The organism is Bacillus thuringiensis (genome assembly GCF_022095615.2).
Classification (GTDB): Bacteria; Bacillota; Bacilli; order Bacillales; family Bacillaceae_G; genus Bacillus_A; species Bacillus_A cereus_AG.
Genome location: NZ_CP155559.1, coordinates 3,305,112 through 3,535,797 on the forward strand (window position 1 = coordinate 3,305,112; position 230,686 = coordinate 3,535,797).

The following is a 230,686-nucleotide window of genomic DNA, read 5'->3' on the forward strand; positions in this document are numbered from 1 at the left end:
TTTTCGTAAGTTGTTTTACTGCCATCGGTTTATATGCTTCATACTCTAAATATAGTGTTCGTGTTCGTTTTCCTTTTGTTAATTCTCTCACCGTACCAATAAATGTTGTAATTGCACCTGCTTCTCTTCTTGCGACTTTATTCGTTACTTCTTCAACTACAATCGGTATATCTACAATCTCAAATAGCGCTTGTCCCACTAGAACCACCTCTCACTTTACAAATCGTCCAAGACCATTCACTACCTTCATTATCTTCCAGCAAAAGAACATCTACGAACATATCTTTTTTGTAACCTCTCGTACCACCTGGAAGTACAATAAATATATTTGTCTCTGCTAATGAAGAAACCGAGCTAGATTTATCAAACCCTGACGGATAAGCGATTAACTGTCCTTCCTTATATGCCAGTTTTGCTCGTACAAATCTTGTAAATGGATTTGGTTTCAGGAAATCTTCTCCTAATAATGCTTTTTCTCTTTTTACATGTGCTTTTTCACTAAACATATACGTCCGAATACAAGGTCTTACAAATAATTCAAACCCTACGTAACAAGCAGATGGGTTTCCTGATAAACCAAATAATAGCTTGCCATTTAATTGTGCTACAGTCGTAACACTCCCTGGTCGCATTGCAACTTTATTAAAAAGAACAGAGGCACCTAACTTTTCATATATAGCTGGTAAATAATCGTAATCTCCCACTGATACACCGCCTGTTGTAATGAGCATATCTACTTGGCTTAGTGCTTCTTTTACAGCTGTAAAACATGTATGAAAATCATCGCTAAACTTCCCAAAACATTTTACTCTGCCGCCCGCTCTGCGAATTTGAGACAATATCATATACGTATTACTATTTCGGATTTTCCCTGGCTGTAATGAATCATTTACATCAAGTAATTCACTACCAGTCGCTAACAATCCAATTACAGGCTTTCTCGCCACAGGCACCTCGTTATACCCGAACGTAGCAAGAAGAGCTGAAATACCTGGATGAATGTATGATCCTTTCTTTGCAAGAACCGTTCCTTTACGAGCGTCTTCACCTTGAAAAGAAATATTGTCGCCCGTTTTGAATGATCGCTTCACTTCTATATAATTATTGCCAGTCTCCTCATATTGACGAGTCAGCTCTAACATAACAACCGCATCACACCCATTCGGAATTTGCGCTCCTGTCATAATTCGAACTGCTTGAAACGGACCTACTTTCTCGTAGAATAGTGATCCCGCGCCAATTTCACCAACTACTTCAAGCACAATTGGCGTTTCATAACTTGCTACATTCGTATCTTCTGCTCTAATAGCAAATCCATCATACGGTGAACGATTGAATGAAGGTACATCATGGTCAGCTACTAAATCTTCTGCTAATATACGTCCGTAAGCTAATTCAATAGGCAGTAGCTCCTTTAACCCCTCATTAGCAAATCCCATTACTTTACGAACAGCTTCTTCAACCGTAATTGGCACTCTTCTTTCCATTATTGACAACCCTTTCTGTTAACCGAATACACGATAATATAATTGTTTTGCTTTCGAAATATCATTTGTACCATGAATGAAAACACGACCATCCCGAAAAATAACGACGCGGTAATCGTCTATTTGGCAAGATAGTAAATACGGATTCTGATCTACTTTCCCCAGTTTGTTTAATACTTTTTCTATATCGTCAAAATCGTACGTTCTATTTTCTACTGGCCTAATTTGTACTGTATTTCTTCCGCATAAAGCAGCTACCTTCGTTTGGTTTTCGTATGATAAATAAGGATAAGTTCGATTTAAGCCGCACGAAGGGCAATCGTCTGTTTTGATTTTCCCTAGTTTTATAAAATGGTTTTGATTACTCCATATATCAAACATGAAAAATGTTTTTCTAACTGCCGAGAAATCTCCTACTAAAATTTTGAATGCTTCCGCCACTTGATACGCTGCGACGATTTGGACAGTCGGGCTAATAATTCCAGCGGTATCACATGTCACACCAGTAACAGGAACATTCTTCAGCACACAATGTAAACATGGTTTCTCTTGCGGAATAACCGTATAACTCATACCGTACGATCCAACGCAAGAACCGTATACCCACGGAATATTATGTTTTTGTGATAAGTCATTTATTACAAATCGAATATCGAAATTATCTGTTGCGTCAATTATTACATCTACCCTTTTTAATAGGTCTTCCATGTTTTCTGCACTTGCATCCATTACGAAAGCATCTATGTGTACTTCCGAATTAATTTGCTCTAACCGATTTTTAGCAGCAATTGCTTTCGGTATTTTCTCTCTCGCATCTTGTTCAGAGTACAGTTGTTGCCTTTGTAAATTGCTCCATTCAACGTAGTCACGATCAATAATCGTCAACTTGCCAATACCTGCACGTACGAAACTTTCGGCACTTGCACTTCCTAATGCGCCTGCTCCTACAATTAACACATGTTTATTTCGAATTTTTTCTTGTCCTTTACTCCCAATCGGTTTGAACAACTGTTGTCGTGAATACCGCTTAGCCATTACATACCCTTCCTCTCACGAACTCTATTTCATATTAGAATGTTGTTTTTGATAACAAGCAAAGTAAGCAAATCCAACAAATCCAGCTCCCCCAATTACATTTCCGATAAAAACAGGAACAAAATTTCTAGCAAGATCCATCCACGTCAGATGCCCTGCAAAAATAACTGCCGAAATAACAAACATATTTGCTACCACTTGCTGAAATCCAATCACTACAAATGCCATAATCGGAATCCAAATTCCGATTATTTTTCCGACCAAATCACTCGTCCCATAAGCGAGCCAAAGTGCAAGACAAACGAGCCAATTACATCCAATTGCTAAAATTAAAGTTCTCCCAAATGATTCATGTAATTTTCCTTCCGCTATCGCTACTGTTTTATTTAAATAATCTCCCTCTGTTAATCCGCCAAGATGACCGAAACAATACGCTACGAAAATAGCTCCTACGAAATTCATGAAAGTAATCCAAACCCAATTATTTAACACACTTACCAATGTAATTTTCTTTGCATAAAGCGCCATAGACAGTGACATCATATTTCCAGTAATTAATTCTCCTCCTGCTAATACGACGAGCATTAATCCAACAGGAAAAACCGCTCCTCCTAAAACATTGACTAAACTACCCCAGCGCTCAGGTAAATTACCTAAAACGCGAATATTAAGCAAAAAACCTAACGAAATAAACGCTCCTCCTAAAAAACCGAGAATAAGCATTGCTGGCAACGTCTGACTTACTTTTTGAACACCGGCCTCAATTACGAGTTCAGCAATTTGTTCCGGTTTATGAAATGCCATTACCAATTCCTCCATTTTCTCCAAATAAAAAAGCAGCTTCAAAAAACCTCCTCAAAATAAAGGTTTTTGAATGCTGCTTAATTTCTCTGCACATCTTTTACAGAGATATCAATCATCACTTTTACTATAAAATAGAAAATCTACAAACGTTGCATACTTTCCATTTTGTATATACTTCCTCAAAGCGTCACTCTTATATATCAGCCACCAATATGTGACATTTCAATTTTAGGCACTCTTTTTTTACTTGTATGATTTAAGCGTTCATCTGAATAACGATCTTCTCGGTTGTTCCATATATCACGTACGACATCTGTTATTTCCTCGCCAGTGTATTCAGATCGAAGCAGTTCTCTCAAATCAGTTCCTTTAGAAGCGAACAAACAAGTATATAATTTTCCTTCTGCAGAAATACGGGCTCTCGTACATGATGAACAGAAGGAATCTGTTACTGATGAAATAATACCTATCTCTTCATCACTTCCAATATAACGATAGCGAGTCGCAACTTCACCTGCATAATTCGCTTCTATCCGTTCTAATGGCATAACTTGATGAATGGCATCTACTATTTCTTGTTTCGAGACGACCTCTTTTAATTCCCAACCGTTATAATTCCCAACGTCCATATACTCAATAAAACGAAGAATATGCTTATTTTCCTTAAAGTATTGCGCCATCTGCAAAATATCTTGTTCATTTTTCCCTTTTTGAACGACCATGTTTATTTTAATTTTCATACCAACTTCAGCTGCAGCCTGTATTCCTTCCAAAACTCTTTGCACTTTGCTTCTATTACCATTCAAATAGAAAAATCGCTCTTCTTCTAAGGAATCTAAACTAACTGTCACACGTGATAAACCCGCCTTATATAAATCAGGAGCAAACTTTTTAAGTAACGATCCATTGGTTGTTAAACCGATATCCTCCACACCATCAATTTTATTAAGGCGCTCGATAAGCTGTGGAAGACCTCTTCTAAGTAACGGTTCTCCGCCTGTAATTCGTAACTTTCTCACACCTAAAGAAACGAAAATACGTGTTATCCTTTCAATCTCATCAAAAGATAAAATTTTATCATTAGACAAAAACGAATAATCAGGACCAAATATTTCTTCTGGCATACAATAACGACAGCGAAAATTACAGCGATCAGTAACAGAAATACGTAAATCCTTTAAAGGACGTTGTAGTTTGTCTAATGTGACAGAGTTCATATTTATTGCCTCGCTTTTACTTATTTTATATTTAAAACACGCTCTGGATGCGTATATACATTTAAGGATTCATTCCGAATAAACCCTATCGTAGTAATACCTAGTTCTTCTGCTAGCTGCAAAGCCAACTCAGTTGGAGCTGATTTTGACAGTATAATTTCACAACCAATTTTTGCAACTTTCAATAATATTTCCGAAGAAATACGACCACTAAAAACAATGATTTTATCTTTTATAGAAATATTATTTTTTAAGCAATAACCGTAAATTTTATCTAATGCATTATGTCTACCGATATCCATTCGGCTTAAAATAATGCCATTCACATCACACAAAGATGCATTATGAACGCCGCCTGTATGACGAAATGTCTCTGCAGATTGCTGCATTTCTTTCATTAACCGAAAACAGTCTTCTGCAGCAACCTGTACATGTACGCCATTCATTTTCTTCGCGCTTAGTGCATCATTTGCAAACACAAACCCTTGTCTACTCATACCACAGCATGAAGTAATATAACGTTTATTTTGCATTTGTTCGTAATACGGATTCACTTTTTTCGTTGTGACATGTACAAATCCTTCTTTCTCTTGTACCCATATGTCATCAATATCTTCATACTTCCGAATAATTCCTTCAGATGCTAAAAAGCCTATTACCATATCTTCTATATATTCTGGAGTACTAACCATTGTAACAAACTCCTGTCCGTTCATTTTAATCGTGACTGGAAACTCTGTTACAATGCTGTCCTCTATATGCTTAAACGCCCCTTGTTCATAACGAAAGATTTCTCTTTCTACCTGTATCGGTTTCACGATCAGTATCCTTCTCTCACGTTATATTTTTATCAAAAACAAATACCGAAACTGCAATATCTTCTTCTACTTTCATATCTGAAAACAAATTCACTAATTTCGCTCCAACAAGTTCCTCCAAATGTTCACGGGAATTCGCAGCATACACTTCTTGAATCATTTTCGTTCTAGCCATATGAACCATTTCCGCACCGTCCATCGTACTTGAAATGAATTTTTCAGTAGGTGTTAAGTTTCCATAAAGGGTCGCAATCGCCATATTTTCAGCAAAAACAGTATGAATTCGTTCTGGTCCTTTTCCGAAAAGTTCCTTTCGAAGTTTTCGTATCATATCATTAAATTCATGTACTTTTTTTGACATACAATTATTCCTCCCAAAAACCTCATTTTACTTTATTATATATTTTACCAAAATGAGCCTTCCGCCCAAACTATTTCATACAATCATTTAGGCGAAAAGATTCACTTCATGAAGGTTACTCGTCTTTTAACCCTTTACCCATACCTTTTAAGAAATGAAGCCCAAATCCGATGGCACGGTTAATGTCTGGATCTTTCAATACTTTCATAAGATCGAATACCCCTACTTTTTTATTACTCTCTAGATGTTCATTACCTTCTTCTAGCCCTACTAATAAGCTACCTATAAGCTTTTTCGTAAGTTCCGGATCAAGTTCTGTTAAAGCACCTGCAGCACCCATCATATTATTAATTAAATTTGTAACAGGCTCACGGGTCACTTGGCCAAGAACAATTTTTGCGATTGGTTCTTTCGCCTTTAGCATAGAATTAGCTGCTTCTAGCATGCCAATATCATTCAATTCCCCTACTATATTAAACATTTGATTTAGAGCGTCTTCATTATTTGCTAGAAGCTCTTTTAAATCATCTAATTTTTGCTGTTTTATTTCTTCCTCAGTTAATTCTTGTTTTTGAATCATTTTTATAGGTGCAGCCATATTTTTCTCCTCCTACTTATCCGTTAAATGCACATAGCCTGGACGTGCCCACTTACGATGTACCTCAATACCAGCTTGAGGATGACGTTTTTTATTGCGCGGGTTCGCTTTTGGCATCGGGTTTTCGCCATCAACTTCTAGCACTTCCATACGCACTTTCGTCTGTTTATAAGCAGGTGTATTTGTACGCGCATCAACTGCAGGACCTGTTAAGAAATTAATTGCTGTTTCATTATCTGTAGAGTTCATCGGTAAATATAACTCATTCGCTTTTACACGGTCTGTTACAAGTGCACGTAATTTTAATGCTCCAAATGGAGAAACAAGACGAACTAATGAACCTGTTTTCACTCCACGTTCTTTTGCAAGCTCTGGAGAAATTTCAACGAAAACGCCAGGCACTTTCGTTTGAATACCTGTTGATTTATTTGTCATATTCCCTTCATGAAAATGCTCAAGCATACGACCGTTATTAATGTGAAGATCGAACTCCGCTGGGAATTCAGCTGGACGTACCCAGTCAGCAATCGCAAAACGAGCTCTTTTATCTGGGAAGTTAAATCCATCTTGGAACAGAAGTGGTGTATTCGTTCCATCAAAACTTCCCCAATGGAAACTATTCCACCCTTCAAGTACTTCATAGTTTGCTTGTGAGAATAGTGGTGATAAACTTGCCATTTCAGCAAAAATTTCACTTGGATGGCTATAATTCCAGTTTGCACCTAATTTATTCGCAATCTCCTGCACAATCCACCAATCTGGCTTCGCATCTCCAAGCGTAGGAAGAACTTGATACAATCTTTGTACACGGCGCTCTGTATTTGTGAAAGTACCTTCTTTCTCAAGAGACGGTGCTGCCGGTAATACAACATCTGCATATTGAGCAGTTTTAGATAAGAAAACGTCTTGTACAACGAAGAAATCAAGGCTTGATAACACTTCATGTACGTGGTTCGCATTAGAGTCTACAAGAGCCATATCCTCTCCGACAAGATACATGGCTTTCATTTTCCCTTCATCAATTGCGTGAAGCATTTCAATATTATTAAGACCTGGTTCACTATTAATTTTTACTCCGTAAGCCATTTCAAATTTCGTACGTTCCATATCGTTAGTAACGTGCTGATATCCAGGAAGCCATCCTGGTAAAGTACCCATATCACAAGCACCTTGTACGTTATTATGACCTCGAAGTGGATATGCACCAGCACCTGGACGACGATAATTACCTGTTGCAAGCAGTAAGTTTGAAATCGCAGCGGAAGTATCAGATCCACCTGTATTTTGCGTTACTCCCATACCCCAAAGGATACATGTACCATCTGCATCACGAATCATTTCAGCCATTTGAATAAGTGTTTCTTTTGAAATACCAGTCATTTCTTCTGCATATTCAAGTGTATATTCTGCAAGACTCTCTTTGAAATCTTCAAAGAAGTTTACATTCTCATCAATAAATCGTTGATCGTGCCAGCCTTGATCAATCATATATTTCGTAACAGCCATTAACCATACTTGATCTGTTCCTTGTTTTGGACTAATAAAGACGTCTGAACGCTCTGCCATTTCTGTTCTCCGAAGATCAGCCACAATTAATTTTTGTCCGTGTAATTTATGCGCACGTTTAATACGTGTAGCTAAAACAGGATGACCTTCTGTCGGATTACAACCTACAATAATAACAAGACCAGATTTTGCGATATCTTTAATCGTTCCAGCATCTCCGCCCATACCAATTGTACGGAATAATCCGTCTGTCGCTGGCGATTGACAATAACGTGAGCAGTTATCAATATTATTCGTTTCAAATACTTGTCGAGCTAATTTCTGAATTACATAATTGTCTTCATTCGTAATTTTAGATGAAGAAATAAAACCGATAGCATCTTTACCGTATTCTTCTTTAATAGACCCTAATTTACTTGCAACTACATTTAGTGCTTCTTCCCATGTAGATTCAACAAACGTTCCATTTTTACGAATTAAGGGTTTTGTAATTCTTTCTTTAGAATTTACGAAATCCCAACCGAATTTTCCTTTTACACAAGTAGAAATTGCGTTAACTGGCGCATCAGAAGAAGGCTGTACTTTAAGAATTTTACGCCCTTTCGTCCACACTTCAAATGAACAACCTACACCACAAAATGTACAAACTGTTTTTGTTTTCTTCGTACGAGTATCACGCATGGCCGCTTCCACTTCTGATACCGCAAAAATGCCGCTATATCCAGGCTCAACTTCTTTAATTAAATCTACCATCGGTTCAAGAATATCTTGTTTTAATCCCGTCATAAATCCAGCTTCACCGAGCATCGTTTTCTCCATTAAAGCATTACAAGGACAAATGGTTACACATTGACCACAGCTCACGCATGAAGAATCATTAATATTTACTCCTTCATCCCAAATAACTCGTGGGCGTTCCGCTTCCCAGTCTATTGATAACGTTTCATTTACTTGTAAGTTTTGACATACCTCAACACATTGACCGCATGCAATACATTGATTAGGATCGTAGCGATAAAACGGATGCGTCATATCAACTTCACTTGCATCTACTTTCGGTTCATAAGGATATTTTTGATGTTCAATCTCCATTAATTCTGCTGTATTATGCAGTTTACAGTTCCCATTGTTGTTGTCACATACTGTACAGTATAATAAATGATTTTCTAGTAACCGATCCATTGCCTCTGTTTGTGCTTCTTTGGCATGAGCAGAATTACGTTCAATGTTCATCCCTTCTGTCACTACTGCCGAACAAGAGCGCACTAACTTTCCGTCAACCTCTACAATACAAGTGTCACATGTTTGAATAGGATCTACTTCTGGCACGTAACAAATTTGCGGATGTTCAATCCCGTTCTCATTAATAACACCCAATATCGTTGAACCAGGCTCCGCTGTATACTTTTTTCCGTCAATTGTAATATGAACCATGTTGTTATTCATGGTCTTTCCCCCTTTTTGAGAATAAAAAAACTCCACCACGAAAATATACGCACCACATTTCGGCACGTTATTATCATGGTGGAGTAGTTTATTAGCACATCTTGCTAAAATACCAATCCATTTATTCATAAATAAAACGATAGATTCATAACAGGTCATATCACGATTCCATCTTTAACACTATAATTATAGCGTTAAAGGTGGAAATATACAATATAAAATTTAAACTACGCATATGTCAGCGCGGAACTATCCATAATAACCCATATAAAATGAAACTATAATCAGTGGGGCTGTCCGCAAATAGCGGGATAAAAAATAACAAGGAGAAAGCAAACAAATGGGGTCTTTTAACAAATGGATACGTGGTGAAAAATCTTTTTCTGCACAAGAGCAAGCTGATCATACATTAAATAAACCTATTTCTTCTTCTCTTTCCCTTAATCTAAAGCATTTGTCCAAATTGTTTAGCGGTATTCCAGAATTAATTACACGCACTTTTCCGTTAAAAAACGGACAAGAAGCTGCACTTATATATATGGAAGGACTTGTAGATAAAACTGTTATTAACATTGATATTCTTCGCCCCCTCCTATTTAAAGAGTGGAATGAGGTCGATTTTTGGGAATCCTCCGTTACAATCGGGAATATAAAGAAAGTTCAGCAGTGGGCAGACATTGAACAGTCCCTTTTACACGGTAAAAGCATTTTATTCATAAATGGACAACTTACGGCATTAGAACTAGATACGCAATCGGCGCCAAAAAGAAGTATTGAAGAACCTACAACAGAAACTTCCATAAAAAGCTCACACGAAGGATTTAATGAGGTAGCGAGCGACAGTCTTGCACTTATTCGTAGATATATTCCAAATCGCGAATTGAAAGTGAAGGAATTCACTGTTGGTGAAAGAGCTACTTCAAAGGTTTTTTTGCTGTATCTAGCAGATATTGCAAACGAAGATGTCGTACAAGAAATGGCATGCCGCATCGAATCAATAAAAGTGGACGCCATTATTACTACCGGAGAATTAGAAGGGTTTGTTGAAGATAATTCCTATACTCTCTTTCCTCAATTATCCATCACTGAACGCCCTGACACAACGGCCCATCACATTCTAGATGGGCGAATCGCTGTTGTTGTAGATCGCTCACCAGGCGTATTAATTGGCCCTATGACCTTTTCAGATTTTTTTCAGACGATAGATGATTACAGCTTCAGGCCAATGATTCCATCTTTTATACGACTCCTTCGTTTCACCGGGTTATTTATTGCAATTTTTGCTCCTGCTCTTTATATTGCTATGATTTCTTTTCATTATGAAGTCATTCCACTGAAGTTATTATTAACAATTGGAGAGTCTCGAGCTAAAATTCCGTTTCCCCCTATACTAGAAGCATTGTTAATGGAATTAGTACTTGAAATGCTTCGTGAAGCTGCTGTTCGGCTTCCTGGTCCCGTCGGACAAACAATCGGTGTTGTAGGAGGTATTGTAATTGGACAAGCTGCGGTTCAAGCAGGAATTGTCAGTAACGTTATGGTTATCGTCGTATCGATTACCGCGGTCGCTTCTTTCATTATTCCTAACATGGAAATGTCTGCAGGAATTCGGCTTCTTCGATTCCCAATGATGATAAGTGCCTCTTTATTTGGCGTCATTGGAATTATGGTTGGGATGGCAATCATTATCATTCATATACTGTCCATGGAATCTCTCGGTGTTCCTTATGGTAGTCCTTTTTCTCCCTTATTTACTTCGGATTTAAAAGATACCCTTGTACGTTTACCGTGGAAAATTATGAAGAAACGCCCACTATCCCTTAACTTAAAACAAGAAAATCGACAACGCAATGTAGAAGAAACGGAGGAAAACAAGTGACGAAGCGTGCAAAGAGGGAGATTACTTTATTTCAATACATTCTCACTATTAGTGGTGTTCAAGTCGGATTCGGTTTACTTACACTTCCGCGTGAAGTTGCAGAAGGAGCCAATACTGATGGTTGGATATCAGTTATTATTGGATGTGCTATAACTATCTTAGTTAGCCTTTGCATTGTACATATCATGTCAAAACACCCTGGCTATACTTTACTTGATGTGTTAATACGTTACCTTGGAAAATGGCTAGGAAAAGGAATGATGGTTCTTTGGATTTTATATGCTGTTCTTGCTGCTGTTTCCTTAATATTCTCCCTCTTATACATCGTTCATATTTGGATTTTACCTAGATCTCCTATGTTTTTAATTATGATTTTGCTATCCATCCCAATGATTATGTTGGCGTGCAAAGGCGTACTCATTATAAGTCGGTATGCCGTTTTCACTCTTTTTTTTACAATTTGGATGCCATTATTATTATTTATTCCACTTAAAGATGGCCATTGGATATACCTTCTTCCTCTTCTGAAAGAGGGGTGGTTACCCGTTTTAAATACAGTAAAATCAACTATCATTGCGTTTCTTGGATTTGAGTTTGCATTTGTCCTTTATCCTTATCTTAGTAACAAATCATCTGCAAAAAAAGGCATTGTTCTTGCGAATTTAATTACACTATTTATTTATCTTCAAGTTACGTTCGTTTCTTTTGTTTATTTTAGCCCAGATGGCATTACGAAGTTTTTATGGCCTACTCTGTCTCTCATTACACCATTTCATTTTTCATTCTTAGAGCGATTTGAAATTATATTTTTATCTTTTTATCTCTTCATTATTTTTGATTCTTGCATTCCTTATATTTTCACTGCTTCAGATGGAATCAATCAATTACTTAACAAACAAGGCAGTTCATTACCTATTTGGCTTTTATTATTCGGGTGTATTTTCGTTCTACTTTTTTATACCCCTTCTTCTTATCAAATCAATGCTTTACGGGATTTCTGGGGAACTGCCAGTTATTTTATCGTTTTTCTATTCCCGGTCGTATTCCTCTCATACATTACATTTTATCAGTATTGGAAAAGGAGAAACATTTAAATGAAACGATTTATTCATTTCACTATACTTTGTTTCCTCACAATCTTTTTGACTGGCTGCGGAGATCGACTCGATCTCGAAAAACAATCCATCTCATTAGTTTACGGTTTTGATAAAGAAAATAAAGAAATGCTGAAAGTGTACCAAATAATACCTGTTTTTAACAAGGACGTCGAGAAAAAGTACGAAACACATGAAACAAAAGTACATACACCTAGAGAAGCAAAGGCGATGTTTAATAGTTCCAGTAGTGGTTTAGTATCTACTGAAAAATTACAAATCGTCTTATTAAGCAATACGTTTTTGAAACAAGAAGGGGCCATGCCCTATCTTGATGTTTGGTATCGAGATCCGAAAAACACTGGTAATATGCGTATTGTAGCAGTACAAGGACCAGTTTCTTCTATAATCTATAATAACTTTAAAGATAAACCGGATCTCCCTGAACATTTGACTGAATTAATTAATACAAACAAATTATACAATCGGACAGTTTATACAACATTCCATGAATTCCATAGACAAACTTTTAATAAAGGGATAACACCAGCAATTTCAGAAATAAAGAAAGACAAGAAAGAAATTACTGTTACTGGATCCGCACTTTTAACTTCTCGTGGAATTTATAAGATGTCCTTAAATCGATATGAAAGCGCCCTTCTTCTTATGTTACAAGAAAAAGCTAATACACCGGTCTCTCTTACAATGCATATTCCTTCTGCTCCAGTTAAAAATAATAACCGTCTAAAAGATACAAAGGAAAAAGATTTTATAACGATTAATGTCCTTAGCATAAATCGTTATATTAATACAGGCTATAATGACAACCATTTTAAGTTCAGCGTTGGAATGAATTTGAATGTGTCCATATCTGAGATTACATTCAACATGGATATAGACAAAGATAGAAAGAAATTAACTTCTCTTATTACAAAACAACTAAACAAAGATTTAAACGATTTAATCCACAACATTCAAAAACAGCAACTTGATCCATTCGGATTTGGTGATTATGCGAGAGCATTTCAATATAAAGAATGGAAAACTGTCGAAGATGATTGGCCAAGTGCCTTTTCAAAAGCTAATGTGAAAGTAACTTCTACTATTAAAATTTTAGAAAACGGAATCATTAAATAATACAAACACGCTACTTACTCTTATACATGTAAAGAGTAAGTAGCGTGTTATCATTTTTATTTTGAAGCTTCTTATACAGTTACACTTCTGTTTCTGGTTCTTCGTTTTCCGCTTGTTCTAATCTTTGCTGCTCTGCAAGTTCAGCTGAAATCATTCCATAATAAATTTCTGGATACAATCCAAATATTTGATATACACTTCCTAAAAACGGCATCGGAATCCCTCTTTTCTAAAGTTGTATTGCCACTTTTAAGGATTCCCTTTTCATTCATTAAACATTCGTTTTTGGCGTTTCCTCTTCATCATGAACGCTTAATAAATTTTGCCACTTTTTATAAGGAGCACTATTTGGATCTACATAACCTTTCGCATACGAGCGATCCCACAATTGTTTAATAAACATTTCTTTCTCTTTCTTTGCAACCATATCGGCACCTGTACCGTAATAGTTTTGGAAATACAACTCAATTTCATCAAGGAATAGCCTTAATAATTCATCAGAAGTTTCTTCTAGCGTTGGGTCATATTTCGCTTCACGGTCATACATTAAAATCATATCTAAAATATTATGGACATGCTCTTTACGAAGCCATCTAATATCTTGAGCTCCTAATACGAACGGATGTGTATATAAATGTCCGCCCTGTATCATAGCTTTTTCTTGTTCTTCTTCAAATCTGGACAAGATGTTTTCATAAATAAACGGATTATGAAGCAACGCTCTGTGTAATTTGTAACTTTCACTTGAAATATTTTTTCCCATCGACTGAATTAAGAAGCTACGCCCAACACCGTTATATTGATACACGAACTGACCATCAACAGCAACTAAACTAATCCAGCGATACATATACGCGTATAGAAGAGCTCGATTACATTTATCGTAATCCAACTTCGTTTGCGTTGCATTTAAGTCTGGCATGAATGCTGGTAAGTGCCAATACTTATCTAAATGCGGCGTTAAACTAGATTTTTTACTATTTAGTTTATTCACACGGCGATAGTATGACTGAAAATAATCACCTTTATCATTCATAAATCCATTTGCAATGTGTCCAGACGAAAGCTTAGGGAAGTCTTGCAACGATAAACCGTAATGCGCACGATAACAAATGACTTCAAATGGCGAAAAAGCTTCATGTACTGTATCTTTTTCTTTAAACATTTCTTGTATTAATTCCTCTTGTAGTTCTTTCTTTAAAGATGGATGTATACCCCAATATTGTAATTCTCTGTGATGGGAAACTTTCGGCACAAATGGACTAGCTAAATGGAACAAGTCTTCAATTTTTTCACGGACGTATTCATCACGATCACGTTTCTTATAATCCGCTTCTTTTCGTAACGCCTCAACGATATTCAGTTCTAATTTATCGCGATAGCGTATTTGTAATTCATCGTAGCAATAACTTAGTATGTGCTCACGATAAAAGTCCTCTACCTTTTTCGATTGAATCTCTTCTGTTTTCGCATCCCGGCAATATTCCCCGTATAAACTCATATAAATTTCTGCAGAAATATCTTTCGGTAATACACCTAAATTTAAATGTTGCTGCATATCTTGCCATATCTTTTCTTGTAACTTCTCTTCAGCTAATACATATACATTCGTCGGGTTTGTTTTTCCTTCAAATTCCTTGCTTCGTTTTTGAATTTCGAACAATAAATTTTCACGTGTTTCGTGTAAATTATCAAAAAACCTTTCCCAATATTGAATCATCTTATTAACTGCTTGATATAGTGATTGATAAACGAGTTCTAATAGCATTTCTTTACGATACTCGTTTAATTTGTGTACGTACTGCGTTACAATATCTTCAAATTCTTTTTTAAACAAACGCTGCTGATTATTCATCATTTTTCCAAACCAGCCTTGTTGCTGCGCAATTTCTACTCGGCGAACAGCTGTTACCGTCCCATCAATATTACTTACATTAAATTTCTTATCGTAGTTTTGAATTAAATTGCGCTTTTGTTCATTATTTTCATGCAAACGATTCATTTTCTCTACTAACTGCTTTCGAATTTCATACAACATAAAACGAGCTGATACCGGATGAACAGGATCTGTTTTCTTTAAAAACCATGTATTTAGTTGATATGACTGCCCTTCAGAACCACTTGGTGAAAAACGGTCTGATTCAATCATGTCATATAAAAGTGTCGTTACATGTTCATGTACGCGGCTCGGAATCGCATACGCATATAAACGAACCGCATGATCCACTCTTGCTACTTCACCTTTCATTTGCTCCATCATTTTCAGCTTCGCAGCCGAAATTTTACACTCGTGCTGCAGACGGTTTAATTCCTCATCTTTTTGCACCGTACGCTGTACATAACTTTCTACAGCTTCTAAAAACAGTTTAGATTTCGCCACACCAACTTTACCGCCCTCTGCTCCTTCACGTGTTTCATTGTACATTTGTCTATAGAAAATATGAGCCTGTTCTGGACGAGTAGCAAGATGTTCTAAGTCTTCTAAATAACTTTTCCCGCGCTCTGGCTTTTCACGTTGCATCCCTCGTTTTACGTCTTGGTCATATCTTTGCTTCTTCTCTTGAAACAGTTGATCTAAATGAAGCCAAGATTCATCTAAACCTTGCACAGCCCATTTTAAAGCACAATATTTTAACACGTGCTCATACGGATAAATAATCTTTGCCGTTCCTGCCCCGCAATATCGTCCTTTCCCGCTCGATTCTGCTAATTGCTGAATTTGATTATCTTCCTGTGCAAAATGATTGGCAGACATCGGACTAAATAACTGTAAATAAATCGTATTTGCCATTTGCTCCATATAATCTGATAAATTGTGCAGATGGTGTCCATGTAGATTTTCGTAATCGTATAGGAAACAATAATTGTACGGTAAATGATGTTGTTTAATCGTATGATTCGTTCTTCCGTCTTCATCTACTTGATCAGGACGATACTCTAATTCAATCGTGACGCCACCGCGTTTGGATAGTTCTCCGGTAGAGCCAAGCGTAATGGCATGTAATTCTTTTAACGATGCATAGCCGTTTGCTTGCACCGTTTCAAACTCTTTCGCACTAACCGTTCTCGTCTTAACTAACACATCCGGCATTAGAAACGCACCGCGTATTAAAATGTTGTGATGCTGCAGTTTTTTCCGAAGCATTTCACGTAAATATAATGCAATTTGCAGAAACATCCCTGAACCTGTTCCGCCCGCTAGTGACGTTACGATAATGACACGTACTCCATACTCCGTTTGATCACTTGTAACTGGAAAAATCTTCTCAATTTCTTGCCAAAAGGATGTCAATTTATCTTCTTTCATCGCAGCAAGTAACGCTAAACGGGAAATGACGCGTAACTGTCCTGCCCCTTCTGTCAGTGGTTTATCAAGTATAGTCGGGTCCATCGGAAACCACTCTGGAATCGTTGGATCTCCCGCAATATACTCTCTTGGCGTTTTACTAGAACTCGTTTGCGTCTTAAACTTTCGAATATGATCAAATTTACTCAATGTATTCACATCTGTATCAAATACGTGCATTGCTACCTTTTTTCGGCGCTCCTCAGGTAGCCTTTCATATATTTGATGTGTCACAGTACTACCGATTCCACCTAAACCAATTAATATCGTTGGAACTTGTAACGTCATGTGAACCACCTTCCTATTCTTGCTTGTTTGAAAAGAGGGGGAGAAAGATGAGACTCCCTCCTTTTCCCTATCTACTATTCACACTCATATTTGTAAATTTCTTTACCATACCCTCTATCAATTACTAAAAGTTCATTTGGATATAGCGTCTTATGTTCCATTCCAACCTCATCTTCTGTTATAAACATCCCATCAATAATCATTCCTACTACTTGTGACTCTTTCGCTACAAATATTGATTTCGACCCTTTCTTTGCTATAAACGTAACGGATTGCACAGTCTTTCTTTCTGCTCGGAATGGAATGCCAAAATAGTGTTTCCACCATTTATTTTTAAGTAACTCTGGTTCAGATTGATATAACCAATCTTTTGCTACCTCTTGATCCCATTCATAATACAATAGTGCTTTCCGGTGAAATCTTGGACGAACAATCCATCCTAAAACGATTATTCCTACTACTAACAATAATAAAGTGATAGGAATAACAAACTTAAAAATAAGCGCATATTTTTCATAAAACGGTGCATTTTGAATATGAAGTGATATATTTTTCTTTACTTCTTGTAATTTTGAATCTTGCACTACGATGGTAGCTTCTACGGTGCCGGTATCTGTAAAATTGAATGTGTCGGAGTAATGAGGTCGAGGATAAATATAAATTTGATTACCATGTTGTTTTATTTCATAGTTGATTGATTGTTTAGATGTGACACCAGTAGATTTTATTAGTTTCTTTACAGCCTCTTCTGTCATCAGCTTACCATCTAACTGTGGTTGTATAATAAAAGGTTTACTATTCTCTAAATTTGTTACTTTTTCTTCATAATCTTTCGTAATAGTTTGCAATGATAATTTTGGTTTTTCCGTTACTTCGACTTTAAATTCTTTCGTCTGTCTGTAAAATCCCTTTATGTTCATATGAACTTTCCCGCGCACTAACCCTTTATCAATCTTCGTTTCGTAGTAAAATACATGTTTTTTATCGTCCCACTTCATCTGGTACTGTTTTCCGTCTATTTCTACTTCTGCCTGAAAATATGAAGACTGAATTGGTAATTCGGTAGGCTTCGCTTCAATAACAGCGGTAACACCTTCGTACATTTCTTCCACATTTTTTTGACTACGATCATCTTTGTCATAAGTAGAAACAGTATAGTTAAGCGCTGGTTCAACTAGTACTTGTAGTCCTTCTTTCTCAATATTCTGGTCCACCTCTATCGTATAAGTTCCTGGTTTAATAACTTCCTGATTTTCCGTACTGATATGAACTATATTTCCGAATAATTTCGCTTCTCCTGGTGCATGTATGGAATAGGAAGATTGTAATTGTAACGGTTTAGAAATTTGTGTGACCTGATAATTAGACAAAGAAGGCGATTGTCGTACAAGCGTCATACGCTTTAATGGAAATGGTGTTGTAATCTCTACTTTCTTCCCTACTACTTTCGTTTTTACAATTGATTCAACAGAAGAGAACGGATCACGATTTGCAACTAATGCTGCGACTTGATTGACACTTTTTACAATACCATCCTCTCCACTAGATGGCATCGTAACTCCGTTTATCTCTTTCTTCCATATCTCTTTAAACGTATTTAGTTGTGCCTTTTCTTGCTGTCCTAAATCCTCTTCCATCGTAATTAAAATTGGATGTAGCGATATCTTTTTTGCATCCATATCCTTCTTAAACTGTGCTAACTTCTGTGTAATTTGTTCTTTCCCGCCAACCTTATCTTTCTCTAAATCATTAAATGCCCCGTCAGTTAAGACAATAAGCCAAAATTCACGTTTTCCATCTATATCTGCTTCCTTTTTTATAGATTGCATCGCCGTTTCTACTGCGCTAAACGGAGTATTTAAATACGTTTTCCATGCCCCAATTCCCTCAATTTCTGTTTGTCTCTTATCCTTCGTTAACGAAATGTCTAATGGATCATTCGGCTTGCTCATTGGAACATACGAAAATTTATCTTTTTCATCTAATAGCGCAACTAAACTTTGCAAAGCATAATTGGCATATTTCCAGCGATCGTTATTTCTCATGCTGCCCGAATCATCATATACAAGTGAAACGACCCTTTCCTTTGCCTCCTCTCCTTTTGCAAAAGTCCAAAAAGGATGTAACCATATAAATAGAAACAACATGAATGTGGCACAAATTCGAATTTTCATGATGAGGCTTCGCCACCTTTGTAGACAAATTCCTATGTTTAAATTTATGAGAGGATACAAGATATATGACTTGTATTTTAGGACAACTAACACATCATAACTTTATTATGTAAACAGTTATATAAGTTGAATATTATTCCTTCTATCGTTTTCTATCCGATACTATAAGTAAAAAAGCCTGTTTAAGCTCTACACTTAAAACAGACTTTTCCTACTTTTCGTCTTCAAAACATATATCAAAAAGTTTGATTTATTGCTTCACATACACTTCAACAACCGGATTTTCTTTATTATCCGCATGCAAGCGTAAATTCTCTTCACTTGTACTATAAATGCTAGCTAATAACATAATCGTTAACACATTAGGCGTTTTTGCATCGCTTCCGTATTTCCTTTCAAGTGCTTCCTTGTATTCAAAATCCAAATCCCCCTGCACATATGTATACACTTCAAAGCCATCTTCTAAATTACAAACTACTGTATCAATTATATCTGCCCCTACTTGCTTCTTCATTTCCTCTCGCAATGCTTCAATAAATTCTTCCCATGGTACTTCGTATGTCTGAAACTGATCTGTAGATTTCATACCTTTTCCTCCTTATATATCCTCTTCCTATATTTCCCCTTTCCTATAACAATTATGATAGATAGGGCATTCGTACAAGCCGCACTTGTCCCCTCTACATATCGTATTACTGTAATGGGGAAGGAGGAAAGAACATGCATAGACAAAAATGTTACGATACGTGCCAACGTTATTTCGGTAAAGTCGTTCGAATTGAAGATCGTGATGGCCGCATTCATTTAGGCAAAATAATTGATGTGACAAAAAGCTCTGTATGGATTGAACCAGTGCAACAGCGCTCATCTTTTGATACAGGATTTGGATACTATGACGCTTATACAAACGGTGGTTGCGATCTTTGCGGCGGCCTTAGCAGATGTGATAGCTGTGGATTTGGTTGTGGTGGTGGTGGATTCGGCGGCTGTGGATGTGGCGGTCGTGGTTGCGGTAATTGCGGCGGCTGGGGAGGCGGCGGTTGTGGATGGGGCGTTGAACTCGGATTTGGTTTCATCTTCGGAATTACATTAGCTGCATTATTTTTCATTTAACATAGTAAAGAGTTGACTAACTTTAGCCAACTCTTTTTATTTATTTTTCACATATAAAAATACGATGACCTAAAATATGTTGGTACATAAGTCGTACATTTTCATGCTGTACCCATGCCTCATATAATTCATTGGGAATATGCGCGGATACATTCCATTCTGGCTCTTCTATATAGCCCGAGATTGTTTCTGCAATTGTACCACCGCCAGCAATGGTAACCCGATTAAAGTTTGCTTTCTGAAATAATTGCACCCATTCATTCTCAGTTAATAGGTCTTTCATCCCGTATAATTGGGCAATTTTTTCTTCCTCACTCTTCTCAATGTGCCTATCAATAATCATTTCAATGACAACTAGCTTGCCATCCTTCTGTAATACACGATAGCACTCTGAGATCACCATTTCTTTCTCCGTAAAAGCGAGTATCGATTCTCCGAGTACGAACTCAAATGAATCATGCACACAAGGTAATTGCTCTACATTCCCTTCAATTAACTGAATGTCTAGTCCTTCAATTAACCATCTATCTTTCGCCTTTTGAATCATAATCTCATTCTTTTCAACCGCCGTTACTTTATAACCACATTCTTTTGTCATATACGCCGCTGTTTTCCCCGTACCGCAGCCTATCTCAAGGACATTTGCTCCATATTTAAAAGGCAGTTGAGCTAACAATTGTTTTGTTAACGTAAAACCACCAGGATGAGCACTTCCTATTCCGTAATAAGCTAGGAAATCGATGTAAGTATTTCGTTTCATGGGATTCTCCCTTTTTTATTTTATATATTCGAGGAAGGAATAAAAGTGCATAGAAAAAGCATTTTCAAGTGCTCTAATACCGCAACTTGAAAATGCTTTTTCTTTTATCCTGCTATTTTCTGGGCAGCCTAATTAAAGTTTCACTTTATTATTTCTCTTCAATATACGCCCATTTGAAGCTATATTCCGGACTAATATTATGTTTCACAATTCCCTTTATATTTGGTTTCATAACATATGATTTAGCACTTTGATATAAAGGTACAAGCGCTACATCTTCCTCAAGTAACAATTTCTCTGCCTTCCCTAACTCTGTCCAACGTTTTTTTGCATCAGCCATCCATTCTGTCTTACTTTTAGTAATAATGTCATCATATTTTGAATCTGAGTAGCTCATCTGATTCTGAGAATTTGTCGTTTCAAACATATCAAGATACGTCATAGGATCCGCATAATCTGGATTCCAGCCACCATATGAAAAATCATAATCTTGGTCTGATTCTAATTTTAGCTTTTGCTTAAAAGGTTGCAGTTTAATATTTACTGTCACGCCTTTTAGATTTTTTTCAACTTGATCTTTTACATACTCTCCAACCTTTTTCGCATTACCAGTATCATAATTTAACAGTTCAATTGTGACTTGATCTTTTCCAAGTTCTTTTTTCGCTTCTTCCCAAGCTGCTGCTGCCTTTTTAGTGTCTTGTTTTAAACCATTCTTGAACGTTTCTGCGAAATCTTTACCATCTGGTCCACTCGCTAAACCTTTTGGTACTAAGTAATCGACTGGTTTTGAACCATCATTTAAAATGACATTCGCTAAAGCTTTCTTATCAATTGATAATGCAATTGCTTCACGTAGTTTTTTGCTCTTTAACGGTGTATCTTGCCCACCACGCTTTTGGTTTAGACGTAAGTAAAACGTACTTGTTTCCGAATATGCGCCAAACTCCTCTTTATTATTTCTATACTTATCAACAAACTCTCCTGATAAAAGTGCGAAATCAATTGCACCTGTATCGTATAAATTTACTCTAGTAGCTGGTTCTTTTACTACGCTATAGTTAATTTCTTCTAGTTTTACAGTCTTTTTATCCCAATACTGATCATTTTTCTTTAATTTCCAGCCTTGCTCATGTTTCCAATCAGTAAGAACGAACGGTCCGTTATATACTGTTGTATCAGACTCTAAACCGAATTTATTCCCTTTTTCTTTTACAAACTTTTCATTTAATGGATAGTATGACGCAAATGCCATTAAGTTCAAGAAATACGGTACCGGTCTTTCCAGTTCCACTTCAAGTGTATAATCATCTACCGCTTTTACACCTAATGTAGCAACTTCTCCTTTTCCTTGATTAATTGTTTCTGCATTTTTAATATAGTAAGCAATAAATGCATACTCAGCAGCTGTTTTTGGATCTACTAGACGTTGCCATGCAAATACGAAATCTTTCGCTGTTACTGGATCACCGTTTGACCATTTTGCATCTTTCCGTAATTTAAATGTATATTTTTTACCATCCTCGCTTTTTGTGCTAGATTCTGCTACAGCTGGGATTGGCTTATTATCTTTATCAAGGCGATATAAACCTTCCATCGTATTCCCTAAAATTTGTGCGCCAAGTGTATCTGTACTTTTTGAAGTATCCATCGTCGGAATTTCATTCGTTTCTGTACGATTTAGCACTTGCTTCGCTGCATATTTTATATCAGATTTTTTCTCTTCCCCGCCATTATTAGACGTTGTAGTCGGTTTCTTCTCCCCACCAGATCCAGAAGAACATGCTGTTAACGCCATACTCATTGCTAAAACTGGTACTACAACTGCCGTGAATTTTTTCATCTTTTTCTTCATTCTTATACCCTCCCCAATTATATGTACGAAACTAACTTTGAGAGATTTTCTATGAACTTAGTTATTAATACTTTTTCACCAATTAACATCTTGGTAATTATCCTCATTTTTGAAGTTTCCATTATTTTATTTTCATAGTAACTATGTATTTTACTATTACTACTATACGAATTCTCCCCCATCTACTATATGTCAGTACTACTTTTCTTATTCTTCTCTATTTAATTGAATAGAAAAAGAGCGTATTAATAGTAATGTTTCTACTTTGAACACGCTCTTTTTTATTATTTTCCTTCCGTTACATAAGCCCACTTAAAGCTATATTCTGGACTGATGTTATGTTTCACAATTCCTTTTACATTCGGCTTCATTACATACGCTCTTCCTGTTTGGTATAAAGGAACTAATCCAGCATCTTCTTCAAGGAATAATTTTTCTGCTTTTCCTAACGTTTCCCAACGCTTCTTCGGATCAGACAATAATTCATTACCTGCTTGTTTAACCATTTCATCATATTTTTGATTCGAATAACTCATTTGGTTATATGGGCTCTTCGACTCAAACATATCAATAAATGTCATTGGATCCGAATAATCTGGGCTCCAGCCTGCAAATGAAACTTCATAATCTTGTGCCGACTCTAATTTCAGTTTTTGTTTGAACGGCTGAATTTTTGTGTTAACCGTTACACCTTTTAAGTTTTTCTCAATTTGATCTTTAAAGTAGTCAGCAATTTTCTTCGCAGTACCATCATCATAGCTTAGTAATTCAATTGTAATTTGGTCTTTTCCAAGTTCTTTTTTCGCTGCATCCCAAGCTGCTGCACCTTTTTTCGGATCATATTTTAGACCGTTTTTAAATGTATCTTGGTAATCTTTACCGTCTGGTCCTGTCGCAAGTCCTTTTGGTACTAATTGATCTGTTGCTTTTGAACCGTTATTTAAAATAACGTTTGCTAATCCTTTTTTATCAATTGATAATGCGATCGCTTCACGCAGTTTTTTGCTCTTTAACGGTGTATCTTGTCCGTTACGTTTTTGGTTTAAACGTAAGAAGAATGTACTCGCTTCAGAATACTCACCGTACTCCTCTTTGTTCGATTTATATTTATCAACGAATTCTCCTGATAATAATGTGAAATCAATTGATCCTGTATCATATAAGTTTACTTTCGTCGCAACTTCTTTTACTACACTGTAGTTAATTTCTTCTAATTTTACAGTCTTATTATCCCAGTACTTATCATTTTTCTTTAGCTGCCATCCTTGTTCGTGTTTCCAGGAAGCCATCACAAACGGTCCGTTATACAACGTTGTATCTGCTTCTAAACCGAATTTATCTCCTTTTTCTTTTACGAACTTTTCATTTAAAGGATAGTAAGATGGGAATGCCATTAAATTCAAGAAATATGGTACTGGTTTTTCTAATTCTACTTCTAGCGTATAATCATCTACCGCTTTTGCCCCTAAATCTGTTAGTGGCTTTTCGCCTTTATTAATTGCCTCTGCATTTTTAATGTAGAAAGCGATAAACGCATATTCTGCCGCTGTATTCTTATCGAGTAAGCGTTGCCATCCGTATACGAAATCTTTCGCTGTTACAGGGTCGCCGTTTGACCATTTTGCATCTTTACGTAGTTTAAATGTATATTTTTTGCCATCCTCGCTTTTCGTGCTAGATTCTGCTGCAGCTGGGATCGGCTTATTATCTTTATCTAATCGATATAAGCCTTCCATTGTGTTCCCTAAAATTTGAGAACCTAATGTATCAGTAGACTTCGAAACATCCATCGTCGGAATCTCTTGATTCTCTGTACGATTTAACACTTGTTTCGCTGCGTATTTAATTTCAGATTTTTTCTCTTCCCCACCACCACTAGACGTCGTAGTTGATTTCTTCTCCCCACCAGATCCAGAACACGCTGTCAACGCCATACTCATCGCTAAAACTGGCGCTACAACCGCCGTGAACTTTTTCATCTTTTTCTTCATTTTTGTACCCTCCCCAATTATATGTACGAAACTAATTTTGATAGATTTTCTAATAACCAGTTATCAGAAAATTCTTATTAATTAATATTCTACTAATTTTTCAGGTTTTGTAAAGTTATTTTTAAAATATTCTAAAAATTATTTTTTTGTAATAGTAAAACGTATTTTTTACAATTAGCACTATACAAGTACCATCTTCCTTATATCTATTGATTTATTGCATTTGATAACATAATAAAAGAGCATTCCAAAAGTAAATAGTCTACTTTTGGAATGCTCTTTCAGTTTATCTTTCTATTGTGGACAACGAGATTCTCACTACAAAATAAGCTAAGAAACTTATATGCATCCACTTAAATATAGCCTCACTGCTTAAAAATTATTTTCCATCTTTTTCAGTCATGTACGCCCACTTGAAGCTATACTCTGGGCTAATGTTATGGTGAACGATGCCTTTTGCATTTGGTTTTTGAACGTATGCATCACCACGTTGGTATAAAGGTACAAGCGCTACATCTTGCTCAAGAAGTAATTTCTCAGCTTTTCCTAACTCTTCCCAACGTTTCTTCGCGTCACCCATTAATTCTCCGCCAGCTTTTTTGATCATATCATCATATTTTGAATCAGCGAAGCTCATTTGGTTATGAGAATGATTAGACTGGAACATATCTAAGAATGTCATTGGGTCAGCGTAGTCAGGTCCCCAACCAGCATATGATAAATCATAGTCTTGCTCTGTTTCTAATTTCAGCTTTTGTTTGAATGGCTGAAGTTTAATATTAACAGTTACACCTTTTAAGTTTTTCTCAATTTGATCTTTTACATATTCCCCAACTTTTTTCGCATTACCAGTGTCATAGTTTAATAGCTCAATTGTAACTTGGTCTTTCCCAAGCTCTTTTTTCGCTTCATCCCATGCAGCTGCTGCTTTTTTCGCATCTGGTTTAATACCATTTTTAAATGTTTCTTGGAAGTCTTTACCGTCTGGTCCAGTTGCTAATCCTTTCGGTACTAAGAAGTCCGCAGGCTTAGATCCATCATTTAAAATAACGTTTGATAAATTCTTTTTATCGATTGATAATGCGATTGCTTCACGTAATTTTTGGCTCTTTAACGGTGTATCTTGTCCACCACGTTTTTGGTTCATACGTAAGAAGTAAGTACTTACTTGCGAGTATGTGCCAAACTCTTCTTTGTTGCTTCTATACTTATCAACGAATTCACCTGTTAATAGCGCGAAATCAATTGCATTTGTATCATATAGGTTTACTCTTGTAGCTACTTCTTTTACTACACTATAGTTAATTTCATCTAGTTTTACAGTCTTTTTATCCCAATATTGATCGTTTTTCTTTAGTTTCCAGCCTTGCTCGTGCTTCCAATCAGTAAGAACGAACGGTCCGTTATATACTGTTGTATCAGACTCTAAACCGTATTTATCCCCTTTTTCTTTTACGAACTTCTCATTTAATGGATAGTACGATGGGAATGCTACTAAGTTTAAGAAGTATGGTACTGCTTGTTCTAATTCAACTTCAAAAGTAAGGTCGTCTACTGCCTTTACTCCTAGTTCTGTTACAGGTTTTTCCCCTTTATTAACGGCTTCTGCATTTTTAATTGGGAATGCAATGAATGCATACTCAGCAGCTGTTTTTGGGTCTAATAGACGTTGCCAAGCATATACGAAATCTTTCGCTGTTACAGGATCACCATTTGACCATTTTGCATCTTTACGTAATTTGAATGTATATTTTTTACCATCCTCACTCTTCGTGCTTGACTCTGCCGCAGCTGGGATTGGTTTGTTATCTTTATCTAATCGGTATAAACCTTCCATTGTGTTCCCTAAAATTTGAGAACCTAATGTATCAGTATTTTTAGAAGTATCCATTGTCGGAATCTCATTTGTTTCAGTACGATTTAGTACTTGTTTCGCTGCTAATTTTTCTTCTGATTTGCTATCTCCGCCAGAGCTAGAATTTGTGCTTGTCTTCTTATCTCCGCCTGATGTAGAACATGCTGTCAATGCCATACTCATTGCTAAAACTGGTGCTACAACTGCTGTTAATTTTTTGATTTTTTTCTTTTTCACTTTCTGTACCCTCCCTAATTCTTAACGCTCTCATTTAAGAATTTTCTGATAATTCTGTTTTTCTTTATATATTTATCAGAAGATTCTTATTAACTATTATTCTACTAATTTTTTGAGTTTTGTAAAGTGTTATTATTGAAAATTTTTAAAAAATTATTTTTTTACAGTAATATTCATAAAAATTCCATAATCTTTTGAAACACTATATTTCATTGAATTCTATGTATTGATTTAATAACCTTTATATCCTTCCACTATAAAACACTTGTAAATTATTGTTAATAAATAATGTATATCGTAACAAACCTCTTTTCTACAAAAATAAAAAAAGTCAGCAAAGCTGACTTTTTTATCCGGCCATTTTCTCTCTTTTCATTTCTTCTACTATCCTCTTATACTTCTCATCATCAAATTCATTTTCACTTTTTGCAACAACTACAGTCGCAATACCGTTACCAATTAAGTTGACGATAGCACGTGCTTCTGACATGAAACGATCTACACCAAGTAATAGTGCTAACCCTTCTAATGGAATAACATTCATTGCAGATAGAGTAGATGCTAATACAATAAACCCTCCACCTGTTACTGCTGCTGCACCTTTAGATGTAACTAACAAAATAGCTATTATAGTTAATTGTTGACCTAGTGAAAGATCGACGTGAAAGACTTGAGCTAAAAATATAGTAGCCATCGATAAATAAATCGTTGTTCCGTCTAAATTAAAAGAATATCCCGTCGGAATGACTAAACCTACTACCGGCTTCGAACACCCGAAGTCTTCCATCTTTGTCATCATTCGCGGCAGTACTGATTCTGATGATGATGTCCCGAGAACAATGAGTAATTCTTCTTTAATATGCGCCAAATATTTCCACAAACTAAATTTATACAATTTACAAATAAAATTTAAAACGATAAAAACAAATAATGCCATTGTTGCATATACACAAATCATTAATTTACCGAGTGGAATAAGTGTACTTAAACCATATTTACCAATTGTAAACGCCATCCCGCCGAATGCGCCAACCGGTGCTAACTTCATAACAATGGATAAAATATTAAAAAATATTTTCGATAATCTTTCAAAAAAGTCGATAACCGGTTGTCCATTTTTCCCTAGCATCGTTAACCCTGCACCGAATAAAATGGAGAAGAACAGAACTTGTAAAATATCTCCTTTTGCAAATGCTTCAAACATGTTAGATGGTACAATATGTAAAAAGAAATCCATCCATTTCATTTCTTGCCCGCTTTGTACATATTGTGAAACATCCCCGCCCTTTAGTTTTGAAGGATCTAATCCATCTCCAGGACGTACAACATTCGCTACGATGATACCAATAATTAAAGCCGCTGTTGTAACAATTTCAAAATATAATAGTGCCTTACCACCAACACGACCTACCTTTTTCATACTTCCCATACTTGCAATACCAAGCACAATTGTTAAAAAAATAATCGGTGCAATAACCATTTTAATCATATTGATGAACGTTTCACCAATTGGCTTCATCTGCTGTCCAACACTAGGCCAAATTGCCCCTACTGCAATACCACAAATAATTGCCATAATAACTTGGAATGTTAAATTTTTTGCAATTCTCATTTTTAATGCTCCCCTGTTTTTTCATTTCTCCCAAACTATATTAATCATTAACATTTATTCTATGTAATAACCCCCTTGTTATTTACCTTAAACCACAACTTTATGTTACACTATTTCCTTTTATTTTTAAATAGTATATAACATTAAAGAATAAATGACATACTACTAAACACAATAAAAAAGCAGACATTTCGCCTGCTTTAATTCTCCTCAATCTGCTTTTCACTTAATCCTAGATGTGTTCTAAGCGTATTACTCAAACTCTGTAGATCTTTTTTATTAGGGTTATAGTAATATACACGTTGCCCATTTGGACCATTAGGTAAATACAAATCATCACCAGCTAATTGAATTTTTTCAACTGAACCGTTTAAACCGTACTTATAAAAAGATAAAATATCATCCATTACTAAGTTTGTTTTAAAATCACCGTCAACCGCCTCAACCATTTTTTCTAGTTTCGTAATCGAACCTACACTTTTTAATTTACTTAACATCGCTTCAATAACAAGCTGTTGGCGCTGACCTCTCATTGCATCACTATCAATATGACGCGTTCTTGCCAGTGCAAGCGCTTCTTCCCCTGTTAATTTTTGTAGTCCTTTTTTCAAATGGATTGCGTCAGGTTCATCTTTACTATTTTGCTCCGTAAATTCAACTGGAACATCTACTTCAATCCCATCTAATCCATCAACAATTTTAGTAAATGCATTAAAATTAAACTTCACAAAATAATCAACAGGTACTTGTAATAATTTTTCTACCGCTTCCACTGAAGCTTGCGGTCCTCCATCTTTACCATTTTTAACGAAACCACTTCCATATGCATGCGTTATTTTATCTTTTTTCTTTTCAACTGGAACATATGTATATGTATCACGTGGTATGCTCGTTAATTTCACTGTCTTATTATCTTTATTAAAAGTAGCTAGCAAAAGCGCATCTGTATGAAAAGCACCATTATACTCCTTTTGTCGTTCTTGATTTTCATCAATTCCCATAATTAAAAGTGAAACATTATTTGCAATTGGTTTTACGGCTTTCTCACGTAAATTTGATTTTTCACCACGCGCTAAATTAACATTTGATTTTTGTACGAGATTAGAAGTTTTCATATATACGTAAGTACCATATCCAACTCCGCCAAATAGTAATATTGCTAACAATATACTTATTATCGTTGTCTTCTTATATTTTCGTTTATTTTTCTTTTCTCTTGAAGAAGAGTGATTCTCCATATGTTTTCCTCCGTTTTCTATTCATCTAATATATTTTTCAATTTTTCATAATTAGCGCTTTCCTTTTGAAATGTATTCTCTTTCAATCCTTTGTTTATTTGTATCCATTCGGTCGTAATCGAATATTGAATCATACCCTCGTGGAAACTAAGGAATTTTAGCATAATCCCTGTATTTTTCTCTACAACCATTTCAAATTTCCCTCTTAAATCTTCAGATGTACTTACAGGCATTTCTATATTTATTGTCCCTTCTATTTTGTAGCAATCAAGTCCAAGATACTTCGTTTCTTTATAATTCCAATCTTTATATCGAATTAATAGATCAGTAAATTCTGATTGAATACTATACTTCGCGAATCCCACATATTCATCATCATATCTTTTTTTCTCACCTGATTTTCTCAATAACCTTTCCGTAGGATTTAATTTTAATAGTTCATTGTTTTTTTCTTTCGGGCTCCATTTTGTCTCTTTATATGTATACTTCTCATCATCAAATTCTTTTTTCTTGCCCTCGTTATATATAATTGTTCGTTTTTTCGCTAGTTTATCTTCTTTCGAAGAAATACCACTTTGTCCCTCCGTATCAATCGCATATTTGTATGTTGTAGCAATTCTTGACGAGCTAGAATATTCCTCAAATTGTCCTGAAATATTTTTAAAATGATCAATGGAATCCAACATTTTTTCTTGAATCTTTTCTTTATCTGGATAATTCACATTCGATTTTACTTCCTCTTCATTTTCATAATCAGAAAACGTCTTTTTCTTTACATATTCAAATACTCCACCATTTTGAGCGAAAATTTGATCAGAAAACTCCGACATAGACACAATTGAAAGTGCTAGAACCGCTGCACTTATAACCATCATATAAACTCTGTAACCTTTCTTTTTAACCGGAAGATTATGTAGTGTACCATTAATCTTTTCATTTAACTCTGGCGGCACTATAACATTCTCTTCTTTTATTCTCTTTTTTAATTTCTCATCAAATAATTTTTCATCATCCATCCTTTGCACCCCCTATTCCATCTTTAATCGCTTTTGCAGTTGTTCCCTCGCACGTGACAATCTCGATTTCACTGTTCCTTTTGGTATTTCTAAAAGCTTGGCAATACTTTCTTGATTCATATCTTCATAATAATAAAGCACCGTAACAGCTCTTAATTCTTCATGTAACGATTGAATCGCATTACACAAATCTATATCTTCATACTGATCACACGCACTCATATTGTAATCATTCTCTTCTGTCACAATTACCTTTTTATATGTTCTAATAATATTGTTACACTCATTCATTAAAATTCGAATTAACCAAGTTTGAAAAAACTCTTCTTTTTTTAATTTTTTTATATTTTCATAGGCTTTTAAAATTGTTGCCTGTATCGCATCCTCTATATTTGTCTCATCACGTAACATAGCCTTTGCAATACGATACATCTTCACTTTTTCTGTATGTATAAGCGCCATAAACGCTTCATGATCACCTTTTTTCGCTAAGGAAACATCCGTTTCTTCTTTTACAATCATTTTATATAAAGGGATTACTTTCACAATCGCTCCTCCTGTTTCATCCTCACTTCAAATTTAACTTTACATGTATTAGACGGATGGGCCTAGAAAAAGGTTCATTTTTTTGAATATTTTCACAAAAAAGATAAACATTCTTCATGTTTACCTTTACTCAGATGTAATTCTAAGGAAATATCCATCTGGATCTAGAACTTTAAATCCCCTCATCTCCCATGGGTAAGTTTGAATTTCTTCTTGTATTGTGCACCGCTTCTCTTTACAACGTTCATATACGTCTTCAATCCGATTGACAACAATAATTAGTTCAAAACCATTCCCCTTCATTTCTTTTCGATCGTAAAAATAGTGATTTTCATTCAATCTTGAATCACTAACTAGTAATAAAGAGAACTGGTCGTGATTAAAACGTGCTCCATGCATACCTTTTTTATACAGCTTTAAACCAATTACTTCTTTATAGAACAATGCTGACTTTTCTATATCATTTACATATAGCTGCACCCGGAACAAATGATTCATTCGTTTCCTCCTCATCAAAAAAAGCCCACTGTTTCAGTGGACTTTCTACTTTACAACGGTAAATCCCTCTTCTTAAACACTACAATCGCTACGATGAAAATACAAAGTGCTCCAACAATTAAACCTATACTCACTGGCCATATATTATACGTTCCTTCAGCAATTTCTTTCGGACGAAATAGCGTAAATAATGATATATTTCTCATCCACTCTAACTTATCACTTAATTTACCTACCATATCTAATGCGAAAAATAAAATAGTTAAACTCGCTGAGTAGCTAAGTGCCTTTCTTTCGTCATTACATATACAAGAAAAGAAAAATGAATAAGCACTAACGACTAAAAATATGAGCCCTCCAACAACATTTATCTTCAGAAATAATTCTTTATTTAAGTTATTATCTTGTAGAAACCACTCTGCACCTACTATACCCGCTACATACGTAACAGTTACTATAATTAGTAGTCCCAATATGAGAATAGACGCTTGTGTAATAGCAATTTGCACTCTAGATACAGGCGTTGCGAGCAAGTATGCCATCGCCCCTTTATCTACATGACGAGCAATTAAATGCGTTGCAACTGTTACACAAAAAATTGTTAATATGATAATAAACAATAGACTATAATATTCGCCAGCTAAAAAATCCATTACGTTTTGAATCGGACTTTCCATGCCAACAATTTTTTTCACACTATCAGGCATTGCACTTATTAATTCATTTAATCCTTTCGCCGATACCATTGAAGGAAATATCCAAATTAACAACCATAGATATAGCGCTGCACCAGTTGCATAACTCAAAATACTTTTTTGTGTTTCTTTCAAACTAGCTAAAAACAATTGCTTATTCATGCTTTATCCCTTCTTTCTTATCGTAATAATGCATAAATAAATGTTCTAAATCCATTGCTCTCGTTTGAAGTGCCGTGACATTATAGTTTGACAGTGTTTGTAAAACAGCTTGATAATTTCCTTGTACAATAATCGATGCTTCTCTTCCTTTCACCGCTTCAAACTGCAAATTACATTGCGCCAGAGATTCAATCTCTTCTTGCGATGATACGGTTACATCTATTACCTGTCGTCTCACACTTTGTAAATCATGAATATTTTCAACCGTCACAAGACGACCATCTTTAATAATCGCTACTCGATCACACGTACGCTCAATTTCAGTGAAAATATGCGACGACATAAGAATTGTTTTTCCTCTTTGTTTTTCCTCTACTATTAAATCTATAAATACTTGCTGCATAAGAGGATCGAGTCCTGATGTCGGTTCATCTAAAATTAACACTTCCGGATCATGCATAAAAGCAGCAACAATTCCTACTTTTTGTTTCATACCTTTAGACATTTTTCGAATCGGTGTTTTTACATCAAATTGTAGACGTTCTATTAATTCATCTCGTCTTTTCGTATCCTTTAGCCCACGCATTCCTTGCATTAACTTTAAAAACTCTAAACCGTTCATTCCCTCTATAAAAGAGATTTCACCCGGTAGATAGCCAACTTCTCTTTGAATTTTTGCAGCATCTTTCCAACAATCTAATCCAAAAATTGTCGCTTTACCAGCTGTTGGTTTTATAAATCCCATTAAATTACGAATCGTTGTGGATTTCCCGGCACCATTCGGTCCTAAGTAACCGAATACTTCACCTTCTTTTACATCAAATGTAATATGAAACAAGCCTTTCCCATTTGAAAATTGTTTTGTGACATTTTGAACTGAAATCATAATTCCACCTCATTTTTTGAAATATTTAATATGTGATATTTCAAAATCATTGTACTCCTCATCTTTCATATCCGCAACAGATTTTTGAAATATTTATATGTCCATATTTCAAAAATATTGTTTCCCATTATTTTTTCTTGTATATTTTAATTGAGGTGATTGCATTGAACGGCTTTGAAAGAGTGAAAGAAAAGAAAAAACGTGCCATTAAAGAAGCAGCTTTCGTATTATTTTCAGAACGCGGATTTAATGAAGTGAAAATAGAGCATATTGCAAAGGAAGCAAATGTTTCTCAAGTTACCATTTATAATCATTTCGGAAGTAAAGACGCGTTATTTAGAGAACTTATACAGGAATTTATAACATCTGAATTTCAATATTATAAAAAACTTGCAGAAGAAAAATTACCTTTTCATGAGATGATGCAAAAAATGATTGTAAGAAAAATGAATACGGGCGGGTTATTCCAACCTGACATGTTGCTACAAATGATGCAAAGAGACGAAGAACTCAAAGAATTTATTTATAAGTATCAAAGCGAAAAAATCCTGCCTTGGTATATAGAAATATTAGAACAAGCACAGAAAAAAAATGAAATTAACCCTCACCTTACTAAAGAAATGATGTTACTGTACATTCAAATGTTCACTAAGTTAGGTGATGATTTTGGGGCACAGCTTCTTGAAAGAGATCGCGAAAAACATATACAAGATATCGTTACGATGTTCTTTTATGGACTGTCCGTCCCCCAAAAATAATTTTTCTAAAGAAGAAATAAAATCACAAAAAAGCCCTTTGGATATTTAATACTCCAGGGCTTTTTTCATGTCAAAAAAATGACTAAAACTAACTTTATCTTAACGAAGTTAAATGCTGCTGTATAGATAATACCTTATTATAAATTAACTCCTTTAGCATAACGGGCTGAATTGAGATAATCGTTTCACCGAAATTCAGAAAATAGTTCGAGATAAAATCAACTTCTTGTTTGTTAAAGTAGCCTGTTATAATGTAATTTTCATTTTCTTTTTGTATCTCCATGGATGGATAATTCTCTTTATCAAAAATATCTTTTCCTTTTTGATTAACAATGACAATAAAATCAGTTGCATCAGGTTTTCTATGAAAAGTAGTAAGATAACTTAATAATTCTTCAAGATTTTTTGGATTCGTATTACTTGTTTCCACAATAGAAAGAATTTTATCACATCTAATTATTTGAACATGATTTGTCTCAAAATTAAAGATTTTAGCATACCACTGACCAAATTTAGATTCTATTCGAATAAATTGGGCAACCAATGCTTTCTCCTCGTCTTTTTTTAAGTATATTAAATGATAAACTCGCTCAGCAAAAATCCCCTGTAAAATTTCTTTTAAGAACGGACTAAAATTACTATGATTTGTTACTTCAAAAGAAAGTGTTCGTTCCATAATTGAAATATTTTTACTCACATTATCAGGTAATACATGTTTAAATTTATTTTCAAGCGCCATACTTTCTATATTAAATGGTTTCGTCTTATATCCATTTAATGTAAGAATCGAAAAGTATAGCGCATACATTTCATCCACACTAAAATAAATTGGCGATAGCACACTATTTTCTATAATTTTATAACTTCCATTTCTACCTAATTCAGAATATATTGGTACACCTATTTCTTCCAATGATTGAATATCTCGCAACGCGGTACTTTTAGAAATATCATATCTAACCATTAAATCTTTTAAATTAAAATATCTTTTATTATTTAAGAAAATAAGCATATCATTTATTCGTTCCGTTTTTTTCATATTCCCCTCCCGAAAGATGTCATGTTTTGAAACCTTTTTAGTCTATATTATAATTATTAACTAATAAAGGAGTTATAAATTTATGAATTTAGAAATAGCTATTTTTCTTTCAATGAATGGGCAAGCAAGGGAGGCAATTAATTTTTATACACGTAATTTAGAAGCCAAGAAGTTAATGATTGTTACGTATGAAGAACTTGCGAAAAGAGATCGTTCTTTTAAAATTACAAGTGAAAATAAAGATCATATTGCTCACTCTGTTTTACAAATTGGGAATACAAAGCTAATGATAGCAGAAAATACAATGAATCCTAATGAACGTTATAACGTTGGAAATAACATGTCACTTTGCATTCAAAGCGCTAATTTAGAAGAAATACAAAGATTTTATAATAATTTAACTTCCGATAAGAACGTGAAGATACTCTCTCCACTAGAAAAAAATATATTTAGTGAAGCATATGGGATTATTGAAGATCCTTACGGCATACAAATTCAGCTAATGTATGACAAACGATTAAACTAAATAATTAGTCATATTCACATATTCCTAATAAAAAAGACACGAAATTCGTGTCTTTTTTATTTTATCCCGCTTTAATGGGCAGTAAGACCCCCACCTTAAAATGCAGCGAAAGCAAAGAATTTAAGTGGGGGATCAACTGCCCATAAAAGTCCGATTGGTTCAACTAATAATCAGTGGGGGATGAACAAAACCCCCACTGATTAAAGCTTCACTTTATAGGAATGACTCTACCCGTTTCACTACTTTCAATCGCTAATTGAATAAGTCGAATAACTTCTAAGCCTTCTTGTGCTGTTACAGGTGGTTTCTCACCATTTACAATACTATCTCTTACACCTTTATAATACATGTCATAACAGCCAATTTCTGTCGAAATACGTTCTAGCTTTTCTTCCGTATCTAAAGTAGCAAAGTTCTCTTCAGCGTCTACTCCATAACCGTTATCGCCTGGCTTCATTCCATTTGTTAATTGTTCTTCCTGTGAATCCATACCGTATTTCACGATAGAACCTTTATCACCATGCAGTGTAAAGTGTGGACCTGCTTGCTTTACGTAACTGCTACTATGTAAAATGACACGCTTTACTCCGTAATGAAGTACAACATGGAAGTAATCATCAATTTCTGCGCCTGGTCGTTGTTTGATTACATCTGCACTTATTGCATCTGGTTTCCCAAATAATGATAATGCTTGGTCAATTAAATGCGAGCCTAAATCATATAATATTCCTGATCCTGGTAAGTTTTTTTCTCTCCAGCGATCACGTACATTCGGGCGGAAACGATCGAAATGCGCTTCATATGCGTATAGATTCCCTATTCTATTTTCTTCTAACAATTTCTTTACCGTTAAGAAATCATTATCAAAACGACGATTATGATATACACTTACTACCACATTATGTTGCTCTGCTAATGAAATAAGCTCTTCTCCTTCTTCAATTGAAACAACAAACGGCTTTTCTACAACAACATGCTTACCGTTTAATATCGCTTCTTTTACATACGGGAAATGAGTTGTATTCGGCGAAGTAATGACCACTAAGTCAATATCAGCTCGCTTCACCAATTCATCAATCGTACTAACAACGTTAGCGTTCGGTAATGTTTCTTTTACTACCTCTTCTTTTGAAGATAGTACGGCACGAATCTCATATTCTTCTATCGTTTGTAATAATGGGATGTGAAATGTTGTACTAGAAAATCCAAATCCTACAATCCCTACACCTATTTTTTTCATGTTGTCCCTCCATTTATCCCGCTTTAACGGACAGTAAGATTCCTACTCAAAATTCAGTGAACGCGAGGGAGTTAAACGATAGAACAACTGCCCGTAAATGCCCGATTGGTTCAACTAATAATCAGTGGGATAAAGAAAATCCCCACTGATTAAAGTTTCATTTTATGAGAACGATTTCATTCAGTTATTATAACAAGACTATTGTTATGTACATAATAATTTGCCTAGAAAAAAACATCTTGCCATTATTCATAGCAAGATGCTTCCTTTATTCCGGTCGTTTTTTCGTCCACGTTTCTATAACTTCACCAGTATCGTTAACATCTAGTACTAAACTACCGTTACTATACCGGTCTTTATTTCGATACGCTTTCGGATCAATTTCTTCTACAATGTGTTTCTCAGTCTTCATATATACTAGTTCATCGTCTCGAACAATTTCAATACCGACAATACGGTATGGATTACGTTTTAACTCTTTGAAAATAACAAGGCCTCGCTTCGCCCTCGTTGATTTCTCAATTTCTGATGCTTTTAGACGTTTTACAGCACCTCGTTGCGTAACAAGAATAAGTTGATCTTTTTCACCATTTAATGGCTTACCAGAAGCGACATAATCATCTTCTTTTAAATTAATTGCTTTCACACCAGCGGCCCTTACACCGACTGGACTTACTTCATCTTCATGGAAAATAAGTGCATATGCACCATAGGTTGCAAGAACAATATCACTCGTTCCATCTGTTGCAAATATATCTACAACATAATCATCTTTTTTCAAATTCACAGCGACGAACGCTCTTGAATAACGCTGAACTTTATATTGGTTTAATTCTGTTTTCTTAATCATACCATTTCGTGTAACAAATACGATAAATCGTTTTTCTTCTTCAAAATTCGGTACGACGGTCGCCCAAATAATCATTTCATCCCGCTCGAGTGAAACGAGATTCGCAACGTGTTGACCTAAATCTTTCCAACGAATTTCTGGCATTTCATATACTGGCAGATATATATAGTTTCCTTTATTCGTAAATAATAGGACTGTCTCTGTCGTGTTCGTATCGAATCGCTCCAGTAAGATGTCACCCTCTTTCATACCGAAGTCTTTCCCGTTCGATGCATTATGTGAACGCCAACCTGTTCGTTTCACATATCCTTCTTTCGTTACAGTAACGATGACATCTTCCTGCGGAATCATCACTTCCACATCGATTTTAATTTCCTCAATTTGTTCTTCAATAATAGCACGGCGATCATCACTATATGTTTTCTTTACTCTCTTCAAATCTGTTTTAATAACTTGAAGAAGTCTTTTTTCACTTTGTAAAATTGACTGTAACTCTATAATCTTCTTAGTAAGCTCGTCTGATTCTTGTTCTAACGCCGTAATATCTGTATTTGTTAAACGATATAGTTGCAACGAAACAATTGCTTCTGACTGCGCTTCTGTAAATCCAAATTTCGTACTTAAATTATCTTTTGCATTACGCTTATCTTTAGAAGCACGGATTGTTTCAATCACTTCATCTAAAATCGATAATGCTTTCTTTAAACCTTCTACAATATGTTGACGATTTTCTGCTTTTCTTAATTCATATTGTGAGCGTCTCGTAACAACTTCTTTCTGATGCCCAATATACGCATCCAAAATCTTAGGTAGTGTCATAAGTGTCGGACGACGATTATTTATCGCTACCATATTAAAGTTATATGGAATTTGTAAATCTGTATTCTTATATAAATAATTTAAAATACCTTCGGCATTTACTTCTTTTTTCAGCTCTACAACGATGCGAAGACCTGTACGATCTGTCTCATCACGTACTTCAGCAATTCCATCTAGTTTTTTATCTAGACGCAATTCATCCATTTTTTTAACAAGGTTTGCTTTATTTACTTCATACGGAATTTCTGTAATAACGATTTGTTGCTTACCACCGCGGATTGTTTCAACTTCCGCTTTTCCGCGAATAATAATTTTACCTTTTCCTGTTTCATACGCTTTTTTGATACCATCAATCCCTTGAATAATACCACCTGTCGGGAAATCTGGTCCTTTCATAACTGTTAATAAATCATCAACCGTACTATTCGGCTTATCAATACGCATCATCGTCGCATCAATTACTTCTCCAAGGTGATGCGGAGGAATTTCTGTTGCATAACCAGCTGAAATTCCTGTCGATCCGTTCACTAATAAATTTGGGAACATTGCCGGTAATACAACTGGTTCTTCACTCGTATCATCAAAGTTTGACACAAATTCTACTGTTTCTTTATCAAGATCACGTAATAACTCAGATGCGATTGGTGATAAACGGGCTTCTGTATAACGCATTGCCGCTGCTGGATCGCCATCAACACTACCATTATTACCATGCATTTCAACTAAAACATTACGTACTTTCCAAGTTTGACTTAAACGTACCATCGCCTCATATACAGAGGAATCACCGTGTGGATGGTAGTTACCGATAACATTACCAACTGTTTTAGCTGATTTTCGAAATGCTTTATCATGTATATTTCCTTCTACATACATAGAATATAAAATACGTCTTTGTACAGGTTTTAGACCGTCACGCGCATCTGGAAGCGCGCGATCTTGAATAATATATTTACTATAACGTGCAAAGCGGTCACCTAACACGTCTTCAAGCGGGAGGTCATGAAACTTCTCTGCCTGCATGTTATTCCACCTCCGTCTCCATAATCATTTCATTTTCTAAAATATTTCCTTCTTCTTGCATACCAAATTGTACATTTCGTTCGATCCATTTACGGCGAGGTTCTACTTTATCACCCATCAATGTCGTAACTCGGCGCTCCGCTCTTGATGCATCGTCAATTTTCACACGAATCAACGTACGCGTTTCAGGATTCATAGTTGTTTCCCATAATTGATCGGCATTCATTTCGCCAAGTCCTTTATAGCGCTGCAGCATGTAGCCTTTACCGACTTTTTTTGTTACACCATCTAATTCTTCATCAGACCATGCATACTCTATCACTTCACTCTTACCTTTTCCTTTACTTACTTTGTATAAAGGAGGAAGTGCAATAAATACTTTGCCAGCTTCGATAAGTGGTTTCATATATCTGTAGAAGAACGTTAGTAACAATACTTGAATGTGCGCACCATCTGTATCAGCATCGGTCATAATTACAACTTTATCGTAGTTAATATCTTCAACAGCGAATTCATTCCCTACACCACCGCCAATAGCGTAAATGATTGTATTAATTTCTTCATTTTTAAAGATATCAGCAAGTTTTGCTTTTTCTGTATTGATTACTTTACCACGTAACGGTAATACCGCTTGGAAACGTCGGTCTCGACCTTGTTTCGCGGAACCACCAGCAGAGTCACCCTCTACTAGGTACAGTTCATTTTTTTGCGGGTTACGTGATTGTGCTGGTGTTAACTTACCACTTAATGTACCTTCTGATTTCTTTTTCTTTTTACCAGTACGTGCTTCTTCTCTCGCTTTACGAGCAGCCTCACGTGCCTGCGCTGCTTTAACTGCCTTTCTCACAAGAAGTGTAGCAACATCCGGGTTTTCTTCTAAGAAGTAAGCTAAATGCTCAGATACAATTGCATCAATTGAAGAACGAGCTTCACTTGTACCAAGTTTCCCTTTCGTTTGCCCTTCAAACTGAAGTACTTCTTCTGGTACACGTACAGAAACGATAGCCGCTACACCTTCGCGAATATCTGTACCTTCTAAATTTTTATCTTTTTCTTTTAATAACGATACTTTACGAGCATACTCATTGAACACACGCGTCATTGCTGTTTTAAATCCAGCTTCGTGTGTTCCCCCATCTTTTGTACGTACATTATTTACAAACGAAAGAATGTTTTCTGAATAGCCATCGTTAAACTGGAATGCTAACTCTGCTTCAATTCCGTTTTGTTCACCAGTGAAGTATACAACCGGATGAATCGAATCTTTCTCTTCATTTAAGTATGAAACGAAAGCTTCAATTCCTGTTTCATAATGAAAGACATCTTCTAAATCATTACGTTCATCTTTTATCGAGATTTTCATTCCTTTTAATAAGAATGCAGATTCACGTAATCTCTCACATAATGTTTCATAATTGTAATTTGTTGTACTGAAAATAGTTGTATCTGGTTTAAAATGTATTGTTGTACCAGAATCTTTCGTCTTCCCGATCTTCTCCAGTGTCGTTGCAGGAATACCACCATTTTCAAAGCGTTGTTCATAAATATTTCCGTCACGTTTAATCGTCACTACTAACCATTCTGACAAGGCATTTACAACTGATGCCCCGACACCATGTAAACCACCACTTGTTTTATAGCCACCTTGACCAAACTTACCACCGGCATGAAGTACAGTTAAAATGACTTCAGGTGTAGGTTTCCCAAGTTTATGCATTCCCGTAGGCATTCCTCGCCCTTTATCAATAACGCTAATACTATTATCTTTATGTATTACGACAGAAATTTCGTCGCCAAATCCCGCTAACGCTTCGTCAACGGAGTTATCTACTATTTCATATACTAAATGATGCAATCCACGGCTATCCGTACTCCCGATATACATACCCGGGCGTTTTCGAACGGCTTCAAGTCCTTCTAACACTTGAATTGCATCTTCATTATATTGGAACTGATGCTTCGCCAAACTCCTTGCCCCTTTCCTAATCAAATCAGAACATATGTTTCTATTATAGAATAACGCCTCGACTATAGTTTTGGCAAGTTATCTTATCTCTTTTATATACCATTTTCAATAGAAAAATCCTTGTTTTTTCACAAGGATTCCTCTAGGCTACTATTTCAGAAAAATAATCGTTTGTCAACGAGAAATGGATATGTATGCCAAGATTATACATTCCAAACCTTTATCATGATCCAAATGATCAATATCCAAAATGGGATAACAAGTAACAATCCCCAAAAACAGCCTTTAAAAAATCTCATGATGAACACCTCGTTCATCGGCCCTATTTATCTATAACGAGGGCTGAATCAATCTTTCTCTTTTTAAAACCTATACTATTTTGTCATCGCATGTTCTACTTTAATACAACGATCCATTATTACAGTATAGCCTGTTTCTTGCAAAAATTTATATGTATCTTCATCTTGTACTCCTAATTGTGCCCAAAAAACATCTGCATCAATCTCTACAAACTCTTTCGCAACATCCATTAAAAATTCTGAACGGCGGAATACATTTACAATGTCAACATGTTCCTTAATATCCTTTAGTGAAGCAACTGCTTTTTCTCCAAGCACCTCATCTACTGTTGGGTTTACTGGAATAATGCGATACCCAGCATCTTGCATTGCTTTTGAAACCATATACGACGTACGTTCTGGCTTATCCGATAATCCAACAACTGCAATCGTTTTGCTTTTCTTTAATACTTCACCAATTTCCGTACGAGTTGGGTTTTCAATTGTCATAATTTATCCCTCCTATTCCTTTAGTATAGCCGATAAAGAAAGTCTCTTTCAATATGAAAGAGACTTTCTTTTATTTCGATTATTGATTCTTTGTAGCTGAGTTATCTGCTAAAGTAGCTGTTTTCGTCATTTTTTGACCGTTACGATAGAATGTAACTTCTACTTTCTCGCCTACTTTTTTCTTTTCATATAAATATTTACGGAATTGAAGTGAATTTTCTACTTTTTGATCATCTAATGCTACTACAATATCATATTGCTCTAAACCAGCTTTTTCTGCAGGTGATATTGGGTAAATTTTACCTAATACAACGCCATTTGTTACTTCTTTAGGTACTTTCAATTGATTTACCGCATAAGCTTGCACATCTTCTAATGAAACAACACCTACTCCAAGAGCTGGACGTTTCACTACTCCGTCTTTTTCAAGTGATTCAATAACTGGTTTTGCGATATTAATTGGAATAGCAAATCCAATCCCTTCAACTTCTTGTTGTGCAATTTTACTTGAATTAATCCCAATTATTTCACCGTTTTGGTTAAATAAAGCACCACCACTATTACCTGGGTTAATCGCTGCATCTGTTTGGATAACTTGCGCTTGCCAATCTGGTCGTTTATCCCCATCAATATCTACTGGAATTTCACGTTCTTTACTACTAATAATACCTTCCGTTACACTTCCATCAAACCCTAGTGGATTACCGATTGCAATTGCTTTTTCACCAGCACGGATTTTACTTGAGTCACCTAAAGTGGCAACTTTATTTACATTAGACCCGTCAATTTCGACAACAGCTAAATCTAACCAAGGATCTTTCCCTACTAGTTTTGCATCTACTTTTTTACCATCACTTAATTTTACAGCAAGTTTATTTGCTCCATCTACTACGTGGTTATTTGTTACAATATATGCTTTATTTCCTGCTTTTTTATAAATAACACCTGATCCTGAACCAGCTTGTTGTTCTTGGCCTGTTGGTTGCATTGCAAATGGATCAATGCTTTGTTGCATATTAATCACACCTACAACAACATCTTTCGCGCCTTCAATCATACCAGGTAAATCAGTTTCATTTTTTGCTTTATTGACAACAGGAACTACAGTACCTTCAACTTTTGAATCCGAACTGAATGATGATACAGCCGCTCCATTATTTTGAGCCCATGGCATATATGGTGCCGCAAAACTAATTGAAACAGCTCCAACTACTGCTCCGACTAAACCTGTGAAAAAATAACCTTTTTTGCCGCCTGATTTTCTCACTTCTCTCGTTTCACTATGCTCTTCATTTAAATTCGGTCCGTCGTAATATCCCATGTTTTATTTCCCCTCTCTGGTGAATTCGTACTTTCAGTATAGTCACAGTTTGTGTCCTTCTTGTGAACTCATCGTGAAATCCAATTAAAAAAATACTCTTATCTATCATTGTAGACAAGAAAAGTATTTTTTGTACATTCCACCTACAAAAGAGAGTATAAATTTGCTATATCCCAAAGCCAAATTACATAGTAATTTACCGAAAGAATTCTCCTTCCAGAGGCGCGTGAAGGGCGATAGCCCAGCGGTAGGTGGACGATGAATTTCGGTTCGGCATAGCCAAAAACTTTTGATAAACTAGCTATATGAAGTTCTTTGATAACTTGATATATAAGGTTGCAGGAAGAAAATAGCGTGCGAAAACCAAGCCATTCGGTTCTTGCGTAAAATATCAACCGTATAAAGAAAACTTTCTAACGTTGAACATCTAGGGATTGGATGCCCCGAAGTAACGCTCAGGGAGATGAAAGGTTACTTTCGTCGTGGAACTGAGAAGCTCCCACTTCAAGCTCTACTAAGTGGTGAGTCGTTCACAGGTTATTCTTCAAATTTATAACCAACTCGAATAACAGTACCGATATGCTTCGCTTTATCTCCTAGCTTATTTCGTAGTTTTTTAATATGAGTATCAACCGTTCGGTCATCACCGTAGTAATCATATCCCCATAACTGATCTAATAAATGTTGACGTGACAACACAATTCCTTTGTTCTCCATTAAATAAACAAGAAGTTCAAATTCCTTATGTGTCAATATAATTTCTTCTCCATCTACTAACACCGTTCTAGATAGACGATTTACTTCTATTCCAGCTAAAGACATAACATTTTCTTCTGCTACTCCTACCACGCCATCCGCACGTTTCAATAACGTCTTCGCGCGGGCTACTAACACTTTCGGGCTGAAAGGTTTCGTTACATACTCATCTGCACCTAATTCGAACCCTAGTAATGTATCATCCTCATCTGAACGTGCTGTTAGCATAATAATTGGTACCGCTGATTCTTTTCTAATTCGTCTACAAACAGACCATCCATCTATTTCAGGTAACATAATATCTAACATAATTAAATCAATTTCATGTTCTGCAAATAATTCTAACGCTTTTTTCCCGTCTTCTGCTTCAATTACTTCAAAGCCTTCATTACGAAAATAATCACTAACGATTTCACGTAATCTTCTTTCATCTTCAACAAGCAATACTGTTTTATTCATATAATCTATCCCGCCTTTTTACTCTTTCAATCGAATAATACGTTGATTGGAGCTTCCGCGAAATGGAAGTGTTAAATCTTTTTTCTCGATTTCAAATCTTCCATCGACTAAAACATCCCCATAATGTAACAACTCTATCATATCATTATTTTGAGAACTCTGTATCTCTTCTAACGTATAACCTGTATACATCCATAGATTTTTTTTCAAATCTTTCACTGCTTTTGCTACTTTTTTCACTTCAGCAGCTTGAAAAAATGGATCTCCACCTGAAAATGTTACATCAGTTAATGCATTACTTGCAATCTCTTTCACAATTTCTTCTACTGTCATTTCAGTTCCATTACAAATATTCCAAGATTTCGGATTATGGCAGCTGAAACAACGATGCGGACAGCCCGCAAAAAATACGACTGTCCGCAACCCTTCTCCATCTACTACACTATCATGAATGATGTTCATCACTTTCATTTATGCTTCACCCGATCCATCTCTTCACTACGTTTCGCACTATTCCACTTCGACATATCACCTACAAGATAACCTGTTATACGGCGAATTCTTTCTATATTAGCCTCATCTTCATTTCCGCAGCTTGGGCATTCATTGCCAATAACTCCGTGGTAACTACAGCACTTACAACGGTCAACTGGATGATTAATTGAACCGTATCCAATACCATGATCTGCCATCGCTCGTACAATTTGTTTTAACGCCTGTTTGTTATGCATAGCTGCTCCGTCTAGTTCAATATACGTAATATGTCCCCCGTTACATAGGGCGTGGAAAGGTCCTTCTAAACGAATTTTATTTATCGCTTGCATGTTATAGTAAACTGGGATATGGAATGAATTCGTATAATAATCATGGTTCGTTATACCGCTAATCACACCAAATTCTTCTCTATCTTTTTTCACAAACTTCCCTGATAACCCTTCTGCAGGAGTTGCAATTACTGAGAAATTCAGTTCATGTTCTTCCGTCGCTTTATCCATTCTATCTCTCATTAAAGAAATGATTTCATACCCGAGTTTCCATGACTCTTCATCTTCTCCATGATGCTTTCCTGTTAAAGCTACTAAACACTCCGCAAGACCGATAAAGCCAAGACTTAACGTCCCTTGCTTTAAAATGGATGCTACAGAATCTTCAGGATGTAACTTTTCTCCACCGCGCCATACACCTTGTGAATATAAAAACCGAAAATCTCTTGCTCGCTTCGTACATTGATACTCAAATCTCTCTAATAATTGCTTAATTCCTAAATCTAAGTAATAATTTAACGCTTCAAAAAATGCTTCTTTTGAACCACTAATTAACGCTAATTTCACTAAGTTGATAGACGTAAATGATAAATTCCCTCTTCCAATCGCTGTTTCTTCTCCATGTATGTTAGACATAACACGGGTACGACATCCCATGTAACATACTTCACTTTCCGGTCGTCCGTCATAATGCACTGCATTAAATGGCGCATCTAAAAATGAAAAGTTAGGAAATAATCGTTCAGCCGTTGTCTCTAACGCTAATTCAAATAAATCATAGTTCGGATCACATTCTTCAAAGTTCACACCTTTTTTCATTTTAAAAATTTGAATAGGAAAAATTGGTGTTTCCCCTTTACCAAGACCAGCTTGTGTCGCTTTTAAAAGTTGTCTAACTAATAACCGTCCCTCTTTTGATGTGTCTGTTCCATAGTTAATAGAAATAAACGGTACTTGTCCCCCACCCCTACTGTGCATACTATTTGAATTATGAACGAAAGCTTCACACGCCTGATACGTATCATTTTCTGTTTCTTTCCATGCAAATTCTTCTATTTGTTCTTTCGTAAGCGGATATGACTCTAATCGTTTCTTATGTCTCGCTACTGTTTTTCTCACATATGGAGCTAAATCAATATCAAAGAGTGCAAATGATTGACCACCGTGCTGCATATTTTGATTCGCCTGAAAAATAATTGACGAAAGAGCCAATGCACTTTTAATGTCTTGCGGTTGTCTCATATGCCCATGTCCGGTATGAAAACCGTTCGCAAGCATCTGCGCTAACGGAATTTGCGAACAAGTCGTCGTTCCTGTCGCATAAAAATCTAAGTCATGTGGATATAATATATTTTGATTTATCGCTTTTTTCACTTGATCTGACAATAAATTTTCAACTGCATAATATTTCGCACTCTCTGATGCGAACGTTCCCATTACTCCCATCGGAGAGCGGCCATCTACATTTGCATTTTCTTGCATTAAATCTTGCTCACTACCGTGGACAATCGTCTCAAACACTCTCATTAATTCTTCTCCACGTACATTTCGTTGTAACATTTATAACCCTCCACCAATATGTTGTTGTCTTTTGATTAAAATGTTACTACATATAGTCTTGGTGTTTATGTGAAAAATGTAACATTCCTGTGAAATTTTTTTCACGAAATAATGAATTTTTCATTTACAAAAAAGAAATGTGCTCTTTACAAATGTATGGTACAATATACGGGAAAAACTCTTTTTACCCTTTATCAACACATTTGAATAAAGGAGACTGAACTTATGGTTACTACATATCTTTTATTTATCGTTGCCTACTTACTTGGCTCGATTCCATTCGCACTAGTCGTTGGAAAAATCGGCTACGGAATCGATATTCGTGAGCACGGAAGCGGTAATCTAGGCGGAACAAATACATTCCGCACACTAGGGAAAAAAGCAGGTTTTATCGTTACAATTGCTGACATTTTAAAAGGTACATTAGCAACAAGTCTACCGATTATTTTCGGATTAGATGTTCACCCACTATGGTTCGGATTAGCAGCTGTTCTTGGACATGTGTATCCGATTTTCGCGAAATTCCGTGGTGGTAAAGCTGTTGCAACTTCTGCTGGCGTGCTATTATGCTACTCTCCAGTTGTTTTTGCAATATTAGCTGTTGTCTTTTTCAGCCTTTTATTTACAACAAGATACGTATCACTTTCTTCTATGGTAACAGCCGTCGTTGCTGTTATTGCATCCATTGTTAGCGGGGATAAAATCTTCATTATTGCGATGTGTTTATTAGCAGGTATGGTTATTTATAAACACCGTGCAAATATCGGACGAATTATAAATAAAACTGAACCGAAAGCAAACTTTTCAAAAAAGCAAAAATAAGATCGTAACCCACATAACGCAAAAAGAAAACGTGAAGCATATTAATAGCGTCTTTTTGCGTTATTTTTTATACTAAAGAAAAAGCAACATAATTTGGAGGAACTATACATGAATCTTTCCGTAACAAAAGAAGCAGCACAATGGTATAAAAACGAATTAAACTTACAATCGGGTGAAACACTACGCCTTTTCGTACAATACGGCGGTTGCAGTACTGTGCAAAAAGGACTTTCTTTAGGTATTCGTAAAGATGACCCTGCACATCCTGCTGTTCAAACTCAAGAAGAAGGTATTAACTTCTTTATTGAAGGCGATGATGAGTGGTTCTTCGATGGACATAATTTAGCTGTTACATTTAACGACGGCGATGATTTCCCGCAATTTAATTATGAAAAATAAAAAAAGCGTGGCTTCTGCCACACTTTTTTTATTTTTTCTTAATTTCCTCATATTTCGCATACCACTCTGGATATAACTTTTTAAATGATACGGGCCTGAACCCTTCTTTTTTCGCACAAATATTCGTCGTACTTGCAGTAATACAAAGTTCACCATCACCATTATATATTTCATAACCATATACAACGCGAAGCGGGCTCACAGTGTCCACCCACGTTTTCACAATTGCTTTTTCACCGTAACGCATTGCTTTACGATATGAAATCTGCAAGTCTAACACAGGAGAAATAATTCCCTCTTTCTCCATTTCAACATATGAAAACCCTAAATCTTGTATAAGTTTCGTGCGACCTAATTCAAGCCACACCAAATAGTTTGAATGGTAAACAACACCCATTTGATCTGTTTCCGCATAACGGATTTCAACTTCATGTTCTGCTACAAACATATGTATTCGCCTTCTTTCACTTCTGCTACCTTGCATACATTTAATCATAATACAGTGACATCAAAAATAAAATAAAAACAGTGAATCTTTTACTGAAAGGAGCAAGCTTATGATTCAAATTGTAACTGTTCGTAGCGGTGATAGTGTATATAGCTTGGCATCAAAATATGGATCAACACCTGACGAAATAGTAAAGGACAATGGATTAAATCCAGCTGAAACACTCGTTGTTGGTCAGGCACTGATCGTTAATACGAAAGGGAATAATTATTATGTACAGCCTGGTGATAGCCTATATCGAATCTCTCAAACATATAACGTACCTCTCGCTAGTTTAGCTAAAGTTAATAACTTATCTTTAAAATCCATTCTCCATGTTGGACAGCAATTATATATACCGAAAGGGACAAAACGTGCAGTAGAATCCATCGCTTATTTACAACCATCAACAATACCAATAAAAGAAAGTTTGGTTAATGCTACGCGTGCCATTAATCCATTTTTAACATATTTGGCTTACTTCAGTTTCGAGGCAAAAAGAGATGGTACATTGAAAGAACCAACTGAAACAGCTAAAATCGCTAATATTGCAACGCAAGGCAAAACCATCCCAATGCTCGTTATTACAAATATTGAAAATGGAAATTTCAGTGCCGATCTGACATCAGTTATTTTACGCGATACATCGATTCAAAACAAATTTATTACTAACATTTTACAAACAGCTGAGAAGTACGGTATGCGAGACATTCATTTTGATTTCGAGAGTGTAGCACCTGAAGATCGTGAAGCGTATAATCGTTTTTTACGAAATGTAAAAACACGATTACCTAATGGATACACATTGAGTACAACACTTGTACCGAAAACGAGCTCAAATCAAAAAGGTAAATTTTTCGAAGCTCACGATTATAAAGCACAAGGGCAAATTGTTGATTTCGTCGTCATTATGACATACGACTGGGGTTGGCAAGGCGGACCACCGATGGCTATTTCTCCTATCGGTCCTGTAAAAGAAGTGCTTCAATATGCAAAATCTCAAATGCCTCCCCAAAAAATTATGATGGGGCAAAACTTATACGGATTCGATTGGAAACTTCCGTTCAAACAAGGCAATCCGCCCGCAAAAGCGATTAGCTCTGTCGCAGCTGTCGCACTAGCTCGTAAATACAATGTCCCTATCCGCTATGATTTCACAGCTCAAGCTCCTCATTTCAATTACTTTGACGAAAACGGCGTACAACACGAAGTTTGGTTTGAAGATTCACGGTCTGTTCAAAGTAAATTCAATTTAATGAAAGAACAAGGTATAGGCGGTATTAGTTATTGGAAAATCGGTTTACCATTCCCGCAAAATTGGCGTTTACTCGTTGAAAACTTTACGATTACGAAAAAGGGCTGACATAAGTCAGCCCTTTTTTACTATTAAAATTCCGTCACAAAAAGAAGAATGATAACATTCTCCCTTTTTAACCGTTATCAACAATCGGTTGTTTACCCGTTTGGTCTTGCATTTGCTTTCCTTTATTGCCACCAGCTTTTTTTGATTGTGTTCCAATATGATTCGGTGCAAAGTCTTTTGAATTCTTTTTCGGATTACCCATTACTATCGCCTCCTTAACACTAGTATCGTACTAGTGTTAAGATTTATTCAGCTTGCTTAAAAAGTTTCATTTCATAACGTTTTTCAATACGCTCTTCAATGCGATCGATTGCATCACGATCACTTAATAATTGTTGTTTATTTTCTTTCACAAGTTCGTCAAATGATTTACGGCGACTTCTTCTCACGCTGTTCACCCTCTCTCCTTCTCATTCTTACTATACATAGTATGAGCAAATGAAAAACTCTTTAATCAGATTTGCAAGAAAATTTTATGTTTTAGTACTCCTAAAAAAACTCCGTGTACAATAAATTGCAACACTCACGAAATCTGGACACATATCAAAACACCTAAACCATCCGCTGCAATTCACTTAGTACTTTTGACATATTTTCAAAGGGATATTTTCCGTATACATTGTTAAAAAGATAAATTTGATTGATCTGTTACCATTTCATCCATATCTTAATTCGAAAAATATTTTGAATTCCGAGCAAATGTCCCTCGATTACTATTGGCTTTAATTGTAATATCCTTTACCGTATGCAATCCATTCCTTTTTCATATGTTAATTTAGTTCATGCATTACGTATTGCTTCCCCAATTTTTACCTCATAAATTTTTTTAGACATATTTTTATAAAGTGTTCAAAATACAACAGATCAGCTATTTCTGTTTATTGAACACATGAAATATACAAACTATAATAACAAATATAAATAACCAACACTATGTTGGTTAAAAAATAGGAGGCACTAAAATGAAAAACCAAGTATCAATAGTAGTTGAACATGAATTGAATAACGTAACACCAGAAATGATTGACTGGTGGTGGGATAATATTGATAACTCTGAACGATATAAACTATGGCACCCAGAAGAACATGTTGATTTTAAATGGTTAGTTGATCCTAAAGTACATGGGCATGTAGGAGCCATATCAGCTTCAATTGAATCTGCTGGGGATGGACTGGAATTTCCGCTAAGAATTAGATGGGAAGATCCTAAAGATTGTCCTATAAATACACATTACAGCCATGTTTTAATGGGTTCATGTTTAGATGATAATGACGATGTAATTTCACAAGTAATACATCAATATGAAAAATCCGAGAACGGTACAGTAATGACTTCTACATTCATCTTCCCGAAAGGATTACCACCATTTATTAATCTAAGTGGTTTATATAAACACAATGTAGAAGAAATGAGTGAGTTCAGTAATTTTTTACCAGAACTGTTCAAAGAAAATTTGTAAGGTAACTAAACAAATTAGCCCCCCTCATTTTAGATATGACTAAAATGAGGGGGGCTTTCAATATCAAACCACTCACATTACTTCTCTCAGTAATGCGCTCTGCTCTTCAAATGAAAAACACCTCCGTCAAATTTACATACTTAGTATGCGAATTCAGGAGATATTTTTTCCTGTACCACGATTCGGATTCACTTCAAAATAGCACACGGAGTTTTTATACCATAACGTTTAAATACTCTTTTAATTTCTCTTCTGCATTCACTTCACTTTCTTTATAATCACGCAGCGATTGCAGTACGAAATCATACTGTTCTAAAATATAACTTTCTAATTTCAAGACATCCTCTAAGCTATTAAGCATAATTCTCGTATTACCAATTTCACTTTTTAACGCCGGTTCACACTTTAAACTCGGACATAGTTCTTTCACATCATCTTCTAATATCTCTGTTAATACGTATTTCTTTCGCCCTTTTACTTTTATTCTCATAACTGTATAAAAAGCTTTTATATCTAAATAACTTCCTATATTCATGCAACGAACCCATTCAATATCACGTTTATTTCTTACAAGTATCTTTTTTACAGCCTCATATACTGCTGTTTCATCAAGTACTTCCGTATCTGATTTCCTGTTTGTTTCTTCTTCAATAGATGCACATTTTTGATAAACAGCTGCACACGTAATACAATCATCAAATGCATTATGAGAACTTAAACGAATGCCAAGCATTCGCTTTAACGTTTCAAGTTTATGATTAGGCGCGTGCTTCATATATTTCTTTGCTAAAAACACAGTGTCAATCACTTTGTTTTTAGGTTCGGACAGCCCAAGCATATTTACATTACTTTTCAAAAAACGCATATCAAAAGATGCATTATGAGCGACAATAACATTTGTATGTAAAAATGCTAAAAATAAAGGTAATACTTCTTCAATCGTCGGTGCATCTGAAACACGATAATTTGTAATACCTGTTAAACTCGTTATCCGGTCTGGAATTGAACGCTCTGGATTCACATAGGAAACAAACTGATCTACTAGTTCATGATTACGATATTTCACTGCTGCGACTTGAATAATTTTATCATTATAAGGGTTAAATCCTGTTGTTTCAAAATCAATTACAACATAATCTAACGGTAAGGATACATTCCCCACTCCATACACTCCTTTATCTCTAAACGTTTATATTTCTTTTATCATAACATGCTGCTGTCACTACGTGAAAAAGAAAAGGTAGAAATGTCACTCTCCACTTCTACCTTTTCACCGTTATTTTAATTTAGCGATTCGTTTCTCCATCTCTTTTTGCGTCATCGGTCCAATGAACTTATCTTGAATGACACCTTTCGTATCTATAAAATACGAAGTTGGAATCGTAATTACTTTATAGGCTGTTGTTACATCAATGTTCTTGTCCAATAAAATAGGAAAAGTAATTCCTTTCTCCTTAGCAAAATTACTTACTTTTTCTACTCCCCCACCTTTTTCAGAAGGCGTATAATTTATTGCTAAAATTTCTACGTTTCCTTTATGTTCTTTATAGAAAGCCTCCATATCCGGCATTTCTTGCTGGCAAGGTCCACACCACGTTGCCCAAAAGTTTAAAATCACTTTCTTTCCTTTTAAATCCGATAACTTTACATTCGTTCCATCTAACTTCGTTAATGCAAAATCTGGTGCACTCTTACCTATTTCAATACCATTACTTGCAATCATCTCTTTCATAGCAGCTTCACTTTTTTCTTGCTCTCCTTGTACCGCCTGATCGTTTTTACCAAACTGTTCATAAGCTGCATATCCCGCTAAAAAAAGTAACACTACAATAATCGTAAGCTTCCGCCACATTTTATATCACCCTAACGTGTTTATCTTGTTATAACTTAATCACCAAAATACTATATATCTTATTTTAGCTTATACGGACAAGCTTGGAAATATTCACAGTCGAAATAATTAGAATATTCTTATTTAAAGTGTGATTTTTTCCTTTTTATCATATAATTAAAAAAACAGATGAATTGTTGCTTATCTTCTTATGGACCCATTCACCTTTTTACTTTCTTATATAACATTCAACAAAAGGGGGATTGTTTATGAATTCATTCGAAAAAACAACATTATATATTCTTAGTTTTCTTTTATATCCCATCGGTATTATTACATGGATCATTTCACTCTTTAGTAAAGATCTTGAAAAAAAGAAAGTAGGGCGGATTTGTCTCTACGTCTCTCTAGTCTCATTCGTCCTTTTCTTAATTCTCGGGATTGCAACTTTCCTTATGACCGCTACTTTTAATGTTGATCTGAATCATTCAGAATCTATCGAGTATCAAATAAATGATACTGAATAAAGATAAGAGCAGTGCTCTTATCTTTATTCACATCTCTTAAAAAACGAATGACTATGCATTAATTTTTCAGGCCTTCCACATGCAACAATACTTCCTTCTTTCATTATGACAACACGATCTGCTAGTATCGCTTTCTCTACATCATGTGTTGCCACAATTCTTGTTACCTCTCTTCCTAGACTTTCTATCATATTCCAAACCGTTTCTTGATTGCTCGGATCTAATCCCGCAGTCGGTTCATCTAAAATAATAAGATTCGGATTTGAAACAATGGCACGTAATAATGCAAGACGTTTCCTTTCCCCTCCCGAAAACTCTTCACCACTTTTATGTAGTACAGTTTGAATCCCTTCAGGTAAATCTCTAATAATCGGCTTCACATTTATAAGTTCAATATTTTTTTCTAACTGTTTTTCTAAATACTCCTCCCCGAAATACATATTCTCTTTTACGGTCTTCCGAAAGAAACGAGGTTCTTGCCACACTGTAGTCATACGAGCCTTTTGACCATAACAAACAACGCTACCGTTAGATGGTTTATACAACCCTGTCATTAATTTTAAAAGCGTTGTTTTTCCCGAACCACTTTCCCCCACAATAATAACGAATTCACCAGGATTAATTTGCAAATCAATGTTTTTTATCCTACATTTCTCTTCATCACTCTCCTGAAATGAAACATTTGTTACCGTCATCCCCATCGCTCTTTCCACATGACTATCTGCCACTCGTTTATCTAAAAAGGAAAAAACTCTATTTGCCGAAGCGACTGCAACCTGTGTCATCATTAATAAATCGCCCACGTAACGGACTGGAAAAAAGAGCATTTCAATTGTGGCTAATACTGCAACCAGTGAACCAACTTCCATTTCCCCCTTCATTATTTTTTGCGCACCTATAATGAGAACAACGATATATGCCCCCGTTTCAATCACTGTGCCAACCACTCCAATACAATGTTGTATCATCGTCTTCTTTACTTCTGTTTTATAAGATTGTGCCGTCACTCCCTTAAATAAGTGAATGACCCACTTTTCTTTTTGCAAACTACGTAAATCTTGTGCTCCTTTTACAAACTGTGACACCATCTCTACAACACTTGATTGATTCTTTTGAGCAATACTTGCAATATTTCTTACCTTTTTTCCCGCCAACATCGGAACCGTTGCACTTAAAAATAAAAACGGAGTTACCCACAATATGAACTTCATATCTATATGTTGTAACGCTATGAATGCACCTATAAATTGCGCAATGGCGTGTATATATTCTATTAATATAGAACCATATAATCTGACCCAGTTTGGAATATCAGACACAACTAACGTCTCTAACTCTCCTTCCTTAATCTTTTCACTCTCTTCAAATGGTAATGCGAGAAAATGACGCATTACATCTATACGCTTCCTCCGCAATATTCGTTGACTTGCTTTGGAGCTTATATAATTAAATGAAAGATTGTTCACCCACATCAACAAGCGGCTAGCTGCAAACAATGTAATATACACATACGCCGCCTTTAACTCCCGTTGAATCAGGTTATCTATAATTAACCCCATGAATAGTGGACGGGATAAATTTAAAATAGCTGCAAAAATCCCACTGCATACAGCTGCTATTACTAATATTTTTTCTTTCTGTAACGGTAACAATATTCTTTTATATTCTTTCATGACATTCCCTCCGTTTTTTATAGTAAAAAGAAAGGGATGAAACCAAATGGTTTCATCCCTTTCCATAAAATAAGGAAGCTAACAGTTGTTAGCTTCCTTATTGTTCATTTCAATTATTTAGTTCGACACTTTAGACTCTTCGATTTTCTCACGAAGAACCATTTGCAGGATACCACCGTGACGATAGTAGTCAATTTCAACTTCACTATCGAAACGAGCCACTACTTCAAATTGTTTTTCGTTGCCATCTAAATCGGTAGCAACTACTTTTACTAGATCACGTGGTCTAACTGTTTTGTCGATTTGAATTTCAAATGACTCGTTACCAACAAGACCTAACGTTTCGGCGCTTTCGCCATCTTTAAATTGAAGTGGTAATACGCCCATTAATACTAAGTTACTACGGTGAATACGTTCGAAACTTTCTGCGATTACTGCTTTAATACCTAATAAGTTAGTACCTTTCGCAGCCCAGTCACGAGAACTTCCCATACCGTAATCTTTACCAGCAACAACTAGAAGGCCTGTGCCATCTTCTTTATATTTCATAGCAGCATCATAGATTGATGTTACTTCACCAGTTGGCCAATATGTTGTATATCCGCCTTCTGTTCCTGGTGCAATTTGGTTTTTAATACGGATGTTCGCGAATGTACCACGCATCATAACTTCATGGTTACCACGACGAGAACCGTAAGAGTTAAAGTCAACTGGCTGTACGCCATTTTCTAATAAGTAGCGTCCAGCTGGTGTATGCTTACCAATTGAACCTGCTGGTGAAATATGGTCTGTCGTTACAGAGTCGCCAAATTTACCAACTATGCGTAAACCTGATAATGTTTCAACCTCACCTGGCTCTTTAGATAAACCTTCAAAGAATGGTGGGTTTTGAATATAAGTTGAATCATTATCCCAAGTATATAAAGCTTCGTTTGAAGTTTGGATTTCATTCCAACGCTCATTGCTATTAAATACTTGTGCATATTCTTTCTTGAACAGTTCAGATGTAACAACGCTTTGAACTACATCTTCAATTTCTTTAGCTGATGGCCAAATATCGTTGAAGTAAACGGCTTTGCCATTTGCATCTTTACCGATTTCATCATTCTTCAGGTCAATATCAACAGTACCTGCAAGTGCATATGCCACAACAAGTGGTGGTGATGCTAAGTAGTTTGCTTTTACAAGTGGGTGAATACGACCTTCAAAGTTACGGTTACCAGATAAAACAGATGTTACTAATAAATCGTTTGCTGCGATTGCTTCTTCTAATTCCTCTGCTAATGGACCAGAGTTACCGATACAAGTCGTACAGCCGTAACCAACTGTTTGGAAACCTAATTGATCTAAATATGTTGTTAAACCAGATTTATCTAAGTATTCAGTAACAACTTTAGATCCTGGTGCTAATGATGTTTTTACGTACTCAGGTACTACAAGTCCTTTTTCAATTGCTTTCTTCGCAACTAAACCTGCACCGATTAATACGTATGGGTTTGATGTATTTGTACAGCTTGTAATTGCAGCGATTGCAATTGCACCTGTTTTCATCGTTACTTCTTTATCTTCTAATGTAACCTTCACTTCTTTATCGAACTCTTGCTCATTAAATCCAAGTCCTTGTGTTCCAACTGGTGCTAAAACAGCTTTGTGGAACGCATCTTTCATATCTGAAAGTGGAATTAAATCTTGTGGGCGTTTCGGCCCAGAAAGGTTAGATTCGATTGTATTTAAATCAATTTCAACAAGATCAGTGTAAATCGGATCTTTGCTGTCTGCCGTATAGAATAAACCGTTCGCTTTACAGTATTCTTCCACAACGCGAATTTGTTCTTCATCTCTACCTGTTAAACGTAAGTATTCTAATGAAATATCATCAATTGGGAAGAATCCACAAGTTGCGCCATATTCTGGTGCCATGTTTGAAATTGTTGCACGGTCAGCTAAAGGCATGCTCTTTAGTCCATTACCGAAGAACTCAACGAATTTACCAACTACACCTTTTTGACGTAATACTTGTGTTACTTTTAATGCAACGTCTGTTGCTGTAGTACCACTTGGAAGTGTACCAGTTAATTTCACACCGATTACTTCAGGTACTGGGAAGTATGAAGGCTGTCCAAGCATTCCTGCTTCTGCTTCAATACCACCAACGCCCCATCCAAGAACGCCGATACCGTTAATCATTGTTGTATGTGAGTCTGTTCCAACTAATGAATCTGGGTATGCAACTAAGTCACCTTCAGCATTTTTCACAGCATGAACGACTGGTGCTAAATATTCAAGGTTTACTTGGTGTACAATACCTGTAGCTGGTGGAACTGCACGATAGTTATCAAATGATTTTTGTGCCCAGCTTAAAAATTTATAACGTTCTTCATTACGTTTAAACTCTAAGTCCATGTTGAATGCAAGCGCGTCTGCCGTACCCGCTCTATCAACCTGTACAGAGTGGTCAATTACAAGGTCTACAGTAATTTCTGGATTAATTTTATCAGGATCCCCGCCCATGTCTGCCATTGCTTTACGAAGCGAAGCCAAATCAACAACAGCTGGAACACCAGTGAAATCTTGTAAAATTACACGAGATGGTTTAAATGGAACATCTATATCTTGCACATCTTTCGTTCCCCATTTCGCTAAATTTGTAACATGCTCTTCTGTGATTACACGTCCGTCTACTTGACGAAGTACTGATTCAAGTAAAACTTTCACGGAATATGGTAATTGAGATATGTTGCCAACCCCTGCATTTTCAAGCGCTTTCAAATCATAATAATGATACGTTTTTTCATCTACTTCAAAAGTTGCACGTGATTGAAATGGATTATGTTTGACCATTATGTTTCCCCCCTGTTAAACGTGACTAAGTTGTCTGAATATAAAATGTAGACAAACTTTTCAATACCTTACGATAATATCTTATTACAACTTTCTAAATAAGTAAATAATAAGAAACTTATAGATTATCATAAGTTTTCTTTATGTTTCTAAATTTGAATAGCTTTCATGCTCCTTATGAATACTATTACCATAAAGTAAAGTGCTCTATTAGCGCTTTACTTACAGTTCATACATACTATGAACTGCTCATCATTCAACTTACAAAAAAAGTTATAGAGGTGAAATAAAATGAGTAAAAGAAAAGCAAATCATACTATTTCAGGAATGAATGCTGCATCCGCACAAGGACAAGGTGCTGGTTATAACGAAGAGTTTGCAAATGAGAATTTAACTCCTGCAGAGCGACAAAATAATAAAAAACGTAAAAAGAACCAGTAACGAAAAATCCCAAAAGGAACATACACCTTTTGGGATTTTTTCTAGTGTTTATAACGTAATAATTCCGAAACAGTTACAAATCGATACCCCTGCTTTTTCAGCTCAGGCAAAATTTTTGCAAGTGCCGCTACTGTTTGACTACGATCATTTCCTCCATCATGTAACAATACGATATCTCCACTTTTAGCATTTTTTACTACATGATTTACAATGGATTCAACCCCTGGATTCGCCCAATCACGCGGGTCTTGATGCCACGACCATAGAACCGTTTGATAACCCGCTTCTTTCGCGGTTTTAAATACAGCATCGTTAATATATCCGCCAGGTGGACGGAATAGCAAAGGTTCTTTCACCCATTTTTTGAAGTATTTCTTCCCATCTAAAATATCATTTTCTAATTTTTCATCTGATGAATTACTCGCATACAAATGATTCATCGTATGATTTCCAATTTCATGCCCCTCTTTTAACACTTCTTTCACTAAATATGGATTACGCTGCACTCGAAATCCAATCATAAAAAATGTCGCTTCTGCTTTATATTGACGTAATAAATGTAAAACTTGTGGTGTATAAGTTGGATCTGGTCCATCATCAAATGTAATGGCAATAATCTTTTCATTATTAGGTACTTCCCACGTTACATAGCCAGTTGGTTCTAGCTCTTTTCTGAGCAACATTTTCGCTTCCACTTTTTCAACTTGAAATATATGTACTGCGCATAATAAACAAAAAACGAATAGAAAAATCTTCTGTTTTAGCATAACGTTCGTCAAAGTAATAAGGTTGTCGAATACACAACAATCTCATTTACTTTTCTAATTGATCTACATTTCGCATAATGTTTTGGAGATTATTTTCGTATTGCTCAAGTTGTGGGCGTTGTGTTTCTGAAGCTACCTCTAACGCATTTTGAATCTGTTCATACGCTTCCTGAACCTCTTGGCGTAACTCTTTTAAATCATGACCGTAGTTTGGATCATTTTTCACAATGTTATTAAATGCATTTTCTGCTTGTGTAACTCCTTGCTGCGCTGCTTGAAAAGCTTGTTGTTTATCTTTATGATATGGCATTATATAATCCCCTTTCCATAATAGTTAGTCCCATTTATCTTTACCTTTTTTTCTAAAAACATTCTCGTATAAATTTGCAAACTTCTCTCATTCTAAAGAGAAAGAGGAGGTGTCACATACAATGGGAAAAAACAATCGTGAAGCAAAAGAAAAAAAGGGACAACCCGAACCATTAAGCGGATCTCATAAAGTAAAGAACCGTAACCATTCACGCCAAAAAAATCATGCGCATCATGATATGTAAAACAAAAGGTTCACACTAGCTACCTTTGCCACATACAATGTTTATATTTTTCCATTTATTCTTCACCCCTACTTCATTCATGCATAACATAGTATGAATTGAGATTTTACGGAGGGTGTCTTACATGGGCAAGAAAAAGAAGGATTGTCTTTTTCATGTTGATGGTTTTGAAGAATGGATGGATCAATTTTGTTCTGATTCTTGTAGTAACTTTAGTTTCCCAAATCAAATTCATATTGACCTTTGTGAAACTGAACAAGAATACATTCTGGAAACAGATGTACCAAATGTAACAGAACAAAATGTATTCATTAAAAAGATGGAGACAGGCCTAAACATTTGCATACTTCATAAAAATATTTCTTTGCAGCGGATCATTCCTTTACCCGCTACTATTATTTATAAGAAGATGCTAGCCTGCTTAGAGAATGGATATTTAGCCATTCATATTTCCAAAAATGAAGTAGCTGATAAACATGAAAAAAAAGTTCTTTTTCAAATTGAGAATTAAAATAAAGTGAAACTTTATTCAATGGGAGTTTTACTGCCCGCAAATAGTGGGATAAATACAAACATAAGCCCCAGTCGTATGCTGGGGCTTATGTTATTTCGCATGCAATTCCACATTATAATTTCTACCATCCCTTTTTTTCAATAAACCTTTCGTAACTAACAGAACTGGAAACGCTATAGTTGAAAATATAGCTAGTGCTGAAAAGACTACAAACCCATTTTGGTACCCGTAGTAATCAAGAAGTACTCCCCCAAACCACGGACCAATTACTGCTCCAATTCCTGAAAACCCCATTGCTCCAAAATATGTTCCTTTTAAATGTGAAACAGCTATATCATCTATAAACACATCCGTCATTGAAAACATGAGAACTTCTCCAATTGTAAAAATAATTGTGCAAATGGCAGCACCTAGCATAGATTCTGCTATTCCAAATCCAAACAATCCCCCGCTCACAAATAAAGTTCCAGTCATAATGGATACTAACGGTGTATACTTTTTACATATTTGAATAACAGGGTATTGAATTACGACTACAACAATCGCATTTAAAGCTAACATATACGAAAATAATTTCACTCCATCCTGAAATATATGTGCATTTGCAAAATATTGAGATACTGTTGTCGTTAAGTGTGAAAAGCCACAATTACTCAAAATAATACCGACTAAAGCAACTAAAAATACGACATCCTTCCGCAATATACGAACTGCATTTAACATTGTGACAGGCTTTTCTGTATTTACTTTCTTTTTTTCAATTGGATACTTCTTAAATTGGAATGCTAATATAGCTGTATATAGCATATATACTCCAGCTGCGACTAAAAAAGGAATTGTAGATTTTGCGCTTCCAATCTGTAATCCGACAAGTGGACCAATCGCTACTCCAACATTTATTGCACCGTAACGTAAGTTATATACGAGTAAACGATACTCTGGTTTCGTTAAATCTGATAATAATGCTCTTGACGTAGGTTCAAAAAAAGACCTACATAATCCATTCAAAGCATTTAATAAAAAGAAACTTAAAACATGATTTGCAAACGAAAAGCCTATAAATACAAACACCCAAACAATCATGGACCATATTATAATCATATTTCGGCCGAATCGATCCGATAAATTCCCTCCAATAAAACTAGCAAAAACTCCAACAAGTGCACTCGTTCCGATAATAGCACCCGTCATTCCAGCTGATACACCTTTAACAGTTGTTAAATAAATTGCTAAAAAAGGAATGCTCATTGACGTAGCGAACCTCGCAAATAAAGTCCCTATTATAATTGTCATTCCTAACGGATGAATATTTTGTAACTTTCCCTTCATCTTTAAACCTTCTCTCCCTATTTTCACATAAAAAAAGAAAGCAAAGGATCTGCTTTCTTTTCCCTTTTTTATACTTGAGCTGTTGATACTCGAGCTGTTCTCGTTATATCCATATCTATGCCATATGTAAACTGTAATTCTTTACAAACATCTTTAATTAAAATCGTGACATTATACTTCTCATTAAATTGTAATACTATGTTCTCTACTTCTTCATATGTATACTTATATTCCCCTGTAATGACACTTTTTAAATCAAAGCATTCATTTATACAAAGTTGCACAAGCAGCTGGTCATACTTCTCTATTACATCTTCTTTCTTCCACAGTACCTCTTTTACATATAACCGATCAAACTTAACACTTTCTCGATTACAATCCGTTAAAATCCGGGTCATTTCATTTAATTCTCGATACAGTTCAGAAATATTTTTGCTTAAACTAAGCAGTTTATCTACGCCGTTTTCATATAACATATTCATTCCACCCCCGCATTTTCTTTTTCTTATTATAGCAAGAAAATTCTAAAAATAGTTTCTTTCTTCTGAAATATTAGGAAACTAATTTCAATTGCTTTACAATGAAACTAGCGAACACGAAAGGGGAAAGAAAATTGGAGCAAAAATTATATTATACTGACGCTTATAAGCAAGACTTTACTACTAAAATTTTAAAGCAAGATTATGATAAAGACGGGAACTTATACGTTGTTTTAAACGAAACAGCATTTTATCCGACAGGTGGCGGACAGCCCCATGATACTGGAACTTTAAATGACATTGCTGTATTTGGTGTTGAAGAAGTCGACGAAGAAATCCGCCACTTCATTACAGAACAATTACATACAGAAGAAGTAGAAGGTAAAATCAATTGGGAGCGTCGGTTTGATCATATGCAGCAGCATACAGCTCAGCACATTTTATCTGCTGCTTTTTGGGATCATTTTAACATACCTACGATCGGATTCCACCTTGGAAAAGAAACGGTAACAATTGATTTAGAAACAGAAAATCTGCATGCAGAAACGGTTGAAAAAGCGATACAAATTGCAAACAAAATTGTTTTTGAAAACCATCCCATCCGCATCGAGTGGATGAACTTAGAAGCAGCAAAAACTTTACCCCTTCGTAAAGAACCGACTATGATAGAAAATATACGCGTTGTTATGATCGAAAACTTTGATTATAACGGCTGTGGCGGAACACACCCGAAACGTACAGGTGAAGTAGGTCCTATTCAAGTACTTGGGTGGGAGCGCAATAAAGGTGGCATACGATTAACGTTTATCGCTGGCTGGCGCACACTTAAATTAATGGGGCAACAACAACAAATTATGAAGGATGTTTCTAAACAATTAAACAGTAGCGAAACTGATATTCCAGCAAAAGTAGCACAACTGCTTACTTCTCAAAAAGAAAACGAAAAAGCAATACAAACAATGAATGAAAACTTATTATATGCAGAGGCAAATGAACTACTGCAACAGCCTGTGGAAATACATGCTGGCATACTTATTTCTAAAGTATTTACAAATCGTTCTATGCAAGAAATCGCAAAGCTTTCTGCTATTATTACAGAACAACAAGAGCATGCCCTTACATATTTCGTTATTGAAAATGAGGACAAACTACAATGCATCCTCGCTTGTGGAAAAACAGTGACACTTGATATGAACACACTTTTAAAAGATGCTCTTCCTGCAATTGAAGGAAAAGGTGGCGGAAATAAAAAGAGTGCCCGCGGCGGCGGAAAAGCGATTATGAGCGGAGATGAGTTTTTAAATCAACTTGTTTCTTCTTTACAGTCAGCAGTGTAAAACATTTTAAGGAGATGGCGTCTAGTCAAATTTCAAACTAGAGACATCTCCTTACTTCTTTACTTCGTACATAGCAATACGGTAAATGAAATTACAGGAATGATATTTTTAGTAGTTTGTATTTACAAACCAATATTTTGTTTTAAACCTTGGTAACTTCCTGCATTCAAGAAATCTTCAGATGCAAGTTTTGTGAATTTATCAGAAAAATCATAACTACTTAACTCTTCTATCGCCACCATTTGCACATCATGAATCGGGTTATGATCAAACTCATTAGACGGTAGCGTAATTTCACCTTCAATCCTTTCAAGCAAAAACGTAATATGCAATAAAGACGGGAGAGCATCAGGTTTATCGCAAACATAGAGTAGCTTCTTAATTTTAACTTTTAACCCTGTTTCTTCTTTCATTTCTCGAATCATTGCTTCCTCTAACGTCTCACCATTCTCTACCCTTCCTCCAGGTAAAGACCAATTGCGATTAGCAACTTTTTGCTTTACTAGTAACACCTTTTCATCTTCAGTTAAAATTCCGGTAACACGAACTTGCATTACATTTTCCATATGTAATCTCCTCTTCCCATTATATTTACAAATTAATCCTTCCACAAAAAGAACGTATGTTTTATAATTAAAGAAAATTATGGAAGAAAGAAGTTGTTACATTCTTGCGCCCACCTTTAACAAAGTCTATATCACTTGAAGATTTCCAAAACTATTATTGGTTAAAAGCAGAACTTCAAACATTTTGTCGTGAGCATGGTTTGCTAGCTAGTGGCTCTAAGATCGAAATAACCGAGCGTATCTCATATTATTTAACTACTGGTAAAATATTAAAAAACAGCTCTGGTCAAAAGGTGAGTAAAGCTTCCCTCTCTTATAATGACCTTTCTCTTCAAACGATTATTACTAACAATCACCGCTGTAGCGAAGGTGTTCGTGCTTTTTTCAAAGAAAAAATCGGAGCAAACTTCCGCTTTACAGTAGCTCTTCAAAAATTTTTTAAAGAGAATGTCGGAAAAACATATGAAGACGCGATAACGTTTTGGTATGAAGAAAACGAACGAAAAAAAGATTCTACTTATAAAACAACTATCAGCGCGCAGTTTGAATACAATCGCTTTACTCGCGACTTTTTCGAAGATCCAAATAACAAAGGAAAATCAAAAGCTGATGCTATCGCTGCTTGGAATGAAATAAAAGCAAAGCCTGGTAGCAACGCTTATATTCCTCAAAGAGTAGAAAACTAGTCCCTTTCTAGTCTTCTACTTTCTCAAATAATAGCGCAAGCCCTATTCCACCACCAATTCCTAACGTCGCAACTCCATATTTCATATGCTCTCTTTGTGCTTGATAAAACAAACGTGTCACAAGCATAGCTCCAGATGCACCGTACGGATGACCGAGCGCAATTGCCCCACCATTTACATTTAATTTTTCATACGGAATTTGTAACTCCTTTGCACAAGCAACAACCTTTGAAGCAAATGCTTCATTGATTTCAAAATATTCGATGTCCTCTACTTTCATATTCATTTCGTTTAATAATTTGTTCACCGCAAATATCGGACCAGTCCCCGGAAGATTTGGATTTACTCCCACTACAGCACTATGAACGAAACGAAGAACAGGCTTGTATCCTAAATTTCGTGCTTGCCCCTCTTCCATTACAAGAACGGCACATGCTCCATCATTTACACCGCACGAATTACCTGCCGTTACTGTACCATTTTGTAAAAATGCGGGCTTTGTTCTTTTAATCATTCTTTCATAATTCATTTCTCGTTTGATAGCTTCGTCAAAAGATCCATTAAACGCAAGTATCTCATCTTGTAAATATCCATCTTCTAATGCTTGCAGTGTCCTTTTATAACTAAGACAAGCGTATTCGTCTTGCATTTCTCGCGTTATGTTATAACGCTCTGCAACATATTCAGCCGCCACTCCCATATCAGGATCACCAATTGTTTCTGGTGAAAATCGCGCTCTATTTTGAAAAGGTGATGTACTTGTACTCTCTACTCCTCCTGCAATATAACAATTACCTGCGCCGCCTTGAATGAAATGACATGCAGTACGAATCGCTTCCAATCCGGCACCACATTGCCGATCAATCGTTACACCAGGAATATGATAGCCAAGTCCTGCTTCTAAAGCAGATAATCTTGCAACATTCCCTCCCGGTCCAACAACATTTCCTAATATAACATCGTCTATTTCTCTCTCAATTCCTTTACTTAAAAACGTAAGAAGCGGCGTTACTAATTGCTGAACTTCATAATCTTTCAACATCCCATTCTTTTTACCAATAGGTGTCCTTTTCGCTTCTACAATAACCGCTCTCTTCATATATCTTCTCCTGGCTTTCAATCATATTTTTTGCTGCAATACGAGCGATTTTCCCGCTATTTGTATACGGTATTTCATCTACAAAATGCCATTCTTTCGGTATTTTAAACGAGGATAATCGTTGTATGCAAAAACTTTTTAATTGTTGCCTCGTAGCACTTCCTTTTACGATGGCGACAGGTTTTTCACCCCAGTAACTATCTTTCACACCAATTACAACTATTTCATCAACAGCTGGATGTTCATGTAATACACTTTCTATTTCTTCTGGGAAAATATTAATTCCTCCAAATAAAATCATATTCTTCTCTCTACCCACTATATATATAAAGCCTTCTTCATCTTCATAGCCTACATCTCGCACTGTCATCCAGCCATCCGCAGTCAACTCTGGAACTAAAACCTTATCCAATATGTAGCCCATAAAAAACTGATTACTTTTCACATAAACAGTTCCTATCTCGCCTTTCTGTACTTCTTCTCCTACTTCGTTACATATTCGAACTTGAACATTGTGACAAGGTTTTCCTACTGAATTTGGCCTTTTATCGCTCTCTTCATCAACAAGCGCTGTTACAAAACTTAGTTCCGATGCACCGTAAAATTCATATTTCTGCGCATAAGGAAATATACTCTTTATTTTTTCTTTCGCTTCAGCTTCCCATTTCGCTCCTGACGAAATAATTTTCATCCCATTTTCTATTACTCTATTTTCTTTATATAAAGATTCTAGCATTGTCGGAACTGTATACATGACCGAAATATTTTCTGTTTCTAACTTATCCAGTACTTGATCTGGAATAAATTTTCTCATAATATGCACCGTTTGCCCTACATATAATGCACTTATTGCGCCGTATAAAAAAAGAGAATGGACGAGCGTCCCAGCTATTAAAATAGAATCTTCTTTTTCCATATGAAAGTCATTTATATTGCAATCGAAACTATGAACCCACGATTGTTGTGCACGTAAAAATGCTTTTGCCTTCCCAGTTGATCCTGATGTAAATCCCATATAAAACGGAGCATGTTGTACACTTTCTACAATGTGCTCTGTAGGAAGATAGTTCTCTATTATTTGTTTCCATTTATCAATTTCAATTATTCTTCCTTCTTCATCCGCAATATCATTTAACTTATATCGTTCCGCAATAATCATATCTGGATTACTGATTGCTAGTCTTTCCTTTAGCTCATCCTCTTTCCACTTTATATCTAAGGGCACACAAACCCATCCGGCCATAGCAGCACCAGCAAATAATTGTAAAAACTCCATACTATTTTCTAATACAATTGCTATTGTTTTATTTTTTGATTCTTTTTCATTCAACCAGCTTACTACTTTACATACTGACTCAAACCACTCTTTATATGTTAAAACTCGATTATTTTCCTTTATCGCTATTTTATTTGCTTGTAAAGAGGCATGCTTTTTATATTCTTTTGTAATCCCCATATGAGACGTCCTTTCTTTACAAAATAACAAAAAGAAACACGTAATTAACGTGTTTCTTCTCTTACCTATCTCGCATTTGTATATTTCCCACCTTTTAGAGCAGGCGTAATAATATGTTTCAATGAACGATGTAATTTCGTTACAAGAACTGCTGCTATAATCGCTTTTATGCAATCACCTGGTAAAAATACAACACTTACTTTCATCGTCTGCCATATAGAAATATCCATTACGAAAGCTTGCACAATGATACCAAATACATAAACTACGAAAATACCACCAATTATATTAATACATAATACTTTTATAATAGAAACTTTACGTAAACGCTCAATTAAATACCCAATGACAAACGCTCCAACAATATAACCAAGTAAATATCCTGCACTTGGCCCAAAAAATACACCAAGGCCACCGCGTCCACCAGCAAGTAATGGTGCTCCCACTCCTACAATCAGCAAGAAAACAAGCTGACTTAATGCACCAAGACGTAATCCTAACAGTCCACCAGCAAGCATAACACCAAGTGATTGTAATGTAATTGGAACTGGTGTAATAGAAAGAGCAATCGGAGGTATTAATCCTAACACTCCCATAATAGCACTAAATAAAGCGACGAAAACTAAGTTTTTTGTATTCATGTTTGCTTCTCCCATTTGTAAACTTAAATTAAAATTTAGATAACATATTACAAGAATTATATTATCTTTCAACCTCCCCTTTGTCAACTTAGTTTTAATAAAAGTTTACAAATGAGGATTCAATTATTTCTCTTTATGCAAATGCTCAAGCTCTTTCCGAAGCGCCTGTTTTAAAAACTTTCCAACAGATGTTTTCGGTATTTCTTCCATAAATACAATATCGTCTGGTAACCACCACTTCGCAAACTGTGGTTTTAAAAATTCATATAGTTCTTCTTTTGTAACAGTGCTATTTGCCTTTTGTACAACGCAGGCAACTGGACGCTCTTGCCACTGCGGGTGTGGAACTGCAACAACGGCCGCTTCAAATATAGCATCATGTGCCATTAAAGCATTTTCAAGATCCACTGAAGAAATCCATTCTCCCCCGCTTTTAATAACATCTTTCGTACGATCAACAATTTTCACGCAGCCTTCCTCATCAACTGTAACAACATCACCAGTATATAACCAACCGTCTCGGAATCCTTCGACAGTACGATCATCGTTATAATAGCTTTCAGCGATCCAAGGTGCTCGTAAACATAACTCTCCCATCTCAGTACCATCCCACTTCACTTCACCGTTTGTACCGACTACTTTCATCTCTACACCAGGGACAAGATATCCTTGTTTTGAGCGGATTTCTAATTGCTCTTCATATGATAATTCTGTTTCATAACTTTTTAAACGTGCAAGTGTTACGAGTGGGCTTGTTTCAGTCATACCATATGCATGTACGAAAGGAACATTATATTTTTGCTCAAATGCTTTAATAACGCTTTTCGGTGCAGCAGCACCACCGCATAATATTCTCGTTATACTAGATAAATCGTAACTATTATTTTCTAATTCTTGTAATACACCGAGCCAAATTGTCGGCACACCTGCTGCTATCGTTACTTTTTCAGCTTGAATCATTTCTAATAAAATTTTCGGATTAAACATTGGCCCTGGAAGAACTTGTTTAGTTCCAAACCAAGTAGCTGCAAAAGGAAGCCCCCAAGCGTTCACATGGAACATCGGTACAATTGCCATAGCTGCATCGCTTTCCGATAAAGCAGCTGTATCAGCTAAACCAAGTGCCATACAGTGTAATACAGTACTTCGATGCGTATATACAACACCTTTTGGGTTTCCTGTAGTCGCTGACGTATAACACATACCAGCAGGTGTATTTTCATCAATATCTTTTACAAATTGGAAATTCGGATCGCCTTCTTCTAATAGTTTTTCATAATGATATACAGGTTCTAGCATAGTATTGGGAAGTTCATCTTTATCAGTCATAATAATGTAGGCTTGTACAGTTGATAATTGTGATTGAATATTTTCAACGAGTGGTACGAGATCTTCATCTATAAGTAGAATTCGATCTTCTGCGTGCTGAATAATGTATGAAATATGTTGAGGAGATAAACGAATATTAATTGTGTGTAAAACGGAAGCAATACCAGGAATAGCAAAATACGCTTCCACATGTCGATGATGATTCCACGCTAACGTTCCTATACGCTCGCCTTCTTTAATTCCTAATTTTTTCAACGCACTGGAAAGCCTTCTCGTCCTTTCACCTAACTGCTTATACGTTAACGTCGTAACTGTATCATGTGTCCGGGAAACAATTTCTTTCTTTGAAAACAGTTTTTCTGCTCTTTCCATCATAGAACTAATTGTTAGCGGTACATTCATCATCATATTGGTTATATCCCCCTTTAAAGCGTTTTCATTTTTTATATATTATAACAGACTTCAACAAATATTTACGATATTTTTCAGTATTTTCTGAATTATTTCCAAAGAAATAATTCAGATCAATAAAAAAATATGTTTTGAATACACTGATCCGAAACATGTTTTTTATTTTTTATAAACTATCTACCTTTTTTCTTACTTTCTTTTTCATTTTAAAAATAAAACGATTACTGTATTCCTTATTTTCTACTAAAATTCGATACATCTCCCACACTCCTACAACACGAACAAAAAGATAAACTCCAAGAGCAATAAGTACAACACAATAAGGATAGTACTGCACGAGCTCTCCAGAAGTAATTCGTTTTTTCTCAAATAAAAATGGTATCGCTCCTGCTGCTATTAAACAAAATCCAACGATCACTACTGCCGCATACTTTTTCTTAATAATCACATATCTGTTTGTCAATTCTTTTAGAAAGTTTTGATCAAATAGTAGTTCTTCTTTTTTCAATACATTGTATCGACTCTCTTCTATCGTTACAGGTACCATCATTGCTCCAATTCCAAGGACAGCAATGATAATGACAAGAAATGTAGACATTGTTGCATTTTCTTTAAATAATAAATACGGTATTGTAGATAAAATGAGCAAACTAAACCCTAACGCAATATATTTTGAAATCTTTTGCCCCTACACTATATACCCTTCTGCCATTTCTTTACTTACGTAATAGCCTTCCACATTTTCATTACTTTGTTCAGCAGTTTCTTTTAATAAGTAATCAAGAGATACTTCAAATACATTTCCAATCATTATTAACTTTTCAGTTTCAGGAAATCCTTGACCGTTTTCCCATTTACTAACCGCTTGCCTTGTTGTGTTTAATTTCTCAGCTAATGCTTCTTGAGAAAGGCCCTTTTCCTTTCTTAATTTAAAAAGCTTCTCACCAAATCCCATATGTGTGTCCCCCTTTGTTTTCTTACCTAAATTGTATGTAAACATTACCCTTATCTCTATCTTCCTGCGGTTGCACTTTGTCAACTTACGGTTGCGATTGTGTTATATAGCGGTTTTCTATACAATTTAGCTAGTTTTCTTCTATGATTATGGCATTAATAAAACACCTTCTACCAATAACCAATTATAACAATTAAAGGTAATTATTGTTATGAAAAATCAAAAAAACTCCCTTATTCATTTAAAGGAGTTTTCGATATAAAATATTCCAAGAGGACTAATTTTTCTTCCTCATATTGATTCACAATTTCTTCTATACATTTTTGTATGTCATGCAACGATTGATATGCATTCCACACAGTATATGTTGTCATCTCTTTATATAAGGCATACTCATATATATATGTAAAATATTACTCCTATTAACTTCCCTAATAAAAACACTTCTCAATAATCATAACGGCTTCTGCTTAAACTTTTCATAATGTCGTACTTTTAATACAAGGATATTCCCGCAATCTGTACAAATATAAGCATCTACTGGTGAAGATGTGAACATCGTCTCTTTTTTCCGTATTTGTGCATATCCGACAAACTCACCTTCTCCTATGTTTTGAGAACCACAAGTAGAGCATGTTTGCACGTCTTTCTGTTTCATGAGAGCACCACCTTTAATCTGTTTTCACTCCCTTCGACAGTTCACTTCCATTTCCCTTCCAAAAAACCTCTTATTCTCTTACATTTCAACAGGAATCTCAGAACAAACATCGTATATGTACTATGAAATATATTTATTGACGGAGGAATTTTATGAGTACTATTATGACGCTCAATACAGCACAAGAAATAGAAAACGCAGAAATACATATGCTTTCTTCTAGAGTAGCGCTACTGCAAGCGATAAGTGAAAACCCAATGCAAGTACAAATGAAAAAGTTCGGGAGCGCCACTGCCTTTTCATCAAAAATAATTGCTGGTCCTGCCTTTAATACGGTAAAAGGTATTACAAATACAGATGAGATAGATAAAATTATCTCTTATTATGGATCATTACAAATTCCTTGCCGTTTTGAAATTACACCAGCGCAAGGTACAGCTGAACTATTTCAATACTTATCTCAAAAAGGGTTTTACCAATCTAGCTTCCATACCGCTTTATATAGTATACCGAGAGAAGATCCGTCCCTTCTTCCTTCTAACATTTCAATACGCCAACTACAAGAAAATGAGTTTGATATGTTTGCAGACATATATGTACGCGGATTTAATATGCCCGCCTTTACAAAAGATGGTGTGCGCCAAAATAACGAAATTCTTTACGATAAACCAGGATGGCATTTTTTCATAGCAGAAGTTCAAAATACTCCTGCGAGCATTGGTGTCCTGTATATAAATAATGGGATTGCCTCATTAGCTGCTTCTGCTACTTTGCCAGAATTTCAGCGTAAAGGCTGTCATACTGCATTAATTCAACAACGAATTGAAAAAGCTATAGCCACGAACTGTCATTTAATAGTTGGACAAGCAAGGTTCGGGAGCGGCAGTCAAAATAATATGGAACGTGCCCATATGAAAATTGCTTATACAAAATCAATATGGACTGCAAAAGACATGTAATTTACATTCTTTCTCTTCTCATTACGAAATTATACATTTTATGACGATTCCTTTTCTATCCTATTAATCATTTGAATATTCAAACTAGATTTGTTAAGCTATTACTAGATACATCATTCAACTTGCAATATGAAAAGAGAATTCTAATCAAACTACAAGGAGGAGACATGTATGAATAAGCATGATCATGGTTTAAAAGAAAAAGTAGAAGGTGCCATTGATAAAGTAAAAGGTGAAGTAAAAGAAGTTGTCGGGAAAGTAACTGACAATAAAAAATTACAAGCTGAAGGAAAATGGGATAAAGTGAAAGGCACTGCTAAAGATACTGTCGGTAATGTAAAAGAAAAAGTTCATGAATATAAAGAGCATAAAGAGAATAAATAAAAGAACCAAAATGTATGGTTGTACAAGTAGTAAGTTACTAGAAGTTTGTATTTTATATTTACCCATAAAATCATTTTAAAACGACAAATAGATGCCTTCAGGCATCTATTTGTCTATAAACAACTATTTTGACTATCTAATCACTCTAGCTTTTCCTTACTAACATTTTCTAAGGTAATGCCTTTACTAGAGCTAAAGATTACTTTTACATCTTACTTTGTGAAATTTGGTTTTAAGTCACCTGTATACGGTTCATGCTCAACGAAGATTTTGATATCTTTTCCATTCGCATTTTTCCCCATTCTTGTATACGTAAATTTCTCTTTATTTAACTCTGTAAGTTCAAGAACCGCACCATATTTATTATTTCCTAACGAAACGTGGGCCCTTATTTTATTACCATGTACAACATCAAAGAGACCATAGTCTCCACGACTTTCTCCTGTATTCACATTGAAAAACTCATATTTATTTGTATTTTTATCATATTTTGCTAGACTGATTAAGTTTGAGTTGTATTTTGTTACATTATTACCCTGTTCATCTAATACCACCGTTCCGTTCCATAGTGTACTAGATAAAATTCCATCTCCATCAACTTCGGTAACTATTTTCCCCGTCGAACTTTCTAAATTTTTATCAGGTCGCGTGAAAGACAGCTCTTTTTCATGATAAGGAACATGTTCAACAAACACTTCTGCATCGTTTCCTTTTGCATCTTTCCCCATTCTTTTATATGTAAATTTCTCTTTATCTAATTGCGTTAATTCAACAACTGCTTGATAATTTTGCGTTTCAGAAATTAGCACTCTTTTCTTTCCATCGTTGGTTATAAAAAAGGTACCGCTATCATTACGACTCTCTCCTGTATTTGCATTAAAAAATTCATAGCTTGCCGTTTTAGCATCATACTTTGCAAGCCCGATGAAATTTTGATTTTCTTTCGTTACATCATTATGATCTTTGTCATAGACTTTTGTCCCTTGCCAATTTGTTTCACCAAGTATACTAGCCAGTAGTTGCCCTTTCGTTTGTTGTGTTTGCTCAGTTTCTTGTATTGCATTATATAAAAATTGTGCGTACTGTTCACGCGTCACCTCCATACTTGGAGCAAATTTCCCTCCGCCTACTCCTTTTGCAATATTATTTGTTTGAACAGCACTAATTGCATTTCTTGCCCATGAGCTCGTTGAAACGTCATTAAAAGTGTGATCACTCTTTGCCTTTAAATGAAAAGCATTTGTAAGAACCTGTGCCATTTCTGCACGTGTTAAGGATGCCTTCGGTCTAAAGTTCCCATGCTCATCACCCTTAAAGACACCCATTTCTGTTAAAGACAAGATTTCCTTTATATAGCTTGTCGACTCTTCACTTACGTCCCCATATGGGTTCTGATAATTTTTGTTTTCTTCCATATTAAAATAACGATACATTAAAGCTGCAACTTGTTCACGTGTTACGTTATCTCCAAAACCAAATCTTCCATCATCATATCCAAAAATGATTTTCTCACCTGTTAATTGCTGAATCGCCTCATATGCCCAGTGCCCCTTTGGAACATCTTTGAATACACCAGTATGATTCGTGTTTAGTGTAACTGCTTCTGCTTTCACCTCACCAATCGTTTCACTTAATAGACTTCCACCTAAAACTGCTGATATGATACATGTTTTTAAGATTGTTTTATTCATAGCTTCCCAATCCCTTCCTTCATTTAACAAAGAATTACACCGCTTTTCTTTCAAAAGAAGATTCTATGTGAGCAATTCATGTTATAAATTTTGATTACAGCTAATCAGATACAAATTTTCAATTCCCCTAACTTTGATACCAAGTATTACACCTCCAAAGTTCTTTTTCGTAGTACCCATAGCTGTTATATATAGGAATTATAAATAGCAACTATAAATTGCCCATAAATAAATTATTAAAAAAAGATAAAATTAAGATAATATATTTTTAATCTCAATCTGTAAAAAAAAACGTTATTCTTTCTCATCTAGCTTGTTAAGAAAGAATAACGTTTTTTAAATTCTAGGGTCCCGGCAAAAAAGAGGTTTTATTTTATATGTTCAAAAACAATTTCACGGCCTTTTCCAAACAGAACATTGGAAAAAGCCGTGGCATAATACTTATTTTATAATTGACGGAATACGGTCAAAATGGCTCTTTTTACTTCCCTTCATTCTTCTCTAACACATACAAATCTTCTTCAATATTAGATAATTTCTCTGTTACAAGCTTTCTAGCATCTCCAATTGCTTGATTGTATGCAAATGGTCCTACTAATTTTATCATTTCTTCTATTAATCGCTCTGCTTGGAAACGTCCAATTTCATCTAAATCTTCTTCAACGAAAAACTGTTGAATTTGTGCTACAAGCTCTTCTTTTTTATCATTTGGTATTTTTATATTCATCATCATTTGTTACTCCTCTATATTTAAGATAGTACGTTTCTTAACTCTACCATAGAAAAGCGATTTCCAGGACAAGTTTTTGTAACGCCTTCTAGCTCCCGATGGCCGAGCACATTTCCTTTCTCTATAGCAAACTGCTTCATAAACATTTTACATACAGAATATAATGCATTCCTTTGTGCAGTAGTCGGATCATATTTATCAAAATTACCCGTCATACATATTCCAATTGTATCCCTATTATTATCTTTCGCATGTGCTCCAATATGTAAACCTCGACCTTCAACTACAGTTCCATCTTCTTCAATAAAATAATTGTAACCGATTCCGCTCCATCCTCTTACTTTTTGATGAAATTCATGTGTTTTATACACATCCCATCCATCCTCGGATGTATGGTGGATAATCAGCTTATTCACTTTTTCTAAAGGAACTAATTCATCTTGAAATGTTAAATTAACACATTTAATTTCCATTTGAACATCCCCCTTACAAATCAATCATCATCATTGTTTTATCATCTGGTCGTATTCTCTTTTCCCCTTCTAGCTCTTCAATAATTGCTACATATTCATTTATACTATTCTTTCTTATATATGCAACAGTTTGTTCGAGTGGCCAATCTGGGTGGAATAACCCGTCTGAACAAATAAAAATCCCGCTCACTTCATCTATATGTAATTCCCCATGTTGTATATAATGTATCGCTTCTTTCATTCCATTTGCAATGGAATACCCCCCCTGCATATTTGCAAGATAACGATTGTATTTTAACTGTTCTTTCACATCTTGAAAAACATGTTCTTCTGGTACAGATAACCCTTTTTTACGATCTTCTTCTCTCTTCTTTTTTGCTCGTTTACTAATTCCTTCGACTGTGTCTTTCGTTAATACTTGCATCGTTCCATTTTGAAGTATTGCTACAATCATACAGTCCCCTAACTGTGCATATTCAATTTTCTCACCATCTAGTTGAACGGCCGCAATACATGTACACCACAAATGCTCTTTTTTTCTCGTATCTACTTTATATTCTAACATTTTGCTTTGTAATGCTTCATTTGCCTTGGCAACGGCAACTTGTAAACTATGAGTTTCGCGTAATGAAGCAAAATAACTTGCAAATAAATGCGAAGCGATGTATGCTCCATTATGTCCCTTTTCATCACGAAACGGGACGAGCGGTGTTGCACCATCACATACACCATAAATCTTATTTTCTTCATTACAAAAATAAGAATCCTCACATTCTTGCTTCAACGGGCTTTTCTGTTGATACGTTTTTATCCTCATATCTGTATCCCCTTTCAAATGATAAAATACTCGAATTCTTTTGATTAATCTAATTTTCCGAAATAAACTGTTTTTCCCTAAAACTTTCAATATCATATATAATCTTGAAATAATATGAATTTTTTAGTGAAGGACGGGAAAGAAATGGTTAGATTTCTTGGTGTTATTATTGGTTCTATTATTATTGCGATTGCCTTTAATCTTTTCCTTATCCCCCACAAAATTTTAAGTAGTGGAATTGGCGGAATTGCTATTATTTTAGGGATTGTAACGCCTGTAAACACAGGTATTATTAACTTCGTATTAAACTTACCTATCCTTATTTTAGGATACATAGGTCTTGGAAAAAAAGTCATTTTTAACACTGTTATCTCTGTTATTGTATTATCTGTTGCATTATACTACGTCCCAGTGAAAGTCGTAGCAACAGATCCCCTTTTATCATCTATCTTTGGTGGTGTCATTGCCGGAGCTGGTATCGGTCTTGTTTTTAACTGTAATGGATCAACTGGTGGTTTCGATATTATCGGTATGTTGTTATCTCGCAAACGAGACATTAAACTCGGCGGATTCCTTATTATTTTAAATGCAGTCGTTGTAATAATTGCAGGATTCTTCTTCACTTGGGATGTTGCTCTTACAAGCTTACTTTCTATTTATGTAACTGGTAAAGTTATCGATGCTATTCATACGAAACATCGAAAGGTTACACTTATGATTGTAACAAATGAAGCAGAAAAAATGAAAAAACAACTTCTTTCAACTGTTGTACGTGGAATTACATTACTTGATGGCGAAGGTGCTTATTCCAGCGAAAAAAAACGTGTACTTATGACAGTCGTTTCTCGTGAAGAATTGGCAAGTATGAAATTAACAATTTCTGAAATTGATCCTCATGCATTCGTTAACATTACCGAAACGGTTGAAGTATTAGGATTGTTTAGAAAAGCTTAAAAAACTAGGTGGATTTCCACCTAGTTTTTATTTTCCATAAATTCAATTCGATTTCCAAATGGATCTGACACGTAAAATCTAATTACATCTGGTCGTGCATGATCATCTATTACTTCAATACCTTGCTTTATTAACTCTTGTTTAAATTCATCAATTTTTAAAACATAAAAAGCTGGATGTGCCTTTTTAGCTGGATTAAAGTTTTTCTCAACTCCGATATGAATCTCTTGATTTCCACACTTAAACCAGCATCCACCACGCTTCTTTAATTCCTCTGGCTTCGGTATTTCCTCCATACCTATTTTTTCACCATAAAATTCTCGTGCTTCTTCTTCACACCCTACAGGCGCAGCTACTTGCACATGATCAATCCCTTGAATATAACTTTTCATTTCCTCTCCCCCTCTTCTATCCTAATTTTATAAGGAAAATACCCGTCTGTAACTTACAAAAGATTTATAAAACAATATAAGATCCCCTTATTACCACCTTACATTCACTTTGCAAAAAATAAAGAAAACAAAATTTATTCTATAACTTCCATTTTTTATAGAAATACACATTACATCTATATTATAGTTATGAATAGACAAATCTTTTTAGATGCTATTTGTACGGAGGAACTATTATGAGTCGTAAAAAATATTCATCAACTCAAAGAAAACGTCATCCGAACATTTCTAGACGTTTGCGAAACCATATACAAGATCGTTCATTAACAAAAATGTACGCATCTCTGTTCGAGCACAATCCTGATAGTATTATTTCATTAAATTTAGAGGGAGTTATTCTACATATAAACCCTTCTGCCGAAAAAATATTAGGTTACACTTCTTTAGAATTAGAACAGAAAAATATTACCTCTATCTTAGAAACACATATTTCCGAGCAAGTATTACAAAATATAAAGGATACTGAAGCGGATAATCAACAAGAGTACATCTTATCTATTTATCATAAAAATGGATTCTTATTAGACGTCGTGACAAAACTAGTTCCAATTTTTGTCCAAAATCGTCTAACTGGCGTATATGCCATTATGAAACCACTTGAAAAATCAGAAAGAATTGAGAATATGCTAAGAGAAAGTGAGAAGCGGTTACGTACATTAGTGAACTCCATGCCTGCGTTTGTTATATTTAAGGATCATGAAGGGCGCTGGCTTGAAGCAAATGACTACGCACTTTCTTGTTTCAATTTTCATCATGTACCTTACCACGGGAAAAAAGATAGTGAACTCATTCAATATAATGAAGCATACCGAGAAGCTTTTTTACATTGTGAAGAAATTGACGAACTAGCATGGCAAGAAAGACAAATTCTTCATGGTGAGGAATTTATTATACATAGAGATGATTTCGACCTAATCTTAAGTATATCGAAAGTTCCACTTTATCATCCTGATGGTTCTCGCAAAGGTCTTATCGTGATGGGAAGAGATGTGACTGAGCTAAAAGAAACTGAAAAGTTATTACGAAAATCTGAAAAGCTCGCGGTAGTCGGACAACTGACAGCTGGAATTGCCCATGAAATTCGAAATCCACTCACTTCTCTAAAAGGTTTTCTAACGTTGCTACTCCCTGAAATAAATGAGGAACATAAATGGTATATCGATGTTATGTTAAGTGAGATTTCACAAATGGAATCCATCACAAGTCAATTTATGGCGATGTCCAAACCACAAGTATTATCCATTCAAACGTGTAACATACAAACTTTAATCGAAGAAGTAGTTACATTTATTTTACCGACTGCCATTATGCATAGCGTTCATATCATAATGGATCATTTTGATTACGTATGTGATATTCAATGTGATGGTAACCAATTAAAACAAGTTTTTATAAACATATTAAAAAATGCGATAGAAGCAATGCCAAATGGCGGAAATATTTTCATCCAAACAAAACCATTAGAGGATACTTTCATCTTAATACGTATTATAGATGAAGGTTGCGGTATCCCAGAAGATCGTATCTCTCGTTTAGGCGAACCATTTTATAGTTTAAAAGAAAAGGGAACTGGACTAGGATTAATGATGTGTTACAAAATAATTGCAGAACATCATGGTAAGTTAGACATTTCAAGCGAGTTAGATAAAGGTACGATCGTTGATATTCAACTTCCGCTTTCTTCATCTCATCTTGCAATCCATTCTTAAATAAAAAAAGAAGCATCTGCTCATCAGTAGCAGATGCTTCTTTTTTATTTACTTTTATAGTACTGTATTGTCATACCATTCTTTTGCTTTTTCTACTTCGCCCATTGTTAATTGATGCCCTCTATTTTCCCAATGCATTGTTACAGTTGCATGTGCATTTTCAAATAGTACCTTCAATTCCTCTGACTCTGCTGATGAACAAATCGGGTCATTTGTCCCAGCAGCAATAAACACGGATTTCCCTACTAAATTAGGCAATTGCGTTCCTCTTCTAGGCACCATTGGGTGATGAAGCACAGCGCCTTTTAATGCATTTTCGTAATGGAATAATAAGCTTGCAGCAATATTCGCTCCATTTGAATAACCGATAGCTACAATGTTATTTCTATCAAATTCATATGTTTTTGCTGCCTCATTTAAAAACTCATTTAATTCCTTCGTACGGTAAATCAAATCCTCTTCATCAAAAATGCCTTCTGCTAATCTACGGAAGAAACGTGGCATACCATTTTCTAATACATTTCCCCTAACACTTAATACAGATGCTTCCGGATCAATTATTTCTGCAAGTGGTAATAAATCTAATTCGTTACCACCTGTACCATGAAGTAATAACAACACTGGTTTTGACGTATCTTTTCCTTTTTGAAAAACATGTTTCATCATAATCCTTTTCCCCTTTCAATCACTTTAATCTAAATTTTTCACTTCAAATGGTAAAAGTGTTTGTTCAATTTGTTTTCTATGTTGTTCATATTGTTCCGGTAACTTTAATTCCTCACCCATCGTCTCTAACGATTCATCATGAGCGAAACCAGGAGGATCTGTTGCAATTTCAAATAAAATTTCGCCGTGTTCTCTAAAATAAATTGCGTTAAAATAATTTCGATCTTGTACAGGAGTTACGTGGTATCCAAAACGGGACACATGCTCTTTCCAGTCTAGCTGATCAGCATCGTCACTCGCTCTCCAAGCAATATGATGCACTGTACCAACGCCCATTTGGCCACGACCAATTGTCGATAACCTCAAATCGATAATATTTCCAATATCAGCAGAAGAACGGAATCGAATAAATTCACCCTCTTCTCCAATTTTCTCCAGACCCATGATATGCTCTAACAGTTCAGCTGTTTTTTGAGGCTGTGCCGATAAAAGAACCGCACCGCCAAATCCTTTAATTGCTACTTCTGGCGTAACTTCTCCAAAAGTCCAATTATTTAATTCACCCTCTTCTCTTTCTACTAATTCTATATGCAAACCATGTGGATCATCAAATTCTAAATACTGCTCTCCAAATCGAGTCATTTTTGTATACGAAACATCGAATTTTTCTAATCTATTTTCCCAAAACTCCATTGCCCCTTTTGGTACAACATAAGAAGTGATCCCGACTTGACCATCACCAATAACTCCTTGACGAGCACCTGCCCATGGGAAAAATGTAATGATTGTTCCCGGTTTTCCTCCTTCATTACCAAAATAAAGATGGTACGTACCTGGATCATCAAAATTCACTGTTTGTTTCACTAAACGTAAACCTAACACACCAGCATAAAAATCTACATTTTCTTGTGGGTGTCCTACGATTGCTGTAATGTGATGTATGCCCATTGTTTTCTTTTCCATTTCGTCCACTCCTTTTTTATTACATTATAAAAATTGCTTTACATTAAAATTCATTATTCATTTTGTCCATACTGCAAAGTAAAATCCATCGTTATGATTTTATCTTTAATTCGAGATATAAGCTGTAAAATTACACATTATCTCCTATATCACTAAATTAATCTCGGATTCGAGATAATTCCAAAAAAAATATTTACTCTATCTGAAATCTTTATTCGGAACACAAATTATCTCGAACTCAACATTAATTATAAGTTACTTACTTTTAGTTGTCAATAAGTTACTTATTTTCATTTTAAATCAAAAGAGAGTAAATACTAGTTATCATTTACTCTCTTCACTAATTATTTCGTTTCCTCTTTCAGTACTGCTTCCATCTCATTAAATTCACGATGAATTGCTTTAACTGGTTCTTTCGTTAATAAACTTATAACAATAACAGCTAATAAACTACAGAAAAATCCAGGTACCATTTCATACATAGTCGCTTTTAAGCTTGGAATTTGTACCCAAGTAATAACAACTACTGCACCGACAATCATACCAGCAAGAACGCCCCATTTGTTCGTTCTCTTCCAATATAAGCTTAATAAAATGGCAGGTCCGAATGCTGAACCAAACCCTGCCCAAGCATAACCGACAAGTGTTAAAATCGTATCACTTGGATGATACGCTAAAACAACTGCAATCATAGCTACTACTAATACTGACAGCCTACCGATAAATACAAGTTCTTTATCACTTGCGTTACGACGGAAAAATGTTTTATAGAAATCTTCCGTTACTGCACTTGAAATAACAAGTAATTGTGAGGAAATACTACTCATAATCGAAGCCAAAATAGCTGACAATAAAAACCCAGTAATGTACGGATGGAATAGAATGTTTGAGAATGTTACAAAGACCATTTCTGGGTCTTGTAATGTCGCATTATTTTTAGCGTAATAAGCAATACCAACTAGACCAGTAAGCATTGCACCTATAATTGAAACCGTCATCCAACCAATACCGATTCTACGAGAAGTTTTTAAATCTTTAATAGAGGTAATTGCCATAAAGCGGACAATAATATGCGGTTGACCAAAATACCCGAGACCCCATGCTAAAAATGAAATAATCCCAAGAATTGTAGTTCCTTTAAACATGTCTAGATGCGATGCATCAACTTGCTTAATTGTATTGAATGTTTCTGTTACACCGCCCACGTCTGTAAAAGCAACAATTGGCACTAATACAAGAGCAATAAACATAATACAACCTTGCACAAAGTCAGTCCAACTTACTGCTAAAAAGCCACCGAATAGTGTATAAGCAACAACGACACCCACAGTTACAAATAAGCCAATTTTATAATCAAGGTTGAAAGAATTTTCAAACAAACGTCCACCTGAAACTAAACCAGCCGACGCATAAAATGTGAAAAATACTAAAATGACGATAGCGGAGACAAAACGAAGTATTTTCGTACGATCTTTAAACCGATTTTCTAAAAAATCTGGAATCGTAATTGAATCATTTGCCACTTCTGTGTACGTTCGCAAACGCGGGGCAAGAATTAAATAGTTTGCATAAGCACCTATTAATAAACCTATCGCAATCCATACACTTGATAATCCTGTTGCATACATCGCACCAGGTAATCCCATTAGCATCCAACCACTCATGTCAGAAGCACCAGCTGATAAAGCTGTAACTGCCGGACCAAGTCCTCTTCCGCCTAACATATAATCTGATAAATCGGATGTCTTCTTATAAGACCAATAACCGATATACAACATACCTGCCATATAAATAGCAAGCGAAACCATAATCTCAATCTTCACCAAATCTCTCCCTTAGTTACATAAGCCATTCAAAATTTCGAAACATGACTTTTTCTATTTTCTTGTTTTCGCTTATGGTTCCCTACCTTAACAAACATTTTTTGTTCTTTCAAGTGAACAAACCCTTTTTACTACATGTGAAAACCTTATAAACGCCTTTACCCCAGTGGATTACACGGGTTTTAAAATGAATTAAAGTAAAAAAATTCAGAAAATAAAATACTGTTTTTTCACACCTTATTTTCATTCACTTATTAGACAAATTTTAAAAGAAAAAAGCCACACGAATGTATGACTTTTAATCTATTAAACATAGCTTATTTTCTATTTACTAGTAGGAAACAATTCTGAAAGAGGAACTATCCGCCCCATCTCATCTTTAAACACAATATGCTCTCTCGTTAAATGACGCGGACTCTTTACTCCCGCTGCGGCCGCAAGTGAGAACAAACTATATCTCATACTAACAACATAATTCATTACTCGCCATTTCTTCTCATACGGATCTAGCGCTTTTTGATAGTGCGGATTCGTCGTGGCAACTCCAGATGGACATTGCCCCGAATTACATTGAAGCGCCATAATACAACCACTCGCCATCATAAATCCGCGCGCTGAATTTACAGCATCTGCACCAATAGCTAAAGCAATTGCCACTTTATCTGGTGTAATTAATTTCCCCGAGGCAAACACTTTAAATTTGTCCCGAATACCATAATGATTCGCTGTATCAATACATGTCAGTAACGCTGGAATAAGCGGCATCCCCATACTATCTGCCATCGATTTATACGTTGCACCTGATCCACCTTCTGAACCATCAACTGTAATGAAATCTGGATAGATGTTTAACTCTTTCATCGATTTGAATAAATCTTCCAACGGCTCCTGCTGTCCAATTACAATTTTCATACCGATTGGTTTGCCGCCGTTTTCTTGCAAACGCTGAATAAAATAAAGTGTATCTGCTGCATTCTTTAAAAATGGAAATCGATTCGGTGAATTAATTGTCTCCCCTTCTCGCACATTTCGAACAGAAGCGATCTTCTCATTTACTTTTTGTCCCTCTAAATGACCACCACGTATTTTTGCACCTTGACCAAATTTCAATTCGAATGCTTTAATATTGCTTTCTTTTGCTTTCTCCATAAATTTCTCTATTGAAAAATTACCATCCTCATCACGGTACCCAAATAAACCCGGACCAATTTGCGCAACGATATTCGCACCTGTATGTAAATGTTCTGGAATAACGCCACCTTCGCCAGTATTAATCCACGATCCGCCAGCCATCTTCGCACCAAACCCGCTCGCCAAAATATAATTTTCGCCAATCGCACCGTAAGAAGTCGCAGATGCCCCAAACATGCCATGCAGTTTCCACGGATATTGGCGGTTTTCACCGACTATAATTGCATCGTCTTCTTCGTATAACCAGAGATTCGTTGTATCCGCTGTCAATTTTTCTCTTCGTGAAAATAACCCTTCTTTATGAATCACATACTTTTTCCCTTCACGTTCTTGCGTTACATTCACACTTAATTCATCTGTTAATTTCGGAAATAATGTATTAGCGATATAATATCCAGATGCATCAAAATCTCGTTTCGATCCAAAACCGAGTATTTCTGAACGATACTTTGCTAGAAACATTACACTTTGAAAATCATAACGTGAAAAGGGCTTTCCATCCGTATCATGATCAAACCAATATTGCCTAAATTCCGGTCCTATCTTTTCGAGTAAATAACGCATCCTTCCTAAGTATGGATGTAACTTTAATATCGAATGATGCGTCCGTTTTTTAATAAAAAATGTAATAATAAAAAAAATGATTAATAGTAACATCAATAAGAGCAATATACTAATAATAACGAGTAGCGTTTCACTCATCCCGCTTCCTCCTAGGAAAATCCATAATAAAAGGAGAACACATCAGGTGTTCTCCTTTTATCTTTATTCAAATTAATGTAGCAAGATGCTCTTTCGCATCATATTCAACTAAACTTTCAGCATTTTGAATTCGATGGACAAAATCTGGATTAGCAATTAAAGGTCTTCCAAATGCCGCTACATCAATCGTTCCTTCTTGCAACGCTTCTTCAGCCTCTTTCGGATTTAAATTCCCTACTCCTACGATCGTACCATCCCAATATTTTCTTACTAATTGATGAAAATTCTTTCCGTCAGCAATAACAGCCGTATAATTCATCGTCGAAGGGTGAATCATCGTTAACCCAACTTCTTTGAACATATTTACAAACGTTTCAATTGCAAGCTCAGGGTTTTCCCACATATAAGTTGGATTATCACCTTTGAAAGCAGAGAAGCGAAGAAGTGTTTTGTCAGCCCCAACAGCTTCTATTACAGCCGCCGTTACTTCTTTCATAAACGTTAGCCTTTGCTTTAAGTCTCCTCCGTATTTATCAGTACGCTTATTTGCAAACTCATAAGTAAATTGATCGATTAAATATCCGTGTGCACCGTGAATTTCTACTCCATCAAATCCAGCTTCAATCGCATTCTTCGCAGCTTGTGCGTATTGACCGATAACTTCTTCTATTTCTTCTAACGTCATTGCTTCTGGTGTATCGAACGGTTTACGAAAACGTGGAACATTTCCTTCTGCAGCAATAGCAGAGGGTGCTTGCGGCATTTGCCCACCAATTATTTCGTGATGACTCATACGTCCAACATGCCATATTTGAGCAATAATCGCTCCGCCTTCTTTATGCACTGCCTCTGTAACAGGCTTCCACGAATCGATTTGTTCTTGTGTATAAATCCCTGGTACTCCTGGATTTCCTTTTGCTCTTGGGCTAATGACGATTCCCTCTGTAATAATTAAGCCAACTCCATCAGCTGCACGTTTTCTATAGTACTCGACTACATCAGTGCCAACGACTCCTGTTTCATGATTCGCGAAACATCTCGTCATCGGTGCCATTGCTATGCGATTACGAAGAGACCAAGATCCAATTTGAAGCGGATTAAACAACTTCGTTTCTTCAATATTTTCAAAAGATCCCCAAGCGTTTATCTTTGTTCCTTCATAAATACTTGCTGCTTTATTATTTGAACTTGTCATTTTTCTTCCCCCTAAAAAATTCTTACTATAAACGCATCATACTTACTTTTAGATAGTAACGTCAATTTATACGCTTTAATCACAAAATATTCGAATATCAAATAAATAGAATGCTATAAATAAACTAAAAAAGGTTTCCTTAATAGGAAACCTTTTTTTAATTGACCATATATGGCTGTCAATTTGTTTATCTCTTTTATATAAAGAATATAAACAATTATAATCTCTTCACATATAAAAAATTCCTTATCAATAGAAGCGGAAATGGTTCAGTATTCTTCTAAAAATAATAACTTATAAACCTAAAACAATGAAAGCCCTACCTCTCTTTCATCCTTACGGCTCCTTGTCCGTGCCAGTGTGAATCAGGATTGCAAAAATCAAGTAACTATTCTATCGAAGTGTTTAATTAAACTTCGAACATTCGTAAAGAATTAAAAAATAAAAATGGATTTGATTGTAGTAATAACAAAAGAGGTTAATGCTCTAAAAGTGGTTTGAAAGAGTTGAATGTCTTTGAAATGATTAATTTTCTATAATTATGTTCCCAAAAAATTCAAAATCTTTTTTGGGATGTAATACATTATTTTTAATGAATCTTAACAAAAGCTTTTTATTTGACTTTCTGTGATACCTTCAATTAATCCCAGTTCACTAATCAAAAATTCATGTGCGTTATCTAACATTTTCTTTTCGCTTGCATTAAGTGCTTTTTCTTTTTGCATACGTAGTAAATCACGTACAACTTCAGCACCTTCTTGTATTTTACCCGTCTTTATTTTATCAGTGTTCAATTTATACCTTTGTTTCCACGTAAGTAATCTATCAGATTCTCCATGTTGAAAAATATCCAATATGTGTGCTATTGCCGTTATATCCGTGACTGGTCGTATATTTGAGCTCAATATTCTCCCTGCCGGAATCATTACTTCCATATTACTACCCGACATTTTTATAACATAATACTGTTGTTTTTCTCCTGCGATTTCCTTCTCTTCTACGGCTTTAATTATACCTGCTCCGTGCATAGGATAAACAATGTTATCGCCAATTTGAAACAAATAATCCACCTCCATATATGGTAACCTTCTCAATCTTAACACACAATAACTTTTTTAGCAAAATTTTTATTTTATCATAAAATTATTTTCCATGTCAATCCTTTCGAACTAAGAAAATAAATTCATAAAATATCACTAAAAACCCGCAATCTTATTAACTTTTCCACACATATATACATTCTAATTTCACCTTCTCTTTTTACATAAAAACACATTACTACATATGAGTAGTAATGTGTTTTTTATACGGAATCGGTAAACATTCTCTATTCATTTCACGCCTATACACTAACTTGCTTACGGACTGTCTCTCTCGCTAAAAGAAAACTCATAATCACTTGCGCGGCTACTCGACTCGTCATATCCCTAAAATCAAGGGTTGGATCAATCTCTACAATGTCCATCCCTTGAACGAGTGGTTCTTTACCAAGAAATTCAATCGCATCAAGTAAAGTCGTACTGTCCATTCCGCCAGGACCAATTGCTGGACAACCTGGTGCAAATGCTTGATCTAGTACATCCATATCAAGAGAAATGTAAATAGAAGTCACGCCTTGCTTTCTTAATACTTCAATACTTTCCGTGATAATATCTTTTATTTCTCGCTCTCGTACATCTTTCATTGTATACACTGTCACGCCATGTTCTTTTGCATATTCATGGTACGCTCGTGCATTTGAAAAATTACGAATTCCGATTTGAATAAGTTGTTGTCCTGTAATGACATCATTTTCTAGTAAACTACGGAACGGTGTACCATTTGATGGACCACCATCATCTAAATTACGTAAATCATGATGGGCATCAAATTGGATAATACCGACCTTCCCTTTACTGTTTGCAAAGCCTGTTATACTCGGAAAACTAATTGAATGGTCACCACCAAGAACGATTGGTATCATGTTCGGATTTACTTTCGTTAAGTGACCAACCGTTTTCGTAATTCGGGTATGACTTTCTTGTATATCTGTCACATGCATTGTAATATCTCCACAATCATACAAGACACTTTCTTTCATATCGTGTTCTTCTGTAATTGCGTACGTGCTATATGCATCTAACATCGCACGAATTGTTTTTGGTGCAAAACTTGCTCCCGAATGACTAATAGATGGTTTAGAAAGGGGTGCTCCAATTAAGGCCGCACCGAATATTTCCACGCCTTCCTCCCAATCTTTAATCATTTCACTCCATTTCGTCACTTCACGATCAATAAACTTTGCATTTTTCTTTAAATAGTGGCCGTGATCCACGATTGTTCACCTCTTGTATATGCGATATTACCGTTCTTCCAAACTGTATTTACATGACTTACACCGTAATGGTACGGTACGTAAGCATAATTGTACGCATCCCATAAAACTAAATCTGCCTTACGACCAACTCTAATTTTCCCAGCTACATCACCACGATTAATAGCATAAGAAGAGTTAACTGTTACGGCATTCCAAACTTCTTCTGGTGTCATTTTCAGCTTTAACATTGCAATGCTCATAATAAGCTGAATATTTTCAGTTGGACAGCTACCTGGGTTAAAGTCTGTAGCTAACGCAACTGCAACACCTTCATCAATCATCTTACGACCGCGAGCGAAGCTTTCTTTATTTAAATAGAAAGTTGTTCCTGGTAATAATGTTGCGACTGTATTCGAGTTTGCAAGCATTTCAATTCCTTTATCCGAAGCGCCAACTAAATGGTCCGCTGATGCTGCACCGATTTCAGCCGCTACTTCCGCACCACCAAGAGGGTCGATTTCATCTGCATGGATTTTCACATCAAAGCCAAGCTCTTTCGCTTTTAATAAAAACTCTTTTGACTCTTCGACAGAGAACACACCTGTTTCGCAGAAAATATCAACGAATTCAGCTAATTGCTTCTCTTTCATTTCTGGCAGTAGGTCTAACATCCATTGTAAAAATTCTTTTGATCTACCTTTATACTCTTTCGGAACTGCATGAGCACCTAAAAATGTGGAAACTAAATCGATTGCATGCTCTTTTTGTAATTGTGCAGTTGCCTCTAATTGCTTCCACTCTGTTTCATCATCTAATCCGTAACCACTCTTCGCTTCTACAGTTGTAACTCCGAAAGATAGCATACGGTCTAAATGGAATTTTGCTTTTTGAACAAGTTCTTCTTTTGACGCTTGTTTCGTTGCATTTACAGTTGAAAGAATGCCTCCACCTTGTTCTAAAATTTCTAAGTACGGAACTCCTTGTAATTTTAGTGCGATTTCATTTTCACGAGATCCGCCAAATACAAGATGAGTATGCGGATCAACAAGACCAGGAGAAACCATTTTCCCGCCGCAATCAATAACTTCTTTCGCTTGTAATCCTTTAGCTTCTTCCGCTGTTCCAACGAAAGTGATTACGCCGTTTTCAATTCCAACCGCACCGTTTTCGATAACAGGAAGCGTGTTCATCGCTTCCCGTCTTAACAAGCCATCTTCTTGATCCATTGTTAGTAATTGACCGATATTTATTAGTAAAGTGTCTAGCATGTTTTCTCCTCCTTATTTCATCATTGGAATGTTAACGCCTTTTTCTTTCGCAGTTTCCACAGCTAAGTCATATCCTGCATCAACGTGACGAACAACACCCATACCAGGGTCAGAAGTTAATACGCGCTCAATACGTTTTGCTGCCGCTTCTGTTCCATCTGCAACGATAACCATTCCAGCGTGAAGTGAATAACCCATACCAACGCCGCCACCATGGTGAACAGACACCCAGCTTGCACCGTTTACACTGTTAATTAACGCATTCAAAATTGGCCAGTCTGCTACTGCATCACTACCGTCTTTCATCGATTCTGTTTCACGGTTTGGAGATGCTACTGATCCACAATCTAAATGGTCACGACCGATAACAATTGGTGCTGATAATTCACCATTTGCAACCATTTCATTAATGATGCGACCAAATTTCGCGCGCTCACCGTAACCTAACCAACAAATACGTGATGGAAGACCTTGGAACTCAACTTGCTGACGAGCCATACGAATCCAGTTACATAAATGCTCATTATCCGCAAATTCACGTAAAATTACTTCGTCTGTTTTATAAATATCTTCTGGGTCACCAGAAAGTGCTACCCAGCGGAATGGCCCTTTTCCTTCGCAGAATAATGGACGGATAAATGCAGGTACGAATCCTGGGAAATCAAATGCATTTTTCAAACCTTCATCGAAAGCAACTTGGCGAATGTTATTTCCATAATCAAATGTAATTGCGCCTTTTTCTTGCATAGCAAGCATTGCTTCCACATGTTTTGTCATGCTTTCTTTTGATAATTGTACGTAACGTTCTGGATCTTCTTCACGAAGTTTCGCCGCTTCTTCTAATGTATAACCTACTGGAATATAACCGTTTAATGGATCATGAGCTGATGTTTGATCCGTAACTAAGTCAGGGATAATATTACGGTTTACTAACTCAGGTAGAATTTCTGCTGCATTACCTAATAATCCAATTGAAATAGGCTCTTTCTTCTCTTTATACTCGTTTGCAATAGCCAATGCTTCTTCTAATGATTCTGTATACTTATCACAATATCTCTTTTCAATACGACGATCGATACTACGCTTATCTACATCAATAGCAATTACAACGCCGCCATTCATCGTTACAGCAAGAGGTTGTGCACCACCCATACCACCTAAACCAGCAGTAAGTGTTAATGTACCTTTTAATGAACCATCGAAATGTTGACGTGCCGCTTCACCAAACGTTTCATATGTTCCTTGTAAAATACCTTGTGTGCCGATGTAAATCCAGCTACCTGCTGTCATTTGTCCGTACATCATAAGACCTTTTTTCTCTAGTTCACGGAAGTGATCCCAGTTCGCCCACTTTGGTACTAAGTTTGAGTTCGCTAAAAGAACGCGTGGTGCATCTTCATGTGATTTAAAAATGGCAACTGGTTTTCCTGATTGAACAAGTAACGTTTCATCGCTTTCTAACGTTTTTAATGAATCTACAATCGCATTGTAGCTTTCCCAGTTACGAGCTGCACGGCCAATTCCGCCATATACAACTAATTCTTCTGGTTTTTCCGCAACTTCAGGATCTAAATTGTTCATTAACATACGAAGTGCAGCTTCTTGAACCCACCCTTTCGTTTGTAACTCTGTACCTCTTGGCGCGCGAATTGTTTGTTTAACTTTTTCCATTTCAATCTCTCCCTTTTCTCATTTTATAGTGCTGCGTTTACATCTAATCTTTCTTTTATCGAATAATTTGTTTTTAACCAATACGCAATATTTTCAATATCCGTTGAGAATATGCGATCATTTGTAATAGAAGGTACTTGTTGACGGCCTTGATGGTAGAAGCTCTTCGTCACTGTACTCATGTTTTCAATACCGCGATATTCTGCTGCTTGCATCGCACAAATCATCTCAATTGAAAGAACACGTCTTACATTTTGAATAATTTGATGTGCATGGCGTGAAGCGATTGTTCCCATACTTACGTGATCTTCTTGGTTAGCTGATGACGGGATTGAATCAACACTCGCTGGATGTGCTAACGTTTTATTTTCAGAAACAAGTGACGCTGCAGCGTATTGCATAATCATCGCACCAGACTGAAGTCCTGGTTCTGGACTTAAAAATGGAGGTAAATCATTTAATTGCGGATTGACTAAACGCTCAATACGACGCTCTGAAATATTTGCAAGTTCCGCCATTCCTACTTTTAAGAAGTCCATTGCAAACGCAATTGGTTGACCATGGAAATTCCCACCCGAAATTACTTTTTCTCCGCCATCAAAGATTAGCGGATTATCTGTTGCTGCGTTCATTTCAATTTCTAATTTTTCTTTCACATAATTTAAAACTTGCCAAGAAGCACCGTGTACTTGCGGGATACAGCGAAGTGAATATGCATCCTGTACTCGTAGTTCTCCTTGTTTTGTTGTTAATTTACTATCATGAAGGATGTCACGAATTCTGCTCGCTACTTCCACTTGCTCTTTATAACCACGTGCTTTATGAACATTTTCATCAAATGCATCAATAATGCCTTGTAATCCTTCAATTGTCATCGAAGCAATGAATTCAGCTTGATACGCCATTGCCTCTGCTTCTATATAAGAAAGAACTCCTTGCGCTGTCATCGCCTGCGTACCATTGATTAATGCCAGCCCTTCTTTCGCTTCAAGTTCAATCGGTTCAAGACCTTCTTCTGTAAGAGCAACCATCGCATGAACGCGTTTCCCCTTATAGAACACTTCACCTTCGCCTAATAATACAAGCGCAAGATGAGATAAAGGCGCTAAATCACCACTCGCACCAAGTGAACCTTGTTGCGGAACGACTGGGTGAATTTTACGATTTACAAACTCAAGAAGCATATTTACAACAAGTGGTCTAACGCCTGATACTCCTTTAAGCATCGTGTTCGCTCGTAAAATTAACATACCGCGTGATACTTCTTCAGGGAATGGATCGCCTATTCCGCATGCATGTGACTGAATTAAATTATGTTGAAGTGCCTTTACATCATCTTTTTGAATAAGCACGTCACTGAACTTTCCAAATCCAGTTGTAATACCGTAAACGACTTTTCCGTCCTCTACAATTTTCTCAACTACTTCGCGGCACTCTGCCACCTTTTGCATACTATTTGGACAAGGTGTTACCCCTTCCCCTTCAAGTAACAACCTCTTCATTTCTTCAATTGTCAATGTGTGTCCTGTTAACGTAATCATTCTTTTTCCTCCTTAAAAAGGCAAAAGGGGACCTTATCTTTTTAAGACAGACTTCTGTCCTAAAAAAGTAAGGCCCCCTTCTAACTAATAGACTATGGGCAAATCATATGTGATTAATTCCTAAACCAATCGCCTCATGCTCAGATCCTTTTACAGGTGCACCAATCGTTCCATATAATGCAACAGCAACCCATTCGCCTTCTTTTTTTCCGTCGTATGGTGTACCGCGCACAATTGCAAAGCGAAGTCCTACTGTACGAAGAACGTCTGCTAACTGAATTTGACCTCTCGTCACTCCGTACAAAGCTTCCATTATTGCATGATAAAGTGCATGTGTTTCTCTGTAAACGTCTGTTTCAATAACTTGGGTGCTCTTAGCCGCTGTTTCCATTGCTGCTACAACTTTTTGCGAATTCATCGAACCCACTTTCCCAGTACAATACTTCCAACCTTTCGGAATAGATAATACAGGGCTTTCATTCTCATCCGCAAGTGCCAACAGCATGGCCATACGACCAATTCGATGTGTTCCTTGAAGAAGCATGTGACTCTCTCATTTCTTTTAATTATTTGAATATTTCTTAATTTAAGAATATATGAAAACGGTTAAATCGTCAATAGTTTAAACTCACATTCGAACAATTTTTTCATCTCCTTCATTTGTGTACACAAATTATTTACACGAATTTTTCAGGCGTGCTATAGTCTCACTAACAGATGCAAAGGGGCGAGATTTCAATGACGAAGCGAAAAGATATTCATTTTCGAATTGAAGAAAAATTACTTGAAAGGTTTGAATCTGCACTTCATTACGAAGGTTTAAAGAAAACGGACGTATTAACACATGCGATTCATCAATTTTGCACGAAGGTGGAATACGAAAAAATGAATGATGTAAAACGCCAATACAACATAAGTAACCATTTACAAACACGTATCGATACGCATAAGTATTACGAAGAAAAACCAGTGAATTTAGATGAATCCGTCATGGAACATTTACAACTTCAAGGAGAAGAAAAAATATTAGAGGTTGGGTGTGCTAATGGAAATTTTCTTTCCCTTTTACAAACTAACGGGCATAAAGGCCAACTAACCGGTTTGGATCAATCGAAAACGATGCTTTCTGAAGCTGCAATAAAGAATAGCATAATTGAATGGAGACTAGGTGATGCCGGTAAACTTCCTTTTGAGGCTAATTGCTATAATTGGATCGTCGCAAGACATATGTTATACCACATGAAAGATGTCGAAAAAACAGTCCAAGGATTCCATAAAGTAATTTGTCCTGGTGGCTCACTTTTAGCTACAACAAATTCTAACGTTACATTACCTCGTATCGTCGAAATGTGTAATCGCATGTTAGACGCATTTGATTTACCGAAAACAACATCATCAGTCACTCCATTTTGTTTAGAAAATGGTAAAGAGATATTACACTCTGTTTTTCCAACTGTTGAAGAAACTATTATTCATAATGCACTCGTTTTCCATCATGCTACTCCAATTGTAAACTATATTTCTAGCATGTTTCCATCACTAAATATACCTGATAATACACATCTTCACGCCGAAATGAAGGAATGGCTAAAAGAAGAAGTAGAAAATGAATTGACACTTCATAACGATATATGGCGCGATCCGAAAACGTTAGCTATTTATCGATGTCAAAAAGAAAAAAGCTAGCAAATGCTAGCTTTTATACATTCTCAGGTAAAAGTTTCTCCATCATCACATTGCCCTTACCACCATAAAAATTTATATTATGTTCGTTCGCTACTCCAAAATAAGAGGCAATCGCTATTCCAAATGGTACAAATGCATGCCCCTGTGCTGTAATAATATTTGAGTGTTGCACAACTTCTTCATATACAAAATTCCCCACCGGAAAACAATCTAATTTTTGATAATCCATAGTCACCGTATACGAAATTGCTTTGAATAAGCCTGCTTTTGCTAACGCATATGGTCCAGCACAAATAGCAGCTACTAATTTTTCTTGTTCATAAAATTGACGAATGACTGTAAAGAGTACTTCGGCATCCTTCATATGTATTGCATCTCCGCCTGGAATAATAATCCCCTCATATTCTTCTACACGCACTTCACTTAATTCTATATGTGGCTGCACTTGCAAACCTGTTTCACTTATAATCAATTCTTTTGTTACACTCGCTGTAATGATTTCAAATTTATTTTTCAGCAATGCCGTAGCTACCGTTATTTCAAACTCCGCAAATGTTGGATATACGAATAAAAGTATTTTTTTCATAACCTTCTCTCCTTCAACCCTCTCATAAAATACGCCTCTAATTCGTCCACTGTTAACCTATTCGTGTCCACATAAGTTACAGGAAATTGTTTATACCATTCTTTTTCAGCTTCTACTAATTTAAATTGCTCCTCAAATGTACTTCGCTTTCTTGTCCTATCGTTATTTTTTCTATCATATACATTCTTTTTCGTCACATCTAAATAAAAAATAGCATCTGAACGGCATTCTCTTAATTTACATAATTCATCTTTCAATTCAGTTTCTATATCCCACTCTTTCCCTATTAGCACTGGATAAAAAAGTGTATAAAATTCAATATCTTCAGGTCCACGATCAAAAATAACGACTGAATCTTTCACATTTTGAAATTCCTTTATTTTTGCTTCCATAAACATTTTTTGATTTATAATAAACCCTTCTTTTGAATTCAGATCCACTTTTAATTGTTTTCGCTTTTCTACAATTGGATAAGGGTTTTCATATATAACTGAAAGCCCACATCGTTCTAACCTTTTAGCCAATGTTGTTTTTCCGCTTGCCATCGGTCCTTGGAGTGAAATTACATATGCCATTCCTCTCATTCCCTTGCACTTTAGTACACTTATAATATACAGAATCTTGAAAACTATCAACAAAATATATACCATCTTGTTTCTTATTCTTATCTAACTTATAATAAAAAATAGAGATTATGACGGACGCATCAATAATGTAAGCTTGGAAATCCAAGCTTACATTATTTTTTGCTTTCCCTTTTCTAATAAAAAGAGTATACTAGATTAGAACATATGTTCTTAATAATTACATACAGTAAGGAGATAGAACAATGGTATACGACACAAAAGCAATTTCTTGGAATGAGTCTTTAAAACAACTTCAACGCCGCTATACAAACAAACAAGTTGACCGAAAAGAATTTGAAGATATTGAACTGATGGAATTCTTCCGCGATAACGACTACATTTCTTTACCTACACATATAAGCGGCCTATCAACAGCACGTTTTACTTCTTACTCTATTTTCACAACTGAAGATAAAGATCGTAAAGTTGGCACATTAATCATTGAATATATAGAAAATGATAATAATAATTTATGTGTTGAACAACTATACTTCGTTTAAATGATAACGCTTGGTCAAAATGACCAAGCGTTCTTGCTTTCTATGAATCTCACTGTTTATAATATGAATAATAGAAAACCGCAATCATTAAGGGGGGGTACGCTTGCTCGAAGGATGGTTCAGTTGGTTCATTGTGCTATGGACTGTTATTTTATTAGGACTTATGTCTATCGGTGGATACTTTATGTTCAGAAAATTTTTGAAACGATTACCGAAAGAAGATGGGATGTCCATTTTAGATTGGGAAGAGCACTATATTAATAAAACGAGGCATTTATGGGATGACGAACAAAAACAATTGTTAGAAGAGCTCGTAAGTCCTGTTCCAGAACTATTTCGCGATGTTGCTAAATCAAAAATCGCTGGCAAAATCGGAGAACTGGCATTACAAGAAAAAGCCTCTCAAATTACACAAGATTTAATTATTAAAGGGTATATTATTGCTACACCGAAGCGTGATCATAAATTTTTAGTGAAAAAACTACAAGAAAAAGAGATTGATTATTCTAACTATCAATCATTATTAACAAAATACCCCTCATAAAAAAGATTGCTAGTTTATAGCAATCTTTTTTACTTTAACTTACTGTTACTGATTTTGTAGCTGTTAATCTAGCCTCTCCCAAATCTATTTGTAATCCAACAGCACTTATATAAATCGTATCACCTGTACCTGTAATATTTACTTGCGTGGATGTTGTATTCGCCGCAATTGATCCTGTTGCATTTACATTTGTAATGTCAAATTCAGCTCTTGCATTTGCATTTGTAGTCGTTCCTGAAAAATTCCGATCAGCAAAACTACCAATTGTATTTAAATTTCCATTAATATCATTCACTTGCCCTCTAAAAAAGTTCCCCAATGGATTATTCGGTCCAGTTAATGTCACTGAGTTCAATTGAAAATTATCACCTGTAAAATTCGGATCACCATTTACTGCCATTACAAAAACACGTGCTGTCACTGTTCCTGTAGCTGGGGTGAAAAATCCAGAAAGAGTTTGCGGTGTACCTGATAATAAAAATCCTGGAAATAAACTCACATTTCTCATCGGATATGAGGAATCACGATATACAACGATCAACGACCATCCTGCGCCATAACCAACTGGTGGACGGGTTGGTAATCCTGTTACACTATATCTTCCCGCCGCTCGATTTGGTAATCCTTGTAGTAAATTCGTTACATCTGCTGCTCGATTATAAACATTGGCTATAAAGGGTAAATTCACTCCTCCTGACGACCACGCTGAATTAATTGTCACTTGTGTACTCGTTCCATCAGGCGTGACTAAATTTGGAGGATTCGCATCAACAACAGCATTTGTTACAGTCGCATCCAATCCCCCTGTCCATACCAGTAATGCGAAATCTACAGCCGACGTAGCAGGAACAATAGTAATTGAAGGATCCAATTCGGCCCATGAACCATCTAACGTCCAATCATTTGTCGTACCTCCAAATGTATTTGGATTAGTTGATGACGGTACTCCTCCAAAAGTAGAATCTGTATTTAATGTTATGAGTGCGTTATAAGCGAAGTTTGTATTCGCCGTACCACGCATACCCATTGTATTTCCTGTATGCATCATAAATAAATTGTCATTCTTTCCATAAGCTTGAACGAAGGCCAAAAGAATTCCTCCCTATTAATCTAAAAGAATTTTTCTATCAATCTAACCTACAGTTACGGATTTTGCAGCAACTAAACGTGCCTCTCCAAACTCTATTTGCAAACCTACCGCACCAGCATAAAGATAATCAAATGTATTTGGGATATTAACTGTCGTAGAAGTTGACCCAGCTGTTAATACACCGTTCGCTGGGACATTCGTCACATCAAATTCAGCACGTCTATTCGTTGCAGCAGTTCCAATCGGCATATTTCTATCTGCAAAGCTGCCAATTGTATTCAAATTCCCTAAATAATTATTGACTTGCGAAGCAAAAAAATTAGGATTGGCATTATTAGGACCCGAAAGCGCTGTACCATTTAAAACAAATGTATCTGCCGTCGCATCCGTATCACCATTTAACGCCATTGTAAATACACGAGCATTAACTGGTGCTGCAGCTGGCGTGATAAAATTGGAAATCGTTGCTGTCTCACCCAATGTAGAAATGAGTAAGCCAGTATATAAACTAACATTCCTAACAGGATATGAATTATCACGATATACAACAACTAATGCCCACCCTACTCCTGTTCCTTGCAAAGGTGGATTTGCCGTTGGAACACGTTCTACAAAATAATTACCTACAGCATGATTAGGGAGCCCTTGAAGAATACTTGTCACATTAGCTGCACGTGTATAAATCGTACCTTGAAATGTCCCACTCGATCTTGTTTCTCCCCACGCAGGTGTACTTGTAATAGTGTGAGTCACATCATCCGGGGTTCTGAATGTTGGAGGATTCGCATTTACTACCGCTTCTGTAACAGTCCCCCCTAATGTTCCTTGCCAAACTAACATTGCAAAGTCGACTGTAGCCGTTGGTGGTACATCTGTTACAGATGGATTGAGCCTCGTCCATGATCCATCTAAAGTCCAATCATTTGTCGTTCCTGCGAAGGTATCAGTCTCTGTTGAGGATGGCACCCCAGCAAAACTCAAATTTGTATTTGTAGAAATTAATGCGTTATATTGATATGCAGTAGCTGTCGTAATACCACGCATCCCTAACGTATTTCCTATATGCACCATAAAAAGCGAATCCGTTTTTGTATATGTTTGTACGAAGGCCAAAACCTCACTTCCTTTCTATTATAAAATAAATATTTTCTCGCTATTTCATTTAATGCGAGCAAAACGAAAAAGTTCCATTTATATACGTACAAGCTAATTTAGGCAAAAAAAATGCCTTTGCCTATACCTATTCATTTATATTTGAATAGGATGCAATGACGAGCTCATTTTTCGCATTTTTTTACAAATAAAATCATTTTTAAATTGTAAAATGATTCTATTTGCAAATGTCTAACTATTGATCGGATTTAAATTCATTTAGAAAGGACGAATCTAATGGCAATAGCAACAATAGGAAGTCGCTTAACCTATACAATCGTTGTCCAAAATACCGGAACACTTCCTGCCCAAAATGTTACATTTACAGACCCCATACCAGCTGGCACCACTTTCGTTCCAAACAGTGTAACTGTTAATGGCACTCCAACAGCTGGCGACCCCTCAACTGGAATTCCCATCAATAACATCCCTGCTGGTGGTACTGTTACAATTACTTTCCAAGTAGATGTAACAAGTATCCCTACACCACCTGTCGCCAGCAACGTAGCATCATTTGGATATGAATTTCAACCTGCACCTAACGCACCCACTATCACACGTACAACAACCAGCAATATAGTTGATACAGATATCTTCACAGCCAATGTCGCAATAACAAAAGCAGTCGATAAAACAATCGCTACGATCGGTGATACGATTACGTATACAATTACTGCTACAAATGAGGCTCCATTAGCTGCCAATAACGTTACCATTACAGACACCCCTCCTGCTGGTACATCGTTTGTACCAGGTAGCGTTACAGTAAATGGCACTTCTACTCCCGATAATCCTGCTACTGGTATAAATGTAGGAACGATTGCTGCAAACGGGAATGCTACAATTACGTTTCAAGTTCGAGTTAATACCCTCCCTACACCAAACCCTATTCCAAATAGTGCAACTTCAAGCTTTCAATATAATCCACCAAACCAACCACCAATTAACAGAAACTCTACAAGTAATATAGTTGAAACACAAATTAATGCTACTATCATTAATCCGACTAAAAGTGCAAACCAACAAATTGTGAATATTGGTGACATCATTACTTATACGATTACCGTCCCAAATAACGGTAATATTTCAGCAACGAATGTTTCTATCACTGATCCTATCCCTACTGGCACTACTTTCATTCCAAACAGTGTTACAGTTAATGGAGCGACACAATTTGGCGTAACACCAACAAATATTCCGCTAGGTACGATTCCTGCTGGTCAAACTACAACTGTCACATTTCAAGTTCAAGTCACTTCTCTTCCGGCAAATGGAACGATTACTAACGAAGCAAATATAACATTTACATCGCAACCGAACCCGTCTGAACCCCCAACGACAACTACGACAACACCACCTCCAACAACTACTTCTGTACGAACTGCAATTGTAAATCCAACAAAAACTGCTAGTCCACAAATTGCTGATATTGGTGATATTATTACGTATACAATTACTGTACCGAATACAGGAAACATCGCTGCGACGAACGTTATTGTAACTGATCCAATTCCAAGTGGCACTACATTCATTCCGAATAGTGTCACAATTAACGGTACTTCACAACCTGGTGTAAATCCCTCTGGTGGTATACAAATCGGTACAATCGCCGCTGGTGCAACTACTACAGTTACATTCCAAGTTCAAGTTACCTCTCTCCCAGAAAATGGATTAATCCGAAATATCGGAACCACAACATTTACGTATGAACCGGATCCTACAAAACCACCTATTACAACAACAAACCCTACACCACCTACTACTACTCCCGTTAACACCGCTATTACAAACCCTGTTAAAACAGTGGATAAAACTACTGTTGATATCGGTGATGTTATTACGTATACGATTACATTTACTAATGATGGTACGATCCCTGCTACGAATGTAGTTTTTAATGATACCATTCCTGCTGGTACAACATTCATTCCGAATAGCGTAGTCTTAAATAATGCCCCTGTCCCAAATTCAAATCCAGCACTAGGGATTCCAGTAGGAACAATTAATCCTGGCGAAACGAAAATACTCTCATTCCAAGTTCTTGTTACACAAATTCCTACTGGCGGTGTTATTACAAACGAAGCTTCAACGACATATACGTATCAGCCAGATCCCACAAGGCCTCCTGTTACAACAACTGAACCGACAGCACCTACTACAGTCGCTGTTAATACCGCTACGGTTAACCCTACAAAATCTGCTAATCGTACTTTCGTTGACATTGGTGATATTATTACGTATACAATTAGTTTACAAAATAACGGCACTGTTCCCTCAACGAATATTGTACTAACCGATCCAATTCCAAACGGTACAACATTTATTCCAAATAGCGTCACGATTGATGGTGCCTCACAACCTAACAGTAATCCTGAAAACGGTATATCAATCGGCACTTTAAATCCAAATCAAGCAAAAACAATTACATTCCAGGTTCAAGTTACAAGTGTGCCACCAAATGGCCTTATAGAAAACCAAGGCATTGTATCATTTAATCATATTGTTAATCCAAATGAACCTCCTGCTACAAAAACGACCCCAACTCCTAAAACAGAAACACAAGTCGGGACCGTGGTTACAGCACCTACAAAATCTGCCGACAAACAAGTTGCTGATATAGGAGATACAATTACCTACACGGTCACTTTTACAAATAATGGGACGGTTCCAGCTACAAATGTAGTCGTTACGGACCCTACACCTAACGGGACTATTTTCGCTCCAAATAGTGTTACAATTGATGGCGTTTCGAATCCTGGTTCCGATCCAGAACTCGGAATACAACTCGGCACTATTTCTGTCGGAGAAACAAAAACAATCACGTATCAAGTTGTCGTTACAAATTTACCACCTGATGGGGTAATTAGAAACCAAGCATCCTTCACTTATCAATATCAACCGAATCCAAGTGAGCCTCCCGTTACAACAACTACTACGACTCCAAGTGTGAATATCCCAATTAACAATCCAAATCCGACGACTACAAAATCTGCAGATCGACAAATTGCTGATTTAGGAGATACGATTACTTTTACCGTAACATTCCAAAATAGAGGGACCGTCCCTGCTACAAACGTTATCGTAAAAGATACACTTCCATCTGGTATTTCATTCGTTCCAGGTAGTGTTGTTGTGAATGGAACATCACAGCTTGGAGAAAATCCCGAAATTGGTATACCAGTTGGCACTGTAAATCCTGGTCAAAGTATTACCGTTACGTTCCAAGGTGTAGTAAATAGCATCCCGCCCGGGGGAATCATTAAAAATCAAGCAAATATAACATTCACATATGAGCCAAATCCGAATGAACCTCCTGTTACGACAACTATTATAACTCCTGAAACAGAAACGGCAGTTAATACTGCAACACTAAATCCACAAAAAACAGCAGATCGTTCCTTCGCTGCATTAAATGATATCATTACCTATACACTCTCATTTCAAAACACCGGTACTGTCCCTGCTACGAATGTAACAGTACTGGATTCTATCCCTGCTGGTACTATATTAGTTCCAGACAGTGTTACGATTAATGGTATTCCTCAACCAGGAACCAATCCAGCATCAGGAATTTCACTTGGAACTTTAGCACTATCCGAACGAGCGACCATTACTTTCCAAGTACGAGTAGTAAACATCCCTGCTAGTGGAGAAATACGCAATCAAGGAAGTGCAACATTTAATTATCAACCGGATCCAAACTTACCCCCAGTCACAAAAACAGAAACGACCCCTGAAACAATGACTCCTATTCAAACTGTAGTCATAAGCCCAACTAAAACCGCAAACCTTACGTTTGCAGAAATTGGTGATATTGTAACTTATACTGTCACATTTACAAACCAAGGAACTATACCTGCTACAGGTGTAACAATTACAGATTCTTTACCTCCGGGTACAACTTTTGTTACGAATAGCGTTACAGTAAATACTATCCCTCAACCTGGTGTAAGCCCGATTACAGGCATTTCCGTCGGTACAGTTAACCCTGGCGAAAGTGTTACAGCTACGTTCCAAATACAAATCAATGCTATTCCACCTAACGGGAAAATAGAAAATACAGCAGTTGTTACCTATATTTCTCAACCTAATCCTAGCGAACCTCCTATTACAACGACAGAAACGACTCCTACCGTAACATTACCTGTTCGTACCGCTAACCCAAACCCGCAAAAAACAGTAGATCGTGAGTTTGCAAGTATTGGTGATACACTCACTTATACAATCATCCTTCAAAATTCTGGTAATATTCCTGCAACCGATGTTATTATTACTGATTCTATCCCCACTGGAACTACATTTATTCCTGGAAGTGTTACGATTAATGGTATTCCTCAACCTAATTTGATACCAGCAACAGGAATTCCAGTTGGAACATTAAGCCCTAGACAACTAGTGACTGTTACTTTAGAAGTACAAGTAACTGCGCTACCACCAAATGGCGTTATCTCAAATGAGGCAAATGTCACTTACACATCTCAACCAGACCCGAATCTCCCACCCATTACAACAACAACACCTACTCCAATTGCAGAAACAATTGTGCAAAATGCAGAACTAGAATCAACAAAAGCAGTAGACTTACAACTTGCCAATATTGGAGATACACTCACTTATACAATCACCCTTGAAAACGTCGGAAATATTCCTATGACGAATGTATCTGTCATTGACCAACCACCAGTAGGTACACAATTTATTGTGGATTCTGTTACTGTAAATGGGATCTCACAACCAGGTGTTGATCCAAGTATCGGGATACCTATTGGTACAATACAACCAAATCAAATCGTAACCATTACGTTCCAAGTAACAATTACAAATATACCTCCTAACGGGGTTGTTACAAATGTTGGTTCAATTAACTTTACATCTCAGCCTAATCCAAATGAACCACCTATTACAGAAACAAGGGAAACACCACCCGTTAATACTGAGATTATTAACAGCATTATTAATCCATCGAAAACGGCCGATCGAAACAACGTTGATATAGGTGATATCATTACGTACACCGCTACCTTCCAAAACTTACAAACTGTACAGTTGACAGGCGTTGTTTTTACAGACCCAATTCCAACCGGGACTACTTTCATTCCAAATAGCGTTACAATTAACGGTATATCGACTAGTAATGTTGATCCAGCTCTTGGCATACCTCTTGGCACATTAAACCCTAGTCAATCAGTTGTTGTAACTTTCCAAGTTCGTGTTGTTTCAATACCACCTAACGGAATTATTGTAAATGAAGCTACTATCACCTACACCTTCCAACCTAATCCTGGAGAACCTCCAGTAACAGTGACTACTCCAACACCTCCTACTACTACCAATGTCAACACCGCAACAACGAATCCTACAAAATCTGCTGATAAAGTATTTGCTTTATTAGGTGACACAATCACCTATACAATCTCCTTACAAAATACAGGTACTGTCCCTGCAACAAATGTACTTGTAACCGATCCTATTCCAGCTGGCACTACTTTCATTCCAAATAGCGTTACGATTAACAGCGTTGCACAACCAGGTATCATTCCTAGTTCAGGAATTCTTATCGGTACACTAGAACCTAACACTTCAGTCGTTATAACTTTCCAAGTTCAAGTAACATCGATACCACCTACAGGTTTTATCGAAAATCAAGGAACCGTTTCATTCCAGTATCAGCCAGATCCAAATTTACCACCCGTATCTGTTATTACACCAACCCCAGCTACAAAAACACAAGTAAGCGAAGTTACCACTAATCCTAACAAACAAGCAAACCCTCAAGTTATTAATCTCGGTGATACTGTCACTTATACAATTACGTTCCAAAATGTCGGGAATATAAATGCAACAGATGTAATTATTACAGATCCTACTCCAGCTGGTACTACTTTCATTCCGAATAGCGTTACGATAAATGGCGTTTCTTCACCTGGTGCAAATCCAAATAGTGGTGTAAATGTCGGGACTGTAACTCCAGGACAAATTGTTACATTAACCTATCAAGTTACTGTAACTACACTCCCGCCAGACGGTATTATTAAAAACACAGCAACCGTCACTTACACGTTCCAGCCAAACCCTAGTGAACCTCCTATTACCATTACAGATCCTACTCCAACTGTTGAAGTATCCGTTATTACGCCTACACCTAATCCAACTAAGCTAGCAGACAAACAAATTGTAGATATTAATGAAACTATCACTTACACAGTAACGTTTCAAAATCGTGGATCGGTTCCTGCAACTTCTGTTATCATTACTGATCCGTTAGCAAATGGACTAACGTTTGTTCCAGGTACTGTTGTAATAAATGGTATTCCGGATCTTGGAGCAAATCCTGTAGTAGGTATACCTGTCGGAACAGTCAATCCGACCGATACAATAACCGTTCAATTTCAAGCGAGAGTAACGAGCGTCCCACCAGGTGGTATCATCCGAAATCAAGCAACTGTTACTTTTACGTACCAACCAAATCCTGATGAACCTCCTATTACGATTACAGACCCTACTCCAATTAACACAACGAATGTAAATACAGCTATATTAAATCCGCAAAAAACAGCTACGCCGGAAACAGTTACATTAGGTGATATCATTACGTATACAATTTCTCTCCAAAATACAGGTACCGTTCCTGCTAATAATATACTTGTAACTGATACAATTCCTGTCGGTACTTCATTCATCCAAAATAGTGTCACAATTAACAACGTGCCGCAACCAACTGCAAATCCGGCTACAGGCATCCCTATTTCAACCCTTGCTCCATCTGAATCAGCAACGATTTCTTTCCATGTCCTAGTTACTTCTATTCCACCAAACGGAAAAATTCAAAACCAAGGTAACGTTTCATTCCAATATCAACCTGATCCTACTAAACCACCTGTATCCGTTACTACACCTACGCCTACTACAATTACCCCTGTAAACGTCGGGACTATTAATCCGATAAAAACCGCTGATAAATCCATCGTTTCAGTAGGTGATACAATTACATTTACTATCACATTTCAAAATGAAGGTACGATTCCCGTTACTAGTATTTCTGTTACAGATTCACTTCCTGCCGGTACATCATTCATTCCAAACAGTGTTACAATTAACAACATTCCAGTTCCAAATGCAAATCCAGCTACAGGCATTCCAGTTGGAAACCTGAATCCATCAGACTCAGTAACGATTTCATTCCAAGTACAGGTTATTACCCTTCCACCTAATAGAATGATTACAAATATCGCATCCATTACGTATACTTCTCAACCTGACCCTACTAGACCACCTGTCACAACAACGACAACAACACCGCCAATTACAATAGAAGTAACTCCTAATGAACCAAACACATTTATTAAGAACGCAAATGTAAATAGCGCCCATCTCGGTGACTTCATCACATATACCCTTACCTTTACTAACAATGGCGCTATCCCAGCAAATAATGTACTCATTACCGATCCACTTCCTCCTGAAGTTACTTTCTATCCGAATTCAGTAACAGTAAACGGAGTAGCACGTCCCGGAACTAACCCAACTATTGGTATTCTTATCAGCACTGTTAATCCAGGTGAATCCGCCGTTGTTCGCTTTATCGTCCAAGTAACAGCAGAACCACGAAATGGTCTCATTCGAAATACCGCTCGCATTCGCTATACACTTAGACCTGATCCCACTAAACCACCGATTCCAGTTGATGAGACTACAGAACCAAATATTATTCCGTTTATCGGTCCATTCGTATCACCAAATTTAAACTGTTTCTTTAATGGGGAACGTTTTATACGGCGCGGTTGGAATAGAAGATGTTAGCAATATAAATAAAAAGACAGCGTCAAAAAACGCTGTCTTTTTATTTTATACATATACAGTTTTTAAGTTAATTTCATATCTTTTTCATTATAAAAACCATCTTCTTTTTCCATTTCCTTCTGTAATTTCGTAAAGGAACGGTACATGGCAATTCTCCATGACACAATCATAGCGAATGCCAGTAAGAAGAACATTCCACTAAGTTGTCCTAAATCAAGAGATTGGCTTAAATAAGTTTTAAATACAATCCGCACGACAAGTAATCCAATTAATATAAAAACAAATGCCTTTGAACGCTTCAAATAAATCTCTTGTCCTCTAATTTCAAATTTAGATGTTTTAATAAGAAAAATAGAGAAAAACAAGCCGACACCAATTGCTTCTAGCATTTCTGCTGGAGTTAATCGAAATTCAGGAAAAACATACATCAACGCTCCCGTACTCATAAAAAATGGCGGAAGTATAATCTTTTTCAATGTTGCAGGTTTCTTAGCTGCCTTCAAACGAATAAACATCGCACCAACAGCCATACAAACAGCAACGATACTGGATAAAACAACTATGTTCATATTTTCTCATCCTTTTTTGTGGCTATATGCAAAATATACTTTCATTATATGCTTTTCCGTTAGTATTTCCAACATTTTCACAGAATAATACTAAAAACCGGTAAAACCACCAAATAAACTTGAGAAATATACGATAATTTTCGTCATCCAGTTAAAATATAGGAAGATACCCATGACAATCATAACGTATCCTCCAATTTTCATGAATTTCATACTATTTCTTTTAATCCAAGACATTTTCGTAATAAAGAAGGATAGTACGAAGAACGGGATAGCGAATCCAAGTATATATGCGATCATATAAATCATTGCTGACTCTGGGTTTGTTGCTGCTAATCCAATGACAGACACTAAAATAGGTCCTGTACAAGGCGTCCATCCTGCAGCAAATGCTAACCCAATTAAAACAGATCCAAAATAGCCACTCGGGCGATTTTTAAACGTAAATTTACGGTCTTGCATTAAAAACTTCGGCTTAAACACACCGACAGTAATAAGACCGAATACGATGATAAATATACCACCTAGCTGTCTAATTAAATCTTTATAATTTGTAAAGATGCCTCCAATAAAGCTTGTACCAAATCCAATTGCAATAAATATAATTGAAAATCCAAGTAAGAAAAACGCTGTATGTATCATACTTCTTTTGCGAAGCATTGCATTTTCTTCTTTCAAATCAGAAACCGACATACCTGTTATGTACGATAAAAATGCCGGATACAATGGTAAGCAACATGGGGAAATAAATGATAAAAACCCAGCACCAAACGCTAAAAAAATACTAATATCTTGCATTATTTCACTCCTCTCCTTACATATTGTAGCAAAAACATACAAAAATACTATGAACAATTCGTGAAATCACTTTAGCAACTTGATAATAAGAAAAACTACCCTTTCACACAGTTTCTAAAAAAACGTTTTCATTTCCTTCTATTATATAGAAAAATCTCAATTGAACTACGAAACTTCTCTAATTGCTATTAACATAACAAAGGTAACATAGCTTCTCAAATGATTAGCACACTATAACGGACTACCTTTTTATCTCCCTAAAAAATATTTTTTTCAAATGCTGTCTTTATACAGCGCACAGCTGATTTTACAATACTCCTATTATTACTAATTTCAAGATTATGCATAAATATCATACTTTTATTATTATTCTATAAAATGTCACACTTTTCTTTTATTTGACCCTTTATTTTTAATTTTGTATACTTCCCTCTAGTTATATATGTCCGTTACGGAACGATTTCATATAGATGGGAGGAATTTTTCATGCTTCGTTATTCTCTTTTAGTTTTATTAGGAGCGTGTAGTTATGGGATTTTAGCTATTTTCGTTAAACTTGCATATGCAGAAGGTTTTTCACTTGGAGAGGTAATTGGCAGCCAATATATGTTCGGTTGGATTATTTTACTGGCTATTACACTTCTATTTTCTAGACATCGTGTTCCATTAAAACAAGCGTTAATTTTATTCATTGCAGGAACATCTGCAAGCTTCACTGGCATTTTTTATTATGCTTCATTAAAAACTGTGCCCGCATCTATTGCAATTATCCTTTTATTCCAATTCGTTTGGGTCGGAATTATTATTGAAGCAGTTGCAACAAAAACATTACCTTCAAGAGAAAAAGTTATTTCCGTTATTTTCTTACTTGCAGGTACATTTTTATCAAGTGGTTTACTAGAAAAATCAGCAGGTGATTTCGATACGACTGGAATCATACTAGGATTATTATCTGCCATTACATTTGCAACATACATTTTTGTGAGCGGAAAAGTTGCTGTTGAAGTACCTTCATTACCACGTGGTGTTCTCTTAATGACTGGCGCTTTAACTTTAGTAATGATTGTATTCCCGCCAACATTTATTTTTAACGGTGCAATTTCTGAAGGACTTTGGAAATACGGTTTAGGTTTAGGAACATTTAGTATCGTTATTCCGTCTATCGCCTTTACAATCGGTATTCCAAAAATAGGTTCTGGGTTAGCGACTATTCTTGGTGCAGCAGAACTACCAGTTACAACAATTATGTCTGTATTCGTTTTAAAAGAAGCTGTGCTATCTTCACAATGGTTCGGTGTATCACTTATTTTAATTGGTATTGCAATCCCGCAAATTGCCTACGCAATGCGTGGACGTTATCGTAAACATCATACCCCAAAAAAACTGGCAGCATAAAACGAGAGAGGATTTTCATTTGAGAATCCTCTCTTTTCTTATTGTATACTTAATGTAAATACTTTATTTAAGAAAGAAGGCATTATACGTGGCAGCAAATCTAAAGCAATTAACTGAGATGCTAATTTCTATTCGTCGAAATTTACATGAGCATCCAGAATTATCATACGAAGAATTTGAAACGACGAAGACTATAAAAAATTGGTTAGAAGAGAAAAACATTACGATTATACATTCTAGTTTAGAAACAGGCGTTATTGCTGAAATTTCAGGGAATAATAGGGGACCCATTATAGCAATCCGTGCTGATATCGATGCCCTTCCTATTCAAGAAGAAACAAATTTACCGTACGCTTCAAAAATTCCCGGTAAAATGCATGCTTGTGGGCATGATTTTCATACAGCTGCTATTATAGGTGCCGCTTATTTATTAAAAGAAAAAGAATCTTCTCTTAGCGGAACTGTACGCTTTATATTCCAGCCAGCTGAAGAAAGTAGCAATGGTGCTTGCAAAGTAATTGAAGCCGGGCATTTACATGGTGTACAAGCTATTTTCGGTATGCATAATAAACCCGATTTACCAGTAGGCACAATCGGTATTAAAGATGGTCCACTGATGGCCGGAGTTGATCGATTTGAAATTGAAATTCACGGAGTTGGTACACATGCAGCTGTACCAGATGCTGGGGTTGATCCTATTGTCGCGTCCTCTCAAATTGTTATGGCACTCCAAACAATTGTAAGCCGAAATATAAGCTCTTCACATAATGCCGTCGTCAGTGTCACAAACATCCATTCAGGAAATACGTGGAACGTTATTCCTGAAAAAGCAACGCTGGAAGGAACTGTACGTACATTCCAAACTGAAACACGTGAAAAGATTCCTGCACTAATGAAACGTATTATTCAAGGGGTTTCTGATGCATTAGGTGTAAAAACAGAATTTCGTTTTTATGCAGGTCCTCCTGCTGTCCATAACGATACATCTTTAACAAACTTATCCTCTCAAGTTGCTGAAAAAATGAATTTAAAAATCATCTCCCCTACCCCGTCAATGGCCGGAGAAGATTTTTCTTTTTACCAACAAGAAATACCTGGTTCATTTGTCTTTATGGGAACGAGTGGTACACACGAATGGCATCATCCAGCTTTTACAGTAGACGAGCGAGCTTTACCTATAAGTGCAGAATACTTCGCTTTATTAGCTGAAAAAGCACTTAAACAATTTGCATAAAAAAGGAGCCGTTAAGACATACTTAACGGCTCCTTTTATTAGGTTAAATCACGTTTTAAAAATACTGTATAAGAAATGCTTAAAAATACAAATAAATACAGTAATAACATACATGAGGCAAACGGGAACGTTACTCCATCAATAAAACTTCCATTCTTTGAAATACTGTATAAATCTGTGTTTGCTGGCAATAAATATTTCGCCCAATCATATCTAGTTGCTGCTAGTAATGCAATATTTCCTGATAAAGCAAGAAATAGTGAAATACCAATCGCGCCTCCGCTAGATCTTGTTAACACAGAAATCATAAATGCAAACGCTGCGTACACAATCGTCGGCAACCACGATAAAATATAATACTTACTAGCTTCTACAAAAATATTTTGTTTTATAATATTTCCATCTTGGAAAATAAACTCGCTCCATGCAGGCTGCTGGAATTTATAAATAACAAGTCCACATAAAATGGAAAAAATCATATTAAATATAAACAATAACGCTGCAAATATCACGATTGCTAAAAATTTAGCTGTCAAAATTTTAAAGCGACTCGCTGGTCGTATCGTTAAAAATTTATATGTTCCCCAGCTATATTCATTCGCAAAAATTGTACTTGCATACACAAGGATAAACGGGAGCAATATTGGAAATACGATAAAACCTGTATCTCTCATGAAAGAAAGCGGCGAGCTGCTTGCCGGTGCTGTATCTGTATCTAAATGTTTCATCTTGAGCTGATATTCCTTGACCAGCTCATCCCCAGATCGTTCCACTAAAATAGCTTCTTTTTTCATGCCTAGCTTTTTCTCTATTTCTACAGTTCGTTCTGTATAATCGGCTTTCCATCCTTTTGTTTCCGGTTCTAAATACTTGACCGTAACCCATCCTAATCCAATTATTAATACTGCAATAACTGCAAATGGAATAATCGTTCGCTTTCGCTTAAATATTTTATACAGTTCATTATATACTAAATTAAACAATATCTTTTCCCCCTGTTAATTCTAAAAATTGCTCTTCTAACGTTTTTCTTTCTTCATATACACGATACACTTGAATATTTTTCTCAAGCAATGTACGAATAACATTTGGGATTTCTTCATCTTTTACATTAATAAGTAGATCATTACCTTTTATTAAAACATCTTGTTCTAATATTTCTGCCGCTTTATTCGCATCATCTACTCGTATACGAATTGTCTCCATCTCTTCGCTTTGATTATGCTGAATATTTTGCGTCGCCACATATTCTCCGTGCTGAATAATGATAACTCTGTCACACATTAATTCAACTTCTGAAAGTAAGTGACTAGATACAAGTACCGCTTTCCCTTGTTCATGTGCAATTTTCTTTATGTACATTCTCATTTCATGTATTCCACTAGGGTCTAATCCATTCGTTGGTTCATCTAATATCAACACATCTGGATCATGAATAAGCGCCTGAGCAATTCCTAAACGTTGTCTCATGCCGAGTGAATATGCTTTTACTTTGCGATCGATTACTTGTCCCATCCCTAGCAATTTCACTACTTCATCGATACGTTCTTCTGTCACGTTACCATTCATGCGTCCAAAATATGTTAAATTCTCATAGCCGCTCAAAAACGGATAAAATTCCGGTGTCTCAATTACTGCTCCAATTTTCGAGGCAGTACTTTCAAATTGCTGTTTGACAGATTGACCGTCAATCCAAACTTCGCCCTCTGTCATGCGAATCATGCCGACCATCATTCTCATTAAAGTCGTTTTTCCAGCACCATTTGGTCCGAGCAAACCAACCACTTCACCTTTTTTAACTTCGAAACTAATATTTTCTACAAGTGTCTTTGAACCGATTCGCTTCGTTAACCGCTCAACTTTTACAATTGATTGTTCTTTTGTCATTCTATACAACCTTTCCTTCCCATTCTTTGTCAGGTCTTTACACTGTAACATGATTATTTTTATGTGTAAAATAGGAAAAGGCATGATTTCTCATGCCTTTTCCTTGAAATGAAATGAATTTTTATCTTGTAAACTTTGAATAAATCGAAAACATTGCAACATCGATAATAGGAAGATAACAATCATAATTATACTAACAACTACTATTGCATATATTGTAATCGGTGCACTATTTATCCCTTGTATTCCTGCTATTTTCATAAAGATAATCGTAAATAATTTCAAAAATAACATCCCATTAACTAATCCAAAAACAAACGCTGCTCCATAAATAAATAATTGCTCCTGACATAATAAACATAGTACTTCATTTTTCTTCCTATTCTCTGTTACATAAGATTTCATTTCCTCTTTCCTCACTTGCAGAAGAGAAAACGTTATTTTATATGTAGTAAAAATACATATAAAAATGAATACAATAAACAGCGTGTAAAAACACATTTGAAATAAAAGTGTAGTCCCTAATTCCCCAATAGCTCCTTTATTAAACTGGAGCGATATCATAAAAAACAAAACCATAGTACTCATAGCAATCCACATAAATTGCTTCATCCTTTTGGCAGCAAATGTTCTTATATTTTTTCTCACTAACCGACATAAAGACATACTTTCTTTCCCCTACCTTACTTCATAACAAACTCATTCTATACTAATAGTATATGAAAATATGACATTCTTAACATCGCACTACAATCGGAGTTTTTTCTAAGTCTTTAGTCCTAGAAAACAAAATGGTAAAAAAAGAAAATTTGCAATATAATTGTAAAATAGGAGGGGTTTTGTATGCGTATAAAGTTACTATCAACCTTGTTTTTACTATTTCTCACCAGTTGTAGCCCACTTAAAAACAATGAAGTTGCCATTGTTGAGCCATACAAATTAACAGAAGAGCAATCCTCTATTTTACAAATGACTCCTTTTCCAGAAGGCAACAGCATGTTTTATAACGTTACACTTAAAAATGAAAAAGATGAAATACATGCTACGATTGATTATTATCAAAATGGTAAAAAAACAAACGAAATTGTGAATATAGCTACCTCACATTTTCAAAAAAAGAAAGTAAAGCTTTCTTTTTTACCACCTCAATCCCAAATCGATAAAGATTTACAAATGCAAAATCATTGGTATGTTAATATTGAAGGTAGTTCCATGCTCGCTCCTGAAGAAGCACCTCCAAGTATAAATAGCTCTGCAACTACTACTATTCAATCTTCTATAAATGTAAAATACAATCAAAAAACGACTTTAGTGGCTATAATAAAAACAAATAAAGAAACCGTAAGAGTTCCAATGCTTGAGGAAAAAACCGCTATTGAACAACTATTACAAGAAAATGAACATGTTTATCTCTTTAGTATAGAGCTAAAAAAAGAACACTAAAGCGGAAATGCAATATAATTGCATTTCCGCTTTAGTGTTTAATTAGGTGTACTTTTAAATAACTTAATTAATATCGTCCTCAACTTCTATTCTTTTCTTCTCTCTTGCAATTTTCAAAAACTCTAAAAGTTCTGGGTTAGTATTCATTTTTTTGTAAGCCACTGACATTTCTGCAACGAAATTAGAATCACATAACTCTTTATATACGACCTCTGTTTTATACAATTTATTTGCCGATACAGGTATTACCGTAATTCCAATTCCTGCCGCTACAAGTCCCATAACTGTTTGATATTCCGTTGCTTCTTGTACAATATGCGGACTAAAACCGACATCGCGGCAAAGCGATAAAATTGTATCATATAACGCTGGCCATACTGGTCTCGTAATAAATACGAACGGTTCATCCCTTAAATCTTCGATATGTATTTCGTCCTTTTCAGCAAGTGGATGCGCCTTCGGTAAACATAACGTACACGAAAGTTTTTGAATTGGTTCTAACTCAAGTAATTGCGTTGGAATTGGCGGACGTAAAAATCCAATATCAATTCGATTATCATGAAGTGCATGCACCTGATCCGGTGTTGACAATTCATGTAATGCAACAGACACTCTCGGAAATTTCTTTCTATACTCCCTGACGATTGACGGTAAAATATCATATATCGCCGCACCTACAAAACCAATTGAAAGTGATCCAACTTCTCCCCTTTGCGCACTTTGTGCGACTTCTACTGCTTTTTCAATTTGTTCAAACGCTTTTTTTACTTCTTTTAAAAACATTTCTCCTGCTTCTGTTAATTCAACTTTTCTCTTTGTTCTTGAAAATAACATAACTCCCATTTCTTTTTCTAATTGCTGAATTTGTTGACTAAGCGGTGGTTGTGTCATTTGTAAACGAGCAGCTGCTCGTCCAAAGTGTAACTCCTCTGCCACTACAACAAAATATTGCAAATGCCGTAATTCCATTTTGGACACCCTTTTCACTTTCGATTAATACATCTAATATATTAATAACATATAATTTATATATTAGACAAATATTTCGAATGAACGTATAGTAGAAACTGTTAATTCTTTTTTACAATTTTTATGTAAAAAAAGAAAGAGGTGGTTACTGTATGAAATGGTGGAAGTTAAGCGGACAAATATTATTATTATTTTGTTTCGCTTGGACAGGTGAATGGATTGCAAAACAGGCACACCTCCCGGTTCCAGGAAGTATAATCGGTATTTTTCTATTATTAATCTCATTAAAATTTAACATAGTGAAAAAAGAATGGATACAAGACGGTGCAGACTTTTTATTAAAAGAACTTATTTTATTTTTCATCCCTTCTGCAGTCGCTGTCATTCGTTACAAAGATACATTATCACAATATGGAATCGATCTCATTTTAACTATCGTGATTAGTACACTTTGTGTCACTCTCGTAACAGGACTTTTAACAGAATTGCTACTAAAGCGGAAAGGATCCGTGCAATGATCGGCTTTCTTTGTTTGCTATTAACACTATTCACATATTGGATATCGAAGAAAATGTATCAACGCTGGAATTGGAGCTTACTTTCTCCTCTTCTAGTCTGCCCTATTATTTTAATTGCTTTATTGCTCGGACTAGACACACCTTATGAAACATATGAAACAGGTGGTCAATGGTTAACAGAATTATTAAAGCCTGCAACAGTTGCTTTTGCATGGCCAATCTATAAATACTTTGATTTACTCAAGAAACATGGAATAGCTATCTTACTTAATGTCATTGTCGGTTCGTTTTTATCAGTTATTACTTCAGCACTACTAGCAAATTATTTTCAAATTGATTCATCGTTAGAACATAGTTTAGCGCCTCATATTGTAACGACACCAATTGCAATGGCCATTTCAGAAATGATTGGTGGTATGTCACAATTAACAGCTGTATTTGTTGTTTTAACTGCATTAACAGGAGCATTGCTCGGTCCTTCTCTCATACGTATATGTCGTATTAAAACAGCGCTCGCAAAAGGCATTATGTTAGGCACGAGCGCAAATGGCACGGGTACATCAAAAGCATTTGAAATCGGTCCTGTAGAAGGAACAATCGCCAGTTTATCCATGCTTTTAACAGCAGGAGCTAGTTTAGTTATCGTTCCGCTTTTCTTATCGTGGATACATTAAAAAGCAAGTGTTTAAATACTTGCTTTTTTATTTATATATTGGCATATTAACTCGTAATCCTCCGGAAACGCTAATGATAATGTTTCAACTTCATGTATTCCTTTCCAAGCAATTTCATGTATTAACTCATCAGGATCTTGTATTTTCATATTACCGCCTACTTTTTCTACAAAGTAATAATGAACATACACGGGAATTCCATATGTAATACCTTCTTTTTCGTATATTTTATTTATAACTTCCACATTGTAGCCTGTTTCTTCCCAAACTTCTCGGATACAACATTTTTCTAATGTTTCTCCTTTTTCAAGTCCTCCACTTGGGATAGACCACCTTTTTTCTTCTCCCTTTTGTCCTTGCAATACCATTAAGACTTCATTTCTTTCATTTACACATATAGCTGCTGCACCTATCCACCTATCCATTGTACATCCCTCCCCTACAAACCTTCGCCTTCTTTATTATTTTCTCCTTGAAAAAAAGAGGAAAAAAGTCAAACGATGACGAAATTTTACATCAACTTCATAGACAATCCCTTCTTAGAAATTAAAAATGGAAGGATGAAAATATGATTTCTAAATATGTTGTGGAATGTGTCTTTTGTGAAGAAAATCGAAAACCTCGTCAAGCTATCGTCACAGTTCCCGCCACTACTCAGCTACTAGCCATTGAAAAAGTGCGTATGGAATGTAAACGTCGTTTCGGAAAAGCTTTATTATTACAAACAGAAATTAAAGAAGAAATAGTTTTTGAACAAAAAGAAAGCTGACCATAAATTGGTCAGCTTTCATATCCGATCATATTTTCACATGAAGATTAGGGGCATCCTCTTTAAGGATCGGGATTTTTCCATTATGTACGTTCCATAATGGTCATCGAACAATATATTTCTATGCAATTAAATATTGAATAGAATAGGGCAAAACTTGTTCGCATTTTTAGAAAAGGGATAGGGATATAATTCAAGTAGTACTTCGAATACTCGAACTTTACACTCATTATATTAAAGCAAATCCTTTTATATGGGAAATATGAATTACTTACATAATTCATTCGTAAAACATATTAGTTTGCTATATTATTTTCATTCTATCAATAACATACATCCCGCTAAAACTGGTGTCATAATCATTGAAACCTTCAAAAGCATACGTGGTGCATAATTTGTAAACTTCGCCCCGATATATGCTCCTAACATCGTCCCAATTAATACTTGCAATAACAATATATAATCTAAATACCCTTCTGAACTATATCCCAGCCCACCTCCAATCGCAATCGGTAATATAACAAGCATTGTTGTTCCTACAGATTGCTGAATCGTTAATCCTAATAGAACCATTAATCCAAGTTGAATAAATGGTGCCGAACCAATCCCAAATGAACCAGCCATAATTCCAGTGACTAATCCAAGACATATACATTTCATTATGTTTTCTTTCGAAAAATCTTTAATTTCTGCTAAAAGCAATTCTTCCCTATTTTGAAACTTAATTAATTTAATAAACATAAAAATTGCAGATAAAAATAACATCCCAGCTGTAAACCAATGAAGAAGATGCGGTGGTATAAGTGAACCAATTTTTGAACCGATATAAGAACCCAGTGCTCCACATCCACCAACAATCCCGCCTATAGTAAATACAACATTTCCTTCGCGATAATGACTTATACCCCCAGATAATGTCGTAAATGCCATGGCAGTTAAAGACGTTGCAAGCGCAACATGAATAGGAATGTGGAATACTAAAGTGAGTATTGCGATAATAAAACCAGCTCCCCCTGCTCCAACAAACCCTAATAAAACCCCCATTACTAACATCGTTATAATAATTGCCACAAACTCTCCCTCCAGTAATCCAATTATCCACCATATTCCTCCTTGCATACAAATAAAAAGCACCCTGGACGGATGCTTTTCGTACTTTTCAAAATTGATAATATGTACTTAATCTTGATTAATCAAAATAATCGCAGGACCAGCGACTACTACTCCAGCTACTTCTATCTTTTCAAATTCCTTTACTGTAATAGATATAACCCCTTCTCTTTCCATCAGCTCTTTACTCAGGACATCAGTCGGTATAGCTTTCACCGTCTTACCTCCTCTTCATTTATACAATATGATAAAGTGAAAGTTTAATCAGTAGAGGTTTGGTCCACTCCACACGGATTATAATCGGGCTTCCCGTTTATGCACGATAAAAAACACCCCAATGCATCTATATATATGTATCACCTCCGCTTTCATTCCTTATTCCCCTCAAAACCATTCTCTCCCTTCCGTAACGTATTGAAAAATAAAAAAGCACTCGCAAAAGCGAATGCTTTTTCATTATTTACTTTCAATTACTTTTAACATTCTATTAATAAATGCTGCTGATTCTCCACGCGTTGCAGAACCTTTCGGCATAAATTCATTATTTTCATTTCCTTTTACAATACCTAATCCATAAACACGTTGTACAGCTTGTTTATCATATGCTAAATCTTGATCCGAGAATGGTAATGGAACTAAGTTACCTTTAATTTTTTTATATTGCAGTGCACGGTCAATCATGATAACAGCTTCATCTCGTTTAATCGTATCATTTGGAGCAAATGTCCCATTTCCTCTACCACTTATTATTCCGGCACTTGCTGCACGATTAATACCATCTATTAGTGATGGATGTGCTGTATTTAAATCATTAAAATTCGATGACCCTTCAGGTAACTGCAATGATCTTGAAATTAAATTCGCAAATTCACCACGTGTTACAAGACGCTCTGGCCAATAAGAACCTTTCCCATCCCCAACCATAATACCACGTTTATCTAATTCACGAATGTCTGCTTCGTACCAACCACCCGTTATATCATCTTTATGGTTCGCATCATAATAAACTTTTGTTCCTTGTAAGAATGGTTCCCACGCATTGTTTTTAATCATAATGGCTGGACAATTTTTACCACTCCAAAATTGATGCTTCTTCACATTTTCTAAAGGAATATGTAATTCCCCCATTAAATAAGCTGCTAGTTTACGAGCATTTTCAACAGCTTTATTATAATCACCATCTTCATTTACAGCAATTTCAATCGCAATGGATTCTCGATTTCCAGTTCCTTCTGCTCCATCTCCAGCATGCCAAGCATTTTCATTAAGTGGTAGATGCTGATAAATCTCTTTATCGTCTACCGTAAAGTGCCAAGACGCTGAACGATCTTCCGTTCCCGTTGCTTGGTTATATAAATATATTGCATGGTTTCTAGCATTTGCCCCAACACTGTAATTATCCGTCTCATGAATCGTAATATACTTTGGCTTCATCGCATAACCTGGACGAATATTTTCATTTCCTTTTGGTACAATCATTTCTTTTAAAGTTACACCATAAATATTCGTTGTTTTCTCTTCTGTTGGTGCGGCATACATAACTGCGGCACGTTTTGTACGTGTTGGTGTTATATCTTGAATAAGTGAAGCCTTTGTTCCTTCAAATTTTGCTGAAGGTGAATAAATCCATTTTATCTCATTATTTACTTTTACTTGGAACCATTCTCCCGCCTGTCCAATTGCTTGGATAGTTTGTGGCTCCAGTACATTTTCTTCTTTGTATGAAGCAAATGGTTTAGAATATGTAGCGGTTTCTTCATTAACTACTAACTTTTCACTTAATAACGAGTGAATTTCTTTAACCTCTACATTCCCCTCACTATTTTGTATCCACCCAGTTCCAGATGAAGTTCGAACATAGTAAGCGTTTCCTTTTCTTTTCTCAGCTTTTACGACTTGATTCGAAATACGAACCCCGATCTCTTTTTGAAAATTACTAGAATCATATAAAGGTACTTCTTTAACTATATGTACAAGAAACTCACCTTGCACTTCATTTCTTACTCCTTTATCTTCTCCTCGACCATCTTCATCTTTCATATGGTTTTCAATACTTTTTAAAGCTTGTTCATCAGGTGAAAATGTAACAGTTTTTTCAAGTTCGTTAGCATAGGAATAATTTGGAATCGTTACCATACTTAATACAATTGATGCAGCTAGAACATTATAAAATCTTTTTTTCATCATAATACTTAACACGTCATAATTAAATTCGTGTTAAATTCTCCCTCCTCAACCAAAATATATGTTATCTAGTAAACTATTAAACTACATAACCATTTACAATATAACAGACTCATTCCGATCCGTATAGATAGGAATGACTACTATTTGCCTATATTTACTATATTGGAATATAAAAAAGAAGCTATAATATATAGCTTCTTTCTACGTTTCGTTAATCTCTATGCACCTTATATTCCATAACTTTACCATCTCTATCAAATTGTAAAACAAGCTGTTCACTATCTATTGAAATAAAGCCACGTTCATTTCCAAGATAGTACGAAGTGATAATCCCTTCTTCTCCATTTTTCGTTTCAGTAGGTGCTCCTAATAATTTTGTAATGTCTTCATTTGATTTCCCTGTTAATTTATATTTTTGCAATAAATCATCTACCATGTGGACCCGTTTCTCTTCAGCATGTAACCAGCGATCTTGATTAAACTTTGAAGTGTATGTATTCATACTTAATTGCCATGTGCACACTAACAATAGAATGCAACCTACCATCATTACACCTAGCATTTGCTTCTTTTCTGTATTACGATTTATAGAAGTATGTAAGACGAACTTTTGAATCATGACTAATAAAACAAATGGCATGACTACTACAAACATACTTTTTACACTTAATGACATATGAACCGCATCAATAACAAAGATAAACGCAAGATACATTAGTATATACAAACAAAAATAAATATACAAAATCCCTCTCAATATAGCACTCAGAAAACCCACCCCTTTTTAATTCATTTTACCCCTCATTAACGGGCAGTAAGATCCCCCACCTTAAAATTCAGCGAAAGCAAAGAAGTTAGGCGGGGATCAACTGTCCGTAAAAGCCCTATTGGTTCAACTAATAATCAGTGGGGATGTCCCCCCACTGATTAAAGTTCCACTTTATAATTCATCCGACTAATAATTTCTCGAAGTTTTTCTAACTCTTGATCTGTATATATTACTTTCCCCGTTAAGATCTCATTTCTGAAGAACGTTACAATTTGCTCTCTATCTTTTAATCTCAGCGTTTTTTCTTCAGAAAGATCTAGCACTTCTTTCCCACTCTCATTATAAAAATATACGATCGGTTTTACGTTTTCCTTTACAATATCAACTTGTATTTCTTTCAAACAATTGTATAGAATATGAGATAGTTTCTTCGCTCTATATACTGGATTCCCTTCATTTTTCACTTGTATCGTTAATGAATCTTCACCTGTAATGCATTCAAACGTCTCTTCTTTCTCTACTTCTTGTTGATACTTGCCAATTTCATCAATCATAAATGAATATATACGAGCATTTTCTTTCGTTAAGCCATGAATTAATTTCCCTGTCCATTCTTTCGTCTCAAGTAGATACATACCCGTTTTACTTAAGACAAGATGATGAATTCGAAAATCATTTCCTCCATGCTGATTTCTAATAAAAACATTTGGCATAATATGAAATTCATTATCTAGTATTATGCCTTGATCTACGAAGCCTCGCTTCATATAATGTAATGTTTCGTGTGTATTCACTTCAGCTCCATTTTTCGTATACTCTCGCAAATTTGCAATTAAATTTTGAAACATATGTATTTCGTTACTATGTTTTTCTTGCATTTCACTGCGTTCTTTACTATGTTGCATAGCTAATTGATTTTTCATCATACGCATATTTTCAAGTTCTCTAGCTGCGCTTATTTGTAAATTATTATATTTCTTCTGTTCCATATTTTTCAATGTACTTTGTTGTTCTTTATGCTCTGTAACCGTAGCTGCAATTTCATTTTCATACGTTTCAATTGCTTGTTTCTTTTCGAATTCTACTTGCTGACTCTCTGATTCTAGCTGTTTATTTTTATAGAACAGCACGAATACTACAGCTAATAATAATAAAATCACACCTATTAGCACATAATCCATATTTTTACTCCTTTATTTCATTTTCATTTATTTTTATAAACATCCATTATATTATACTATGCTTTCAATATACACTTTGTAAAAATTACATATTTTTAATGAAGCGAGACTTTAATAAGCGATTTTTCCCATTGCCCACTGATTGTTTCAGGTTGCCCGCAAATAGCAGAATAAAAGGCATCTCAGGCGAGATACCTTTTACGTGCATTTTATTGTACACCATACTGAATATAACTTGAATCATAGTATATCCAGCCATTTCCACCTAAACCAAGCCAGCCATCTTGCTTACACCATACTCTATAAGCCTCACCTTGATGTAACTGTCTTATAACATTTCCATTTAATGATGGTGCATCCCGCAGATTCACATTATCACCAGTAATAGTCGCCACATAATGTTTATACTGAATGTAACTTGGATCATAGTATATCCATTCGTTTCCACCTAAAGCAAGCCAGCCATCTTGTTCACTCAAAACTTCATACGATTCTCCTCTATTTAGCTGGCGGATTACACTAGATTGTAAAGATGGTCCACTCCGTAAATTTACATTATCGCCTTTAATTACAGCAACGCCGTAGACTGCAGTAGCAGTACTAGGTGGAGAAACATTCCCACCACCACTCGTCCCATTTCCTTGCAAAGCTTCTAATGAAACCGCTGCTGATACGTCACAATTTCCTACTACACCTGAAATTTGACCAGAATCTGTGTATTGCCATGCTGTCCACTCTGTCCATCCACCAGCATCAGCAGGCGGCGTACTAGAGTATTTAGAAATCCAAAGTGGTATATCACTTAATCCGTTAATTCCAAACTCATTAATATACCAAACTCCTGTATATAACATGACATCTTTTCCAGTAGCCTGTTTCACATAATCAATGAAACTTCTTGCCCAATTAGATATAGCAGTACCAGTTAAATTACTATTACTCGGATCTATCGGTGATTCTAAATCTAAAACGGGCATTAAATCTGTCTGATTGCTTTGTAATATGTTCACAAAATGTTTCGCTTCTGAAATTGCATCATTTAGTTCTGGATGTGCAAAATGGTATGCACCGATTAATACATTCGCATTTCGCGCTGCTTGTACATTTTGAACCAAAGTAGGATCAAGATTATTCACACCTTCTGTCGCTTTTGCATACGCCGCTGAAATACCCGATCCCTTCACTGCATTCCAATCAATATTCCCTTCCCAATGAGACACATCGATAAACGTAATATTTGAACTAGATCTATCTTGCATATAAAAGCTCCTATCAATTTTTTTCATTTCGTATACATACAATATGTACAACTTTAATAAAGGGTCACGACGTTTATACTATAGACATTGAGAGCAAACATATTTTATAAACAAAGTAAAAAAGCCTTGTAATTACAAGGCTTTTTGTAAACTTCCTTTATTTTGTAGTAAATACATATTATAGTACAACCCTTGCTCACTCAGTAATTCTTGATGTGTACCTCTTTCTACTATTTCTCCATCATGCATAACAAAGATTTGATCTGCATCTTGAATTGTAGATAATCTGTGGGCAATTGCTATCGTCGTTCTCCCTTTTCTCATTTGCTGTAATGCTGTTTGAATCGCATCTTCTGTTTCTGTATCAATATTAGCTGTTGCTTCATCTAATACTAATACTTTCGGATTCGTTGCTATCGTTCTAGCAAAAGCAATTAATTGGCGTTGACCACTAGAAAATGCAGCTCCTCTTTCTACTACTTCTGTTTCATACTGCTCTGGTAATTTTTCAATAAACGTATTGGCTTGCACAAATTGTGCCGCTTCTTTTACTTCTTCATCTGTAATTTCTTCATTGTACATACGAATATTTTGTTTTACATTTCCCGCAAATAAAAATGCATCTTGCAATACGAGTCCTATTTTTTTTCTAATTTCTCGTTCTTCAAATTTCTCTAAATCCACACCATCTATTACAATACTTCCGGACTTAATATTATAAAATCGCATTAACAAATTCATAATGGTACTTTTTCCGCTACCAGTGTGCCCAACGAAAGCAACCGTTTGCCCTTGTTTCACGTGAAAAGATACATTTTTTAAAACATCACGTTTTCCATCATACGAAAAAGTAACATTTTTAAATTCAATTTCTCCATTAACCACTTGAGGATCTCCATCCCCTTTTTGAACTGGCGCTAAATCTTTCTCATCCATTAAATGAAATACACGTGATGATGAAACAAGTGCCTGTTGGAAAAATGATAATTTCATCATCATCTCATTTACAGGCTGAAAGAAACGATGTATATAATTAACAAACGCATATAATACACCTACTTCAACAGGACTCTTCAAAGCATCAATTCCAAATAAACCAAGTACTAACGCAATAGCCACAATATGAACTAAATCAGTTGCTGGACGTAAAAGTAACGCGTCTAACTTTAAAGTCCTTCGCCCTGCACTATAATGTTTATTATTCACTTCTTCAAACTCTTTTCTCATACGCTTTTCTTGTCTGAACACTTGAACAATATTCATTCCTTGAATAGACTCATTTAACTTTGCATTTAACACGCTTAATTGATTACGTACTTCTAAATAAAAAGCTGCACTTTTCCGGCGATATAGCACCATAATTGCAAACATGATCGGAATTAATACAAGAGAAAATAGAGCTAGTTTTACATTTAATAAAAACATTGCTACTAAAATACCTATTAAAAAGACTACATTTTTGACAAATGTGGATAATACACTGACATAAAAATCTTTAATTGCTTCCGTATCATTCGTTATGCGCGATACGAGCGTACCAATCGGCGTACGATCAAAGAAACTTAATGACAACTTTTGAACATGTTCATATACTTCAACACGCATATCTTGAACAATTTTAAAAGCGATATTTTGAAAATATAATAAATCCAAATACGTAAATAACACTTTTAATAAATGAGCAACTATGTATACTACAAATAAAGTAACGAGTGCTGATTGTTCAAAATTCCCCGGTACTAAGTGTTCATCAAGAAATTGTTTAATTAAAAAAGGACCCATCATTTCAGTTACAGTTGCTCCAACTAGAAATAAAAATGCTAATGCTAATAACCCTTTATATGGTCTCATATAAGAAAGTAATCTTCTTAAATCACTCTGTTTTTTCTTAGCCATCATACGCCTCCTTTCTCGACTAATGCTTCTAACTGCTGGCTCTCATACATCTCTTTATACCAACCGTTTTCTTCCATTAATTGCTCATGTGTACCTCGCTGCACAATTCTGCCTTCATCCACAACAAGTATAAGATTGGCATGTTGAATTGCACTTAAACGATGAGCAGTAATAATCGTCGTTTTCCCTGCTCTTTCCCTCTTTAATGCATTTAAAATCGTTTCTTCTGTTTTTGCATCTACAGCAGATAAACAGTCGTCCAAAATCAAAATTTCAGCATTCGTTAATAAAGCACGCGCTATTGAGATTCTCTGTTTTTGACCTCCAGATAAAGAAACGCCTCTTTCCCCTACTACTGTTTCATACCCTTCTGAAAATTGGAGTATGTCATTATGGATACAAGCAATCTCTGCAGCACGAGTAATTTCATTATATGTAGCATCCGCCTTTCCGAAGGCAATATTCTCCCCAATACTCGCTGAAAATAAAAAATGGTCTTGCGGCACATATGAAATAGCAGAACGGACACCGTAAAGTGTTACATCGCGAATATCCCGCTCTCCAACTTTTAATTCACCATTAAAATGATCATATTCACGGATTAAGCATTTTAATAACGTCGTTTTCCCTGCACCTGTACGTCCGACAACTCCTAGTGTTTCACCCTTCTTCAAATCAAAGTGAACATCTATTAGCTGTAACAGTTCATTTCTCTTATATGAAAATGAATCAACCGCAAACGAAACATCACCGCTTGCTATTGTATGTACAGCGTTTTCTCTATTTACTACATCTAATTTTTGAGAAAGGATTTTCTCGACACGGTCATACGAAGCGCGTCCACGCTCCATAATATTAAACAACCATCCAAAGGCTAACATTGGCCAAACGAGGGTACCTAAATATGTTGTAAATGTAACAAGATCACCTACAGTTAATTCACCCCTCACAACTAATACTGACCCGTAACATACTGCAATTAAAAAAGAAAACCCAACGATAAGAGCGATTGTCGGATCAAACAACGAATCAATACGCGCAACTAACATATTTTTATGTACGACATCTTCTGACTTTTTTCGAAATGCTTGTAAGTCTTCTTTCTCTTGTCCAAGTGATCGAATTACCTTCATCCCACTCATACTCTCTTGCACTTTATCATTGATTTCCGAAAACGATTGCTGCGCTTTATGAAACCTTTTATGTAATAACGTGCCATAATAATTTGTCGAAATTGCTACAATCGGCATTGGAATTAAGCTTAACAATGTTAACTTCCAACTAATTGTAAAACCCATTGCTACGAGTACACATCCTCCAACTGCTAATGAGTCAACAAGTGTTAAAACACCCGATCCAGCAGTTTGCTGAATCGCCTGAATATCATTGGTCGCATGCGCCATCAAATCACCCGTACGACGTGATTGATAAAAAGATGGACTCATCTTTGTAAAATGTTCATATAAATTCTTTCGTAATTGACGGGCTAGTTTTAACGAAGATCCAAAAATCATAATACGCCATAAATAACGTAAGATGTACATAGTAATCCCTACAACTACTAACAAAATAACCAACTTCAACAACTTTTCAGATGTTAATGTTCCATTATTAATTTCATCTACTACAATACCTAGTACTTTCGGCGCTACAAGTTCAAGAAGCGCGACACCAAACAACATAATAATTCCAATTATGTACGCTCGTTTTTCTTGTTTAAAAAACCACGCTAAATTAATAAATACCTTCATTTTTATCCTCCTCCCATAAAATGAGCGATGTTTTCAGTTTATCAAAAATACAGAATTTTTGGAAGTTTTAAACTCTATAACTAGCAAAAAGAAAAGACACTCTTAGCGAGTGTCTTTTAGCGCTTATTTTGTTTGTTGCTTGCTCATCGCGCTCATCATTTGATTGATTTTCTTTTGGGAAGGTTTTTGTCCCATTTGCATCATCATCATTTTTAACATTTGTTCATTAATTGGTGGATTTTTTTCTAAGTAGTTCATCATGTATTTGCGGGCAATGAAAAATCCTAACGCTACGCCTGCTACTAGTGCTACTACGCCCACTAGAATACCTAACCAAATTGGCATATATTTTCCTCCTTCATGTTGTCTACCTTACAGTGTACTAAAACCTTTTCAATAAGACAAGATACAATTCGACATTTTTTACACATATGTTCGTACTTGTTTTAGAGGATTCAGCCATCCGTACTTTGTATTTTCATAATCCATAGCTAAAAATGTTAATTCACACTTTCGAAGCACCTCAAAGAACGTCGTTTCCATAGAGACATTTCCAGAGGTGTTCATACGAATATAGTGTGGTTTCACCATTATTTCGCCGTATTCCGCTCCTGTAAAAAGTGTATGTGTATGATGTTTTCTATCATATCTACCAAGAACACGTAAAGCTTGCTCTAATTTATGATGAATTTTCATTACTTGTAATGGTCTCGTTATATACATCATTTGTTTATATAACACTTTTTTCTCCGAAAGGGACCCAGATTCTGAAAATCGAGCAAATAAATCAAAAAACAAATATTCACGACCAAAGTAAGCTTTCGCAATATCCTCTTGAATTAAATACAATTCATACGTTTTCATCTTTTGCCTCCCAATCTGGACAACCTTTTCCCTTCATTATATAGAAGAAATTTTGCAATGATTGTCTGACTACGGAGAGATAAAAAACTTTTTCTGTCGAAAAAACTCATTTACATAGAAAAACCTCTCCATGCCGGAGAGATTTTTCTAAAATCATTAAAGCATTTCTTTTACTTTACGAACAACGTTCTCTACAGTAAATCCATACTCTTCCATAATCTTCTCACCAGGAGCAGAAGCACCGAATGTATCGATACCTAATACATCTCCTTCAAGACCTACGTAACGGTGCCATCCGAATGTAGCACCCATTTCGATTGCGAAACGTTTTGTTACTGCTTTTGGTAATACAGATTCTTTGTACTCAGCAGTTTGAGCTTCAAAGCGATCCATAGATGGCATGCTGACAACAGCTGCGTCAACGCCGTCTACTGCTAACGCTTTTTGTGCTTCCACAGCTAGACTTACCTCAGATCCCGATGCAAGTAAAATTACATCAGCTGTTTCTTTCTTGCTTGCAGAAACTACATATGCACCTTTTGCTACTTTTTCATACGTATCGTCTTTTGCACCTTCTAATGTTGGAAGGTCTTGACGAGTTAATACTAAAGCAGTTGGTGTTTTTGTAGATTCTAAAGCTAATCTCCAAGCTGCAACAGATTCGTTACCATCAGCTGGACGAATAACAGATACATTTGGCATTGCACGTAGCGCTGCTAATTGCTCGACTGGTTCATGTGTTGGACCGTCTTCACCAACAGCGATACTGTCGTGTGTGAATACATACGTTACTGGCAATTGCATTAATGCTGCAAGACGAATTGCTGGACGTAAGTAGTCAGAGAATACGAAGAATGTACCACCGTAAGTTTTTAAACCGCCATGTAATGCAATACCGTTCATTGCTGCACCCATTGCGAACTCACGTACACCGTACCAAATGTTTTTACCGCTGTAATCATCTCTTGTAAAGTCTTTTTCGTTATTCATATATGTTTTGTTAGAACCAGCAAGGTCAGCAGATCCACCGAAGAATGATGGTACAGACTCTGCAATTGCATTAATTACAGCACCTGAAGAATTACGAGTTGCTGCTTTAGATCCTAATTCATAAGTTGGTAAGTTTTGCTCCCAACCTTCTGGAAGTTGACCGTTCATTGCTGCTTGCAATTCGTTTGCTAATTCTGGATATGCTTGTGCATATTCGCCTAACATCGTGTTCCAAGCTGCTTGCGCAGTTTCACCAACATCTTGTACTGTTTTGCGGAAGTTGTCATATACTTCTTCTGCAACATGGAAGTCTTGCTCAGCAGTCCAAGCATATGCTTCTTTTGTTAATTTCGTTTCGTCTACACCAAGTGGAGAACCGTGTGAAGCTGATTTTCCTGATTTGTTTGGAGAACCGAAACCAATTGTCGTTCTTACTTCAATTAGCGTTGGGCGTTTTTCGTCAGCTTTCGCTTCTTCAATTGCTTTCGCGATTGCTTCAATATCGTTTCCATCCTCAACACGGATTACTTGCCATCCGTATGCTTTGTAACGATCTTCTACACTTTCAGAGAATGAACGATTTAAATCGCCATCTAATGAAATATCGTTTGAATCGTATAACACAACAAGACGACCTAATTGTAAATGAGCAGCTAATGAAGATGCTTCAGCAGAAACGCCTTCCATTAAATCTCCATCACCACAAATAGCGTATGTATGATGATCTACTACATTATACGCATCACGGTTATATTTAGCAGCTAAATGTCTTTCAGCCATTGCCATACCTACAGCAGTTGCAATACCTTGTCCAAGTGGACCAGTAGTTGCGTCTACCCCAGCTGTATGACCGTACTCAGGATGTCCTGGAGTTTTGCTTCCCCATTGACGGAAGTTCTTTAAGTCATCCATTGTTACATCATAACCAGATAGGTGAAGTAGGCTGTATAATAACATTGAACCATGACCTGCAGATAATACGAAACGATCACGGTTAAACCACGTTGGGTTATTTGGATTGTGTTTCATAAATTGAGTCCATAATGTATAAGCCATTGGTGCTGCACCCATTGGCATTCCTGGGTGACCAGAGTTTGCTTTTTCAATCGCATCGATGGATAATGTGCGAATCGTGTTGATAGAAAGTTGTTCGATTGAATGTGACATGCTATTCTTCCCTTCGCTTATATTAGTAAACGTTTTATACATTTATATGATAGCTTCCCACGCAAGATTATACAACATGTATCGACAAATATGTTGATGTTTTTTTGATTTTTTATAAAAAAATCAATGATTTCGGGAATGTATGGGTATTCAATATGACATACTTTTTCATTATTTTTATTTTAAAAAGAAAGGGAATTATCTGTATATTTATTCATCAATTTCAAATTCCATAATGCAAAATATATCCTTCCCCATTTTTCACTCTGCGAAGCAAATGAATAAACGACTGTAAATCTTGGCATAATTTATCTCGATCAAATACGTATCTTTCATATTCTCCATCAGTATTATTATCATTTTCCCATTGAAACTGTCCTGTTAGCTCAATTGTTTCTGGCGCTAAAGAAAACATGCTAACTAGCGAACAAAATAACTGTTCTGCTATCACTGCCCCTTGTTGCTCAATTTTTGTAATACCATAATAATGAATGCCAAACCCTTCTGCTCTTTTTGCTGGATAATAGACTGGAATCCAATGGATAAAATCTAATAGATATACGATTAACTCATCACTTAATACAATACACTCATCTATCGTTGCCTCTTCTTTATATAAAAAACAAAGTTCAATCCAATCTACCTCTTTAAAATCCAATCTTTTTTCATTCGAAATAAATACGAACTCGTGCTGCAAAGCCAAAATATCCCTCCTATTACCCACATTCATTATTCTTATTATATAAAAAAGCACCTTTTATAGGTGCTTCTAAAACAAATTATACGATTTTCTTCCGTATCGAACTTGAAATAAAATCAATGATAATGACCATTAAAATGATGCCTAATAAAATAATCCCCACACGAGACCAATTGCGTGAACTCAATGCAAAAATTAACGGTGTCCCAATCCCACCTGCTCCAATAACACCTAAAATGGCAGCGGATCGTACATTAATTTCGAACCTGTATAACGTATACGATAGAAAATCTGGTAATACTTGTGGCAATACTGCATACCAAAGTATTTGAAACCGATTTGCGCCTGTTGCTATTAACGCTTCCGTCGGTCCCTTATCTATATTTTCAATTCCTTCCGAATATAATTTCCCTAACATTCCGATAGAGTGTAATCCTAGAGCTAGAACTCCGGCAAAAGAGCCTGGTCCAACAGCTTTTATAAATAAAATGGCCATAACTAATTCAGGAAATGTACGAACAAAACTAAGTACAAATTTCCCAGTTCCTGAAGTTAATTTTCCACTGCTCATATTCGTTGCCGCCCAAAAAGCGAATGGAATAGATAAAAAGGCAGAAATAAATGTACCTAATATCGCAATTGCCAACGTATCAATTAAACCATGTAATAAATCTTCACCATCTGGCAAAGATACATACGACCAATCTGGACTCATTACACCTGTCATAATTGCTTTTGTAATTTCTCCTGCCGTATCCTTTATTCCGATACGATAAACTTAACTAAATCTATACAATTCAATCAAATTTACACAAGTTAGCGCTTCATCGTGTTCTCGCACCCCCGAAGGGACGAGGGGTATAACACTCCACACGAGGCAGTATCGTTACCTCCTATTATCAAGCATTTATTTTACCCATCTTGATAAATTTATCACAGCATTTACATCCCTATCGTGATGGCTATTGCATGGAACACAACGCCACTCACGTATTTTTAAACTCCACTGTCCTTCTGGTTGAACTGAATGGTCGTATTTCACTCCGCAACATGAGCAAATCTGGCTTGAGGCGAACCATGTATCAGCTTTTACATACTCAATGCCATACTTCTCGCACTTGTATGATAAACATTGAAAGAAGAAGTTTAATTTTTGAAATGAAAATGCTTTCGATAGTTTTTTGTTTTTTAACAGGTTTGAGATAGATACGTCTTCCACAACAATCCTCATTGGTTTGGTTTTCACCAATTTAGCTGTTGCTTGATAGATATGGTTATTTCGGATATTCATAATTTTCCTAGATAACCGCAGGTGCTCAGTTTTAGCTTTTTCATATCCGGCAGATTGTATTTTTACACCTTTTTTAAATCTTCTAGACATATCTCTTTGTGCTGACTTTTTCCTTTTCAAAAGTTTTTTAACCTTGGCATCTTTGTTTATATTTCGTTCTTTCGTACCATTAGAAGCCACAAACAGCTCTTTTAAACCAACATCCACACCCATCGACTCATCGGTTAATTCTTGTGCTTCAAAGGATTCTTTGAACCCTACACTAATCCACCAGTGACGACCATCAAAGGTAACTCTTGGATTGGATGGCTTTTTATTTCTTGGTAGTTGTTGGCTTGTTTTCACTTCTCCAATGGACTGAATATGAACTACTTTCTTTCCTATAACCAGTCTTTCATAATTGGCATAAAATCCTTGGATTAAATCTTTTTTGGATTTATAAGAAGTGTGATAACCATTTTTGTACTTTTTGAACGAATGTTTCCTCGCCTTGTCAAAATCTTTTGAAGCCTGTTTGGGAACTTGTGCGTTGATGTCATGTAACCACTCATATCTCTTTCGCTTCTTGATCTTTGTAAATCGTTTCTGTAAAGCTAACTGTGAAACAGATTTTCCAAATAGCTTATAGTATCTATCACTCATTCTTTTACAATAGCTATAAGCGAATCTTGCAGCACCAGCATGGTTTCTAAGCACTTGTTCTTGTTCAGGCGTTGGAATCAGTCTGACTTTCTTCGCCAATATCATCAGAATTTAAATCCTTTAATGGAAGATTTGTTCTTCTGAATAGTAGCGTGTTCCACCAGCATTCTCCTAAGACTACTAGGATACAAACCTGTTAATTCCGATACTTGACTAACTCGTGAAAATTTCATTATTATTCTCACCTCATTGAATTTACCATAATGCATAGATTCGGTAGATTCAATGAGACTTGATAGATTTAATTAAATTTATCTCGTTCAACTAGGGGCGCAATTCCTTAGCCAGTTCTCTTATGAACTTCTCATGTTTTCACATGAGCGCAGACTATATGTTTATCTCTTTAGAGATAGAGGATTTTTCCATCACCATAGGCTTGTGATGTACTCTCGTCAGTTATACGAGATAGTCGTTGAACGTTCATCTTATCCATTTTGACTTAGATGATTCGAGGCGGAAGACCCATTGCTCTAGTGTTTAGGATTTAACCTTGCACCATCTGATTAATTTTTTCTGCTTTCGCAACATTCACGCTCACCATTTCTAGCCACGTTGTAGTTCAATCAGCTTTAGGGATTGCCCGCAGTTAACCCTCACTACTAGCCAATCACTTGACTAGCAGGGCTTACTGATATATTTAATTAACTTTCGTTATAATTGGTTAAATAAATCGTAACAGTTAGTTACCCTCTAACGGGACTCCTGAAAAAGCCCATACATAAACAAATGCAAGTGCTATAAAAATAAACCAGCGATACACACTCGGTTTCTTCGGTTTTGGTACGATTAACGTCGTTTTACTCATTATAATTTCTCCCGTAACAATGTACTTACATAATCAATTAACAATACAACAACAAGGGTATAGATAATAATAGATGCAGTTTGTTGATATTGTAAAAAACCAAGTGTGCGGTCATAATATAATCCAATACCACCTGCCCCTACTAAACCTAAAACAGCTGCTGCACGTACGTTCACCTCAAATGTATAAAGAACATAGGAGACAAAATGTGCTTTCACTTGCGGAATTACCCCATACACAATCCATTGCACTTTATTTGCTCCTACTGCTGTCATCGCTTCTAATGGACCTGAATCAATCGATTCAATTGACTCATACAACAATTTCGCCACGAGCCCAATTGAGAAAAAAGTAAGAGCCAAAATACCTGGAAGTGGTCCTATTCCAAAAATAGCTACGAAAATCGCCGCTAATAATAAATCTGGTATCGTTCGGATAAAATTTAAAACCAATCGAGCTGGCCCGTACAAAAATGTACTAGTAAACACATTACTTGCCGCAAATAGTGCCAGTGGAATAGCTAAAATCGCTCCTAACGTCGTCCCAATAATCGCCATACGTATTGTATCTAACATCGCTGTTGTAATAACTTGAAAATAACTCCAATCAGGCGGCACCATCTCTTTTAACAAATCAATCATATTAGGAAAACCAACTACTAGTTTTGAAAATGATGCGTCGACCTGTACACTGCTTCCCCACAACAGTAAAATGACTAGAATAGCCGTTAACATATGTTTCAACTTACTCGGCGGCTTCGGTATCGATTTCGAATATATCGTCACGTCATTCATTTAACTGCCACCTCTAATAATTCACTTTTCTGCGCTACGTCTCCATAAATTTCAGCAAATTTTTCATCCGTTGCCTCTTCTACTGAACCATCAAAAACAATTTCGCCTGCATGTAATCCAATAATGCGTGTCGCATATTGCCTAGCTAAATCAATAGAATGTAAGTTTACAATTGTTGTAATTCCAAAATCTTCATTAATTTTTTTCAAATCATCTAATACTTGCTTTGTTGTTAGCGGATCTAACGACGCAACAGGTTCATCTGCCAATATGATTTTCGCTTCTTGCGCCAACGCTCTAGCAATCGATACACGTTGCTGTTGTCCTCCTGATAATTCATCAGCTCGCGCATATGCTTTTTCTAAAATATTCACCCTTTTTAACGATTGAAAGGCAAGCTCCAAATCTTCTTTTGGAAATAGACCTAACGTTGTACGTAAAGTCGAATGATACCCAACACGCCCAGCTAATACATTCTTCAATACCGATGATCGCTTTACAAGGTTAAAACTTTGAAAAATCATGCCAATATCCCGGCGCATGCGACGTAATCCTTTTCCTTTTGCAGCAGTTATAGATTCACCTTCAATCATGATTTCGCCTTCTGTAATCTCATGAAGACGGTTTACAGATCTTAGAAGTGTAGACTTTCCAGCCCCAGACAGCCCTACCATTACAACAAACTCACCTTTTTGAATGTTCAAGTTTATATTATTCAATCCTTTTGTACCATTCGGATACACTTTGGAGACATTTCGAAACTCTATCACACATCTTACCTACCTTCTATATATTCCAAACGGCAAACTAACTGAAAATAAACCCTTCTTCCAGTTAGCTGCCATTTCCATATGTATTATTGCGTTTTTACTTTCTTTCCATATTCACGAACGATATCAAATTTACTATCATCAGATTTAACATATCCTTCATGTGAATATACTTCTTTAATGATTTTGTGACCTTCCTCATTCTTTCCTATTTCAATGAAAGCATCCTGTAATTTCTTGCTCCACTCTGCATCTAAATCAGAGCGTACCGAAATCGTATCGTTTGGAATTTTCTCCGTAAATTTCACTATTTTCGTTTGATCGAATATATTCGGATAATCTTTTTTTACAATATTACGAGCATCTTGGAATACAACAGCTGCATCTACATCACCATTTAAAAGAGCAATAAGCGACTGATCGTGACCTTTTAATGTAACAGGTTTCACATCCTTTAACGGATCAACCCCCTCTTTTAACAATACAGCCGCAGGCCATACGTATCCTGCTGATGATGTTACATCTTGATAACCAATTTTTTTACCTTTTAAATCTTTTACACTGTTAATGTTAGAATCTTTCTTAACAACAAATTCAGATTTATAAAAGTCTACTAAATCTTTTGTAGGAGCTCCCGTTTCATCATCTACTCCAAAACGTTGTGCTTGTAAAATTACGTTTGCAGCCTTTTTCTCATGCGCTAGCACATACGCTGTTGGAGGTAAAAAACCTACATCTACTTGCTTAGATGCCATCGCTTCTACAATTGTATTGTAATTCGTTGAAATACTAACTTTTACCGGAATATTTAATTTATCACTTAATAGCTTTTCCAATGGTTTCGCCTTCGCCTCTAACGTATCTGCATTTTGAGAAGGAACAAATTGAACATTTAAAGTCTTCGGTACATACCCTTTTTTCGTATCTTCATTTTTACTTGCACTTGATTCCTTCGTTCCACAGCCACTCAATAATCCCGCTGCAATTACAACCGTTGTACTCATCGCAAAAACTTTTTTCAACATATTAATGCCTCCATTTTTGTTGTTATAAAATAACCTTCCGTAAACATGAAGAAATATATCACATATTTTTACAAATAATTGCTTATTTACAGAATCTTTACACATTCTATACATTCTCATTAAAATTCTCTTCATATATTTGATATGCTTAACTAGTAGATAACAATAGAAAAGGTGAATAATATTGAAGCAAAATCAAATTGTAACTTTAAACATCTTATTAACAAGCGATATACATGGTACTGTTTATCCAATTCACTACCAAGATAACTCTCAAGCTGAAATTGGTTTAGCTAAAATTTCTACTCTTATAAAAAAAGAACGTTCCCAAAATAGAAACGTTCTTTTAATTGATAACGGTGACTTCATACAAGGAACACCCTTTACTTATCATTACGCTACATACAAAAAAGATAAGAAAAACCCAATGTCCTTATTAGCGAACTATTTAAACTATGATGCTGCAGTTATCGGGAATCATGAATTTAATTATGGAATGGACGTATTAAATCATGCTATTTCTACTGCGAACTTCCCGTATCTATCAGCAAATATTTTAGATACAAACAGAAAAGAACCTTATTTCGGGAAACCATATATAATAAAACATATTGAATCAAATATAAAAATTGCTATTTTAGGGATGACAACGCATTACATTCCTAATTGGGAACAACCTCATCACATTCAAGATCTACAATTTGAAGATGCATTAGAAACAACAAAAAAATGGGTTTCTTACATTCGCAAACAAGAGCAACCAGATTTACTAGTCGTAGCGTATCATGGAGGATTTGAACGCGATTTACAAACCGGGGTACCGACTGAAGTTTTAACAGGTGAAAACCAAGGTTATGCAATGTGCCATAAAATTGAAGGCATAGATATTTTACTAACAGGCCACCAACACCGGGAAATCGCTCACACCGTAATAAATGGTGTAACAGTTTTACAAACTGGATGCAATGGACACTCCGTCGGAAAAATAACAGTAACATTCGAGAAAACAGAACAAAAATGGGTAAAAAAAGAGAGTTATTCACAATTATTGCCCGTGCGTGGAATTACTGCGGACCAACATATGCTTTCCTTGGTTGCCGATTATGAAGAGGAAACACAAAATTGGCTCGATCAACCTATTGGATTAATCTATGGAGACATGCAAATTTCAGATGCTATGCAAACTCGTTTGCAAGACCATCCTTTTATTGAATTTATAAATAAAATACAGATGGATATAGCTAATGTTTCCATTTCTTGTACAAGCTTATTCCATAATCTATCTCCAGGTTTCCCTAATCGCGTAACAATGCGTAACATCGTTTCTAATTATATTTATCCAAATACATTAAAAGTAATTAGAATAACTGGAGCGGATATAAAAGATGCCCTTGAACTCTCTGCTTCTTATTTCACATTAAAAGCAGATGAAACTATCATTGTAAATCCTACCTACATAGAACCAAAGCCGCAACACTATAATTACGATATGTGGGAAGGAATTTCGTACGTATTAAACATTTCCAAACCAATTGGAGAGAGAGTCGAATCCTTACAGTATAAAGGAGCTCCCCTTCATATGAATGAAGAATATGACGTCGTTATGAATAATTATCGCGCAAGCGGCGGAGGGAACTTCTTTATGTTTCAAAATAAGCCCGTAATAAAAGACATACCAACAGATATGTCTGAACTTATCGCTAACTATATATTGAAGCACAAAAAGATAGAAGCAACAGTCAATAACAACTGGAAAGTTATTAAATAACGGATATAATAAATAAAAAAGATGGGCTTCGCCCATCTTTTAGTTTAATTTTGCATTATCTTGCTTTTTTAAAGCTTTTAATTTCGCCGGTGTAACATCAGTACCTTCTTCGTTAACAACTTTAATCCCTTTAAGTTCGTTTAACATATTTTGACGAAATCCTTTTAAATATTGTTCACGTAGCGATTGGCGCTCACGTTGTTCTTCTTCAGTTAAGCCTTCAGCTTTTGCTTTTTTCGCTAAGAAGTTAATGCGTTCAATGAGTTCGTGACTTTGCATCTCGAATCCCCCTTTTACTCAAAACTGATTATTATCATACAATAGTTAGTCCTCTTTATCAAGCAATTGCTTTGTATATTCTACATATCTTCGATGTACAGTTGCTTTTGAAACATCATGACCAAAACCACGAAGTGTTGCTGCAATTTCTTCAAAAGTTAATTCATTCCGGCGTAAACGTACAATTTCCTCAATTGGCACTTCTTTTTTCTCACGTCCTATACTTAAATGACGATTTTTTAAATTATTCTCCGGACGAAATCCTTTCTCTACCGCCCTTTGCATGCCACGTTTAATTTTTAAATTGTGGATCTTTCTTTGATACTCTTCAACAATCCCAATTATATCTAGTACCATCGAATCAGAATCAGAGAGTTCTAATTCTCCATTATGCGTATGCGTATATACTTTTATTCCCTCTTTATGTAAACAGTGCATTAATGCAATCTTTGCATTCCCTCTACCAAGGCGCGTTTCATCTTGTATGAGAAGTACATCAACTTGTTCATCGCGAATTGTATCTAGCACTTCTAATATGCCATCACGTTCAATTGTATAACCGCTAGCCTGCTCTTCAATCACCTTTGCAACATTCATTTGATAGCGCTCAGCTAAATGCAATAATTCATCTTTTTGACGCAATAATGATGTTTCCTGTTCTTCTTTTGTCGTGCTCACACGTGCATAAATAATTGCATTCATTTTGAACCCTTCTTTCTCACTATATTTTCCTTATAGTGTATCATAAATTCGCCTTTCGTTCGAACTTATGTTTGTAGAATGTTTTTTCGCATGTTATACTTATTAATAAGAAAAATGAAAGAAAACGAGGTGTTAGAAAACATGGAAAAGTTAACGAAACGCCAGCAAGACATTCTCGACTTTATTAAGCTAAAAGTACAAGAAAAAGGATATCCACCTTCCGTACGTGAAATCGGTCAAGCAGTCGGCCTCGCTTCTAGTTCTACAGTGCACGGACATTTATCACGACTAGAAGAAAAAGGATATATTCGACGCGATCCAACAAAACCACGAGCAATTGAAATTTTAGGTGACAACCGAATGGATACAGAAACACAATCTGTTATTCAAGTTCCAATTGTCGGAAAAGTTACTGCTGGATTACCGATTACAGCAGTTGAAAGTGTAGAAGATCACTTCCCACTTCCAGCTAGCATTGTTGCTGGAGCAGACCAAGTATTTATGTTACGTATTTCCGGAGATAGTATGATTGAAGCTGGTATTTTCGATGGGGATTTAGTTGTTGTTCGCCAACAACAGTCTGCATACAACGGTGAAATTGTAGTCGCTTTAACAGAAGATAACGAAGCAACTGTTAAACGTTTCTATAAAGAAAAAGACCATTTCCGTCTACAACCGGAAAACTCTTCATTAGAACCTATCATTTTAAAACAAGTGTCAGTTATCGGAAAAGTAATTGGCGTATATCGTGATTTACATTAAGAATAAAAAAAGAAGATAATTACCTTATTTACATACGGTAATTATCTTCTTTTTTGTATTTTGATAGATTTTCATACATTCTATTTCTTATGAACGAGTTTCAATCGTCACATCGCCAGCAGCTGTTTTACCGCTAATCTTTTTACTACCATTGCCAATTGTTATATTTTTATTTTCTTCATTAAAAATCATTACGTCGCCAGCAGCGCTTCGCCCACTTATTACTGCATCTTTTGGTTTTTCTAATAAAGTAATATCTACATCTCCAGCAGTTGAACTTGCCTCTACATCATACTTAGGATCATGATCCATAACATATACATCCCCACTAGCCGTTTTCGCTGTTACTTTCCCTATTACCTTTTTAAAGTTCACCTCACCAGCTTTTGTAGATCCCTCCACACTCTTAGCTGTGATATGTTTCAAATCTACTTCTCCAGCGAGTGTCCCCACACTTACACGATCACTTTTCACATCACTTATTTCTATTTGTCCAGCGGATGAATTTACTTTTATCTCTTGATAAGAACGTTCAGGCACGAGGAGAGTTATTGTAGACGTTTGAAACCTAAAATCATAAAAAGAAAAATCAAATGAAGCTCCTTTTGCTCTTTCCCCAATAATTTTTAATGTGTCACCATCTTCAGCAATATGAATCTCTTGTTTACGTACATCTCCTGATTGCTTTACATAAAAAGAAGAATCGGGAGATTTTTGGACAACAATATCCCCAGCATCTAACTTAACTTCTATATTTTTTAGTGTTTCGTTTTTAATTACGTTTTCTTTATTTCCTTCTTCTGCACTTTGCACTGCTTTTTCGTATGTTTGTGAAATCCCTATTACTCCAATAATGATACAAGCGATTGCTACTAACAATATTTTTTTCATCATCTACTCCCCTTTTATCATTTTGAAGTTCCATACTACATAACGTACGCATAACTTTTTAAACCACTTCGTACTATAATAAGCGATAATACATAACAACAAACCTACTCCAACAAACGTTATACTAACGAATAAATCCAACCATATAAAAGTACCCATAAATACTTTTCCAATAACGAAAAATGGTGTCACTACACTAGCAATTCCACCGATCCAGAAGGAAAATATAAACGCAATAATTGCAACTAACGGGCCTAACACAATAATGAAATTAAATAAGCTAAGTCCAATCGCTGCCATGACAGCCCTTGTTATATTCGAAACAGATGGATCCTTTTTCATTTCATCAAAACGATACAAAGCAAGTAAATCCTTCGCAATTACTTTCGGAGAGCCAAGACCCTTTATTATTTCCGATTCAGTTTTCCCCTCTTCTATCCCAAACTGAAAATGCTCTTCATAATCAAATAAAATATCTTCCCTCTCTTCTTCCGGTAACTTTCTAAGATGACTTGATAATTCTTTAAGAAACTGTTCTTTACTCATCCCATTCCACCCCTTCAATAATTTCTTGTACGCCTTTTGCAAAATCACGCCACTCTGTTACTAACAAATTCAGTTGCGTTTCCCCTTGCTCAGTTAGTTGATAATATTTACGAGGCGGTCCCTCCGTAGATTCTTTCAAATACGTTTGAAAATATCCTTCTTTCGTTAAACGACGTAATAAAGGATACACTGACCCTTCTGATATTAAAAACTTATTTGAGATTTGCTGAACAAGTTCATAACCGTAACAATCCTTACGTTTCACAAGTGCTAAAACACACAGTTCTAACACACCTTTTTTAAACTGAACGTTCAAGGTCAGTCCCCCTTTCTCATTCCAGTACTGTTCAATACACGGTACCTGTTATATCCATAATATACCACTTAGTATTATTCATTGCAAGGTACTCATTTATATTTACTCCCTAAATGTAGAAAACGTACAAATAAAAGCCTGAATAATGTCCTGTTATAACTGAACATCACTCAGGCTTTTATTCGATTCGAACTACATGAATACAAAAATCCATTCACTCTTTCCCTTCTATGAACCAACTTCCATTTGTGACCCTAATAAATTTCGAAATACACCTTTTCTTTCTTTAGCTAATTGATTAAATTCACCTATTTGAACAATTTCACCTTTTCCTAAGACAATAACTTGATCTGCGTTGCGTATAGTAGATAAGCGATGCGCAATAACAACAATAGTCATCGTTCCTTTCAATCTTTCTATTGCTGATTGAATTTTCACTTCATTTTCAGTATCTAATGCACTCGTGGCCTCATCTAATACTAAAATCGACGGTTTTCTTAAAATAGCTCGAGCTAGTACAAGTCGCTGACGTTCACCACCTGAAAGCCTCACCCCACGATCTCCAATCAGTGTATCAAGCCCATTTGGAAGTGTTTGTACAAATTCAGCGACGGCCGCAAAACTTAATGCATCCCAAATTTCTTCCTCACTTGCATCCGGTTCAATCATCAATAAATTATCCCTTATGCTCGCATTAAATAAGAAAGGATCTTGTGGTACATAGCTAATAGCCCGTCTTAATGACAATAAATTATCAGTTGTAAGAGGAATACCATCCATTAACACTTGACCTTTTTCTGGTTGGATTAACCCCATTAATACATCAATTAATGTACTTTTCCCAGCACCAGAATGTCCTACAATTGCCGTCATACTATTTATTGGAATTTGTACATTAATATTTTGAAGTGCATATAAAGCTTCTTGCTTATTATAACGAAAAGAAACATCCTTACACTCAATGCCTTGTTTTATACAAATCGGCTTTATATGTTTTTGCATGTATATATCCTGCATTTCAACCGCTTCATTACACTCCTGTTGCAATTTCCATAATGACTTAAAGGCAGGAATGCTTGCAGCCAGTTGTTCTAAATTTGACTGAATCGTCATGAACCTTGGCCATAGTCTTGAGAAAATGAGAATGATTAATAGTAACTGGGCCGTTTGCGCTTGAAACATATTTACTGACAAAAATATAAAAAATGCAATTAATATAGCCATTGAAATTTTATAAAACAATTGAGAGTTTGACCTTATTCTCATATACTCCATTTGTTCGCTACTCATCTTTTTTGTTATAGATTGAAACCAATCCAAACGTGATCCTTCCAAAGTATTGCTCTTTATGTCTTTAATTCCATTGAAATGATCTGTTATACCAGAAAGATAGTCTTTTGCCAATTCTGAGGTCTTACCGCCTAGTATCCGTGCTTTTTTTATAAAAACACGAGAAGCTACCAAGAATAATATGCCAAAGCCCAAAACAAATACAGTGACTTGGGGAGATAATAAAAACGCAAGCCCTACCTGTATGAATGTAAATAGAATGGTAGCGAGCAATTGTAAAATTAAATTAATCCCATAACTAACACGAGCTAATTCTGTAGTTAATATATTAATTAGATTTGTTTTCCTTTTTTCTAAAAAAAATCCCCACTTTGCTTTTAAAATCATACTATATGTTTCTACTCTTAACTTTCGTACAAAAATTTGTTGCGTTCTCGCATCTCTTAGCGTTATGTTTCTTTGCAGTATATTTTGACTTAACACTATTAATACATATATACCTAAAATAGAAATTAAACTTGTTGTTTTAGGGAAATTCTGCAAAATTCTATAGACGGGTGCAATAAAAGAAGTCTCCTCACCTATATTAATTATTCCAGTCATACTTATCATAGGGAGTAATAAAATAATACCTATCCCTTCCAGTAAACTTATTAACACCATACCAAATAAATTCACATACAGTATTTTTCCTGCTGAAGAGTATAATTTCTTCATAAAATATATAATATGATTCATCGATGTTCCCCCTATAACAAAGCAAGCTTCTTCGTTCTCCTCCAAAGACATAGAAATGGACGTAAAGGAAAATATAAAAAATGAAGAAATTTAGGTAACGGTAATGTTTTTGCATCAATTGGATAAGGATATAGTTGGCTCATAATATATAAAGTTTTTTGTTGATTAGACATTAGCGAAAATAAATGTCGACTATGATAAGCAAGTACTTCTTCAGGCACAGGATCGGTATGCAAGTTTATCATTTGCTTGAAATAAAACAACGCTTCTTGCGCTAACTGTTTTGAATGTTTTTTAGCTACTAATTCCATCATTCTTTCATCCAGCCGTGCACCTAGCAATTGAGATGCCAAAATTAATGCTTGTCCTCCTATATGTAGCATTTGATATGTTCTCATTAATTTATGAATCTCACTCCAATTAAGATCTTGATTGACAATTTTTTTTATATCTACTAACCAGCGTAACCTGGACCAACCATGTCTAGCACCATGAGATACAAGAAATAAAAATAAATCTTCCTTCCCTAACATATATACGGAATTACTCGTAAGGGTACTTTTTCTCTTTCGCTTCCAAAGTGCTTCAAACCCAGGTTCCTTACCAGGTCCGGGATTTAACCGCCAATGAATCTCAAGCTTAATCTGCTTTGTTGGATGAAAAAATGTTATATGATGATGCCTCCATTTCCAATCATTTAATATCGTTTGAATATAATCATCTTTTACATATCCCTGCTCTAAAAGTAGCATTTCTATTTTTTCTAAATTTTGCATCGGAATTAGAACGTCCAAATCACAGGATGTTCGTAAAGAAATATCCCCATATAAGTCCTGAGATAGTACAGGTCCTTTTAGAAAAATCATACGAATCTCATTTTCATTACATAGTTTATTTATTCGTTCCATTTCAGCACTTAAATAAAGCATTTGAAATGTATTTTTTTTATATTTTCTATTCAAGGTTTGTACAATATGTGAAGGAATTAGTTCCTCATCCACCTGTTTAAGTTTTTGATATATCACCGGATAAACGCGATGATGCACAGCTTGCTCAAGAAATACCTCCCAATCAATATCCGAAAACCATTCATTACTGTAATTTTGCACTGTTTCATCATCTTGTAACTTCAAAATTGTAAAAAGAAGTTTCAATTCTTTAGACATGAACTCTACATTAAGACCAAAATCTTTCTCCATTTTATTCTCCTTTAATAGTGTCCTCACTTAGCCTCTTTGCAAATGATCCAACAACAGTAAATTTCTCCATTCCTTCTGATCCAGTAACATAAAAAGAACCGCTTCGTAACCATGCATGCGCAATTAATTCCCCATGACTATCCTTAGCAGTTCCTAAATAAAGAGTACTCTCAATGCGACGTTTTTCGAGCATTTTCATCCCAGCTATTGCTTTAACAAGGCACTGACTTTCCCAAAAAGTATAATGACTCATAATAGAAATAGCTTCAGACACCTTCTTTAGTGTATCCCCATGTGGCTGAATTGGAGCAACTGCTGTTTCGTTCATGTAATCCCCTAAAGAAGGTGCAACTTTGGAAAAGGTAATACTTTTTAGTACACGCGCCCACCCTAAAAAAATAAAAGCCTCTAAAAATAAAAGCTTTGTTTCCGTGTTCAGTGATAAAAATACCCTTATTCTTTTCACAATATTCATTAATCCCCTCCTAATAGTTCTCTTGAAATTACGAATCTATCTATTAGATTGATCTTTTATTTGAATTAAACCTTCTTGAAATAAGCACTCTAAAAAGGAAAGAACTTGCTCTTCACAATCTTTTCGTTCAATATCATAGTTAGATACTAACATAGTAACAAGCTGATTAATTTTTATCGGCTTTTCAATACGCTCCCATATTTCTCCGCCTATTTCACCTAAGTTATAATAATTTCCTTTTTGGACATTTAACATAACTTTTTCTCCATCCATATCACTTACTATATTACCTTCACTCTGTACAACATTATGTTCTAATGATATGTTTCTCGAATGAACAACCATCAACCATACTTCCTTTCTGTATAGTATTTAAAATAACTTGCACAAGCTCATGAGCTGTAAATTTCGAATCCGGGCGTCTTAATTGAAACATTGCCATTCCACTTGCAATATTAGATGAAGTTTCAAAATGCCATTCCATCAATCCTAATTTAGAAATCAAAGAATTCCTAAAAGTATGTTGGTATAACTTGTACAAGCGTGTGAGACCTTCTATACGGATTATTTCAATATCTTCTCCCTGTGTTTTTACTAATTCAATAACACCAGCAAGAGGTAATGGATCCGGGAAAAATTGAGAATTCACAGGAACAGCATACTTCGTTTCTCTTTCAAACAAAGGGCTAAATTGCGCTACTTCCATTCCTAACTCATTTATGCTCTCTTGCCATAATTTTTGTTGTGCGTAAGAAGGATGAACTATTGTAGTATTTTTATCCAAAAGAGATACAGCAACTACATCATCACTTAAAAGCTGATATCCTGCATTCAAAAAAGCCGAGGCTAACGTTGATTTTCCAGCTCCTGAATCACCAATTAATGCATACGCTTTCCCATCTATGGCAATTACACTTCCATGCAATGGAAGTAATTTTCGCTGCATTAAAAGTGCCCCCATACAAGTTCCCAGAATGTATAATCGAATTTTATCTTCTTTCGCCTCTGGCATAGGTGAAAAAGTAATTTTCTCACCCGCTTGGATAGAAAATATTGCAGTTTGAGGAACATGAAACATCACTACTTCATCTTCCACTACAATAGTTTTTTGCTGTGATTCGTCATATCTACCCCACCGTTCAGATAAATCAGTTATTTTAATTTGAACATCTGCCATCTCTTTCTTTTCATTCAGCTGAGACAACTCGGGTAACGGGATTTCACTTACTATTTTTAACCCGAAGGCTTTGTATAACACATTTCCCCTCGAATCGATCATCCTATTCACCCCACATTGTCAATTTTTTTGAAAGCTCTTATATAATAAAACTATATAAGAGCTTTATTTTTCCAATGACTCAACTATACTTCACTGGATCATCTGGATCAGGTTGAATTGCGTCAGGAATTTTATGTCCTGGCCCAGCCATAGTCATATTAATATTAAGTACTTCTAATACAGGTTGTTTCCATTCCTTTTTCATACGTATCACCTCCTTTCATATTAATTTTTTTATAAATCGATAGAAGATTAAGCTACGCATTAAAATTCTAAAATCTAAATCAAATGCATATTCTGGTCGAGGTTCTTTACATATTTTTGAGATGGCTTTCTTAATTACCTCTACATTTAGAAATTCAGAGATTATTGGATCCACACTAAGTTCTTGAACTTCCTCAATGAATTCGTTCCAAAATGGAGTCATACGGTAAACACCATCTGCACCTTGAACACCTCGAACGCGTTGATTTAATCGCACTTTATCCGGAAGGAAATTTTTTGTGGCTCTGCGAATAAGAGATCGATCTAAACCATTTTGAACATACTGTTCTTCTGGGACTGACAAACAAAATTGAATAATCCGTAAGTCATTTGTAGGATCACGATCCCATAAAGCATAACGTAGCGATAATTTCGTTTCATACGTTCCATTTATGCTCCAATAATATGGTTTTTCAAATTGTTCTCTTTTCATGTCATATGCAGTTGAGCTAGAGGTACCTGTTATATCAACATCCTGTTCTTTGAGCCTATCAAAAACATTCATTTTTTTTGCAAATTCCGGATTGATTATTATAGGAAAAACATCTTGTTCCTGTGAAGAAAGTAACTGAAACAAATACGGAAAAGCCTTTCTTCTTACCACTTCAAAAACACGTGCTTTTTTCACTCCTAGATTTCTACTATATAAATGTAGTTCACGATAAAAACGAATCCAATGTAACTTTTTTAACAGCATTGCTTGATAATCTAACATAGGCCCCCACGATACTGTCCAATTACCTCTTTGGCCGCTAAGGAGTACTCCTATTTCATGTTGAGATGCTTTTTCATAAACCCCACGCAACCAAAAAGTATTCTCAAAAAATTTATATGGCATCTCCATTGTTTCCAGCCAATCATCAATTTCCGATAGTGGGCTTCTCTCCGGCAATTCTAAATAATAATCCTGTATATTCCCTACATGTTGTACAGTTGATTGAATAAAAGGTCTTTCGTCAGCTATCCTACCTTTATGTGTCCAATCTTCAAATCCTTCTACTGGAACGTAACTAAACGTATGTAATTTTTTATTTTCAGCGCGTAAATCTTTTGCAGCAAAGCTAACGACAGACCCTGAATCTAGCCCTCCACTCAAATGAGCTCCTACTTCATGATGTGTTCGTAAACGTGCCTTTACTGCACTTTGATACACCTCTCGAAACGCCTCTTCATACTCTTCATTTGATTTTAGATTAAGCATTTTCCCAGCAGTTGGTATATAGTATCGCGAAAACTTCAATTTTCCACCCTTTACCAAAATAGTGTGCGATGGAGGCACCTGTTCTATATATTTATAGACTGTTAGCTGCGGATCTACTGATTCGAAATTTACAGGTATAGCTAAAAATTCAGCAATCCACTGCTCATTCAATTTTTTCTCAACATATGGTAGAGTAAATAACGGCTTTATAATAGTACAAAAAGCAAATTTGTTCTCACTACGATAAAAATAAAGCGTTCGGCTCCCAGAAAAATCTCTAGCTCCAAACAGAATTTGTTTTTTCTCATCCCAAATCATAAAGGCAAAATCGCCCATCAAATATTTCGGTGCTGCTTCTCCCCATTTATCATAAGAGAGCAAAATCAACTCACTATCTGTCATATTTTTTCTATCTGCATACTCTACTTGTAATTTTTCAAACAACTCATCACGATTATCAATAATAGCATCTGCTGTAATTGCCAGTTGTTTTTCATAATTATAGAAAGGTAATTGCTCACCGACTGACTCTGGTGTAATCCATTGTGCGTGACATCCTAGGAAAGCGTTCTCTTTATGCCATATTTGAATATCATCAGCAGGGTACTTTTGTAAGTCACTCATTAATCGTGTGCCATGTTCAATTGATACAGGTTCGTTATTAAAATGAATAATGCCAGTTATAGCGCTCATTTTTCCCCTCCTAATATATGAAAAGTTAACACAAATACTATTTATATATTAAATTCGTTAAACATACCTCTTTATCATTCTTTTTAAAGAACAAATTATTTATTTTATTACTTTCTCAATCACATACTTTAATGTACTTTCAGTCTAATGTCTAATACATAGATATTTAAAATCTATACCCTTCCCTTTTTATGTAAATTAAAACTGAACTCCCTAAAAAATTCATTATAAAGAACGATTGGTGGTACGTATACAAATCTAATTCCACTTTCACTTACTTTTTTTTAATTCTTCCATTCTACAGCTTTTAAAATACCTTGAATAACCCTTTGTTGATCTTCTGCTAACATATTAGATCCTGAAGGCAAACAAATTCCACTTTGAAATAGGTACTGCGACACATCTTCATTTTTGCTATGCGGATAATACTTCTTCTCTTTAAAGAGCGATTGTATATGCAATGGCTTCCACATAGGACGCGCTTCAATATTCTCTTCCGCTAAAATTCTCAACACTTTCCCAATAGAGATCCCGGATTCCTTTTCATCAATTGTCAATGTAGTAAGCCATCGATTTGAGCGAGTATTTTCTAGTTCAGGCATAAAATAAAATCCTGGTATGAGAGATAGCGCTTCGTAATACCGGTTATATATAGATCTTCTAGCTCTCACCCTGTCTTCTAACACTTCTAATTGTCCTCTTCCAATACCAGCTAATATATTACTCATTCGATAATTATATCCTATCTCACTATGCTCATAATGTGGTGCTGGATCCTTTGCTTGTGTTGCTAAAAACCTCGCTCTTTCTAATGCTTCCACATCATCAGAAACAAGCATTCCACCACCTGAAGTTGTAATAATTTTATTTCCATTAAATGAATAAACCCCAAACTTCCCGAATGTGCCACTTGCTTTTCCTTTATATGTAGAACCTAGAGATTCTGCTGCATCCTCAATTATAGGAACATCATAATGATTACAAAGCGAAAGAATTTCATCTAACTTAGCACTCTGACCATATAAATGAACAAGAATGACAGCCTTAGGTAATTTCCCTGCTTTATTAGCATCATGCAACGCAAGTTCTAGAGCTTGCGTTGACATATTCCATGTCTCAGGTTCTGAGTCAATAAATACCGGTTCTGCGCCCAAATAAACAATCGGATTTGCACTCGCTACAAAAGTGAAACTTGAACAAAACACAGTATCGCCCTCTTGAACGTTTAATAATCGTAAAGCTAAATGAATAGCCGCGGTACCTGAACTAACCGCAGCCCCGCCTTTAACTCCTACAAAAGAAGCAAGCTCTCTTTCAAATTCATCTACATTTGGACCTAGAGGTGCAATCCAATTTGAGTCAAAGGCATCTTTAATATATTTTTGTTCGTTTCCGCTCATATGCGGTGCAGAGAGATAGATTCGTTTTTTATGCTGAATTGTTTGCATGTAAACACATCCTTTATACATATTTAAATACTATGTATCTAGAAACATATGCTTTAATACTGGTATATCGGGTAATCTTCTTAAATTATCAATTGTATAATGTGCTTTATAAGCTTGCTCAACAATAAGATTATGGTAAATTCCATCTTCTCTATTAATGTGAACCGTTAACCATTTTAGTTTCTTGGCTGTTATAAAATCTTTGCTTAAATTATCTCCTATATAGACACATTGCTGATGAGGCACCTGTAATTCCTTACTTATTTTTTCATATGGGATTTCGCTCGGCTTCCAACATTCTTTTCCAAGCTTATCAGTGAGAATTATTGAATGAACTCTCTCTTTTAACTTTAATGCATTTATTTTTCTTTCTTGAGCAACTAAATATCCATCTGAAATTAGTCCTATTTTAACGGTATTAATTAAATTATTTAGTACCCAATCTGCTTCATCCAATAATTGAATATCTGGTTTATGAATCCTATATTGTTCTATCAAATTACCAATCAATTTTTCATCATAATCAATGTTTAACTTTTCTAGTGTTTTATTAAACACTAATTTTCTTTCCCCCGAATTGAATAACCGTATTGCGATATTATAAAATTCAGTTTTCTTGTGATTTACTTTAATCCAATCATCCACTGCTTTAAAGCCACTTACGACATAATCTTTTTCTTTATACAAAGTATCATCCATGTCAAAAACAATTGCTTTGATCACCATATTAAACAATCTCCATAAAAATCGCTTCATCGTATCTAAGCATTGTTAAATTTCCTCTCCAATTAAAGTCTTTATCTATAAAGACTTCCCCCTGACACATTTTAATTGTCCAAAGTGGAAAATTCGCTCCTGCTTCTATTGATAGTGGTATTCCTCCTCCAAAACGAGGGTTTATTTCAATAAACGTAATTTGCCCATCCTCCTTTTTAAAACATTGTAAAGTAATACACCCAATAGGATTAGGAAGAGCTTTTATTACAGTTTCTGCTGCTTGGATGATGTCAAAATCTTTCTTGGTCACACCTTTACTTACCTCACCTGCTCGTGTCTCTATACGCAATCTAGGAACGATCGTTTTTATATTCCCATAGAAATCTACCATGACATCTATAGTGTATTCCTCTCCTGAAACGTACTCTTGTATCATAGCGTTAGGTATATACTCCTTAAAAAATTCCAATTCCTTTTCATTCATTATTTTTGTTACACCTTTACTAGAACTGCCATCATAAGGTTTAATTAATAGTGGAAATTGAAATTCCTTTCTTTCAATCTCTTCATCACTATACACTCTAGGAGTTGGTATATTATTAGATACAAAAAAGTTATATGTGTATTTTTTGTTATTAGCAATTTTATTTAATTCCATACTAGAAACTAGTACTTTTACACCAATACCTTCAAAAACCTCCGAATTATTAGCCATAAGGATTAATTCTGTATCAATTAACGGAATTATTAGATTTATCATTTCAGATCTACATATTTTTAACAATTCATTTATATATCCTTCTTCATTTACACGCGGAACAATAAAATGCTTATCGCTAAAGTAAATGGTAGGAGCAGTTTCTTTTAAGTCTGCAGTAAAGATTTTTCCTTTGATTCCTACTTGTTCAAATACCTCCTTAAATTTTTTAATTAAAGTGACCCTCCTACCAGAGCTAGTAAACAAAATGTTCATTTTATTCCCCCCCATGCTCGATTCCCCCCTTAAAAACTGGCATAGTCACATGCTTATTATTTGTTATCCCTTCCGATTTTAAAACCTTACTAAAAGTTAGATATAAAATTTTCAAATCTAAAAGAAAATTTTGATTCTCAACATACCATACATCTAATTTAAATTTCTCATCCCATGAGATACTATTTCTTCCATTAATTTGAGCCCATCCAGTGATTCCCGGTCTAACATTATGCCTTTTAGCTTGCTCTTGCGAATATAAAGGCAAATATTCCATTAATAATGGCCGAGGGCCCACCAAACTCAATTGACCTTTTAGTACATTTATTAATTGTGGTAATTCATCTAAACTATATTTTCTAAGGGATTTTCCAAATTTAGTTAATCTATCGTGATCAGATAGGAGCTCGCCATTACTATCTCTAGCATCAGTCATCGTGCGAAACTTATAAAGATAAAAAGGCTGTCCGTGTATACCTGGACGTTGTTGTTTAAATAGGATAGGTGAGCCTATTTTGAACTTAACTAGGACCGCTACTAAAAGAATGACATGAAAGAAACACAATAATAATAATAAAGAAATAAGTATATCAAAGAGTCTTTTCATTAATAATCATACTCCTTGCTAATATTTTTACGAATGCGGTTTTCAAAGATAAATATATAAACCAAAAGACATTTGTTACAAACTTATCTCATTTCACTATACATCTTAGAAAAAAATGTACGCCTTGTATTTTTCAGTTCCCCTTTTTATTTATACATTTAGCTCTCCTTTAATTTATCGTAATTTTTTAATTATTAACTTATTCCATTCACTTATTATTTCATATAAAACAACTACTTCTATTAAATAGACCATTGTCCCATTTATTTCAATGAAAAAAGCTATCCAATCGCTCTTTGATTATTACGTGCAATAAAACTCCTGTTATCAATCATTCGCTCTATAGGTTTATATATATAATTTATTACATACGATGAAGCAATACATAACGTTATCAACCAAATAAAAATTATGATTGGATATCTAGGTGCAAATATAAGCCCTGGAAAAATTGACATATAAAAAAACATATGAGTCAACCATATGTTTGTCGAATGCTCCCCCAAAAAGGCTAATATATGTTGTATAACACTACTCTTATTCATAAGAATAAAAAAACTAATAAATGCAATAGCGGTAAAAGGAGCGATAATCATAGATTCATAAAAAGCATGTAAAACTATTAACATAATAATCCCTATAGTACAAAGTATATTCTTATAAGGCATGTAATAAAATTTATTATATAGTTTTGAATAAATTTTTTCTTTCGCAAAAATAGTACCCACAATAAATGGAAGTAAAGATGTACCAACCAATACCACGGTATTTACTGACATGCCTAAAATTGTATGATGCCCAACATCCAAAACATTTTTTATACGTTGAATATAGCTCACTAAATATATGATCCCAAAAACCAGTAACAAACTTAATGAATTATATTGCCTCACCAATTTAGTCAATAGCGGTGCTAAAAAGACAAGAATAATATATGTCTGTAAAAACCACCATGCACCATTATATGAAGATGACAGTACAAAGACGTTGAGAAAGAACTTTATTATACCACCTGAGAAAACCTCTGATTTACCTGCAAAAAATCCAACAACAACAAATAGAACAAGCACTATCCAATAGTTCATTAATAATTTTAGAATACGTATACGGTTTCTACTTACATTTAATCTTTGCTCTTTATAAAAAATTACATATAAACCATAACCACTTATAAAACAATATATAGGTACACATGCATCTCCAAATAATGCCAAGTAGTAAACTAGCGGTGTTCCGTTGATTGTTAAAAAGTTTTCATACATCCCGTTAACTTCTTTCCTAGCAAACAAGTGAAGTAACAACATGAGTAATATAGCTGCTCCTTTTAACATTTGTGTATCACTTTTTGAAATTTCCATAAAATCAAATCTCCTCCTTTCATATCTGCTGGTTTCTTGTTATGTATTCCATATCAGTTATTTTATTTAAATCGTATATATTTAATTTTAGCTGTCGTTATATGGCACTTCTTCCTAAAGTTCTAAAAACTCAGCATAAATAAAAAGCCACTATGCCTATGAAAACATGGTAGCCTTTCTTTTTTTATATTAATAATTAAGCACATTACGCATTCATTTGCCCGAACGTTACAAACATGGCCAATGGACCAATTTCCTTCCATACAATATCATTATCAGTAATAGTACCGTTGGAAATTGTAGAAAAAGTGGGTGGGATTGTATGTGACGTACCATTATTTACAGCTTCATATACATGGTTACCAAAATTAATTCTACTTCCTTTCACATAACTTTTAGATGCTGTCCACGTTTGATTATTTGCATATCCAGCTTTAGAACAAATCCAACCAATATATCCTCCTGCAATCGGATTTGAATTTCTTAGTTCTTGTCCTAATCTATAATATCCTGTTGTTGGGATAGTTGGTATTCGATAGTATGGATCTAGCACACCGTTTACAATATTTCCTTGTAGAAATTCTTTTCCTGTAATCATCATTGTTGCATTATTTAGCATGTTATTCTGCATTACGACTTGAAGTGTACTGCTCGTTGTTCTATTGTCTATCCCAACTTGTATTAAATTTATAGCGGTTATAGTATTATTTTGGATTACTGCTTGTTTGCCTGCAAATGCTGCATCTAAAATAATAATCGTTCTCTGAAGAGTATCATTTGTAATTTTCACAACATTCCCACTTAACATTGTATCATCGGATACATTTTGAACATTTAAGACCGTTCCATTCGGTTTTTCAATATGACAATTAATCATCTTGAATGATTTGAGGTTATTTACTGTAAGTAACGTATTGTTTTTATCCTTACTAATGAACTTACAATCTCTTAATTCTAAAGAATCTGTATTACTTGTAATACCCAACAAATCAATTTCCTTAAAAAAACAATTTGTGTATGTTCCTGCAAATAAGGTTGGGTTTTTAACATTATTAAATAGTGTATTTTCAAATATCCACCCTGATTTAAATGTTCCCGCTGTTACATAATTTAAATACAACACATCTTGCCCTTCAAACACACAGTTTGAAATTATTTGCGGCTCATTTTTCACCTCTAAAGTCCATTGATACAATGATGACAAAGAAGTTAGTTTATCAGCATCGTTAAAAAAACGACATGAATCAACTTTAACTACATATGAAAAAGGTGTATCAATAATCATCTTACTATTGCAAAAAACATTACCTAGTATGTTAATAGACCTGTTCGCATACGCACCCTGCGTGTTTATTTGTGTGCCATAAACGTAATTATTAGAGAAAATAACATCTCCTGACAAAGCGATCTTTGTTAATCGAATATTATTTCCTGCCACTATTACCCTATCCGCGCCACCATTAATAGCTAGCCCAACATAAGCATTTGATACTGTATTCATTATAGAATTATCCAAAACATAAATAAATTTCCCATTTACAACAATAATATTATAATTTTTATTATCATGAAAATTATTTCTTTCAATATAAATATATTGGTTTAAATCATATCCATCTTCAATATCAATTCCACTTTGTGGATTAGTACCTGCAATATGATGAATATTATTATCTCGAATGTATACATTCTTTGCACCACATACACTGATTCCTTGTCTACGACAGTCATGTAAATCACATTTCTCAATATACGTATATTGAGGGAACGAAGGCACTCGAACATTTATTAAGCAATTTGTAGGAACAGGCACATTACCTTGATGCAGGACGATTTTAGCATAACTTGCTCCTTTAGGAACCTCTACTTCATCAAAAAATTGCACATTAATTTTTGAAGATATAAATACATTACTTAGAGTATAAAAAATCACATCATAATAATCGCATTTTATATCAGAACCCAATGCTCCAAATCCATTTCCATATAAACCGAAGTAACCATACTTTACAATAGCCACTTGGGTCATATCAATTTTCAACTTGGAACGTATCTTTGTTGTACTACTTATTAATGAACCATCTGTTGTATTAATTGCTCCCTGTTCAAATGAACTTGCTAATGATGTAGGAAAAGGTGAAATCTGCCCAAAAGTACTGTTCAGTGTAATGGCATCTCCTGTACAATCTAAAATATCTAGATTATCTAAAGATAGAAACCTTATATTGTTCCCCCCATCGGCAGGCGGAGTAAAACTCCCTACTTCAATTCCATACCCTCCCTCATGTGTTCCTCCACTTGAATAATCATGCGTATCTCTATCTCCTTGGATAACACCATTTGTAACCCTAGAATAAATCTGATTTTTACGGAAACTTATAATTGCATAACCTGTCAATTTATTTGTTTCCATTTTTAAGATTGAACCATTTAAATTCAGTGTAAGATAGCTTTGAGGTTCAATAGGATTTTGTTTATCAATTAAATATATACCTTTTGGTAATAAAACTTCTGTATATCCTTGTTGCGACGCCCAAACTAAAGCATTATTAATCCCTTGAGAAGTATTAACGGCATCAGTTCCATCATTTTTTACATTCCACCTATCTAATTCTAATGTATATATACTTGAAGAATTTAGAATCCCTAACGATTTTGGAATCCATTTTGACTGATTACTATCATAAGTCAAAATATCGTCATTAGAAGGCGGTTTGGTTACAAAATTCAAATCACTCAAACTTCCAAGATTCGCCTTTCTGATCCACATCAATTTTCACCTCTTTTTTACTTTTCTATATATTATGTTCAGTAAGGTAAATTGATTGGATATAGTAGAATTAATTGCACTTTATAAATATCAATACAGAAATTCACTATTCAGAAAGACTTTTTATAATCCCTTTCTTCTTTCCTAAAAGATTTTCTCCAACTCATTATTTTCGGTATATTTACCAAAAATTGGATAATATTTTCTATTTTCATAACGAATCACAATTAGTTAGATCACAGGAAGCTTAGCAATAATATTTTTAATACCCCTTTTGATTTTCCCCTTTCTATACATTTTTTCACCTAGAACGTATAAATACTCTATATTTTTATATTCGATAGCATCTAAATATTCCTTTGAAAAGTAGTCCCTAGAACCCTCGTTATGCAAATCTATTACCTTTTCATTCGAAACATACTTTTCTATTAATTCTCTAATGTGCATTTCACGAAGGTTGCTATTAAATAAATTATATAGACATGTTTTAAATGTATTTAGCAACATTATACTAATTCCATTGTATTGCTTTTGTTGAGTATCTAAATAATATTTATTAATAACTTCTTTTTGTATTTGATAGCCATTGACCATATCCTCAAATAAATACGGCATATATTTACTTGTTAGTCCACCCATCCTATAATAATATAAAGCCTGATCAATAATTGTTATCCTATTTGATTTTATAAACATTTCCAAATTATAAAAGAGATCGTCACCCAGAAAATGTATTTTATTTAAATACTCCCCACAACTTTCGAGTATCTCCCTTTTATATAGCTTTGCATATAACGAAGATGGGAATGGGTGTCCCCAAAAGTATGCTACCACCAATTCTTTCCTTATTTCCTCCTTATCATAAATTCTATTATTATCGAAGTATTCACTTTTATTTTTTTTCTTAATCAACACACCGTTACCTAAAACTTTATACGTATTACAAACTGTAATATCTGCAGAACTTTCAACAGATTGTTTATATAATATTTCAACCATTCTTCTGTCAATCCAGTCATCTGCATCTACAAACATGACATAATTAGAACTCGAAGCTTCTATGCCTTTTTTTCGAGTTGTAATACTCCCCTCATTTTTTTTATTTATTACAATGATTCTTTTATCTTGTCTTTCATATTTCCTACATATATTCAAACTACTATCTGAGGATCCATCATTCACCAAAATCAATTCCAAATCCTCAAATGTCTGATTAAGAATAGAATGTATACATTTATCAAGTTTTTTCTCTGCATTATAAATAGGTATTACTATACTTACCTGACTCATAAACTTCACCTCCCTTTGTAGATATCATCTTCACTATTTTCTCTCCATTATCTAACATTTCAAGTGGTGAGATTCAAAAACTTATTCATAAATAGGTCTTACTTGAATTTTTATGTGCTAATCGTCTAGATATTATTTTAATGGTAAGTGTTTTGAATATATCAATTAAATATTCAAACTCTTTAGTTTTTCTGAAAACCAATAAGAAAATTGCATTTGGAATAACTAAACATAAAACGCTACGTATTACCATATTAATGACCATAGAATTATTAAAGATATTGCCCAAAATATCCGTTATTATAACAGCAACTAATACCAGTACTATAAACAAACCATATCTGGCAAAATATAATTTCACTGATTTTTTGAAAACTAAGTTATATATAATATAAGGATCGTACCAGAAGTAAGTACACAATCTACTGATGATGGTTCCAAAAAACACACCTGCAATTCCTATGTGTTTCGCGAGAATTATAGAAACTATAATATTTATAACAGCCGCTATAATAGGTCTATATTTTCCTTTTTTAAATAAACCAGTGGTTTCTCTAAAAGTTGTGGCCGCATTTTGCATTCCAGCAGTAAAAAAATTTAGTATTATGGCAAAAACTATATATTTATCAAACACATAATTTTCACCTAACCATAAAGTTATAAATGGATTCATTAAATTCCAAAGACAAACCGTACAAAATCCATATATCCAAAAATTAGTGAAATTAATTACACGAAAAATAAAATATTTTTTTTCTGCATCTTCTTTAACATTTAAATTTCCGACACTGGCAGTAATAGAATAAAAAAAATACCCTAACAAGGTATTTAATGTGTTTAAAATCAACAAATAATTCGAATACATACCAACCCAAATAATTCCAACGAATTTAGAGATAACAATATTATCAGTTCCGTTAATTACTACACCACTAATTTTGTATAATAATAACGCATATAAATTTTCAAAAAATATCTTCCTATCCTCTTTGGATAGTTTTGCATTATTTTTCTCTTTTAAATATGGATATAATTTATTTGCCGTATTTGCAATATATATATTTTCAATTACTCTTAATGCTAATTGAACTATTAGCACCATAATATAATTACCTGTAGCTACCAATAAAAAAACTTGTAAAGAGTGAGATATGATTGTGAATATACTGTGTATTTTAGATATAATATGATTACGTTGATCAGCGATAATAATTGATTGCTTATACACAAAATAATATGATGAAACTGAACTTACTAAAAATAAGAGATAGATAATGTTAATATTTTCAATTGCAGTATGCGCATTCGTTATATAAGGAAGAAATGGTAATAGTGCTAATCCTATCAATAAAACTATTAATCCTATTAATCTGTATGCTTTTTGGTATAAGTTCATTAATGCCTGTATTTTATAAATATCCTTTTCAGCTAAAGGCCTGTATAAACTATAAATTATAGCAGTATCAAAACCCAAATTAGCTAGCGAAAACATAATTAATATACTTGTAAAAAGTCCATCCACCCCTAAATATTCTATGCCAAGTATATAAATAAAAACAGTTCTAACAATAAACCCCATACCAATACTAATTATTTGTCCAGACAAACCGAATAATATATTTTTCAGGGAATTTTGTATCCTCATAATAATACCTTCTATTTTTAATTGTTTTGTTTAAGTATTGCATTTACTTTAATACGAATCTTTCTTTTTAAAATAGGAAAAAATTTTGTTACTCTATATTTTAGTAATGCTCTTCTTCGCTGCGCTTTAAAATCATAATCTAAAAACCAATCTAGTAAATCTTGATCTAATATATAAGTGTAGTTTTGCTTCATCCGAACTTGAATTAGATTCCAATACATATCAATAAACGTATTTGTAAAAAACTTCACCTCATTATTTAAAGATGTTTTGACGTACTGAAAAAGATTATTTGGGATATTGAATCCATATTCACGCGGATCTTTTCCTTCAGCAATAATTCCCATAATAGTTCTTAAACATTTTTCACATTTACAACAATTTTCTTCATTTTTAAAACATACCCTGATATTAACCGACTCCTTATTAGTTGAATAATGATCAACAACCACTTTAACCTTATCCTGCCTAGTAAGTTCGTATCCATCGTGAAAAACCTCACCCGATGCATATTTTATTTCGTTGTCCACTGTTGGATCAGATGCACAAGTAACTTGATATAAAGGGGAATTAGAACTTGCAATATATATGCATTTTATCTTAAGTTTGAAAGCTATAGGAATAGCTGCAGATATTATTGCTAATCCATGGTGTAATCCATGCCACCATGTATCTTCTAATTTATTTCTAAAGTCATGATCAACATTCCCCGCAATTATAAAAGTACCATAATTAGATTGTATAAGAATGTTTTCTAATCCATTATCTTTTGCAAAATTTATAACATTCTCTTTATCTGCATCCCACACATTACTGCTCTCTATACCATCTTCATGCCATCCATATTCAGTAACCAATAACGGCTTTTTATCCTTTATTCTTATAAAAGTAGTAAGTGCATCAAGACCTCCACTAAATAGAGATGCTGCCTCTAGTCTAGGAATATAAGTATTGTCAACAATTTTATCTACAACAATAGAACCCATAAATTTGACATTAGGAAACATGTTTTGATATGCATTCTTTATATTATTTAGACAGACATAAAAGGATTGATCTAATTCTTTTATCACTATCGTTGAATCAGTAATCCATATAAGAGGGACTACATTTGCAACAAATGGAATAGCTAAAATGCTATTTGGAATATCAGATAAATCATAGTTGTATTCAAGAAACATATGATTACTTGTCTTAAAATACTTTTGTAAATCCCCCTTGATACTAAAAAAGTAATCAACTCTGTTATGTTTTACGATAATTTTATCAAGAATTATACTATTCATTTTTTCCTCCTTATAAATCGCCTCATTTACCATAGAATTTTGGTTGATTGGAGAATTGTTTTAACCATAGATTTACCACATCAAAATCTACCTTAACATCTGTTATTATTTCTGAATTAATCATTTTTTCAAGATTAATAAAGTCAGCTCTATCGATTAAATTTAAATTATATGTCTCGCCCATCCCCTGGGCTCTTTCATCTATTGAAATAATTATTGTACGTTTTTTATGTCGCATTGCAAATATACCGCCATGTAAACGCGTTCCGATATAATCCACCTCTGTATTAAGTATTTTTTCGTATTCTTCTATAGTAGGTGGCACAATTTTTATCCCTTGTATATCTTTTAATTTTTTAAAATATTCAAAATCCCCTGCATCTTGTATCCAAAAATAAACATTTTTATAATTTCTATTAAGTACATCTATCAATAATTGATCCTTTGCAAAATCCTTAGAATGATGAGTAAGTGTAAAAACTACTGAGTCTGATTTTTTTGTTGGGATTTCCTTGCAAAACTCAGGTGTAAGGGACCATAATGTTGCACAGCCTGTATTTAAAGCTTTAAAACCCATTTCTTCTAAAAACCTTTTCGTTCTTTCGTCCCTAACACTATGTATATATTCATGTGATAGCACTTTCTTATATAACAACTTTGTATATTTATTTATCCTATTTCCTTTCCCTGCACCAACACCAACTAGAATACTCCCTTTTAAAGGACCACAATTAAACATATTAATATTCCATTGAGGAAAATGAGTAAGCATATCCATCACTAGCAAGTTTGAACCGCCTACAAACTTATATTTAGCATTACTATAAATCTGTACTCGATGTGATTTTCTTGCTACTTGATACCAATGAAACGGTGAAACATGGGTGGGTAATGTTAAAACATATGCATTTTTAGTTATATCAGATAGCTGGTACTTTACACACTTCATTATTATGTCATCGCCCTTATTAAGAGAACCTACCGACGTATCTAACACTAAAACATTATCCATGAAAACACTTCCTCCAAATATCTTTTATACATATAATAAAAGATTTTTTAGTTTTATAAATTAATCAATTATCACTCAATTAATCTATATATCTTTTCCACTTCTCTTTCATTACCATAATTTCGTTGACTAACATTATTCACAATTTCAGTTCTGAATTCGACATCATCAACCAGCTTTTTTATTCCCTCTACGATCCCGTCTACACCCATTGGACAAATATATCCATCTACACCATTCTCTAACTGGCTTTTTGCAGTTGGAAAATTAGTTATAAGTACTGGTTTATTAAGGATCTGTGCCTCACGTACTGTCACAGCCTTCCCTTCATATCTGGATGGTTGTACATATATATCACATGCCTTTATGTACGGATATGGATTAGTCTTCTTGCCTAGTAGAAAGAATCTACCTTGAAGCTCTAGTTTATCTATCATTTTTTCAAGTTCAGTCTCTTGAGGTCCATATCCAACAATGTACCACTCAATATCGTACCCTTGATCCAATAATTTCCGAAAGGCATATATAGCATCATCGATTCCCTTAGCATATGAAAGTCTACCAACAGTAACAAGTTTGATCCGTTCAAGGCCAACTGGTATTTCATGATTAACATCTTGATTAGATTGCTCACATATAAACTCGGGAGATATTATATTTTCAATAACCTCTACTTTTTTATTAATATAAGGAACGTTACTAAGAAATGTATCTCTACAACTTTCAGAGACAGCCACAATATCATCTATTTCTTTCCACATTTTATATTCCATAACTTTATTCAGCTGTATATTCGAATAATCAGTATGAATCCATCCAATTTTTCTTTTTGCCCGAACTTTATTACCTATGAAATAATGTGGCCACAAAAAACTAATCGCAACATCATACTCTTCTTCCAATTTCGGAAGAAATGGAAGAGACATTCTCCATCCATATTGAATGACAAAGTACCCTGGTTCTTCACTTTTCACATATCTGCCATGCACAGTACCCATAACTTTCCCTATCAACCTTGTTATCCCAATAGAGATATGCCCCTCTTTTACTATCTGTTTAATTGATTTTCTAAAAGTAGTGTATTTTTGTAACTCCTGTAATAAATTTGGTTCTTTCGGTAGTAAAGTGAAAAACTCTCCTTCATGTTTTAATAACATTAAATCTACATCATATCTACTGTAATCAATTGTATTTAGTAAACCAATCAAACTTCTTTCTACCCCACCAATTGCCAAATCAAAAGATGTAATCAATATTTTTTTCTTTTTCATCCTCGAATACCTCACAAAATCTATTGTGGATTTCTATTATTTCATATGACTTTTTTGCTATCGCCGGCCAACAAATCACCATATGAATCCAGTGTATAAATTAGCAATAAACCAGATTACCTTATAACTTCCTTATCCTCTATTCCGTATAAAGTTAACCAATCAAGAATATTATTATTAATATCAAAACCTAATTTTGAAATGTTATTAATTATAACTCCCTTTTCAGGTCTTTCTTTTAGTAGCGCTTTATAAATTTCTGTAGACCATATTTCAATTTTTTCATCTAAGCCAACAAACGACATTATACCTAACCCCATATCAGTATTTTTAGGTATTGTATCCGCCACAACACAAGGTACGCCTGCACACTGTGCTTCCAATGTCACAATACCAAACCCCTCGAATAAAGAAGGAAAGATAAAAACATCTAAAACATTCATAATTATCGGAACGTCCGTTCTCACTCCTAAAAATCTAATATTTTCATAAATACCTAGTTCTTTTGCTTTCAATTCAATAGAAGCTTTTAACGGACCATCCCCTGCTAAAATAGCGATAAAATTCGTATCCCTCTTTAAAATCTCCTTTAATACTTGTAGGATAAAAATATGATTTTTCGATTCTGAAAAACGACCTATATGCCCAATTAATTTCGCAGCATCCGGTATACAAAGTTCTTTTCTTACACCGTCAATATCCCCTATATCCACATCAATAAATTGATTAATATCTAGTCCGTTTTTAATCAACTGCACCCTATTATCGTTAAGCATCCTTTCACCAAATAAAAAACGGGCCGCTTCAATACTACACGCACAATAATCTGTTCCAGCATATTTAATAATAGATTGCAGAACTTTTAAGGTAACTCTTGCTGCGACTCCAAATCCTTGCGGCCAATTATTACTATGAGAATGACAAATTCTCCTATTTATACCAGCCATCTTTGCAGCCACAGCTACAAAACCACCTTGATAATCCGTATGTGCATGTACAGCCACATATTGACCATTAGACATTATCTTTATAAGTTCTTTAATATATACCAGAGGCCCTACTTTTCCTAGACTCGGTATTCTATATACACTCCCACCTAACGCTGCTATTTCATCTTCATAATCACACTTCCCGCTTCCATGGGATACAAAATCAAATTGGAGTTTCTGTTTATCTATTTTTCTGTATATGCTCATCAATAAAGTTTCGGCACCACCCCGATTCATAGCACTGACAATGTGCAAGACTCTTTTGTTTTTTTCAGTCTTAACCATTGAAATCTACCCCAATCTTACAATCAATTCCCTATATTTAATTCTTTATTATCCAAGCAAATTGCTCTTATAGATAATCCCCAAAGTAATTACATGTTCATATACAAAATAAATAAAATAACATACTAAAACTGCATAATAAATAAGCTTTTGATCTTTATCAGTAAATAACTTTACAACCCAGGAAATTAATATTAATTGATATAATCCAAAATAAATCGAAAACCTTGCAAAAATCCAATTTTGAGTTGAAATAATCATAAAGACTAAACCTAATAATGCCATGTTTACGATATAATCACTCTTTGGAAAAAGTTCTCTGAGTTTCTGCCTCCCAATGAAAGCAAGGATAAGCGGAGTTGCTTCCACAGCAACTCGAAGAATATTAGCTCCGCCTTCTTGAAAATCCTTATAGTGACCATATTGTGTATCCCCTATCGCTGCAAAGAGCACTTCTGCAAATTGATTAAACCCGATTACAATAAGCACTGCAAAAAAGAGAAGTATAAATGTTATGGCCGACCAAGCTTTTCTTCGAATTACAAAATAAATCGGAATCAACACAAGCGCGCTTTGATGAAAAGTAGATGCAAACAAAACTATTAAAAAATATTTTTTCCAATTCCCATCTAAAATATATTTTGTGGCTGCAAAAATAATAGCTGCTGTTAAATACTGTCTCACCCCATTCATTGAAACTAAGTACATACCCGATGCTATATATACATATAAACTTAACTCAATCATTCTTGAATATTTATATAAAACCGCTACTATTAATATATTTGTTATTAACGCTGTTATTAAAATTAGAACTTGAGGATCATTCGTATACATTTTTAAAATCATTTGCAAAGTACTAAATCCGATATTCTGGCTATCCTGAACATTCCCCCAATTAAAATCAGAAACTTTAAAAGCGTGCATATAAAAATACGTGTCCCCAATATTATTTCTAAAACCAGATACTACTACAAGAGAAATGGTCGCCATTAAAATCAATAATCGATTCGGCTTTAACACTACGATTTCTGAAGTTACTGGCATAGCAAAATACCGTGCAAAAAACGCTAGTACGAACACTATAAAGAAATTCATCCAAAGTATAGTCATTATTCTTCCCTCTTATCAATCCTAAGTAAATTCCTATATATTTACTTTCATTCTTGTTTTTAATGTAATGTAACTATATAGAATAATTCCAAATGGCACTGCACAAAGGGTAAGCACTTTGCATGGTGACTCTTTTATAAATTTTTTATTTTTCGCTATAAAGCTACTTGAGACATAATGTACAGCTTGTCTATATTTAAATAGCCTATTTGCAAATGGTAGCTTCATCAGTTCCTTACGATAAAAAGCAAAACCTTTTGGATTTTTACGATACTGACTTAACATATTCATCGAAGAACCATCAGGCATATATTCAACATAACAAAGTGCTTCGTTCATGAGTAACATCTCATATTTCTGATCCAGCATATAGTATTTATATGCCAAACCTACATACTTTTCATTTTTAAAAACCGGATAAGGATACTTCCTAGTTAGTTCTGTACGATATACTAATTTCTTATCACCAGTTACACCATGCTTATTGTAAAGATTAAAAAGTGTAGAACGTTTAAGATTCAATGGTAGTTTTGAACCAATTACTGTCCCATCTTTATATAAATCAAGAGCAATAATTCCACTTACTTGGTCATTTCCATTTTCATCCCAAAATGAAATAATTTTCTCTACGGCGTCACTAGGCATTGAGTCATCTGAATCAATGCATACATTAAGTTCTGTATCAATCATCTCGTAAGCTGCATTATGAGCACCATGCATCCCTTGATTCTCTTGCCAGTAATACCTTATGCTTATGCAATCTTCAGAAATCCAAGATTGCACTAACTCCTTTGTATAATCATCAGACCCATCATCTATAATTAACCATATAAAATCTTTACATGTTTGCTGCTTCAAACTTTCATAACACCCCTGAAGACAATATGCTCTATTATATGTAGGGGTAAAAATCGTTAGCTTTTTCAATATGCTCACCTCGATACTGCTACATAAAATTTTTGTGTAAACCCTGTAATATTTTTTATATCGTATCCTTTTTCAGCTAATACATTTTGTTCCACACTTCGTGATACTTGCTTATTCGCTATACTTCGCAATCCCTCTACCCATTTTCTTACATCTAACAAAGAACACTGTTCAACTAAATTCAATCCTAAATCCACATCTTGTGTAATAGTGTCTGATATAATACATGGCAAACCCGCCCCTTGTGCTTCAATGAGAGTGACTGGTAAACCTTCATAAATAGACGGAAATACAAATGTATCAAATGCTTGTAATAAGCGATTAATATCACTGCGTATTCCTAAAAATTTAACTTTTTCTGTTAAATTCAGTTTCTCTACTTTTTTCTCCATTTCTAATCGAAGCGGCCCATCTCCAACTAATAGAAGAATAGAGTTCGGCCTGTATTCTATTAATTGAGCAAAAATATCAATTAAAAAAGTATGATTTTTTGGATGTGCAAATCTTCCCACATGTCCAATCACAAAGACATCATCATGAAGTTTCAGTTCTTTTCTTACCTGCTCTCTAATGTCTGGATTAAATGTAAATTCATCACATTCAATTCCATTTTTTAATATTTTTGTTGCACTTTCTCTATTAGCAAACAACCATTGCGCTGCAGCTACTGAACAAGCTAAAAAATGTGTAGCACACGACGTAATAAATGCTCCTGCATACGATTTATATATTTTTGCTATAGCCCCACCCTCACTACTTGTACTATGACTATGAGCAATCCTAACTGGCACCCTCGCTTTTTTAGCTGAACGAAGTACAAAACCGCTCATTTTATCCATATGTGAATGAACGATTTTATATTGTGGATGAGCGTTAAAGAAAGTATCTAGCGCTTTTATATAGCCTCTATGACCAACATCTGTAACGTATGGAATTCGATGAACTTTTCCGCCTAATGTTACTACCTCTTCATCAAATACCCCCTCTTTACAAGTTAAAAAATCAAATTGTACTTTTGAGCGGTCTATATTACGATACAAATTCATAATTAAAGTTTCGGCTCCGCCCCTATTCATATTTACGACTACATGTAATACTCTTAATGGAGTACCCAATTTAAATCCTCCATTTCATCCATATAACTTGTATAAATTTCTTTTTTCTCTTTCAATACTTTATTAACTGAATATTCATTCACGACTATAGTACGTCCATACTGTCCAAACTGCGCTTGTAATTTAGTATTTTTAGAAATAGAATTGATTCTTTCAGCCATCGTCTGTATGTCATCGCGTTCTATAGTCCAACCATTTTTATTATTAATAATTAACTCCCTATGCCCTCGGTTACTTGTAGCGATAACTGGAATCCCACAGGCCATAGCCTCCATAATATTAACTGGCAAGCCCTCCCGATGACTGGATGCGACTGCAATGTCAGACATTTGTAGTAAAGAATCAATATCACTTCTATAACCTAGAAAATGAACCATATTACTCACGCCTAGTTGATCCGCTATTTTTTTGCACTCTTCCATTAACGGCCCTTCACCAGCAAGTAAAAGCTTCGCATGCGGAATTTCATTTTTCAATTTTGCTAATACATGAATTAAAAAACTTTGGTTTTTATTCTTATTAAATTCAGCAGCATAAAACATTAAAAAATCTTGTGGATTATAGTTAAATTTTAGCTTTAATGCTTGTTTTTCCGTTTCAGTTACTGGGGTAAATCTTTCTATATCTACCCCTACACCATGAACGAGTTTAATATCTTTCGCTTGAAAACGATGTTTAACTGCTAAATTGTAATCTTCTTGGTTAATTGTTATGAGACAATCTGTATTGATTGCTAAACTTCTTTCAATTGGATAATATAGAAGCCAATTTATGAATGATGCTCCTTTACAAAAGTGAAATCCATGCGCCGTATATATGACCTTCGTCCCTTCCCTCCGTGCTTTCCGGGCAGCTAGACGAGCAATTGCACCTCCCATAGGCGTATGACAATGAATGATATTATATTTATTTTGATGAATAATTGATTTGAGTTTGTTATATGCATGAAGGTTTTGTATGCTAAGAGGTGATCTTTGAATAGGAATATTATATTTTTCAGTTACATACGGAAGGTGTATATTCCCATTTGCTGCAACGTGTACTTCCCAACCTTGGTCTGCAAACCATTTCAAATACGGTAAATGAAAAGCTTTAAAATGATAATCCACAGTTGCACAAAACAGAACTTTTTTAGACACCATCCCACGCACCCGTCTTATTATAAATTTTTGCCGTTAACCTGATACTGGTATTAGTAGTTTTAAAGTTTTACGCTGATTCACTAAATGTAACAATCGCTTTCTTAGTTCAAACCCATCTAATTCTGTATATTCAGAAATTAATTTTTCTATTTCTTCTATACGAACATTCATTTCTTTCCCTACATAAATTCTTGGGTGGACTTGCTTCTCATTCATTTCATCTGCTTTTAGTAATTCTTCAAAAAGTTTCTCTCCTGGCCGTATCCCCGTAAATTCTATTCCTATTTCATCCACAGAGTTTCCTGATAATCGAATGAGGTTTTTAGCAAGATCCACTATTTTTACTGGTTCTCCCATATCCAGCACAAAAATTTCTCCACCTTTAGCTAACGCACCAGCTTGTACTACAAGTCTAGATGCCTCCGGAATAGTCATAAAATAACGAACCATATCTGGATGAGTCACTGTAACTGGCCCCCCTTTTTGAATCTGCTTCTTAAATAACGGGATAACACTCCCCCTACTTCCTAAGACATTTCCAAACCTTACAGTAACAAACTTTGTATGACTTATTTTATCTTTATGTTGTATTACCATCTCCGCTAATTTCTTTGTCGCCCCCATAACACTCGTTGGGTTCACTGCTTTATCAGACGAAATCATAACAAACGTTCCTACTCCATGTGTTCTTGCCGCCTCTGCTATATTCATAGTCCCAATCAAATTATTTTTAACTGCCTCTTCAGGATTGTTTTCCATCAATGGTACATGTTTATGTGCAGCAGCATGATATACAACATGAGGAAGGTGTTTATTCATTATTAAATGCATCTTCTTTTCATCTTGAATATCTGCGATTTCTGGAATAAACACGCCTTTTTTATCATTATATTTTTCATTTAATTCCATTTCTATTGAATATATACTGTTTTCTCCGTGACCTAATAAAATCAATTTTTTCGGCTTGAATTTCGCAACTTGTCTACAAATTTCTGAGCCTATTGATCCACCTGCACCAGTAACTAAAATGACTTTATCCGTTATATAATCTGAAATGATATCCACATCTAACTCTACAGGGTCTCGCCCTAATAAATCTTCTACTTGAACATCTCTGAATTCATTCACTGAAACTTTACCTGTTACTAAGTCTTCTAACATTGGAAGAATTTGCGTTTTCACATTTGTTTTTAAACAATCTTTTAAAATAATATTTCTATCTTTTTTATTTAACGAAGGAATTGCTAAAATTATCATTTCAATATTCAGTTTTTTAATAACGTAATCAATTTGGTTCATACCACCAATTACCGGAATCCCCCAAATATCAAGATTATGCTTTTTGACATTATCATCAATAAACGCGACTGGCATTAATTCCGTAGCACTATTCTTCAACAACTGTCTCGCAACCATTGTCCCAGCGGATCCAGCACCAACAATTAACGTTCTTTTCTTATCTCCTTTTTTTACATAATAAATATCTCTGTACATTCTCCAAATAAAGCGCGAACCACCTATTAATAAAATATGAATCATCCAAGTAACAACTAACAATCGAAAATACATTTTCCCCATGACTAGTTGCTGCACAGCCGCTGTAGTAAGTATAGAAAATGTAACAACCTTGCATATAATTAGCAATTCTCCTATACTTGCATATTCCAAAGCCTTTTTATACAACTTATAAATAAAAGCAAACAAATGATGACTAACTAATAAAGTGATAGAGCTAATAACTGATGATAAAGTGATAACACTGAAGCTAGCATTTACAAAAAAATAACTAAAAAAAATAGCAGTTAATACTATCAGTGAATCCATTAAAAGCAATAACGATATCCTCCGGCGATACGTCATATAACTTCCTCCTTTAATCAATTCCTTACTTAACTCTTTCAAACTTAAAGTTCCTAACTATATTCTCTTTATTAAAAACACATAGTTAGAAACTTTAATAAAACATGGGCATCTAACCCTTCCTCACATTACACTTTTGACGACTGGCATCTAAGGTTGTTTTCACAACCCACAGCATAATCGAGTGCCTCCATTGATAGTGGTCAGGAGACATCACCACATCACATTTTCATTGATTCTTCTTTATAACGAACAATTTTACGTATGAAAGTTTAATTTTAAAATATCCTTTATACTTTCCCATTCAAAATCGCACCCAATATTCTACTTTTCGTAAAACTTAATGCCCTTTTCGTTTCAAGTGCATCTTCATTCACAGTGCGATTATACCGGATCACCAAAAGTACGCCTTCACACTTATCAGCTAATACACTCGTATCTGTTACTTCTAATACAGGGGAAGAGTCAAATAATATGATGTCATACCGTTCCATCGCCTTTTGGATCAACATATCCATTGCCTCTGAACTAAGTACTTCTGACGGATTGAATGGCACTGGACCACTAGTTAATACATCCAGACTTTCCATCTTTGTTTTTTTTACAGCATCCACCAAATTTGTTTTTCCATTCAATATGTCAGTTAATCCAATTGTATTTTCTACTCCAAACATTTCATGAATCGTTGGTGTTCGTAAATTCGCATCTATTACCAATACTTTTTCGCCTTTTTGCGCTATTGAGACTGCTAAATTAACTGTAATTGTTGATTTTCCTTCACCGTACCTTGGAGAAGTAATCACTATCGTTCTACTTTTATGAATCGACGAAGATAATTGAATGTTTGTTCGCAGCGAACGATACTGCTCTGAAATTTTCGATCTTGGGGCGGTATACGCAATCATACTTTCTCCTTTAACTTTATTTGTTTTCCGTCTATTTTTGTATGCCACTCCGTTCCCTCCCCCAATAACACTGTATTTTTCCCACTAAATTTATCTTTCATATTCTTCTTATTCATTTTAGAAATTCCACCCAAAACAGGGATATCTAACAATTGTTCAATTCGTCGTTCTGATTTAATTCTCTCATCCAATGAATCCAATAAAAAAATAAAACCGATACTGAGCACCATACCTAACGTGAATGCGATTAGTATCGTCTTAAAGTGATTTATATTTATAGGCATAGAATTTTTTTGAACTAGATCCTCTGGTAATATACTCACATTATTAAAATTCAGTATATTTGCTACTTCTTGCTTATAAACAGTCGCTGTCGTATTTGCAATTTTATGTGCAAGCACAGGATCCATATCCACTACATTTATCCTCATAATCTGAGAGCCTTGTACACTTTCCGTACTTATTTGTCCACTTAATGCACCTGCTGATCTGTTTATATTCAATTCAGCAGCTACTTTTTCTAATATTACAGGCTCATTTACCATCGCTTTCAATGTATTCATCGTTTCAGCGTTAGCTTGAACAATTACTCTCGCTGAGGAAGCATACAAAGGCGTTTTCATATACATACTATACAGTGCTCCTCCTACTGTTGTGAGAGTCGTAAACAATAGTAGTATCCATACTCTTTTCCATATTACATTAAATAGATTTTTTAAATTTATTTCCTTATTCATTACTTCTCCCCCTCATTTAATACCAATGAGATTTCAGTTGAGCATGCTGTGAAAAAACAAAATTATTATTTTTTATTTTTCAAATATATAGTTTCTAATTAATGCCATTTTAGTTCTTTATATAGAACGAGTCAATATAAATTATTTTTGTTTAATAACTTCTTAATTTCAACTCAAAAATTACGACAATATTCTGCATGATTCACTGTAGATAAATGACGAAAACACCCTATTACTGCAGCATTAGGGTGTTTTTCTTTGTAATGAAACGTATTTCAGCAAGGCTTTTTAACCTATTTAAATAAGTCGTATATATTAAATAATTTAATATTCCAAACGATATTCATTTCGCATAGATATTCGCAAGTACATTGTTAAATTTGTTTATCCCTTTATATTCATCCTATAAAAATGCCTGATAAATAAAAAACCTCAACACGTTATATTTTTAGATTTGAAAAGTACATGAACAATGTTTTAAAGTGAAATTTTTGTATTTGTTGTGGCTGTTTTTCATTTTACAACCACATGACATTATAACAAAAATGAAATAAAAAACCCTTGATACTAATTGTATCAAGGGTTTGAGCCTCTTAGTATAGAGACATATATTGATCGCGTTCCCATTGGTGAACTTGCGTGCGGAAGATATCCCACTCAATCTCTTTTGCTTCAATGAAGTGCTCAAGTAAATGTTCTCCTAGTGCTCCACATACTACTTCATTTGATTGTAATGTAACTAACGCTTGCGCTAATGTTGCTGGTAAGTCAACAATACCTGCTTCTTCGCGCTCTTCTTTTGTCATTACATAGATGTTACGGTCTACTGCAGCTGGTGGAGTTAATTTGTTTTTAATTCCGTCAAGACCTGCTGCTAATAATGTAGCCATTACTAAATATGGGTTTGCAGCTGGGTCAACACTACGTACTTCTACGCGTGTACTAATTCCACGAGATGCAGGGATACGTACTAATGGGCTACGGTTTTGTGCAGACCATGCTACGTAGCAAGGAGCTTCGTATCCAGGTACTAAACGCTTGTAAGAGTTTACAGTTGGATTTGCTACCGCTGTAAAAGCTGGTGCGTGTTTTAAAATACCTGCGATGAAGTGACGAGCATCATCACTTAATTGTAAGTCACCGTTTTGATCGAAGAATACATTCTCACCATTTTTGAATAGTGATAAGTTACAGTGCATACCTGAACCGTTCACACCGTATAATGGTTTTGGCATAAATGTTGCATGTAAACCGTGTTTACGAGCAATTGTTTTTACCACAAGTTTGAATGTTTGAATGTCATCACATGAGCGAATTGCATTTGCATATTTAAAGTCAATTTCGTGTTGCCCTGGAGCAACCTCATGGTGAGACGCTTCAATTTCAAAGCCCATTTCTTCAAGTTCAAGAACGATATCACGACGACAGTTTTCCCCTAGATCCATCGGCGCAAGGTCGAAGTATCCACCGTTATCGTTTAATTCTAATGTTGGATTTCCTTTTTCATCTACTTTAAATAGGAAGAATTCTGGCTCTGGTCCAAGATTGAAATCTGAGAATCCTAATGCTTCCATTTCTTTTAATACACGCTTTAAATTGTTACGTGGATCGCCATCAAATGGAGTGCCATCTGCATTGTAAATATCACAGATTAATCGAGCTACTTTTCCTTTTTCAGCTGTCCAAGGGAAAATTACCCAAGTATCTAAATCCGGATATAAGTACATATCAGATTCTTCAATACGTACGAAACCTTCAATAGAAGATCCATCAAACATCATTTTGTTATCAAGAGCTTTTGTTAATTGGCTCACTGGAATCTCTACGTTTTTAATTACTCCTAAAAGGTCCGTAAATTGTAAGCGGATATACTTTACATTCTCTTCTTTCGCCAAACGGAAAATATCTTCTCTTGTGTACCTAGCCATTATAAATTCCTCCTTAGTCCCTCTAAACACCTTCAGAATCAGTTATCTTTAGTGAAAAAACCTTGAAATGTCACCTTGTCGCAATGAAGTCCGATTAAATCTACCTGTATGTTGTAGTTCATCTCGAAGTATTTTGCGAAGCTCAGTTTTTGAAATTTCTTTCGTTTCTTCTTTTACTTTCACTGTTTCTGTTTGATTTACTTTCATTAGTAACACTTGTTTAATACCAGCCATATTCAAGCCTTGATCTAATAAATCTTTAATCTCTAACAACTTATCTACATCGTTAAATGAAAATAATCTGCGATTCCCCTTTGTACGGGTTGGAGAAACAAGATTATGCTCTTCATAGTAGCGAATTTGACGTGCAGATAATTGTGTTAAATCCATAACAATACCAATAGGAAACAGCGGGGCAGAACGTCTATCTTCTTTCATTTTTCAGTTCCTCCTTCGCCTTAACTGCTTCTCATTTTATATCATGTTATGTTTGATGTCAATAGATGTTAGCTTTTCTTACATGATTTTTTATAAATTTTTTCATTCTTTTTTCTAATGAAATAAATCATTACTTTCACACGAAAAAAGCTGTCGAAATCGACAGCTTCCCCTTAAGAAATTGTTAATAATTCTTTTTCAATTAATGCATCAATGGCAGAACAAATCGCAATCTTCACATGCGAATAAGTTAACCCACCTTGCACGTAAGCAACATAAGGCGGACGAATTGGACCATCAGCTGACAATTCAATACTTGCACCTTGAATAAACGTTCCCGCAGCCATAATTACATCATCTTCATACCCCGGCATATAGTTGGCATATGGAGTGAAGTGAGAATTAATCGGAGATGCATATTGAATTGCTTGGCAGAATGCAATCATACGATCTTTATCATCAAATTGAACAGATTGAATTAAATCTGTTCTTGGTGCATTCCATGCTGGTGATGTATTCATTCCTAACTTTTCTAAAAATGCAGCTGTAAAAATTGCACCTTTTAGCGCTTGGCCCGCTACATGTGGCGCTAAGAAGAAACCTTGATACATTTCTTGCAAACTATATAAAGATGCCCCTGCTTCCGCACCAATTCCCGGAGATGTTAAACGATACGCACACGCTTCAACATACTGTTCTTTACCAACGATATAACCACCAGTTTTAACAATTCCACCACCAGGGTTCTTAATAAGCGAACCTGCCATTAAATCTGCCCCAACATGACATGGCTCTTGCTCTTCAATAAACTCGCCATAACAATTATCTACAAATACAACAACATCAGATTTAATTTCTTTAACAAACGCTATCATCTCTTTAATTTGAGAAATAGTAAACGACGGACGAGTAGCGTAGCCTTTTGAGCGCTGAATACCAATCATCTTCGTATTACTATGAATCGCAGCCGCTACAGCTCCAAAATCAACAAGCCCCTCTTCAGTAAGCGGAACTGCATTATAACCAATATTATATTCTTTAAATGAGCCTACACCTTTTCCGCGTACACCAACGATTTCTTCTAACGTATCATACGGCTTGCCAGTAATGTACAATAACTCATCTCCTGGACGTAAAATACCGAATAGCGCTGTTGAAATCGCGTGAGTTCCTGAAATAATTTGCGGGCGAACAAGACCAGCTTCTGCCCCAAATACATCCGCATATACTTTTTCTAACGTATCACGGCCAATATCATCATAACCGTAACCTGTCGTCGGAATAAAATGCGAATCGCTAATTTTATGTTTACGAAAACTTTCTAATACACGAAACTGATTACTTTCAATTACTTCATCCGCGCGTTTATGTACTTCTGTAATTTGGCTCTCTACTTCTTTTACGATTGGAGCAATTTTTTCTCCATTTTTCAAACGATCAAACATTTTTATTTTCTCCTTCTTCCACTAAAAATCTCTTTAATTGCACATTAAGCGATGAATGAGCAAAAATATACCCTGCGCAATCATATACAAATTTATCTTCCAAAAACTCCATCTTTGTTAAAAGTGTCTCCGTCTTTAATAGCGTTAACAACTTACCTTCACTCGGAGGAATTTCCACTTGATAACGATTCATTTCTTCCTTCATTTTCGTTTCTATCGCTTCTTTTATACGTAATAAATCATTTTGTTCAAAAGCACTAGTCATTAAGAAATCACTTTTCGGAAACGGAATAAAGTTTTGATGTAATTCATCTTTTTTATTATATAACGTAATAATAGGAATATGATTAACTTCAAGTTCTGACAATAATTGTTTTACTGTTTTCTCATGCCCTACATAATTAGGATCTGCAGAATCAACTACATGTAAAATAATATCCGCTTCACCAGCTTCTTCTAATGTCGAACGAAAAGCTGCAATTAATGACGTAGGTAAATCTTGTATAAAACCAACCGTATCAGTTAGTAATACTGTATAACCAGAAGGTAACGGCATTTTCCTTGTCGTCGGGTCTAGCGTTGCAAACAACAAGTTTTCTTCAAATGTATCAGCTTCCGTTAATCTATTAAACAGTGTAGATTTTCCTGCATTCGTATATCCTATTAATGAAACTTGAAATACTTTATTATCTTTTCTTCTCTCACGATATCTTTTTCGATGTTCCACAACAACTGCAAGTTGTTTCTTTATTTCATCAATACGTGATCGAATATGACGACGATCCGTCTCAAGTTTCGCCTCACCCGGTCCCCTTGTCCCAATACCACCACCAAGACGTGACAAAGACAGCCCTTGCCCCACAAGACGCGGCATTGTATATTGCAACTGAGCTAATTCCACTTGAAGCTTACCTTCCCTTGACTTCGCACGTTGCGCAAAAATATCTAATATTAGTTGCGTTCGATCAATTACCCTAGCATCTAATACTGAGGATAAATTCCGAATTTGACTCGGCGTTAATTCATTATTAAATACGATAACATCCGGTTCTAATTCTTCAGTTAATATTGTAAGCTCTTCTAATTTACCTTTACCTATATACGTCGCCGGATGAAACTTCGGTCGTTTTTGCGTTGTAGACACTAACAATTCTGCTCGCGCAGTCTTCGCTAGCGATGCAAGCTCTTTCATGGAATGCATAAATTTTTCATCATCTTCTTGCGGCAATTGACAGCCCACTAATATGACTTTTTCTTTTTCTTCCATCAAATATGTTCACTCATCCTTTTCGAAATTTAAACCTTCTAATATAATAGCAGAGGAAGCACATTTCATCTAGTTAGCGGGGGAGAAAATTCATGGCATGGGAGATTTTTAGCATCATAGGCACAATTGCTTTCGCACTAAGCGGAGCCATTGTTGCAATGGAAGAGGATTATGATATTTTCGGGGTGTATATTTTAGGAATGGCGACCGCATTTGGGGGAGGCGCCCTTCGTAATTTATTAATCGGTTATCCGATTGTCGCGTTTTGGCAACAAGACATGTTATTCCAAATCGCACTTTTATCAATGACAATTATTTTTCTTTTTCCAAATAAATTAATTAGACATTGGAAAAAATGGGAAAACATCACTGACGCTATCGGCTTATCAGCATTCGCCGTACAAGGGGCATTATATGCTCAAAAACTAAATTTACCCATTAGCGCTACAATCGTAGCAGCTGTTTTAACCGGTATTGGTGGCGGTATTATTCGCGATCTTTTAGCCCGTAGAAGGCCTCTCGTCCTTCGAGCTGAAGTATACGCTTTTTGGACGATTCTAGCAGGCTTCTTAATTGGGGCTCAAATTATTGTTAGCGATTGGGCTCTTTACACCTTATTCATTTTAATTGTTTGCTTCCGCATGCTTTCTATTCATTACAAATGGCATTTACCGCATCGACGCATCGACACAAACGAACGTTCAATGCATAAATAGCAATTCTAACCTCTTTACATATCGTAAAGAGGTTTTTCTTTTCTAACGATTTTTTCTTTCCATAATGTTTATACTAATTTTTAAAGTGAGGTGAATACAAATGACAAACCACGTTAATAAAGGAGCTCAAAAAAGCTCAGTAAACCAATTTGGACACGATCCTAATTCAGCACACGAGAAGAGCGCTAAAATGGAACGTTTCCATAAATCTAACCAAGACAAAGAAAAAAAAGAATAAACGAACATATGCACAAAAAACAGACGCACAGTTTATGTACTGTGCGTCTCCTCTTCCAACATTAAATCAACACTTGATATTCCAATTAAATCATACTTATCATACGTATCTTCTTGCAACAACCGCATAGCCTGTGTACGAATCGATTTTTCAACAATATTCCGTACATATCGTCCATTACTAAACGATGTAATTTGTGACGAGTACTTTACTGCATGTAAATGATCTCTAAATTTCCATTCAGCCTCTTTCGATAACTGGTATTCACGTTCCTCATACATCCTCTTCCCTATTTCTAACAGCTGATTTACCGAGTAATCCGCAAATTCAATTATAAACGGAAAACGGGATTGCAAACCTGGATTTAATGAAAGAAAGTGATTCATCTCTCTTGAATATCCGGCTAAAATCAATACAAAACCGTGTTGTTTATCTTCCATATGTTTTACGAGTGTATCAATTGCTTCTTTTCCAAAATCTTTTTCTCCCCCTCGGGCTAATGAATACGCCTCATCAATAAACAAAATTCCTCCCATTGCTTTTTTTATTAAATCTCTTGTCTTTTGAGCTGTATGACCGATGTACTCCCCTACAAGATCCGCACGTTCAGCTTCAACTAAGTGCCCTTTTGATAGAATATTCATCTCAAACAACAATTTCCCTATCATTCTAGCGACAGTTGTCTTCCCTGTACCTGGATTCCCTTTAAACAACATATGGAGTACTTGCTTCTCAGACTTCAATCCTATTTCTTGTCTTTTTTTATTTACATAAATCCAAGCATATATTTCTTTTATAATCTTTTTTATATCATCCATCCCGACAAGCTTTCCCATCTCTTCTTCAATTCTTTGCAGCATCTCATGTTTCGTAGTAGTTTCGCTTGAAATTACTGTTTTATTTTCCGCGGCTGGTAATGAAATTTTCTTTCGATGATTTAACACAATGTTAATTTGATTATTATTTTTCTTTCGCATCGATTGTTCCATACAATCACCTCATTTTATCCACTCACCACATATTATTATTCCTGCCTCCCCTGCAAATGACTATTTTCAGAAAAGTTTGCTATAATATAAGAAATAATGAAGGTGGTGGGACTATGGAGACAACGGAATTCCATGATACAATACAAGCCTTTTCTATTTTTTTATTGAATAAAGGCCGAAAAGCTTCAACCATTAAACGGTATGTTTATGACATTGAAGATTTCGGACATTGGTTAGAAAAAAACAAAACGCTCCCTTCCAGTAATATATGGGCTACACTTTGTACAAAAGACTACGAAGATTACTTTTTCGACTTAAAAAAGAATCGACATTACTCAGATAAAACGATGCACCGTGTATTTATCGTATTAAATAGAATGCATCACTTTCTAAATATCCCTAACCCATTAAAGAACATGGAAATTTCTATTCAACCAGACCGAACACTTCGCAATGAAGACTTCATTTCATCTGATGAAGAAAAAAGATTAAAACATATAATCACTTCATTAGAAGGACTTTCAGAAAAACAACGTCCTGTGCGCCCTTTATTAATGGATCGTAATGTCGCTATTTTAAACTTATTAATCGACTATGGATTATCCTTACAGGAACTTACAGCATTAACTATGCATCACGTCCACTTTGAAAATAACACATTATCTATCCCAGCAACCGCAGGGGTAGAAAGAACAATCTCATTAACTAACGAAGACAAAAAACAGCTATACACTTATTACAAAAGCATCCCTGAACCCGTTCGTCCAAAATACCATAGTCATGATCCATTATTTATCGCATTTGATTTTAATCGCGGAACATACAGATGGGTATACGAAAATGATGCACCGAAGGGATTAACAGAAATCGCTATCCAAAAAATGATTCGCCTTGAAGTATCTAGAGCTAATTTACGCAAAGGAATCTCAGGACAACACTTTCGTAACACCTATATTTTAAACTTAATAAAAAAAGAAATTCCAGAGTCAGAAATTATAAAACTAGCTGGATTCAAATCAAAAGTTTCACTAAAACGATATTATCAATACGCAGAAAATAGAAAAAACGCCTTATCATAAGGCGTTTTTTCTATTTTTTCTTTAAACAAACGATTTTACTATGACCATTTAACTAATTTTTGCATCTACTATGATGAGTTTCGTTCATATCCTCATGAGAAAGGAGAGATTTAATGTCTCATTATAACGATAGCCAGAACAAATTCTCCAAACCATGCTTTCCAAGTAGCGCCGGACGAATCCCAAATACCCCATCAATCCCAGTTACTAAGGTCCAACTTAGAACATTCCGCGCAATCATTATCGATTTAACAAAGATAATCCCAAAGCTTTTCGCAAATCCATCTCCTCAAAATATTGAAGATCTAATCGATACATTGAACCTACTAAGTAAATTCATTTGTTCACTAGACGCTACTTCCTCCCTGAAAGCACAAGGGTTAGCTATTATTAAAAACTTAATAACTATATTAAAAAATCCAACCTTCGTAGCAAGCGCTGTATTTATCGAGCTTCAAAATCTAATTAATTATTTACTATACATTACAAAATTATTCCGAATTGACCCTTGCACACTTCAAGAGCTTCTTAAATTAATAGCAGCATTACAAACTGCTTTAGTTAATTCCGCCTCATTCATCCAAGGACCTACTGGGCCTACTGGGCCAGCGGGTGCCACTGGTGCTACTGGTGCCACTGGTGCCATTGGACCTCAAGGGCCTCAAGGTAACACGGGCGCTACTGGACCTCAAGGACCTCAAGGTAACACGGGTGCTCAAGGACCAGCTGGTGCTACCGGTGCTACTGGACCTCGAGGCGCTCAAGGTAACACGGGCGCTACTGGACCTCAAGGACCTCAAGGTAACACGGGTGCTCAAGGACCAGCTGGTGCTACCGGTGCCACTGGACCTCAAGGTGTTCAAGGTAATACAGGCGCTACTGGTGCCACTGGATCTCAAGGGCCTCAAGGTAACACGGGCGCTACCGGTGCTACCGGATCTCAAGGTGCTCAAGGACCAGCAGGCGCTACCGGTGCCACTGGATCTCAAGGACCTCAAGGTAACACGGGCGCTACTGGTGCTACCGGATCTCAAGGTGCTCAAGGTAATACAGGCGCTACTGGTGCCACCGGACCTCAAGGGCCTCAAGGTAACACGGGTGCTACCGGTGCTACCGGATCTCAAGGTGCTCAAGGACCAGCAGGCGCTACCGGTGCCACTGGATCTCAAGGACCTCAAGGTAACACGGGCGCTACTGGTGCTACCGGATCTCAAGGTGCTCAAGGTAATACAGGCGCTACTGGTGCCACCGGACCTCAAGGGCCTCAAGGTAACACGGGTGCTACTGGTGCCACTGGTATAGGCGCTACCGGCGCTACTGGACCTACCGGACCTTCTGGCGGACCTACTGGACCTACTGGACCTCAAGGTAATACAGGCGCTACCGGACCTCAAGGTGTTCAAGGTAACACAGGTGCTACTGGACCTCAAGGTGCTCAAGGTAACACAGGTGCTACTGGACCTCAAGGCGTTCAAGGTAACACAGGCGCTACTGGTGCCACTGGACCTCAAGGTGCTCAAGGTAACACAGGTGCTACTGGACCTCAAGGCGTTCAAGGTAACACAGGCGCTACTGGTGCCACTGGACCTCAAGGCGTTCAAGGTAACACGGGTGCTACTGGACCTCAAGGTGCTCAAGGTAACACAGGTGCTACTGGACCTCAAGGCGTTCAAGGTAACACAGGCGCTACTGGACCTCAAGGTGCTCAAGGTAACACAGGTGCTACTGGACCTCAAGGCGTTCAAGGTAACACAGGCGCTACTGGTGCCACTGGACCTCAAGGCGTTCAAGGTAACACGGGTGCTACTGGACCTCAAGGTGCTCAAGGTAACACAGGTGCTACTGGACCTCAAGGCGTTCAAGGTAACACAGGCGCTACTGGTGCCACTGGACCTCAAGGCGTTCAAGGTAACACGGGTGCTACTGGACCTCAAGGTGCTCAAGGTAACACAGGTGCTACTGGCGCTACCGGTGCCACTGGACCTCAAGGTGCCCAAGGTAACACGGGTGCTACTGGCGCTACCGGTGCCACTGGACCTCAAGGTGTTCAAGGTAACACAGGCGCTACTGGTGCCACTGGACCTCAAGGCGTTCAAGGTAACACGGGTGCTACTGGTGCCACTGGACCTCAAGGTGTTCAAGGTAACACGGGTGCTACTGGACCTCAGGGTGTTCAAGGTAACACGGGCGCTACTGGACCTCAGGGTGTTCAAGGTAACACAGGTGCTACTGGTGCCACTGGACCTCAAGGCATTCAAGGTAACACGGGTGCTACTGGACCTCAGGGTGCTCAAGGTAACACAGGTGCTACTGGGCCTCAAGGCGTTCAGGGCAACACTGGCGCTACTGGTGCCACTGGACCTCAGGGTACTCAAGGTAACACAGGTGCTACTGGTGCCACTGGACCTCAAGGCGTTCAAGGTAACACAGGTGCTACCGGCGCTACTGGACCTCAGGGTGCTCAAGGTAACACAGGTGCTACTGGGCCTCAAGGTGTTCAAGGTAACACGGGTGCTACTGGACCTCAGGGTGTTCAAGGTAACACGGGCGCTACTGGTGCCACTGGACCTCAGGGTACTCAAGGTAACACAGGTGCTACTGGTGCCACTGGACCTCAAGGCGTTCAAGGTAACACAGGTGCTACCGGCGCTACTGGACCTCAGGGTGCTCAAGGTAACACAGGTGCTACTGGTGCCACTGGACCTCAGGGTACTCAAGGTAACACAGGTGCTACTGGTGCCACTGGACCTCAAGGCGTTCAAGGTAACACAGGTGCTACCGGCGCTACTGGACCTCAGGGTGCTCAAGGTAACACAGGTGCTACTGGTGCCACTGGACCTCAGGGTACTCAAGGTAACACAGGTGCTACTGGTGCCACTGGACCTCAAGGCGTTCAAGGTAACACGGGCGCTACTGGTGCCACTGGACCTCAGGGTACTCAAGGTAACACGGGCGCTACTGGTGCCACTGGACCTCAGGGTACTCAAGGTAACACAGGTGCTACTGGTGCCACTGGACCTCAAGGCGTTCAAGGTAACACGGGTGCTACTGGGCCTCAAGGCGTTCAAGGTAACACGGGCGCTACTGGACCTCAGGGTGTTCAAGGTAACACAGGTGCTACTGGTGCCACTGGACCTCAAGGTGTTCAAGGTAACACGGGTGCTACTGGGCCTCAAGGCGTTCAGGGCAACACGGGCGCTACTGGTGCCACTGGACCTCAAGGTGTTCAAGGTAACACGGGCGCTACTGGGCCTCAAGGCGTTCAGGGCAACACGGGCGCTACTGGTGCCACTGGACCTCAAGGTGTTCAAGGTAACACGGGCGCGACGGGTGCTACTGGACCTCAAGGCATTCAAGGTAACACAGGTGCCACTGGACCTCAGGGTGCTCAAGGTAACACAGGTGCTACTGGACCTCAAGGTATTCAAGGTAACACAGGTGCTACTGGACCTCAAGGTGCTCAAGGTAACACGGGTGCTACTGGTGCTACCGGCGCTACTGGATCTCAAGGTGTTCAAGGTAACACAGGTGCTACCGGTGCCACTGGACCTCAGGGCATCCAAGGACCAACTGGTGCTACCGGCGCCACTGGTATAGGAGCTACTGGACCTACTGGACCTTCTGGTGGACCTACTGGACCTACCGGGCCTACTGGACCTAGCTTCCCTGTAGCAACAATTGTTGTAACAAACAACATTCAACAAACAGTACTACAATTTAATAACTTTATTTTCAGTACTGCAATTAACGTAAACAATATTATCTTTAATGGCACAGATACAGTTACAGTTATCAACGGTGGTATTTATGTAATTAGCGTATCTATTTCTACAACTGCGCCAGGATGCGCTCCTCTTGGAGTAGGCATTTCAATTAATGGAGCAGTCGCAACTGATAACTTCTCTTCAAATTTAATAGGCGACTCACTTTCATTTACTACAATCGAAACATTAGCAGCTGGTGCAAGAATTTCTGTCCAATCTACTCTTAATGAGATTACGATTCCTGCGACAGGAAATACTAACATCCGCCTTACTGTATTTAGAATCGCTTAAATTTCACTATGTATTGTTTATAGCAAATAAAAAAAGAGCGAGAAACTCGCTCTTTTTTTGTTATGTACAATAATTCATTACTACTCTAATTCAATTGAAACATTTTTTTGTGGTACAAATGTAGAAATTGCATGTTTATAAATAAGCTGTTGCTTACCTTCTGTTTCCAGTAGGACTGTAAAATTATCAAATCCTTTAATTAATCCACGAAGCTGGAAACCATTTAATAAGTACAGCGTAACAAACGTATTCTCTTTACGGAGTTGATTTAAAAACTGATCTTGAATATTGATTGATTGCTTCATGTCGAATCCTCCTCTTTTTCTCTACTTACTATTATTCGACTTTAGTTGTAACTTTCCTTCTATGTATCGTAAAATTTCTGACGTTTTTTCACCGTCTGTAACATCAAACCATGTGACATCCATCTTATTACGGAACCATGTTAATTGACGCTTTGCATAACGACGTGAATTCGTCTTTAATTGTGATACCGCTTCTTCTAAAGAGACACGATCCTCAAAATAATCATATATCTCTTTATACCCAATCGCTTGAATAGATTGACAATCTCGTATCCCGCTATTATACAATCCTTCTACTTCTTTTAATAAACCTTGGTCCATCATTATATCAACTCGCAAGTTAATGCGATCGTATAGCATTTCTCGATCCATTGTCAAGCCAATCAATGAAACATCGTATAATAACTCATTTTCTTGTTTTTCAAGTTGAGCACTCATTTTTTCACCCGTCGTGTGGAAAATTTCTAACGCTCTAATGACACGGCGTACATTATTTGCATGAATACGCTCAGCGCTTTCTGGGTCTACTTCTTGTAACTTTTTATGTACATATTCCACACCACGTTCTAATGCTAACTGTTCCATTTGTTCTCGGTATATAGTATCACCAGAATCATCCGTAAACTGATAATCGAATAAAACAGATTGTATATACAGGCCAGTTCCACCAACGATAATTGGCAATTTACCACGCTCTGTAATCTCTCGAATATGCTTACGAACACGTTCTTGAAATTCGGCAACAGAAAATGATTCTTCCGGATTTTTTATATCCACCATATAATGTGGAATTCCGTCCATCTCTTCTTTCGTCACCTTTGCAGTTCCAATATCCATCGTACGATAAATCTGCATGGAATCTCCACTTATAATTTCACCATTCAACGCTTTAGCAAGATCAATACTTAACTTCGTCTTCCCAACAGCAGTTGGTCCAATGATGACAGCAACTTTTTCACGTTGCACTTCTCCCATATCATTCAACTCTCTTTATGTGATGTACTCCATCTATTGATTATATCCAATCTTACCAATTTTAACGGCATGATTGCAAGTTCTTTCATTCCGGTACATGAAATTATAAATTAAAAAAGAACATAGTTTGTCCAATTCCGCATATACATGATTAAAAATACCTTCGAGAGGATGAGTTGACTATGAAACAATCCACCATTAATTTTTCATCTTTAACAAAAGACCTCATTTTAGCTACTGCTACAAAAGAACAAAATTGCTCACAAGAAGAATTATACTTCGCCTTAAATTGTTTGCTACGTTCTTTTCATTCTACTCTCCAAGAAACAACATTACATCCAGAAAATGAAAATACAGAATATATTCAAAATCAATTTTGCAGTGCCTATAAAATTATTACAGGTAAAACTATTTATCCTTTTCAATAATCCAAAAAGGCGGTTGCTTACATACTTTCAAGCAACCGCCTTTCATATTAATACATATCTACTACTCTATCACTTTCACTTTTACAGATTTGCGCCCCCAGTTATCAGCACTACCATCTGAACCAACTAAAACATCAATACGATTTCCTTTAATCGCACCACCAGTATCTCCAGCAATCGCTTCTCCATATCCTTCTACCCATACTTTTGATCCAAGTGGAATTACTTTAGGATCAACAGCAATGACTTTCATATTTGGATTTGCTGTTAAATCATGCCCCATCGCAGTTAATACACGACCACCATACGTACCATTCTCACTTGGGTGCGCTGTATACGCTGTCGCTTCTACTGTTATTTCACGTCCACCAGCAGGCGCACTTGTTGCAGTAGATTTCGCAACTGGTTTCGCAGTTGGCTTCTCTTTTGCCACAGGTTTACTTGCTTCTACATTCTTAACAGACTCTTTACTCTTAACTGCTTTATTATTTTTAACCGGCGTATTTACTTTTTCCGGCGCTTCTTCTTGCGTTACAACTTCTTTCTTTTCAATCACAGGTGCCGCCCCTGTTAAGAATGGCACGTGAACATATCCTGTTTTTCCATTATAGTCAAATTGTAACCATTCATTTTGAACTTGATTTGTCGTTTCAATTACATCATTTTTATTAAGTTTACCAAGAATTTCAGAGTCAGTATTCGCTCCAGCACGAACATTTAACACGCCCGCTGTTACATAATATGTACTTTTTGTAAATTCAGCACTCACAAACGCTTCTTGACCATTTAATTTAATTTTTGTCCATCCATTTTCTGTATTTACAACATCTAATTTATTTCCACTTAACATTTTACCTACAAGCTTTGATTCTACAGTTGGGTTTTCTCTAACATTTAATACGTCTGTTGTTACAATCGTTTCTGCTTTCGCAGAACCCGCAAAAATCCCAAGACCAAAAACTGCTGCCGTTGCTATACCTAATAATTTTTTCATGAATAGCCTCCATTTGCTTTGTTTTCGTATTTTCATTATAGCAACGGATTTTTAAGATTTTTAGAAAACACACAATTACAAACCATTCGTAATATACGATTAATGAGTTGTAACATAAATTTCCATATTAATGAATTACATTTCCAATAGAATTCCCAATAGTTTTCATATATTTTCCACATACAAGCACCAGAATTTTTTCCAGAAAAAATTACAGTATTACTTTTTTGTTACAAAAAAACCATATTTCATTACATCTTTTACCAAAAATCATCATTCTCCAATTATTAACCTCCTTTTTTGTAATAAAAAGGAGCAGCTAATAAAAGCTCCTCCCTTTTCATATGTTATTTAACTTTCTTTTTCCAAATCCCCATCATAAGAGCTGAAACAACTGTCCCTATCAATATCGAGAAAATATATAGCACCGGTTTATTTACTAATGCGATAACAAACAATCCACCATGCGGTGCTGGTAATGTAATTTGGAATAACATAGATAATGCACCCGCAATACTTGAACCAACAACACAACTTACTATTACTCGAATCGGATCTGCTGCTGCAAATGGAATCGCACCTTCTGTAATAAACGATGCTCCCATAATATAATTTGTTAATCCAGATTTACGTTCAGATTCAGTAAACTTCGATTTAAAGAATGTAGTTGCGAATGCAATCGCTAATGGCGGTACCATACCACCAGCCATTACTGCTGAATGAATCCCAAAGTTCTTCGCTTCTATTGCAGCAATACCAAATGTAAATGCAGCTTTATTAATCGGACCACCCATATCAATTGCCATCATAGCACCTAAAATAAGTCCTAATAATATAGCATTTGTACCATTCAAACCATTTAACCATCCTGTTAACATTTCATTCAATGCTACTACAGGCGGAATTACTACTTTTTGCATAACAACTCCTGTAATCAACAATCCAAAGACCGGATATAACAATACAGGTTTAATTCCTTCTAACTGTACTGGTAATCCCGAAAATAATCTTTTCAATCCTAAAACAACATACCCAGCTAAGAAACCAGCAATTAATCCACCTAAAAACCCAGCATTCGCATGTGCTGCTAAAAATCCACCAACAACACCAGGCATAAAACCAGGACGATCAGCAATAGAGCTCGCAATAAACCCAGCTAAAATTGGTACAAGGAATAAAAACGCCCCTGTTTTGCCTCCACCAATAGACATTAACAATTCAGCCAATGGTCCTTCTGCTTTTATACCACCAACCCAAAATGCTAGTGCGATTAAAATTCCGCCACCAACAACAAACGGAAGCATATTACTTACACCGTTCATTAAGTGCTTATAAATTCCTAATCCTTTTTCTTTCTCTGCGCTTTCTGTCTTCCCATCTTCCTTTATTCCTTTAAAGATAGGCGCGTCTTGTTTTACAGCTCGATTAAGAAGTGCTTCCGTTTTTCTAATCCCATCAGCGACTGGTACTTGAATGACATGCTTTCCAGCAAAACGGTTCATTTCTACTTGTTTATCTGCCGCGACGATAATGGCTGTTGCACGGTCAATATCCTCTTTCGTTAAACCGTTTTTTATACCTGTTGATCCGTTCGTTTCAACTTTAATTGCGATTCCTAGCTCCGCAGCTTTTGCTTTCAAGCTATCTGCAGCCATATACGTGTGAGCGATTCCAGTTGGGCAAGCCGTAACTGCTAATACGTACGGTTCATTTCCTTCTGGTTTTGCAACTTCAACCTCTTCTTCTTTTTCATTCTCTTTTTCATCAAATAAACGAAGAAGTTCCTCTTCATCCTTTGCTTCTAATAATTGCTTACGAAACCCTTCATCCATTAATAATGTAGATAGGCGCGATAATGTTTCTAAATGAGTATTATTCGCCCCTTCGCTTGCAGCAATCATAAAGAATAAATGCGCTGGCTGTCCGTCAAGTGATTCATAGTTGATACCGCTTACACTTCTACCAAAACAAATCGCTGGTTGCTTAACAGCTTTTGTTTTCGCATGAGGGATTGCAATCCCTTCTCCTATTCCAGTTGTACTTTGTGACTCTCGCTTTAAAATAGCTTCTTTAAATTCTGCTTTACTATTTAAACGATTTGCGCCGGCTAATTTCTCAACTAATTCATCTATGACAGCTTCTTTATTTGAAGCTGTCAAATTCATAATAACTGTATCCCTTTTTAATAGTTCTGTAATTTTCATATGCTGGTTCCCCCTATCGCTTAGCTACAATTACTTGCGACAATAATCCTTCTACTTTTTCTTTTTCACATAAATCAGCTGAAAATGCTGTTGCACTCCCTGTTGCAACGCCATATTGAAATGCCTTTTCAATATCTTTTGTCTGTTCATATTTACCTACAAATCCTGCAACGAGAGAATCCCCGGCCCCAACCGAATTCATTACAACACCTTTTGGAACAGTTGCTTCATATATACCTTCTGCCGTAAATAATAAAGCTCCATCTCCGGCCATTGATACGATAACGTGCTCTACACCTTGTTCGATTAATTTTCTTCCATACGGTAAAATATCTTCTACTGTTGAAATCTCTACCCCGAATAACTCACCAAGTTCATGATGATTAGGCTTTATTAAAAATGGCTTATTTTTAATTACATGTTGCAAGGCACTTCCACTCGCATCTACTACTACGCGAATGCCTTTTTCTACTCCGAACGCTGCGATTGATTCATAAAAGGCACTTGAGATAGACGCAGGTATACTTCCAGCTAGTACAACGCAATCTCCCTGCTTCATACTTTCAATTTGTTTCATTAATTGTTCAAATTGCTCATTTATCACATTAGGACCTTGCCCATTTAATTCTGTTTCTTCTTGCCCTTTTATCTTCACATTAATTCGGGAATCTCCGTCTACTTGGACGAAGTTTGTTGTTACACCTTCCGCCTGTAATACATCTTTAATAAATTGACCGGTAAATCCACCAGTAAATCCAAGCGCTACATTTTCAACACCTAAACGATGAAGAACGCGAGAAACATTAATCCCTTTCCCTCCAGGAAACTTCATATCTTTCTCTGTTCGATTTACTGCGCCTAAATCGAAGGAATTAACTTGTACTACATAATCAATAGATGGGTTTAAAGTAACTGTATAGATCATTGTTTATCAGCCTCAATTACATTGGTTTGTCTTTTATATTTTTCTAAATCAATTTCTAAATAGTTTGTAATAATATTTGCCTCTTCAACATTTGCAATTTTCGCAAACGCAACTTCTGAAAACTTACTTTCATCAATTAAGAAATATCCTTCGTTCGCTAATGTTAATGCCATTTGTTTTAAAAGTGCCTCTTCTGGATCTGGAGTAGTAAAACCAAGCTGTTCATGTACACCATTCGCTCCTAAAAAACATTTATCAAAACGGTACTTCTGCATACTTTCCTGTGCCATAGCACCAATTAAAGCTTTCGTCCTACTTTTCATCATCCCGCCTAGTAAATATGCACGAATATTATTTTCAACTAAAGCTTCAATATGCATAAGTCCATTCGTAACGACAGTAACATCTTTATTTATTAAAAATGGAATCATTTCAAATGTTGTACTTCCTGCATCTAAATAAATGCAATCACCTTGTTCAACAATGCTAGCCGCATGCTTCGCAATTTGTTGTTTTATTTGAATATTTTTGGATGATTTTTCAACCATCGTCGGCTCTTGTCCTTTTCCTGTTAAAACAGCCGCACCACCGTGAACCCTTTTTAATAACCTTTGCTTTTCCAATTGTGCTAAATCACGACGAATTGTTGATTCAGAGCTTTCTGTTCTTTCCACTAATTGCTGTAATTTAACAACCTTCTGCTCTTTTACAAGTTGCAATATCATTTGATGACGTTCAGGAGTTAACATTTTATTCACCTCTTCTTTGATTACAGTATAATGAAAACGATCACAAAAATCAACCACAAACATTCATAAATAACCAAAAACAATCACAAACGATTATAAACAACAAAAAAACCTATTTGATATAACAATCAAATAGGTTTTTTTGTTGTTTATAAAGAAGCTTTATATATGCTTAAAACATCTTCTTTATTTAATTTTTTAAAGTTACCAAATTCACCATAAGCCATCGCTTTATCAGCCATTAAATCAATTTCATTTTCTCCAATAGCATAATCAGCTAATGTTAGCGGCGCCTCAATTGAAGTCCAAAATTGACGTAACGCCTCAATTCCTTCTAACGCAATTTCTTGATCAATCTTTCCATCTGTTTCTACATCGAATACACGAATAGCGAACTGTTTAAAACGACTTACATTTTCATTTACAACATGCTTCATCCAGTTCGGGAATAAAATTGCAAGGCCGCCTCCATGTGGTATATCATGAACCGCAGAAACTGCATGCTCAATATTGTGAGTTGCCCAGTCTCCTTTTACTCCCATCGCTAAAATTCCATTTAACGCCATCGTTCCGCAATATAAAATTGTTTCCCTATGCTCATAATTTTCTAGATCATTTAACAGCTTAGGAGCTGTTTCAATTACTGTTCTTAAAACAGATTCACAATAACGATCTTGTAATTCTGTATTTGTTCCATGATGGAAATATTGTTCTAATACATGTGACATAATATCTACCATACCATAAATCGTTTGATCTCTCGGCACAGATGCAGTATGAACTGGATCTAAAATTGAAAACTGAGGGAATGTAACTGGGCTTCCCCATCCATACTTTTCATTCGTTTCCCAGTTTGTAATTACCGATCCTGCATTCATTTCAGACCCTGTTGCTGCAAGAGTAAGAACAGTACCAAATGGTAACGCCTCGCTAGCAAATGCTTTTTTCGTTACAATGTCCCATACATCTCCATCGTACTTACTACCTGCGGCAATTGCTTTTGTACAGTCGATTACACTTCCTCCTCCAACTGCTAAAATAAAGTCGACTCCATTATCTTTACAAATTTGAATCCCTTTCTTTACGGTTGATACACGAGGATTCGGTTCAACGCCTGTCAATTCAAATACTTCTGCATTTATATCTTTTAAAATAGATAGTACATTATCATAAATACCATTTCTTTTAATGCTGCCTCCCCCATATACGAGAAGAACTTTTTTACCGAACTGTGGAATTTCAGTTTTTAACTGTTCTAATTGACCTTTACCGAAAATAAGTTTCGTTGGATTACGAAATACAAAATTTTGCATACTTCTTTACCATCCCTTCTATATGAAAAGCAACTATACTTTTGTATACCATATTTTTTTCATTTCACAAAAATATTTGCCTAATAAAAAGATCCCAGCCTACAGGCTGAGATCTTTTTATTGGTAATAAGGTGAGATCATTAAGTAAACAATAACACCAGATAAACTTACATATAACCAAATCGGCATCGTCCAACGTACAATTTTACGATGACGTGTTAATTGATTTGTAAAACCAAATACAAGTGCAAACAATGCAAGTGGTACAATAATAGCCGCCAGGATAATATGTGTAATTAAAATAATGAAGTACACATATTTAATGAATCCTTCCCCACCAAAATGTGTTGCCGGCGCCAAGTAATGATACGATAAATAAGAAACACAAAATAGCAACGTCGTTGTAAATGCTGCCAGGATGAAACCACGGTGCATTTTCACATTCTTCTTAATAATAGAGTATAAAGCTGCTAATAAGAATACGAACGTAAAGCTATTAAAAATTGCATTTAACATTGGTAAAATTGTTACATCAAAATGTACTTCTCCTTCATAGCCAACAGGTCCAAAGAACAAAAATAAAATAATCGCATTTACAATTACAGAAAGCGTTATCACAATAGGAGCATAGCTTTTCTGATTAGTTGATTGATCCACCAAAATGGTCACTCCTCTTCCTTCAAATATGTATACGTAACCTCACTATTTTAACATATTATTCACAGTGTAAATGTGACAATAGTTTGACACAGTAAGACAGAGCAAAGAAAAAAACCCTTCTTAATAAAACTTCTTAAGAAGGATTTTATCGCTTTATTATTTAAATAGCAATGTAATTAGTTTTTGTTAAAAAACGTATTGCTATATGCTTGATAAATTTCAGATACTTGATATCCCATTAAAGAAATTGCTGTTAATGAAAAGAAACCAATCATAAGAAATCGAAACCACATATAAATCTCCTCCTTGTATTTAGCCTATAAAGCAGACGCTATATTACAAGTTGAGTGGTACTCTTCATCGTCACTTTCCTTTTTCTTTACAATTGCTGTTATAAATCGAATCATAAAGAAAATTACAAAAGGAAATTGTTCGTAATTTACCTTGGCATAGTTTGGCAACGGCTCGCGCTGCACATCGAACGGAGATGAGAAGGAATAGAACATACCTTGCTCTTCCATATATACAATTACAATTTTCATACAAAACATTATTCCTAGAAACGAAACAATATCTTGCCATTCTGTCGTATATAACAAGTTATACAGCTCTAATACGTACTCTTCCATCGTCATCCCCCTTTCCTTTTTTACCATTTTGCTCGCCTTTATAAAAAAAGTCAAGAAAAAAGTTTATATTCACTATGACAATAGTAATTACTTGTTTCTATGATTATATATGATTCTTTTATAGCAATGATTGGGTGTAACTCTCTTCTAAAACAAGAAATTAGAATCGAACAGATTCTTCATTTTTACTTTTAGGATTCAACACTGTACTATTTTTGTTTCTATTGAAAATAAAATAAGAAATTATTATAAGAACAGTAACTAGCATCGTTAATAGTGCCTGTGAACGTAAAGATTCAATTGCGAGCATTGCAACTAAAACTGCTATAATCGCAGCAATTGTAACGTATGTTACGTACGGAAAAAACCACATTTTCACTTTCAAATTTTGTTGTTCCGCTTTCCCCATTTTTTTACGTATCTTGAAATGAGAAATTGCTATAACGAGATAAACGAGTAACGCAATCCCGCCAGATGCATTCACTAAAAATAAAAATACTTTATCTGGAGATATGTAACTAAAAACAACTCCGATGTAAGCAAAGAAAGTTCCAAATAAAACCGCCCGAACTGGAACACCACTACTATTCAATTTCAAAAATGCCTTTGGCGCATCTCCTCTTTCTGCCATTGAAAAAAGCATTCTTGAGTTCGTATATAAACCCGAATTCAAACAAGAAAGTACAGCTGTTAAAACGATAAAATTCATAATTTGTGCTGCCGCTGGTATTCCTATATGTTCAAGCACCGCTACAAACGGGCTTTTTAGTATGTTCGCCGAATTCCACGGAAGAAGTGTAACAACTACAGCGATTGATCCAATGAAAAATACGAGAATACGCCAAATTACACTATTTGTTGCTGTTTTTACTGCCTTTACAGGTTCGGCAGACTCTCCAGCGGCCACTGCAACAATCTCAGATCCCATAAATGAAAATATAACGACGGTGATTCCAAGTAGCACCGAATTTATACCATTTGGCATAAATCCTCCTTGTCCTACTAAATTCGAAGTACCAGGTGCTTCCGTTCCTGGTACAAATCCTAAAATAACAGCTAGTCCAAGACAAAGGAATAAAACAATACTTATTACTTTGATAAATGAAAACCAATATTCAAATTCTCCAAATGATTTCACCGAGAAAACATTCGTCAACGTTAATAAAATCGTTAATATTAAGCTTAATAACCAGAGTGGGATTTCTGGAATCCAGTATTGAATAATACCAGCACCTGCTGTAGCTTCTATTGCAATAACAATTACCCAGAAAAACCAATATAGCCACCCAATTGTATAACCTGCCCATGGACCAATTGCCTCTCTTGCATATGTTGCAAATGAACCACTTGTCGGATTAATAGCTGCCATTTCTCCTAGCATTCTCATAACGAAAATAACTAGAAGTCCTGCTAATGCATATGAAACGATAGAGCCTGGACCTGCTGAATGCACAACCGCACCACTTCCAACAAACAAACCAGCTCCTATTACGCCACCAATTGAGATCATTGTTATATGGCGTATTTTGAGGTCTTTCTTAAGATTTTTATCCAACTCTTGTACATCCCCTTCCAAACTTAATTTTGAAATTTATGTAAGAGTATTATGCGAAAAATCTTGTCCTATACTTTAAAATATATCAAAATATTCTGAATTTAACAATCGTAATCCGACCTCCTTCAGAAATTATTACATTAGGTTTAATAATTTTCCATATACAATTGTTGAGAAAATTATAGTCACCTTACAAAAGAATGAATTTTCAGATATCATTAAATAAACAAGATTATACATCTAGACAACTTTTTGTATAGGAGTGTTGATATGTTAAACAAGTTCAAATTCATTTGTTGTACTTTAGTAATTTTCTTACTGCTACCGCTAGCTCCCTTTCAAGCACAAGCAGCAAACAATTTAGGATCAAAATTACTCGTTGGATACTGGCATAACTTTGATAACGGTACTGGCATTATTAAATTAAAAGACGTTTCACCAAAATGGGATGTAATCAATGTATCTTTCGGTGAAACTGGTGGTGATCGTTCCACTGTTGAATTTTCTCCTGTGTATGGTACGGATGCAGAATTCAAATCAGATATTACTTATTTAAAAAGTAAAGGAAAGAAAGTGGTTCTTTCAATAGGTGGACAAAATGGGGTCGTTTTACTTCCTGATAATACCGCTAAGCAACGTTTTATTAATTCCATACAATCTCTAATTGATAAATACGGTTTTGATGGAATAGATATTGACCTTGAATCAGGAATTTACTTAAACGGAAATGACACTAATTTCAAAAACCCAACGACTCCTCAAATCGTAAATCTTATTTCAGCTATTCGGACAATCTCAGATCATTATGGTCCGAATTTTCTATTAAGCATGGCTCCTGAAACAGCTTATGTTCAAGGTGGTTATAGCGCATATGGAAGCATCTGGGGTGCATATTTACCGATTATTTACGGGGTGAAAGACAAACTAACATACATTCACGTTCAACACTACAACGCTGGTAGCGGGATTGGAATGGACGGTAATAACTACAATCAAGGTACTGCAGACTACGAAGTCGCTATGGCAGATATGCTCTTACATGGTTTTCCTGTAGGTGGTAATGCAAATAACATTTTCCCAGCTCTTCGTTCGGATCAAGTCATGATTGGACTTCCTGCAGCACCAGCGGCCGCTCCAAGTGGCGGATATATTTCTCCAACTGAAATGAAAAAAGCCTTAGATTATATCATTAAAGGAATTCCTTTCGGAGGAAAGTATAAACTTTCCAATCAGAGCGGCTATCCCGCATTCCGCGGCCTAATGTCTTGGTCTATTAACTGGGATGCAAAAAACAACTTTGAATTCTCTAATAACTATAGAACATATTTTGATGCTATCCCCTTGCAAAAATAATAAAAACAACAATAGGTTATATAAGGTAACCTATTGTTGTTTTTTTATAAATCACTTTTTCACTTCTACATGATGAAGAGATTTTTTTCCATCTCTAACATAACTATTTACAAGACTTAAAAGTAAGTTTCCACAAAACCATTTGCTTATATAAACTTTCCAATTCTTTATGCCATGTTTCTATCATAGAAATGCCCCTTTCTTTTTTAACACTTTAAATAAAAGTTACATAATATTCTGTTTTTAATCAATAAAAAAGAGCACTTTCATTGAAAACCCTCCTATTACTGAATGGTTTAGTTACTATTTTGCTTCAATACAAATACCGAAAGTTCAGGTACACTCAAAAATCTAACAGGCATTCGGGTTGTCCCAATACCACGATTTACGTATAAATGTAACGGCTTATTCTTTCCTTCTAATTCATACATACCTTCCACATAGCTCTCAGCTAATTTTGTAGTAATTAATGGACCTATAAAAGGAATTTGAACTTGTCCTCCGTGACTATGGCCTGACATTTGAAAATCAACTGGGTAACGAGCTACTTTGTCTACAACATCCGGCTCATGTACTAAAAGCATATTAAAATCTTGTTGCCTCACATGTTTTAAAGTCGAGTCTATTTGCGGCTTTCCTAATAAGAAATCATCCAAACCTGATATTGTAATATATTTTCCGTTTTCCGCTTTAATTTTTTGCATTTCATTTACTAACACAGAGAAACCAGCTTCCTCCATATATTTTTTATAAAATAAACTACCTCCCCCGCCCCTATCATGATTCCCAAACACTGCATATTTCCCTAAGGGTGCATGTATTTTCTGTAAAATACCTTTCGCTTCTTCTCTCTCCGCCTTATATGATCCAAACTTATCTATTAAATCCCCTGTAAAAACTACTACATCTGGATGTAACGCATTCATCTTCTCCACCAAATTTTCTAGTTGTTTCAGTGTAAATTCTGGCCCTAAATGTACATCTGAGAATTGTAATATTTTTTTATTATTAAACTCTTTAGGAATTGTAGATGCTTCTATTTCATTCCACGTAACTGTTACTAGTTTTCGTTCTATTTCTGTCGCATAGAAATACAAACTTACTGAAATCATTACTATACTTATAAAACTGAGTATGAATATTTTTATGATTGATTTTTTTTGTTCTTTTTTTACATGATGCGTATTCATGTTCTCACCTCTAAAAGTACTTTACAGCCTTATTGTTACATTAATGTGACAACATGAACAATGTTAGTTATATCCAATTTTACCCATTCGTTTTGACAAACTTATACAGAAGTCATAACATATTTTTATAATACATAGATTCTTAAAAATGTTCCTTCTATTCATTCTATCATTTTATTAAGGAGAGGTTATTCATGTCTGTATTTACACCAGAAGAAATTACGGAACTTGCTGCGAATTCCGGAAGAAAAAAAGCTCATTTATCATTACTCCCTATGCTAATTCTCGGTTTTTTTGGTGGTGCTTTCATAGCATTAGGGTATTTACTCGATATCCATGTTATCGGAACAATGCCAAAATCTTGGGGATCATTTACTAATTTTCTAGGCGCTGCTGTATTCCCTATCGGTCTTATACTCGTTATTCTTGCAGGCGGTGAACTAGTAACTGGTAACATGATGACAGTTTCTATGGCTTGGCTTCAAAAGAAAATTACTTTATTTCATTTCATACGAAATTTAGTTATTGTTACGTTTAGCAACTTCATAGGTGCTGTATTCGTTGCCTATTTTTTCGGTCATATCGTCGGATTAACAGAGGGCGCTTTTTTAGCGAAAACAGTTTCTATTGCGCAAGCTAAACTACAAGATACACCGCTGCAAGCCTTCATTTCTGCAATCGGATGTAATTGGCTCGTTTGTTTAGCTGTTTGGCTCAGTATGGGAAGTAAAGAATTTATCGGAAAAATTATCGGTATTTGGTTCCCAGTTATGACTTTTGTTGCGATTGGATTTCAACATGTTGTGGCCAATATGTTTGTCATCCCAGCTGCAATTTTTGCCGGTCATTTAACTTGGTTTGAATATTTTCCAAACTTCATTTTTATTTTCTTTGGAAACTTAGTAGGAGGTATGTTATTTGTAGCATTACCTTATTTCATATCATATAATAAGAAGCTCCCTTCCAATAAAGAGCAAACTGAATTAAAAAAACAATCTGTATCCGCTTAAATGAACTGTCTATACAGTGGCTCTAAAAAATATTACAAATTTCATTTTTTTTACGAATATATGTGCGTACACTTGTTCTCGAATGTTTTATACGTTATAATAACAACTTAAATAGCATTATTTACATATGAGGTGAAAAACATGAACAAAACAGAATTAATCAAAAACGTAGCACAAAATGCTGAGATTTCTCAAAAAGAAGCTACTGTAGTTTTACAAACTGTAGTAGAATCAATCACTAACACTTTAGCTGCTGGTGAAAAAGTACAACTTATCGGATTCGGTACATTCGAAGTACGCGAAAGAGCTGCTCGTACAGGCCGTAACCCACAAACTGGTGAAGAAATGCAAATCGCAGCTTCTAAAGTACCTGCTTTCAAAGCTGGTAAAGAACTTAAAGAAGCTGTAAAATAATGAAAAAAATAGCCTTCTCGTTTACGAGAGGGCTATTTTTTTCATTACATAATTAATAAAAATCTGACCATTATGCTGTTTCTTTTGTTCCTTTATGCAAATAAAACCTTTACTCTCAAAAAACGGTTTTGCTGTAATACTCGCTTCTGTATATATTTCCCTACACCCCAAGTTCACTGCTTCTTTTTCTAACTTCTGTAGTATGTACGAAGCTATTCTTTTTCCTTGATAATCTTTATGCGTAAATAAACGATCTATGTAATGCTCATCATTATAATCCCCAAATCCCACTATCACACCGTTATGATCCGCTACATAACTAATATTCTTTTCTAAAGACCTTAACCAACTTTCTTTATCTAGTTGATCTGGTGCCCATGCCTGTAGCTGTAACACGTTATAATCTTTTGCATTAATTGTATGAACTGTTTCATAGAACAATTGTAATACTTGTTCTAAATCCTCTTTATGGAATGTTCTAATGATCGTACCTTTTAACATATATGAACCTCCTTACTAAACTATCATTTAACTTTTCTACCATCTAGTATTCAATATTTCCGCTTTATTATATCTTTTTTCTTTCTATATAAACAAAAAAACAATACTTATTTCAAAGTATTGTTTTTTTATAAAAGCATATGCAATTGCTCTATAGATTTAAAGTTTTATTATTTTAATTTCACTCTTTGTAGTCGTAATGCATTTAATACGACCGATACAGAACTAAATGCCATCGCGGCTCCAGCAACCCAAGGTGCCAAGAAACCGAACGCGGCGATCGGGATTCCTAAGCCGTTATAAGCTAGTGCCCAGAATAAATTTTGCTTAATATTTCTTATCGTCATCTTACTCATAAAGATTGCATCAGCAATACTATTTAAATCACCACGGATTAACGTAATATCTGCCGCTTCCATCGCTACATCCGTACCTGTTCCAATTGCCATACCGATATCCGCCGTAGCAAGTGCTGGAGCATCATTTATTCCATCTCCAACCATTGCTACTTTCTTACCTTGCGCTTGGAGTTTTTTCACTTCTTCTGCTTTTCCTTCTGGTAATACTTCTGCAATTACGTGATCAATACCAACTTGCTTAGCAATTGCTTGAGCAGTTTGTGTATTATCTCCTGTAATCATAACAACGTCTAGACCCATTTTCTTAAGTCTTGCTATAGCTGCTTTTGAAGTATCTTTTACAGTATCCGCAACGGCAACTATTCCAGCATACTCCTTATCTATTGCTATTAACATTGCTGTTTTTCCTTCTCGTTCTAGCGCTTCCATCGATTTAGAAACTTCTTCAATATCAATATCGAATTTCTTCATTAATCGACGTGTACCTATTAATAATTGTTTCCCTTCTACAACGGATTCGATGCCGAATCCCGGAATTGCTTCAAATGTTTCTGAACTTGGGATAACAATTTTCTTTTCTTTAATTCCCTCTACAATCGCTTCTGCAAGTGGATGTTCAGAATTTTTTTCTGCCGCACCTACTAGACGTAGCATTTCTTCTTCGTGGAATTCATCTGCTACAATTACATCTGTTAACACCGGCTTCCCATTTGTCACAGTACCTGTTTTATCTAGAATAACTGTATCTAATCGATGCGTTGCTTCTAAATGCTCCCCGCCTTTAAATAAAATGCCATACTCAGCCGATCTTCCTGATCCCGCCATAATAGATGTAGGTGTCGCAAGACCTAATGCACACGGACATGCGATAACAAGTACGGCTATCATTTTTTCAAGTGCTCCACCAAAATCACCAGGTGTAACAAATAGCATCCACACTGCAAATGTGATAATAGCAATCACAACTACAACCGGTACGAAAATACCTGAAATTTGATCCGCTACCCTTTGAATAGGCGCTTTTGAACCTTGAGCCTCTTCTACTACTTTAATGATTTGAGCTAATGCAGTATCTCTGCCTACTTTAGTTGCTTTCACTTTTAAAAATCCATTTTTATTCATTGTAGAGCCGATTACTACATCCCCAATTGTTTTATCAACTGGAATACTCTCGCCTGTCAACATCGATTCATCTATCGCTGACTTTCCTTCTACAATTTCCCCATCTACCGGGATTTTTTCCCCTGGTTTCACATAAACGATATCACCAGCTACGACTTCTTCGATTAAAATTTTTATTTCTGTTCCATCTCGTACAACAGTAGCGGTTTTCGCCTGTAATCCCATTAATTTTTTAATCGCTTCTGACGAGCGTCCCTTTGCTTTCGCCTCAAATAATTTACCTAAAATAATTAATGTAATAAGTACCGCACTCGTTTCAAAATACAAGTCTGTCATATGTTCCGAAGAACCAATCGACCTAATGCTTAAATACACACTGTAGAAATACGCTGCAGATGTTCCAAGTGCCACCAGTACATCCATATTGGCGCTTTTATTACGTAATGCTTTATAAGCCCCAACATAAAACTGGCCACCAATGATAAACTGAACTGGAGTTGCAAGAGCTAGCTGCACCCAAGGGTTCATAAGCATATCAGGTAAATAAATAAACGATGTAAATGAGAAATGACTTACCATTGCCCACAATAACGGGAATGATAAAATAAATGAAATGATAAATTTCTTCTTTTGTCGCTCAATTTCTTGTAAGCGATGATCAGTTGATTCGTCTTGCTCATCTGATTTCACTTCCAATTTATATCCTAATTTCGTAATTGCACTCTTCATTTCATTTACATGAATTTCATCAGGATTAAAATCTACTGTAGCCGATTCTAAAGCGAAATTTACTGTCGCTCCGTTCACACCTTCTAACTTATTTAAACGCTTTTCTACTCTATTCGCACATGCTGCGCATGTCATCCCAGAAACAGTAAACTCAGCTTTATCACTTACAATTCCATATCCTAACGATTCAACTTTTTCCTTAAACTGTTGCGGGTTTGTTTTTTGGGGGTCATACATTATTTTTGTTTTTTCAAGTGCAAAATTTACATTTGCATCATGAACACCTTCTACTTTTTTCAAGCCTTTTTCAATTCTATTTGCACATGCCGCACATGTCATTCCTGATATTTGAAGATTGGCCTCTTTCTGTTCATTCATGTCTCTCACCTCTATATACCCTCATAAGGTATAATTATTAACAAAATAAATCGTACTTCCTATAAAGTACGATTTATTTCCATATCTAAAAATAATTATTGAACATCGTACCCTTGATCTTCAATTACAGCAACGATATCTTTTAACGTTACAACTGATGAATCAATCGTAACTTCAACAGTACCTTCTGCTAATTGAACTTTCACTTGCTCAACACCGTTTAGTTCTTTCACACTGCTTTCAATAGAATTTACACAATGTCCACAAGACATACCTTCAACTTGTAATGTTAACTGTTCCATTTAAAATCCTCCTCTTGTTTCTTCATTGTTTGTTAATCACAACTACATCTTACCATACCCCCCTAAGGTAATCAATGGTTTTATATCATGATTTTTCAATTATTTTCTAAAAGTTTATTTTACACACACTTTTGCACACCAAAACCCGATATAAAGGTAAACAAAAAAACAAGCCAGTTATATACTAGCTTGTTTTTACGCTTTTGAAAAACGTTCAAATACTGTCATTAATTCTTCAATTGCTTCGTCACCATTACCATTTTTAATAGCTCCTGAAACACAATGACTTGTATGGTTTTTTAATACACCCATTCCAACTTTTTTCATCGCTGCATTAATCGCTGAAATTTGCACTAAAATATCCACACAATAACGATCATTTTCAATCATATTTTGAATGCCGCGGACTTGTCCTTCAATTCTCTTTAATCTATTTATAATCTGTTCTTTTTCTTTTTCTGATCTATGTGTTACTGCTTCATGCTCTTTATGATCCATATTATCACCTTCTTAAAGTTTCTCTTCATCCAATAAAACAATTGCTTTTACGAGTATACCAATTATAGCATTAAATATCTACGTATGATACCCCATATGAGTATATTTCCGCTCTATGCTTATTCTTAACAATTTATTAGCTTCTCAGGCTCAATTATTATGATACCCTTTCCTTTTTTTAAAAAACAATAATAAGCAGGGATTGTCCATCCCCGCTTATTATTCATCCACAAATATAAAAGTCTCAATTTTCACACATATAAATCGAGACTTTTTTCTTCCTATATATATTATTGCTGATCACATACTTTTGTATCATTCACTACTGAAGTTCCTTCAACGGTTACCGTATGAAAACAGTCATTTACACGAACTGTCACAACATTATCTTGCCGATCAATGATATGATATTCATTAAAATTTTTATTTAGAGCACTGCGAATTTGTTCTCCTTCATAAATTGGAATGCCATGTGATAAAACCCAAATAAGCCCAGCGATAGCAAGAATAGTTTTCATACGATCTACCTCCTTGAGAATATAGTGAACTTTTAATCCATGCTTTTTCAGCTCTACTAATCATGAATGAAATGAATCAAGCCATTTTGGAAATAAGTTCATTTCGTCTATTTTATGTTTATGCTAATTGTGACCGAATTGTGACAACTTTTTGTCTCTTTAGACGAAAAGTTGAAACAAAACTTTCAAAAAGGACAATTCTACTTATGAAAAAGGTTATGGAATGTTTCATCCATAACCTTTTTCAGCCCTATTCTACAACTCATCCACCCTACTTCATGCGATTTTTATAGACTTGTTTTATTTTTATTCATCAACATCAAAACAAAATTTCGAAAAAACTTCCCACACAAGTTCATTTCTACTATTTACCCCAGTCTTTTCAAAAATGGATTTTAAATGATCTTGTACCGTGTATATAGATATACAAAGTTCTTGCGCTAATTCCTTTGTCGACATACCTGTAAGAATTTTCCGTATTACTTGCTTCTCACGTGTTGTAAAACTATAAGCTTCCATAATAAGCGGAAAGATTTCTTCCGGTCTTGCTCTTTCGAATAGAACAACATAACCACCCTGAAAACTACTTGTACATTCTAACCTGCTGGCCCGAACGATTAAAAAATGTCCATAGGCTAAAGGGATACAAACTGTTTCTTCTCTATTCATACAACCTACATTATATTCGTTAGCCTTTACTTTCGAACAAACTGCACGTATTGGCCTTGGCATTTCTTTTATATGTAACTGTTCATTCTTTCTAAGATTTGAGAGCCAATCGTTGCCCTCTTGATTCCAATATAATAAATTAAAATCCTCGCTTACTATAATCGTGCCTGTCCCTATCACCTTCTTTTCTGAAAAAGGTATAGAAAGTGCCTTTTTTAAAGCCTCTCCAGCAATTGGGACTATCGCTGCTAAGTACTTACAATCATCGATATGAAAAGTGGGACTTGTACTCCCTCGAAATAAACTAAGATGCCCAAAACAGTTCCCCTTACTCATACAAACGCCCCTTAATTCATCTCCAAAACTTGCTGGTTTTAAAATATTTCGGTATCTAGAGCTTTTCTTTTGTTCACCATTTGTCGCCATACTAAGAGAAGCGACATGAGGAGAGTGCTCTGTTAAATACTTGAATTTATTAAAATCATCTTCTAAGAATTCATTCATAAACAATTGTGGATGAATCTTTTCAACACTTGGATCCGTATATGCCCCAGCAGATAAAAAAGAGATTGGGTCTATAGTTGTAAAACAAGCCGCGTCAAAATCAATGACTTTACGTATCAAGTGGAGAAATGACTCTTGAAAGGCCTTTATAGAACTTATACGATTCGCTATCATTGTAATTTCTTTCATTGTTTTTTCATACATCCTCTTCCCCCCAGATTTACGGGATTGTTTCCCTTCATCATTTCATTCCATAATAAATCTATACTACACATACTTAGGAGGTTAAAAATGAATTGGAATGATACCACCGTAAATTCGTATGAACAAAGAATTCCATGTAAAATCCCAGGCTACTATAACCTATATGAAATGATGAACCATTTTTTATTTACTACTCTTCCTAAAGAAAATATGAATCCAAATTTACTAATTATAGGTGCTGGTGGTGGACAAGAGATTCTCTCAATCAGTAAACAAAATAGCAACTTATCTTTTACAGGTGTCGATCCATCTGAAAGCATGCTACAGTTAGCTAAAAAAAGAATTAAAAACGAAGGCATACAAAATCATGTTCACCTTGTACATGGAACTATCCATACATTATTACCAAATCAATTATTTGACGCTGCCACCTGTATGCTTGTCCTGCACTTCGTCCCAACTATTAAGGAGAAAAAAGAACTTATTAATGAAATTAGTAGTTATCTAAAGCCTGGTGCTCCATTCTTTCTCTCTTCAATAAATGGTATACCCCATACAAGTATGTTTTCTGCACAATTACATGCTTGGCGCAATCATATGATACAAAATCAAATTCCATTAAAAGATTGGGACCGATTTGAAAATTCTTTTGAAACAGAAATATTTCCTATTTCCGAAAAGAATCTACTAACTATTATGGAGGAATGTGGCTTTACTCAAATCACTCGCTTTTTCACTAGCTTTTTAATTGATGGATACGTTGCGTGTAAGCGATAATGAAAAAAGGTAAGCAATTGCTTACCTTTTCCCTCTTCTATACTTGACTAATAAACCTTAACCCTTTACTTAAAGAAGTCGGCACAACAGATGCATGATTCTCCCCTTCAGCCTCATAAAACGTAAATCTAAACTGGTCGTGTTTTACTTGGAGAAGGCGCTCTGACAATTCGTTTGCCCCTACAACCATATGCTCTCGTTCTAGTGACCCAACTGTAAGGAACACTCCCGTTTCAAACTTGGCACTATTTAATTCACTTATAAGATTCTCTTCTTTTTCAAGCACAGATTGGTTATTCCACCAAATAGATGGACTACTAATAAAGTAATTTTGAAAGGCATTTACGTTTGTAAATAGTATATGTAAAGCAAATAAACCACCTAGCGAATGCCCAAATAATGTTTGTTTTCCTTTATCAATCTCAAAATCTTTTTCGATTTGAGGCTTCAGTTCTTCTTCTATAAAAGTAAAGAAGTTATGTGCTCCTCCTGTTTTAGGCCATGGTTTGCCATCTGGTTTTAAAGGCGCATCTTTTGAAATTACGCTAGGCGTAAAATCATAGCATCTTTCTTCCCCTGAAAATGCCCCTTTAATTGGATAACCAATACCTACTATAATGGCTGGTGAAACACCTGTTTTTTCTGCTCTAACTGATTGTATTTTAACCGCTTCATGGAATGTTTGAAAAAAGGCATTGCCATCTAATACGTATATAACAGGATAGCCTGACTCTGGTGCTGGCTGCCTCGGCTTTGAAATATGAATTTGATATTCCTTACCTTCTAATTTCGAATACATTTTCCACTGTTCTGTATTAGATGTAATAATCTGCTGTTTTTCAATAGTAGTATTCATCTTATATTCCCCCCTTTTAACTCGTTACATATATTTCTACTTTCTTTTCTTGAGATACAACGCTATCGTATCCAAAACAAACAGGAGATCCGTTATACGGATCAATCATGACACGCGCATCAATATGAAATACTTCTTTTAACACTTCATTTGTAATGATTTCTTCTGGGCTACCAGTTGTAATGATTTCCCCTTCTTTCATTGCAATCATTTCATCTGAAAACCTTGCTGCATGGTTAATATCATGTAGTACCATTACGACCGTACAATTATGTTCTTTATTTAACTTCTCCACAATTTGTAATACATCTAATTGATGAGACATATCAAGATATGTCGTTGGTTCATCTAGTAGTAACACTTCTGTCTCTTGTGCTAAAGCCATCGCTAGCCATACCTTTTGTCGTTGACCACCTGATAGATTTGCAATTTGTCTCGTTCGAAATTCAGAAGTTTTCGTTATATCTAGTGCCCAATCAATCATCTCTTTATCTTTTGAAGTTAACTTATTTACGTTATTTCGATGTGGATAGCGTCCATAAGAAATTAACTCTTCTACTTTAAGCTCTCCTGGCGCAATTGGAGTTTGCGGAAGTAAAGCTAACTGCTTCGCAATTTCTTTCGTTGGAATTGTATTTAAATCCTGTCCTTGTAAATATACTTTACCGCTCTTTTGCTTTAAGATTCTTCCCATTGTTTTTAACAATGTCGATTTACCGCACCCGTTTGGCCCTATAATTGTCGTTACTTTTCCTTCTTGTATTTCCACATTTAAATCGCGAAACACTGTAAGCTTTTCATAACTCGTTTCTAAATTTTTTGCACTTAAAATACTCACTTTTATTCCTCCTCTTACGCTTTCGCCTTATAAAGTAAATATAAGAAATACGGTACACCGACAATAGAAATAACGATTCCAACTGGTAACTCTACAGGTGTGAAAACTGTTTTTGCAATAAAGTCTGAAGCAATTACAAGAAACATTCCGATTACTCCGCACGTAGGAATGATATATTTATGCTGAATACCAACAAGCCTTTTCGCTATGTGCGGTGCCATTAATCCAATGAAACCAATACTTCCTGAAACTGCGACACATGCGCTCACAAGTCCAATACTACTTAGCAGTAAAATAGATTTCTCTCTTTCTACTGAAACACCTAAACTTGTAATACTCGTTTCTTCCAGTTGAAATAAATCTAATAAATATGCTTTCTTTTGTATAAGCGGAATTAATATGATAAGCCATGGCAACATAGCGACAATATACTTCCAGTTTGCACTATATATACTTCCTGACACCCAAACTGCAGCCATTTCGAAATCAGTTGACTTCATTTTGAGTGATAAGTACATAGAAAATGCTCCAAATCCTGATCCAATTGCAATCCCTGTTAATAAAAGACGTTGCGAGTCTAGCTTGCCGCTCTTCCATGAAAACAGATAAATGATGATAGCTGCACCTAATCCGCCGACTAAACCAAACATTGGCATCATCATAATAGACATCCAATCTGTGCTCTTTAATTGCCCTTGAAAGAAAAACATAAAAATGACGATCGCTGTTCCGGCCCCAGCATTCACTCCTAAAATACCTGGGTCTGCCAATCCATTTCTCGTAATCCCTTGAATAACAGCACCTGCAACGCCGAGTCCTAATCCTACTAATCCAGCAATTACGATGCGTGGAAGACGAAAATCAAAGATAACTAGATCATGTTCTGGTACTGGATCAATTCTAAAAAGTGTTTTAAATACATCCGTAATCGTAATATCAAACGTACCGTTCGTTAAACTAATATAAATAGCACCAAAAATTAAAAATATAATAATCCCCATTGTCATTCCGAAACGTTGACTTGAACTTTTAGGCATGTCTCTCTCCTCCTCTTGTACGAATTAAATAAAGGAAGAAAGGAATTCCAATTAAGGAAGTAACGACGCCAATTGGTGTTTCAAACGGATAGTTTACAAATCTACTTAAAACATCACATAACGCTAAGAACACTCCGCCAATAACACCTGCACATGGCAAAATCCACTTATAATCTACCCCAATTATAAAGCGAGTAATGTGCGGAATAATTAAACCTACAAAACCTACTTTCCCAACTAAAGCAACTGCTGTTCCTGTTAAAAAAATAACAGATAAAATTGCCATCGCTTTAACTAGTTTTGTACGTTGCCCTAGATTAATAGATACCTCTTCTCCTAAAGAAAGAATTGTAATAGACTTCGATATTAATAATGCTAAAGCTATCCCAATTATCCCAAAAGGTATCGTAATTTTAATTACAGTAGGGTCCACTTGATCTAACTTTGCATTAAACCAAAAACTAACATTTTGAGAAATTTGGAAATACGAAGCCATCGCAGCAGATAGACTACTTAAAAATGTTCCAATAACTGTTCCGATAATTGCTAACCTAACAGGGGATAAACCATTTTGAAGGAGCGAACCAAAACCAAACACGATACCTGCTCCTAATGCAGAACCAATCATTGAACATAAAACCATACCGATTGATGACATCCCCGGAAGAAAAATCATACAAAGTGTAATAACAAAAGCTGCCCCATCCGTCACACCCATAATAGAAGGGGATGCAAGATAGTTTCTTGTCATCCCCTGCATAAGTGCTCCTGATATGGCTAGAAATGCTCCGACTAAAAGAGCTGCAACTACCCTTGGTAAACGTGAAGTAATAATAATATTATGATTTACATTGCTTGAATCAAAATGAAATAATGCGTTCCACACTGTTTCAGCATCAATACTTTTTGCCCCATACAAAATAGAAAGTATAACTGTAAATAAAATGAGTATGGGTGCTATACATAATATAGTTACTGGTACTGCATTTGTTTTCTGCATATCATTCAACGCACCTTACTTATTGTATTATTTAGATAAATTTTTCACTGCTTCTTTTAAGAATACTGTTTTACTCCAAGCTGTACCACCTTGCGCCATTGGATCTACAACGTTTACAAATACTTTCTTTTCTTTCGCAGCATTCATACTTTGCCAAATCGGATTCTTTTCAATGTCTTCTAACACTTTCGGTTTATTATTTTCACTTGCCTCATATTGTAAGAAGATATAATCAGGATTAACTTCAGCTAATTTTTCTAAAGAAATCTTTTCTTGTGCTTTTACCGTTTTAAGTTGTTCTGGAGCAGTTAGTCCAAGATCTTTATAAATTACAGGGTTGAAGTATACTCCTTCTGGGTATAGGAATAAGTCATTTGCTCTTAGTCTAATGACAAGAACTTTTTTGTCTTTTAACTTATCTCCTAGTTTTGCTTTTGCCTTTTCAGCGTCCGTATTGTAATCTTTAATAATCTTTTCTGCTTTATCTTTTTTACCAGTTAATTCTCCCATTAACTTTAAGTTATCTTCCCAATTTGTTGAAACATGTGATACTGGGAATGTAGGAGCTACTTTCGTAAACTTTTCAGCTGTTTCTGCTGGGAATTTCGTACTGGATGTAATAACGTCTGGTTTTAATTGAAGTAATGTTTCGAAATTTGGTTCCATTTTCTCACCAACAGATTTCGCACCTTCTAAATCTTTCTCTAGATACTTCGGTAATTTACCACCAACAGTAATGGCACCTACTGGCTTAATACCAAGTACCGCTGCATCTTCCATTGACTCTAAACTAGCTGTCGCAATTTTATCTACTTTTGCTGGTACTGTATATTCTTTACCTAAATATGTAATTTTTCGTTTTTCGTCTTTTTTCGTTTCCGTAGCTTTTGTCTGCTGCTTCTGCTCACCTGAAGTCTTATCTGCACTATTACATGCTGCTAGTCCTACACTTAAAACTGTAACCATCCCTAATGTAAATAACTTCTTGTTCATCTTTATATATCTCCTCTCGAATTTTCAAATTACATTCTCAATAAAATTTAACTATATGAAACTTATCTTACATATATATTTCATTAGATTAATAATCCTATCCAGAACTCATTCTCGTTCACTTCCCCTAAACTATAATTCTTTTACACCTCATCCATTGATAACACTTTTCATTGATAATGATTATCGTTACTAAGTATATATTTAATATGCAATTATTTCAAGAAAGATTTGAAAAATTTTAACAAACTGAATAAAAAAAGAAGTATCCGCCTACTATCAGGGAGATACTTCTTTTTTTAGAAATTCATATGCAATTCAACTGGGCAATGGTCTGATCCCATTATTTCACTATTAATTTTCGCCTCTATTATTTGGTCTTTCATTCTTTCGGAAACAACAAAATAATCTAAACGCCATCCAATATTTTTGGCTCTCGCTCCCATACGATACGACCACCACGAATATGCCCCTTCCTGATCAGGATACAGATAACGATACGTATCGATAAATCCTTCTTCTAAAATACATGCAAATTTCTCTCTTTCCTCATCAGAGAAACCAGGGTTTTTACGATTACTTTTTGGATTTTTCAAATCGATTTCTTTATGAGCGACGTTTAAATCACCGCAAAAAATAACGGGTTTCTTCTCATCTAATCGTTTGATATACGCCCTGAAATCATCTTCCCATTTCATTCTGTAATCTAAACGCTCTAATCCTCGTTTTGAGTTTGGTGTATATAAAGTTATCATGTAAAAATCTTCGAATTCTAAAGTAATAAGTCGCCCTTCTTGATCATGCTCTTCAATTCCTAAACCGTATGTAACAGCAATTGGTTCTTTTTTCGTAAATATCGCCGTTCCTGAATAACCTTTTTTCACAGCATAATTCCAATATGTATAATATCCCTCTAGATTTAAATCGATTTGTCCATCTTGTAATTTAATCTCTTGTAAACAAAATATATCAGCATTTGATTCCTCAAGATATTCTAAAAATCCACCTTTTGCGATAACTGCACGTAAACCATTTACATTCCACGAAATTAACTTCATTTATAGCCCTCCTCTTGATGTTTATTTCCAAATTTCATGCTATCACAAAATAGAAAAACAATCATATTTTCACCTTTGTAATCTTGCTCTTACATTTGTGAATACATACATACGCACTTTATTCAGGTTATACTAATTTCAGAGGTGATGTTCTTTGCACAATGAAGGGATAACGTTAACAAATGAGCATTGGCAAGCAATTATTCATAATGATTCTTCCTATGATAGCAAATTCTTTTATGCTGTGAAATCAACCGGAATCTTTTGCCGACCATCATGCAAATCAAGAATACCAAATAGAAACAATGTACAAATTTTTCATCATGCAGAGCAAGCACTAAGTGAAAACTTTCGCCCTTGCAAACGTTGTAAGCCAAATGGGATAACTTTACCTAATGAAGAGTGGATAGAACAAATTAAAGATTATATCGAAAAACACTTTGACGAATTATTGACTCTCAACATACTTGCAGAAATGTGCCATGGTAGCCCATTTCATTTACAACGCACTTTTAAAAAAATGACAGGAATAAGTCCAATAGAATATATACTACAGTTCAGGATTGTTAAAGCGGCAGAACACCTTTTACACACAAATCAATCCATTAAAGAAATTAGTACTGCTGTCGGGATAGAAAACCCAGAGTATTTCGCAACTTTATTTAAAAAGAAAACCGGATTTACTCCTACTGAATATCGAAAAAAGAACGAAATGAAAGAAGGATAAAATAATGAATTCCTACAAAAATAAATTTATATATTGGACGCTACTTACACATAAGAATTGGCATTTTCATATTGCTGCAACTGAAAATGGACTATGCTTCATAGGATCGCAAGACGAAAATTTTGAAGAACTAAATATATGGGCTAGAAAAAAACTGCCACAGCATGTATTGGTCTGCAATCCAGATTACCTGCAAACATATACAAAAGAAGTTATCGAGTATTTAGAAAGTAAACGAGAAACTTTTACATTCCCTATCGATGCTTACGGAACTGACTTTCAATTATCTGTTTGGAATACGGTACGTGAAATTCCTTATGGTGAAACATATTCTTATTCAAGAATTGCCAAAAAAATTCAAAAACCTACAGCTGTACGTGCTGTTGCTACTGCTATTGCTGCCAATCCTCTTCTCATTACAATTCCTTGCCATCGTGTTATTGGAAAGAATGGTAAACTAACCGGCTTTAGAGGTGGATTAGAAATGAAAAAAGAATTGCTTACATTAGAAAAATCGCAGGTAGAATGCATATGACAGCAGAATATACTAGCGCATTAACTTTAGAAGTTCCAACAGAATTTAGTTTCCAAGAAAATTCACGCTATCTATCACGTTCTAACAATGAATGTATGTTCCACATTGAAGATAACAAAATTTATAAAGTTATCCCTGTTCAGGGTGTGAATCCTTTAGTTGAAATTAGTATGAATACAGATGGTAATATTCAAATACATTTTTTAGAAGAATCCTATACATCTGAAGAATCGATATGCGAAGCTGTAGCAAACTATGTGAAAGAGTGGTTTGATTTAACTACTAATTTAGCTCCTTTTTATACATTAGCTAAACATGATGTACTCCTTCAAGGGCCAATTGAACAATATTATGGTCTTCGTACTTTAGGTATTCCAGACTTATTTGAAGCACTTTCCTGGGGAATTATCGGTCAGCAAATTAATCTCACATACGCTTATACGCTAAAAAGAAGATTAGTCGAGACATTTGGAAATTATGTAGAATGGAACGATAGAAAACATTGGATATTTCCTTCTCCTGAAACGATTGCCAATTTACATGTAGAGGATCTCAAAAACTTAAAAATGACGACTAGAAAGTGTGAATATTTAATCGGTATTGCAAAGCTTATTACAGAAGGAAAACTATCAAAAGAATCTTTACTACAAACACAAGATGTAAAGATTGCTGAAAAACAATTAACTGCTATACATGGTATAGGACCTTGGACTGCGAACTATGTTTTAATGCGCTGTTTACGATTCCCTTCAGCTTTCCCAATTGACGATGTTGGCTTGCATAATGCAATTAAATGTATAACCGGTTCCGAAAGTAAACCGACTAAACATGAAATAAAAGATTTTGCGGCAAATTGGATCAACTGGGAGTCTTACGCAACTTTTTATTTGTGGCGAGTATTATACTAAAAAACCAAGTAGCACATCTGCACTACTTGGTTTTTTTTAAGCTTGTTCTTCGAATCGTCTTGCGATTTCTACAATAACTTGAACAGCTTTTTCCATCGTATCTACCGAAACATACTCAAATTTACCGTGATAGTTTTCACCACCAGTGAAAATATTCGGCGTTGGTAATCCCATATACGATAATTGTGATCCGTCTGTTCCACCGCGAATCGGATGAATGTTTGGCTCGATATTTAAACTTTTCATCGCTTCATATGCAATATCAACAATTTCTCTCACTGGTTCAATTTTTTCAAGCATGTTATAGTATTGATCATTCATTTCTAAAACGACTGCATCTTGTCCATACTTCTCTTGCATTTGCTTCACAATATTTTCAACGTTATGTTTACGCGATTCAAAATTTTCCCGATCAAAATCTCGAATAATATAATACGCTTTACTTTGCTCTACATCACCATTTAAAGAAAGTAAATGGTAAAATCCTTCATAACCCTCTGTATATTCCGGTGCATCTTCTACTGGTAAATGTCCATTAAATTCCATAGCAAGTTTAGTTGCGTTACGCATTTTATTTTTCGCTGTTCCAGGATGTGTATTCGTTCCGTTAAACGTTAACTTAGCACCTGCAGCATTAAAGCTTTCGTACTCTAAACCACCTAATGGACCTCCATCCATCGTATAAGCAAATGATGCACCAAACGCTTCTACATCAAAATGCGCTGGTCCACGGCCAATTTCTTCATCCGGTGTAAATGCCACTCTAATTTGCCCATGCTTAATTTGCGGATTATGTATTAAATAATTCATTGCAACCATAATTTCTGTAAGACCAGCTTTATCATCTGCTCCAAGAAGTGTCGTACCATCCGTTGTAATAATTGTATGCCCTTTATAAGATGGTAACTCTGGGAACTGTTTTGGTGTTAACACAACATTTAGCTCTTCATTTAATGTGATTGCATTCCCATCAAAGTTTTCATGAATTTGTGGTTTTACGTTTTTCCCTGTAAAATCTGTTGCCGTATCTAAATGTGCTAAAAAGCCGATTACAGGAACATCCTTATCCGTGTTAGCAGGAAGGGTTGCCATTACATAACCGTTATCGTCCATCGTTACTTCTGTTAACCCAATTTCTTTTAGCTCTTCCACTAATAACTTTCCAAACTCAATTTGCCCAGGTGTTGTTGGTACTGTATGACTTTCTTCATTTGATTGTGTATCAATTTTTACATATCTCGTAAATCTTTCAATAAGTTCTTGTTTCAAACTCGTTCACTCCCTTTTTTTCTTCTTTCTCTATTATAATCCTTAAAACAAAATATTTTAACTTTTTTGACTGTGGATACGTATATTTCATTTTAATAATTTCAAACAAAACCTAAAAGACATAATATTTGTACATTAAAACCCTAACATGTAACATACATAATTATATAATATAGGAGGTATGAAAGATGAGGCTAACCCTCTTTCGCTATTTTCTTTTTTTCTTAGGATTAATTTTCTTTGGCCTTGGAAATGCTCTTGCAGTCAAAGTTAAATTTCTCGGCTTGCACCCTTGGGAAGTTTTAAATATGGCCCTCTACCAAAAATTTGGATGGACCATTGGTACATGGAGTGTCATATGCGGATTATGTCTTGTTCTCATTTCTTTACTAGTAGATCGAAAATATATAAATGTAGGTACATTTTTAAATGCACTACTTATCGGTCCTATTATGGATTTTTTCTTACAATCAAATATTCTTCCAAACGCTTCTCATTATTTATGGATTAACTTACTCATTTTATTTGCTGGTATTACCATTACAGGTATCGGGGGAGGTATGTATGTTGCGGCTGGGATTGGTGCTGGACCTCGTGATGGATTCATGCTTACTATTTCCGACAAAACAGGACTATCTATTAGCCGTGCGCGAATCATTGTAGAATGCATTGTACTAGTTATTGGATTTATGCTCGGTGGTCCTGTTTTTATCGTAACTTTTCTATACACTTTTATTCAAAGTCCAATCTTTCAGCAATCATTTAAGGTGTTTCAAACACTTTTACATACTTTACATAACAAAAAGAAAATTAGTGAGCATATTTAAAGTACAACTTAATACAAATAAATTCACCCTATTTACGATTCTCACCGCAAATAGGGTGTTTCTTTTTTCATCTCACAATTTAAGAATATATACTACTCATTCACAATAAAAGTATATACATCATCATAAACACAGCCATTTACTCTAATCACATACTTCCCAGGGTTATTAAAACTAATTGTATATTTGTTTAGCTGAATTGCTTCTTTATCTCCCAAAAGAACATCTATGCTTCTACCACTTAATAAATAAAACTCATTTAGATTCATGGTTACATCAATTGCATTGAAATTTTCACCTTCCACTTGCTTTGATTCCGCAGCGCTTACACTTGGTTCTAAAAACAGTAGTCCACTTAATCCAATCGTTCCCGCTAAAGCTACTCCCGCAAACTTTTTAATCTTTTTCATCACAATGTCCTCCTTATAGATTTTGTGTAAAGGCGATTTCCCCCTTTACACCACAAAGCCTATATGTAATGTAATGAAATGTAAACGAGGACAGTACGACAAAATATTACATCTTTTTCTCCAATTGAATATAAATCCACCGTTTGGAATTTTGACACATTTAAAATTGTTTCCCTAAACCAATTTCCCCATAATTTATTCAAATACTGAATAATTACTTATTGATTTAACATTCTAAAAATAGTTGATAAAAATGCTTTCTATTCAAATAAGAAGATTTTACTATGAAATCCATGCAACCAATTTTATTCCGCTTTCCATAATCTCTCTACATTCATAAATTGTTCTTCTTTAAACTCCATCTTATATATATCTGGTTTTGACGTATTCATTAAAAATTCAAAACCATATTGTCTATCGAAATAGTTCATCATTAATGTCATGACAAGCCCATGTGTACCAATTACAATTTTTTGTCCTTGAAAATCCATTAATATTTCTTTTAACACTTTCACTACCCGTCTCTGACAATCCTTATATGACTCCCCTTCTGTTCGTGCAAAATCCAGATTTGCGAACATCTTCTTTACAAGTGGGTACACCTCTTTATCTGATATAATCTGATCCTCACTTGAAAACATACACTCTTTGAGATTTTCATATACTACTATTTCTTTTTCATAGAAATTCGCTGACTCCTCTATCGTTAACATAGCCCGATTATAGGGACTGGAAATAAAAGTATCAATCCTCTCCGCTTTTAATATATCATTTACCCTACGGGCATCCATATGTCCTTTCTCAGTTAACCCGCGCGTTCTTTCATTTCCTTCTAATTTTGGTGATTCACCATGCCTAACCATATAAATATATGTGCTCATAATTCCTCCTTGTAAATATTCATTCGTCTTTTATAAACTTTGATGATTTGTTCGTCTAATCCATTCTCCTACTAAACTCTCGAATAATTCAGGCTGTTCAATTTGCAAATTATGCCCTGCCATATCTAACACCGCTAATGTCGCTCTTGGATAATCATCAATAATTCCTATAATATCTTGATAACCTACCGATATATCTTGTCTTCCAGCTAATAAAAGAACGGGTTTCTCGTATTTCTTATGATGAAAATCCATAGTAAGAGAGTAATTCTTTTGCAACCTTTCAATAAATTCATAATTAGCAATAGCTAGTTCTGGCTTAATTTCCTCTTTAAATCTCCTATATGTATATTCATTCGCGACCACTGCTAACTCGCAAAACTCTTCTCTATCAGTAGAAGTTAGTGTATTTAAAAACTCCCTATCTTGTACAATTACCTGTTTATCTGGTAAACGTCTTTCTTTTTGCTGGGCTACAACAACAGGACATACTAATAATAATCCATTCACTCTCTCAAACATCTTTGAAAGTATCCCTCTAGCTAAATATCCGCCGAAAGACTCTCCTACTAGTAAAAAATCTTTCCTTGGAATGATTTCTTCAATAAATGTATTTAACACTTCTAATATATGATTTGAACTATTTAGCCATTCTGGAGCGTTCGACTTTCCCATACCAGGTAAATCAATATATATTCGTTGATAACCTTCATATTTCTGAAATACCGATTCCATACATTTCATCATTAACCTATGGTCAGGAGCACATCCATGTATAATAAGGACCGGTTTACCCTCTCCAACAATTTCATAATATATTTGTGTATCTTTAATTCGCCATAACATAAAAAGTCCTCCCTATTTATACATTCCTTTTGAATAGAAACAGTAGCAAACTTATAAGAATACACGTTCTAAATTTACATTTTTTTATAATTAGTTGTCAAATAAAAATTTTCAGATTATAAAGACAAAAAAGCTTTCCCCTATATTACATAGAAGAAAGCGGATTTATTTTTACCCTATCCTAATTTGAAACCTTGTTCTTATTAATTTCGTTATTCTTTATTCTTCGATTTTCATTAACACAATTCTCCAACCATCTGGATCCTCTATCGTTATCCCCTTGTCTTTCCAGTATGGGTTTTCAGGCTCGGCCTCATCATATCCCAATGCATGCAGCCTTTTACTCACCTTTTTCATTTCACTATCTTCACTCATATAAAATACAAGTAAATTATCTTTTGTCGGAGCTGGACAAGGACTTCCATCTATATGTCTTGTAAATTCTAAATGGTACTCTTCATCTGGGAGTCCAAACATGACCCCATCATAACCTTCATGATTGTTGAATTCACCTATACGTTTTAAACCTAATCCTTTTTCATAAAATGTTGTAACCTCTTCTAACTGATCAGTTGGACGTGCGATTCGAAACTTCACCCAATTCTTCATGCTTTTCCTCCCATACTAAAAATTTCATACTTGATTACGTATTATTGTACATACGTAACACGTTTTTGAAATCACTCGTTAGTATGAGAATAGATACATACAAAGGTCTTACTCAAAATAACCTATTACGACCAAAAACTCACCTCCAAAGAAAGCCCTTACCATTTTATATGCAACTTTGCATCTCTACTTGCAAATCACTAAAAAATCTTTAAAATTCAAAGGATGACTAAATATACAATTTCTATTTAAAATCTTGATGCAATACATATTATCAAACGCAATGTTTTTTTAATTTTAAGAAGTATTAAACTCTTCAATACTTTCCTTATAAACAAGATTTTTATAAGGAAATCTGATACAATTCTTAAGTAATATTATTATGTATAGATATTACGAATATAGTGCATAATTAAAGAAGGTGATTTTATTGAAATTAAATAAAAATTTACAACTATGTATATTAATTGGAACATTACTATGTTATTCAATCTATTTTATGTTTTTCTATCTGTTCCCCACTCATTTTTCAAATTCAGATGTACGCTTCGCTTCACTTATTGTTGAAACCATTACATTTGTCTCATTGATTTACTCTATATATTCTAAAAAAGTCAGTTCAAATCCGTTTTGGATATGTATCACAATAGCGATTGGTAGTTTTTTATTAGGAAAAATAGTATATACATATCAAGATAGCTTCTTCGAAATTCCAATACATCGTTTTACTATTTCTGATGTATTTTACATGTTTTTTCTACTCTTCTGTCTTATCGCTTTCTGCTATAAAATCTTAAAAGAATGCGATAAATGGGAAAAAGCTTTCTTTATTTGTGACCTATGTATCGTGCTCATTTCCATATTCACATTAGAATGGTATTTATTTAATCAGCCAGATTTAAATATATTTTCCCTTTCACTGGGAGATATTTTTCTTTCTTTTCTATATCCAATTGCAGACCTTTTATTTATTCTACTTGGTGTTAGTCTCTTTTTCCGTCCAACTGTTTTTAATTCTAAACGAAAAATTTATATTTTTATTTTTGTTTTAATAAGTTCTGCAACTTTCAATTATATTTATTTCTACTTATGTAGCCATTTAACAACTGATACTATAACATTATTACGCCTTTTATATAGAATCCCTATATTATTTATTGCAATAGCTGGTTCTATTTCAGATAATTCTAATAGCACTAAAAATTATTTTATTGTACACCCTAAACTAGGAAAAAAAGTTTTAGTTGTATTCCCCTATCTTGCCGTTGCAATACTAATCGGGTTTACACTAAAAGAACAAACATCATCTTCCACTCTCATTACAGGAAATTGTATCGTTTTTGTTTTTGTACTTATTCGACATTTTATTGTAGGTATGCAAAACTCTACTCTTACAAAACGTCTACAAGCATTTAATGCTCAACTAGAAGGAAAAGTTACTTTACGAACTTCAGATTTAGTTCATAAATCAGAGGCTCTATCTCAAAAACAACAAAAATTCAAATCGTTATATGAATATCACCCTGATCCTATTTTTACAATTGATTTAAATGGAGTATTCTTAAATGTAAATAAAGCTGGGAGTACACTACTTGGAGCACCAACGAACGAGTTACTCGGCGAAACATGTTTTTCAATTATTTTAGATGAAGACAAATATAAACTAGCATCTGCGTTAGAAAAAGTGAAACAACAAAAATCGGCATCCTTACAACTAAGTTCTCAATATAAAGATGGCTTTACTTATTTTTTATACGTTACCATCGTCCCTATTATGATAGACGGACAAATTGCAGGAAGCTATATTATGGTGAAAGATATTACTGCACTAAAAAAACAGCAAGAAGAAATAAAATACTTAGCATTCCATGATACTGTAACAAACATAGGGAACCGTGCCTTTTTTCAAAAGATATTAAAAAAAGTTATAAGAAAAGCTAAAACAACAGAAAGCGAGTTTGCGTTATTATATTTAGATTTAGATCGCTTTAAAGTAATTAACGACACACTTGGGCATTCGTCAGGGGATTACACATTAGAAGAAGTAGCAAAGCGATTCCAATCATGCCTTCCAGCACATACCCATCTGTCAAGAATCGGTGGTGATGAGTTTACAATCCTAATTGAAAACTATACTGACGAAGATTGCTTATTCCATTTATGTAACCAATTATTTGAAAGCATGGAAAAGCCGTTTGTCCTACATGAACATACATTAACTTTATCACTTAGTATCGGTATCGCTATTTATCCACATTCCGGAATCGATATCACTACTCTATTAAAAAACGCTAATGTTGCAATGTATGATGCAAAGGCAAAAGAGCTTAACTCTGTCTCTATTTATGACGATGTAATCGCTAGAAAGATCGAAAGACGATTACGATTAGAAAAAGATTTACCAAACGCAATACAAAATGAAGAATTGTTCCTTTTGTATCAACCTCAAGTTGATAGTAAGTCTAATAACATTATCGGCGCAGAAGCTTTAATCAGGTGGAATCATCCTGAATTAGGTGTTATTTCTCCATACGAGTTTATTCCGATTGCAGAAGAAACACTACAAATTATTCCAATAGGAAAATGGACATTGCAGCAAGCCTGTGAGCAAATGAAACGTTGGCACGCACTCGGATATTCACATTTAAAAATTGGTGTAAACTTATCTGCTAAAGAATTTGAACAAGAGGATTTTGTAAAGTCTATTTTTGCTACATTAGCACATACAGGCTTACCCGCAAGTTCTCTCGATCTTGAGTTAACAGAGCGAATTGCAATGATGGATGAGCGAGAAACATTGATAAAATTGCGTACACTAAAAAGTTTAGGGATTCACATTTCAATCGACGACTTTGGTACAGGCTATTCTTCGCTAGCTTACTTACCTTTATATCCAATCGATACGTTAAAAATCCCAAGAGAATTTATTACAATGTCTGAAACATGTGACGATGGAATGGAAATTATTAAAACAATCATCACATTAGCAAATACATTAGGAATGTCTGTCATTGCTGAAGGTGTAGAAACGAAAGAGCACGTGAGTTTCCTTCAAAAAAATAAATGTCAGTTTATTCAAGGTTACTATTACAGCAAGCCTATTCATATTAATGCATTTACTGAGCTATTAGAAAACGGTATTCGCCCATAGTACATAGCTAATTGGAATAAATAATAATGAATTTGAACAAATATAGTAAAAAGGAAAGAAGATACCTTCTTTCCTTTTGTTTTTCTATTTACATTTCTATTACTTCACCACTTCATTTATTATATCTATTAAATGATGAATCCCCTCATCATTTGTTTTCTTATATCCATTCATGTTTTGAATATATTTCTCCTTATTTGTATACAACTTATTTACTGCATGTATAAATGTATTCGTACTTACTCTGTCTTGGAGTATAACTTCCGCATATCCTTGCCGTGAAAAATATTCAGCATTTAAGACTTGATCTCCCCTACTGGAACTGTTAGTTAACGGGATAAGCAACATCGGTTTCTTCAAAAATAACAATTCAGAAATAGCAGTAGAACCCGCTCTTGAAACTACAACACTTGCCATATTTAGTATATGCGGCAACTCATCACCTATATATTCAAATTGCATATACCCCTCCATGCCAATAGATGGGTCTACCTTCCCTTTACCACATATATGAATAATATTAAAGTTTAATATTATTGTATCTAAACATTCCCTTACCATATCATTTATCCACTTAGCACCTTGACTCCCACCCATAATTAATAATACTGGTTTATCTTGCTGAAATTCACAATATCTTCTTCCTCGTAATACGTTACCCTTCTCAATTTCTTCCCTTACAATTGGTCCTACATAAACCTTCTTCTCATTACTTACATTTTCTCCTGTCTGAGGAAATGTTGTGCATAGCTTTGTAGCAAAAGGTAATGCTATTTTATTGGCAAGTCCTAATGTGCTATCTGGTTCACGTATAATGATAGGCACACGATTTAACCATGCTCCTATAGCTACAGGAACTGAAACAAATCCTCCTGCTGAAAAGATAACGTCAGGCTTTGTTTTCTTAATTAATTTATAACTTTGTAAACAACCTCGTATAATTTTAAAAGGATCTTTAAAATTTTCCCAATCCCAATATCTCCTAAGCTTGCCCGTTGAAACACTATTGTATTTAACATTTTGCACTAATGATTTTTCAATTCCATTTTTGGATCCAATATACTCGACTCTCCATCCTTGCTCTATAAATTTAGGAATTAATACAATATTAATCATAACGTGTCCGGCTGTACCGCCCCCAGTAAAAAGAATCGTTTTGCTCATAACTTATACCCACCTTTATTAAAAATCTAGCTTTATATTTACCTTTTAACTGTAAATAAACTTATTATTTTTTATATAAATCTTTAACTCCACCTCTATATCTTGTAAAAGATCTTTAATGAGTTCATAAAAATCATTTCCATACTCACTACACTCGTATTGAGCAAAGATTTGAATCACATATCTAGTTTCCGTCTCTAATGCTGACTTTATTTGATTAACCCTTTTTTCTTCTACATACGCTTGATATTTATGTATTGCCTCATAAAGACGCAATACATGCGCTTCTTCATCTCTCCAATCCAACGTATCAACAATTGAAAGAAATAGCGTATTTTGATTATCTATTACTTCATAACCATTCATATATTTCTTACACCCTTTTTTGTTTTTCATTGAATGCAGATGTCACTACACTTCGCATACTCAAGTACATCTTTTAATGATTGATGAAATTCAATTTCTGGAATCCAACCTAACTTTTTTATTTCCTCTGTTGCTAAACTCTCATTTGAGTCGCTCCCTCTTTTCTCTGTTTCACCTATAAAAAAATTTAGCTGTGTTAATTCTTTATATTGTTCTAGTACATCTAATAAAGACCGTTTTACTCCTGATCCAATATTATATTGTTTTCCATTTATTCCATCTCGTAATAACACATGATACGCTTTAATCGCATCACGTACATCTAGAAAATCTCTACTATCTTTCAAACTGTTTACTTCAATAATGGCTTTACTTCTACCTGATTCTATATCTATCATTTTCTTTGCGAGAATCGAACAAATGCCATTCGATTCCCCTGGACCAATTAAATTTGAGGGCTTTGCAATGATAATATTTGAATCCATTAATCCTCCCCAAGCCTCTGCAATAATGACTTGCATCGTTTTACTTAAACTATATGGATTTGAAATTTTTATTTCGTTCATACTATCTGCTTGCAAAGCCGATCCTATAACTAATGTTCTACAATGCGAGGCTTCTTGCTTAATTGCTTCTAATAAATATAACGTTCCTATTACATTAATCTCTATATACTCAAGAGCAGCTGTCCAAGATTCTATAACTGAATTCCTTCCTGCTAAATGCAATACGTAGTCTGGCTTTATTTGTTTCATTACCTTCATTACTTCGCTCTTATTAGTTAAATTACAAGTAATACCATTTCTAATTTTTCCTCTATGTGCACGATTTTGAAACATAGGAATTACATGAAAGCCCTGCTCTAAAAAATATTGGCAAGCATGGCGTCCTGTGAAACCATTTGCACCAGTTATTAAAAGGCTCGCATTTTTTTTCATTGCAAAAACCCTCCTTTTAATAGCATTTGTTTCACCTCATGTTTTGCAATTAAGTCTTGTTGAGAACTAAAACTCTTCACATCCACTAGCGGATAGCTAGAATAATATTCTTGAAGTCCTTCTATAGGAATCGTCGGTAGTACCACAAAATAATTTTGATCAAAACTTATACTTGTTTTACTCTCTACCTCAGATAGAAGCATTTCACTTAATTTTTCACCCGGTCTTACCCCTACCTCTTTTACCTTAACGTTTTCTTTTTCCGAATCTTCAATTAATACTTCTGCTAAATCTGTTATTTTACATGCCGGCATTTTCATAACAAAGATTTCCCCGCCTCTACCTTGATATACGGCTTTAAATAACAATCCAACAGCATCTTCAACTGTTAAGAAAAATCTAGTCATATTCGCATCGGTAATCCCTACTTGTGAAGATCTTTTAATTTGTTGTTTAAAAAGCGGTACTACACTTCCACTCGTCCCTAAAACATTTCCACCACGAACACAAATGAATTTTGTTTTCTTCGTTTGTATATTCGCATGAACCATTAATTTTTCACCAATTGCTTTTGTCATCCCATACGTATTTGATGGATCAGCTGCTTTATCTGTTGAAACATATATAACTTTTTCAACTTGCATCTGTATAGAGGCTTCAATTACATTTTGCGTACCATGTATGTTGGTTTTTATAGCTTCATAAGGATAATACTCACATACTGGAACGTGTTTTAAAGCTGCAAGATGGAATACATAATGTACACCTTGGCAAGCATAGACTAATTGATCTTTATCACGAATATCTCCAATAATAAATTTTAACCTATCATCATTTATAAATTGTTGCTGCATTTCAAACTGAACCGTTTCATTTCTTGAAAAAACTCTAATTTCTTTCGGTGATTTTTCTAATAGTTGTTTTATAAGTTCATGCCCCCACGAACCTGTGCCACCAGTAATTAAAATTATTTTATTTAACATTCCTTTTCCTCCTACGAAACATCTCAATTTAAATAATATTTATTGAATTATTTTCAATTGATTCAAATCATAATCGTCGTTTGTTACATTTAATTGACAAAATAAAAAAACAGAAACTATTAAACGTAGTTTCTGTTTTTCATTTCATCTCACAACAGTAAGATTTTTTATACTGTTTGCATGATAAATAAATTCCTTGTAAAAAAACACCGCTCATTTATTTCTTATACTCGTAATAAAATAAATAGAATGATTCATAGTCAATAATCATGTTTAAATTTATGAAAAAAGGGAGGTAACGGAATGGACCGAAACAATTCAAATCATATATATAACGGACCTTCCAAAGCCCTGCCTCTCTCCCTATTCGATGTAAAAAATGAATTGAAACAAAAAAGCAAGCTTATTCCTTCTAATACCATGTATAAATTAACGAAAGAAGATCAACTCATCATCAACAAAATAAAAATACAAACAGAACATCTAAATAAAAATAATGTTACAAGAACACGCGCATACTACCAATTTTACATTCAATATCCAGAAATACATTGGGCACTGCTTGGACATATGGTATCACGTAACGGCGGTTGGAATATGACTGATTTAAAGGGCGATTTATATACGAGAATTTTATCAGAGAAAGATCAATTCATATTTTTTTCTTTTTTAGAAAGAGGGAATTGGCTTATTTTCCAAGATGTATACCCTCAATTTTTACTTTACGAACAAAGTGTAAAGAAATCACAAAAGTTATTTCACCTTCTTCCTCACCTAAATGTGTCTACATTTATGGAAACGATGTGGAACGATTTTTGGAAAACAGGCAACAAAAAAACATTAGCGATTGCAACTATTATTAATGAACAAAACTACTTAGAAAAAAGAGTGATTCAAAATGTACAATTTAAAAAGACCGTACTAAATAGTATTGGATTTAAACTCTTTGATTTCTTTCAGTTTAATCATATCCTTTTCCCATTCTACGAAAATGATAAAAAACAAAAAGTATTACTATTTGGTGATACAATGAAACATTTCACTTCCTTACATGAACGAATATTAATTGGAAAAAGATTGTATTCATTATTATTTCGAGATACACATGTTTTATCTCAAATAATAAGCTGGGCCCAACACCATCCGCATACAGGATCAAGGAAAGATTACTGGCCCCATTTATATTCAAGTGTAAATGAATCTTTTTCCCGTGAGTTTTATAAGCGCCGAATAAAGAAATGCCAGTTGCGAAGTGGTGCTTATCGTATATACTGTCCTGCACTCATCTATGCATGGCGAGATATGAAGCATGAGGAAGTTAACAGTGAAGATTGGTTTACCGATTGGCAAGTTGTAAATTACTTAGTTGATAAGGAGGAAAATATAAATGGACAAATTACAGAAGACTACTGCAAAACACTCGAAAAAATTGAACTCGCAATTCTCGCAAAGAAAAATGTCCTCCTCCGAGAAGAAGAATGAGTTTCTAGCATTAGTAGTTACAATCTTTTTCTCTTCTATTATTGGAACTTGTTTAGATGCTTTTTTTGTTCATAAACAAATGTATTCCTTTCCAGCTAGGCCCTTCTCATCCACATTTTCGGTTAATATAGCTTTTACATTGTTCGTACTGCCGATTTTAACAGTTATCTTTATACACATTTCAAAAAAATTACCTAAAGTTTCTAGAATTCTATTTATTATTTCAATCGGTATTTGCGCTAGCCTTTTTGAACAGATTGCTGAAAGTTTAGGTTTATTTGTACATAGTGCGAATTGGAACCATACATATTCTTTATTTGGTTATATGATTTTTCATTCTTTTATTTGGAACGTATATAATTGGATAAAAAAATAAAGAGACCATTATAGGTCCCTTCTTAAGCATACTCTTCCGTTATTGCTAATGGTGCCAATGTTTGAAGGCTTTTAGAGCGTAAACGATAGGCAACGACTTTCTTTTTATATTGCTTAATGACATCAACATGTTCCTCATAGCTATATAGAGAAAATCTAATCTCTTTATTCCCTTTCTTCGTATCAATGACTATTGGTGTCCCTTCTCCGTGCGGCGGGAAATAATGTTTATCTAAAAACAAAGCCTCATTAAATTCATGAATAACTTGTAGTTTCATTTCCCCCTCTATATTTTTTCCATCTATCGATATAGAGGTATTCTCTTCCTCAAGTTTTTGATGTAATTCAAATCTACTAATAATTGATTCTACAACAGAATTTGGCATACTAGAAACTAGTACTTTAAGAGCGCCAAAAATAAATAATGTAACTATAAACCATGTTGTCATTGTTATCATCTCCATTACATTTAAAAAATAAATTTCATTCCATACGGTATTAGTATACTAATGAGTATTCCAGTTACAATCATCGTTACCGAACCGATAGTCGCTTCTTTCTCGCCTTCTTTCACTAAACGACTCACACCGATAATATGTGATGCACAGCCCATCCCAACTCCTTTTCCAATCGTACTTGTTATACGGAAAAGCTTAAGTACTGTTGGTCCGATAATCGCACCTGTTATTCCTGCAACAACTACAAAACTAGAAGTCATAGATGGAATACCACCAATTTGATCCGCTAACGATAGGGCAATAGGCATCGTTGCTAACTGTGGTAAAGTAGTTAATATAAGTTCCTTATCTATATTTAAAATTCCGCCAATCACTACATTCATACTCGTTACAGCCACTATACCTACCGCTACTCCGATAAGTATCGATAAAAAATTTTTCATAAGTATCTTTCGCTCTTTAAATAGAGGTATGGCTAATGCTACAATTGCAGGGCTCAATAAGCTTGAAAGAACGTCTCCCCCATTTTCCCTATACTCATGATGAGAAATACCAAAAATCAAAAATAAACAAATCATACTTGCTGTAACTGTTAACACCGGTAACGTAAATGCAAACGTAAATTTTTTATATAGCTTTGTCGCCAAGAAATAAATTGCTACAGTAATAATAATTAAGACCATTTGAATCGTGCACCTTGTCGATTTTATTTTTTTGTTGTTATTAATAATTGACTTATATACCCTGAAACAATCAAAGTTACTACCGTGCTTGCAACTACTAAAAGGAATATACTACTCCCCTTACTTAAAAGAAAAGACCCGTATTCCATCAGCCCTGTTGTCGAAGGAATTAGAAATAACGGTAAAAATACGATTAACTTTTCCGCACCTAACTCAAACCATTTTAACGGTAAAACGCGAGTGGAAAGGAGCAGGAACAGTATTAACATCCCTATTAAACTTCCCGGTATTGATAAATGGAATATTTCCTGAATCCACGTACCAACTAAGTTAAATATATATAGCACGCCTACTTGAAGTAAAAGCGTCACGTACTTCATTTCTTTCCCTCATTTCACTATCACACATCCATATTATGAAATTTCATTTAGCGTGTCGGCAAACCGTTTAATTCCAAGTTGAATTTGTTCTATATTCGCTCTACCAAACGTAAATCGTATATATTCATTTTTCGAACCTAAAACACTGCCCGGAACAAATGCGACACCATTCCGTATAGATTCACCTAATAAGTGATATTCATCAAACTTTCCTTTCACTTTACACCATACATGTATTCCACCCTCTGGCACGAAACATTCAACTCGGTCTCCCAATGTTCCTTCAAGCTCTGCAATTAATTCATCTCTTCTTTGCTTCAATTGTCCACGAAGTATCGTAATATGTGTATGAAAATCCTTTGATTCTAAAAATTGATTTGCTACCCACTGCGTAAATACACTATGGCCAAAATCAACTTGTTGCTTTGCATCTGCTAAACGCTCAATTACGCGTGTAGGACCAATTATCCATCCAATACGTAATCCTGATGCAACAATTTTTGATAATGAACTTATATAAAGAACATTTCCATTTTGGTCCATTGATTTTAATGTCGGGTTCACTTCTCCATTAAAAGAAATTAAACTATACGGATCATCTTCTACAATTGGTATACCGAACTCAGAAGACAGTTCTAAAATCTTTTTACGTCTCGCTAATGAAAGCACAGTACCCGTTGGATTCTGATAATCTGGATTCAAAAATACCATACGAATGCGATGCTTTTTGTTCAAATCGATTAAGTCATCTGGATTCATTCCATGCTCATCAACAGGTAAATGAAATATGTTTAAACCGGCCGATTTAAACATTGGAAGCGAAAAACAATACGAAGGATCTTCAATCGCAATCGCATCGCCAGGTTTTAATAAACATTGAACGATAAGATTAAGCGCCTGTTGTGCTCCAGATGTAATAAGAATAGAGCTTGAATCTGCTTCAATTTGTTTATATTGCTGAACATGTGCTGCAATTGTTTTTCTCAACATCTCATTTCCAAGTGGATGGTCATAGCCGAGATTTTCCATAAATGTTTTCTCCGACAAAATTGTTCGAAATCTATCACTCGGAATTAATTCTGGTGACAGTTCACCACTTGCTAGATTAATTAAATCATCTTTTTGTGTTTCCGTTCGAATTTGTTGAACGAGTGGTACGTTAGGTAAGAACGATCCATCCTCCACATATCTACCCCAGTTCGGTATTCGTTTATGTGAGACACCCCATATGTCTGTATTAACCCGTGTTCCGCTTCCTTTTTGCCGTTCTACTACTCCAAGTGATTTTAATTCTTCATACGCAGCTACTATTGTACTCCGGTTCACCTGTAATTCCTTTGCCAATATACGCTCAGAAGGTAACTTACTATCAGAAGGAAATTCACCTGAAGAAATGCCTCTTTCAATATAATCAGCAATTTGTTTATATACAGGTGTCTTATCTGCACGATTTGGTTTCCATTCCATCTAGTTCCCTCCTTTTAAAACGAACTATCCTCATTTTT

The 230,686-nt window shown here is 35.3% G+C and carries 213 protein-coding genes and 5 pseudogenes (1 of these 218 running past the window's edge); 48 read left to right on the forward strand and 170 right to left on the reverse strand.

The features are described from left to right. From KZZ19_RS17180 to fdhF, 9 genes are all read right to left on the reverse strand, one after another. Positions 1 to 199, reverse strand: the 5' end (the start) of a protein-coding gene (locus KZZ19_RS17180) for a molybdenum cofactor biosynthesis protein MoaE (protein WP_237980659.1). The gene continues 272 nt to the left of window position 1, outside the view; only the first 199 of its 471 coding nucleotides appear in the window; it begins with the start codon at positions 197 to 199; its stop codon lies beyond the left edge, outside the window. Beyond that, on the reverse strand, positions 180 to 1,487 hold the full coding sequence (gene moeA / locus KZZ19_RS17185; RefSeq protein WP_237980658.1) for a molybdopterin molybdotransferase MoeA: 1,308 nt from the start codon (positions 1,485 to 1,487) through the stop codon (positions 180 to 182). Before moeA ends, KZZ19_RS17180 begins: the two co-directional genes overlap by 20 nt. A gap of 18 nt (positions 1,488 to 1,505) precedes the next feature. Next, the gene (locus KZZ19_RS17190) at positions 1,506 to 2,522 is read right to left on the reverse strand and encodes a molybdopterin-synthase adenylyltransferase MoeB (RefSeq protein WP_226545088.1); all 1,017 of its coding nucleotides are present in this window, start codon (positions 2,520 to 2,522) and stop codon (positions 1,506 to 1,508) included. Between the two features lie 24 nt (positions 2,523 to 2,546). Continuing rightward, a complete protein-coding gene (locus KZZ19_RS17195) occupies positions 2,547 to 3,326 on the reverse strand; it encodes a formate/nitrite transporter family protein (RefSeq protein ID WP_033662741.1) in 780 nt (259 codons plus the stop codon). Between the two features lie 200 nt (positions 3,327 to 3,526). After that, positions 3,527 to 4,543: a GTP 3',8-cyclase MoaA gene (gene moaA / locus KZZ19_RS17200; RefSeq protein WP_237980656.1), complete on the reverse strand. Its 1,017-nt coding sequence runs from the start codon at positions 4,541 to 4,543 to the stop codon at positions 3,527 to 3,529. A 20-nt stretch (positions 4,544 to 4,563) separates the two neighbouring features. Next, complete coding sequence (gene fdhD, locus KZZ19_RS17205; RefSeq protein ID WP_088097267.1) at positions 4,564 to 5,361, reverse strand: formate dehydrogenase accessory sulfurtransferase FdhD; 798 nt, start codon at positions 5,359 to 5,361, stop codon at positions 4,564 to 4,566. A gap of 16 nt (positions 5,362 to 5,377) precedes the next feature. Then, on the reverse strand, positions 5,378 to 5,722 hold the full coding sequence (locus tag KZZ19_RS17210; RefSeq protein ID WP_000039582.1) for a DUF2294 domain-containing protein: 345 nt from the start codon (positions 5,720 to 5,722) through the stop codon (positions 5,378 to 5,380). A gap of 115 nt (positions 5,723 to 5,837) precedes the next feature. After that, positions 5,838 to 6,320: a DUF1641 domain-containing protein gene (locus KZZ19_RS17215; RefSeq protein ID WP_042514764.1), complete on the reverse strand. Its 483-nt coding sequence runs from the start codon at positions 6,318 to 6,320 to the stop codon at positions 5,838 to 5,840. Positions 6,321 to 6,332: 12 nt separating this feature from the next. Further along, positions 6,333 to 9,272: a formate dehydrogenase subunit alpha gene (gene fdhF / locus KZZ19_RS17220; RefSeq protein ID WP_237980654.1), complete on the reverse strand. Its 2,940-nt coding sequence runs from the start codon at positions 9,270 to 9,272 to the stop codon at positions 6,333 to 6,335. A 340-nt stretch (positions 9,273 to 9,612) separates the two neighbouring features. On the opposite strand from fdhF, the gene KZZ19_RS17225 reads away from it, so the two are divergent. Genes KZZ19_RS17225 through KZZ19_RS17235 form a run of 3 tightly spaced genes read left to right on the forward strand, consistent with a single transcriptional unit; the run spans position 9,613 to position 13,382 of the window. Next, positions 9,613 to 11,151 carry a spore germination protein gene (locus KZZ19_RS17225; protein WP_237980652.1) on the forward strand — a complete coding sequence of 513 codons (1,539 nt, stop codon included), beginning with the start codon at positions 9,613 to 9,615 and terminating at the stop codon, positions 11,149 to 11,151. Then, on the forward strand, positions 11,148 to 12,245 hold the full coding sequence (locus KZZ19_RS17230) for an endospore germination permease (RefSeq protein WP_088097270.1): 1,098 nt from the start codon (positions 11,148 to 11,150) through the stop codon (positions 12,243 to 12,245). Before KZZ19_RS17225 ends, KZZ19_RS17230 begins: the two co-directional genes overlap by 4 nt. Further along, complete coding sequence (locus KZZ19_RS17235) at positions 12,246 to 13,382, forward strand: Ger(x)C family spore germination protein (RefSeq protein ID WP_237980650.1); 1,137 nt, start codon at positions 12,246 to 12,248, stop codon at positions 13,380 to 13,382. It begins immediately after the preceding gene. A gap of 79 nt (positions 13,383 to 13,461) precedes the next feature. Here the strand turns inward: KZZ19_RS17235 and KZZ19_RS17240 are convergent, their stop codons facing one another. From KZZ19_RS17240 to KZZ19_RS17255, 4 genes are all read right to left on the reverse strand, one after another. Further along, on the reverse strand, positions 13,462 to 13,596 hold the full coding sequence (locus KZZ19_RS17240) for a hypothetical protein (RefSeq protein ID WP_001116179.1): 135 nt from the start codon (positions 13,594 to 13,596) through the stop codon (positions 13,462 to 13,464). 57 nt (positions 13,597 to 13,653) lie between these two features. Beyond that, entirely contained in the window at positions 13,654 to 17,016 is a 3,363-nt protein-coding gene (locus KZZ19_RS17245) for a tubulin-like doman-containing protein (protein ID WP_000175132.1), read from the reverse strand. A 74-nt stretch (positions 17,017 to 17,090) separates the two neighbouring features. After that, entirely contained in the window at positions 17,091 to 19,190 is a 2,100-nt protein-coding gene (locus tag KZZ19_RS17250; protein WP_237980648.1) for a vWA domain-containing protein, read from the reverse strand. A gap of 250 nt (positions 19,191 to 19,440) precedes the next feature. Continuing rightward, the gene (locus KZZ19_RS17255; RefSeq protein ID WP_088097275.1) at positions 19,441 to 19,776 is read right to left on the reverse strand and encodes a hypothetical protein; all 336 of its coding nucleotides are present in this window, start codon (positions 19,774 to 19,776) and stop codon (positions 19,441 to 19,443) included. A 134-nt stretch (positions 19,777 to 19,910) separates the two neighbouring features. Between KZZ19_RS17255 and KZZ19_RS17260 the strand changes: the two genes are divergently transcribed. Beyond that, on the forward strand, positions 19,911 to 20,303 hold the full coding sequence (locus tag KZZ19_RS17260) for a hypothetical protein (RefSeq protein WP_237980646.1): 393 nt from the start codon (positions 19,911 to 19,913) through the stop codon (positions 20,301 to 20,303). A 40-nt stretch (positions 20,304 to 20,343) separates the two neighbouring features. Here the strand turns inward: KZZ19_RS17260 and KZZ19_RS17265 are convergent, their stop codons facing one another. The 11 genes from KZZ19_RS17265 to KZZ19_RS17315 all read right to left on the reverse strand — a co-directional run bounded on the left by KZZ19_RS17265 (position 20,344) and on the right by KZZ19_RS17315 (position 33,654). Next, a complete protein-coding gene (locus KZZ19_RS17265) occupies positions 20,344 to 21,063 on the reverse strand; it encodes a class I SAM-dependent methyltransferase (protein ID WP_237980644.1) in 720 nt (239 codons plus the stop codon). A 148-nt stretch (positions 21,064 to 21,211) separates the two neighbouring features. Then, positions 21,212 to 22,918 (reverse strand): peptide ABC transporter substrate-binding protein, encoded by a 1,707-nt coding sequence (locus KZZ19_RS17270; RefSeq protein ID WP_237980642.1) that lies wholly within the window; start codon positions 22,916 to 22,918, stop codon positions 21,212 to 21,214. A 284-nt stretch (positions 22,919 to 23,202) separates the two neighbouring features. Continuing rightward, positions 23,203 to 24,909: a peptide ABC transporter substrate-binding protein gene (locus tag KZZ19_RS17275; protein WP_088097278.1), complete on the reverse strand. Its 1,707-nt coding sequence runs from the start codon at positions 24,907 to 24,909 to the stop codon at positions 23,203 to 23,205. Between the two features lie 379 nt (positions 24,910 to 25,288). Next, positions 25,289 to 27,001, reverse strand: coding sequence for a peptide ABC transporter substrate-binding protein (locus KZZ19_RS17280; protein WP_061679901.1), 1,713 nt, complete (start codon positions 26,999 to 27,001; stop codon positions 25,289 to 25,291). Positions 27,002 to 27,350: 349 nt separating this feature from the next. After that, entirely contained in the window at positions 27,351 to 28,613 is a 1,263-nt protein-coding gene (locus tag KZZ19_RS17285; RefSeq protein WP_237980640.1) for a dicarboxylate/amino acid:cation symporter, read from the reverse strand. 200 nt (positions 28,614 to 28,813) lie between these two features. Continuing rightward, the gene (locus KZZ19_RS17290) at positions 28,814 to 29,851 is read right to left on the reverse strand and encodes an LCP family protein (protein ID WP_237980638.1); all 1,038 of its coding nucleotides are present in this window, start codon (positions 29,849 to 29,851) and stop codon (positions 28,814 to 28,816) included. A gap of 17 nt (positions 29,852 to 29,868) precedes the next feature. Continuing rightward, the gene (locus KZZ19_RS17295) at positions 29,869 to 30,867 is read right to left on the reverse strand and encodes an anti-sigma factor (protein WP_237980636.1); all 999 of its coding nucleotides are present in this window, start codon (positions 30,865 to 30,867) and stop codon (positions 29,869 to 29,871) included. Between the two features lie 12 nt (positions 30,868 to 30,879). Beyond that, the gene (locus KZZ19_RS17300; RefSeq protein ID WP_088097282.1) at positions 30,880 to 31,413 is read right to left on the reverse strand and encodes a sigma-70 family RNA polymerase sigma factor; all 534 of its coding nucleotides are present in this window, start codon (positions 31,411 to 31,413) and stop codon (positions 30,880 to 30,882) included. A 126-nt stretch (positions 31,414 to 31,539) separates the two neighbouring features. After that, a complete protein-coding gene (locus KZZ19_RS17305) occupies positions 31,540 to 31,911 on the reverse strand; it encodes a VOC family protein (RefSeq protein ID WP_237980634.1) in 372 nt (123 codons plus the stop codon). A gap of 50 nt (positions 31,912 to 31,961) precedes the next feature. Further along, complete coding sequence (locus KZZ19_RS17310; RefSeq protein ID WP_088097284.1) at positions 31,962 to 32,768, reverse strand: ABC transporter permease subunit; 807 nt, start codon at positions 32,766 to 32,768, stop codon at positions 31,962 to 31,964. Next, on the reverse strand, positions 32,761 to 33,654 hold the full coding sequence (locus KZZ19_RS17315) for an ABC transporter ATP-binding protein (protein WP_237980632.1): 894 nt from the start codon (positions 33,652 to 33,654) through the stop codon (positions 32,761 to 32,763). The genes KZZ19_RS17310 and KZZ19_RS17315 overlap by 8 nt, the downstream gene beginning before the upstream one ends. A 137-nt stretch (positions 33,655 to 33,791) precedes the next feature. Here KZZ19_RS17315 and KZZ19_RS17320 point away from each other — a divergent pair, with 137 nt between their 5' ends. Further along, a complete protein-coding gene (locus KZZ19_RS17320) occupies positions 33,792 to 34,412 on the forward strand; it encodes a TetR/AcrR family transcriptional regulator (RefSeq protein ID WP_237980630.1) in 621 nt (206 codons plus the stop codon). A 94-nt stretch (positions 34,413 to 34,506) separates the two neighbouring features. Here KZZ19_RS17320 and KZZ19_RS17325 read toward each other — a convergent pair whose 3' ends face one another. After that, complete coding sequence (locus KZZ19_RS17325; protein ID WP_237980628.1) at positions 34,507 to 35,451, reverse strand: helix-turn-helix transcriptional regulator; 945 nt, start codon at positions 35,449 to 35,451, stop codon at positions 34,507 to 34,509. A gap of 82 nt (positions 35,452 to 35,533) precedes the next feature. Between KZZ19_RS17325 and KZZ19_RS17330 the strand changes: the two genes are divergently transcribed. Further along, positions 35,534 to 35,977 carry a VOC family protein gene (locus KZZ19_RS17330; protein ID WP_098342918.1) on the forward strand — a complete coding sequence of 148 codons (444 nt, stop codon included), beginning with the start codon at positions 35,534 to 35,536 and terminating at the stop codon, positions 35,975 to 35,977. Between the two features lie 208 nt (positions 35,978 to 36,185). On the opposite strand, the gene KZZ19_RS17335 is transcribed toward KZZ19_RS17330, so the two are convergent. The 8 genes from KZZ19_RS17335 to KZZ19_RS17370 form a co-directional block, all read right to left on the reverse strand. After that, positions 36,186 to 37,217, reverse strand: a complete 1,032-nt coding sequence (locus tag KZZ19_RS17335) for an oxidoreductase (RefSeq protein WP_237980627.1) — start codon at positions 37,215 to 37,217, stop codon at positions 36,186 to 36,188. A 268-nt stretch (positions 37,218 to 37,485) separates the two neighbouring features. Continuing rightward, positions 37,486 to 39,909 (reverse strand): DNA topoisomerase IV subunit A, encoded by a 2,424-nt coding sequence (gene parC / locus KZZ19_RS17340; RefSeq protein WP_088097290.1) that lies wholly within the window; start codon positions 39,907 to 39,909, stop codon positions 37,486 to 37,488. Between the two features lies 1 nt (position 39,910). Next, positions 39,911 to 41,875: a DNA topoisomerase IV subunit B gene (gene parE / locus KZZ19_RS17345; protein WP_088097291.1), complete on the reverse strand. Its 1,965-nt coding sequence runs from the start codon at positions 41,873 to 41,875 to the stop codon at positions 39,911 to 39,913. Between the two features lie 374 nt (positions 41,876 to 42,249). Next, a complete protein-coding gene (locus KZZ19_RS17350) occupies positions 42,250 to 42,663 on the reverse strand; it encodes a CoA-binding protein (RefSeq protein WP_088097292.1) in 414 nt (137 codons plus the stop codon). A gap of 79 nt (positions 42,664 to 42,742) precedes the next feature. After that, on the reverse strand, positions 42,743 to 43,984 hold the full coding sequence (locus KZZ19_RS17355) for a S1C family serine protease (protein ID WP_088097293.1): 1,242 nt from the start codon (positions 43,982 to 43,984) through the stop codon (positions 42,743 to 42,745). A gap of 537 nt (positions 43,985 to 44,521) precedes the next feature. Then, positions 44,522 to 45,199 (reverse strand): response regulator transcription factor, encoded by a 678-nt coding sequence (locus KZZ19_RS17360; RefSeq protein WP_088097294.1) that lies wholly within the window; start codon positions 45,197 to 45,199, stop codon positions 44,522 to 44,524. Between the two features lie 18 nt (positions 45,200 to 45,217). Continuing rightward, positions 45,218 to 45,670, reverse strand: a complete 453-nt coding sequence (gene nrdG / locus KZZ19_RS17365) for an anaerobic ribonucleoside-triphosphate reductase activating protein (protein WP_237980625.1) — start codon at positions 45,668 to 45,670, stop codon at positions 45,218 to 45,220. Continuing rightward, entirely contained in the window at positions 45,667 to 47,523 is a 1,857-nt protein-coding gene (locus KZZ19_RS17370; protein ID WP_088097296.1) for an anaerobic ribonucleoside triphosphate reductase, read from the reverse strand. The genes nrdG and KZZ19_RS17370 overlap by 4 nt, the downstream gene beginning before the upstream one ends. Positions 47,524 to 47,748: 225 nt before the next feature. Here KZZ19_RS17370 and plsY point away from each other — a divergent pair, with 225 nt between their 5' ends. Next, entirely contained in the window at positions 47,749 to 48,345 is a 597-nt protein-coding gene (gene plsY, locus KZZ19_RS17375; protein WP_000258967.1) for a glycerol-3-phosphate 1-O-acyltransferase PlsY, read from the forward strand. Between the two features lie 108 nt (positions 48,346 to 48,453). Further along, the gene (locus tag KZZ19_RS17380) at positions 48,454 to 48,744 is read left to right on the forward strand and encodes a HesB/YadR/YfhF family protein (protein ID WP_001054448.1); all 291 of its coding nucleotides are present in this window, start codon (positions 48,454 to 48,456) and stop codon (positions 48,742 to 48,744) included. A gap of 28 nt (positions 48,745 to 48,772) precedes the next feature. Here the strand turns inward: KZZ19_RS17380 and KZZ19_RS17385 are convergent, their stop codons facing one another. Continuing rightward, positions 48,773 to 49,192: an acyl-CoA thioesterase gene (locus KZZ19_RS17385; protein WP_000495812.1), complete on the reverse strand. Its 420-nt coding sequence runs from the start codon at positions 49,190 to 49,192 to the stop codon at positions 48,773 to 48,775. 109 nt (positions 49,193 to 49,301) lie between these two features. On the opposite strand from KZZ19_RS17385, the gene KZZ19_RS17390 reads away from it, so the two are divergent. Then, on the forward strand, positions 49,302 to 50,594 hold the full coding sequence (locus KZZ19_RS17390) for a glycosyl hydrolase family 18 protein (RefSeq protein ID WP_088097298.1): 1,293 nt from the start codon (positions 49,302 to 49,304) through the stop codon (positions 50,592 to 50,594). Between the two features lie 67 nt (positions 50,595 to 50,661). Here the strand turns inward: KZZ19_RS17390 and sspN are convergent, their stop codons facing one another. Together sspN and KZZ19_RS17400 are read right to left on the reverse strand one after the other, a co-directional pair. Continuing rightward, the gene (gene sspN / locus KZZ19_RS17395) at positions 50,662 to 50,796 is read right to left on the reverse strand and encodes an acid-soluble spore protein SspN (protein ID WP_000527987.1); all 135 of its coding nucleotides are present in this window, start codon (positions 50,794 to 50,796) and stop codon (positions 50,662 to 50,664) included. Positions 50,797 to 50,839: 43 nt separating this feature from the next. Next, positions 50,840 to 50,983 (reverse strand): FbpB family small basic protein, encoded by a 144-nt coding sequence (locus KZZ19_RS17400; RefSeq protein WP_001254697.1) that lies wholly within the window; start codon positions 50,981 to 50,983, stop codon positions 50,840 to 50,842. 573 nt (positions 50,984 to 51,556) lie between these two features. Here KZZ19_RS17400 and KZZ19_RS17405 point away from each other — a divergent pair. Further along, entirely contained in the window at positions 51,557 to 52,054 is a 498-nt protein-coding gene (locus KZZ19_RS17405; protein ID WP_088097299.1) for a DAPG hydrolase family protein, read from the forward strand. A gap of 214 nt (positions 52,055 to 52,268) precedes the next feature. Here KZZ19_RS17405 and KZZ19_RS17410 read toward each other — a convergent pair whose 3' ends face one another. Both KZZ19_RS17410 and KZZ19_RS17415 read right to left on the reverse strand, forming a co-directional pair. Further along, positions 52,269 to 53,216: a 3'-5' exonuclease gene (locus KZZ19_RS17410; protein ID WP_237980623.1), complete on the reverse strand. Its 948-nt coding sequence runs from the start codon at positions 53,214 to 53,216 to the stop codon at positions 52,269 to 52,271. Between the two features lie 114 nt (positions 53,217 to 53,330). Beyond that, positions 53,331 to 53,906, reverse strand: a complete 576-nt coding sequence (locus KZZ19_RS17415; RefSeq protein WP_237980620.1) for a TlpA family protein disulfide reductase — start codon at positions 53,904 to 53,906, stop codon at positions 53,331 to 53,333. A 248-nt stretch (positions 53,907 to 54,154) separates the two neighbouring features. Here KZZ19_RS17415 and KZZ19_RS17420 point away from each other — a divergent pair, with 248 nt between their 5' ends. Beyond that, on the forward strand, positions 54,155 to 54,412 hold the full coding sequence (locus tag KZZ19_RS17420) for a hypothetical protein (protein WP_088097302.1): 258 nt from the start codon (positions 54,155 to 54,157) through the stop codon (positions 54,410 to 54,412). Positions 54,413 to 54,435: 23 nt separating this feature from the next. On the opposite strand, the gene KZZ19_RS17425 is transcribed toward KZZ19_RS17420, so the two are convergent. Together KZZ19_RS17425 and acnA are read right to left on the reverse strand one after the other, a co-directional pair. Then, positions 54,436 to 56,151: an ABC transporter ATP-binding protein gene (locus KZZ19_RS17425; protein ID WP_237980618.1), complete on the reverse strand. Its 1,716-nt coding sequence runs from the start codon at positions 56,149 to 56,151 to the stop codon at positions 54,436 to 54,438. Between the two features lie 51 nt (positions 56,152 to 56,202). Beyond that, entirely contained in the window at positions 56,203 to 58,926 is a 2,724-nt protein-coding gene (gene acnA, locus KZZ19_RS17430) for an aconitate hydratase AcnA (RefSeq protein WP_237980616.1), read from the reverse strand. 291 nt (positions 58,927 to 59,217) lie between these two features. Between acnA and sspO the strand changes: the two genes are divergently transcribed. Beyond that, complete coding sequence (sspO, locus tag KZZ19_RS17435) at positions 59,218 to 59,367, forward strand: acid-soluble spore protein SspO (RefSeq protein ID WP_072191489.1); 150 nt, start codon at positions 59,218 to 59,220, stop codon at positions 59,365 to 59,367. Positions 59,368 to 59,408: 41 nt separating this feature from the next. Here the strand turns inward: sspO and pdaB are convergent, their stop codons facing one another. Together pdaB and KZZ19_RS17445 are read right to left on the reverse strand one after the other, a co-directional pair. Continuing rightward, positions 59,409 to 60,134: a polysaccharide deacetylase family sporulation protein PdaB gene (gene pdaB, locus KZZ19_RS17440; protein ID WP_098374097.1), complete on the reverse strand. Its 726-nt coding sequence runs from the start codon at positions 60,132 to 60,134 to the stop codon at positions 59,409 to 59,411. A gap of 46 nt (positions 60,135 to 60,180) precedes the next feature. After that, positions 60,181 to 60,444 (reverse strand): hypothetical protein, encoded by a 264-nt coding sequence (locus KZZ19_RS17445; protein ID WP_001146295.1) that lies wholly within the window; start codon positions 60,442 to 60,444, stop codon positions 60,181 to 60,183. 121 nt (positions 60,445 to 60,565) lie between these two features. Here KZZ19_RS17445 and KZZ19_RS17450 point away from each other — a divergent pair, with 121 nt between their 5' ends. Both KZZ19_RS17450 and KZZ19_RS17455 read left to right on the forward strand, forming a co-directional pair. Beyond that, positions 60,566 to 60,688 carry a small acid-soluble spore protein P gene (locus KZZ19_RS17450; RefSeq protein WP_000517650.1) on the forward strand — a complete coding sequence of 41 codons (123 nt, stop codon included), beginning with the start codon at positions 60,566 to 60,568 and terminating at the stop codon, positions 60,686 to 60,688. A 124-nt stretch (positions 60,689 to 60,812) separates the two neighbouring features. Further along, positions 60,813 to 61,199, forward strand: a complete 387-nt coding sequence (locus KZZ19_RS17455; RefSeq protein WP_140392521.1) for an Hsp20/alpha crystallin family protein — start codon at positions 60,813 to 60,815, stop codon at positions 61,197 to 61,199. Positions 61,200 to 61,292: 93 nt separating this feature from the next. Here the strand turns inward: KZZ19_RS17455 and KZZ19_RS17460 are convergent, their stop codons facing one another. Further along, entirely contained in the window at positions 61,293 to 62,531 is a 1,239-nt protein-coding gene (locus KZZ19_RS17460; RefSeq protein WP_237980614.1) for an MDR family MFS transporter, read from the reverse strand. Between the two features lie 68 nt (positions 62,532 to 62,599). Continuing rightward, positions 62,600 to 63,007 (reverse strand): hypothetical protein, encoded by a 408-nt coding sequence (locus KZZ19_RS17465; protein WP_166704008.1) that lies wholly within the window; start codon positions 63,005 to 63,007, stop codon positions 62,600 to 62,602. 137 nt (positions 63,008 to 63,144) lie between these two features. On the opposite strand from KZZ19_RS17465, the gene KZZ19_RS17470 reads away from it, so the two are divergent. After that, positions 63,145 to 64,347, forward strand: coding sequence for an alanyl-tRNA editing protein (locus tag KZZ19_RS17470; RefSeq protein WP_237980612.1), 1,203 nt, complete (start codon positions 63,145 to 63,147; stop codon positions 64,345 to 64,347). 122 nt (positions 64,348 to 64,469) lie between these two features. Here KZZ19_RS17470 and KZZ19_RS17475 read toward each other — a convergent pair whose 3' ends face one another. Further along, positions 64,470 to 64,913, reverse strand: a complete 444-nt coding sequence (locus KZZ19_RS17475) for an NUDIX hydrolase (protein WP_237980611.1) — start codon at positions 64,911 to 64,913, stop codon at positions 64,470 to 64,472. A gap of 104 nt (positions 64,914 to 65,017) precedes the next feature. Between KZZ19_RS17475 and KZZ19_RS17480 the strand changes: the two genes are divergently transcribed. Next, a complete protein-coding gene (locus tag KZZ19_RS17480; RefSeq protein ID WP_237980609.1) occupies positions 65,018 to 65,599 on the forward strand; it encodes a DUF6434 domain-containing protein in 582 nt (193 codons plus the stop codon). 7 nt (positions 65,600 to 65,606) lie between these two features. On the opposite strand, the gene KZZ19_RS17485 is transcribed toward KZZ19_RS17480, so the two are convergent. The 6 genes and pseudogenes from KZZ19_RS17485 to KZZ19_RS17510 all read right to left on the reverse strand — a co-directional run bounded on the left by KZZ19_RS17485 (position 65,607) and on the right by KZZ19_RS17510 (position 72,148). Then, entirely contained in the window at positions 65,607 to 66,698 is a 1,092-nt protein-coding gene (locus tag KZZ19_RS17485; protein ID WP_237980608.1) for an acetyl-CoA C-acyltransferase, read from the reverse strand. Continuing rightward, positions 66,652 to 68,154: an acyl-CoA synthetase gene (locus KZZ19_RS17490; protein WP_237980606.1), complete on the reverse strand. Its 1,503-nt coding sequence runs from the start codon at positions 68,152 to 68,154 to the stop codon at positions 66,652 to 66,654. The genes KZZ19_RS17485 and KZZ19_RS17490 overlap by 47 nt, the downstream gene beginning before the upstream one ends. Positions 68,155 to 68,219: 65 nt before the next feature. Next, positions 68,220 to 68,795: a biotin transporter BioY gene (locus KZZ19_RS17495; RefSeq protein ID WP_237980605.1), complete on the reverse strand. Its 576-nt coding sequence runs from the start codon at positions 68,793 to 68,795 to the stop codon at positions 68,220 to 68,222. A 123-nt stretch (positions 68,796 to 68,918) separates the two neighbouring features. Then, positions 68,919 to 70,532: a long-chain fatty acid--CoA ligase gene (locus KZZ19_RS17500; RefSeq protein ID WP_237980603.1), complete on the reverse strand. Its 1,614-nt coding sequence runs from the start codon at positions 70,530 to 70,532 to the stop codon at positions 68,919 to 68,921. Positions 70,533 to 70,701: 169 nt separating this feature from the next. Continuing rightward, positions 70,702 to 71,490: pseudogene (locus tag KZZ19_RS17505) on the reverse strand (helix-turn-helix domain-containing protein). 454 nt (positions 71,491 to 71,944) lie between these two features. Further along, on the reverse strand, positions 71,945 to 72,148 hold the full coding sequence (locus KZZ19_RS17510) for a hypothetical protein (protein ID WP_088097317.1): 204 nt from the start codon (positions 72,146 to 72,148) through the stop codon (positions 71,945 to 71,947). A 152-nt stretch (positions 72,149 to 72,300) separates the two neighbouring features. Between KZZ19_RS17510 and KZZ19_RS17515 the strand changes: the two genes are divergently transcribed. Further along, on the forward strand, positions 72,301 to 73,107 hold the full coding sequence (locus tag KZZ19_RS17515; RefSeq protein WP_237980600.1) for a GNAT family N-acetyltransferase: 807 nt from the start codon (positions 72,301 to 72,303) through the stop codon (positions 73,105 to 73,107). A gap of 171 nt (positions 73,108 to 73,278) precedes the next feature. Next, positions 73,279 to 73,491, forward strand: coding sequence for a CsbD family protein (locus tag KZZ19_RS17520; RefSeq protein WP_029439721.1), 213 nt, complete (start codon positions 73,279 to 73,281; stop codon positions 73,489 to 73,491). 212 nt (positions 73,492 to 73,703) lie between these two features. On the opposite strand, the gene KZZ19_RS17525 is transcribed toward KZZ19_RS17520, so the two are convergent. The 4 genes from KZZ19_RS17525 to KZZ19_RS17540 form a co-directional block, all read right to left on the reverse strand. Beyond that, positions 73,704 to 75,182: a DUF4822 domain-containing protein gene (locus KZZ19_RS17525; RefSeq protein ID WP_237980598.1), complete on the reverse strand. Its 1,479-nt coding sequence runs from the start codon at positions 75,180 to 75,182 to the stop codon at positions 73,704 to 73,706. Between the two features lie 481 nt (positions 75,183 to 75,663). Continuing rightward, positions 75,664 to 75,915: a DUF2164 domain-containing protein gene (locus KZZ19_RS17530; RefSeq protein ID WP_001994665.1), complete on the reverse strand. Its 252-nt coding sequence runs from the start codon at positions 75,913 to 75,915 to the stop codon at positions 75,664 to 75,666. A gap of 17 nt (positions 75,916 to 75,932) precedes the next feature. Beyond that, positions 75,933 to 76,385, reverse strand: coding sequence for a peptidoglycan recognition protein family protein (locus KZZ19_RS17535; RefSeq protein ID WP_237980596.1), 453 nt, complete (start codon positions 76,383 to 76,385; stop codon positions 75,933 to 75,935). Between the two features lie 13 nt (positions 76,386 to 76,398). Beyond that, positions 76,399 to 77,202, reverse strand: a complete 804-nt coding sequence (locus tag KZZ19_RS17540; RefSeq protein ID WP_237980594.1) for a protein phosphatase 2C domain-containing protein — start codon at positions 77,200 to 77,202, stop codon at positions 76,399 to 76,401. Positions 77,203 to 77,316: 114 nt separating this feature from the next. Between KZZ19_RS17540 and KZZ19_RS17545 the strand changes: the two genes are divergently transcribed. Further along, the gene (locus KZZ19_RS17545; RefSeq protein WP_141435045.1) at positions 77,317 to 78,156 is read left to right on the forward strand and encodes a YitT family protein; all 840 of its coding nucleotides are present in this window, start codon (positions 77,317 to 77,319) and stop codon (positions 78,154 to 78,156) included. Between the two features lie 20 nt (positions 78,157 to 78,176). On the opposite strand, the gene KZZ19_RS17550 is transcribed toward KZZ19_RS17545, so the two are convergent. After that, the gene (locus KZZ19_RS17550) at positions 78,177 to 78,548 is read right to left on the reverse strand and encodes a VOC family protein (protein ID WP_237980592.1); all 372 of its coding nucleotides are present in this window, start codon (positions 78,546 to 78,548) and stop codon (positions 78,177 to 78,179) included. 236 nt (positions 78,549 to 78,784) lie between these two features. Between KZZ19_RS17550 and KZZ19_RS17555 the strand changes: the two genes are divergently transcribed. Then, entirely contained in the window at positions 78,785 to 80,317 is a 1,533-nt protein-coding gene (locus tag KZZ19_RS17555) for a BA3702 family sensor histidine kinase (RefSeq protein ID WP_237980590.1), read from the forward strand. 54 nt (positions 80,318 to 80,371) lie between these two features. Here the strand turns inward: KZZ19_RS17555 and KZZ19_RS17560 are convergent, their stop codons facing one another. From KZZ19_RS17560 to hutP, 11 genes are all read right to left on the reverse strand, one after another. Next, positions 80,372 to 80,983: an alpha/beta hydrolase gene (locus tag KZZ19_RS17560; RefSeq protein ID WP_237980588.1), complete on the reverse strand. Its 612-nt coding sequence runs from the start codon at positions 80,981 to 80,983 to the stop codon at positions 80,372 to 80,374. A gap of 24 nt (positions 80,984 to 81,007) precedes the next feature. Next, complete coding sequence (locus tag KZZ19_RS17565; protein ID WP_237980586.1) at positions 81,008 to 81,946, reverse strand: ring-cleaving dioxygenase; 939 nt, start codon at positions 81,944 to 81,946, stop codon at positions 81,008 to 81,010. 344 nt (positions 81,947 to 82,290) lie between these two features. Further along, complete coding sequence (gene putP / locus KZZ19_RS17570; RefSeq protein ID WP_237980584.1) at positions 82,291 to 83,769, reverse strand: sodium/proline symporter PutP; 1,479 nt, start codon at positions 83,767 to 83,769, stop codon at positions 82,291 to 82,293. Positions 83,770 to 84,093: 324 nt separating this feature from the next. Beyond that, positions 84,094 to 85,662, reverse strand: a complete 1,569-nt coding sequence (locus tag KZZ19_RS17575; protein WP_237980582.1) for an FMN-binding glutamate synthase family protein — start codon at positions 85,660 to 85,662, stop codon at positions 84,094 to 84,096. Between the two features lie 67 nt (positions 85,663 to 85,729). After that, on the reverse strand, positions 85,730 to 86,857 hold the full coding sequence (locus KZZ19_RS17580) for an alkene reductase (RefSeq protein ID WP_237980580.1): 1,128 nt from the start codon (positions 86,855 to 86,857) through the stop codon (positions 85,730 to 85,732). A 599-nt stretch (positions 86,858 to 87,456) separates the two neighbouring features. Continuing rightward, a complete protein-coding gene (locus KZZ19_RS17585; RefSeq protein WP_176225740.1) occupies positions 87,457 to 87,918 on the reverse strand; it encodes a CarD family transcriptional regulator in 462 nt (153 codons plus the stop codon). 281 nt (positions 87,919 to 88,199) lie between these two features. Beyond that, positions 88,200 to 89,171: a formimidoylglutamase gene (gene hutG / locus KZZ19_RS17590; protein ID WP_237980579.1), complete on the reverse strand. Its 972-nt coding sequence runs from the start codon at positions 89,169 to 89,171 to the stop codon at positions 88,200 to 88,202. Beyond that, the gene (gene hutI, locus KZZ19_RS17595; protein WP_088097338.1) at positions 89,150 to 90,421 is read right to left on the reverse strand and encodes an imidazolonepropionase; all 1,272 of its coding nucleotides are present in this window, start codon (positions 90,419 to 90,421) and stop codon (positions 89,150 to 89,152) included. Before hutI ends, hutG begins: the two co-directional genes overlap by 22 nt. 12 nt (positions 90,422 to 90,433) lie before the next feature. Next, on the reverse strand, positions 90,434 to 92,092 hold the full coding sequence (hutU, locus tag KZZ19_RS17600) for a urocanate hydratase (RefSeq protein WP_088097339.1): 1,659 nt from the start codon (positions 92,090 to 92,092) through the stop codon (positions 90,434 to 90,436). 23 nt (positions 92,093 to 92,115) lie between these two features. Continuing rightward, positions 92,116 to 93,633, reverse strand: coding sequence for a histidine ammonia-lyase (gene hutH / locus KZZ19_RS17605; RefSeq protein WP_088097340.1), 1,518 nt, complete (start codon positions 93,631 to 93,633; stop codon positions 92,116 to 92,118). A 103-nt stretch (positions 93,634 to 93,736) separates the two neighbouring features. After that, positions 93,737 to 94,177: a hut operon transcriptional regulator HutP gene (hutP, locus tag KZZ19_RS17610; protein WP_000926521.1), complete on the reverse strand. Its 441-nt coding sequence runs from the start codon at positions 94,175 to 94,177 to the stop codon at positions 93,737 to 93,739. Positions 94,178 to 94,371: 194 nt separating this feature from the next. Between hutP and KZZ19_RS17615 the strand changes: the two genes are divergently transcribed. After that, on the forward strand, positions 94,372 to 95,319 hold the full coding sequence (locus KZZ19_RS17615) for a class I SAM-dependent methyltransferase (protein WP_237980576.1): 948 nt from the start codon (positions 94,372 to 94,374) through the stop codon (positions 95,317 to 95,319). Positions 95,320 to 95,332: 13 nt separating this feature from the next. Here KZZ19_RS17615 and KZZ19_RS17620 read toward each other — a convergent pair whose 3' ends face one another. Together KZZ19_RS17620 and KZZ19_RS17625 are read right to left on the reverse strand one after the other, a co-directional pair. Next, positions 95,333 to 95,905 (reverse strand): DJ-1/PfpI family protein, encoded by a 573-nt coding sequence (locus KZZ19_RS17620; RefSeq protein WP_237980574.1) that lies wholly within the window; start codon positions 95,903 to 95,905, stop codon positions 95,333 to 95,335. After that, complete coding sequence (locus KZZ19_RS17625; protein WP_237980572.1) at positions 95,902 to 96,480, reverse strand: AAA family ATPase; 579 nt, start codon at positions 96,478 to 96,480, stop codon at positions 95,902 to 95,904. Before KZZ19_RS17625 ends, KZZ19_RS17620 begins: the two co-directional genes overlap by 4 nt. Positions 96,481 to 96,734: 254 nt before the next feature. Here KZZ19_RS17625 and KZZ19_RS17630 point away from each other — a divergent pair, with 254 nt between their 5' ends. Both KZZ19_RS17630 and KZZ19_RS17635 read left to right on the forward strand, forming a co-directional pair. Then, positions 96,735 to 97,031: a hypothetical protein gene (locus tag KZZ19_RS17630; RefSeq protein WP_237980570.1), complete on the forward strand. Its 297-nt coding sequence runs from the start codon at positions 96,735 to 96,737 to the stop codon at positions 97,029 to 97,031. Between the two features lie 103 nt (positions 97,032 to 97,134). After that, positions 97,135 to 97,575: a DUF2621 domain-containing protein gene (locus KZZ19_RS17635; RefSeq protein WP_088097345.1), complete on the forward strand. Its 441-nt coding sequence runs from the start codon at positions 97,135 to 97,137 to the stop codon at positions 97,573 to 97,575. Positions 97,576 to 97,609: 34 nt separating this feature from the next. Here the strand turns inward: KZZ19_RS17635 and KZZ19_RS17640 are convergent, their stop codons facing one another. Then, a complete protein-coding gene (locus KZZ19_RS17640) occupies positions 97,610 to 98,665 on the reverse strand; it encodes a hypothetical protein (RefSeq protein ID WP_237980568.1) in 1,056 nt (351 codons plus the stop codon). Positions 98,666 to 98,707: 42 nt separating this feature from the next. Continuing rightward, positions 98,708 to 99,778, reverse strand: coding sequence for a hypothetical protein (locus tag KZZ19_RS17645; RefSeq protein WP_237980567.1), 1,071 nt, complete (start codon positions 99,776 to 99,778; stop codon positions 98,708 to 98,710). Between the two features lie 276 nt (positions 99,779 to 100,054). Between KZZ19_RS17645 and KZZ19_RS17650 the strand changes: the two genes are divergently transcribed. After that, positions 100,055 to 107,617: a DUF7507 domain-containing protein gene (locus tag KZZ19_RS17650; RefSeq protein WP_237980564.1), complete on the forward strand. Its 7,563-nt coding sequence runs from the start codon at positions 100,055 to 100,057 to the stop codon at positions 107,615 to 107,617. 62 nt (positions 107,618 to 107,679) lie between these two features. Here KZZ19_RS17650 and KZZ19_RS17655 read toward each other — a convergent pair whose 3' ends face one another. The 3 genes and pseudogenes from KZZ19_RS17655 to KZZ19_RS17665 all read right to left on the reverse strand — a co-directional run bounded on the left by KZZ19_RS17655 (position 107,680) and on the right by KZZ19_RS17665 (position 109,144). Then, complete coding sequence (locus KZZ19_RS17655; protein WP_001028639.1) at positions 107,680 to 108,186, reverse strand: CcdC family protein; 507 nt, start codon at positions 108,184 to 108,186, stop codon at positions 107,680 to 107,682. A gap of 90 nt (positions 108,187 to 108,276) precedes the next feature. Further along, the gene (gene ccdA, locus KZZ19_RS17660) at positions 108,277 to 108,984 is read right to left on the reverse strand and encodes a cytochrome c-type biogenesis protein CcdA (protein ID WP_088097348.1); all 708 of its coding nucleotides are present in this window, start codon (positions 108,982 to 108,984) and stop codon (positions 108,277 to 108,279) included. A gap of 16 nt (positions 108,985 to 109,000) precedes the next feature. Beyond that, positions 109,001 to 109,144 (reverse strand): annotated as a pseudogene (locus KZZ19_RS17665) (peptidase T). A 326-nt stretch (positions 109,145 to 109,470) separates the two neighbouring features. Here KZZ19_RS17665 and KZZ19_RS17670 point away from each other — a divergent pair. Both KZZ19_RS17670 and KZZ19_RS17675 read left to right on the forward strand, forming a co-directional pair. Further along, positions 109,471 to 110,379, forward strand: a complete 909-nt coding sequence (locus KZZ19_RS17670) for an EamA family transporter (protein ID WP_237980563.1) — start codon at positions 109,471 to 109,473, stop codon at positions 110,377 to 110,379. Between the two features lie 88 nt (positions 110,380 to 110,467). After that, positions 110,468 to 111,613 (forward strand): M20 peptidase aminoacylase family protein, encoded by a 1,146-nt coding sequence (locus KZZ19_RS17675; protein ID WP_237980562.1) that lies wholly within the window; start codon positions 110,468 to 110,470, stop codon positions 111,611 to 111,613. 38 nt (positions 111,614 to 111,651) lie between these two features. Here the strand turns inward: KZZ19_RS17675 and KZZ19_RS17680 are convergent, their stop codons facing one another. The 3 genes from KZZ19_RS17680 to KZZ19_RS17690 all read right to left on the reverse strand — a co-directional run bounded on the left by KZZ19_RS17680 (position 111,652) and on the right by KZZ19_RS17690 (position 114,166). Beyond that, positions 111,652 to 112,596, reverse strand: coding sequence for an ABC transporter permease (locus KZZ19_RS17680; RefSeq protein ID WP_088097351.1), 945 nt, complete (start codon positions 112,594 to 112,596; stop codon positions 111,652 to 111,654). Beyond that, positions 112,589 to 113,500: an ABC transporter ATP-binding protein gene (locus tag KZZ19_RS17685; RefSeq protein WP_237980561.1), complete on the reverse strand. Its 912-nt coding sequence runs from the start codon at positions 113,498 to 113,500 to the stop codon at positions 112,589 to 112,591. The genes KZZ19_RS17680 and KZZ19_RS17685 overlap by 8 nt, the downstream gene beginning before the upstream one ends. Before the next feature lie 90 nt (positions 113,501 to 113,590). Beyond that, positions 113,591 to 114,166, reverse strand: coding sequence for an ABC transporter permease (locus KZZ19_RS17690; RefSeq protein WP_237980560.1), 576 nt, complete (start codon positions 114,164 to 114,166; stop codon positions 113,591 to 113,593). Positions 114,167 to 114,343: 177 nt separating this feature from the next. Between KZZ19_RS17690 and KZZ19_RS17695 the strand changes: the two genes are divergently transcribed. Then, on the forward strand, positions 114,344 to 114,943 hold the full coding sequence (locus KZZ19_RS17695) for a histidine kinase (protein WP_237980559.1): 600 nt from the start codon (positions 114,344 to 114,346) through the stop codon (positions 114,941 to 114,943). Between the two features lie 63 nt (positions 114,944 to 115,006). Here the strand turns inward: KZZ19_RS17695 and alsR are convergent, their stop codons facing one another. Further along, positions 115,007 to 115,912, reverse strand: coding sequence for an acetoin biosynthesis transcriptional regulator AlsR (alsR, locus tag KZZ19_RS17700; protein ID WP_237980558.1), 906 nt, complete (start codon positions 115,910 to 115,912; stop codon positions 115,007 to 115,009). A gap of 152 nt (positions 115,913 to 116,064) precedes the next feature. On the opposite strand from alsR, the gene KZZ19_RS17705 reads away from it, so the two are divergent. Next, complete coding sequence (locus KZZ19_RS17705; RefSeq protein WP_237980557.1) at positions 116,065 to 116,430, forward strand: CidA/LrgA family holin-like protein; 366 nt, start codon at positions 116,065 to 116,067, stop codon at positions 116,428 to 116,430. Beyond that, entirely contained in the window at positions 116,427 to 117,104 is a 678-nt protein-coding gene (locus KZZ19_RS17710) for an LrgB family protein (RefSeq protein WP_000578956.1), read from the forward strand. Before KZZ19_RS17705 ends, KZZ19_RS17710 begins: the two co-directional genes overlap by 4 nt. Positions 117,105 to 117,115: 11 nt before the next feature. Here the strand turns inward: KZZ19_RS17710 and KZZ19_RS17715 are convergent, their stop codons facing one another. Further along, the gene (locus tag KZZ19_RS17715; RefSeq protein WP_237980556.1) at positions 117,116 to 117,529 is read right to left on the reverse strand and encodes an NUDIX hydrolase; all 414 of its coding nucleotides are present in this window, start codon (positions 117,527 to 117,529) and stop codon (positions 117,116 to 117,118) included. 143 nt (positions 117,530 to 117,672) lie between these two features. Here KZZ19_RS17715 and KZZ19_RS17720 point away from each other — a divergent pair, with 143 nt between their 5' ends. Next, complete coding sequence (locus KZZ19_RS17720) at positions 117,673 to 117,873, forward strand: DUF3903 domain-containing protein (RefSeq protein WP_063221320.1); 201 nt, start codon at positions 117,673 to 117,675, stop codon at positions 117,871 to 117,873. 315 nt (positions 117,874 to 118,188) lie between these two features. Here KZZ19_RS17720 and KZZ19_RS17725 read toward each other — a convergent pair whose 3' ends face one another. The 18 genes and pseudogenes from KZZ19_RS17725 to KZZ19_RS17810 form a co-directional block, all read right to left on the reverse strand. Continuing rightward, positions 118,189 to 118,992 carry a sulfite exporter TauE/SafE family protein gene (locus KZZ19_RS17725; RefSeq protein WP_237980555.1) on the reverse strand — a complete coding sequence of 268 codons (804 nt, stop codon included), beginning with the start codon at positions 118,990 to 118,992 and terminating at the stop codon, positions 118,189 to 118,191. A gap of 60 nt (positions 118,993 to 119,052) precedes the next feature. Next, positions 119,053 to 119,199 (reverse strand): BC1881 family protein, encoded by a 147-nt coding sequence (locus tag KZZ19_RS17730; protein WP_000644410.1) that lies wholly within the window; start codon positions 119,197 to 119,199, stop codon positions 119,053 to 119,055. A 240-nt stretch (positions 119,200 to 119,439) separates the two neighbouring features. Then, positions 119,440 to 121,167: an S-layer homology domain-containing protein gene (locus tag KZZ19_RS17735; protein WP_237980901.1), complete on the reverse strand. Its 1,728-nt coding sequence runs from the start codon at positions 121,165 to 121,167 to the stop codon at positions 119,440 to 119,442. Between the two features lie 214 nt (positions 121,168 to 121,381). Beyond that, complete coding sequence (locus tag KZZ19_RS17740) at positions 121,382 to 121,948, reverse strand: hypothetical protein (RefSeq protein ID WP_237980553.1); 567 nt, start codon at positions 121,946 to 121,948, stop codon at positions 121,382 to 121,384. Between the two features lie 149 nt (positions 121,949 to 122,097). Next, positions 122,098 to 123,120, reverse strand: a complete 1,023-nt coding sequence (locus KZZ19_RS17745) for a nuclease-related domain-containing protein (RefSeq protein WP_237980551.1) — start codon at positions 123,118 to 123,120, stop codon at positions 122,098 to 122,100. Between the two features lie 209 nt (positions 123,121 to 123,329). Then, entirely contained in the window at positions 123,330 to 124,379 is a 1,050-nt protein-coding gene (locus KZZ19_RS17750; protein ID WP_237980549.1) for a GH25 family lysozyme, read from the reverse strand. A gap of 132 nt (positions 124,380 to 124,511) precedes the next feature. Beyond that, positions 124,512 to 126,275 (reverse strand): ABC transporter ATP-binding protein, encoded by a 1,764-nt coding sequence (locus KZZ19_RS17755; RefSeq protein WP_237980547.1) that lies wholly within the window; start codon positions 126,273 to 126,275, stop codon positions 124,512 to 124,514. Then, on the reverse strand, positions 126,275 to 128,026 hold the full coding sequence (locus KZZ19_RS17760) for an ABC transporter transmembrane domain-containing protein (protein ID WP_237980545.1): 1,752 nt from the start codon (positions 128,024 to 128,026) through the stop codon (positions 126,275 to 126,277). The genes KZZ19_RS17755 and KZZ19_RS17760 overlap by 1 nt, the downstream gene beginning before the upstream one ends. A gap of 123 nt (positions 128,027 to 128,149) precedes the next feature. Further along, on the reverse strand, positions 128,150 to 128,371 hold the full coding sequence (locus KZZ19_RS17765) for a YneF family protein (protein ID WP_001123316.1): 222 nt from the start codon (positions 128,369 to 128,371) through the stop codon (positions 128,150 to 128,152). Positions 128,372 to 128,449: 78 nt separating this feature from the next. Further along, positions 128,450 to 128,890 (reverse strand): sporulation inhibitor of replication protein SirA, encoded by a 441-nt coding sequence (gene sirA / locus KZZ19_RS17770; RefSeq protein ID WP_088097362.1) that lies wholly within the window; start codon positions 128,888 to 128,890, stop codon positions 128,450 to 128,452. A gap of 156 nt (positions 128,891 to 129,046) precedes the next feature. Continuing rightward, positions 129,047 to 131,047, reverse strand: coding sequence for a transketolase (gene tkt / locus KZZ19_RS17775; RefSeq protein WP_063221325.1), 2,001 nt, complete (start codon positions 131,045 to 131,047; stop codon positions 129,047 to 129,049). Positions 131,048 to 131,270: 223 nt separating this feature from the next. After that, positions 131,271 to 131,750 (reverse strand): coproporphyrinogen III oxidase, encoded by a 480-nt coding sequence (locus KZZ19_RS17780; protein WP_237980543.1) that lies wholly within the window; start codon positions 131,748 to 131,750, stop codon positions 131,271 to 131,273. Positions 131,751 to 131,826: 76 nt separating this feature from the next. Then, a pseudogene (gene phnE / locus KZZ19_RS17785) lies at positions 131,827 to 132,513 on the reverse strand (phosphonate ABC transporter, permease protein PhnE); the annotation flags it as partial. A 141-nt stretch (positions 132,514 to 132,654) separates the two neighbouring features. After that, on the reverse strand, positions 132,655 to 133,785 hold the full coding sequence (locus KZZ19_RS17790; protein WP_348638002.1) for an RNA-guided endonuclease InsQ/TnpB family protein: 1,131 nt from the start codon (positions 133,783 to 133,785) through the stop codon (positions 132,655 to 132,657). Positions 133,786 to 134,425: 640 nt separating this feature from the next. Next, positions 134,426 to 134,545: pseudogene (locus tag KZZ19_RS17795) on the reverse strand (phosphonate ABC transporter, permease protein PhnE); the annotation flags it as partial. Further along, positions 134,545 to 135,339 carry a phosphonate ABC transporter, permease protein PhnE gene (phnE, locus tag KZZ19_RS17800; protein ID WP_073515966.1) on the reverse strand — a complete coding sequence of 265 codons (795 nt, stop codon included), beginning with the start codon at positions 135,337 to 135,339 and terminating at the stop codon, positions 134,545 to 134,547. The gene phnE (KZZ19_RS17800) and the pseudogene KZZ19_RS17795, both read right to left, overlap by 1 nt. Continuing rightward, positions 135,336 to 136,109, reverse strand: coding sequence for a phosphonate ABC transporter ATP-binding protein (gene phnC / locus KZZ19_RS17805; RefSeq protein WP_088097369.1), 774 nt, complete (start codon positions 136,107 to 136,109; stop codon positions 135,336 to 135,338). Before phnC ends, phnE (KZZ19_RS17800) begins: the two co-directional genes overlap by 4 nt. A gap of 86 nt (positions 136,110 to 136,195) precedes the next feature. Further along, positions 136,196 to 137,134: a phosphate/phosphite/phosphonate ABC transporter substrate-binding protein gene (locus KZZ19_RS17810; RefSeq protein WP_088097370.1), complete on the reverse strand. Its 939-nt coding sequence runs from the start codon at positions 137,132 to 137,134 to the stop codon at positions 136,196 to 136,198. 184 nt (positions 137,135 to 137,318) lie between these two features. On the opposite strand from KZZ19_RS17810, the gene KZZ19_RS17815 reads away from it, so the two are divergent. Continuing rightward, positions 137,319 to 138,902, forward strand: a complete 1,584-nt coding sequence (locus KZZ19_RS17815) for a bifunctional metallophosphatase/5'-nucleotidase (RefSeq protein ID WP_237982454.1) — start codon at positions 137,319 to 137,321, stop codon at positions 138,900 to 138,902. Positions 138,903 to 138,941: 39 nt separating this feature from the next. On the opposite strand, the gene KZZ19_RS17820 is transcribed toward KZZ19_RS17815, so the two are convergent. Further along, positions 138,942 to 139,181, reverse strand: coding sequence for a DUF896 domain-containing protein (locus tag KZZ19_RS17820; RefSeq protein WP_001190582.1), 240 nt, complete (start codon positions 139,179 to 139,181; stop codon positions 138,942 to 138,944). 45 nt (positions 139,182 to 139,226) lie between these two features. Next, positions 139,227 to 139,883 carry a YneB family resolvase-like protein gene (locus tag KZZ19_RS17825; protein WP_088097372.1) on the reverse strand — a complete coding sequence of 219 codons (657 nt, stop codon included), beginning with the start codon at positions 139,881 to 139,883 and terminating at the stop codon, positions 139,227 to 139,229. 141 nt (positions 139,884 to 140,024) lie between these two features. Here KZZ19_RS17825 and lexA point away from each other — a divergent pair, with 141 nt between their 5' ends. Next, positions 140,025 to 140,645, forward strand: a complete 621-nt coding sequence (lexA, locus tag KZZ19_RS17830) for a transcriptional repressor LexA (RefSeq protein ID WP_000413737.1) — start codon at positions 140,025 to 140,027, stop codon at positions 140,643 to 140,645. 87 nt (positions 140,646 to 140,732) lie between these two features. Here the strand turns inward: lexA and KZZ19_RS17835 are convergent, their stop codons facing one another. The 33 genes from KZZ19_RS17835 to hflX form a co-directional block, all read right to left on the reverse strand. Further along, positions 140,733 to 141,539 carry a DUF4097 family beta strand repeat-containing protein gene (locus KZZ19_RS17835; protein ID WP_237982453.1) on the reverse strand — a complete coding sequence of 269 codons (807 nt, stop codon included), beginning with the start codon at positions 141,537 to 141,539 and terminating at the stop codon, positions 140,733 to 140,735. Next, complete coding sequence (locus KZZ19_RS17840; RefSeq protein WP_237982452.1) at positions 141,540 to 142,082, reverse strand: DUF1700 domain-containing protein; 543 nt, start codon at positions 142,080 to 142,082, stop codon at positions 141,540 to 141,542. It abuts the gene before it with no gap. Continuing rightward, complete coding sequence (locus KZZ19_RS17845) at positions 142,075 to 142,398, reverse strand: PadR family transcriptional regulator (RefSeq protein WP_001102620.1); 324 nt, start codon at positions 142,396 to 142,398, stop codon at positions 142,075 to 142,077. The genes KZZ19_RS17840 and KZZ19_RS17845 overlap by 8 nt, the downstream gene beginning before the upstream one ends. 228 nt (positions 142,399 to 142,626) lie before the next feature. Continuing rightward, positions 142,627 to 144,426 (reverse strand): ABC transporter ATP-binding protein, encoded by a 1,800-nt coding sequence (locus KZZ19_RS17850; protein WP_237982451.1) that lies wholly within the window; start codon positions 144,424 to 144,426, stop codon positions 142,627 to 142,629. Between the two features lie 11 nt (positions 144,427 to 144,437). After that, the gene (locus KZZ19_RS17855) at positions 144,438 to 145,625 is read right to left on the reverse strand and encodes a nucleotidyltransferase domain-containing protein (RefSeq protein ID WP_237982450.1); all 1,188 of its coding nucleotides are present in this window, start codon (positions 145,623 to 145,625) and stop codon (positions 144,438 to 144,440) included. 1 nt (position 145,626) lies between these two features. Then, positions 145,627 to 146,100 (reverse strand): lasso peptide biosynthesis B2 protein, encoded by a 474-nt coding sequence (locus KZZ19_RS17860; protein WP_237982449.1) that lies wholly within the window; start codon positions 146,098 to 146,100, stop codon positions 145,627 to 145,629. Between the two features lie 36 nt (positions 146,101 to 146,136). After that, positions 146,137 to 146,445 carry a lasso peptide biosynthesis PqqD family chaperone gene (locus KZZ19_RS17865; RefSeq protein WP_098342685.1) on the reverse strand — a complete coding sequence of 103 codons (309 nt, stop codon included), beginning with the start codon at positions 146,443 to 146,445 and terminating at the stop codon, positions 146,137 to 146,139. Then, on the reverse strand, positions 146,408 to 147,379 hold the full coding sequence (locus KZZ19_RS17870; protein ID WP_237982448.1) for an aldolase: 972 nt from the start codon (positions 147,377 to 147,379) through the stop codon (positions 146,408 to 146,410). Before KZZ19_RS17870 ends, KZZ19_RS17865 begins: the two co-directional genes overlap by 38 nt. 79 nt (positions 147,380 to 147,458) lie before the next feature. Further along, positions 147,459 to 147,584, reverse strand: a complete 126-nt coding sequence (locus KZZ19_RS17875) for a paeninodin family lasso peptide (protein WP_237982447.1) — start codon at positions 147,582 to 147,584, stop codon at positions 147,459 to 147,461. Positions 147,585 to 147,599: 15 nt separating this feature from the next. Next, complete coding sequence (locus KZZ19_RS17880; RefSeq protein WP_237982446.1) at positions 147,600 to 149,537, reverse strand: lasso peptide isopeptide bond-forming cyclase; 1,938 nt, start codon at positions 149,535 to 149,537, stop codon at positions 147,600 to 147,602. A gap of 284 nt (positions 149,538 to 149,821) precedes the next feature. Then, positions 149,822 to 150,985, reverse strand: a complete 1,164-nt coding sequence (locus KZZ19_RS17885; protein WP_237982445.1) for an aminotransferase class I/II-fold pyridoxal phosphate-dependent enzyme — start codon at positions 150,983 to 150,985, stop codon at positions 149,822 to 149,824. A gap of 30 nt (positions 150,986 to 151,015) precedes the next feature. Next, positions 151,016 to 151,711 (reverse strand): HAD family hydrolase, encoded by a 696-nt coding sequence (locus tag KZZ19_RS17890; RefSeq protein WP_237982444.1) that lies wholly within the window; start codon positions 151,709 to 151,711, stop codon positions 151,016 to 151,018. A gap of 1 nt (position 151,712) precedes the next feature. Then, the gene (locus KZZ19_RS17895; RefSeq protein WP_237982443.1) at positions 151,713 to 152,690 is read right to left on the reverse strand and encodes an ATP-grasp domain-containing protein; all 978 of its coding nucleotides are present in this window, start codon (positions 152,688 to 152,690) and stop codon (positions 151,713 to 151,715) included. After that, complete coding sequence (locus KZZ19_RS17900; protein WP_237982442.1) at positions 152,677 to 153,282, reverse strand: sugar transferase; 606 nt, start codon at positions 153,280 to 153,282, stop codon at positions 152,677 to 152,679. Before KZZ19_RS17900 ends, KZZ19_RS17895 begins: the two co-directional genes overlap by 14 nt. 281 nt (positions 153,283 to 153,563) lie before the next feature. After that, a complete protein-coding gene (locus tag KZZ19_RS17905) occupies positions 153,564 to 154,640 on the reverse strand; it encodes an acyltransferase family protein (RefSeq protein WP_237982441.1) in 1,077 nt (358 codons plus the stop codon). Positions 154,641 to 154,845: 205 nt separating this feature from the next. Beyond that, positions 154,846 to 157,410, reverse strand: coding sequence for a right-handed parallel beta-helix repeat-containing protein (locus KZZ19_RS17910; RefSeq protein ID WP_237982440.1), 2,565 nt, complete (start codon positions 157,408 to 157,410; stop codon positions 154,846 to 154,848). A 231-nt stretch (positions 157,411 to 157,641) separates the two neighbouring features. Next, complete coding sequence (locus KZZ19_RS17915; protein ID WP_348638003.1) at positions 157,642 to 158,700, reverse strand: glycosyltransferase family 2 protein; 1,059 nt, start codon at positions 158,698 to 158,700, stop codon at positions 157,642 to 157,644. 85 nt (positions 158,701 to 158,785) lie between these two features. After that, positions 158,786 to 160,345, reverse strand: a complete 1,560-nt coding sequence (locus tag KZZ19_RS17920) for a lipopolysaccharide biosynthesis protein (protein ID WP_237982438.1) — start codon at positions 160,343 to 160,345, stop codon at positions 158,786 to 158,788. Between the two features lie 17 nt (positions 160,346 to 160,362). Next, a complete protein-coding gene (locus KZZ19_RS17925) occupies positions 160,363 to 161,631 on the reverse strand; it encodes a peptidase (protein ID WP_237982437.1) in 1,269 nt (422 codons plus the stop codon). A 22-nt stretch (positions 161,632 to 161,653) separates the two neighbouring features. After that, entirely contained in the window at positions 161,654 to 162,643 is a 990-nt protein-coding gene (locus KZZ19_RS17930) for a polysaccharide pyruvyl transferase family protein (protein ID WP_237982436.1), read from the reverse strand. Between the two features lie 71 nt (positions 162,644 to 162,714). After that, positions 162,715 to 163,914 carry a glycosyltransferase gene (locus KZZ19_RS17935; RefSeq protein ID WP_098342672.1) on the reverse strand — a complete coding sequence of 400 codons (1,200 nt, stop codon included), beginning with the start codon at positions 163,912 to 163,914 and terminating at the stop codon, positions 162,715 to 162,717. 116 nt (positions 163,915 to 164,030) lie between these two features. Next, positions 164,031 to 165,188: a glycosyltransferase family 1 protein gene (locus KZZ19_RS17940; protein WP_237982435.1), complete on the reverse strand. Its 1,158-nt coding sequence runs from the start codon at positions 165,186 to 165,188 to the stop codon at positions 164,031 to 164,033. A gap of 48 nt (positions 165,189 to 165,236) precedes the next feature. Continuing rightward, complete coding sequence (locus tag KZZ19_RS17945) at positions 165,237 to 166,301, reverse strand: EpsG family protein (RefSeq protein WP_237982434.1); 1,065 nt, start codon at positions 166,299 to 166,301, stop codon at positions 165,237 to 165,239. A gap of 33 nt (positions 166,302 to 166,334) precedes the next feature. Next, the gene (locus KZZ19_RS17950) at positions 166,335 to 167,228 is read right to left on the reverse strand and encodes a glycosyltransferase family 2 protein (protein ID WP_237982433.1); all 894 of its coding nucleotides are present in this window, start codon (positions 167,226 to 167,228) and stop codon (positions 166,335 to 166,337) included. A gap of 5 nt (positions 167,229 to 167,233) precedes the next feature. Continuing rightward, positions 167,234 to 168,343: a glycosyltransferase family 1 protein gene (locus tag KZZ19_RS17955; protein WP_237982432.1), complete on the reverse strand. Its 1,110-nt coding sequence runs from the start codon at positions 168,341 to 168,343 to the stop codon at positions 167,234 to 167,236. Beyond that, positions 168,328 to 169,485, reverse strand: coding sequence for a glycosyltransferase family 4 protein (locus KZZ19_RS17960; RefSeq protein WP_237982431.1), 1,158 nt, complete (start codon positions 169,483 to 169,485; stop codon positions 168,328 to 168,330). Before KZZ19_RS17960 ends, KZZ19_RS17955 begins: the two co-directional genes overlap by 16 nt. A gap of 33 nt (positions 169,486 to 169,518) precedes the next feature. Further along, entirely contained in the window at positions 169,519 to 171,345 is a 1,827-nt protein-coding gene (locus KZZ19_RS17965; protein WP_237982430.1) for a polysaccharide biosynthesis protein, read from the reverse strand. Between the two features lie 290 nt (positions 171,346 to 171,635). Continuing rightward, the gene (locus KZZ19_RS17970; RefSeq protein ID WP_237982429.1) at positions 171,636 to 172,298 is read right to left on the reverse strand and encodes a CpsD/CapB family tyrosine-protein kinase; all 663 of its coding nucleotides are present in this window, start codon (positions 172,296 to 172,298) and stop codon (positions 171,636 to 171,638) included. Further along, positions 172,247 to 172,987 (reverse strand): YveK family protein, encoded by a 741-nt coding sequence (locus tag KZZ19_RS17975; RefSeq protein ID WP_088097401.1) that lies wholly within the window; start codon positions 172,985 to 172,987, stop codon positions 172,247 to 172,249. The genes KZZ19_RS17970 and KZZ19_RS17975 overlap by 52 nt, the downstream gene beginning before the upstream one ends. Before the next feature lie 593 nt (positions 172,988 to 173,580). Further along, complete coding sequence (glnA, locus tag KZZ19_RS17980; protein WP_000135338.1) at positions 173,581 to 174,915, reverse strand: type I glutamate--ammonia ligase; 1,335 nt, start codon at positions 174,913 to 174,915, stop codon at positions 173,581 to 173,583. Between the two features lie 48 nt (positions 174,916 to 174,963). Continuing rightward, a complete protein-coding gene (glnR, locus tag KZZ19_RS17985) occupies positions 174,964 to 175,353 on the reverse strand; it encodes a transcriptional repressor GlnR (protein WP_000656785.1) in 390 nt (129 codons plus the stop codon). 173 nt (positions 175,354 to 175,526) lie between these two features. Next, positions 175,527 to 176,798: an aminotransferase class I/II-fold pyridoxal phosphate-dependent enzyme gene (locus KZZ19_RS17990; protein WP_088097402.1), complete on the reverse strand. Its 1,272-nt coding sequence runs from the start codon at positions 176,796 to 176,798 to the stop codon at positions 175,527 to 175,529. Then, positions 176,791 to 178,065: a GTPase HflX gene (gene hflX / locus KZZ19_RS17995; protein WP_237982428.1), complete on the reverse strand. Its 1,275-nt coding sequence runs from the start codon at positions 178,063 to 178,065 to the stop codon at positions 176,791 to 176,793. The genes KZZ19_RS17990 and hflX overlap by 8 nt, the downstream gene beginning before the upstream one ends. Positions 178,066 to 178,157: 92 nt before the next feature. Between hflX and KZZ19_RS18000 the strand changes: the two genes are divergently transcribed. Then, on the forward strand, positions 178,158 to 178,781 hold the full coding sequence (locus KZZ19_RS18000) for a trimeric intracellular cation channel family protein (RefSeq protein ID WP_088097404.1): 624 nt from the start codon (positions 178,158 to 178,160) through the stop codon (positions 178,779 to 178,781). Between the two features lie 100 nt (positions 178,782 to 178,881). Beyond that, positions 178,882 to 179,019: a hypothetical protein gene (locus tag KZZ19_RS18005; RefSeq protein WP_170930151.1), complete on the forward strand. Its 138-nt coding sequence runs from the start codon at positions 178,882 to 178,884 to the stop codon at positions 179,017 to 179,019. Between the two features lie 32 nt (positions 179,020 to 179,051). Here KZZ19_RS18005 and spoVK read toward each other — a convergent pair whose 3' ends face one another. After that, positions 179,052 to 180,008 (reverse strand): stage V sporulation protein K, encoded by a 957-nt coding sequence (spoVK, locus tag KZZ19_RS18010; RefSeq protein WP_088097405.1) that lies wholly within the window; start codon positions 180,006 to 180,008, stop codon positions 179,052 to 179,054. A 113-nt stretch (positions 180,009 to 180,121) separates the two neighbouring features. On the opposite strand from spoVK, the gene KZZ19_RS18015 reads away from it, so the two are divergent. Together KZZ19_RS18015 and KZZ19_RS18020 are read left to right on the forward strand one after the other, a co-directional pair. Next, a complete protein-coding gene (locus KZZ19_RS18015; RefSeq protein ID WP_237982427.1) occupies positions 180,122 to 181,087 on the forward strand; it encodes a tyrosine-type recombinase/integrase in 966 nt (321 codons plus the stop codon). 113 nt (positions 181,088 to 181,200) lie between these two features. Continuing rightward, a complete protein-coding gene (locus KZZ19_RS18020) occupies positions 181,201 to 185,142 on the forward strand; it encodes a Gly-Xaa-Xaa repeat protein (RefSeq protein ID WP_348638004.1) in 3,942 nt (1,313 codons plus the stop codon). An 80-nt stretch (positions 185,143 to 185,222) separates the two neighbouring features. On the opposite strand, the gene hfq is transcribed toward KZZ19_RS18020, so the two are convergent. Together hfq and miaA are read right to left on the reverse strand one after the other, a co-directional pair. Next, positions 185,223 to 185,447, reverse strand: a complete 225-nt coding sequence (gene hfq / locus KZZ19_RS18025; RefSeq protein WP_000813896.1) for an RNA chaperone Hfq — start codon at positions 185,445 to 185,447, stop codon at positions 185,223 to 185,225. A 21-nt stretch (positions 185,448 to 185,468) separates the two neighbouring features. Continuing rightward, the gene (gene miaA / locus KZZ19_RS18030; RefSeq protein WP_237979249.1) at positions 185,469 to 186,422 is read right to left on the reverse strand and encodes a tRNA (adenosine(37)-N6)-dimethylallyltransferase MiaA; all 954 of its coding nucleotides are present in this window, start codon (positions 186,420 to 186,422) and stop codon (positions 185,469 to 185,471) included. Between the two features lie 182 nt (positions 186,423 to 186,604). On the opposite strand from miaA, the gene KZZ19_RS18035 reads away from it, so the two are divergent. Then, positions 186,605 to 186,850 carry a hypothetical protein gene (locus KZZ19_RS18035; RefSeq protein ID WP_048545845.1) on the forward strand — a complete coding sequence of 82 codons (246 nt, stop codon included), beginning with the start codon at positions 186,605 to 186,607 and terminating at the stop codon, positions 186,848 to 186,850. Positions 186,851 to 186,911: 61 nt separating this feature from the next. Here the strand turns inward: KZZ19_RS18035 and entD are convergent, their stop codons facing one another. The 8 genes from entD to gabP all read right to left on the reverse strand — a co-directional run bounded on the left by entD (position 186,912) and on the right by gabP (position 195,879). Further along, positions 186,912 to 187,844, reverse strand: a complete 933-nt coding sequence (gene entD / locus KZZ19_RS18040) for a cell wall-binding protein EntD (RefSeq protein ID WP_237979250.1) — start codon at positions 187,842 to 187,844, stop codon at positions 186,912 to 186,914. 347 nt (positions 187,845 to 188,191) lie between these two features. Continuing rightward, entirely contained in the window at positions 188,192 to 190,048 is a 1,857-nt protein-coding gene (locus KZZ19_RS18045) for a PTS fructose transporter subunit IIABC (protein WP_237979251.1), read from the reverse strand. A 13-nt stretch (positions 190,049 to 190,061) separates the two neighbouring features. Further along, positions 190,062 to 190,973: a 1-phosphofructokinase gene (pfkB, locus tag KZZ19_RS18050; protein ID WP_237979252.1), complete on the reverse strand. Its 912-nt coding sequence runs from the start codon at positions 190,971 to 190,973 to the stop codon at positions 190,062 to 190,064. After that, a complete protein-coding gene (locus tag KZZ19_RS18055) occupies positions 190,970 to 191,722 on the reverse strand; it encodes a DeoR/GlpR family DNA-binding transcription regulator (RefSeq protein ID WP_088097411.1) in 753 nt (250 codons plus the stop codon). The genes pfkB and KZZ19_RS18055 overlap by 4 nt, the downstream gene beginning before the upstream one ends. Before the next feature lie 149 nt (positions 191,723 to 191,871). Continuing rightward, positions 191,872 to 193,035, reverse strand: a complete 1,164-nt coding sequence (locus tag KZZ19_RS18060) for an iron-containing alcohol dehydrogenase (RefSeq protein WP_237979253.1) — start codon at positions 193,033 to 193,035, stop codon at positions 191,872 to 191,874. A 117-nt stretch (positions 193,036 to 193,152) separates the two neighbouring features. Continuing rightward, complete coding sequence (locus KZZ19_RS18065) at positions 193,153 to 193,695, reverse strand: DUF420 domain-containing protein (protein WP_000228316.1); 543 nt, start codon at positions 193,693 to 193,695, stop codon at positions 193,153 to 193,155. A gap of 317 nt (positions 193,696 to 194,012) precedes the next feature. Continuing rightward, a complete protein-coding gene (locus KZZ19_RS18070) occupies positions 194,013 to 194,351 on the reverse strand; it encodes a hypothetical protein (protein ID WP_140392530.1) in 339 nt (112 codons plus the stop codon). A gap of 133 nt (positions 194,352 to 194,484) precedes the next feature. Beyond that, complete coding sequence (gabP, locus tag KZZ19_RS18075) at positions 194,485 to 195,879, reverse strand: GABA permease (RefSeq protein WP_237979254.1); 1,395 nt, start codon at positions 195,877 to 195,879, stop codon at positions 194,485 to 194,487. A gap of 270 nt (positions 195,880 to 196,149) precedes the next feature. On the opposite strand from gabP, the gene KZZ19_RS18080 reads away from it, so the two are divergent. Next, positions 196,150 to 197,232, forward strand: a complete 1,083-nt coding sequence (locus tag KZZ19_RS18080; RefSeq protein ID WP_237979256.1) for a chitinase — start codon at positions 196,150 to 196,152, stop codon at positions 197,230 to 197,232. Positions 197,233 to 197,283: 51 nt separating this feature from the next. On the opposite strand, the pseudogene KZZ19_RS31190 reads toward KZZ19_RS18080, so the two are convergent. After that, a pseudogene (locus tag KZZ19_RS31190) lies at positions 197,284 to 197,364 on the reverse strand (N-acyl-L-amino acid amidohydrolase); the annotation flags it as partial. A 164-nt stretch (positions 197,365 to 197,528) separates the two neighbouring features. After that, positions 197,529 to 198,422, reverse strand: coding sequence for a metallophosphoesterase (locus KZZ19_RS18085; RefSeq protein WP_237979258.1), 894 nt, complete (start codon positions 198,420 to 198,422; stop codon positions 197,529 to 197,531). Between the two features lie 194 nt (positions 198,423 to 198,616). Here KZZ19_RS18085 and KZZ19_RS18090 point away from each other — a divergent pair, with 194 nt between their 5' ends. Continuing rightward, entirely contained in the window at positions 198,617 to 199,432 is an 816-nt protein-coding gene (locus tag KZZ19_RS18090; protein ID WP_237979260.1) for a formate/nitrite transporter family protein, read from the forward strand. Between the two features lie 141 nt (positions 199,433 to 199,573). Beyond that, complete coding sequence (locus tag KZZ19_RS18095; RefSeq protein ID WP_001043902.1) at positions 199,574 to 199,846, forward strand: HU family DNA-binding protein; 273 nt, start codon at positions 199,574 to 199,576, stop codon at positions 199,844 to 199,846. 21 nt (positions 199,847 to 199,867) lie between these two features. On the opposite strand, the gene KZZ19_RS18100 is transcribed toward KZZ19_RS18095, so the two are convergent. The 6 genes from KZZ19_RS18100 to KZZ19_RS18125 all read right to left on the reverse strand — a co-directional run bounded on the left by KZZ19_RS18100 (position 199,868) and on the right by KZZ19_RS18125 (position 205,630). After that, positions 199,868 to 200,347, reverse strand: a complete 480-nt coding sequence (locus KZZ19_RS18100; RefSeq protein WP_237979263.1) for a GNAT family N-acetyltransferase — start codon at positions 200,345 to 200,347, stop codon at positions 199,868 to 199,870. Between the two features lie 170 nt (positions 200,348 to 200,517). Then, the gene (locus KZZ19_RS18105) at positions 200,518 to 202,935 is read right to left on the reverse strand and encodes a heavy metal translocating P-type ATPase (protein ID WP_237979265.1); all 2,418 of its coding nucleotides are present in this window, start codon (positions 202,933 to 202,935) and stop codon (positions 200,518 to 200,520) included. Between the two features lie 95 nt (positions 202,936 to 203,030). Continuing rightward, on the reverse strand, positions 203,031 to 203,237 hold the full coding sequence (gene copZ / locus KZZ19_RS18110) for a copper chaperone CopZ (protein ID WP_000436980.1): 207 nt from the start codon (positions 203,235 to 203,237) through the stop codon (positions 203,031 to 203,033). Between the two features lie 195 nt (positions 203,238 to 203,432). Further along, entirely contained in the window at positions 203,433 to 203,735 is a 303-nt protein-coding gene (locus tag KZZ19_RS18115) for a metal-sensing transcriptional repressor (RefSeq protein WP_000349637.1), read from the reverse strand. 290 nt (positions 203,736 to 204,025) lie between these two features. Further along, positions 204,026 to 204,253: a hypothetical protein gene (locus KZZ19_RS18120; protein ID WP_000849103.1), complete on the reverse strand. Its 228-nt coding sequence runs from the start codon at positions 204,251 to 204,253 to the stop codon at positions 204,026 to 204,028. A 306-nt stretch (positions 204,254 to 204,559) separates the two neighbouring features. Then, positions 204,560 to 205,630, reverse strand: a complete 1,071-nt coding sequence (locus KZZ19_RS18125; protein ID WP_237979267.1) for a helix-turn-helix transcriptional regulator — start codon at positions 205,628 to 205,630, stop codon at positions 204,560 to 204,562. A gap of 87 nt (positions 205,631 to 205,717) precedes the next feature. Here KZZ19_RS18125 and KZZ19_RS18130 point away from each other — a divergent pair, with 87 nt between their 5' ends. After that, the gene (locus tag KZZ19_RS18130; RefSeq protein ID WP_237979268.1) at positions 205,718 to 206,407 is read left to right on the forward strand and encodes a class I SAM-dependent methyltransferase; all 690 of its coding nucleotides are present in this window, start codon (positions 205,718 to 205,720) and stop codon (positions 206,405 to 206,407) included. 37 nt (positions 206,408 to 206,444) lie between these two features. Here KZZ19_RS18130 and KZZ19_RS18135 read toward each other — a convergent pair whose 3' ends face one another. The 6 genes from KZZ19_RS18135 to KZZ19_RS18160 form a co-directional block, all read right to left on the reverse strand. Next, the gene (locus KZZ19_RS18135; protein WP_237979269.1) at positions 206,445 to 207,263 is read right to left on the reverse strand and encodes an alpha/beta hydrolase; all 819 of its coding nucleotides are present in this window, start codon (positions 207,261 to 207,263) and stop codon (positions 206,445 to 206,447) included. A gap of 16 nt (positions 207,264 to 207,279) precedes the next feature. Next, on the reverse strand, positions 207,280 to 208,101 hold the full coding sequence (locus KZZ19_RS18140; RefSeq protein ID WP_237979270.1) for an ABC transporter ATP-binding protein: 822 nt from the start codon (positions 208,099 to 208,101) through the stop codon (positions 207,280 to 207,282). Between the two features lie 14 nt (positions 208,102 to 208,115). Further along, positions 208,116 to 209,138 (reverse strand): FecCD family ABC transporter permease, encoded by a 1,023-nt coding sequence (locus KZZ19_RS18145; protein WP_237979271.1) that lies wholly within the window; start codon positions 209,136 to 209,138, stop codon positions 208,116 to 208,118. Continuing rightward, the gene (locus KZZ19_RS18150; RefSeq protein ID WP_088097429.1) at positions 209,131 to 210,138 is read right to left on the reverse strand and encodes a FecCD family ABC transporter permease; all 1,008 of its coding nucleotides are present in this window, start codon (positions 210,136 to 210,138) and stop codon (positions 209,131 to 209,133) included. Before KZZ19_RS18150 ends, KZZ19_RS18145 begins: the two co-directional genes overlap by 8 nt. A 27-nt stretch (positions 210,139 to 210,165) precedes the next feature. After that, positions 210,166 to 211,131 (reverse strand): iron-hydroxamate ABC transporter substrate-binding protein, encoded by a 966-nt coding sequence (locus KZZ19_RS18155; protein WP_237979272.1) that lies wholly within the window; start codon positions 211,129 to 211,131, stop codon positions 210,166 to 210,168. Positions 211,132 to 211,430: 299 nt separating this feature from the next. Continuing rightward, entirely contained in the window at positions 211,431 to 212,189 is a 759-nt protein-coding gene (locus KZZ19_RS18160; protein ID WP_237979273.1) for an exodeoxyribonuclease III, read from the reverse strand. A gap of 154 nt (positions 212,190 to 212,343) precedes the next feature. Between KZZ19_RS18160 and KZZ19_RS18165 the strand changes: the two genes are divergently transcribed. From KZZ19_RS18165 to KZZ19_RS18175, 3 genes are read left to right on the forward strand one after another with little or no spacing between them, the layout of a single operon-like run. After that, positions 212,344 to 212,916, forward strand: a complete 573-nt coding sequence (locus KZZ19_RS18165) for a bifunctional transcriptional activator/DNA repair enzyme AdaA (RefSeq protein WP_237979274.1) — start codon at positions 212,344 to 212,346, stop codon at positions 212,914 to 212,916. Between the two features lie 4 nt (positions 212,917 to 212,920). Further along, positions 212,921 to 213,451 (forward strand): methylated-DNA--[protein]-cysteine S-methyltransferase, encoded by a 531-nt coding sequence (locus KZZ19_RS18170; protein ID WP_237979275.1) that lies wholly within the window; start codon positions 212,921 to 212,923, stop codon positions 213,449 to 213,451. After that, positions 213,448 to 214,359: a DNA-3-methyladenine glycosylase family protein gene (locus KZZ19_RS18175; protein ID WP_237979276.1), complete on the forward strand. Its 912-nt coding sequence runs from the start codon at positions 213,448 to 213,450 to the stop codon at positions 214,357 to 214,359. The genes KZZ19_RS18170 and KZZ19_RS18175 overlap by 4 nt, the downstream gene beginning before the upstream one ends. 36 nt (positions 214,360 to 214,395) lie before the next feature. On the opposite strand, the gene pepT is transcribed toward KZZ19_RS18175, so the two are convergent. Next, on the reverse strand, positions 214,396 to 215,628 hold the full coding sequence (pepT, locus tag KZZ19_RS18180; RefSeq protein ID WP_237979277.1) for a peptidase T: 1,233 nt from the start codon (positions 215,626 to 215,628) through the stop codon (positions 214,396 to 214,398). A 188-nt stretch (positions 215,629 to 215,816) separates the two neighbouring features. Between pepT and KZZ19_RS18185 the strand changes: the two genes are divergently transcribed. Further along, complete coding sequence (locus KZZ19_RS18185) at positions 215,817 to 216,455, forward strand: YczE/YyaS/YitT family protein (protein WP_237979279.1); 639 nt, start codon at positions 215,817 to 215,819, stop codon at positions 216,453 to 216,455. A gap of 92 nt (positions 216,456 to 216,547) precedes the next feature. Here the strand turns inward: KZZ19_RS18185 and KZZ19_RS18190 are convergent, their stop codons facing one another. From KZZ19_RS18190 to KZZ19_RS18205, 4 genes are all read right to left on the reverse strand, one after another. Then, a complete protein-coding gene (locus tag KZZ19_RS18190; RefSeq protein WP_088097436.1) occupies positions 216,548 to 216,865 on the reverse strand; it encodes a hypothetical protein in 318 nt (105 codons plus the stop codon). A gap of 305 nt (positions 216,866 to 217,170) precedes the next feature. Continuing rightward, positions 217,171 to 217,746, reverse strand: coding sequence for a histidine phosphatase family protein (locus KZZ19_RS18195; protein ID WP_237979281.1), 576 nt, complete (start codon positions 217,744 to 217,746; stop codon positions 217,171 to 217,173). A gap of 30 nt (positions 217,747 to 217,776) precedes the next feature. Then, a complete protein-coding gene (locus KZZ19_RS18200; RefSeq protein WP_237979282.1) occupies positions 217,777 to 218,592 on the reverse strand; it encodes an alpha/beta fold hydrolase in 816 nt (271 codons plus the stop codon). A gap of 219 nt (positions 218,593 to 218,811) precedes the next feature. Beyond that, positions 218,812 to 219,201, reverse strand: a complete 390-nt coding sequence (locus KZZ19_RS18205; RefSeq protein WP_237979283.1) for a VOC family protein — start codon at positions 219,199 to 219,201, stop codon at positions 218,812 to 218,814. A gap of 430 nt (positions 219,202 to 219,631) precedes the next feature. Here KZZ19_RS18205 and KZZ19_RS18210 point away from each other — a divergent pair, with 430 nt between their 5' ends. Beyond that, positions 219,632 to 222,352, forward strand: coding sequence for an EAL domain-containing protein (locus KZZ19_RS18210; RefSeq protein WP_237979284.1), 2,721 nt, complete (start codon positions 219,632 to 219,634; stop codon positions 222,350 to 222,352). Positions 222,353 to 222,451: 99 nt separating this feature from the next. Here KZZ19_RS18210 and KZZ19_RS18215 read toward each other — a convergent pair whose 3' ends face one another. From KZZ19_RS18215 to KZZ19_RS18230, 4 genes are read right to left on the reverse strand one after another with little or no spacing between them, the layout of a single operon-like run. Then, entirely contained in the window at positions 222,452 to 223,516 is a 1,065-nt protein-coding gene (locus KZZ19_RS18215; protein WP_237979285.1) for an undecaprenyldiphospho-muramoylpentapeptide beta-N-acetylglucosaminyltransferase, read from the reverse strand. Between the two features lie 45 nt (positions 223,517 to 223,561). After that, a complete protein-coding gene (locus KZZ19_RS18220; protein WP_088097442.1) occupies positions 223,562 to 223,912 on the reverse strand; it encodes a DUF6572 domain-containing protein in 351 nt (116 codons plus the stop codon). After that, entirely contained in the window at positions 223,909 to 224,820 is a 912-nt protein-coding gene (locus KZZ19_RS18225) for an NAD-dependent epimerase/dehydratase family protein (RefSeq protein ID WP_237979286.1), read from the reverse strand. Before KZZ19_RS18225 ends, KZZ19_RS18220 begins: the two co-directional genes overlap by 4 nt. Beyond that, positions 224,817 to 225,803, reverse strand: a complete 987-nt coding sequence (locus KZZ19_RS18230) for a UDP-N-acetylglucosamine 4,6-dehydratase family protein (protein WP_237979287.1) — start codon at positions 225,801 to 225,803, stop codon at positions 224,817 to 224,819. The genes KZZ19_RS18225 and KZZ19_RS18230 overlap by 4 nt, the downstream gene beginning before the upstream one ends. A 303-nt stretch (positions 225,804 to 226,106) precedes the next feature. On the opposite strand from KZZ19_RS18230, the gene KZZ19_RS18235 reads away from it, so the two are divergent. Both KZZ19_RS18235 and KZZ19_RS18240 read left to right on the forward strand, forming a co-directional pair. Further along, a complete protein-coding gene (locus KZZ19_RS18235; RefSeq protein WP_237979288.1) occupies positions 226,107 to 227,285 on the forward strand; it encodes a DUF2515 domain-containing protein in 1,179 nt (392 codons plus the stop codon). Next, on the forward strand, positions 227,260 to 227,661 hold the full coding sequence (locus tag KZZ19_RS18240) for a CBO0543 family protein (protein ID WP_237979588.1): 402 nt from the start codon (positions 227,260 to 227,262) through the stop codon (positions 227,659 to 227,661). The genes KZZ19_RS18235 and KZZ19_RS18240 overlap by 26 nt, the downstream gene beginning before the upstream one ends. Positions 227,662 to 227,683: 22 nt before the next feature. On the opposite strand, the gene KZZ19_RS18245 is transcribed toward KZZ19_RS18240, so the two are convergent. The 4 genes from KZZ19_RS18245 to KZZ19_RS18260 are packed head-to-tail and all read right to left on the reverse strand — an operon-like array spanning position 227,684 to position 230,648. Then, on the reverse strand, positions 227,684 to 228,109 hold the full coding sequence (locus KZZ19_RS18245; protein WP_237979289.1) for a YfmQ family protein: 426 nt from the start codon (positions 228,107 to 228,109) through the stop codon (positions 227,684 to 227,686). Positions 228,110 to 228,129: 20 nt separating this feature from the next. Further along, positions 228,130 to 228,801 carry an LrgB family protein gene (locus tag KZZ19_RS18250; RefSeq protein ID WP_237979290.1) on the reverse strand — a complete coding sequence of 224 codons (672 nt, stop codon included), beginning with the start codon at positions 228,799 to 228,801 and terminating at the stop codon, positions 228,130 to 228,132. Between the two features lie 23 nt (positions 228,802 to 228,824). Continuing rightward, entirely contained in the window at positions 228,825 to 229,181 is a 357-nt protein-coding gene (locus KZZ19_RS18255) for a CidA/LrgA family holin-like protein (RefSeq protein WP_088097448.1), read from the reverse strand. A gap of 33 nt (positions 229,182 to 229,214) precedes the next feature. Beyond that, positions 229,215 to 230,648, reverse strand: a complete 1,434-nt coding sequence (locus tag KZZ19_RS18260; RefSeq protein WP_237979292.1) for a PLP-dependent aminotransferase family protein — start codon at positions 230,646 to 230,648, stop codon at positions 229,215 to 229,217. Positions 230,649 to 230,686 lie beyond the last annotated feature (38 nt).

What these genes read in the sequence shown, in the direction of transcription:
- moeA (WP_237980658.1), bottom strand. Translation starts at nt 1,487, where the DNA reads ATGGAAAGAAGAGTGCCAATTACGGTTGAAGAAGCTGTTCGTAAAGTA.
- KZZ19_RS17190 (WP_226545088.1), bottom strand. Translation starts at nt 2,522, where the DNA reads ATGGCTAAGCGGTATTCACGACAACAGTTGTTCAAACCGATTGGGAGT.
- KZZ19_RS17195 (WP_033662741.1), bottom strand. Translation starts at nt 3,326, where the DNA reads ATGGCATTTCATAAACCGGAACAAATTGCTGAACTCGTAATTGAGGCC.
- moaA (WP_237980656.1), bottom strand. Translation starts at nt 4,543, where the DNA reads ATGAACTCTGTCACATTAGACAAACTACAACGTCCTTTAAAGGATTTA.
- KZZ19_RS17210 (WP_000039582.1), bottom strand. Translation starts at nt 5,722, where the DNA reads ATGTCAAAAAAAGTACATGAATTTAATGATATGATACGAAAACTTCGA.
- KZZ19_RS17215 (WP_042514764.1), bottom strand. Translation starts at nt 6,320, where the DNA reads ATGGCTGCACCTATAAAAATGATTCAAAAACAAGAATTAACTGAGGAA.
- fdhF (WP_237980654.1), bottom strand. Translation starts at nt 9,272, where the DNA reads ATGAATAACAACATGGTTCATATTACAATTGACGGAAAAAAGTATACA.
- KZZ19_RS17225 (WP_237980652.1), top strand. Translation starts at nt 9,613, where the DNA reads ATGGGGTCTTTTAACAAATGGATACGTGGTGAAAAATCTTTTTCTGCA.
- KZZ19_RS17235 (WP_237980650.1), top strand. Translation starts at nt 12,246, where the DNA reads ATGAAACGATTTATTCATTTCACTATACTTTGTTTCCTCACAATCTTT.
- KZZ19_RS17240 (WP_001116179.1), bottom strand. Translation starts at nt 13,596, where the DNA reads ATGCCGTTTTTAGGAAGTGTATATCAAATATTTGGATTGTATCCAGAA.
- KZZ19_RS17245 (WP_000175132.1), bottom strand. Translation starts at nt 17,016, where the DNA reads ATGACGTTACAAGTTCCAACGATATTAATTGGTTTAGGTGGAATCGGT.
- KZZ19_RS17250 (WP_237980648.1), bottom strand. Translation starts at nt 19,190, where the DNA reads ATGAAAATTCGAATTTGTGCCACATTCATGTTGTTTCTATTTATATGG.
- KZZ19_RS17255 (WP_088097275.1), bottom strand. Translation starts at nt 19,776, where the DNA reads ATGAAATCTACAGATCAGTTTCAGACATACGAAGTACCATGGGAAGAA.
- KZZ19_RS17260 (WP_237980646.1), top strand. Translation starts at nt 19,911, where the DNA reads ATGCATAGACAAAAATGTTACGATACGTGCCAACGTTATTTCGGTAAA.
- KZZ19_RS17265 (WP_237980644.1), bottom strand. Translation starts at nt 21,063, where the DNA reads ATGAAACGAAATACTTACATCGATTTCCTAGCTTATTACGGAATAGGA.
- KZZ19_RS17270 (WP_237980642.1), bottom strand. Translation starts at nt 22,918, where the DNA reads ATGAAGAAAAAGATGAAAAAATTCACGGCAGTTGTAGTACCAGTTTTA.
- KZZ19_RS17275 (WP_088097278.1), bottom strand. Translation starts at nt 24,909, where the DNA reads ATGAAGAAAAAGATGAAAAAGTTCACGGCGGTTGTAGCGCCAGTTTTA.
- KZZ19_RS17285 (WP_237980640.1), bottom strand. Translation starts at nt 28,613, where the DNA reads ATGAGAATTGCAAAAAATTTAACATTCCAAGTTATTATGGCAATTATT.
- KZZ19_RS17290 (WP_237980638.1), bottom strand. Translation starts at nt 29,851, where the DNA reads ATGGAGAATCACTCTTCTTCAAGAGAAAAGAAAAATAAACGAAAATAT.
- KZZ19_RS17295 (WP_237980636.1), bottom strand. Translation starts at nt 30,867, where the DNA reads ATGGATGATGAAAAATTATTTGATGAGAAATTAAAAAAGAGAATAAAA.
- KZZ19_RS17305 (WP_237980634.1), bottom strand. Translation starts at nt 31,911, where the DNA reads ATGAATCATTTGTTCCGGGTGCAGCTATATGTAAATGATATAGAAAAG.
- KZZ19_RS17310 (WP_088097284.1), bottom strand. Translation starts at nt 32,768, where the DNA reads ATGAATAAGCAATTGTTTTTAGCTAGTTTGAAAGAAACACAAAAAAGT.
- KZZ19_RS17315 (WP_237980632.1), bottom strand. Translation starts at nt 33,654, where the DNA reads ATGATTTCAGTTCAAAATGTCACAAAACAATTTTCAAATGGGAAAGGC.
- KZZ19_RS17325 (WP_237980628.1), bottom strand. Translation starts at nt 35,451, where the DNA reads ATGAAAAAAACGGAACGAATAAATGATATGCTTATTTTCTTAAATAAT.
- KZZ19_RS17330 (WP_098342918.1), top strand. Translation starts at nt 35,534, where the DNA reads ATGAATTTAGAAATAGCTATTTTTCTTTCAATGAATGGGCAAGCAAGG.
- KZZ19_RS17335 (WP_237980627.1), bottom strand. Translation starts at nt 37,217, where the DNA reads ATGAAAAAAATAGGTGTAGGGATTGTAGGATTTGGATTTTCTAGTACA.
- parC (WP_088097290.1), bottom strand. Translation starts at nt 39,909, where the DNA reads ATGCAGGCAGAGAAGTTTCATGACCTCCCGCTTGAAGACGTGTTAGGT.
- KZZ19_RS17350 (WP_088097292.1), bottom strand. Translation starts at nt 42,663, where the DNA reads ATGACAATTGAAAACCCAACTCGTACGGAAATTGGTGAAGTATTAAAG.
- KZZ19_RS17355 (WP_088097293.1), bottom strand. Translation starts at nt 43,984, where the DNA reads ATGGGATATTACGACGGACCGAATTTAAATGAAGAGCATAGTGAAACG.
- KZZ19_RS17360 (WP_088097294.1), bottom strand. Translation starts at nt 45,199, where the DNA reads ATGAATAAAACAGTATTGCTTGTTGAAGATGAAAGAAGATTACGTGAA.
- nrdG (WP_237980625.1), bottom strand. Translation starts at nt 45,670, where the DNA reads ATGAAAGTGATGAACATCATTCATGATAGTGTAGTAGATGGAGAAGGG.
- KZZ19_RS17370 (WP_088097296.1), bottom strand. Translation starts at nt 47,523, where the DNA reads ATGTTACAACGAAATGTACGTGGAGAAGAATTAATGAGAGTGTTTGAG.
- plsY (WP_000258967.1), top strand. Translation starts at nt 47,749, where the DNA reads ATGGTTACTACATATCTTTTATTTATCGTTGCCTACTTACTTGGCTCG.
- KZZ19_RS17380 (WP_001054448.1), top strand. Translation starts at nt 48,454, where the DNA reads ATGAATCTTTCCGTAACAAAAGAAGCAGCACAATGGTATAAAAACGAA.
- KZZ19_RS17385 (WP_000495812.1), bottom strand. Translation starts at nt 49,192, where the DNA reads ATGTTTGTAGCAGAACATGAAGTTGAAATCCGTTATGCGGAAACAGAT.
- KZZ19_RS17390 (WP_088097298.1), top strand. Translation starts at nt 49,302, where the DNA reads ATGATTCAAATTGTAACTGTTCGTAGCGGTGATAGTGTATATAGCTTG.
- sspN (WP_000527987.1), bottom strand. Translation starts at nt 50,796, where the DNA reads ATGGGTAATCCGAAAAAGAATTCAAAAGACTTTGCACCGAATCATATT.
- KZZ19_RS17405 (WP_088097299.1), top strand. Translation starts at nt 51,557, where the DNA reads ATGAAAAACCAAGTATCAATAGTAGTTGAACATGAATTGAATAACGTA.
- KZZ19_RS17415 (WP_237980620.1), bottom strand. Translation starts at nt 53,906, where the DNA reads ATGTGGCGGAAGCTTACGATTATTGTAGTGTTACTTTTTTTAGCGGGA.
- KZZ19_RS17420 (WP_088097302.1), top strand. Translation starts at nt 54,155, where the DNA reads ATGAATTCATTCGAAAAAACAACATTATATATTCTTAGTTTTCTTTTA.
- KZZ19_RS17425 (WP_237980618.1), bottom strand. Translation starts at nt 56,151, where the DNA reads ATGGAAAGGGATGAAACCATTTGGTTTCATCCCTTTCTTTTTACTATA.
- acnA (WP_237980616.1), bottom strand. Translation starts at nt 58,926, where the DNA reads ATGGTCAAACATAATCCATTTCAATCACGTGCAACTTTTGAAGTAGAT.
- sspO (WP_072191489.1), top strand. Translation starts at nt 59,218, where the DNA reads ATGAGTAAAAGAAAAGCAAATCATACTATTTCAGGAATGAATGCTGCA.
- pdaB (WP_098374097.1), bottom strand. Translation starts at nt 60,134, where the DNA reads ATGCTAAAACAGAAGATTTTTCTATTCGTTTTTTGTTTATTATGCGCA.
- KZZ19_RS17445 (WP_001146295.1), bottom strand. Translation starts at nt 60,444, where the DNA reads ATGCCATATCATAAAGATAAACAACAAGCTTTTCAAGCAGCGCAGCAA.
- KZZ19_RS17450 (WP_000517650.1), top strand. Translation starts at nt 60,566, where the DNA reads ATGGGAAAAAACAATCGTGAAGCAAAAGAAAAAAAGGGACAACCCGAA.
- KZZ19_RS17455 (WP_140392521.1), top strand. Translation starts at nt 60,813, where the DNA reads ATGGGCAAGAAAAAGAAGGATTGTCTTTTTCATGTTGATGGTTTTGAA.
- KZZ19_RS17460 (WP_237980614.1), bottom strand. Translation starts at nt 62,531, where the DNA reads ATGAAGGGAAAGTTACAAAATATTCATCCGTTAGGAATGACAATTATA.
- KZZ19_RS17465 (WP_166704008.1), bottom strand. Translation starts at nt 63,007, where the DNA reads ATGTTATATGAAAACGGCGTAGATAAACTGCTTAGTTTAAGCAAAAAT.
- KZZ19_RS17475 (WP_237980611.1), bottom strand. Translation starts at nt 64,913, where the DNA reads ATGGAAAATGTAATGCAAGTTCGTGTTACCGGAATTTTAACTGAAGAT.
- KZZ19_RS17485 (WP_237980608.1), bottom strand. Translation starts at nt 66,698, where the DNA reads ATGAAGAGAGCGGTTATTGTAGAAGCGAAAAGGACACCTATTGGTAAA.
- KZZ19_RS17490 (WP_237980606.1), bottom strand. Translation starts at nt 68,154, where the DNA reads ATGGGGATTACAAAAGAATATAAAAAGCATGCCTCTTTACAAGCAAAT.
- KZZ19_RS17495 (WP_237980605.1), bottom strand. Translation starts at nt 68,795, where the DNA reads ATGAATACAAAAAACTTAGTTTTCGTCGCTTTATTTAGTGCTATTATG.
- KZZ19_RS17500 (WP_237980603.1), bottom strand. Translation starts at nt 70,532, where the DNA reads ATGATGATGAATGTACCGCTAACAATTAGTTCTATGATGGAAAGAGCA.
- KZZ19_RS17510 (WP_088097317.1), bottom strand. Translation starts at nt 72,148, where the DNA reads ATGAAACAGAAAGACGTGCAAACATGCTCTACTTGTGGTTCTCAAAAC.
- KZZ19_RS17515 (WP_237980600.1), top strand. Translation starts at nt 72,301, where the DNA reads ATGAGTACTATTATGACGCTCAATACAGCACAAGAAATAGAAAACGCA.
- KZZ19_RS17520 (WP_029439721.1), top strand. Translation starts at nt 73,279, where the DNA reads ATGAATAAGCATGATCATGGTTTAAAAGAAAAAGTAGAAGGTGCCATT.
- KZZ19_RS17525 (WP_237980598.1), bottom strand. Translation starts at nt 75,182, where the DNA reads ATGAATAAAACAATCTTAAAAACATGTATCATATCAGCAGTTTTAGGT.
- KZZ19_RS17530 (WP_001994665.1), bottom strand. Translation starts at nt 75,915, where the DNA reads ATGATGATGAATATAAAAATACCAAATGATAAAAAAGAAGAGCTTGTA.
- KZZ19_RS17535 (WP_237980596.1), bottom strand. Translation starts at nt 76,385, where the DNA reads ATGGAAATTAAATGTGTTAATTTAACATTTCAAGATGAATTAGTTCCT.
- KZZ19_RS17540 (WP_237980594.1), bottom strand. Translation starts at nt 77,202, where the DNA reads ATGAGGATAAAAACGTATCAACAGAAAAGCCCGTTGAAGCAAGAATGT.
- KZZ19_RS17545 (WP_141435045.1), top strand. Translation starts at nt 77,317, where the DNA reads ATGAATTTTTTAGTGAAGGACGGGAAAGAAATGGTTAGATTTCTTGGT.
- KZZ19_RS17550 (WP_237980592.1), bottom strand. Translation starts at nt 78,548, where the DNA reads ATGAAAAGTTATATTCAAGGGATTGATCATGTGCAAGTAGCTGCGCCT.
- KZZ19_RS17555 (WP_237980590.1), top strand. Translation starts at nt 78,785, where the DNA reads ATGAGTCGTAAAAAATATTCATCAACTCAAAGAAAACGTCATCCGAAC.
- KZZ19_RS17560 (WP_237980588.1), bottom strand. Translation starts at nt 80,983, where the DNA reads ATGATGAAACATGTTTTTCAAAAAGGAAAAGATACGTCAAAACCAGTG.
- KZZ19_RS17565 (WP_237980586.1), bottom strand. Translation starts at nt 81,946, where the DNA reads ATGGAAAAGAAAACAATGGGCATACATCACATTACAGCAATCGTAGGA.
- KZZ19_RS17575 (WP_237980582.1), bottom strand. Translation starts at nt 85,662, where the DNA reads ATGAGTGAAACGCTACTCGTTATTATTAGTATATTGCTCTTATTGATG.
- KZZ19_RS17580 (WP_237980580.1), bottom strand. Translation starts at nt 86,857, where the DNA reads ATGACAAGTTCAAATAATAAAGCAGCAAGTATTTATGAAGGAACAAAG.
- hutI (WP_088097338.1), bottom strand. Translation starts at nt 90,421, where the DNA reads ATGCTAGACACTTTACTAATAAATATCGGTCAATTACTAACAATGGAT.
- hutU (WP_088097339.1), bottom strand. Translation starts at nt 92,092, where the DNA reads ATGGAAAAAGTTAAACAAACAATTCGCGCGCCAAGAGGTACAGAGTTA.
- hutH (WP_088097340.1), bottom strand. Translation starts at nt 93,633, where the DNA reads ATGATTACGTTAACAGGACACACATTGACAATTGAAGAAATGAAGAGG.
- hutP (WP_000926521.1), bottom strand. Translation starts at nt 94,177, where the DNA reads ATGCTTCTTCAAGGAACACATCGAATTGGTCGTATGGCCATGCTGTTG.
- KZZ19_RS17615 (WP_237980576.1), top strand. Translation starts at nt 94,372, where the DNA reads ATGACGAAGCGAAAAGATATTCATTTTCGAATTGAAGAAAAATTACTT.
- KZZ19_RS17620 (WP_237980574.1), bottom strand. Translation starts at nt 95,905, where the DNA reads ATGAAAAAAATACTTTTATTCGTATATCCAACATTTGCGGAGTTTGAA.
- KZZ19_RS17625 (WP_237980572.1), bottom strand. Translation starts at nt 96,480, where the DNA reads ATGGCATATGTAATTTCACTCCAAGGACCGATGGCAAGCGGAAAAACA.
- KZZ19_RS17630 (WP_237980570.1), top strand. Translation starts at nt 96,735, where the DNA reads ATGGTATACGACACAAAAGCAATTTCTTGGAATGAGTCTTTAAAACAA.
- KZZ19_RS17650 (WP_237980564.1), top strand. Translation starts at nt 100,055, where the DNA reads ATGGCAATAGCAACAATAGGAAGTCGCTTAACCTATACAATCGTTGTC.
- KZZ19_RS17655 (WP_001028639.1), bottom strand. Translation starts at nt 108,186, where the DNA reads ATGAACATAGTTGTTTTATCCAGTATCGTTGCTGTTTGTATGGCTGTT.
- ccdA (WP_088097348.1), bottom strand. Translation starts at nt 108,984, where the DNA reads ATGCAAGATATTAGTATTTTTTTAGCGTTTGGTGCTGGGTTTTTATCA.
- KZZ19_RS17670 (WP_237980563.1), top strand. Translation starts at nt 109,471, where the DNA reads ATGCTTCGTTATTCTCTTTTAGTTTTATTAGGAGCGTGTAGTTATGGG.
- KZZ19_RS17685 (WP_237980561.1), bottom strand. Translation starts at nt 113,500, where the DNA reads ATGACAAAAGAACAATCAATTGTAAAAGTTGAGCGGTTAACGAAGCGA.
- KZZ19_RS17690 (WP_237980560.1), bottom strand. Translation starts at nt 114,166, where the DNA reads ATGTCTTTATGTCGGTTAGTGAGAAAAAATATAAGAACATTTGCTGCC.
- KZZ19_RS17695 (WP_237980559.1), top strand. Translation starts at nt 114,344, where the DNA reads ATGCGTATAAAGTTACTATCAACCTTGTTTTTACTATTTCTCACCAGT.
- alsR (WP_237980558.1), bottom strand. Translation starts at nt 115,912, where the DNA reads ATGGAATTACGGCATTTGCAATATTTTGTTGTAGTGGCAGAGGAGTTA.
- KZZ19_RS17705 (WP_237980557.1), top strand. Translation starts at nt 116,065, where the DNA reads ATGAAATGGTGGAAGTTAAGCGGACAAATATTATTATTATTTTGTTTC.
- KZZ19_RS17710 (WP_000578956.1), top strand. Translation starts at nt 116,427, where the DNA reads ATGATCGGCTTTCTTTGTTTGCTATTAACACTATTCACATATTGGATA.
- KZZ19_RS17715 (WP_237980556.1), bottom strand. Translation starts at nt 117,529, where the DNA reads ATGGATAGGTGGATAGGTGCAGCAGCTATATGTGTAAATGAAAGAAAT.
- KZZ19_RS17720 (WP_063221320.1), top strand. Translation starts at nt 117,673, where the DNA reads ATGATTTCTAAATATGTTGTGGAATGTGTCTTTTGTGAAGAAAATCGA.
- KZZ19_RS17725 (WP_237980555.1), bottom strand. Translation starts at nt 118,992, where the DNA reads ATGCAAGGAGGAATATGGTGGATAATTGGATTACTGGAGGGAGAGTTT.
- KZZ19_RS17735 (WP_237980901.1), bottom strand. Translation starts at nt 121,167, where the DNA reads ATGAAAAAAAGATTTTATAATGTTCTAGCTGCATCAATTGTATTAAGT.
- KZZ19_RS17745 (WP_237980551.1), bottom strand. Translation starts at nt 123,120, where the DNA reads ATGGATTATGTGCTAATAGGTGTGATTTTATTATTATTAGCTGTAGTA.
- KZZ19_RS17750 (WP_237980549.1), bottom strand. Translation starts at nt 124,379, where the DNA reads ATGCAAGATAGATCTAGTTCAAATATTACGTTTATCGATGTGTCTCAT.
- KZZ19_RS17755 (WP_237980547.1), bottom strand. Translation starts at nt 126,275, where the DNA reads ATGGCTAAGAAAAAACAGAGTGATTTAAGAAGATTACTTTCTTATATG.
- KZZ19_RS17760 (WP_237980545.1), bottom strand. Translation starts at nt 128,026, where the DNA reads ATGAAGGTATTTATTAATTTAGCGTGGTTTTTTAAACAAGAAAAACGA.
- KZZ19_RS17765 (WP_001123316.1), bottom strand. Translation starts at nt 128,371, where the DNA reads ATGCCAATTTGGTTAGGTATTCTAGTGGGCGTAGTAGCACTAGTAGCA.
- sirA (WP_088097362.1), bottom strand. Translation starts at nt 128,890, where the DNA reads ATGAAAACGTATGAATTGTATTTAATTCAAGAGGATATTGCGAAAGCT.
- tkt (WP_063221325.1), bottom strand. Translation starts at nt 131,047, where the DNA reads ATGTCACATTCAATCGAACAACTTTCTATCAACACGATTCGCACATTA.
- KZZ19_RS17790 (WP_348638002.1), bottom strand. Translation starts at nt 133,785, where the DNA reads ATGATATTGGCGAAGAAAGTCAGACTGATTCCAACGCCTGAACAAGAA.
- phnE (WP_073515966.1), bottom strand. Translation starts at nt 135,339, where the DNA reads ATGAATGACGTGACGATATATTCGAAATCGATACCGAAGCCGCCGAGT.
- KZZ19_RS17810 (WP_088097370.1), bottom strand. Translation starts at nt 137,134, where the DNA reads ATGTTGAAAAAAGTTTTTGCGATGAGTACAACGGTTGTAATTGCAGCG.
- KZZ19_RS17820 (WP_001190582.1), bottom strand. Translation starts at nt 139,181, where the DNA reads ATGCAAAGTCACGAACTCATTGAACGCATTAACTTCTTAGCGAAAAAA.
- KZZ19_RS17825 (WP_088097372.1), bottom strand. Translation starts at nt 139,883, where the DNA reads ATGAATGCAATTATTTATGCACGTGTGAGCACGACAAAAGAAGAACAG.
- lexA (WP_000413737.1), top strand. Translation starts at nt 140,025, where the DNA reads ATGGAAAAGTTAACGAAACGCCAGCAAGACATTCTCGACTTTATTAAG.
- KZZ19_RS17835 (WP_237982453.1), bottom strand. Translation starts at nt 141,539, where the DNA reads ATGATGAAAAAAATATTGTTAGTAGCAATCGCTTGTATCATTATTGGA.
- KZZ19_RS17840 (WP_237982452.1), bottom strand. Translation starts at nt 142,082, where the DNA reads ATGAGTAAAGAACAGTTTCTTAAAGAATTATCAAGTCATCTTAGAAAG.
- KZZ19_RS17850 (WP_237982451.1), bottom strand. Translation starts at nt 144,426, where the DNA reads ATGAATCATATTATATATTTTATGAAGAAATTATACTCTTCAGCAGGA.
- KZZ19_RS17855 (WP_237982450.1), bottom strand. Translation starts at nt 145,625, where the DNA reads ATGGAGAAAGATTTTGGTCTTAATGTAGAGTTCATGTCTAAAGAATTG.
- KZZ19_RS17860 (WP_237982449.1), bottom strand. Translation starts at nt 146,100, where the DNA reads ATGAATATTGTGAAAAGAATAAGGGTATTTTTATCACTGAACACGGAA.
- KZZ19_RS17865 (WP_098342685.1), bottom strand. Translation starts at nt 146,445, where the DNA reads ATGGTTGTTCATTCGAGAAACATATCATTAGAACATAATGTTGTACAG.
- KZZ19_RS17870 (WP_237982448.1), bottom strand. Translation starts at nt 147,379, where the DNA reads ATGATCGATTCGAGGGGAAATGTGTTATACAAAGCCTTCGGGTTAAAA.
- KZZ19_RS17875 (WP_237982447.1), bottom strand. Translation starts at nt 147,584, where the DNA reads ATGAAAAAGGAATGGAAACAACCTGTATTAGAAGTACTTAATATTAAT.
- KZZ19_RS17880 (WP_237982446.1), bottom strand. Translation starts at nt 149,537, where the DNA reads ATGAGCGCTATAACTGGCATTATTCATTTTAATAACGAACCTGTATCA.
- KZZ19_RS17885 (WP_237982445.1), bottom strand. Translation starts at nt 150,985, where the DNA reads ATGCAAACAATTCAGCATAAAAAACGAATCTATCTCTCTGCACCGCAT.
- KZZ19_RS17890 (WP_237982444.1), bottom strand. Translation starts at nt 151,711, where the DNA reads ATGGTGATCAAAGCAATTGTTTTTGACATGGATGATACTTTGTATAAA.
- KZZ19_RS17895 (WP_237982443.1), bottom strand. Translation starts at nt 152,690, where the DNA reads ATGGGGGGGAATAAAATGAACATTTTGTTTACTAGCTCTGGTAGGAGG.
- KZZ19_RS17900 (WP_237982442.1), bottom strand. Translation starts at nt 153,282, where the DNA reads ATGAAAAGACTCTTTGATATACTTATTTCTTTATTATTATTATTGTGT.
- KZZ19_RS17905 (WP_237982441.1), bottom strand. Translation starts at nt 154,640, where the DNA reads ATGGAAATTTCAAAAAGTGATACACAAATGTTAAAAGGAGCAGCTATA.
- KZZ19_RS17910 (WP_237982440.1), bottom strand. Translation starts at nt 157,410, where the DNA reads ATGTGGATCAGAAAGGCGAATCTTGGAAGTTTGAGTGATTTGAATTTT.
- KZZ19_RS17915 (WP_348638003.1), bottom strand. Translation starts at nt 158,700, where the DNA reads ATGAGTCAGGTAAGTATAGTAATACCTATTTATAATGCAGAGAAAAAA.
- KZZ19_RS17920 (WP_237982438.1), bottom strand. Translation starts at nt 160,345, where the DNA reads ATGAGGATACAAAATTCCCTGAAAAATATATTATTCGGTTTGTCTGGA.
- KZZ19_RS17925 (WP_237982437.1), bottom strand. Translation starts at nt 161,631, where the DNA reads ATGAATAGTATAATTCTTGATAAAATTATCGTAAAACATAACAGAGTT.
- KZZ19_RS17930 (WP_237982436.1), bottom strand. Translation starts at nt 162,643, where the DNA reads ATGGATAATGTTTTAGTGTTAGATACGTCGGTAGGTTCTCTTAATAAG.
- KZZ19_RS17935 (WP_098342672.1), bottom strand. Translation starts at nt 163,914, where the DNA reads ATGAAAAAGAAAAAAATATTGATTACATCTTTTGATTTGGCAATTGGT.
- KZZ19_RS17940 (WP_237982435.1), bottom strand. Translation starts at nt 165,188, where the DNA reads ATGGTTAAGACTGAAAAAAACAAAAGAGTCTTGCACATTGTCAGTGCT.
- KZZ19_RS17945 (WP_237982434.1), bottom strand. Translation starts at nt 166,301, where the DNA reads ATGACTATACTTTGGATGAATTTCTTTATAGTGTTCGTACTAGCGTTT.
- KZZ19_RS17960 (WP_237982431.1), bottom strand. Translation starts at nt 169,485, where the DNA reads ATGGTGTCTAAAAAAGTTCTGTTTTGTGCAACTGTGGATTATCATTTT.
- KZZ19_RS17965 (WP_237982430.1), bottom strand. Translation starts at nt 171,345, where the DNA reads ATGACGTATCGCCGGAGGATATCGTTATTGCTTTTAATGGATTCACTG.
- KZZ19_RS17975 (WP_088097401.1), bottom strand. Translation starts at nt 172,987, where the DNA reads ATGAATAAGGAAATAAATTTAAAAAATCTATTTAATGTAATATGGAAA.
- glnA (WP_000135338.1), bottom strand. Translation starts at nt 174,915, where the DNA reads ATGGCTAGGTACACAAGAGAAGATATTTTCCGTTTGGCGAAAGAAGAG.
- glnR (WP_000656785.1), bottom strand. Translation starts at nt 175,353, where the DNA reads ATGAAAGAAGATAGACGTTCTGCCCCGCTGTTTCCTATTGGTATTGTT.
- KZZ19_RS17990 (WP_088097402.1), bottom strand. Translation starts at nt 176,798, where the DNA reads ATGTTTGATCGTTTGAAAAATGGAGAAAAAATTGCTCCAATCGTAAAA.
- hflX (WP_237982428.1), bottom strand. Translation starts at nt 178,065, where the DNA reads ATGGAAGAAAAAGAAAAAGTCATATTAGTGGGCTGTCAATTGCCGCAA.
- KZZ19_RS18000 (WP_088097404.1), top strand. Translation starts at nt 178,158, where the DNA reads ATGGCATGGGAGATTTTTAGCATCATAGGCACAATTGCTTTCGCACTA.
- KZZ19_RS18005 (WP_170930151.1), top strand. Translation starts at nt 178,882, where the DNA reads ATGACAAACCACGTTAATAAAGGAGCTCAAAAAAGCTCAGTAAACCAA.
- spoVK (WP_088097405.1), bottom strand. Translation starts at nt 180,008, where the DNA reads ATGGAACAATCGATGCGAAAGAAAAATAATAATCAAATTAACATTGTG.
- KZZ19_RS18015 (WP_237982427.1), top strand. Translation starts at nt 180,122, where the DNA reads ATGGAGACAACGGAATTCCATGATACAATACAAGCCTTTTCTATTTTT.
- KZZ19_RS18020 (WP_348638004.1), top strand. Translation starts at nt 181,201, where the DNA reads ATGTCTCATTATAACGATAGCCAGAACAAATTCTCCAAACCATGCTTT.
- hfq (WP_000813896.1), bottom strand. Translation starts at nt 185,447, where the DNA reads ATGAAGCAATCAATCAATATTCAAGATCAGTTTTTAAATCAACTCCGT.
- miaA (WP_237979249.1), bottom strand. Translation starts at nt 186,422, where the DNA reads ATGGGAGAAGTGCAACGTGAAAAAGTTGCTGTCATCATTGGACCAACT.
- KZZ19_RS18035 (WP_048545845.1), top strand. Translation starts at nt 186,605, where the DNA reads ATGAAACAATCCACCATTAATTTTTCATCTTTAACAAAAGACCTCATT.
- entD (WP_237979250.1), bottom strand. Translation starts at nt 187,844, where the DNA reads ATGAAAAAATTATTAGGTATAGCAACGGCAGCAGTTTTTGGTCTTGGG.
- KZZ19_RS18045 (WP_237979251.1), bottom strand. Translation starts at nt 190,048, where the DNA reads ATGAAAATTACAGAACTATTAAAAAGGGATACAGTTATTATGAATTTG.
- pfkB (WP_237979252.1), bottom strand. Translation starts at nt 190,973, where the DNA reads ATGATCTATACAGTTACTTTAAACCCATCTATTGATTATGTAGTACAA.
- KZZ19_RS18055 (WP_088097411.1), bottom strand. Translation starts at nt 191,722, where the DNA reads ATGTTAACTCCTGAACGTCATCAAATGATATTGCAACTTGTAAAAGAG.
- KZZ19_RS18060 (WP_237979253.1), bottom strand. Translation starts at nt 193,035, where the DNA reads ATGCAAAATTTTGTATTTCGTAATCCAACGAAACTTATTTTCGGTAAA.
- KZZ19_RS18070 (WP_140392530.1), bottom strand. Translation starts at nt 194,351, where the DNA reads ATGGTAAAAAAGGAAAGGGGGATGACGATGGAAGAGTACGTATTAGAG.
- KZZ19_RS18080 (WP_237979256.1), top strand. Translation starts at nt 196,150, where the DNA reads ATGTTAAACAAGTTCAAATTCATTTGTTGTACTTTAGTAATTTTCTTA.
- KZZ19_RS18085 (WP_237979258.1), bottom strand. Translation starts at nt 198,422, where the DNA reads ATGAATACGCATCATGTAAAAAAAGAACAAAAAAAATCAATCATAAAA.
- KZZ19_RS18090 (WP_237979260.1), top strand. Translation starts at nt 198,617, where the DNA reads ATGTCTGTATTTACACCAGAAGAAATTACGGAACTTGCTGCGAATTCC.
- KZZ19_RS18095 (WP_001043902.1), top strand. Translation starts at nt 199,574, where the DNA reads ATGAACAAAACAGAATTAATCAAAAACGTAGCACAAAATGCTGAGATT.
- KZZ19_RS18100 (WP_237979263.1), bottom strand. Translation starts at nt 200,347, where the DNA reads ATGTTAAAAGGTACGATCATTAGAACATTCCATAAAGAGGATTTAGAA.
- KZZ19_RS18105 (WP_237979265.1), bottom strand. Translation starts at nt 202,935, where the DNA reads ATGAATGAACAGAAAGAGGCCAATCTTCAAATATCAGGAATGACATGT.
- copZ (WP_000436980.1), bottom strand. Translation starts at nt 203,237, where the DNA reads ATGGAACAGTTAACATTACAAGTTGAAGGTATGTCTTGTGGACATTGT.
- KZZ19_RS18115 (WP_000349637.1), bottom strand. Translation starts at nt 203,735, where the DNA reads ATGGATCATAAAGAGCATGAAGCAGTAACACATAGATCAGAAAAAGAA.
- KZZ19_RS18120 (WP_000849103.1), bottom strand. Translation starts at nt 204,253, where the DNA reads ATGAAAACTATTCTTGCTATCGCTGGGCTTATTTGGGTTTTATCACAT.
- KZZ19_RS18125 (WP_237979267.1), bottom strand. Translation starts at nt 205,630, where the DNA reads ATGTATGAAAAAACAATGAAAGAAATTACAATGATAGCGAATCGTATA.
- KZZ19_RS18130 (WP_237979268.1), top strand. Translation starts at nt 205,718, where the DNA reads ATGAATTGGAATGATACCACCGTAAATTCGTATGAACAAAGAATTCCA.
- KZZ19_RS18135 (WP_237979269.1), bottom strand. Translation starts at nt 207,263, where the DNA reads ATGAATACTACTATTGAAAAACAGCAGATTATTACATCTAATACAGAA.
- KZZ19_RS18145 (WP_237979271.1), bottom strand. Translation starts at nt 209,138, where the DNA reads ATGCCTAAAAGTTCAAGTCAACGTTTCGGAATGACAATGGGGATTATT.
- KZZ19_RS18150 (WP_088097429.1), bottom strand. Translation starts at nt 210,138, where the DNA reads ATGCAGAAAACAAATGCAGTACCAGTAACTATATTATGTATAGCACCC.
- KZZ19_RS18155 (WP_237979272.1), bottom strand. Translation starts at nt 211,131, where the DNA reads ATGAACAAGAAGTTATTTACATTAGGGATGGTTACAGTTTTAAGTGTA.
- KZZ19_RS18160 (WP_237979273.1), bottom strand. Translation starts at nt 212,189, where the DNA reads ATGAAGTTAATTTCGTGGAATGTAAATGGTTTACGTGCAGTTATCGCA.
- KZZ19_RS18170 (WP_237979275.1), top strand. Translation starts at nt 212,921, where the DNA reads ATGAATTCCTACAAAAATAAATTTATATATTGGACGCTACTTACACAT.
- KZZ19_RS18175 (WP_237979276.1), top strand. Translation starts at nt 213,448, where the DNA reads ATGACAGCAGAATATACTAGCGCATTAACTTTAGAAGTTCCAACAGAA.
- KZZ19_RS18185 (WP_237979279.1), top strand. Translation starts at nt 215,817, where the DNA reads ATGAGGCTAACCCTCTTTCGCTATTTTCTTTTTTTCTTAGGATTAATT.
- KZZ19_RS18190 (WP_088097436.1), bottom strand. Translation starts at nt 216,865, where the DNA reads ATGAAAAAGATTAAAAAGTTTGCGGGAGTAGCTTTAGCGGGAACGATT.
- KZZ19_RS18195 (WP_237979281.1), bottom strand. Translation starts at nt 217,746, where the DNA reads ATGAGCACATATATTTATATGGTTAGGCATGGTGAATCACCAAAATTA.
- KZZ19_RS18200 (WP_237979282.1), bottom strand. Translation starts at nt 218,592, where the DNA reads ATGTTATGGCGAATTAAAGATACACAAATATATTATGAAATTGTTGGA.
- KZZ19_RS18205 (WP_237979283.1), bottom strand. Translation starts at nt 219,201, where the DNA reads ATGAAGAATTGGGTGAAGTTTCGAATCGCACGTCCAACTGATCAGTTA.
- KZZ19_RS18215 (WP_237979285.1), bottom strand. Translation starts at nt 223,516, where the DNA reads ATGAGCAAAACGATTCTTTTTACTGGGGGCGGTACAGCCGGACACGTT.
- KZZ19_RS18220 (WP_088097442.1), bottom strand. Translation starts at nt 223,912, where the DNA reads ATGAAAAACAAAAAAGGGTGTAAGAAATATATGAATGGTTATGAAGTA.
- KZZ19_RS18225 (WP_237979286.1), bottom strand. Translation starts at nt 224,820, where the DNA reads ATGAAAAAAAATGCGAGCCTTTTAATAACTGGTGCAAATGGTTTCACA.
- KZZ19_RS18230 (WP_237979287.1), bottom strand. Translation starts at nt 225,803, where the DNA reads ATGTTAAATAAAATAATTTTAATTACTGGTGGCACAGGTTCGTGGGGG.
- KZZ19_RS18235 (WP_237979288.1), top strand. Translation starts at nt 226,107, where the DNA reads ATGGACCGAAACAATTCAAATCATATATATAACGGACCTTCCAAAGCC.
- KZZ19_RS18240 (WP_237979588.1), top strand. Translation starts at nt 227,260, where the DNA reads ATGTCCTCCTCCGAGAAGAAGAATGAGTTTCTAGCATTAGTAGTTACA.
- KZZ19_RS18245 (WP_237979289.1), bottom strand. Translation starts at nt 228,109, where the DNA reads ATGACAACATGGTTTATAGTTACATTATTTATTTTTGGCGCTCTTAAA.
- KZZ19_RS18250 (WP_237979290.1), bottom strand. Translation starts at nt 228,801, where the DNA reads ATGGTCTTAATTATTATTACTGTAGCAATTTATTTCTTGGCGACAAAG.
- KZZ19_RS18255 (WP_088097448.1), bottom strand. Translation starts at nt 229,181, where the DNA reads ATGAAGTACGTGACGCTTTTACTTCAAGTAGGCGTGCTATATATATTT.
- KZZ19_RS18260 (WP_237979292.1), bottom strand. Translation starts at nt 230,648, where the DNA reads ATGGAATGGAAACCAAATCGTGCAGATAAGACACCTGTATATAAACAA.